Genomic DNA, 202867 nt, shown 5'->3' on the forward strand with positions numbered 1-202867 from the left:
CGCGCGGGGAAGGACGAGGGCGGCGCGAAGGGGGGCGATTCGAGTGGCACCTGTGATTGGGGGGCGGTCGATTCGGGCCCCGGCGTGAACGAGTTCGGATTCGCGGACCGCCCGATGAATGGATCGGTCGTCGCTGCGCGCGGCGGCGGCAGCAGGGCCAGCGGGGCGGCCAGCTGCGGGGCGCGGCGTCGCAGGGCGCGCTCGAGCAGCGCGGCGGCGGGCGCGGGTTCGAGGGTGGTCGGTATGTACAATCCGGGGGCGAGCGGGTCGCGGCCGAGGTAGTCGACGCCGTCGAGCCACGGCAAATCCGACGATTCGCCGGTGAGGACGACGAGGTCGCGGCCGGCGACGCCGCGCAATCGCAGCAGGACGTCGTCGGCGAGGGTGAGCAGGCGATCGGCCAGACGCGCGGCGACGGGGCCGCTGGCGGCCACGGCGGCGGGTGCCAGCGGGATCGGGCGCGGCGACCAGGTGATGCGAATCGCGGCGGTCACACCGGATCCGGGGCGGGCATCGGCGCGTCGCCGTCGAGGGCGGCGAAGCGGGCGACGATCGCCGCGCGCACGCGTGCTGCGGCGGCGGGCAGGTCGTTCGGGTGGAAGCTGGCGTCGATCTCGCGGGCGATCGCCTCGAGCTTGAGCCGCCAGGCCTCGCGCGCGAGCGGCTCGCTGCCGGGGTCCTGCGCGAGCACGCGGTCGGCGTCGTCGGCGAGCCGGGCGGCGCGGGCCAGCGGACCGAGCGACGATTCGGCCGCGGCGGCGCCGAGCACCCCGCTCTCGGAGCGCTGCAGCAGGTCGCGCAGGGCGTCGCGCGTCTGCGCCTGCTCGGCGGCGGTCGGCACCGCGGCGACGATCGGCCACAGGTCGCCCTCGCCCGCGCGCGTGCGCCCGGCGAGCGCGGCGGCGGCGGCGACGAGGCGCTGGATCTTGACGAGGCGGCGGTCCGACAGCGCGATGCCGGCGGCGCGCAGGCGGCGGATCGCGTGGACGAGGGCCGGGCGCACGCCGTCGAGGTCGACGCCGCGGGCGGCGGCGGCGAGGACGTCGAGCTGCGCGAGCGAGGTGAGCGGGGCGTCGAGGTCGTGACTGGCGGCGGCGCCCTGCTCGAGCAGCTCCTCGAGGCGCGCGTCGGGGATCGCGTCGACGAACACGCGCACGAGGAAGCGGTCGGCGAAGGCGGCGAGGCCCTCCTCCTGCGGCAAGGCATTGGCCGCGCCGACGCACACGCGCAGCGGGCAGCGCATGACGGTGTGACCGCGGCGGAACACCCGCTCGGCGAGGATCCCGAGCAGGGCGTTGAGGATCGCGGTCGAGCCGAGGAAGACCTCGTCGAGGAAGGCGATCTCGGCCTCGGGCAGCATGCCGGCGGTCTCGGTCTCGACGCGGCCGTCGCGGAGCTTGCGGAGATCGACGGGCCCGAAGATCTCGCCCGGCTCGGTGAAGCGACCCAGCAAGTATTCGAAGTAGTTGCCGCCGACGGCCCGGGCGATCCGCCGCACCGCGGCGCTCTTGGCCGTGCCGGGCGGACCGATCACGAGCACGTGCTCGCCGGCGACCGCGGCCAGGACGACGAGCTCGAGCAAGGCGTCGCGCTCGACGAGGCCGCGACCGGCGGCGGCGAGCGCTGTGCGAAGGGAGGCTGCTGCTTGCGGGAGAGACGAGAGGGTCACTGGCGGGTGCCAGGGTACGCGATTCGCGAGAATTCGCGGTCGTGGAGGTGAGGCGCGGAAAAGCGCGACGTGGCAGTGACGGCGCCCTCGCGCGCGCGCAGGACACGGTGCCGCGGGAGATCGAGCTGGCGATCTTCTGGCGCCGCGGGCGTGGGCCCTGCCGCGGCGAGTGCCAGCCCGGGGCGCGGGTGCACCGACTCGGAGGAGGGGCGTCGTTCGTGGCGGCACCGCGAACGCTCGGATGAGCGCGCCGGCCATGACGCGACGACGGCGCAGCCAGGGCAGGTCATGCGGATCATGGGATGACCCTGAAGACATGTCGTTTCGGGTATTGCCTGATGAACATGTTTGAACAGTCATGTCGCATGGGACATGCCCGAGGAGACCGATCACGGCCAGGCCTGGGTGGCGCGCGGGTCCGGGGGCGACGACGGGGCGGCGCTGGCGCGCTGGACGGCCTCGTGGGCGGTGAAGCTGAAGCGGTCGGGGCCGAGCTCGCGGGTGAGGCCGCTGCGGGCGAGGATGTCGCGCACGGGGCCCTTGAGGTCGGCGATGTAGAGCTCGACGCCGCACTGGCGCAGCTCGCCGAGGAAGTCGCGCAGGTTGGCGAGGGCGGACACGTCGATGTCGTGCACGCCGCCGGCGTCGATGACGACGGCGCGCGCGCCCTGGGCGGAGATCTGGCGCCGGATCTCGTCGATCAGGTAGGTCGCGTTGGCGAAGTACAGCGGGGCGTCGAGGCGGACGATGACGACGCCGGGGACGGTCTCGGCGTCGGGGAAGCGGAGGACGTTGCGGTAGACCTGGGTGCCCGGGAGGCGGCCGAGCACGGCGGTGTGCGGCCGGGTGGTGCGCAGCACGAACAGCAGCAGCGAGGCGCCGACGCCGAAGGCGAGGCCGAGGCCGACGCCGAGGGCGAGGGTGGTGCCGAAGGTGATCGCCAGCGGGACGAGCTCGCGCGGGCGGGTGCGCCGGAGCTGGCGGACGAACGCGACGTCGACGAGGCGGGCGACGGCGACGACGATGATCGCCGACAGCACGGCGCGCGGGAGGGTGGCGAGCAGCGGGGCGAACAGCGCGAGGGTGAGGGCGACGAGCGCGGCCGTGACGACGCCGGCGAGCGGGCTGCGGGCGCCGGCCTGGGCGTTGACGGCGGTGCGCGAGAGGCCGCCGGCGATCGGGTAGCCGCGCACGAGGCCGGCGGCGATGTTGGAGAAGCCGAGCGCGAGCAGCTCCTGGTCGGGCTCGACGACCTCGCCGCGACGGGCGACGGCGAGGCCGCTCGAGAAGGCCTCCATGAACGAGATGAGGGCGATCAGCCCGGCGGCGGGGGCGAGGCCGAGGAGCAGCTCGCGGTCGAGCGCGGGCCAGGTGGGCAGCGGGAGGCCGGAGGGCACGGGCCCGAGCAGGGCGAGGCCGCGAGCGTCGAGGTCGAGGAGGTGACCGGCGAGGGTGGCGAGGACGACGAGGAGCAGCGCCTTGCCGCGGAACTTGCCGAGCGCGACGAGCACGACGACGGCGCCGAGGCCGAGCGCGAGGGTCGGCAGGTGCACGCCCCGCAGCTGCCCGGTGAGCGCGACGAGCAGCGGGGCCAGGCCGGCGCTGGTCGGCAGCTTGAGCCCGAGCAGGGGGCCGAGCTGGCTGGCGATGATGAGGATCGCGGCGGCCGCCGTGAAGCCGCGCAGGACCGGGAGCGAGAGGACGTTGACGACGAAGCCGAGGCGCAAGGCGCCGGTGACGGCCTGAAACGTGCCGGCGAGGATCGCCAGCGCGGCGGCGGCTGCGGCGTAGGTGGCGAGGTCGCCGTTCGCCAGCGGGGCGAGCGCGGCGGCGGTGAGCAGCGAGTCGAGCGCGACCGGTCCGACGGCGAGGCGCCGCGAGGTGCCGAGCACGGCGTAGATCAGCGGCGGGGCGAGCGAGGCGTAGAGGCCGGCGATCGGCGGCAGGCCGGCGAGCATGGCGTAGGCCATGGCCTGCGGGACGAGCAGCACGGCCGTGGTCGCGCCGGCGAGCAGGTCGGCGCTGAAGTCGGCCCGGCAGTAGCCGGTCGTCCAGCGCAGGAGCGCGCGGCGCTTGGGCTCGAGCAGCGGCATGCGGTCGCGTCGCTAGTGTGGCACGTCGTCGCGCCGGCTTCAGCGGGGAAGCGGACGACGGCGCGGGTTCAGTTTAGTGGAGGCGCCGCCAGCCTGGGCGCACGCGTGCCCGCTGCGGCGGCGAACTCGGGAGAGGTCGGGCGGGCGACGAACATGTCCCGATGGACATGTTTCGTACGAGCCGGGACGAGATGTCGCTCGGGACAGGTGGCGAGCCGGCGATCATGACCTGGCGCGAGGGCCAGGTGGGATGAGCGCGTCGATCTCGGGGCCGGCGATGATTAGTCAGACAGGCTGCGGCGGTGGCCTGGCGGGAGAGACAGGTCGGCGGTCACTGGGCGGCGGCCTGGAGGGCGGCCGCGATCGCGGGCTCCTGGGCGTCCATGGTGGTGAGGAGGGAGTTGCAGGGGACGTAGTCGTCGACGGTGATCTGCGACTCGGGCCACTCGCGGAAGCCGACGGTGTCGGCGCGGAGCTGGACCTTGCCGACCCAGGGGACGATCTTGGTCGGCGACACGCCGGGGCGGGAGATCAGGGCGATGACCAGGCAGCCCTGGTTCTGGCGCGACAGCAGGAGGCCGACCGAGACGCCGGCGCAGCCCGCTTTCGGGCACACGCGCTCGGGCTCGGGGCGGAAGTCGATCGGACGTCCGGGCAGGTGCTTCTCGACGATGCGCTTCATCTGCTGCTGGAGGGCGCTGGCGAGGCCGCGGTTGTCGTCGACGATCTCGCGGGGGATGATGCGCGGCCACAGCACGGTGACGCCGCCCGCGGTGCCGGCGGATTTGGAGACATTGCGCTCCTCGAGCGTCTCGGGGGCCGGCTGAGGGGCCGGGGTCGGGGTCGGTGTCGGTGCGGAGGTCGCGGGCAGACCCGGCTGGGGCGCGGGCGTCGGGGCGGGGGGCTGGCTGGGCGGCGCATCGGTCGTCACGGGCGTGCATGCGAGCAGGGCGGCGAGCAGGGGGGCGAGGCGCGTGCGCATGCGGGCGAGTGTATCAAACGCGGCGCGCGCTCGCGCCCGCGGGTGTGAGAGTTCCTCGGCCGCGGGCGGTCCGCGAGCGACCGGTTCCAGCTAGAGTGACCGGCGATGCGATGGAACGCCGGGTTTCTGCTCGCGCTCGCGGGCTGCACGTTCGACGCCTCGGGGCTCGGCGAGACGCCGAAGACTCCCGACCCGGGCGTGACGGAGACGACGACGGCGAGCACGGAGACGGCGTCGCCGCCGACGACCGGGCCGACGTCGACGACGACGACGAGCGAGGAGACGGTCGGCGTGTCGGGCTCGGAGTCGATGACCGAGGGCGGGCCCGGCGACCCGACGTCGATGCCGCCGCTCACGACCACCACCGAGCCCGAGACGACGACCGAACCGTCGACCGACACCGGGCCGGACATCACGACCGGCTGCCCGCTGGTGATGGCCTACAAGGACTTCGACAACGACTACTACGGCGACCCGTCCATGCCGGCGATGGTCTGCGAGGGCACCCAGGGGTGGGTCCCGGACAACACCGATTGCAATGACATGTCGGCCAACGCGCACCCCGGCATCACCGAGATGTGCGACGGGATCGACAACGACTGCGACGGGGTGCTCGACGAGTACGACGCCGAGACCAACGCGACCGAGTGCGGCGCCTGTCGCTTCCGCGTCCGCGAGGGCAGCCTGTACTACTTCTGCAGCAACGCGCTCGACTGGGAGCCGGCGGAGGCGTTCTGCGTGATGCACGGGATGCACCTCGTCAAGGACGACGGCGGGGCCGAGCACGACTGGCTGCTGCAGGAGATGGGCAACACCGGCGGGTGGTGGATCGGCGCCAACGACCGCGCCGACGAGAACAAGTTCAAGTGGGTGTCCGACAACAGCGACATCTCCGTCGACGACGATCTGTGGGGCAACAACGAGCCGAACGATCAGGTGTGGGTGTTCACCGACGTCGCCGACTGCGTGATCCTGCTCGACAGCAACGGCGAGCTCGGGTACCCCGGCAGCGGCGGCCGCTGGAACGACCACCTCTGCGGCGACGGGTTCAAGTTCATCTGCGAGGGCCCGCTGCCGTGATTCGCGCGGCGGGACCCGCGGCGGCCGCGGGGTCCCGCGCCGGGGGCGTCGGGCGCGTCGGATGATCTGGCCGAAGGGACATTCACGACGCGTGGCGGGGTGATGAGGCTGGCCGTCGGGACAGGTGATGCGCGGTGTGGCTGTGTCTCTCGGGATGGATCGCGGGAGCGGGTGGGCCGCCGGCGCGGTGAGCGGGGCTCTTGCTGGATCTGCGGACGTGCGGCCGCGCGGGTCGGAGCGCGGTCGACGCTGCGAGAGAGAATCCCGGCTGCGGTCGCGAGCGGGCGCACGCGACGGTCGCGGGGCGAGCTCCCGAGCGGCTGTCTTGAAGGCCAGGTGATGCGCGAGGCCGCTCCTATTCGATGTCTCTCGCGCCAGGTGATGCGCGCGCTCGCTCCATCGTCTGTCCTTGTGGACACGTGACGCTCGACCCCGCGCGGGGCGTTCGTGCGCGGCGCGGAACGGCGCGCGCCCGCGGCGATGGCGAGGGCCCGGCGGCTCGGGCATAGAGAGGGCGTGAAGGTTGCGAGCGCGGGGACGGGGCCGAGCCGGTGGGCGCGGCAGGCGGCATCACTTCTGGCGCAGGTCCGCGACGACGCGCTGCGCGACGACCTGCGCCAGCGCTTCGACGAGCGGGCCGCCATCTGCGAGATCGACGGCGAGCTGTCGCGCACGGAGGCCGAGCGGATCGCGTTCGAGTCGCTGGTGCAGGCGATCGAGCGCCAGCGCGGCCGCGGGTGACGCGGGCGGTCGGCCGGCGCGGATGACAATGAGGTGACATGTCGAATCGGACATGTCGAAGGGCGCGAGCGTCGAAGCGCGGTCGCGCAGGGGCGGCGTGGCGGTCGGCCAGCGCGAGCGCCTCGGCCGTGGCGGAGAACAGCTCGACTCGGTGGAGCCCGAGGTCGGTCGCCGGGCCGGTGAGGTGCGGTGGTGCGGACCCAGAGCCCGAAGCAGAGGAGCGACAGGAGGATGAAGTCGGCCGGCTGCGGGTATTCTGGATCGCGCCGCTCGACGGATGACCGCATTATCGTATGACCACAGCATGGAGTTCATCCATCGGCTAAAGGGCGCAGTGGGCATCGGGGCTCCGACCCTCACCATCGCGGGCGTCGCCGGTCCGGTCCGCGCCGGCGAGGTCATCCGCGGCACCGTCGCCGTCCGCGGCGGGAGCTACGAGGTCCCCGTCCTCAGCGTGGCGCTGCACTTCGACGAGCAACGCCTCAGGCACACCCGGCCGAGCGCGGCCATGCGGCCGGATCGCGTGCGGCGCCGGCACCTCGCCTCCGCCGAGCTCGCCCTCGATGGGCCGGTGCTCCAGCCCGGCCAGCAGATCGTGCGAGAATTCGCGTTGCCGCTGCCGCCCGCGCTGGCGCCGAGCGCCGGGTCGCTGGCCTACGCGCTGGTGGCCGAGATGGCGATCGCCGGCCTCGACCCTCGCGCCGAGGTCCCGCTGGTGGTCGTCGCGTGAAGCCGTGCGCCTGGGCCGCGAAGCGCGGCGCAGCTGGCGGAGTCGCTCGACGACGCGACGAGAAGCTCGACCTGGCGGAGTCGTGCGCGGCGGCGCTGCGCGAGCTTTCGGGCGTCGAGCTTGAGGGGGTGGATCTCGCGGGCAGGTCTGTCGATTGGGACAGACCTACCCGGCGAGGGGTCGCGTGATTCTACCGAGGTCCCCGGTGGGCATTCGTCGCTGATGCATTCTCTCGCGGCGACAGGCGAGCGGACATGTGATCGAGGACATGTCCTCGGTCACATGTTTGAAAAGACATGGATGTCTGGCCATGTCCCCTGCAGCAGGTGGATGACGAGGCCGACGTGCGACAGCGGGCGGCTGAGGTCGTCGGGGTCGGGGTTGGTCTCGTAGTCGAGCAGGACCACCGGGCCGAGGGCGCCGAGGCGGCGCAGCTCGGCCAGCTCGGCGCCGAGGCGGTGGTCGAGGACCCAGCGGTAGGTCGGGAGGTAGATCCGCCGGCGGGCCTCGGCGTAGGACAGCAGGCGCTCGCCGGCGAGGCCCTCGCGGTGGCCGAGGCAGGGACCGAGGCGCCGGACGGTCCGCTTGAGGCCCTTCATGCTGGTGACGTCGAGCTTGCTCGGGTCGACGTCCTCCCTGGAAAAAACTTTGAGCGCCTGCCACACGCCCTCGACCGAGGCGGCGGTGCGCCCGGGGGTGAAGGGGATCGGGACACCGCGGTGCGGATAGAAGGGGCTGAACCTGACCCATGGGTCAGGTCCGCGCGAGGTCAGGTCGAGGACGGTGGCGCCGGGGAAGCGCTTGCCGACGTGGGCCAGCGCGTGACGGTTGTAGAGGTGAAAACTCATGGCGCGTGCACGGCCGCGAGGGCGTCGAGGTCGAAGCCGCCGCTCGGACCCGAACACCACAGGCCGGACGGATCGTACTCCTCGCCGACGTCGATGAGGCGGACCCAGCGGGCGCGCGCGAGGCCGACCTCGGCGAGGTCGAAGGCGTCGCCGCCGGCCACGGCGGGGTCGGTGGGGTCGAGCCCGTTGGCGGTGTTGGCGTGCACGAGCGCGACGCCGGCGCAGCCGCGCGGGGGATCGTCGCCCGCGAGGTCGCAGGCGAAAGCGCGCCAGTCGACGCCGTCGTCGCTGACGAGCACGCGCGCGGGCTCGATGAAGGTGCCGTCGCCGACGACGAAGGGGTTCTCGAACACCAGCAGGTCGGGGCCGGGGCCGTCGACGACGCCGGCGCCGGCCAATTTCAGGGTGATCTGGCCGCCGCAGCCGAGCGACAGTACGTCGAGGCCGGCGTTGCCGTCGACGCCGGCCTCCGGCGGGCCGAGCACGATGTCGGGGAACGACTCGCGGCCGTGGCCGGCCCCCATGGGCAAGAACTCGTCGACGCAGTCGGCGAAGGGATCGCTGGCTGTCTCGTCGGACATGTCCTCGGGGCAATTTTCGAGGACGGGGTGGCGATCGAGGCCGTCCTCGGGCTCGTCGACAGGGGCGCAGGCGAGGACGAGGGCCAGAGGGGCGAGGAGCCGGGCGTGCATGGTCAGGCGTCGGGGCTGGTGGCGGCGGCGATCGAGGCGCGCAGGGTGCGGTCCATGACGCGGCCCTGGTGGACCCAGCGGATCTGGCCGTGCTTGTCGACCAGCACGAGGTGGGGATAGACCGACAGGCGGAAGGCGCGGGCGAGGGCGCCGTGGTCGAGGAGGACGCGGAACGGGAGGCCCTTGTCGTCGCGGTAGCGGGCGGCGATGGCCCGCTGGTCGCCCTCGCGGTCGCAATTGACGCCGACGACCTCGAAGCCGCGCTCGCCGAGCTCGCGGTGGACGGCGGCGTAGGTCGCCATCTCGTCGCTGCACACGCCGCACCAGCTGGTGAAGAAGACCAGCAAGTGGGCCTTGCCGCGCAGGTCGGCGGCGGTGAAGTCGAGGCCGTCGAGGTCGTTGACGTGGAACTCGGGCACCTCCTCGCCGGCGCTGACCGGGGCGAGGGTGCCCCAGTGCTCGGCGAGGTCGGCGGCGTCGCGGCCGGCGCTGACGAGCGGCAGCAGCACGACCAGCGCGCCGACGACGAGGGCGGCGGGGCGGCGCGGCGGCGGGGCGGATGGAGCTGGCTCGCGGGACAGGCGGACGGCGGGGCGGATCCAGATCGCAAGGGCGGCGGCCAGGGCGGCGCCGGCGATCTCGATGCTGTACTTCGGGACAGGTAACGGGTGGCCGGCGCCGGCGAGCAGGCGCGCGAGCACGACGAGGAGCAGCATCGGCAACAGGCACAGGGCGGCCCGGTGAGCCCGGTGGGGCCCGAGGATCGCCTCGACGCCGAGAGTCGCGACCAGCCAGGGGATCAGGACGGTGAAGCCGGCCAGCAAGGTCGGCAGGGCGGCGAGGCCGGCCATGGCGACGAAGTCGGCCGCAGCGTCGCCGAGCGGCAGGAGGTGCGCGCCGGCGGCGAACAGCAGGAGGAAGAGGAGGCCGTCGCGCGGGCCGGCGTCGGGGGCCAGCGCGGCCGCGGTGGCCCGGGGATGGACGAGCGCGCCGCCCCAGCGGGCGAGGGCGGTGAGCAGGGTGTTCATGGATCGACGAGCCTCCGGCGCGCGGCGGCGGCGATGTGGAGGAGCGCGCTGCCGCGGCGGGCGGTGAGCAGGGGGTTCATGGCTGGCCGAGCCTCCGGCGCGCGGCGGCGACGAGCGGACGCGGGAGACGGCGGGCGTCGGCGACGCGGCGCAGGTCGGCGCGACGCAGGCGCCACAGCAGGCTCATCGCCAGCGGCAGCGGGGTGCGCGGGTCGAGGACCTCGGCGACGCGGGCGCTGTACGGGGCGCCCGGTCGCGTGGGCGCGGGCACGGCGGGCGACGGCTCGAGCAGGGCCGGCGCGGGCGCGTCCGCGGGCGTGTCGTCGGGGTCGGGCGGCAGCGGCGGCGCGGGTGCGAGGTCCTCGCCGGCGCACGAGCGCATGGCCGCGAGCTGGCGCTCGGCGTGGACGTCGGACCTGTCGTGGGGGACATGTCCCGAGAGCAATGCTTGCAGCAGGCCGCGCAGCCCGGGCACCCGCTCGCGCGCGCCGAGCTCGACGGCGGCGTGGAGGGCGGCGGCCGGGCAGCGCGGGTTGCGGGCCAACGCGGAGAGGATCGCCGGCGCGGCCAAGAGCCGCGGGTGGGCGATGGCGATCGCCTCGCAGGCGCGCGGCGGGCCGCAGCGGGCGACCAGCGCGAGGGTGTCGGCGTGGACCTGCGGGTGCCGCACGAGCACCGCGAGCTCGTCGGCGTGGGCGAGCCGCCGCCGGGCCATGAAGTCGAGCGCCGGCGCGGGCAGCAGCGGGTCGGCGAGGGCGGCGAAGATCGCCGGGCCGGGCAGCTCGGCGGCGGTGCGACCGGCGAGCTCGGCGTGCGGGGCCTGACCGAGCGCCCACAACTGATAGAGCGCGAGCCAGGTGTCGCTGCCGGGCGCAGGGACCAGGGCCCGCGCCGCCAATTCGCGCTGCGCCGCACCGGCGCCGGCTCCGACGAGCTTGTGCAGGCGGGCGCCGAGGCGCGCGTCGCTGAGGGGCGGGTGCAACATGACGGAAAGGTCAGGTGGGCGGGCGCGGGAAGAACAGCCGGCCGACCGGGAGCTCGACCGCCTCGAACGGCGGGACCCGGGCCACGGCGGTGTCGTCCCAGGTGCCGGCGACGAGCCACTGGCTGTCCTTGAGGACATATGCTTCGAGGATCCGCTCGGCCGGGTCGACCAGCCAGTAGTACGGGACGCCGTGCGCGGCGTACAGCCGGGCCTTGAAGACGCGGTCGTGGCGGGCGTTCGAGGGCGACAGGACCTCGCAGATCCAGTCGGGCACGACGTCGATCGGGCGTATGCCGGACGGCGAGGGCAGGCGGGTGCGCCGCCAGCCGGCGAGGTCGGGGCGGGTGACGTCGTGACGCGTGAAGCGGACGTCGACCTCGGGCAAGATCCACCAGCCGCCGGGACCGTCGGTGTCGTCGCCGAACGGACCGCCGATGAAGCGACCCATGCCGAGTTGCGCATGGCCATGGTCGGGCAAGCCGCCCGGCTGAGTGACGAGCTCGCCGGCGTGGAGCTCGGCGCGCACGTCTTCGGGGAGATCGAGCAGATCCTCGTAGGTCTTGAGCTTGCGCGCGGCCTCCACGACGCGAACGGTACCACATGCCGGCGAGGCGGGCGCGCGGCGAGGATGTTTGCGTCAGTCGGCGGGCGGACGGTGGCGGGCGTGGACGAGGCGCAGGCCCTCGAGCACGAGGGCGTCGTCGACGACGTCGATGACGTCGGTCTCACGGGCGACGTCGGGGGCGAAGCCGCCGGTGGCGACGACGGCGACGGGGTGATCGAGCTCGCCGCGGATCCGCCGGATCATGCCCTCGACCAGACCGACGTAGCCGTACAAGAGCCCGGACTGCACGGCCATGATCGTGCTCGTGCCGATGACGCGGGCCGGGCGGGCGATGTCGACGCGCGGGAGCTTGGCGGCGCGGGCGAACAGGGCGTCGGCGCTGATGCCGATCCCGGGGGCGATGACGCCGCCGAGGTACTCCGGCGCCGGCGTGACGACGTCGAAAGTCGTGGCGGTGCCGAAGTCGACGACGAGGACGCCGCGCGCCGGCTCGGAAGCGCCCCCGGTGCCGCTGGCGCCGTAGCGGCGATGGGCGGCCACCGCGGCGACGATCCGGTCGGCGCCCACCTCGTGCGGCGGGTCGTAGAGGATCGGCATGCCGACGTCGAGGCCAGGCTCGACGACCAGCGCGCCGAGCCCGGCGTAGTGCGACAGGGCCCGCAACAGCGGCCCCACGACCGGCGGCACGACGCTGGCGACCACGGCGTCGCGGAGGTCGACGAAGCGGATGCCGACGAGCGCAAGGACGCGCTCGATGGCGACCGCGAGCTCGTCGCGGGTCCAGTTGCGCTGGGTGACCAGGCGCAGCTCGCATCGCAGCTCGCCGCCCGCGAACACCCCGATGGATGTGTTGGAATTGCCCACGTCGATGGCGAGCAGCATGACGGGGCCACTCTAACCCCGACGACGCGACCTCTGCTACCGTGGCGCCCGTGGGGGACGAGCCCAAGGCAGCGCAGGAGCCGCAGTCGCAGCCGCGCGAGCTGCCGCCGCTGGTGTCGCCGACGGCGGTCACGCGCGAGGAGAAGCTCGACGACACGATGCACGCCAGCCGGTCGATGATCCTCCGCCGGCTGCCGCTCGACGGCCAGCCGCGCGAGGCGGAGATCCGGCGCAAGCAGCAGGCCCGCGGGCAGTACCGCCTGGCCCTCAAGACCTGGTCCGTGCCGCTGCTGATGATCGGCGCGGTGGTGGTGGTGTTCTACCTGCTGTCGTTCTGGCTCAACGTGATGTCGTACACCGGCACCGACGAGCTGAGCCTGGTCGACCGCCTGGTCCACCAGGACCTCGAGAAGGCGCAGAACACCGTCGGCGGCCTCGGCGAGGTGATGGCGGCGGTCCTCGGGCTCGCGCTCACCGTCTCGAGCATCATCGTGCAGCTGGCGGCGACCCGGTTCACGCCGCACATCACGGTGCTGTTCTTCCGCGCGCGCACCAACGTGCTGGTGCTCGGGTTCTTCGTCGTGTCGACGGTGTTCGTGGTGTGGGTGAACTTCTCGCTCGACGGGGCCGACTACGCCGGCCCGCGCTGGGACGTGATGTTCTCCATGCTGCTGATGACGACCAGCCTGCTGCTGCTGTTCCCGTACTTCGCGTACGTGTTCGACTTCCTCGACCCGAACAAGATCATCGGCCGCATCAAGGCCAACGGGCTCGACGCCTGCACGACCAAGCTCGGCCGCCAGTCGATCACGATCGAGCAGCGCCAGCGCACCGCGGTCGAGGCGGTCGAGCACCTGACCAACATCGGCCTCAACGCGCTGCAGCAGAAGGACAAGAACATCGTCTCGACGACGATCGACGCCATGCGCGAGTTCTGCGTCGAGTACGGCGAGATGAAGAACGGCATGGTGCTCGAGTGGTTCAAGATCCCGGACCGCCAGAGCCCCGACTTCGTGTCGCTGTCCAGCGAGGCGATCACCGACCTGCGCCACCGCCGGACCTGGCTCGAGTGGAAGGTGCTGCGCCAGTACCAGATGCTGTTCACCGAGGGGCAGAGCCAGATCAAGGACATCTGCTACCTGATCGCCATCAACACCCGCCGCCTCGGCGAGGCCGCGTCCGTCTACGGCGACCTGCGCGCGCTCGACCTGACGATCAAGTTCTTCAACACGTACCTGCGCGCGACCCTCAACGCGTCGGACATCCGCACCGCGTACAACATCCTCCACCAGTACCGCCAGCTCGGCGAGACGGTGCTCGAGATCGGCAAGCGGGCCAAGCCGTCGGCGATCGACAAGGACAAGACGCTGGCCGACCGCGCCGTCGAGATCGCGCACCGCATGCGCTACTACTCGGGCGTCGCGTTCCAGCGCAACATGGCGTTCGTCGCCGAGGTCATCGCCCACGACATCGGCACGCTGTGCGAGCGGGCGTTCCAGCTGAGCAGCGAGTGCCACGACGACCTGCTCAAGATCTTCCTCGCGGTCGACGACGCGACCGAGTCGGCCGACAAGGCCAAGACGCTGCGCGGGGTGCGGAAGGCCCAGATCAAGCTGGCGACGCACTACCTGGTCTACGGCGCCGGCACGCTGGCCCGCCGGATCGCCGAAGACATGCGCGCCGAAGACCCCCGCCGCCTGCGCTCGATGTGGATCGAGCTGGCCAACCTCGACACGCCCGAGTTCTGGGAGGTCAACGACCGCGGCTCCAACTTCGACTACCTGACGCCCGACCAAAAGGCGACGCTGCCGAAGTTCTTCGCGTGGTTCGACGGCCTGACCGCCGACGGGGCGGTGCTCTACGACTCGCTGGTGCTGCGCAAGTGAGCGAGCGGCTCCTCATGCGTGTCTGAACGGACATGTCGTGAGGGCCAGGCGGTGGGCTCAGCCCTCCTCCTCGGCGACGAAGCCGTCGTCGAAGCAATAGAGGCGATACGTCTCGTTGCACTTCCGCCCCAGATAGCTGGTCCAGTGCCGCTCGTCGCGCCAGGTCTGCCAGGCGGGGCCGTCCTCCACGGCGACGGCGTTCTTGCCGAGTCGGGCGGACAGTTCGGGGTTGCTGGTGGTCCAGTGCGAGCAGTGATTGTCGGGGCTGAAGCTGTCGCCGAAGGCCGAGGTGTTGGTCCACACCCACTCCTCGACGAGTAGCTCACCCAGTTCGGTGAGTGTGATGCCCGTGCGAGGGCCGAGCGTGATCAGCTCGTCGTAGTCCGCCGCGATCACGCGACCGTCGAGGCGCAGGTACGGGACACCGGCGAGTTGCTTCTGCTCGAAGCGGTCTCCGGGGCCGTCGAACCCGTCGGCCAACCAGGCGCGGTAGGTATGCGGGTGCGCGAGCCCGACGCCTGCGGCTCGCGCCTGACACTTGAGGTCGGCGCCGGACAGCCCGCCCAGGTCGCCGCTGTACGCCTGACTGGTGACGAAGACCGGACGGCCGTGAAACCGGCACGTCGGCGAGCACGGGGCCATGCCGTCCGGGGAGGCGCCGGTGCCGTTGAGGTCACCGAGGTCGCAGGTCTCGAACTCGATGTCGAGGATTCCGTCGCCGCAGCGGGCGGCGAACTGACAGTCGTCCGGGCGGCAGCCGCCGTAGGCGTCGGCGTTGCCGAGGCCGAAGTCGCACGCCTCGACGCCGGCCCAGACCAGGCCGTCGCCGCACAGCGCGTGCTTGCACTCGAGCGTGCACGCGCCCGTGTTCGCGTTGTCGGCCCCGTGATCGCACTCCTCTCCCGGATCGGGGTGACCGTCGCCGCACACGGGCTCGGCCGCGGTGGTGGTGGACGGACCGGTCGAGGTGGCCTCGGTCGTGTCACCGGTGGTCGGTGCGGCGGTGGTCGGCGTCGGCTCGTTGGGGCCGAAGCTGGTGGTCGCCGGCTCGTGCTGGCCGGGCTGGCCGGGCGATACGGTGGTCGAGGGCGCGGCGGCGTCGTCAGGACAGGCGGTCCCGAGCGTCAAGAGCAAGGTGGCAGAAAGGACATGGACGCCAGGACATGCTCGAAAGAGCATCGTGGTTCAGGCCCCCTCGATGCAGTAGAGCCTCCAGCTCGCGCCGCAGGCGGTGGGGTTGAAGTCCATGTCGGACGGCATGGTCCAGGCCTCGTCGGTCGCGGTGATGACCCCGTAATGCAGCGAGAGCTGGTCGCCGACGAAGGTCCAGTCGTCGCAGTGAAGCGAGCCGGGCACGGCGGTGCCGTCCGGGCGGGTGCCGGTGATCACCCCGCCCTCCTGGGGCGCGCCGAACTCGTCGACGCTGATCGACGCCTCGAGCGTGCCGGAGAAGAATTGATCGACGCCGCGAGCCACGACGACGCCGTCGGTGCGGACGTAGCGGGCGAGGACGCCCGGGGTGAGGCGGTCGCGGATGTCGGTGGTCGAGTCGCTGACCCACGCCTTGAAGCTCTTCCACGTGTCGTCCGCGCGGCCGCTCTGCAGGGCGTACTGCCGGCACAGGCTGTCGGCGCCTTCGGCTCCGCCGAAGTCGGGCTTGTGCGTGGCCGCGGTGACGAACACCCAGCGATCGCGCAAGCAGGTCGGCGGGCAGGCGTCGGCGTCGTCGGTGTTGCCGTCGTCGCACTCCTCGCCGGGGTCGACGTCGCCGTCGCCGCACACCGCCGGTGCGCCGGTGCTGGTGGTGCCCGTCGAGTCGGTGCTGTCCGTCTGACCGTTCGTGCCCGCGTCGGAGCCGGAGTCGACGGCGGTCGAGCCGCTGCTGCTCGAGCCGTCGCCGCTCGAGCTCTCGCCGCTCGAGCTCTCGCCGCTCACGGTCGCCTCGCCGGAGCTGGTGGACGGCGACACGCACGCGGCCTCCTCGTCGCACGGGGAGTACGGTTTGCAGGCGAGGAGCAGCGCGAGCAGGAGCGGTGGGAGGCGGCGCCGGCCCGCCAAGACGAGCCCCAAAGCGACACTCGACGCCGAAGGCGCTGCCGGCCCGGGAATGTCGGCTCTTGTGAGCCTCAGCACGCCCTGGACGATGCACGGGCGGCCAGGGGCTGTCAACCAGGGCAAGCGTGGGGCGATCTCGCCAGAGATCGACGACGACGAGATGTCCTTTCAGACATCTCAAGAGCCGGCTCGACTTCGGCGGCGGCGAGAGCTGTGCTCGCGCCGCGATGGCGGGGAGCCGCACCGCGTGGCTCGCGGCGATGCGATGAGAGCGGAACTGCCGGCGAGCCGAGCGTCCGCGCGATGGGGGCTTCTCGCCGCGAGCGCGGGCGTGGCACGCTCGCGCGCGATGACGCCAGCCCCACGGTCCATCGCGCTGTTGTTCGGGTCGTTCGCGGTCGCGTGCGGCGAGACGACGAGTCCGCCGATCGTGGCCAGGGCGGCGCCGGAGGAGACCAGGGCCGCGGTGGACACGAAGGCCGCGGTCACGCCGGAGGCGCAGGGCGACCCGAAGAAGGACGCACCGGATGGGGGCTCGGTCGCGCCGTCGAGCGAGCCGCCGGTCGCTCCGGGGCCGCCGGCAGCCCCGGGGCCGGGGCCGGCGTTCTTCGCGGTCGACAAGAAGGGGGTCGTGCGCCTCGACCAGGGCGAGTTCGTGCCGCTGAAGAACGGGCCCAGGGAGTTGATCAAGAACCTTCACGTCGCCGCCGACGGCGCGCTGTGGGTGCTCGGGTTCGAGACGATCTACAAGCTGCCGCGGCTCGACGCCGACGGCTTCAAGGAGGTCGCGCGCGGCGGGTTCCAGGACACCGGCAGCATCGACGACTTCTTCGTGATCGCCGACAATGATGTGTGGGTCGCGGGTTTCGGCGGGGTGTCGCACTGGGACGGCAAGTTCTGGACGCGTGAGGAGAAGGCGGCGATCGGGGCCGGCGACGACACGATCGACGGCATCGCGGTCGACCGCGAGGGCAAGGTGTGGGTGGCCTCGTCGAACCATGTCCACGTCAAGGACAACGGCGCGTGGAGCACCCTCGACCTCGGCAAGGTCAAGGACACGCTGTTCATGGAGGGGGTCGAGCGCGCGGCCGACGGGACGGTCTACGCATTGGCCTCGGCGGCGTTGATCAAGCTCGGGCCCGGCGCCGCCGACGCCGCGCCGGTGCGGCTCGGCGGCGGGAGCATCCCGAGCTACAGCGACCTGTCCCTCGGGCTAGATGGCACGATCGCGGTGCGCAACCTGTTCGATGTGGTGATCACGGCGCCCACCGCCACCAAGGTGTGGCGCAAGAAGGACTACATGTCCGAGGGCGTGCGGTCGCTGGCGGTCGACGCGAGCGGGCGCGTGTGGGTCGGGGGCGAGATCGGGGTGACGATCCTCGGGCCCGGCGACGCCAGGGTCGAGTGGCCGTCGGGGTCGGTGCCGGAATTGTCGGGCGAGGTGGTCGGCGTGGCCGTCGCCGGGGCGGGCCCGGCGGCGCTGCCGGCGACCGGACCGGTCAAGAAGGGCGCGCTCAAGGGCACGCTGCTGCGCCGCGGGCAGCCGGCGGCCGGTATCGAGGTCGAGCTGTGCCCGAGCCCGGGCATGCTGTTCTCGAAGTCGCCGTGCGCCGACAGCTCGGTCAAGTTCGCCGGCAAGACCGACGACAAGGGCCAGTGGCAGTTCGACGCCGTGCCGCTCGGCGCCTACGGCTTCGCCCTCAAGTCGGAGGGCAAGTGGAAGATCACGATGGGCTCCGATCTCGGGGTCGAGATGCGAGAGGGCCAGGTGTTCGACGTCGGCTCCATCTCCCTCGACAAGTAGTCGGAGGCGGCGAGGCGCCCGCCGATCGGCTCGCGCGGGTGCGCGGGCGCCTCCGGCGGGGCGCTCGCCGAATGCGGGGCGACAGCGATTCCGCGGAGTTAGCCGCGGCGAGCGGCCCGCCGAATGTATAGACATGTCCCGTCGCCGGCTCCGTGGCCGATGTAGGCGATTGACGGCACCACCGAACATCGGCGATTGATTTGTGGAGACCCGCACGCGCGGGCAGACCGCCGTTCGGCGCGCGCCGCGGTCGGTGATAACGGCGTTCCTGCCGGTTGGGGCGGGGCTATGCGGGCTTTTGCGACGCGCGCGCTTCGCCCCCGGCATGCGCCTCTCCACACCGTCTCATGGCGGCCCCGACGGGTCGCCGAATATTCGGACCATGCGTCCCGGCGAGACGGCCGGCGACCGGAGGAGATGAGGAATGCTTCGGAATAGGATGTTACTAATCCCCGCGCTAGCCTTCGCGCTGCCCCTCGCGCTGCCGCGACCCTCGCAGGCGCGGCCCCTCACGGCCGAGACGCCGCAGGCCGCGTGGTGCTGGGGCGACTCCTGCGGGGGCGACAACCAGGGGGGCGAGGAGGATATCATCGTCGAGATCGACCTCGAGCTGTGCGTGTGGATCGATATCGGGATCGACGCGCGGAGCTGCGAGATGCGGTCCGGTCCCGGGTGCATCGAGTCGTGCTCGTTCGCGGCGGTCGCCCCGGGCTGCCTGGCGGAGCTCGGTGACCGCGCCCGTCCGCGTGACATCGCCGTCTGCCAGGCCGAGCGCGTCGAGGTGTGCCGCAGCCAGTGCGACTTCGGCGGCGCCGCGTTCTGCGACGCCGGCGACCGCGGCGGCGGCCCGCCGGGCAAGGGGCACTGCAAGAAGGGGAAGAAGGAGCACGTCGGGCACGTCGACAAGTGCAAGGACAAGGACGACCACCATCACCACGACGACCATCACCACCACGACGACAACAACAACGACGGCGACGGTGGCCCGGTCAACGTGTTCGTGGACATCGACGTGTGCATCGACCTCGACATCAAGATCGAGGAGGACAATCGGTAGCGATTATCGTCGATCGTCCCGATGCCGCCGCGGGTTGCGACGGCCGGCTTAGGCATACGACGCCGGGCCGCCGCGGGGCAGGCTCCGAGGCCGGTGCGACCTGACGTTCTGGGGAGTGCGGACAGGCCGGGGGTCTCGGAGAATCTCGGGCGCGCGACGGGGCGGGGGTACCTCCCGCCGTCGGGACGAATCATGCGGCCGCAGGCAGTGCGGACGGAGCCGCGCCGGGGGCGTCGTATCGACGCCCCCGGCGGGCGCCGTTGGTCGGTCGAATGAATGGTGGTAGTCGAGACACTGCGATGATTGGTGATGCTCTACACATAACATCGTTGCGCGGGCGGATGATCGGCGTACGTTTGTTGCGGCGCCGGAGGAGTGCACCGCCGCCGCCCTTCGAAAGGATATCGAACATGTTGAATACGATCTTGATGGCCGCGCCGATCCTCGCGTTCGCCCTCCCGTTCGCCGTGACGCCGCCGAGCTCGGCGCGCCCGCTGGCGACCCCCGTCCCCGAGGCCGAGTTCTGCTGGGGCGACTGCGACGACGAGCTGATCGATCTGCTGATCTGCGTGGAGGTCCAGCTGGTGGTGAACCGCGACTACGAGTGCGAGGTCAACCAAGGCCCGCAGTGCTTGACCAACTGCACGCCGGAGGCGGTGACGCCGCTGTGCCTGAACCAGCTCGGCGACCGCGCCCGCTCGGCCGGGGCGCTGACGGCCTGCCAGGAGGAGCGCGTGGGGACCTGCCGCAGCCAGTGCGAGGCCGGCGGCGCGGCGTTCTGCACCGAGGGGGCGCGCTGGGACGACGGCGGCGGCCAGGGCGGCACGCCGGTGTTCATCGACATCGACGTGTGCGTGTGGCTCGACGCCTGAGGCGACCAGGCCCGGCCGGCCGCGCTCGTCACCGGTTGTGAGCCGGGCGAGCGCCGGCCGGGCTCGAGCCGCTGCTGGCGGCGCGCCACGAGCAGTTCGGCGACGTCGACCGGGCCAGGCGCGACCGCGAGGCGGCGCCGGCGGTCCTGGCGTCGTGCGCCGACGCGGACCCGGGGCCACGCCGGCAGGGACCACGCGGCGCAGGCGGGCCCTGGAGAGCTCGCCCGGGCTGCTGCGCGAGCGGCTGGGCCGGCACCGCGCCGTCGCCGGGCTCGTCGCACGACCCGGCGTGGCGCTCGCGGCTCGATTCTCGCCGTTAGCGGGCGGAAGTGTGCGAGATGCGCGAAAACGTGCGGTCCTGCAACGGCTTCCCTCTGGTGTCGCGCGCGCGAACTGCATAACTTCGGCCGAGGCACATGCAGGGCCGGCTTCAACCGCACGAGGCGACGCTGTCGGAGACGGCCGAGACCGACTACGAGCGCGAGATCACGGCGCCGCAGCGGTTCGCGCCGGCGCTGGTGCTGTTGTGGTCGCACGACGAGCCGTCGCGGGTCGGCGAGGTGGTCGTGCTGCCCCCGACGGCGCGCGGGATGAGCTTCACGCTGGGGCGGGCGGTCGAGGCCTACGAGGACGGCTCGCTGCCGCTGACGCTGCGGCGGCTGCGGCCGTTCTCGAGCGAGGATCGCGGGCCGTTCGAGTCGGCCCGGGTGTCGCGCTGGCAGATCCGGATCACCGTCGAGGCCGGCGACGAGCTGACGATCGACGGCATCGGCAAGGGCGAGCTGCGGGTCAACGACCACCCGACGCGCAGCGCCGCGGTCGGGCCCGGCGACACGATCGAGGCGGTCGGGCGGTTCCTGCTGCAGGTGACGCGGCGGCCGCTCGACTGGCCGCGCGCGGGCGGCTGGCCCGACGTGTTCCCGTTCGGCGGCGCGGACCGCTTCGGCCTGGTCGGCGAGTCGCCGGCGGCGTGGCTGCTGCGCCAGCAGATCATGTTCCTGGCCCAGCGCGACGGCCACGTGCTGGTCGAGGGCCCGAGCGGGGCGGGCAAGGAGCTGGTGGTGCGGGCGATCCACGCCGCGTCGAACCGGGGCGCGCGCCCGCTGATCGCCCGCAACGCGGTGACGATCCCCGAGCGGCTCAGCGACGCCGAGCTGTTCGGCAACCTCAAGGACTACCCGAGCCCGGGCACGCCCGACCGCAGCGGGCTGTTCGGCGACGCCCACCGCTCGTCGCTGTTCCTCGACGAGGTCGGCGAGCTGTCGGAGACGCTGCAGGCCAGCCTGCTGCGGGTGATGGACAGCGGGGAGTACCAGCGCCTCGGCGACTCGAGCATGCGCGCGACCGACGTGCGCGTGCTGGCGGCCACCAACCGCGAGCCCGGCGAGCTCAAGCACGACTTTTTGGCCCGCTTCGCCCACCGCGTGCGGGTGTCGGGCTTCGGCGAGCGCCCGGAGGACGTGGTGCTGGTGGCGCGCCACCTGCTGCGCGGGTTCGCGGCGCGCGACCCGGCGATCGCCGAGCGGTTCTTCGCCGCCGGCGAGCCGGCGCTGAGCGCCCGCCTGGTCGCCGTGCTGGCGCACCACCGCTTCACCACCCACACCCGCGAGCTCACCGAGGTCCTGTGGCGGACGATCGCCACCAGCTCGAGCTCGCTGCTCGACCTGCCGAGCGACTTCGTGGTCCGCGCGGCCCCGGCCGCCCCGGCCGCCGACTCGACCGACCCGCGCGAGCTGTCGCGCGAGCAGATCGTCGCCGCCCTGGCCCGCGTCGGCGGGGTGCGCGACCGGGCCTGGCGCGAGCTCGGGCTGCGCAGCCGCGACCAGCTCAAGCGGCTGCTGAAGAAGCACGACATCACCTGAGCGATCGGGCATGTCCTCGCGGGCATGTCCCGAACGACCGGGCGGGCGCCGGCCGGCGGGGCCGCGCGAGCAATTCGTGCCGGCGGCGGGGCCGGCCGGCGCAGCGCCTGCGGTGGTCGTCGGCGGGGGGGGACGTAGGCTTGAGCGCCAGGAGGACGTATGGCCAGCATCACTCGCGGTGGCGGACTCATGGGATGGGCAGCGGCGGCGCTGGTAGTCGCGGCGGGGTGCGCTCCGCCGGACGAGCGCGAGCCGGGCGAGCGGCCGATCGGCGAGGAGCCGCAGCAAGCGGTCGCGGGACGGCCGATCGAGACCGACGACGGGCTGTACCTGCTGACGTTCACCCGGCCGGAGAACGACAACTTCCCGTGGCCGACGAATCCGGGGCCGACGCGCATGAACGTGACGGTCGCGGCCGGGCCCGAGTTCCCGTCGGCCGAGGACAAGGACCTCGGCCTCGACAAGGGCACCCCGGCGTACCCGCTGGAGCTGAGCTTCGACGCGGTGACGCCGCCGGAGAGCTCGATCGGGAAGTCGTTCTTCCCCGAGGCCTGGGCGACCCGCTCGGACGGGACGGCGTGGACGGTCAGGGTCGACTTCACGGCGCCGGGCGAGTGGGTCATGCCGGTCACCGTGGCCGACGTCGACGGCCACATCGACCGCGTGCGCGTCGCCTTCACGGTGCAGGGCAAGCCGGGCGAGGGCAAGCCGGTGATGTTCCGCTGAGCTGCCGTTTCAGACAGGCGCGGGCGGGCCGTCCGTGACGGCGGCTCGCCCGCGCGAGCGACCTCAGAAGTTGGCGTTGTCGGCGGTGATCATGGCGTTGATCTTGTCGCGGGCGGTGTCGCCGGCGGTCTTGCCGAGCGACACGGTCTCCTCGTAGTTGTCGTTCTTGCCGGTCTGCCACTCGTCGCTGGGGATGAAGTAGCCGAGCGCGTCGCCGGTGTTGCCGAGGATCATCTTGTGCGGGGTCTTCATGACCTCCTTGATCGCCAGGCCGTTGCGGGTGAGCGACTCGCCGGGGAACGCCGCGCCCTGGACCTGGGTGCCGAGGCGGAAGTAGGTGCTCTGGGTCGCCACGACCTGCGACAGGCCCTGCGACATGAAGTCGAATTGCAAGATCCCGAGCCCGGCCGCCAGGTTGAACAGCAGGTTGTCGACGCCCTGCTCCCACTCGGTGTGCGACCACGCCAGCACGCCGTCGTCGATCGGCTCGGCCGTCTCGACCGCGGCGACGGCGATGTCGGCGAGCAGCTCGCCGTAGGCCTGGGCGCGGGCGAAGTCGTCGGCGTACATGCCCTCGGGGACCTTGGGCGTGGCGTCGCCGAGGGTGCCGTTGAACAGGCTAGCGGGGGCGCCGAGGCCGGCCTCGATCTTCTGCACCGCGTAGCCGACGTAGTCGCAGGAGATCTCCTTGTTGTCCTCGCCGAGGATGACGGGGTGGGCCGCGAAGTTGACGAGGGTGCCGATCCGCTCGCCGTCGAGGTCCTTGGCGTCGAGGACGATCATGTCGTCGTCGGTGAAGCCCCAGCTGCGGCGGTTGTTGTTGGGCGCCTTGACGGTGGCGACCGCGAGGGTCGCGGGCACGCGCGCGTCCCAGGCGGCGGCCATGCTCTGGGCGATCTCCTCGTTGATGTAATCGCGGTAGTCGCCGGGCACGCCGCCCCACAGGCCCATGAGGTCGGGGGCCGAGTGGCTGTGGGTGGTGCCGACCAGGACCTGGCTCTCCTCGAGGCCGGTCAGCTCGGCGACCTTCTGGCGGACCGCGCGGGTGTTCTGATTGCCCATGCCCGGGAGGTCGACGATCGCCATGATGATCCCGCCGCCGTCGCCCTCGATGGCGAAGCTGCGGGCGAAGATCGGATCGTGCACGCCCTGGGCCGGGCCGCGGGTGAACGGGGCCCCGTAGGCGCCCATGTACACGTTCTTGTCGAGGTGCATGTCGGTCGGCGAGACGTCGGACGTGTGCACGCCGACGAGGAAGCCGTCGACCGGGCCGCCGGTGGTCGTGTCGGTGTCGCCGCTGGTCGTGGTGGTGGTGTCGACCGGGTCGCCGGTGGTGGTCGTCGTGCCGGGCGAGGTCGAGGTCGCGACCGTCGGGTCGTCGGTGGTGGTCGGGCTCGACGTCGAGGTCGGCGAGGTCGGCGAGGTCGAGGTCGGCGCGTCGGTGCTGGCGACCGAGGGGTTCGGGTTGTCGGTGGTGCCGGGGCCGGTCGACGTCGAATCGCTGGTGCCGCCGGTGCTGCCGCCCGGGTCGCTGCCGCCGCAGGCGAGGGAGAAGAGGAGCGGGACGGTCAGCAGGGGCAGGCGGCGGGTGGTCATAGGAATGGACGGTGACCATAGCGGAAGCCCGCGGGCGCTCGCCAGGGGGCCGGGCGTCGCCGGGCTCACGCGCCGCCGGTCGCAGGGCGACGGCCGGCGCGTGCGAAGACGCGGGGCCTGACCTTCGCTCCCGACATGCAGGCGGCGCGGCGAGGCCTCGCGTGCCGGCGCTCACACGCGAGCGCACGTCCGAGCGCCCGCATGCTCGGGCAGACAGGCGCGAGGTGGCGCGCGGACCGGATTCATGGGACAGGTCGCACGCGATCGTGCGCCGCGGAGCGACCTGTCTCGGGGGACAGCTCGTGCCGCGCCCGTCAGGCCGCGGGGACGCACACGTCGAGGCAGGTCTCGAGCGCAGCGCCCGACGCCGCCTGCACGACGCAATCCACCCGGGCCGCCACGTCGGGCTCGAGCAGGCACTGCTCGAACACCTGCGGCGATTGCAGCTCGCGGCGGACGAGCGCCTGGGTGTAGATGTCGTCGACGTCGACGCCTTGCTGCTCGAACACGCCGCCGTCGGCGCGCACGTAGAGGAAGGTCCACTCCTTCAACTGCTCGGGCTGGCCGGTGTGGCGGATGACGCGGAGCTGTCCTTGCGTGCGGTCGCGCAGGGCCGTCAGCGCGCACTCCAGCGCGGCGGGGTCGGCGAGCACCGGCACGTCGCCGCTGTAGTCGACCAGGACGTCGTCGCACGCCACGACCGCCTCGCACAGCACGACTGTCGGATCGCCGCAGCCCTGCGCGTCGGCGAAGCAGCAGCACTGGTCCGGCGGCCCGTCGAGCGGGCACTGCTCGCCGCCGGACGAGGTCGGGTCGGTGGTGCCCGTCGTGGTCTCCTCGCCGGCCGAGGTCGGTTCGGTGGTCTGGCTCGTGGTCTCGTTCGTGGTCTCGTTCGTGGTCTCGTTCGTGGTCTTCGCGTCGCCGGGAGAACACGCGCAGAGCAGGAGCAACAGGGCGCAGCAGGGATGAGTCCGTAAGCTTTTCATCCTGCGAGGATAGCACGCGGTCCGCCTCGCACAGGTTCAGCGATCGGCGCGGCGCCAGAACTCGACCTTGCCGACGCGCAGGCCGTGATCGCGGACGTAGCGCTCGCCGAGGAACCGGCGCAGCGCCGGGAATTGCTGCTTGGGGGCGGTCCCGCCGATGGCGATGTACGCGGGCGGGGCGGCGGCGAGGTCGTGCAGGAGCTGCTGCGCCCACGGGCCCTCGGCGAGCACCTGCGACGGGCCGGCGGGGGTGCGCCAGGTGTCGTCGTGCGTGGTGGTCAAGAGGCCGAGGGTCTTGTAGACGCGGCTGGCCGACAGCCGGCCGCTGTACGCGTGGACGCCCCACAGGTGCCAGCCCCACACCCAGATCGTGTCGCCGGGTTCGGTGCGCTCGCCGAGCCAGCGGCCGATCGTGCGCGCGCCCTCGTCGTGCGGGCGGGCGCGGTCGTCTCGCGTCAACCGCAGCGCCCAGGCGGCGCGGACGGTCAGCGCGAGGACCAGCGGGGCGAGGACCAGGCGCGGCCAGCCGCGGCGCCACAGGCCGCCCGCGCTCGCGCCCCACGGGGCCGCGGCGAGCAGGCACAGCGGCGGCAGGACGCCGAGCCAGTAGCCCTTGTAGAAGCGCAGGCCGGTGGCGGCGGCGGCCATGGCGGCGGCGGTCCACACGAGCAGGAAGCGGATGGCCCCGGGGACATGTCGGCTGTCCTCAGCGACATGTCCCCGGGGACGGGCGGCGAGGGCGAACGCGGCCAGGGCCAGCGGCAGGGCCAGGAAGTGCGCGGCGGCGGCGACGAACTCCCAGGCCGCGCGCGCGGGCGAGGTGCCCGCCGCGTTGTGGGCGATGTACTGGAAGCCCCACGGGTTCCACACGTAGCCGGTCAGCAGGGCGCCGAGGTGGCCGCGGACGAGGTAGTGGAGGGCGACCGGGACGTGGGCGAGCAGGAAGCCGGCGACCACCGCCGCGCCGGCGCGGACGTCCCGGCGACCCGGCGGGCACACGGCCCAGAACAGCACGGGCACGAGGATCACCCCCGAGGGCTGCTTGCACAGCGCGGCCAGGCCGCACAGCGCGCCGGCGACCAGCCATGTCCCGAGGGACCTGTTCCGAAGCGCATGGTCCTCGCGCCAGGTCGCGGCCCGCACGGCGGCCAGCGCGGCGGCCACCGCCGGCAACTGGGCCCAGGTGACGTAGTTGGCGTCCATGCTGTCGAGGTGGGCGTCGTGCAGGGCGTACAGCGCGGCGGCGACGACGGCCGCGCGCGCGCCCCACAGGCGCCAGGCGACCCACGCGAGGAAAACCAGCGAGCCGAGGGCGACCAGGTTGGCGGCGATCTGGAACGCGGCGATGTCGCGGCCCTCGGGCCCGGCCAACACGGCGGCGAGGTAGAAGGTGCCGGGCGCCTTGAGCTCGACGGCGTCGACGTAGGGCAGGCCGCCGGCGCGCAGCAGCATGGCCTCGTAGAGGATCCCGCCGACGTCGTGCGAGGCGAATCCGCCCTCGACGAACCCGGGCCGGCGGATCAGGCCCGACAGACCGACGATCGCCAGGACCGCCAGCGCGGCCGCGAGGTGGCGACGGGCGAGCACGAGGCGCGATGATGCCCGACTCGCAGAGCTTCTCGGAAGCCGTTCGGACGTGTGGCGCGATTCCGCGCCGCGGCGGTTGTGCGGCCCGCCGTTTTTGCTGCAATACCGGGGCATGCGACGACATGACCTCGGCTTGAAGGGCGCGCTCGGCCTGCTGACCCTGGCGGGCTGTCCGCCGGACGACGTGGTGATCGTCAGCGCGAGCGACACGGACACGAGCACCAGCACGAGCGGCGGGGAGCCGACCTCGGAGGACGGGCCGCCGACGAGCTCGACGGGAGAGCCGGACGCGACGGCCACCGGCGGGCCGGAGTTCGACGGGGTGATCGCGCCGACGCTGCGGATCTACCGGCCGCTCGACGGGGCGGAGATCGAGGCCTCGCGCGACCCGCTGCTCGACCACGAGAGCCTGACGATCGTCGCCTCGGGCGTGACCTACCCGGCGGTCTACGCCGAGGCCGAGGGCCGGCTCGAGTTCGCGGATGTCCCGAAGGCCATGTACTCGCTGCGCGCGCAGCAGCCGGCCGCGCCCGACCTGCCCGACCTGCCGGGGCGGCTGTCGGTGATCCAGAGCGTGGCCCGCGAGCTCGAGAGCTTCGCCGGGATCTGCAGCGGCCGGCCCGACGTCGCGTTCACCGGCGACCTCGACACCGCGCTGGCGATCTCGGCGGGCGAGATGCTGCCGCTCGGACCCGAGGACCAGTTCGAGTTCTACTCGTACAACGCCGACGCGCTGTTCCTGGTGTTCCCCGACCTCGACGAGATGGACGCGACGGGCTCGCCGCAGCTCGACGAGACCGAGATCGTCGACTGGACGATCCCGTGGCGGCCCGACAGCGGGCGCGGCGCGTGGCCGCTGGTCGACACCGCCGAGGGCGACGACTTCTGGCTCGGCCACCTGGTGGCGACGCCGCTGGTGCCGGCGCCGACGGGCGCCGAGCTGCAGGACCCGTGGTCGTTCGCGCAGCGCTACGTGCTGGGCGAGACGGCCAAGCTGTCGCTGCCGACGATGACCGCGGGCGCGACGACGGCGGTGAGCGGGACGTTCAAGGCGGTCGCCGGCGAGACGGTGAGCGTCGACCTGCGGGCGGGCGAATTCATGGCCGAGCTGCAGATCTACGACGCGGCGCTGAAGTCGGCCGGCTGCTTCGTCGCCGCGGTGCTCGAGCCCGGCGCCGAGCACCCGATCACCGGCATCACGCCCAACCTCGGCGGCATCAACGTGTACGGCATCGACGCGCCGGTCGACCCCGAGTGCGTGGGTATGGACTGCGAGACGATGTTCGTCACCCCGGGCGACCGCGTGCTCGAGCTCGAGCTCGGCAACCCCTACTCCGAGGACGGCACCGAGACGCTGATCGTGCAGTGCTCGCGCTACGTGTTCGTCGACGACCCCGACGGCGGGGCGTACGACTACCTGGCGAGCGACCTGATCGTGCAGGGCCGCCTCGCCGACCTGACGCAGGCGCCGATCGTGCCGAAGATCGGGCTGGTCCGCGACCTCGCGGTCAACGGCACGCCGGTCGCGCCCGACGAGAAGCTCGACGGCGTCGGCGAGAACCCGACGATCAGCTTCACGGCCCCGAAGTTCGGCGCGCCGGATTTTTATACGATCACGATCCGCACGCTCGACGACGTGATGGGCGCCGACGGCCCGGTGGTCCGCCGCGCGATCGGCAGCATCCGCACCGAATTCACGACCGTGACGATCCCCGACGGCTTCCTCGAGCCCGGCGGTCATTACTACGTCCAGGTGACCGCCGAGCGCAGCCACGGGCTGACGGAGGCCCACGCCAAATCGCACGACGTCTGGCTGTCGCGGGCGATGACGGGCGTGCTGACGCCGTAGGCGTCTCGGGCGAGGCGAGCGCAGTCGCTATCAGTGCTTGCCGGTCACACGGCGGAGCTCACCTCGTGCATCTCGCACCGAAGGGGGTTCGTGCTCCAGCACTTGCGGCCATGCGCGTGCGAGTTCACGGGCGGCCGCACCGAGGTCTGCGGCGAGGCGACGCCAGTCAGGGTCGCGCTTGAAGTCCTGCTCCTCGCTCACCGGGCGGCGCGACGGGCAACAGAAGTGCACGTACCAGTTCTCGGCCTCGAGTCTCGGCACCACGTAGGCGACGCGTTCGCCGTTCTGGCGGCCGGCGAATCCCTGCTCGCTGAGGATTCGATCCAGGCGGTGCTTGCGGCCGTCGACGCCGAAGTCGTCGGCGTCGATCACGACCAGTAAACCACGGGACGTCTGAAAGTTTTTGCTGCGGAGAAATGGGATCTCTTCGAGCAACGCCCGCTCGACGCCGACGCAATCGACGCAGCGGCGGTAGCGGACCTTCGGGGGCGTGAGTCCATAGACTCTCCGGAGGAGCTGGCGCAGGAGGGATTCGTGTTCGTTGTCTTCGAAGAGGACGGCGAGTTCACTCATGGATCCCTCGCGCGAGCGTCTCCCCGAGCGTGATGCCGACGGGTTTGGGCACCGATTCGGCGCGGACATGACCTCCGTCGGGGCGGACGAGCCGGACTGCGTCTTCGTGGCCGATGAAGTCGATGATCTCGCGCGAGTGCGAGATGATGAGGCCCTGCGAGCGGTGCTCGTCGAGCGCGTCGCAGAAGGTGACCAGCCAGGGCTGGATCTCCGGCAGGGCGACGAAGTTGTCGGGTTCGTCGAAGCAGAGGACGCTGGCGTCGCCGTGGGCGGCGTGCAGGACGACGTAGAGGATGATCAGCGCGCGCTGACCGTCCGACAGGTGATCGAAGTCGATCGTGTACGGGTCCCCGCCGGGGAACACGAACTCCGCTTGTAATAACTTCGCGCGCCCGAACGTCGGCTTCTTGAGGTGGCGGAATCCTGGGAGGATCGTGCGCAGCTGCGCCAGCGCGGCCTCGACGGCCGCCGGTTCCTCGTCGGAGATGAAGCGGTACCAGGAGGCGAAGTTCGCGGCGTCGTGGTCCAGGAACGGCGAGTCCCGGCGTGTCGACGGATCGATGCCCTTGGGGTCGATGCGCAGGATCAAGATCCCCTGCAAGAAGTCCTTGAACCAGGTCGCCAGGCGGTTGACCTTCTTCGGTTCGAGGGCGGCGAGGAACGAACGCCGCGGGTTGAAGGAGAACGAGGAGCCGGGTTTGCCTTCGTCCGTGAAGAGCTGGACCTCGGCGTCCTGGTATCGGTAGAGCGTGCGACCCTCGAAGACGAGGGATTCGCCGGCGATCCGGACGTCCTCGTCGTCCGGATCGTGCTCGACCTGGAGCTCGTAGGTAAATGTGCCGCCCTGGCCCTCGACCTCGAGGATGAATCGCTGCTGGCTCGAGCCGGCGAACAGCGCGAGCGTGTCCGGCGGGAAGGCCTCGCGGACCTCGTCCTCCGCCACGAGCAGACTCTGCAGCGCACCGAGGGCGTCGAAGAGCGAGGACTTCCCGGAGCCGTTGTCACCGAGAAGCAGCGTACGCCGGCCCAATCGCAGCTCGAAGTTCACGAAGCAGCGGTAATTGTCGATGTAGAGGCGCTTGAGCATCGGCCCGTAGTGCGTGGTAACACGGGGCTCCAGGCCGCGCCAGCAGCACGGCCGGGCCCGTCCGCGGTCACCCGGACCCTCACGCCCCAGGGGCTCTGGCGCGTGCGCGCGGGCGGGCGGGCGCGTACACTCGCGGGCCCGTGAGCCCGCGCGATCCGCTCTCGCTGTTTCATCCGCCGACGCGGCGGTGGTTCGCGGACGCGTTCGGGGCGCCGACAGCGGCGCAGGCGGCGGCGTGGCCGGAGATCGCGGCGGGGCGATCGACGCTGTTGCTGGCGCCCACGGGCTCGGGCAAGACGCTGGCGGCGTTCCTGGCGGCGATCGACCGCCTGATGTTCGCGCCGGAACCGGCGGCGGAGCGGCGCTGCCGGGTGATCTACGTGTCGCCGCTCAAGGCGCTGGCGGCCGACGTCGAGCGCAACCTGCAACGGCCGCTCGCGGGCATCGCCGCTGTGGCGGAGCAGGCGGGCGCGGCGTTCCGCCGGCCGACGATCGGGGTGCGCTCGGGCGACACGACCCAGGCCGAGCGCGCGCAGCTGCGGCGGGCGCCGCCCGACATCTACATCACCACGCCGGAGTCGCTGTACCTGCTGCTGACGTCGAGCGCGCGCGACGGCCTGCTCGGGGTCGAGTCGGTGATCGTCGACGAGATCCACGCGGTCGCGGCGACCAAGCGCGGGGCCCACCTGTTCCTCACGCTCGAGCGGCTCTGCGCCCTGCGCCGCCGCCATGACCCGTCGGCGGCGCCGCTGCAGCGGATCGGGCTGTCGGCGACGCAGCGGCCGCTCGAGGAGGTCGCGCGCCTGCTCGGCGGCGGGGCGGTCGACGCCGCCGGCGAGTGGCAGCCGCGGCCGGTGACGATCGCGGCGCCGCCGGGGCGCAAGGCGTGGGAGCTGACGATCGAGGTGCCGGCCGACGAGAGTCCCGAGGGACAGGCTCGAGAGAGCATGTCCGAGAGGACAGCCGCGAAGTCGCGGCGGAAGACCGGCAAGGCGCGGGCCTCGGCCGGGCTGGCGCCGGCCGGCGGCAAGTCGGTGTGGCCGTCGATCGTGCCGCGCCTGGTCGAGCGGATCCGGGCCCACCGCTCGACGATGATCTTCTGCAACAACCGCCGCCTGGCCGAGCGGCTGGCGACGGCCATCAACGACCACGCGCAGGCCGAGATCGCGCTGGCGCACCACGGGGCGGTGGCGCGCGACCGCCGGCAGATCATCGAGGCGCGGCTCAAGGCGGGCGAGCTGCCGGCGATCGTGGCGACGTCGTCGCTCGAGCTGGGGATCGACGTGGGGGCGGTGGAGCTGGTGATCCAGATCGAGTCGCCGCCGTCGGTGTCGGCGGGGATCCAGCGGATCGGCCGCGCGGGCCACCAGGTCGGGGCGGTGTCCCGCGGGGTGCTGGTGCCGAAGTTCCGCGGCGACCTGCTGGCCTGCGCCGCGGCGGCGCCGCGGATCGCCGCCGGCGAGGTCGAGCCGATCGCCTACCCGCGCAGCCCGCTCGACGTGCTGGCGCAGCAGGTGGTCGCCAGCGTGGCGATGGACGCGACCACGGTCGAGGCGTTGCACGCCGAGGTCCGCGGCGCGGCGCCGTTCGCTGACCTGTCCCGAGAGACATTGGAGGGAGTGCTCGACATGCTGTCCGGACGCTACCCGTCCGACGAGTTCGCCGAGCTCAAGCCGCGCATCACCTGGGACCGCGACTCGGGCCGGCTGACTGCGCGCGCCGGCTCGCGCACGCTGGCGGTCGTCAGCGGCGGGACGATCCCCGACCGCGGGCTCTACGGCGTGTTCTTGAAGGGCGAGCCCGGGGCGGCGATGCGCCGCGTCGGCGAGCTCGACGAGGAGATGGTGTTCGAGTCGCGGGTCGGCGAGGTGTTCCTGCTCGGGGCGTCGTCGTGGCGCATCGAGGACATCACGCCCGACCGCGTGATCGTCAGCCCGGCGCCGGGCGAGCCGGGCAAGATGCCGTTCTGGCGCGGCGACACGGCCGGCAGACCGGCGGAGTTCGGGCGCGCGATCGGCCGCCTGGCCCGCGAGCTGGCCGAGGCGACGCCGGCGGCGGCCCGGCGCAAGCTGACGCGCGAGCACTTCCTCGACGAGCGCGCGACCGACGACCTGCTGAACTACGTGCACGCGCAACGAGCGGCGACCGGCGAGGTGCCGAGCGACCAGGCGATCGTGGTCGAGCGCTGGCGCGACGAGGTCGGCGACTGGCGGGTGTGCGTGCTGTCGCCGTTCGGCGCCCGCGTGCACGCGCCGTGGGCCACGGCCGCGCTGGCGCGCCTCCGCGAGGCCCGGGGCGAGCAGGTCGAGGGGCTGTGGGCCGACGACGGGATGGTGTTCCGCTTCCCCGACGCCGAGGCGGCGCCGGACATGGCGGCGCTGCTGCTGGCGCCGGAGGTGATCGAGGACCTGGTGGTGCAGCAGCTCGGACAGACGGCTGTCTTTGCGGCCAGGTTCCGCGAGAACGCCGCGCGCGCGCTGCTGCTGCCGCGGCGGTTCCCCGGGCGGCGGGCGCCGCTGTGGGCCCAGCGCAAGCGCGCCGCCGACCTGCTCGGCGTGGCCGGCCGCTTCGGCTCGTTCCCGATCGTGCTCGAGACGTTCCGCGAGTGCCTGCGCGAGGTGTTCGACCTCCCGGCCCTGCGCGAGCTGCTGCGGCAGATCCACAGCCGCGAGCTGCGGGTCGTCAGCGTCGACAGCGAGCGCCCGTCGCCGTTCGCCGGGTCGCTGCTGTTCGGCTACGTCGGCAACTTCATGTACGAGGGCGACGCGCCGCTGGCCGAGCGGCGGGCCCAGGCGCTGGCGATCGACACCGGCCAGCTGCGCGCGCTGCTCGGGGAGACGTCGCTGCGCGAGCTGCTCGACGCCGAGGCGATCGGCGAGGTCGAGCGCGGGCTGCAGCGGCTGACCCGGCCGGCGACGTCGGTCGACGGGCTGCACGACCTGCTGATCGCCATCGGCGACCTGTCGCGCGAGGAGTGCGCCGCGCGCTGCGCCCCGCCCGACGCGGCCGGCGAGTGGCTCGGCGAGCTGGTGGCGGCCCGGCGGGTGTTCGCGGTCAAGAATATGTCCGGAGGGACAGGTCGCTTCGCGGCGGTCGAGGACGCGGGCCGCCTGGCCGGGGCGCTCGGCGTGGCGCTGCCGGACACGATCCCGGCGGCGCTGCGGGCCGAGGTGGCCGACCCGCTCGGCGACCTGGTGCGCCGCCACGCGCGCACGCACGGGCCGTTCACCACCGCGGCGGTGGCCGCTCGCCTGGGCATCGGGACAGGTCCCATCGAACATGTCCTGCAGCGCATGGCGGCGGAGGGCCGCGCGGTCGCCGGCGAGTTCACGCCCGGCGGCACCGGGGCCGAGTGGTGCGACCCCGAGGTGCTGCGGCAGATCAAGCGGCGCAGCCTGGCGCGGCTGCGGCAGGCGGTCGAGCCGGCGGCGCAGCCGGTGTACGCCCGCTTCCTGGCCCGCTGGCAGCACCTGCAGCCGCGCCTGCGCGGGCGCGAGGCGCTGCTGACGGTGGTCGGGCAGCTGCAAGGGGCGCCGCTGCTGGCGTCGGCGCTCGAGACGGAGATCTTGCCGGCCCGCCTGGTCGACTACCGCGCCGGCGACCTCGACGCGCTGTGCGCCGCCGGCGAGGTGGCGTGGCTCGGGGTCGCGGCGGTCGGCGCCGGCGACGGGCGGATCGCGCTCTATCTGGCTGACCAGATGGACATGCTCCGAAGGCCAGGCGAGGAGGTGCCCGGCGAGCTGCCGGCGAAGATCCGCGCGGCGCTGCGCGAGCGCGGGGCGCTGTTCTTCAGCGACCTGGCGCCGCTGGTCGGCGGCTTCGAGCCCGACCTGCTGCAGGCGCTGTGGGACATGGTCTGGGCCGGCGAGGTCAGCAACGACACGCTGACGGCCCTGCGCAAGCTGGTCCACGGCTCGGCCAGCGACCGCCGGCGCGCGCCGCCGCCGCACAGCCCGTTCCGCGCCCGCCGCCTCGGGCCGCCGGGCTCGGAGGGCCGCTGGTCGCTGGTCTGGCCGCCGCGACATGTTCGAAAGGATATGCCCGAAGGGGCAGGGAGCGTCGGAGCCCACGAGACCCGGCGGCGCCACGCGCTCGCGCAGGCGCTGCTCGAGCGCCACGGGATCGTCACGCGCGAGGCGGTCCAGGCCGAGGAGATCGCGGGCGGGTTCTCGGCGGTCTACGAGGTGCTCAAGGCGATGGAGGAGGCCGGGAAGGTCCGCCGCGGCTACTTCGTCGACGGGCTGGGGGCGGCGCAATTCGCAGTACCTGGCGCAGAGGACAGGTTACGAGCGCTGCGCGACCCGCCCGCCGAGCCCGAGGCGATCGTGCTGGCGAGCACCGACCCGGCCAACCCGTACGGGGCGGCGCTGCCGTGGCCGGAGCACGCGGGGACGCGGGTCGGACGCGCGGCGGGGACGTTCGTGGTGCTGGTCGACGGGGCGCTGGCTGCCCACGTCGGCAAGGAGGCGCGCAGCGTGGTGATGTTCGCCCCGGCCGACGAGCCCGAGCGCACGCGCGTGGCCGAGGCGGTCGCCAGGGCGCTGACGGGGCTCCTGTCGCCGATCCGCCGCACCTTGCTCGTCGGACAGGTCGACGGGGCGCCGGCGCAGGAGTCGTCGTGGCTGCCGCTGTTCGAGCGCGCCGGCTTCGCGGGCACGAGCCAGGGGCTGTTCGCCCGCTGGTCGGGCGGCGAGGGCTAGGAGCCTGCCTGAGAAAACGCGCGCCAGAAGGCGCGGGGCCGTGGAGATCTGGGTGACGGCGGGCACGGAGCGGCGGAGCGGGTCCCTCGCGACGGCGGGGCCCTCCCAGGCAACGTGCTCGGCGCCCGTGGGCTTCGATGGTGAGCTGTCGTTGAGGACAGGTTCGTTCGTGCTTCGCGGACGATGGCGCCTGCGCGCGGTTGCCTGCGGCCCCTCCCGCCTGCGTCCCACTCCGCCGCTCCGTGCCCGCCTGCGGAGAGCGTCGCCGGCCCCGCTTGTCGTCGTGCGGGAGGCTCACCGAGCGGCGGCGAGTGCGGCGCGACCGACTGCGGTCAGCAGTTTGCGCAAGTTGTGAGCGGTGCAGACGAGCCGCCATTCGAGCTGCACCTTCTTCATACCGCGCATGAGGAAGCGGCCGAAGCCGAGCGCGGCCTTGATTTGGCCGAAGACGGGCTCGACGACCTGCTTGCGCAGGTGATAGCGACTCCGATATCCGGCGCGGGCGAGTCGCATGCGCATGTCATGGGCACGTGTGCCGGGGAGCTGGCCGATGCGACCCTTCGCGCTCCCCTCCCTGTGCTTGATCCGTCCGGTGGCGATGTAGCCACGGACGTGTCGGCGACCGAGCTCGCGGAGATTCGCCTCCGAGCAATAGCCCGCGTCGGCCGACAGTTCACGCGCCTGCCTGCCCGTGTTCGCCTTGATCTGTGCGAGCATCGGTGCGAGCGCACGGACGTCGTTCTGCTCGGCGATCACCATCTCGGCGACGATCACCTGGGAGGCACTGTCGACGGCGGCCTGGGCGTTGTAGCCCTGCACGAAGCCGTCCTTGGTCATCATCAACTTGCTCTCGGGATCGGTGAAATTGCGCTGGGCCTTGTCCGAAGGTGTCCCATCAGCCATGTGGTGAGGTCGCGGCACAGTCGGTTCCGGCCGTTCCTCGTCGCGCGCCCTGGCCTCCTGGGCTGCGCGTCGGTCCCCGTCACGAGCAGCGGCCTCGGCGGCAGCCTCGGTCTCGAGCGCCGCCATCGCCGCACGGATCTTTGCCAGGCGCTCCTGCTTGCTCTGCACCCATGCCGGCATCTCGTCGCCGCGACCATCCGCGTGCCGATCGTCCTCGCTACGATCGAGGTCGTCGGCCTCAGCGAACCACCGCGCGACCTCGGCCGCGAGCTGCGGCTCGACCTCTTTCATCCGCGTGTAGCTCATCGCCTTGTGCTTCGAGGCGTTCGCCTTGATCTTCGTCCCGTCGAGCGCGACGTGTCCGAGCTTCACCAGTCCGGCTTTCTGGCACAGCCGGAGAACCTGGCCGAAGAGACCGCCGAGCGCCGGGAGATGCCGCCGGCGGAAGTCATTAACCGTGCGATGATCCGGCCGCTGACACGCAGTCACGGCCATGAAGTCAACTCGCAGGCGGGAGGGGCCGCAGGCAACCGCGCGCAGGCGCCATCGTCCGCGAAGCACGAACGAACCTGTCCTCAACGACAGCTCATCATCGAAGCCCAAGGGCGCCGAGCACGTTGCCTGGGAGGGCCCCGCCGTCGCGAGGGACCCGCTCCGCCGCTCCGTGCCCGCCGTCACCCAGATCTCCACGGCCCCGCGCCTTCGGCCACGCGATTTCCTGGACAGGCTCCTAGCAGGGCGCTCGAGACATGCGCGCGCGAGGGCGCGGGGCTGCGGAGATCGTCGAGGGGCGGACGAGGGGCGGCGCAGCGGGTCCCTGCGACGCGGTCCTTCCACACCAGGTGTTCGACGGCGATGATGTGGTGGCTCGCGTCCGACGATTGGCACGCCGTCTGCGCGCCAGGTGCGGAGCCCCCCGCTGCTTCCCGCTGCGCCGCCCCTCGTCCGCCCTGCGGAGACCGTCGCCAGCCCCGCTCGTCGAAGGACGGCGATGCTCACCTCGCGACAGCGAGCGCGACGCGTTGCGCGCTCACGGCGAGGCGGGCGACGGCGGCTCGGGCAGGAACAGGCGCCCGACCGGTAACTCGACGGCCTCGAACGGGGCGATGCGGGCTCTGGCGGTCTCGTCGTAGACGCCGATGCTCTTCCACTGGCCGCCGTCGAGCGCGTAGGCCTCGAGCAGACGGGCGTCGGGGTCGACGAGCCAGTAGTGCGGGACGCCGTGGCGGGCGTACAGCTGGAACTTGTGTAAACGGTCGCGCTTGGTCGAGGAGGGCGAGAGGACCTCGCAGATCCAGTCGGGGATGACGTCGATCGGGAGTTGGTAGTGACCTTCCAGGCGAGCGCGGCGCCAGCCGACGACGTCGGGCTGCGCGATGTCGTCGACGGTGAAGCGGACGTCGATGCCGCCGACGATGTCCCAGCCGCCCGGGCCGTCGTCGTCGAAGTCGAAGGGCCCACCGAGGAATCGATACAGGCCGCTCCGCACGTTGGCGTGATGCAAGGTCTGGCCCGGCTGTATGACGAGCTCGCCACCCAGGACCTCGGCCTTGACGCCCTCCGGCAGGGCGACGAGGTCGGCGTAGGTGGCGAGCTTCGCGGCGGCCGTCATGAAGTGAGGATACCACGCGTCCTGCGGGCGTGTGCTCGTGACGCCCGGGGATACACTCGCGCGGCGGCATGAGGGAGCAGGACAGGGTGATCGTGATCGGCTCGGGGCTCGGCGGGCTGGCGGCGGCGATCCGGCTGCGCGCGCGCGGGCACGAGGTCCTGGTGCTCGAGGCGATGGAGCAGCCGGGCGGGCGCGCGGCGGTGTTCGAGCAGGACGGGTTCTCGTTCGACGCGGGGCCGACGGTGGTCACCGCGAGCCACCTGTTCGACGAGCTGTGGGCGCTGGTCGGGCGCGAGCGGCGGGACTACGTGCAATTCGTGCCGGTCGATCCGTTCTACCGGGTGCTGTTCCCCGACGGCGCGCGCTTCGACTACGTCGGCGACGAGGCGCGGCTCGTGGCGCAGATCGAGCAATTCGAGCCGCGCGACGTCGACGGCTACCGCCGTCTGGCGGCCGAGGCCCGGCGGATCTTCGACATCGGCTACACCGAGCTGGTCGACCGGCCCTTCGATCGCTTCAGCGACATGTTGAAGATCGTGCCGGACCTGGTGCGGCTCGGCTGCTGGCGCTCGATGTACGAGTGGGTCAGCCGATCGATCCGCGACGAGCGGCTGCGCCAGGTGTTCACGTTCCAGCCGCTGCTGATCGGCGGCAACCCGTTCCGCGCGCCGGCGATCTACGCGCTCATCCACTGGCTCGAGCGCAAGTGGGGCGTCGAGTTCGCGGTCGGCGGGACGACGGCGATCGTCAAGGCGATGGTGCGCCTGCTCGGCGAGCTCGGGGTCGAGGTCCGCGTCGGTACGCCGGTGGCGGAGATCGAGGTCGAGGGCGGGCGCGCGGTGGCGGTGCGCACGGAGGCTGGCGAGCGGATCGCCTGCGGCGCGGTGGTCAGCAACGCCGACCCGGCGACGGTGTACACCAGGCTGGTGGCGGCGCGGCACCGCCGCTGGAACCATGACCTCCTCGTCAAGCGCAAGAAGCTGTCGATGGGGCTGTTCGTCGGTTACTTCGGGGCCGACCGCACGTGGCCCGAGCTGGCGCACCACACGATCATCCTCGGGCCGCGCTACCGCGAGCTGCTCGAGGACATCTTCGAGCGCAAGGTGCTGGCCGAGGACTTCTCGCTGTACCTGCACGCGCCGACGCGGACCGACCCGAACCTGGCACCGCCCGGCTGCGAGGCGTTCTACGTGCTGTCGCCGGTGCCGAACACCCAGGCCGAGGGGCTCGACTGGGACGCGCGCGGCGAGGCTTATTTCGACAAGATCCTCGACTTCCTCGACGCGGAGCACGTGCCGGGTCTGCGCCGGCACCTCGTCACCCGCAGGCACGTGACGCCGCGCTACTTCGAGACGACGCTGCGCTCGTTCGGCGGGGCTGCGTTCGGCCCGGAGCCGCGGCTGACGCAGTCGGCGTATTTTCGTTACCACAACGTCTCCGAGGACGTGGCGGGGCTCTACTTCGTCGGCGCCGGCACCCACCCGGGCGCGGGCATGCCGGGGGTGCTGTGCTCGGCCAAGGTGCTCGAGCGGGTGATGCCGGGGCCAGGTCGCAAGGGACATGTCTTTAAAAATAAGTCCGGAGGGACAGGTTGAGTTACGACCGGGCGCGGGTGGTGGCGGAGAGCCGGGCGACGCTGGCCCGCCACGCGCGCACGTTCGACCTCGCGGGCTGGTTCTTGCCGCCGGAGCGGCTCGACGAGGCGGCGGTGGTGTACGCGTTTTGTCGGCTCGTCGACGACGTGATCGATCTGGCGGCGGCGCCCGGCGACGGGCTCGCCGAGGTGCAGGCGATCGAGGACGAACTGGCGGGGACGGCCGCGGCGCGGCCGCTGATCGCCTGCTACCGCGATTTGCTGGCGGGCTGGGGCGTGCCGCTGCAGGTGGCGCACGAGCTGATCGCGGGCGTGCGCGCCGACGCGGGGCCGGTCGCGCTGCCCGACGACGCGGCGCTGCTGCGGTACTGCTACCGCGTGGCCGGCACGGTGGGGCTCATGATGTGCGGGGTGATCGGCGCCCGCGACCCGCTGGCGCTGCCGTTCGCGCTCGACCTCGGGATCGCCATGCAGATGACCAACATCGCCCGCGACGTCGCCGAGGACGCGGCGCACGGGCGGGTGTACCTGCCGGGGACGCGGCTCGCGGCGGCCGGGACCAGCGCGGACGAGCTGCTCGCCGGCTCGGCCGAGCGCGGGGCGGTGGCGGAGGTCGTGCTCGGGCTGCTCGCCACGGCCGAGCGCTACTACGCCAGCGCGGAGGCGGGGATGCGGTTCATCCCGTGGCGCTCGCGGCTGGCGATCGTGGTGGCGAGTCGGGTCTACCGGGCGATCGGGCTGCGCTTGCGGCGACGCGGGGGCGACGCGCTGGCCGGGCGCACGGTGGTGCCGGCGCTCGAGAAGGCGGCGTGGACGGCCGTCGCGGTGCTCGGGTTCGTGCGCGGGGCCGTGTGGCCGCGCCGCGAGGCGCACGCGTCGGGGCTGCACCGCTTCATCGCCGACCTGCCGGGCGCCGACGCCGGGGCGCCCGGCCCGAGAGCCCGCGGGGCGCGCGTGCTCGAGCTGGTGCGCGACGGGCTGTGACGGATGGGCGGCGATGTCATGACATGGCCGATGCGGCATGTCCTGAAGCACATGAATGAAGGGACACAGAGAGACGATGGCGGGTGACGGGGCGATCGCGGGGGTCGTGTTCGACCTCGACGGCACGCTGTACGACAAGCGGCCGGTCGAGCGCTGGGTGCTGGCGCGGATGTTGCCGTCGCTGCCGCGGCTCGTGCGCTACACGAAGGTGCGCACGAGCCTGGCGGGGGTCGACTTCGACGACGCGGGGGCGCTGGCGCGGGAGACGCTGCAGCGGCTGGCCGGCGACGCGCGCGGGCAGGAGACGTGGCGGCGGTGGATCGCCGAGCGCTACGAGCCGCAGGTGCTGCGGGCGGTCGGGCGGGCCGGGCGGGCCTACCCGGGGGCGGCCGAGACGCTGCTGCGGCTGCGCGGGGCCGGCCTGCGGCTCGGGCTGGTCAGCGACTACCGCGGCGCGCACGACCGCCTGCGCGCGCTGGGCATCGACCCGGGGCTGTTCCACTTCTCGCTGGTGACCGAGGAGCACGGGGCGATGAAGCCGGCGGCGCGGATGGCCGCGCGCACGCTGACGGGCATGGGGCTGCCGGGCGAGCGCATGGTCATGGTCGGCGACCGGGCGTTCGCCGACCAGCGGTTCGCCGAGACCTGCGGCATGCGCTTCTTCGGCGTGCTGGCCGGCGGCGACCCGCCCGACCCGGCGTGGACGCCGTGGCCCGGGGTGCGCGCCCGGCTTTCCGCGCTGCTGCGCTGAGGGTATGTTCCCGCCATGCGCAACGCCGTGATCGCCGCGATCGCCGGGGCCCTGCTCGGGTGCGGGCAGACGCCAGCCCCGCCTGCAGGACATGCTCAAAAGGCCATGCCCGATAAGACAGGTTCCCATGAACATGACGCAGAGGCCAGCAAGGAGCGGGCCTACCACGCGCAGGAGCACGAGGAGGCGGCGGAGGCCTACGCCGACCACCGCGGGCGCGGGCACCACAAGCACCACCGCTTCACCAACGCGGCCGAGTGGACGGCGATGTTCGACAGCCCCGAGCGGGCGGCCTGGCAGAAGCCCGACGAGGTGGTCGCGGCGCTGGGGCTGACGCCGGCGATGACGGTCGCCGACCTCGGCGCGGGCACCGGTTACTTCACGGTCCGGCTGGCGAAGGCGGTGCCGCAGGGCAAGGTCGTCGCCAACGACCTCGAGCCCGACATGGTGAAGTGGATCGGCGAGCGCGCGGCCAAGGAGGGGCTCGGCAACGTCGTCACCGTCGCGGGGGCGCCCGCCGATCCGAAGCTGCCGGAGGGCCTCGACGTCGCGCTGATGGTCGACACCTACCACCACATCGACGAGCCGTCGCAGTTCTTCGGCAAGGTCCGCGACGCGCTGAAGCCGGGCGGGCTGCTGGTGATCGTCGACTTTAAAAAGGACGCGCCGGAGGACGCTCCGGGGCCGCCGGCGGCGATGCGCGTGGACGACGCGATCGTGGCGGCGCACCTGCAGAAGCTCGGCCTCACCCACGAGCGGACCGACCGCGAGCTGCTGCCGTATCAATACCTGGTGTTCATGCGCAAGCCGGGCTAGGCTCCATCGCATGGTTCGCGCCTTGGTGTTGTCCTCGCTGGCGCTGGTGTCGGCCTGCGGGCCCGAGTTCGAGCCGCGCGACGGTCACTGGGCGTTCGCGGAGGCCAGGCGGCTCGAGGACTCGTGCGGGCTCATCACCGGCATGCTGGCGAGCGACTTCTCGCTGGTCGCCAACGGCGACGGCACGATCACGCTCGACGCGGACAACACCAACGGCACCTTCGAGTGCGACCTCTCGGGCCGGGAATTCGAGTGCCCGGAGCACCAGGTGCGGGCGATGAGGGGCGAGGCGACGCTCGACATCTGGCTGCGCTTCTCGGGGACCTTCTCGTCGGAGACGGAGGCCAGCGGACGACGCGACGCCGAGGTGACGTGCGACGGGGAGGAGTGCGACGGGCTGGCCGCGCTGGCGCGGACGAAGTTCCCGTGCGCGGCGGCGATGGAGTTCACGGCGTCGCTGGTGCAGTGACGACCGCGGCGGGCTCGGCGGTCGCGCCGGCGGCCTCGTCGACGCGGCCGAGCACGTGGACCGCGGCGACGACAGCGGCTGGCCGAAAGACCAGGGCGGCGAACGGCACGGCGATGATGGCGGCGACGCCGAGGCCGAAGCCGAGCGCGAGCTCCGGGTGGCGCGCGACCAGCTGCAGCTCGCGCCGCCACGGCCGGCTCAGGCGGCGCAGCAGGCCGGAGAAGCGGCGCAGCAGCGGCAACTGGTAGATCTGGACGAACCACGGGTCGGGGTACGGGTCGGGCTGCTTCGCCGGCGCGGCCGGGTCGACGGTGTGGCCGTTGTCGAGCGCCTCGATGACGATCCAGTGCAGGGCCCAGAAGCCGCCGAGCGCCCACGCGACCCACGCGAACGCGTCGGCGCCGGCGGGCCACAGCGACTGCGCCAGCTCGAACGCGAGCCACACGGGGACGAGGCCGATGCCGAGCAGGACGGCCTGGCGGATGGCGTCGCCGATCGCGCTGCGCAGGCCCGGCATGTCGGCTGTCCGCGGGGACAGGCCGAGCGGGACGCGGGCGGCGGCGGCGAGGCGGCGGTAGGTCTTGCCGAACAGGATCACCGGCGCCGGCGCGAGGGTGACGAGGGTGTCGAGGAAGACCTCGAGGCGCGCCGAGGCGTCGTCCTCGGCGCCCATCGCCACGAGTACGCAGAAGCCGGCGAACAGCAGCACGGGCCAGGCGGCGGCCCGCAGCAGCGCCGGGTCGCCCGCGATCACCCGCAGGCCGAGCAGCGGCTGGGCGAGGCCCCACGCGAGCTGGGCGAGCCCCCGCGGCGGCAACGGGCCCGGGGACAGCCAGGGGAGCGGAGCGGGGGCCGGCGGGGCGGACGACGGGGCGGTCACGGGCGCGGGAGCGTAGCACGCAGGCGGGTGTGCGAGCGCGCGGTCGGCTGCGCGGCGGTGCGGATGTCCGCGGGGACAGGAGCGGCCCTACGCGGCGCTCAGGGGCCATGGACGGCGACAGCAGGGGCGTTCGGGCGTCCCGTCGCGCGGGAACAGCGGGGCTGGCTTTCGCAGGGGCGAGCTGTTTGAAGAGACAGGAGGATCGGCACGCGATGAGCCACGGACCGGTCAGGCGCGGCGGGCCGCGAGTCCGAGGCGAGGAACGAGAGGTGACCGAAGGGACATGTTACTCGCGGCCGGAAGGTGACCGAAGGGACATGTGAATCGCGGCTGCGACGGCGATCGGCGGGCGACAGGACCGAATGGACATGTGATGCGTCGCGGCTGCGCTCGACATGGTCGATCGGCCCTGTCTTCTCGATCACGCGATCACGCGGTCTCGTGCGCCAGCGCTCGCGTCGGGTGACAGCTCGGCGTCGCGGTCGCGAACTGTCGCACCGCGCGTGACCCCGAGGTCGCGAGCTCGCGAACTGTCGCCCCGGCGCTTGAACCGGCCGCGGCGCTGGGGACACTGGGGGCGCGTTCGAGGTCGCGTCCCCGTGTCACACGCATCAACGTCGCTGCTGTCGCGCCTCTTGCCCTCGCTGCCCGGACCGTCCGCTCGGGTGTACGACCGCGTCGCCTGGGCGTGGTGCGCGGGGGCGCTGATCACGGTGCTGTGCACGTTCCGCCACTACGGCGTCACCTGGGACGAGGCCTGGCACCTCGAGTACGGCCGCCGGATCTCGAAGTGGTACACCTCGGGCTTCAGCGACACCGACGCGCTGACGTACCGCATCAACTACCTCTACGGCGGCGGCTACGACCTTTTGGGGGCGATCTTCCGTGCGATCGCGCTGCCGATGGAGCGCTTCACGGCGATCCACCTGCTCGGCGGGCTGGTCGGCGTGCTCGGCCTGGTCGGCACGTGGAAGCTCGGGCGCGCGCTCGCGGGGCCGCGCGCGGGGCTCCTGGCGCTGGTGATGCTGACGCTCCACCCGGTGTGGTGGGGCCACATGTTCAACAACCCGAAGGACAGCCCGTTCGCGGTCGCGTACGCGTGGAGCCTCTACTTCATGGTCGCGGCGATCGCAGAGCTGCCGCGGCCGTCGCGGGCGACGCTGGCGAAGCTCGCGGCGGCGATCGGCCTGGCGCTGAGCGTGCGGATCGCGGGGCTGATCCTGCTGTGCTTCCTCGCGCTGGTGTTGGCGCTGTTCGCCGCGCACGCCGGGTGGTTGCGGCGCAGCTGGGCGGCGCTGGCGGCTCACGTGCGGCGGGCGCTGACGATCGGGGCCGGCGTGACCGCGGGGGCGTGGGCGGTGATGTTGATCGGCTGGCCGTGGGCGCAGCTGGACCCGCTGACGCGCCCGTTCGTGGCCCTGCGGCGGATGAGCAGCTTCGACGCGCACCAGCGCAAGATGCCGTTCGCCGACGAGTACCTGTGGAACTACGAGATCGGCTGGGAGTACCTGCCGCACTACTTCGGGTTCCAGACGCCGGAGCTGGTGCTGATCATGCTGGCGATCGGGACGGCGTGGGGCGTGGCGGCGTTGCTGCGCCGCGGCGGGCGGGCCGAGCTCGTGCGCCCGGCGCTGGCGCTGCTGCTGGTCGGCATGGCGATCTTCGTGCCGCCGATCTACGCCGTCTACAAGGGCTCGCCGCTGTACGACGGCTATCGCCACTTCCTGTTCGTGGTCCCGCCGATGGTGGCCCTGGCGGCGGTGACGATCGAGGCGCTGGTCGGGCGGCTGCGCCGGCGGTGGGCCCGCGGGATCGCGTGGGCGGTGACGATGGCGTTGCTCGTCGATTTGCTGGTGCAGATGGTGCATCTGCACCCGCAGGAGGTGGTGTACTTCAACCGCTTCATCGGCGGCGTCGCCGGGGCGATCGGCCGCTACGACACCGACTACTACGGCAACACCAACCCCGAGGCGATGAAGGCCCTGCAGGCGCACCTGTGGCGGACCGAGCGCGCGACGTACCTCGACTCGGTCTACTACTACACGGGCTGCCTGTCGGGCAAAGCGATGCGGCTGCACGTGCCGGGCAACTTCCGCACGTTCAAGCAGCGCCAGGGCGAGCAGTACTCCGACTTCAGCGTCGGCTACCTGCGCGACCGCTGCGACCGCCGCTTCCCCGACGGCCGGCCGATCTTCGAGGTCGTGCGCGACGGCGGGGTGCTCAACGTGGTGAAGGACCTGCGCGCCCTGCCGGTGCCTTACCGCACCGAGAAGGGCGCGCGCAAGAAGCTGCCGGCGCCGCGGCCCGCGAAGGAGCCGGGGGTGCCCGCGGCCGACAAGGAGGCGAGCGGATGATGAGCGAGACGCAAGGTGCGCTGTCCGTGGCGGAGGCGGCCCATCGGGCCGCCCGCGCGGTGACCGTCGACCCCTCGTGCGAGCCGCGCAGCGCGGCGCACCACCTCGTCGGAGCGTGGGAGGCGCTGGCGCGCGCAGTCTGTCCTGGTGGACATGTTCCCGAGGACATCAGCGACGTCGGCGGGTGGCTACCGGCGCGGCTGCAGGCGACGCTCGGGCCGCGGGCGGTGACGGAGCTCGGGCGGGCGTTGCCGGCGCTGGTGGCCGAGCGGGCGCGGCCGGGCTGGGAGTCGCGGGCGTTCGCGCTGAGCCGCGGCGAGGTCGAGGCGCACACGTGGCGGCTCGGCGAGCTGATCGCGCGCGCGCGCGGCGAGGGGTCGCCGCGGCCGAATTGGACGGGCAAGGCGGCGCTCGCGGCGGCGGCGGCTGTCGTGCTGCTGATCGCGGTGCGGCCGTGGTACACGCTGACGCTGCAGCCGTGGCGCGGCACTTACTACGCCCGCTCCGACCACAGCGGGAAGTGGCAGATGCGCTACGACCGTGAGATCGACTTCGACTGGGGCCGCGACGCGCCGATGCCCGACTGGCCCGCCGATAACTTCTCGGTCCGCTGGGACAGCTGCCTGCACCTCGACGCGCCGACCCGTGCGGTGTTCCAGTCGATCTCCGACGACGGCTCGCGCGTGTACGTCGACGGCGACCTGATCGTGCGCAACCGGACGAAGGGCAAGACGCAGTCGCGCGGCGGCGAGGCCCGGCTCGCGGCCGGGGTGCACCACGTGCGGGTCGACTACAGCGAGCACAGCGGCGACGCCCACGTGCAGGTGCTGGCGAGCTTCGACGACGAGCCGCCGCGGCCGATCCCGGCGTCGATGCTGCACGCACCGCGCGGGCCGGCCGGCGAGGACGACCCGTGCGAGTGACGACTTGGAGACATGCCCAAATGGACATGTCTCTCAGAACCGCAGCCCGATCCCGTCGCCCGACAGCGTCAGGCGGTTGAGCCGGTGGAGCCGGCGGGCGCCGACGAGCGCGAGCGTCAGCCCGGCGGCGATCAGCGGCAGGCCGACGCCGTAGCCGAGGATGCTGTTGCGGGTCGTCCGCCGCAGCGCCGCGTCGTAGGCGCTCGGCGAGTCGAATTGCCGGGTGCCGTCGACGATGTTCTGGCGCGCCATCAGGCTGAACAGGCCGACCAGCACGAACACCACCCCGCCGAGGTTCAGGGGGATGCTGGCGATGACCATCCGGTTGTACTTCTTCTTCTCGCGGAGGTTGCGGTGCTCGGCGTCGACCACCCCCGCCTCCTCGAGGCCGCGCAGCTCCGCGGCCACGGCGTCGACGTCCTGGCTCGCGTGCGTGTGCGCGGCCCGGCCGGCCTGCACCCGCTGCGTCGCGCCGTCCAGGTTGCCGCGCAGGCGCGCCAGCTCGCCGCTGTCGAGGGCGGCGACGCCCGGGCCCGGCGTGGCGAACCGCCCCGACGCGGCAGGCACCCACGGGTCCGCGAGCCCGTCGGCGCGCACCAGCGCGGCCACGTGCTCCTCGAGGGTCGCGGCCGGGCGGCAGCGGAACGGGCCCTGCGGCCCGCGCAGCTCGATCGCCGTGAAGGGCGGGGCGCTCGCGCACCAGGCGTCGACCTCGCGCTGGCAATCTTGCGGCTGCCACTCCGCGTGGCGGCGCAGCTCGGCGCGCAGCGTCGTCCCCTTCACCGCGGCGGTCAGCCGCCCCTTCGCGTGCGGGTAGGACTCGTCGAATCCCTGCACCACCGCGCGCGCGAACGCCTGGCGCGCGGCGGGCAGCGCCTTCGCGTGCTCCTGCGTCCTCGCTGCCGCGGCAGCCGTGCGGCAGCGGTCGAGCGCCTCGATCGCGGCGTCGCGGTGCGGCTCGGCCACGAACTGCGCCAGGTAGCGGTGCAGCTGGACCAGGCGAACGAACCCCACGCGACAGGTGCGACCGGTCTCCTGCGCCTCTGCGAGCGCGGATGTGTACTGGGCGTGCTCGTCCGCGGCGTACCGCTCGAGCGCGCGGATCTGCTGCTCGAGGTCGGCGCGCGCCGCCTCGGCCTGCTCGAGCTCCGCCGCGGCCGCGGCCTTGCGCTCCTCCGCCGCGATGTAGTCGCTCCCCAGCGCGGATTGCCGCTGCACCTCCTGCGACGGCGCCATCGGCACCTCGGCAGGTCGGCAGCCGCCGATCGCCAGCGCCACCGATACGCAGATCGACCTCGTCATCCGACGTCCGCCGTACGACAGCCGGCCCTGCGCGTCAAGCGAGGCCGCCAGGTGACGCGCGGCGCGGCGCGTCGGCGGCCCGAGGCCCCTCGCGGGCCGGCCCGCGTGTACGCTCGTCGCCGTGCTCACCACGCCGACCTCCGACGCGCCGCGATCTGCCATCGCCGCCGGGACCGCGCTGGTCCTGCTGGCGCTCGTCATCGGTCTCGACGTCGCGTGCGCCGGCGTCGCTGCCCGCGACCCGTACACGGCGTTGATGCGCGGGCATCCGGAGGAGGCGGGAGGGTGCACGCTCGCGCTGTCCGACGTCCAGTCGCCGCTGCTCGAGATCCAGGGCCGCGTCAACCTGCCGCGCGGCGTCCTGCTGATCGACGAGACCCTCGACTTCTACAAGGACAGCGAGGTCGCCAGGCTGGTGGGCTCGCCGTGCCGCACCTACGCGATCTACGGCTGGTTCAACGTCATCGACCCGGTCGGCCCCGACGACCACCGCGACGGCATCGTCTACAGCGCGCTCGGCCTGCCTCCCGACCACGTGCGCTGGTCCGAGGTGACGATGACGCCGACGCGCTTCTCCGGCGCCTACGAATACCGCGACTGGTACCCGCGCCCCGTCCCGCCGCGCAAGGGCTGGGCGACCCTGCGGGTGCTCCGCGGGGTCGCGTACTACTTCGTGCTCGAGACCAACCAGGACTACTGGGACTCGCTCGGCGAAATTTTTAAAAGGTCGGCCGAGACGGCGGTCTTCACGGCGGCGAGGGGGCAGGGCCCGAGCGCGCTCGACGACGAGGCGGCCCTCGCCGCCGACGCGGCCGAGAGCGCCGGCTGAGCGCAAGGCGCTCGGTTCACGGCGCGCTGGAGCGGCGGCGGATCGCATCTTTCCTGATGGACATGTTCCGAGGGACATGTGTGTGACGCGCGGGAGCGAGCCGGCTGGGGGCGGCCGGGGCCAGGGCGCGGCGGGGCGTGGGAGGGCGACCCCGGGTATTCGCGCCCGGAGCGGGGCGGGCACTCGGGGAATCACCCGATCGTGGGACCGTGGCGCGCGCGGTAGCGTGGCGCTCCGATGAAATTACGCAGCCGCCTGCCGCTCGTCGCCGTCCTGCTCACTGCTTGCGGGGAGAGCTCCCCGGTCACCACCGAGGGCGACCCCACCGCCGGGACGTCGACGTCCACCGGCACGTCCACGACGAGTCCTCCGGGACAGGTGACGACGACCGGCCCGGGGACGACGACCGGCGACTCGCCGACCTCGAGCACCTCGACCGGGCCGGTGAGCCCGACGACGACCGAGGGGACGACGACGACGAGCGAGCCGGCGACGACGACGGGCGGGGCGACGACCGAGGGCACGACGGCGGCGAGCGACGCGACGACCGACGGCACCTCGACGACCTCCGGCGAGCCCGAGTGCGTCGACCTGTTCGACTGCGAGCAGGTCCTGGGTCCCTGCGTCTTGATCCTCTGCAAGGACTTCGTGTGCGTCGGCGAGAACCGGCCGGCCGGCGACCCCGACTGCGCGCCCGACCAGGTGTGCGACGGCGAGGGCCACTGCGTCGACTGCTACCAGGACATCGACTGCGATTTCTACGAGTACTGCGACAACGGCGAGTGCTTCGCGTCGAAGTGCTTCGACGGCGTCCACAACGGCGACGAGACGGACATCGACTGCGGCGGGTACAACTGCGCCCTGTGCGAGCCCGGCCAGCACTGCGAGGAAGACTGGAACTGCGCGAGCCAGATCTGCGTCGGCGAGGCGTGCCTGGCGCCGACCTGCGGCGACGGCGTCCAGAACGGCGACGAGACGGACATCGACTGCGGCGGGGCCGACTGCTCCCCGTGCGAGGACGGTCAGCACTGCCTCGAGGGCTCCGACTGCCTCGGCGGCAGCTGCGAGGACTTCAAGTGCGCCTCGCAGTGACGGGCCCGATCACGTGTCGCAGAGGACATGCTCGAAGAGACATGTCCTTGAAGGCGAGTCACAGCGCGGCGGCGAGGGCCTCGTGGAGCTCGGCGTCGGTGAGCTCGATCGGGTTGCCCTTCATGCTGCTGGCGCGGCGCGAGCGCTCGACCAGCCCGGGCAGGTCGGCCGCCTGCACGCCGTAGGCGGAGAGGGGGCGGATCTGCAGCGACGCCACGAGCGCGCGCAGGTGGTCGACGGCCTGGTCGAGGGTGGCCGCGGGGTCGCCGGTGACGAGGCGGGCGACCTCGTCGAGGCGGGCGAGCACGGGGCTGCCGGGGTCGCGCCGGTGCAGGGCGCGGGCGTTGATCCGCAGCACCTCGGGCAGCAGGCGGGCGCACACGGCCCCGTGCGGGGCGCCGGCGAAGGCGCCGCCGATCGGGCCGGCGAACCCGTGGACGGCCCCGAGCGCGGCGTTGGCGAGGGCGAGGCCGCCGAGCAGGCTGGCGAGGGCCATGTCGCTGCGGGCGTCGAGGTCGCGGCCCTCGGCGACGGCGCGCGGCAGGGCCCGGGCGGCGCGGGCGATGCCGTCGCGGCACAGGGCGTCGGTGATCGGGTTGGCCTTGCGCGACACGAACGGCTCGATGAGCTGGGTCAGGGCGTCGAGGCCGCAGTCCGCGGTGACCAGCGGCGGCAGCGAGAGGGTGAGGGCGGGGTCGACGATCGCGGCGCGCGGCAGCATCTTCGGGCTGCGCAGGCTGACCTTGACGCGCTGCTCGCTGGCCGCGAGCACGGCGTTGCGCGTGACCTCGGAGCCGGTGCCGGCGGTGGTCGGGACGGCGATGAACGGCGCCGGGTCGTGGGCGAGCGGGCGGCCGCGGCCGACGACCTCGAGGTAGTCGAGCGGCGGGCCGGGGTTGCGCACGAGGGCGGCGATCGCCTTGCCGGCGTCGAGCGGGCTGCCGCCGCCGACGGCGACCACGACGTCGCAGGCGCTCGCCCGCGCGGCCGCCACCCCGCGCTCGGCGTCGGCGACGGTCGGCTCGCCGGCGACGGTGAACACGGCGAGCTCGAGGCCGGCGGCGCGCATGACCTCGAGGACAGGTTCGGTGCGGGTCGGGTCGCGGCCGGTGACGACGAGGGCGCGGCGGCCGTGCTCGCCGGCGATCGCGCCGACCTGGGCCGCGGCGCCGACGCCGAACACGATCCGCGCGGCGGTGGCGAGCTCGAACGGGATCACCACGCGTCGTCCGCCGGGAACACGTTGGCGAGGCGCACGCTGGTGCGCGGGCTGGCCATCATCGGCGCCACGGTGTCGCGCCACAGCTGGTAGTGCGCGGTCTCCTTGTGGCGCGCCGGCGCGGCCTCGTCGCGGTAGACCTCGACGAGGATGAAGCGGGTCGGGTCGCCCTCCTGCTGCAGGACGTCGAAGCGGGCGACGCCCGGCTCGCGCACGCTCTCGCGCGCGTTGGCGACGGTGGCGGCGCGGAACGCCTCGACCTGGTCGGGCGCGACGTGGACATGGACGTGGACGACGAGCATCACGGCCACGATAGCAAAGGTCGGGCGCGGACGAACCGCGGGCGGTCGGGCGGCGCGCCGCGGGCTTGCGCCCCCGGATGTCCTTGCGGGCAGGTCGGGTCACGGCGCGGCGCGGCGGAACGCCTGCACGCGCTGGCGCGTGTCCTCGCGGACAGGCTGGCGCCGCAGCGAGCGCCAGGCGCGGTCGCGGACGGCGGGCCGCTCGTCCTCGGCGGTCATGCGGGCGACCAGGGCGGCCTCGGCGGCGGCGGTGTGCAGGCGGGCCTGGCCGAGGGCGAAGCAGGCGGCCGCGCGCAGGCGCCAGTCCTCGTGGCCGAGGGCGGCGAGCACCGGCGCGAGGTCGGGCTCGGCGCGGGCCCACTGCGCGGTGACCCACAGGGCCCGCGCGCGCAGCTCGCCGCCCGGACCGAGAGCGTGCGGGCGCACGGCCGCGAGCACGCGCCGGACCAGGGCAGGGTCGTCCTGCGGGCGGCCGAGGGCGTACAGGGCGCGGGCGTGGACGGCCGGCGGCTCGTCGCCCGCGAGGAGCTCGGCGATCCCGCCGACGATCTCGGGGTCGACGCTGTCGCGGCGGTCGAGCAGGTCGAGGGCGGCGAGGCGGCGCGCGAGCGGTTCGTGCGGGCGGGCCATCCGGAGGGCGACGGCCTCGACGCGAGGGTCGTCGACCAGGCCGAGCGCGACGGCGAGGCGGCCGCGCAGGGCGTCGTCCTCGGTGGCGGCGAACTCGGCGAGGACCTGCGTGCGCGCCTCGTCGTCGCGCTCGATCACGCGGAGCAGCGCGGCGAGGGCGACCTCGCCGCGCTTGTGGGAGTCCGAAGGATCGAGCGCGGCGAGGTCGGCGATCGCGACCTCGACCTCGGTCGCGGCGGCGACCCGGAGGGTGAACAGGGATACGGCCGCCAGCGCGCACCAAAGCGCGGCGGAGCAGAGATAGCGTGTCATCTTTTAAAAATACTCCTGGGCGCTCAGCCCTGATTGTCGCAGTCGAAGCCGAATGGCCGGACGATCCGGAGGTGCAAATGATTGTCGTGACCGGGCCTGGGCTCGACGATCCCGCCGATCAGCTGGGGGTCGTTGAAGAAGATGCGCTCGGCCGGCAGATTCGGCAGCAGGTAATCGTCGACGAGCGTGGCGGTCCACTTGCGGCTGTAGTCCGGGTCCGTCCACAGAAGCGGCTTTTCGGCGGGGGTCTTGCCGATCGGGCGCAGGTCGACGTCGATGCCGCAGCGGTGGTTCTTGTGCGGCGGGAAGTAGCCGCCCTCGGCGAGCGAGATGTCGCCGACGCCGAGGCGGGGCAGGTTCTCGGCGAGGCGCGCCTGGTCCCACGCGTCGGCGGCGTCGGCGAGCCCGAACACCATGTCCTGCACGCCCCACAGCTCCTCGGGCGGGGCGAGCGTGTAATAGCCGCCGCCGCCCGAGGGTAGCTGGACGAACCAGTTGGTGCCGTCGTCTTCTTCGTGCTCGTGCAGCGCGTCCAGGTCGAGGAAGCGCGGGGAGGCCTGGACGTCGACGGCCGTGGCGCACAGCCCGAGGCCCAGGAGCACGCCCGCGCGGCTGATCGGGCGCCGCCGCGTGTGCCCATTCACGGATGTATTGTGCATATCCTACGTGTGGCGCGCCGGGGTGGACCGGCAAGCGTCACCCCGGCGTCCCTGTGATCCGCGGCGTCGCCGAGGTCTGGGCGCCGCAGGCCGGAGCGCCGCCGGTCCTCATGTACCTGACCCGAGAGACAGGTGCTCGCGCGTCAGCGGGCCTGGGGTCGGCGGACGATCTCGACCGCGGTGAGGAGCTCGGGGTCGCGCGGCTTGTCGTTGGCGTCGCGCGGGACGAGGGCGATGTCGTCGGCGAGGCGCATCGCGGCGTCGTTGCAGTGACCGAACACGGTGTGCTTGCCGTCGAGGTGCGGGGTCGGGTTGAGGGTGATGAAGAACTGGGCGCTGCCGGTGTTGGGGCCGCGGTTGGCCATGCTGAGCACGCCGGGCGCGTCGTGCACCAGCTCCGGGTCGATCTCGTCCTCGATCAGGTAGCCGGGGTTGCCGAGGCCGGTGCCGGTGGGGTCGCCGGCCTGGACCATGAAGCCGGGGATCACGCGGTGGAAGGTGGTGTCGTCGTAGTAGGGCCGCTTGACCCACGCGTCCGAGGCCTTGTCGTACCAGGGCCGCAGACCGCGGGCGAGGCCGACGAAGTTGGCGATCGTCTTGGGCGTGTGGTCGACGTGCAGCTCGCACTCCAGCACGCCGCGCGGGGTCTTGAAGAGGACCCACAGCGCGTCGGCCGGGTTGCCCGGGAGGCCGGCGAGCGCCTCCTCGAGGGTGAACTCGCCGGCTTCCGGGTCACCCTGGGCGATGTTGTAGGCCTTGAGCTGGGCCGGCGAGAGGCCCTCGGGGGCCGGGTCGCCCTTCTTGAAGGCGATCTCGGCGCCGGCCTCGCCGACCTCGCCGCCGCCCTCCTCGCCGGGGCCCGTGGGGCGGGCCGCCTTGCGGGCGGCCTTCGCGGCCTCCATCGCGGCGATCTCCTCCGGCAGGGGCGGCGGCGGGACGAACACGCAGCCGGCCAGAAAGGCGGCCGGAAGGGCGGCCAGCAGGCTCCACGGGCGCGGCGAGGGGGTGGTCGACATGGTTGTGAGGGTCTACACGCCCCGGCCCGGCCGCGCACGGCCAAACGACGGACCACACGGCCGCGGCGATGCGGCTCGGCTGGCGCGCGGGCGTACAGTGGCAGCCGGGGGTCGCCTTGACAAGGGCCGCGCGTCGGGTCCATAAGCTCCCTCCCCTCAGGAAACGAAGAGCAAGACACGTGGCGAATCACAAGTCGGCAGAGAAGCGCAACCGTCAACGCCTCAAGCGGCGCGAGCGTAACGTGTTCCACCTGTCCACCATGCGCACGTACATGAAGCGGCTGCGCAAGGCCCTCGAGGGCGGAGACCTCGAGGGTGCCAAGGAGAACCTGCCGCTGGCGCTGCAGGCGATCGGCAAGGCGGCGAGCAAGGGCGTGATCCACCGCAACACCGCGTCGCGCTACGCGTCGCGCGTGCGGCTCGCCTTCAACAAGAAAAACGCGCCCGCGGCCTGAAAGCCCCGAGGGGTAGCGAGTCGAGCGCGCCAGGACCTCGGGTCCGGCGCGCTCCTCGTGTTGGGTCGACGTCGCGGCGATTGATCGCTTGCCGCAGCGCCGGGCATCGGCGACCCTTGCCGCCATGCATGACGCCCCGCCCGTCGTCCGCACGGTCATCTCCACCCCCGACGCCCCGGCCGCGATCGGCCCGTACAGCCAGGGGATCGTCGTCAGCGGCGGCCGCACGCTCTACACCGCCGGCCAGATCCCGCTCGACCCGCAGACGATGCAGATCGTCGAGGGCGACGTGCGCGTCCAGGCCGAGCGGGTGATGCACAACCTCGCCGCGATCCTCCGCGCCGCCGGGATGGACTTCACCAACGTCGTGCGCTGCGGGATCTTCCTCAAGGACATGAAGGACTTCGCGGCCGTCAACGAGGTCTACGGCCGTCACTTCGGCGAGCTCCGGCCGGCCCGCTCGACCGTCGCGGTGGCGACGCTGCCGAAGGACGTGCTGGTCGAGATCGACGCGATCGCTGTCGGCTGATGCGGCGACGAACCCAGGCGCTCCTCGTCGGCCTGGTCGTCGGACTCACGGCCGCCGGCGCGCTGCTCCTGCGCGGCTGCGCTCCGGGGCCCGAGGGCGGCGCCGGCGAGACCGGCGCGGCGGTCGACGGCGCGAGCGAGGCCGCCGAGACCCACGCGCCGCTCGAGCCCGCGGCCCCGCCGGCGCGCGTGCGCGGGGCGGTGATGGTCGAGGTCGGCGGCGCGGTCGAGGCCCCGCCGCCGGCGAGCGAGGGGCCTGGTGAAAAGGACATGGTCGAAGGGACCGGTCCTGACGGCTATGACCCGAGCGCCCTGGACAAAGAGCCAGGTGCCGACGGGCCGCCGGTGCCGCTGGCGCCGCCGCGCGAGTGCAAGGCGCGGGCCTGGCGCGACGGGTTCTTGCTGGCCGAGGCCGTCTGCGACGCGGCCGGGGCGTTCCAGCTCGACCTGGCGCTGCCGGCCGGGCCGGCGGCGACGGTGACGGTCGAGGTGCTGGTGCCGGGCCACCTGCGCGGGGTGCTGGCGGCGCCGGCGCAGGCGGGCACCGAGGCGGTGCTGCCGACGCTGGCGCTCGGGCCGGCGTCCTGGCTCAAGGGGCAGGTGATCGATCGCCGCGGGCAGCCGGTCGCCGGGGTGAAGATCGAGGCGACGCCGCTGCCGGGCCTCGGCGAGCCGGAGCCGTGGCGGGTCGACAGCGACGCCGCCGGGGCCTTCGTGCTCGACACGGTGCCGGGCGGGCCGCTGCGGCTGCGGGCGACCGGCCAGGGCCTGGCGCTGTCGGTGGTCGAGGCGTTCGCGCCCGAGGCCGGGGTGGTGATCGTGGTCGACTCGCTGCAGGACCTGAGCGGCACGGTGCTCGGCGACCCGGCGCTGGTGGCCCGCGCCGAGGTGCGGCTCGAGGGCTCGTCGCTGTGGCCGCCGCTGGTCCAGAAGGCCGGCCCGGGCGGCGAGTTCCTGTTCGGCGACCTGGTCGACGGCGTCTACGGGCTGGTCGCGCAGGTGCGCGCGCAGCAGCCGGGCGAGCAGGAGTACGCCTCGATCCCGCTCGAGAACCTGAGCCCCGGCGGCCACGTCAGCCTGGCGCTGATCGCCGCCCAGCGCGTGCCGGTGCAGGTCGTCAGCCCCGACGGCTCGCCGGTGCCGCGGGCCCGCGTGACCCTCGGCTACGCCAGCGTGGGCCTCTTGCAGCAGATCGCCGAGGCCGACGACGCCGGCCTGGCCGACCTCGGGCCGGTGGTGCCCGGGCCCTACGTCGTGCGCGCCGACGCCGACGGCTACCTGCCGTCCGAGTCGCTCGCGGTCGACGTCGGCGCGACGGCGCTGGCGCGGCAGACCTTGACCCTGGTGCGGCCGGGCCGGATCGCCGGCACCGTGATCGACGACGCCGGGCGACCTGTCCCCGAGGCCAGCATCATGGTCGACGCCGACGCGCTCTACAGCCCGGGCGAGGCGATGATCCGCGCGCGCACGTTCAGCGCGCTGCAGCGCGGCGGCAGCCTCGGGGTCACGCGCGGCGCGGTCCCGCCGATCCCGCTGGTCGGCGAGGGCGAGGCCGTCGGCACCTGGGCCGAGACCGACGAGCGCGGCGACTTCTCGCTCGACACGCTGATGCCCGGGCGCTACCGCCTGCGCGCGGTCCACGGCGACCACGCCGGCTCGGCGACGGCGGTCGTCGACCTGAGCCCGGGCGAGCGCGAGGACGGGATCGTGCTGCGGCTCGGTCACGGGGTGCCGCTCGGCGGGCGCGTGCTCGACGGCAACCGCCAGCCGATCGCGGGCGCGCGCATCGAGCTGGCCGACGGCTCGGAGGTGACGAGCGACGGCTTCGGCATGTGGAGCGCGGGGCACCGCCGCGGCAAGCAGCGGGTCGTCATCCGCGCGGCGGGCATGATCCCGGCGGTGGTCGAGGTCGACCTCGAGGGCCAGGCGACGTCGATCGAGCAGGTGCTGCTGCCGGCCGAGGGCGCGCTCGAGGGCCGGGTGCGCGACGGCAACGACCAGGCGATCGCCGGCGTGCGGGTGACGCTGCTGCCGGCCGGCGAGCTGGCGCCGACCGAGGTGACGTGGACCGACGCGCGCGGGCTGTTCGAGTTCTCGCGCCTGGTCCCGGGGACAGCCACGCTCGAGCTCGACCACCCGGAGTACGCGCCGGTGAGCAAGCGGGTGAAGGTCGAGAAGGGCGGGCGGCCGGCCGGGCCGGTCGAGCTCGCGCTCGCGCGCGGCTGGTCGCTCGAGGTCGTGGTCCGCGCACTCGGCAGCGGCGACCCGATCGCCGGCGCGCGCGTCGAGGTCGACGGTCAGGTGTGGGCCGCCGACGAGGCCGGCGAGGTGCGGGCGGCCCGGCTCGCCCGCGAGCGCGTGCGCGTCAAGGTCGAGGCGCCGGGGTGGGTCGGCGTGTCGACCTCGTTCGCGCGGCCGCAGGGCCCCTCGGGCACGCTGGTGCTCGACCTCGACGAGGCGGCCGGTCTCGACGGCGAGGTCATCGACGAGCGCGGCGAGCCGGTCGCCGGGGCGCGCCTCGTCGTGCGCACGCGCGACGGCAGCACGGTGCTCGCCGAGACGACGACCGACACCGAGGGCCGCTGGTCGGTCGAGGGATTGCCCGAGGGCGACGTGTCCGTCGAGGCGATCCCACCGCCGGGGCTCGCCGACCTGCTGGCACCCGTGACTTTACGGACCGACGTGCGCCGCGGCCACGTGACCCGCGAGGTTGACCTGCGCTTCGATCGGCTATGATTCGCGCGCCATGACCATCCGTTCGCCGCGTTACGCGCTGCTGGTGCTCGGTCTCGCTGCCGCCTGCGGAGGCGACCAGAAGAAGCCGGCGAGTCCCGATGCCACGAGCCCCGAGGCCAAGCCGGTCGCGCAAACTGAGACAGCCAAGCCGGCCGAGCCCGCCCACGACGCCGCCCCTGCCGGTGACAAGGTGAAGGTCGTCGACGGCCCCGGCGACGACCGCTTCGCCCTCCGCATCACGCCGCCGGCCGACGCCGCCGTCGGGCGCGAGGGTGTGGTCACCGTCGCCGCCGTCCCGCAAGGGCCCTGGCACATCAACCTCGACTTCCCGACCAAGCTCGCGCTGTCGGCGCCCGAGGGCGTCACCCTGCCGCAGCCCGAGCTGGCCAAGGCCGACGCCGCCAAGCTCGACGAGAAGAGCGCGGAATTCGCCGTGAAGTTCACGCCGACTTCGCCCGGAGACAAGACGTTCACGGGCGAGTTCAAGTTCGCCGTGTGCCAGGACGAGGCCTGCTCGCCGGTCACGCAGAAGGTCGACTTCAAGGTCGCCGTGAAGTAGCGCGGGCCCTGCGGACGTTGTTCGCGGCGGTCGGCTCCGCGCCCCGGGCGCCCGGCCTTTTTGCCGAGCGCGGCGAGCTCGATTACCATGGGGCTTCTCGTCGCCGAGAGTGGCGCGAACGGAGGCAGCGATGGACGAGCCAGTGAGCGCCAAGACGAGGATCGAGGCGCTGGCGGCCGCGGTCGCCCAGGAATTCGAGAGCACCCGGCGGGTGCTCAGCTTCGAGGAGTGGTTCGAGCTGCTGTGCACCCAGCCGCACGTCCACGCCCGCAACGCGGCGCAGTACCTGCGCGACTGCTTCGACTTCTACGGCCGCCGCGATGTCCGGATCCCCAGCGGCAAGGTCGCGCGGTTCAAGCTGTTCGACTGCGAGTTCGACGGCGGCTCGGGCCGCCTCGTCGGCCAGGAGCCGGCGCAGAACGCCTTCTACGAGGCGCTCGACAGCTTCGTCCGGATCGGCCGGGTCAACAAGCTGCTGCTCTTGCACGGGCCCAACGGCTCGGCCAAGACGACCTTCCTCGACGCGGTGATGCGCGCGCTCGAGAAGTACTCCGAGACCGACGGCGGGGCGCTGTACCGCTTCTCGTGGGTGTTCCCCAACAAGAGCTCGAAGAGCGGCGGGATCGGGTTCGGCAGCGGGCCGTGGAGCGCGGCGATCGGCGAGGCGACGTTCGCCAAGCTCGGCGCCGAGTCGATCGACGCCAAGCTGAGCGACGAGAACAAGGACCCGCCGCTCTACCTGATCCCGGTGCCCGAGCGGGCGGCGCTGCTGCAGGCGCAGCTGGCGGCGGCGCAGGCACGTGACCCGAAGGACAGCCGGCTGCAGCACTTCGTGATCGGCGACGCGGCCCTGCGCGGCGACCTGTCGCAGCGCAACCGGCGGATCTTCGACGCGCTGCTCAACATCTACCAGGGCGACCTGCGCAAGGTGTACCAGCACGTGCAGGTCGAGCGGCTGTTCCTCAGCCGGCAGTACCGCAGCGGCCTCGTCACCGTCGAGCCCAAGCAGACCGCCGACGCGCGCAGCTTCCCGGTCACCGGCGACCGCGCGTACGCCAGCCTGCCGCCGGCCGTCGGCGGCCAGGTGCTGTTCGCCTGCCAGGGCGACCTGGTCGACGCCAACCGCGGCCTCATCAACTTCAGCGACCTGCTGAAGCGGCCCTACGAGCACTACAAGTACCTGCTGACGGCCACCGAGTCGGGGCAGGTGGCGCTCGAGCACGTGGTGCTGGCGCTCGACGTGGTGTTCGGCGGCTCGGCCAACGACCTCAACCTGCTCGAGTTCCGCGCGCTGCGCTCGGGCGAGTACCAGAGCCTGCGCGGGCGCCTCGAGCTGATCCCGGTGCCGTACCTGCTCGACTACCGGGTCGAGCGCAAGGTCTACCAGGAGCAGGTCGGCGACGTGCTGCGCGGCATCCACATCGCCCCGCACGTGCCGCGGATCCTCGCGCTGTGGGGCGTGATGACCCGCCTGCGCCCGCCCAACCCGGCCGACTACCCGCCGAAGCTGCAGGCGGTGCTGTCGCGCCTCGGGCCGCTCGACAAGGCCGACCTCTACGCCTACGGCCGCGTGCCCGCCGGCCTCACCAGCGACGAGGCCCGCGAGCTGCTGCTGGCGGTCCCGCAGATGCACCTGGAGCGGTTCCCCCAGGCGGTCGTGCGCGCCGAGGGGGCCGAGCACCTGCTCGGCGACTACGAGGGCAGCTTCGGCGCCTCGGTCCGCGACCTCAAGCGCGTGCTGCTGGCGGCAGCCAGCGAGCCGGGCACCACCTGCGTCACCGTGCCGCGCCTGTTCAAGGAGCTGCGCAAGTTCATGGGCGACGCGCTCAACCACCGCTGGATGCTGCTGCCCAAGGCCGCCAGCGGGTTCCACCTGCTCGACGGCGAGGGCAGCATCACCGCCGCCGCCTGGAACTACTGGCTCAGCGCGTCCGACTGGGAGGTCCGCGAGGCGATGGGCCTGGTCGACGAGGCCCGCTACCTCGAGGTCTTCAAAAAATACGTGGTCCACGTCAAGCACGCGGTCAAGCGCGAGAAGATGTTCGACCCGGTCACCGGCAACCTGCGCGACCCCGACGAGAAGTTCATGCAGGGCCTCGAGAAGACGATGGACCCGAAGGCCGGCCCGCACTTCCGCACCGACCTGCTGTCCCGCATCGGCGCCTGGGCCCTCAGCCACCCCGACGAGGAGCCGGCCTACGCCGAGATCTTCGCCGACTACTTCTATCGCCTGCGCGACGACTACTACCGCCAGCAGAAAGGCGTGGTCGCCCGCGGGATCCAGCGCATGCTCGAGCTCCTCGCCGACGACCGCCGCGCCGACAACCCGCTCGCTCCACAAGAAGAGCAGGTGGCCCGCCGCGCCCTCGAGATCCTGCTCGGCGACCACGACGGCGGGATCAAGCGCGAGCGCCACACCCGCGAGACGCTGCGCGACACGCTCGTGCAGCTGTCGAAGGCCCGCTACTGACGCGCGTCGCGCCGTGACCGCGCGGTCGCGTTCTGCGGCCGTCCGTCGCGCGCGTGACGGCCGTGACCGACGGCACGCCGCGCCTCGCCGCGGCCCGGCGAGCGGCGCGCGAGGCGTCGGCGCGGTGACCTCGCAACGACTGGGAGGCCGCCGCGCAACGGCTGCGCTCGCGCGCAGGACGCCCGCGCCGCGAGGCGCGAATCGCATGAGGCGGCGCGGGCAGCGAACGGTCATTCGCTCGAGCCTGGATCGTGGGCTTTCCGACGGCGGACCCGGCATTGCGCGGAGTGATGCATATCGCGCGGATCCGCGCGAAATGTCGCAGTGCGACCGAGTACGACCATTGATTCTACGGCCTGGCGCTGACGTAGGTGCAGCGCGCCCTCCCGGCCGTTCTAAGGCGATCCACGAGGGGCGCGCGCCGGCGGAATTTCGCCGGGGAACGTTGATTGTTGACTCCAGAAGCCCGGCGTGGCAGCGTCACCGTCGGCCGGATGAACGTCCAGCGCTTCTTCAACGAGGACCTGCCCGCGGCCCTCCGTCGCAACCCCGCGGGTGCGGCCGAGATCGGCGGGACCTACCAGTTCCGGATCTCCGGCCCCGGCGGCGGTGAATGGTGGGTCGAGGTGACCCGCGCCAAGACGGGCGTGTGGGCCGGCTACTGGCCGGGCGCCCAGTGCGAGCTGGCGATCGACAGCGCGGACTTCAAGAGCCTGGTCACCGGCGATTCGAGCACCGCCGACGCGCTGACCACCGCCGGCCGCCTGGTCGTGATGGGCAGCCGCACTCTGGTCGCTCGCGTCGGCCTGCTGTCGCAGCTGTGAGCCCGTCGCCGGCCCGCGGGCGCGAGCGTCGATCGGCCCCGGCCGCTGCCATCAATGGCCTTCAGGTCATGTCGATTGGGCCAGGTTTAAAAGCTCCTGTCCCGTGAGGCGAAAGATGGTCCACTCCGACACGGCCCGGGCGCCGAGGCGCTCGTAGAAGCCGATCGCGGGGGTGTTCCAGTCGAGCACGGCCCACTCCATGCGGGCGCAGCCGCGCTCGACGGCCAGCTGGGCCAGGCGGACCAGCAGCTGCTTGCCGATCCCGCGGCCGCGCCGGGACGGCTCGACGAACAGGTCCTCGAGGTAGAGGCCGGGTCGGCCGCGCCAGGTCGAGTAGTTGTGGAAGTAGAGGGCGAAGCCGACGACGGCCCCGTCGTCGTCCTCGGCCAGCAGGCACTCGAAGGGCGGGCGCTCGGCCGCGAGCTGGGCGCGCAGCTCGTCGACGGTGACGACCACGGCGTCGGGCTCGCGCTCGTAGGTGGCGAGGTCGACGATCAGGCGGAAGATGTCGGCGGCGTCGGCGGGGCCGGCGGCGCGCAGGCGGGCGAGCATGCGCGCGAGGATACGCCGGCCGAGCCGCCGAACGCGAGCCCCGGCGCGCGCCTCAGAACTGCAGCGCCAGGCCTCCTGTGCTCACGCCGAACGCGGTGCGGCGCTGCTTGCCCGGCTTCTTGTCGTCGTGCTTGACGAGGCGGCGGGTGAACATCACCGCGGGGACGATCGCGGCGATCGTGAGCACGCCGAGGATCGGGGCCATGATGCCGGCGGTGCGGCGCTCCTGGCTGCAGTCGATCATCGCGCCGCGGTCGGCGGCCTGGTTGCAGCGATTGAGCATGCCGAGCGGGATGGCCATGCCGATCGTGCCGAGGCCGGCGAGGGCCCACGACGCGCCGGTGCCGGCCTGCAGGAAGCGCTGTTCGCTCTGCCAGTCCCGCTTGTAGTCGGGCGGGACGAGGTCCGGCTCGCGGCCGGGCGGGATGAGCGGGGTCGACTGGTTCGCGGGCTCCACATTGCGCGCCGCCAGCGGGCGCGCGACGGGGCCCTGCGCAGCCGCGACCTGCGCGGGCTCCTTCGCCGCCGCGAGGGTCGAGGTGCAGCAGAGCAGCAAGGTCAGACATGAACGTGCGAGCATGGCGGATCTCCTTGAACCTGAGCGCAGCGCCGGTCGGTCGGATCGGTATGCGCCCAAATGGTCGGTTGGCTTATGACCCGGAGCCACGACTGGCACCAATACAGCGACCTCGAGCTTGGCCCGCCCGTATGCCCCGAATCAGCGCACCGGCAGGCGATCACGGGCGAAACCAGGCCGACTGAATGCTCGCCCGCGCCGCGTCCGGACGCCCGCGGTCCGCCGCTCGCGCCGGGCCGACGACCCCGGCGCGGCGTCGGTGCGGACCTGTCCCGAAGGACCGATGCACGCGCGGACGGGCGAGCGAGCGCTCGCGCGGCCCGTCACAGCAGCGGCCTCGGCTCGGCGGATCCCGCGACCCGACGCGACGCCGAGCGGGCGTCCGCGTGAGCCCGGACGACCGTCGGGCGCGCGACCTCGAGGCGGCGGCGGTGCGGTCGAGGAGGGGCTGGCGTCGCTCACGGTCATCGGGTTGTCGCACGGTGCCGGCTCGCGCGGCTCGCGAATTCCGCGGCGCGCGTGGAGCCAACCGGCTCGCAGGGACGGACGAAGGCCCGGAGGAGCGAGCGACGGTGAGGTCGTGCGGCGCGTGCGGAGGCGGGCGAGCGGTGCGGGCGGCGCGAGCCGCCGTCGCGTCCGCAATGTACGTACATGGCCCCGAGGACATGTTACGGGCGGTTCTGCGCCCGCTGCAGCGGACCTTGAGCCGGGGGCCGGCGTCGGCCACAGTTGTCGGCAGTGTACTGGGCGATCACCGTGGGCGCAGGGGTCACGGCCGTGGCGGCGGCCCGCTGGTGGTCGCGGGAGCGCGAGCGAGACGCCCACCGGCGCGAGCTCCTGGCGCTCAGCGAAGAGGGCGACGCGGCCAGCACGGCGCACCTGAGCCGGGGGCTCGGCGAGCTGGTGCGCCAGGCGCGGGCGGTCCGGCACGCGCTGGCGACCCCGCTGACCTACTGGGACACGCCGCTGGCCCCGGAGACGCCGTGGGGCCGCCGGGCCCGCTGCGACGCCTACGACCGCGCGATCGGCGAGGCCCGCCGCACGCTGTGGGAGTGGCTGCTGCTGTTCCGCCGGCTCGACGAGCGCGACCGCCTGGTCCTGCTCGGGCTCGGGCTGTCGCCGGCGCCGTTCTACGCGGCCCTGTTCCGGCCCGGCGTGTTCGACCGCAGCGACGACCTGTGGGAAGAGGTGCTGTATCCCGATGCGCCCGACCTGGCGCGCGTGTTCGTCGAGCTGCGGCGGACGATGATCGCGCTGCGGGCGTTCGAGGCGACGCTGCTGAGCCGCGTGAACGATCCGTACCGGCGCTGAAGGACATGTTCAGGACAGCATGTCCTCCAGAGCATGTGCCATAGGACATGCTCGTGAGGCAAGACGGGCAACCCGGGCCGACGTCCGCTCAGACCGGGCCGGGCGGGCGCACGGCCTCGAGGTCGAGGCTGAACAGGTGGTCGTCGACGGCGAACACCCAGCGCTGGCCGCGGCTCGTGAGCTCGCCGAGGACGCCGCCGGCGATCACGACCGGGCGCTCGCGGCGGCCGATCCAGCCGTCGCGCTGGCTGTGGACCTCGAGCGTGTGCTCGAGCGTGGTCGCGCCGCCCGTGGACAGCCGCGGGGTCGCGCGCAGGGCGAGGCGCAGCTGGAGGTCGCCGCCCTCGAGCTTGACGTTCTGGTCGACGGCGGCCTCGGTGCCGACGACGGCGGTGACGAGCGGCGACGACAGCACGTCGCCGCGGTCGTCGAGGGCGTGGTCGTCGGCGGTCACCGGCAGGGCGGGGTCGTCGTAGCGGCGCAGGACCAGGCGCAGCTGCATGACCTGCGGGTGGTGCAGGTCCGGCGAGAACTCTTGCACCGGGACCGGCCCGGCGGAGCCGCCATGGGCCGAGGGGTCGGCGCGGACCAGCGGGGGCGGCGCGAAGTCGACGGTGCGGGTGAGCACGAGCAGCGCCCCGCCCGCCAGCGCGATGTAGGCGTGCCGGGCGAGGAAGTCCCGAACGACGGTCAAGCGGGGGCCTCGGGGGCTCATCCGCGGACTTTTTCACGGGCGTCCCGGGCGGGCAAGTTTCACGCCCGAAGCCGCCACGCGCCCCCGTTTGACCCTGCGGGGCCACCTGGAGTACGGATCTGGCCGCCATGTCCACTGAGATCAAGCCGCCCGCCGACGAGGGACCCTCGAACTTCATCCGCGAGCGGATCCAGCAGGACGTCGCGCAGGGCCGGCGCGACGGCCGCGTGTTCACCCGCTTCCCGCCCGAGCCCAACGGCTACCTCCACATCGGCCACGCCAAGTCGATCTGCCTCAACTTCGGCATGGCCGCCGAGTTCGGCGGCCGCTGCCACCTGCGCTTCGACGACACCAACCCGGTCACCGAAGACGTCGAGTTCGTCGAGGCGATCCAGGAGGACATCCGCTGGCTCGGGTTCGACTGGGGCGACCACAAGTACTTCGCCTCGGACTACTTCCAGCAGCTGTACGACTACGCGGAGGCGCTGATCCGCGCCGGCAAGGCGTTCGTCGATAGCCTGACGCCGGAGGAGATCAAGGCGTACCGCGGCAACTTCTACAAGAAGGGCACCGCGAGCCCGTACCGCGAGCGCAGCGTCGAGGAGAACCTCGACCTGTTCCGCCGCATGCGCGCCGGCGAGTTCGAGGAGGGCGAGCACGTGCTGCGCGCCAAGATCGACGTCGAGCACGGCAACATCAACATGCGCGACCCGCCGATCTACCGCATCAAGAAGGCGCACCACCACCGCACGGGCGACGCGTGGTGCGTCTACCCGATGTACGACTACGCCCACTGCATCTCCGACGCGCTCGAGCGGATCACCCACTCGCTGTGCACGCTCGAGTTCGAGGACCACCGCCCGCTGTACGACTGGATCCTCGCCCAGCTCGACGTCCCCGGCGACCCCGAGCAGATCGAGTTCGCCAAGCTCAACCTCAGCTTCACGGTCATCGGCAAGCGCAAGCTCAAGCAGCTGGTCGAGCTCGGCCTGGTGTCGGGCTGGGACGACCCGCGCATGCCGACGCTGGCCGGGATGCGCCGCCGCGGCTACACGCCCGAGTCGATCCGCGCGCTGTGCGAGCGCGTCGGCGTGTCGAAGCGCAACGGCATGGTCGACGTGTCGCTGCTCGAGCACGCGGTCCGCGAGCACCTCAACGCCACCAGCCCGCGGGTGATGGGGGTGCTGCAGCCGCTCAAGCTGACGCTCACCAACTGGCCCGCGGGCCAGGTCGAGTGGCTCGACGCGCCGTACTTCGCCGACGACCCGGCGCGCGGGACCCGGCCGGTGCCGCTCGGCCGCGAGCTGCTGATCGAGCGCGAGGACTTCAAGGAGCAGGCGGTCAAGGGCTGGTTCCGCCTGAGCCCGGGGGCCGAGGTGCGGCTGCGCCACGTCGGCATCGTCCGCTGCGACGAGGTGGTGAAGGACGAGGCCGGCGAGGTCATCGAGCTGCGCTGCTCGCTCGACATGGCGTCGCGTCCGGGCCAGCCCGGGGCCGCACGCAAGGTCAAGGGCACGATCCACTGGGTCTCGGCCGCGCACGCGCTGCCGGTCGAGGCGCGCCTGTACGACCGCCTGTTCAACGTCGAGGAGCCCAACGAGGCGCCCGAGGGCAAGACGTTCCTCGACAACCTCAACCCCAACTCGCTCACCGTCGTCGCCGACGCGCGCGTCGAGCCCAGCCTCGCCGGCGCGCCCACCGGCACCCGCGTGCAGTTCGAGCGCCTGGCCTACTTCTGCGTCGACCGCGACAGCACCGAGGACCGCCTGGTCGTCAACCGCACGATCGGCATGCGCGACTCGTGGGCCAAGCTCGAGGCCAAGGGAGGATAGTTCGATGAGCCACGACGACACCCGCGTCAACCTCGGCAAGGCCGCGCCGGAGCTGTACCGCGCGGTCATGGCCCTCGACGGCCAGGTGGTCCAGCGCGCCAAGGCGGCCGGCATCGCCGAGGGCTTCTCCCACCTGCTCCGCCTGCGCGCGTCGCAGATCAACGGCTGCGCGTTCTGCCTGCGCATGCACACCCGCGACGCCCTGGCCGCCGGCGAGTCGAGCGACCGCGTCAGCGTGCTGCCGGCCTGGCGCGAGACGCAGTACTTCAGCGACAAGGAGCGCGCGGCGCTCCAGCTGGTCGAGGCGGTCACCCTGGTCGCGCACGACCAGATCCCCGAGACCGTCTACGCCGAGGCCGCCGAGCTGCTGTCGACCGACGAGATCGCGGCGGTCGAGTGGCTGGCGATCCAGATCAACGTCTGGAACCGCGTCGCCATCGCCAGCCGCTACCCGGTCGGGCCGGAGAAGTGAGCTGTCGCCGAGGACATGTCCTCGGCGACATTTGATTGAAAAGGAAGGCGGCGCGCGCCGGGCCCGGGGTCGAGGGCCACGGCTCGCGCCGCCGCTGTCGCCCGGCGCGCCGTCGACTGTCCCTTGGGACGGCTCAGGACCGGCGCGCGGCCCGTCAGCGCCGCATCACGAAGGTGACGACGGCGAGGATCAGGCCGATGAAGGCGAGGATCTTGGCGATGTAGGCGCTGTCGGCCGCGAGGCCGCCGAAGCCGAAGATGGCGGCGACGAGGGCGACGATGAAGAACACGATGGACCAGTAAAGCACGGTGGACCTCCATTCCCGGGAGCCTCGCGGCCCCCGTGGCAACCGTGATCGACGCGGGGGCAGAGTCAAGCCGCGAGCGAAACGGGTCCGCGCGTCCTCCGCCGCGACGCGCTCGAGCGGCCACAGAAGCACGCGAGATCGAGGGCCCGCGGATCGCCGCCGCAGGCCGCCGATGCCGGCGATCTCCAAGGTTTCAGGCGAGCCGGTCGGGACGTGCGACGAACGCCGCGCTGGCCGCCGCGGCGACGGCTCGCCATGGCTCTCGCATGCGACGACCCGACCTCCGCGTTGCCACCCTCATCGCTCTCCTCGCCACCGGCGAACTCGCGTGCATCACCGCCGAGGGGGTCGTGCGCAAGGCGGTGCCGGCGACGCTCGACGAGAGCGTGGGCTTCCTCGAGGACCCGCAGTCGCAGGCGCGGATCCAGCGGCTCCTCGCCGACCCGCAGATCCAGGCGGCCAGTCGCGAGCTGACCGCGTCGCTGGTCGAAGGGGCGCTCGACGGGCTGACGGACGCGGAGCGCCAGGCCGCGCTGCGCGAGGCGACGAGCCGCTACCTCGGCGCGGTCGCCAAGGCGGCGGGCACCAGCCTGCGCGAGGACATCAGCCCGGCGCTGGCGGCGACGGTGCGCCAGACCCTCGACACCGCGCTGGCCCCGAAGACGCGGCAACAGGCCAGCGCGCTGGTCGACCAGCTCACGCGCACGACGGTCACCGCGCTCACGCAGTCGGCGGGGCAGGGCCTCAAGCAGGACCTCGGCCCGGCGCTGCGCTCGGTGCTCGAGGAGGACCTCGGCCCCGGGCTGGCGCACCTGGTCCGCGCCGACCTGGCGCCGGCCCTGCGCGAGGCGGTGCGCGACGAGCTGGTGCCGGTGGTCGGCATCGTCTCGCGCGAGGCGAGTCGTCAGCTGGTCCTCGGCGCCGCCGACGCGCTGGAAGAGCTGCAGGTGAAGCGCGACCTGGGCCAGCTCGAGGAGAGCCTGTGGAGCCGCCTCGACCACACGCTGCACAAGGGCGTCCAGATCAGCCAGGTGATCGCGTGGGTGCTGGGCCTGGCGCTGGCGATCGTGATCGGCCTGGTGGTCCGCGCGACGGTGCTGCGCCGCCGCATCGAGGCCGACCGGGCCCGCAGCGAGCGACTTCTGCTCAGCCTGGTCGACGAGCTCCACCGCGGCTGTGACAAGCCCGACGTCGAGGAGCTGCTGTCGCAGATCCGCACCCGCGTGCCGGACCTGGACGATCGCGGGTACATGGCCGAGCTGGCCCGACGGGCCGACCGGCCGCGGCTGCGCGGCGATCGCCCGCGCCGACGATTGTGAGGTGCACGCGGCGGGGAACGCAGGTCGCACCGAGTTCCACGATTTGCCGCAACTCGGTGGCGTGACCTGTGCTCCCGGGTATTCGCAGCGGGCGAGCGGCGCGGGATTCGTCACAGCGGCGCGTCCGACTGCGCAATCCGCACAGGCCGTCAGGGCCGCGGAGAGCGTCGTTCCGGGGCGAACGCGCGGGAACGCGCGCGGTGATCCTCGGTTCATTTCGCCGGTCGAGAGCTGTTTACCGATTGCTCGCTCGGGGAAATGGATCATTGCAAGGACATGCAGTCGCGCGGGTCACTCGCGCCGCGGCCGGAGACAGGAGCCCGATGGAACCGATGGAACGACAACCACGACCGCGACGCGACCGCACCCCGTCGGCGCCGATCGTGCTGAGCCGGTTGGCGCAGACCGACAGCGAGCTCGAGGTGCCGATCGACGTCGAGGTCGTGAAGGCGCCGCCGATGGACGCGCCGGTCGACTTCCGCGAGCGGCTGGCGCTGGCGCTCGGGACCACCGACGCCCGCCTGCTCGACGCCGCCGAGCGCGGCTACCGGGGCACCTTCGCCAGCGTGCACGACTACGTGCGCGAGCGCCTGGCGCTGGCGACCGGGCCGAACTTCGACGACGCGCTGGCCAGCCGCGACCCCGACGAGCTGCTGCGCCGCTACTCCGGCGACGAGCGCCTGGTGTGGTCGATCGCGCTGTCCGACGAGCAGGTGATGGTGTTCGAGCTGCCCCGCGAGTCGTCGCGCGCCGCCGCCATCGCCGCCCGCCTCGACCCCGACGACCCCGACCTGCTGACGTGACGCTGCCGTGATATGTCCCGCGGGACATGTCTCGCACGATCACATCAGGATGTCGCCGCGCGGCTGCAGCGGCGGGGGGACGTCCGGGTGGCCCAGCATCTCGCGCAGGTCGATCTCGATGGCGCGGGCGATCGCGGTGATCGGCACGTCGTTGGGCCCGCCCTCGAACGGGTTCTCCGAGCTCTCGCCGATCTTGTCCATGGTGTGGAACACCCAGGCGACCACGACGCTGGCCGGGATCGTGCACCACACGAACCCGTCGCCGAGCTTCTGGAACTCCTGCAACAGGCCGAGCGGGACCAGGACGATGAACAGCCACACGAACAGCAGGTTCAAGGTGGCGAACTGCCGCGGGTAGGGGAAGTTCTTGAGCCGCTCGCACTTGCCCTGGTGCTCGTAGAGCTCGACGAGCACGCGCGTCAGGTCGACGTGGCGGTAGTCGGACAGCAGGCCGCGCTCGCGCAGGCCCCGGATCGCGTGCGACTGCTGGGCGAGCAGCTGCGCCGCCGGGTTGGTGGACCCGAGGATCGCGGCGCAGTCGGCGGCGGTCAGCAGCTTGCCGAGCTCGATGCCGAGGTAGTCGCTGTCGCGCTCGGGGATCTGGTAGTGGCGCCGGTACTCCACGTTGTGGCGCAGGCCCATGTTCTCCCACGCCCGCGGCTCCCGCAGCTGGAAACGCAGCGCGGTCAGCCAGGCGATGTGCCGCGCGATCAGGCCGTCACGCGCGGCCTGGAGGTCGGGCGCGGGCCCGGAGTGTCCTGGCTCTTCGAGCAGGTAATCACAGGCCATGACGCCGAACGAGCGGCTGGTGTTGACGATGCCGCCCCAGATCTGCCGCGCCTCCCACAGGCGCGCGTAGGAGGCGTTGTTCTTGAAGCCGGTGATGAAGGCGACGGCGGTGCCGATGAGGGCGATCGGCAGCCAGGGGACGGTCAGCCAGGTGCAGCCGTACAGGGCGTAGAGGACGGTCGGGGCGGCGGCGATGACGGCGAAGGCCGCGGTCTCGCGCCGGGTCCACCGGATGACGTGCTTGAGGGGATAGTGGCGGCCCGCGTGCATCGACGGCGTGGAGGCGGCGACGGTATCACGGGGCCGGACAGGCGAGCCCGGCGACGCGCACGAGGACGTCGCCGCCGGCGACGTAGGTGACGCCGGTGACGCCGTCGGCCGCCATGGCCAGGCCGAGCGCCGGCGGACTGCCGACCATGACGCTGTGGACGGCAGCGGGGGCGGCGTGCGGGGTGAGGTCGGCGCGGAACCACCGCAGGCGCAGGTCGGAGGCGACGCCGCTGCAGTCCTCCGCCTGCTCGCCAGCGTCGCCGCACTCGGCCCAGGCGACGGCGAGGTTGCCCCACGCGTCGCTGCCGATGTCGACGAAGGGCGCGTGCATCCGCGGGGCCTCCGACACGGCGACGATCTGCTGCGGCAGATCGCCGGCGTCGAAGGTCTGGAGATCGACGAGGCCGTCCTCGCCGACGCCGCCGATCACGACCCCGAGATCGGGCGTGACGGCGAGGCCGCTCCACGGGCTCCTGTTGTCGGCGAGGGCGAGCCCGCCGGTGCGCAGGGCGGTGGTGACGAGCGGGCCCGGCGTGGCGTCGGCGGCGAAGCGGCGGTAGAGGATGGCGCCACCGGGGTCGCCCCAGGCGACGACGAAGGCGCCGTCGGGCAGGAGGGCGACCGTGGGCGCGCTCGGGATGCCGGCCTCGTGCTCGCTGATCGTGAACTCGGGCGGCGAGTCGGGGTCGAAGTTGTCGAGCCGGCGCACGTGCACGTGATACATCGCGGGGAAGACGGCGCCGACGAAGGCGAGGGTGAGCCGGCCCTGATCGTCGAGGGCGATCGCGGGCGACTGCTGCAGCGGGCCCTCGTGGACGACGCCGTTGATGCCGGGGAGGCCGACGTCGGCGACGACGCCGCGGACGACGACGTCGTTGTTGTTGCCGTTGACCTCCCACGCGAGCGCGAGGTCGCCGACCGGGGCGACGGCGAGCACGGGGTCGCGGATCACCTGGGCCGGCGGGTCGGCGAGGTCGAGCGGCGTGTCGACGAGGCTGCCGTCGGCGGCGACGGTCTGGACGTCGATGCGGTCGAACAGCCCGTTGACCCGCCAGGCGACCTTGAAGGTGCCGTCGGCGGTGACGCCGATCGCCCGCGGGTTGTCGTCGCTCTGCTGCGCGCTGGCGTCGGTGGCGAGGACGATCGGGGGGCCGAGCGGGCCGACGTACAGCGCCCCGTCGCCGCACGCGGGCTTGATGCAGCCGGGGCGGCAGGCGGTCGGTTCGCTCGGGTGATTGGCGGGGCCGTCGTCGCAGGCCTCGACGCCGACGTGGACGACGCCGTCGCCGCAGCTGGCCGCGCGGCAGTCGGTCAGGCAGGCGTCGCTGTCGTCGTCGTTGCCGTCGTCGCACGCCTCGCCCGGGTCGAGCTCGCCGTCGCCGCAGACCGGCTCGGGCCCGGCCGTGGTCGTCGCGCCGCCGGTGGTGGTGGTCGTCGTCGGACCGCCCGTGGTGGTGTCGAGGAACGGGCCGTCGCCGGTCGTGGAGGACGTGGTGGTGATGCCGGCGCCGGTCGTGTGCAGGCCGCCGTCGCTGAAGCAGGCCGTACAGGCGAAGACGAGGCACGCTGCGGTCCTGGCGGCGATCGTCGACATCGGCGCGATGGTACCCCGGCTCGCGCTCGCCCGCGCGTGTGTCCCCGCTCGCGCGGGCGAGGCGCGCAGCCGCGCCGGACCCCGGGTCCCGGCGCGGCGGTCGGGGGAGCTCCGTTCGAGTGGACATGTCGATTCAGACATGTCGCCGAGGACAGTGTCGGCGATCGGGGCCCGGAGCAGGTCTACACGCGCAGGGTCGCGGCGGACGCGGAGCGGGCGAGCGCCGGGTTGTGTGCTCGAAAACATGCTCGATGGGGCATGCTCTTTAAACAATGTCATAAAGAACATTGCACGTGGGACATGTTCCCGAGGACATGGTCGTCCTCGATGCGGCGGGCGGCGGCGACGCCGGTTGCGGTGTCGAACCGCGGGCGGTCGCCGCCGTCGCGGAAGCAGGCCGGCCGCCACGGCGACTGCCGGGAGCCACGCGGCCGGGCGGCGGCGGGTCGAGCGCTCATTCCGGCACTTTACGCCCGGCGGCGGGTCCGCTGGCGCGGGCGCCGCGTGTGCTGGCGCGCGTGCGCGCACGCGGGTCGGGCCGACTCTCACGTCGGCTCGACCCGGAATGGGGTGTCCGAAGAGTCAGGGTCTCAGGGACATGTCGGAAGCGACATGTGACAGGAGCGCCGCCGCAGCCGGGGCTGCGTCGCGGCGCTCCGCGGGGGCGCGGCTCAGGAGGCCGCGGCGGCGCCGATCTTGGTGACGGCGGCCTTGACCTCGTCGTAGTTGGGCTCGACGCCGGGGTTCGGGGCGACCCACGCGTAGCGGACCACGCCCTCGGGGTCGATCACGAACACCGAGCGCTTGGCGGCGGTGTAGCCGGGCAGGCCGGCGAAGTCGTCGTGGGCCACGCCGTAGGCGCGCACGGCCTCGCGGGCGTAGTCGGACAGCAGCGGGAAGTTGAGGCCGTTCTTGTCGGCGAACGCCTTGTTGGCGAACGGAGCGTCGACCGAGACGCCGAACACGGCGGCGTTGAGGTCGTTGAGGGCGCTCAGCGAGTCGCGGAAGGAGCACAGCTCCTTCTCGCAGACGGCGGTGAAGGCGGCGGGGAAGAAGGCGAGGACGACGGTCTTGCCGCGCTGGGCGTCGAGGCTGACGCGCTGGCGGGCGTTGTCGAAGAGGTCGAAGTTGGGGGCGGGGCTGCCGAGTGCGACGGTCATGGGACGCTCCTTGGAGTGAAGGCCTAGTACCCGCGGGCGCGGCCGCCCGCAAGGGGCCTTTAGAACCCGGACGTCGCCGCGCGGGCACGGACGATGTTGCAGTGATATGCTGGCGCCGATGCTCGCTCCCGGGACCGCGACGCTGCTGCTCTCCGTCCTGTGCGGACTGCCGCTCGGCGCGGGGGCGCCGCGGCCGGTGCCGATCGTCGGCGGCGAGGAGGTCAAGGCCAGCGAGTGGACCTCGGTGGTGGCGATCCTCAGCCAGGAGTCGAAGTCGACCGCGAGCCTGTGCACCGGCACGCTGGTGGCCCCGCGGGTGGTGTTGACGGCCGCCCACTGCCTGTCGCACGAGCCCGACCTCGCGGTCATGCGCGTCGTGTTCGGCGACTCGATCTACACCAAGGACCAGACGCGCGTGGCCACGGTCGAGCGCTACGGCGTGTACCCGACCGCCTGCGTCGAGAACTGCAAGGCCGACGCGTACGACTTCGGCTACGTGATCCTGGCGCAGGATGCCCACGGCATCGACGTGGTGCCGCCGCTGACGACCCAGGACGAGTGGGACGAGACGATGCACGTCGGCGCCGAGATCCACGTCGTCGGCTTCGGGACCGTCCGCGACGGCGAGAGCGACGCGCTGCAGACCACCGACGACGTCGGCCACAAGCGCATCATGACGACGCCGATCGACTCGTTCAGCAAGAGCCGGCGCGAGTTCCGGGCCGGCGGCGAGGGCCAGGACGCGTGCGGCGGCGACTCCGGCGGGCCGGCGTTCGTCCGCCTCGCCAGCGGCGAGTACCGCCTGGCGGGCGTGACCTCGCGCGGGGTTCGCCCGTGCGGCACCGGCGACAGCGTCTACGGCGTGCCGTACCCGATCCTCACCTGGCTGCGCGAAGAGACAGGTGCCGACCTGCTGCCCGGCGACTGCCCCGACGGCGACTGCGTGGTCATGGCCGAGCCCGACTCGGGTTGCGCGATCTCGCACGAGCGCGCGTCGCTGGCGTGGGCGCTGCCGCTGCTGGTGTTCGCCCGCCGGCGCCGGCAGACTCGGTCCTCGCCCCGATGAAGCCCGAGCCGTCCCGCGCCGTGGAGAATGCCGCCGAGCGGCGGCGATTCGAGGAGCAAGTCGCCTGGAAAGAGGTCGACCAACTGCACGCGGCGACGCTGCAGTTCGCCAGCAAGTGCCTCGAGCTGAAGAAGCTGTGCGTGGCGCTGTGCGCGGTGCTGCTGGTCTGGCTGGCCGACAAGGACCTGCGCTTCGTCGAGTGCGCGGTGCTGGCCCTGGGGCTTTTGGTGTTCTTCTGGCTGGCCGACGCGCAGAACTTCTACTACCAGCGCAAGACCCGGCGCGGGATCGCGGCGGCGCTCGGCCGGGCCCGCCTGGCCCGCGGCCTCGGCAGCTCGGTGTCGCCGCTCGGGCTCGAGAAGGACGCCGTCAACTCCGTGCTGTCGAGCCTGCTCAACACCTCGCAGCTGTTCTATTTCTACCTCGGCGTGGCCGTGCTCGTCGCCCTGGCGCTCACGCACCATGCCTGACGCGCTCCGCCGGTTCGACCGCCGGCGTACGTTCATCAGCTACGCGGTCCGCGACCTGCCGCTGTCGCGCGCCCACCTCGAGCGGCTGCGCGCCAGCGACGAGTTCGTGTTCCTCGACTATCCGCAGCGGTGGTCGACGTCGGCGCAGCGCACGATCGCCGACTGGCTGCGCTCGGCCGACCGGGTGATCTACGTGGCGACGCCGCACAGCCGGCTGTCGCCGTGGGTGCGGCTCGAGCTGGCGACGGCGCGCCGGCTCGGGGTGCCGATCGAGCAGGTGGTGCTGCCGGGGACGGTCGCCGCGGTCGCGGCGTGCGAGCGGCCCTTCCGCTCACGAATCACCGCACCGTGACGCCGGGCCGAATGCCGGCAGCGAGGCGGCATTCGGCCCGGTGTGACGATGGACGGTCGCGTCACGCGCCGGATGGGGCGGCGCGAGCGGCGGCGCGACGCGTCAGTGCTTCTTCTCCTCGCAGTCGAAGTCGGTGATCCTGCCGTCCGAGGTCCCGCCGTCGAAGGTGCATTGAATCACGACCTTCTCCCGGCCCTGCTCGATCACCAGCGTCGCCCTCTCGAAGCTGATGTCGGCCTCCTGCTTCCAGTTGGCGTTGGGACACTTGTGCTTGGGACCGATGGCGTCGGTCTTGACCGTGAAATCCGCGGATCGCTTCTCGATGTCCTCGGCGGGGATGGTCTCCTCGCCTTCGACCTTCACCCGCGATTGCTTCTGGTGGGGCTTGGGCTTGTTCCCGCCCGGGTTCTCGCAGCTGACCTCGAGCTCGCCCTCCGCCCGGAGCGTGATCTCGACGTCCCTGTTCCCGTCGAGGCACTTGAGCTCGCCGGTGGCCCGCAAACGCGTCCCGAGGTCGCGAAACTCGAGGTCTTCGACCTTGATGTCCTTGCATTTGTGCCCGCCCTGACCTCCGAGACCTCCGAAGTCGCACTTGCCCCAGCCGCACCAGCCCCCCGACGCGTGTGCCGTGGCGACCGGCGCGATGAAGGAGCAGGCGACGAACAGTGACGATGTCAACATATGAGAAAGGCGCATGGTTAGAGTAATCTCCCGGGCCTCAACATGAGGTGGAATCGCGGCGGGCAATCGTGCGGTCCCCCAAGTCTCCCCGCGAAGCCCGGCGATTGCGGCGACCAGCGGCTGTTCGCGGGGATACGGGCGAAATACAGGGCGACGTGCGCGGCGGCCGACGAAGACGTAATGCGTATACATGTGCCTCGGTATGCGAGGTGGCATTCGATGTCCCATTCTGGCGGGCGGGCCGCTCGCCGACTTTTGGAGCCGCCCGCGACGATTCAGCCCGGCGCGGCGCTCGCAGCGATGGCGCTGAACCCGGCCGCGCCGGCGACACCTGCCCGCTGTCACAGCGCCGCTCGCGGGGTGGGACGTGCACTCCGCTGGCGCAGGAGTCGAGGTCGCAGGTCGTCGGCGGCACGGCGATATGGCGTCGCCTCTCGACGGTGGCTCGTCCTCGCGACGGGCGCGCGTCGAGCGGCGGTTCATCGGTCCGACGCGCTGTCGCGGTCGAACTGCCCGTGGGACCGCTCGAGCCGCGAACGCTCGCGCGGCGGAGTTCGGGGCGGGCCGTCAGGCCTTGCTCAGGTGGGTCTGGAGGTCGCCGAGGTAGCGGCGGATGGAGCCCTCGAAGCCGAAGATCGTGCCGGCGAGGAAGCGCAGCGCGGGGTTGGGCACGTCGCCGACCTCGGTGAGGGTGACGAGGGTGCCGCCCTCGGCGGGGGCGAACTGGAACACCCAGCGGCCGGAGAAGGCGCGGCCGGGGTCGGCGAGCTCGGTGACGAGGCGCTCGTTCGGGAGGTCCTCGGTGATCTCGAAGGTGTTCACGCCGTCGTCGCCGATCTCGCGGTAGACCCGGTGCTCGTTCTTCTCGGGCAGGAGCTCGACGCGATCGAGGTCGGAGCGCCACGACGGCGCCGACTCGACGTCGCGCACGACCGCGTAGACGACCGCGGGCGCGGCCGGCACGACCACCGACTCCATGGCGATGTGCTGGCGCGGCATGAACAGGCCGCCGGTCGTGACGAGGACACAGACGCCGAGGAGCCAGAGGACGACGCGGAGGACGCGGCGGGGCATCGCCATCGGCAATAGCCGCGCGGCGGGCGGCCGTCAAGACGTGGCGCTTGAGACAGGTCCGCCGCAGCTCGGCCGCCTCAGTTGGGCTTGGGCGCGTCGGGCGGCAGCTTGGGCGGCGGGGGGCGGATCGCGCTGGTGATGTCGCAGAGGTCGATCTCGACGGCGCCGAGGCCGTCGAGCGCGATCTTGAAGCTCATGCCGGCGTCGCCATCGAACAGGAGGCGGGCGCCGAGCCGCGCGGTGGCGACGAGCGGGGTCGGCTCGCCGGCGGTGGTGAGCAGGCTGCGCCCGCTGGTGGCGGTCACGCGGACGGTGCGCGCCGGGCTCGGGGCGCCGGGCTCGACCAGCAGGTCGATGCCGCGATCGATCCAGGCGATCCATGTCTCTCGGGACAGGTTGAGGCGGCCGCCGCTGACGCGCTGGCCGGCGCACTCGAACACCGGGACCGTCCCGCTGGTGGTGTAGCGCACGGCCAGGAGGCCCTCGGGGAGGGTCACCGGGACGAGCGACGCGATCAGCGGGCGGGTGCTGCGGACGAAGGTCAGTCGGGTCGACATCGGCGCCCTATGGGTGGCGCGACGAGGTCGATCGGATCATGCCGATCCGCCGCGGTCGCGACTTATTTTCTGCGGGCCGTGGAGGACGCTCGGATCCGTGCCAGCAGCTGGCGCAACTCCGGCGCGATCGCGTCGTCGTGGCCGACCAGCGCGAGCGCGCGGCGACAGTGAGCCTCGGCCTCGCGTCGATCGCCGCGCACGAGTTCGAGCTCGGCGGCGGTGGCCCACGCGTAGGCCGCGGTGGTGGCCGAGACGGCGCCGAGGTCGGCCTGCGCCTGCTGGAGCGCGGCGCGAGCGCCGGACAGGTCGCCCAGGCCCTGGCGCGCGGCGGCGAGGCCCACGCGCATGGCGACGGCGTTGTCGCGCACGTCGGGCAGGAGCTCGCCGGCGGCCACGAGCGCGAGGCCGGCCTCGTAGCTGCGCAGCGCGGCGGTGAAATCATCTGTCGCAAGGGACAGGTCGCCGCGGAGCTTGGCGAGGGCGATCCGGTCGGCGCGGGCGGCGAGCGGGTCGGTGACGGCGGCGAAGGCGAGCGCGGCCCGCTCGGCCCGGGCGCGGGCGGTCTCGAGGTCGCCGCGGGCGTAGTGGACGACGGCGAGGTCGAGCTCGAGGGTGGCTCGTTCGCGCGCGTCGGGGCCGCGCTCGGCGACGTCGAGGGCGGCGCGCAGGTTGGCCTCGGCCTCGGCGTACTGGCCGGCGGCGAGCTGATAGCGGGCCAGGCTCTGGCGGGTGTCGGCGACGCTCGCCGCGTCGGGGCCCTCGCGACGCAGCTGCAGGCTCAGGGCCTGGCGCGCGAGGTCGATCGCGGGTAGCTGCTGGCCGCGCCGGTGGGCCTGCTCGGCGTGGTGGCGCAGGACGCGGGCCGCCAGCGCCTCGTCGACGTCGCCGCCGTGCTGCAGGGCGCGGCCGAGGCGCGCGTGGGCGGCGTCGAGGTCGCCGCGGCGCAGCTCGGCCCACGCGGCCGACAGCTGGAGGTCGACCATGCGAGCCCCGCTCGCCTGACCGATCCGGTGGAGCGTGCTCTCGGCGTGCGGCAGCAGCAGCAGCGCGTGCCCGGGGTCGGGGTCGCGCGCGGCGTCGACGTAGACCAGCCAGCGCCAGGCGTCGGCGACCAGGTAGTCGTCGCCGACGGCGCCGGCGTCGCGGGCCGCGGCCTCGAAGCGCCGGCGCGCCCCGGCCTCGTCGCCGGCGTCGAGCGCGGCGATGCCGAGCGACAGGTCGGCCCGGGCCTGACGCCAGCGGTCGCCGAGCAGCCCGGCGCGCGCGCGAGCCGGGTGCAGGCGCGCGCCGGCGGCCGCGGGATCGCCGGCCAGCGCCAGCGCGGCGCCGGTTTGAAGCTGCTCTTCGAGCCATGTCATTTCGGACAGGTCGATATGGTCAGGCGCGTCGACGGCCCAGGCCAGCCGGCGCGGGTCGACGCAGTCGGCCGCGGGCGGGAGGGCGCGGTCCCACAGGGCGAGGCGACCGTCCCAGCGCCGGCCGGGCTCGAGGTCCGCGCCGGGGCTCGCCCATTTCGCGGTGGCCGCCGGCGCGGCGACGACCAGGCCGGCCAGCTCGCGCAGCGCCCGCTCGCGCTCGTCGAGGCAGCGGTCGGCGGCGGCGCGCGCGGCCTCGTCCCAGCGCTCGCCGGCGCGGCAGGCCTCGGTGCGCGCGCTGGCCCACTCGAGGACCTGTTTGGAGAACCATGTCTCGACGGACATGCCCGAAGCGCCAGCTTCGCGCAGGGCCGCGCGCTGCTCGGCCGGCCACAGCGTCTCGGCGAGGTCGGACGGGTCGGCGCAGGCGGAGCCGGCCTCGCTGCTCTGGACCGCGGCGCCGGCCCCGGCGCCGAGCACGGCGGCGAGGGCGACGGCGGCGAGGGGCCGGCGGCGGCGCGGCAGCAGGCCGGCGGCGAGCTCGGCCAGCAGCGCGTCCATGGTGGGGTAGCGGTCGCGGCGGTCGAGCGCGAGGCCGCGGCGCAGCGCGGTCAGCAGCCACGGCGGCGTCGGGGTGGTCGAGGCGACGGAGCGGCGCCAGTCGGGCAGCTCGCCGTGGAGGGCCTCCCACAGCGCGACGCAGAACGAGTACTGGTCGCTGCGCGCGTCGACGGTCGCGCCGGTGTCGTACAGCTCGGGCGCCATGTAGCGCGGGGTGCCGGCGCGGCTGGTGAGCACGAACTCGGGGCCGGACGGCTCGTCGCCGTCGACGGTGGCCGCGATGTCGCGGCTCGAGTCGCGCATGCGCGCGAGGCCGAAGTCGATCAGGCGCACGCGGCCGTCGCCGTCGACGAGGATGTTGCTCGGCTTGAAGTCGCGGTGGATCAGGCCCTGGTGGTGCGCGGCCGCCAGGCCCTGGCCGGCCTGCAGGTACATCTGCACGATCTCGCGCCAGCCGCGGGGCGCCGCGCCCTGCCACTTGCGGAGGGTGACGCCCTCCACCAGCTCCATGGCGATGAAGAGGTTGTGGTCCTCCTCGCCGATCTCGTACACGCGGACGACGTTGGGGTGGTCGACCTGGGCCAGGCTCTGGGCCTCGCGCATGATGCGGGCGCGGACGACCTCGTCGAGGCTGCGGGTCGGGATCTTGATGGCGACCCGGCGGGCCAGCTTGTGGCTCCACGCGGCGAACACGACGCCCATGCCGCCCTCGCCGAGGTGGCGCAGCAGGGTGAAGTCGCCGATCTGGTCGCCGGTCGCGGGTCCGCGCGCGCGTCGCTCGCCGACCACGCCGTCGCCCGCGCTCTCGGTGCTGAGCGCCGACTCGCCGGCGCTGACGCTGGTCGGGTCGGGGCGCGAGGGCTGCGACAGCAGGTCGGCGCAGATCGTGCTCGCGTCGCCGTCGATCCCGGGCTGGACGGGCATGGCCACCATGAGCGACCGCGAGGGGTCCGGCGGATCACCACCTCGCGACGGGATTATGCGCACGGGGCGCGATCGCTCGCCGGCGGGGTCTCGAAGAGGTCCGCGCGGTGGCGGCGGTGGCGCGGCGGGGGTCGGGGTGCTGTCCGAAAGGACAGGCTCGAGGCGCGCAGGGATGAGCTGTCCGAAGGGACAGGTGCGCGCTCTGGCTGTCGCGGTCGAGTCACGGCGCGAGCTCGCAGACGCAGGCGCAGGTCGGCTCGTGGGCGTCGGCCGCGCCCGAGGCGCACGCGGTCCAACCGACGGCGTCGCTGCCGGCGCTCAGGTGTGCTCGCGGGTGGCGCTGAAGCGGAGCTCGGGGAAGCGCTCCTCGACCTTGGCCAGGTTCCACTTGTTGGGCGCGAGGTAGGCGAGGTCGCCGTGGCTGTCGTGGGCGAGGTTGCCCTGGTTCTTGTGCTGGAAGCTCTCGAGCAGCTTCTGCACCTCGATCTTGCTCTTGGTCGAGGGCCTGGGCGTGACCCACCGGGCGGTGGTGTAGTCGATGCCCTCGTAGTCGGCGTCGACGTCGTACTCGCTCTTGAGGCGGTGCTTCATCACCTCGAGCTGGAGCTGGCCGACGGCGCCGACGACGAACATGCTGCCGACGATCGGCTTGAACACCTGGATCGCGCCCTCCTCGGCCAGCTGGTGCAGGCCCTTGGCCAGGGCCTTGGCCTTGAGCGGGCTCTTGAGCAGGACGCGGCGGAACAGCTCGGGGGCGAAGCTGGGGATCCCCGTGAAGCGCAGCACCTCGCCGGCGGTGAAGGTGTCGCCGATCTTGATGGTGCCGTGGTTGGGCAGGCCGATGATGTCGCCGGCGTAGGCGGCCTCGACGATCTCGCGGTCGCGGGCCATGAACATGGTCGCGTTGCCGAGGCCGACCTCGCGGCCGAGGCGGCAGTGGAAGGCCCGCATGCCGCGCTCGAACACGCCGGAGCAGACGCGCAGGAAGGCCATGCGGTCGCGGTGGTTCGGGTCCATGTTCGCCTGGATCTTGAAGACGAAGCCGGAGAACGGGGCCTCGGTCGGCTCGACCAGCCGCGTGGGGACCGGCTCGCCGGGGGCGGGGGCGGTCGCGGCGGCGGGGCCGGTGATCGCCTCGCGCGCGAGCGGGCCGGGGGCCAGGCGGATGTAGGCCTCGAGCAGCTCGCGGACGCCGAAGTTGTTCATCGCCGAGCCGAACAGCAGCGGGGTCTGCTTGCCGGCGAGGAAGGCGGCGTGGTCGAGCGGCGCGCTGGCCTCGACGAGCAGCTCGGCGGCCTGGCGCAGCTCGTCGACCTGGTCGCCGAGCAGCTCGTCGAGCCGCGGGTCGTGCAGACCCTCGACCAGGATGCCCTGCTGGATCTTGTCGTGGCCCTGGGCCTGGAACAGGTGCAGGCGGTGGTGGATCAGGTCGTAGACGCCCTTGAAGCGCTTGCCCATGCCGATCGGCCAGGTCAGCGGGACGCAGCTCATGCCGAGCTTCTTCTCGACGTCGCTCATCAGCTCGAGCGGGTCGAGGCACTCGCGGTCGAGCTTGTTGATGAAGGTGACGACCGGCGTGTCGCGCAGGCGGCAGATCTCGATCAGCTTCTCGGTCCGCTCCTCGACGCCCTTGGCGCCGTCGATCACCATCAGCGCGGCGTCGACGGCCGTGAGCACGCGGTAGGTGTCCTCGCCGAAGTCGGCGTGGCCGGGCGTGTCGAGCAGGTTGACCTGGACCGGCGGCGCGTCGGCCGGCAGCTCCGGGTGCGGGTACTCGAAGCTCATCACCGAGGTGGTGACGGAGATCCCGCGCTCGCGCTCCATCTCCATCCAGTCGGAGGTGGTGGCCCGCCCGGCCTTCTTGGCCCGCACCGCGCCGGCCAGCTGGATCGCGCCCGAGTAGAGCAGCAGCTTCTCGGTCAGCGTGGTCTTTCCGGCGTCAGGGTGGCTGATGATGGCAAAGGTCCGACGACGGGCGACTTCGGCGGCGAGCTCGGTCACGGCCCGCGGGGAGGTAGCAGAGGTGGCGAGTCACCGCCAGCCCCGCAACGAGCGAGGTCGCGCACGGCGCGCGGACGCTCGGCGCCCGAGGTCGAGGCGAACTCGCGGCGCACGGGCTGCTGCGGGCCCGCGAGGCCGCGGCCGGGCCCGAGAGCGCGGTCGCGGCGGAACGGGCGCGGCCCGGCGAGCACGTCTTCGCCGCGTCGACGACGCGAGGCGGGAGAGGAGCGTGCGCTCGTCGTGCGGGTCTGGAGCGACAGCCAGGGACGCGCAGGGACCGGCGGGCTGCCTCGCCACGGACGGTGCGGCGGAGGCCGGCGGCTCGGAGCGTGTTCTCATGAGCATGTCACATAGAACATGCCCGTGAAAGCATGTCCTTCGGGACATGAACGATCAGCGCGGCGGGATGGGGGCGGCCCACAGGCCGGGCTGCGGGCCGCGCTCGTCGAGGTAGAACACGCCGAAGTCGAGGTCGAGCTCGAAGTAACCGACGTCGGCGGCGATGGTGGTGTACAGCTCGGTGTCGGGGTCGAACACGACGAGGTCGAAGGTGTAGATCGAGGATGGGATGCCGGTGAAGTAGCGGCCGTCGGCGAGCCGGACGGTGGAGAAGCCGACTCGGGGCACTCGGACGGTGGTCTCGCCGGTCGCGAGGTCGACGCGCCAGAGGGTGGCGTCGGAGGACTGGCCGTCGAACAGGAGGTAGTCGATGCTGTCGTCGCGGACCGCGAACACGTTCGGCTGAGAGCCCCCGGGCGCGGCGCGGTACCACTCGCGCAGGAGGTCGGTGCGCGGGTCCCAGCGGGCGAGCACGAGCTCGTCGTCGTCGACGAGGGCGAGGTTGAAGTCGTCGCGGACCAGGCCGCGCAGGCGCGCGCCGGCGGGCGGGACGACGGCGGCGCCGGTGTCGGTGCGGACGACGGCGGCGACGCGGAGCTCGGGGCCGTAGAGGGCGGCGTGGGTGCCGTCGGGGGTGGTGAGCCAGTGGCCGATGGAGGCCGTCGCGGGGTCGCCCAGGCGGTTCCACGAGGCCGCGGTGAAGTCGTTGACGGCGATCTGGAGGTCGTCGCCGGTGTCGCGGTCGCGGAGGAAGACCGGCTCGACGAGGTCGTCGCCGAGCTGCTGCCAGATCAGGCGCCGGCTCGCCGGCACCGTCACGAAGTGACGCACGCCGGTGAGCACGAGCTCGGACTCGCCGGTGCGCACGTCGACGTCGCGGAGCGTGCCGTCGTCGTGGAGGATCAGCAGGCGGTCGTCGTCGGCGGCGAAGCGCACGACCTGCTCGCCGAGGAGCACGGCGGCGGCGGCGGGATCGCCGTGGTGCGCGTACATGGAATACGCCGGTGCGCCGATCCCGGCCGCGTTGACGAGGGTGCTCCGGGGCTGGTGCTCGGTGAGGTAGTAGATGGCGCCCTGGCCCCGGCTGGTCGTCAGCTTCCCGGCGGGCAGACCGAGGACCGGGTGGGGCTCGTCGAGGCCGGGGACGTCGAGGCGGTCGAGGACGAACTGCCGGCCGGCCTGGTCGTCGGCGTAGAGGACGAAGTGGTCTGCGGTGCGGATGACACCGCGCAGGCCCACGCCGGGGAGGTCCGGTGCGTGATGCTCGGGCTCGCCGCCGCAGCGGTCGAGCAGCGAGTACTCCAGTTTGTGGTCGTCGTAGGGGCCCTTGGCGTAGAGGAGCTGCTCGCCGACGCGCTGGAAATACAGCCGATCGCCGGACTCGCGCGTCCAGCCGGAGGGCGGCCCGGCCAGTCGGACGGGCTGGTCGAGCGGACAGGTCGCGACCGGCTCGGCGTCCTCCGCGAGGCAGGCGGCGAAGGCGAGGGCGAGCAGGGCGGCGGGGACGCGCATGCTTTTAAAAATATGCCCCAAGAGACATGTCTTCGCGGGCTCAGCGCGGCGGGAACGGGGAGAACCACAGGCCGTCGGGGCCGATGTGGAGGATGCCGTGCTCGGGGTCGAAGTCGAGGTCGTCGACGTCGCCGGCGATGGTGGTGTAGAGGCCGGTGTCGGGGTCGAAGACGAGGATGTCGTAGGGATAGCCGCCGGGGGAGATGAGGGTGAAGTAGCGGCCGTCGGGGAGCAGGGCGGTCTGGCCGCCGATCCGGGGCACTTTCATGGTCGTCTCGCCGGTGACGAGGTCGACGTGCCAGAGTGTGGCGCTGCCGCCGCCGTCGGGGACGGCGTAGGTCACGGAGTCGTCGGTGATGCCGAAGAGGGCCGGGAGGAACGTGGACGGCGGGCCGCGGAACCACTCGCGCAGCTCGTCGGTGCGCGGGTTCCAGCGGGCGAGCACGAGCTCGTCGTCGTCGGCGAACTGAAGGTCGAACTCGTCGGCGATGACGTTGCGCAGGTGCGCGCCCGCGGGTGGTGTGACGGCGACGCCGCTGTCGAGGCGGACGACGGCGGCGATCGTGCGCTCGGGGCCGTAGAGGGCGGCGTGGGAGCTGTCGGGGAGGAACGCCCAGGTGCCGGTCAGGCGCGTCAGGAAGTCATCGAGGCGGTCCCACGAGGCGGCCGTGAAGTCGTTGACGGCGACCTGGATGTCCTCGCCGCTGTCGCGGTCGTGGAGGAAGATCGGCTCGACCTGGTCGTCCCCGAGCTGCTGCCAGAGCAGCCGCCGTCTGTCGGGCACGACGTCGACGCGGCGCACGTCGGTCAGCACGAGCTCGGACTCGCTGGTGCGCGGGTCGACGTCGCGGAGGTCGCCGTTGTCGTCGTGGACCAGCAGGCGGTCGTCGACGGCGATGTGTTGCACGATCTGGTCGCCGAGGCGCACGGCCGGGACTGCTGGATCGCCATGGTGCACGTAGACAGTCGAGAGAACGCCGCCGATCCCGGCCGCCCCCTCGCCCAGGGTGCCGGACAGGTGCCGTGCGCCGAAGTACAGGGACCGTTCGCCGCCGGCGAGCCAGAGATGGAGCTCCTCGTCGGGGAGGCCGAGGACCGGGCGCGGTTCATCGAAGCCCGGGACGTCGAGCCGGTCGAGCACGAAGTGGCGACCGCTCTCGTCGGACCCGTAGGCCACGACGTGGTCGGCGGTGGCCTGGGCCAAGACGAACATGCCCGCTGGGGCTGGGAACCGCTCCGGGGGGCCGCCGCAGCGGTCGACGGTCCAGTAGCTCCGGTCGCCCACCGGGAAGTTGAAGAGGACGTGGTCGCCGACGCGCTGGAGGTTCGCGCGACGGTACGTCCCGGGGTCGCGCTGCCAGCTCTCCGACGGGCTGGCGATCTGCACCGGCTGGTCGAGCGGACAGGTCCAGCCGGGCAGCTCGGCGTCATTGCAGGCGGCCAGGGCGAGGGCGGCCGCGAGGGGTCGAACGAACATGTCCTTCAAGCTGTGTCCATGTGGGCATGTTTATTAGAACATGTTGAAATGGAAAGGTGGTCGGGATCAGCGCGAGACGAGGGGGGCGGCCCACAGGCCGGGCTGGGGGCCGCGGCTGTCGAGGTAGAGGACGCCCTGGTCGGGGAAGTGGAGGAAGTGGTCGACGCGCTCGGCGATGGTGGTGTAGACGCGGGACTCGGCGTCGAACACCAGCAGGTTCCAGGTCCACTTGACCTCGCCGCCGGTCTGTACCGGCTCGGCGCGGACGGCGGTGAAGTAGCGGCGGGCGTCGAGCTGCTGGTACTCGCGGCCGATCCGCGGGACCCGCTCGGTGAGCTCGCCGGTGCCGAGGTCGACGCGCCGGAGGCTGCCGATGTCGCCGTCGGTCGGGTCGGCGAGGAAGTACTCGAGCGCGTCGCCGTCGCGCCGACGCGGCTCGACGGCGGCGTCGACCGGGCCGCGGTACCACACGCGCAGGTCGCCGTCGGTCGGGCGCCACAGCGCGAGGACGAGGTTGTCGGGGTCGGGCATGACGAGCACGAGATCGCGGCCGAGGGCGCCGCGCTGCTGGCGATGCTCGGGGATCTGCAGCGGCTCGCCGGTGTCGCTGCGCACGGCGGCGACGAAGGTGCCGTCGGGGCCGACGAGCGCGGCGGCGGCGCTGTCGCCGGTCCACACCCAGCGGCCGACCTCGAGGCCCTGCCCGGGCATGCGGTTCCACGAGCGGGCGGCGAAGTCGTTGACGCCGATCTCGCGATCGACGCCGTACTCGGCGGCGGCGATCCGCGCGCTGGCCTCGAGGTCGCGCAGGTAGACGGGCTCGACGTCGTCGTCGCCGATGGCCTGCCAGATCAGCCGGCGGTGGTCGTCGGCGAGGCTGAAGTAGCGGACGCCCTCGAGGACGGGCTCGACCTCGCGGGTGAACGGGTCGACCTCGCGCAGGACGCCGTCGTCGGTGAGGACGAGGAGGCTCCCGCCGCGGTGCGCGAGGCTGACGACGTCGTCGCCGAGGTGCAGCGCGGGCGCGTCGGGGTCGCCGTCGTGGGTGTGCACGACGGCGGCGCCGGCGGTGATGCCGGCGGCGTGCAGGGCCGAACCGGTGGGTCGATGGACGCGGGCGAACAGGGCGTAGCCGGCCTCGTCGGCGAAGCCGCCGGGGACGTCGTAGTCGGGGAGGTCGGCGATCGGTCGCGGGACGTCGAAGCCGGCGACGTCGAGGCGGTCGAGCAGGACGTGGCGGCCCTCGGGGTCGACGGCGTAGACGAGGGTGCCGCGGTCGGTCTCGAGCGCGAACGGGAGGATGGTGCCGGGGGTGAAGGTGGTGAAGCGCCTGGGCGCGCCGCCGCAGCGGTGCACGAGCCAGTAGCCGGGGTCGACGTCGGCGGGGCCGTCGAAGCTGTAGAGGATCCGGTCGCCGAGGGCGCGGAACGGGTAGACGCGGGCGCGGCCGGGCTGCCAGCGCTCGGGCGGGGCGGCGAGGCGGACCGGGGCCTGCAGCGGGCAGGCGGCGGCGAACGGCTCCTGGACCACGGGCTCGTCGCCGCAGGCTGCGAGCAGCAGCGGCAGGGCGGCGAGATGAGCTGGTCGAAGAGACATGGCCGTAAAGACTTGTTACTGCAGCGCGAGCGGATAGGCCCACACGCCGGGCTCGTCGCCGTGGGGGGCGAGGTAGACGAGGCCCTCGTCGGACAGCGAGGCGAGCGCGGTGACGCCCTCGGCGATGGTGGTGTAGAGGCCGTCGCTCGGGTCGACGAGCTTGAGGTCGTAGGCGTAGGCGCCGGCGTGGCGCGAGCCGTCGAACGGGGCGCCGGGCAGCTGGCGGCCGTAGAAAGCGAGGAAGTAGCGGTCGTCGGCGAGGCGGGCGGCGCTGCTGCTGGCGCGGGCGACGAGCTGCCGGCGCGCGCCGGTGGCCAGGTCGACGCGCCAGAGCACGCCGGTGTAGGAGGTGCCGGGGTCGGTGGCGAAGTACTCGACGCTGTCGCCGTCGACGCGGCGCAGGCGGAGGTCGCCGGCCGGGCCGCGGTACCACTCGCGCAGCGCGCCGGTGAGCGGGTCCCACAGCGCCTCGACGTGCTCGGGCTCGTCGGCGAGGACGAGGTTGAACTCGCCGCCGAACGAGCCCCGCGGCTCGCGGTGCGCGGGGACGGCGAGCGCGGCCCCGGTGTCGAGGCGCGCGGCGGCGACGAGCGGACCGCCCGGCCCGGGCAGCGCGGCGACGCTGCCGTCGGCGGTGACGAGCACGCGGCCGAGCTCGGGCTGCTCGGGATCGCGGAACCACGACGACTGGGCGAAGTCGTTGACCGCGACCGCCACGTCCGCGCCGGTGGCGAGGTCGCGGAGGAAGATCGTCTCGGCGACGTCGTCGCCGAGCTCCTGCCACAGGACCTTGCCCGGGTCGGCGCGGATCGGCGTGAAGTGACGGACGCCGGCGAGCAGCGGCTCGCTCGCGCCGGTGAGCGGGTCGACGCGGCGCAGCTCGCCGCTGTCGTCGTGGAGGAGCAGGGCGTCGCCGAGCAGCGCGTAGTCGACGACGGCGTCGCCGAGCAGCAGCGCGGGGACGTCGACGTCGCCGGCGTGGGTGTAGATCGCGCGGGTCTCGCCGCCGAGGCCGGCGGCGAGGTAGACCCGCGCGCTGCCCTCCTGGCGGAAGGCGAAGGTGGCGAACGGGGACGACAGCTCGCCGGTGAAATTGAGGGCTGTCCCTTGAGGCAGGCCGGGGACGGGCCGCGGCTCGTCGTCGCCGGCGACGTCGAGGCGGTCGACGACGTGGCGGGCGCCGAGGGCGTCGTTGGCGTAGAGGACCCGGCCCGCGGGCGTGGCGATGCTGAACGGGTTGTGCAGGCCGGGCGCGAGCGAGGGGAACTCGGCCAGCTCGCCGTCGCAGCGGTCGAGGCGCCAGTAGACGCGCCCGGGGTCGTCGAGGGCGTCGAAGGTGAAGAGGAGCTGATCGCCGAAGCGGTGCAGGCCGTACCAGGTGTCGGGGTCGGCGACGAAGCCGGGCGGGGCGGCGACGAGGCGCGTGGGCTGGTCGATCGGACAGGCGCCGGCGAGCGCCTCGGGCACGTCGCGGACCGGCTCGTGGCAGGCGGCGACGAGCGCGGTCAGGGCGGCGAGGCGAGTGGAACGATGGGACATGGTCGATCGGTCAGATGAGTCGACCGCGGGACCTACACGTCGGGCGCGGGGGGACAGTGCGAGGGTGCGCCGCCGTCGGGCATGATCGCGGTGGCGAGGTCAGGCCAGTCGGGGTCGCAGGCGGCGGCGTAAATCGGGGCCGGGAGGCCCGCGAGGCGGCGAGGCGGCGAAGTCCGGCGATCGCACCGGCGCCCGCGAGTGCGGGCGGTTGGCCCTCGGCGGCAGACGCCGCGAGCGAGCCAGAGAGATGCGCCGACGAAGCCACGATCTGAGGGTGGCCCGTGGCCGCGCGCCGGGCAAGTGTCCGCGGCCGATCGAGAGCGCGCGGGAGGTCGGCAAGACCCTGGAATTGCGCGGCGTGCTGCCTGCTCGCGCCTCGCAGCCCGCGGCAGCGCGAGCGAGGACCACGCAGTCCCGGTCGCGGCGGCGTTTTGTTTATTAAACGGCGACGGCCCGCCCCCGGGGGCAGGCCGCCTGTGCGCGCGAGGTCGGGATCGGCTCAGCGATCGCGGTCGGTGGCGCCCATGCCCATCTCGCTGATGTCGACCTTCATGCCGCCCGAGGGCTTGCTGAGCCACGACCCGACGGACTTGTAGTGGACGCCGAAGGCCGCGCAGGCGGCGAGGAAGATGAAGACGAAGTAGAAGATCGAGGCGCTGTTGCCGATGACGTGGATGTAGCGGAGCTGAAGGTTGATCGGCAGGTTGCTGGCGTCGCTGGCGAGGCCGAAGGCGAGGACGAGCACGCCGAAGGCGATCATCATCAGGCTGTAGATGTTGGTGTGCGTCCAGCGGCCGACCTGGCCGCGGTCGTCCTGGCGGAAGCGCTCGAGGGCGAAGCGGATGATCGGGTGGGTGATGAGGTAGAGCGCGGCGAACATGCCGTCGAACACCTTGAACGGCAGGAGCGCGTAGAAGATCGTGAACTGGATCAGGTGGGCCGTCAGCGCGTAGAGCTGGGTCGGGTGGATCTTCACGCCCTGCAGCTCGGGGCGGAAGCGGACGACCTTGGAGTGCGGGCTGGTGTAGGCGACGCCGAACCGGCTGTCGGTCGGGCGGCCCCAGCAGCAGCCGTACACGTAGCAGCCGAGGCGGCAGATCGCCTCGCCGAGCGGCATGCAGAAGCCGGCCGCGTCGAGCAGCGCGAGCAGGCTGATGCCGGTCGACCACGAGTAGCCGGCGAACGCCATCATGCCGCCGAAGATGCCGCCGTGCAGCATGTAGCCCGGCTTGAGCAGGGTCTGCAGCGGCTTGCGGAACAGCTCGCGCCACTCGAGCAGGATGCTCGTGAGCCGCGAGACCATGAGGATCGAGGGGATGGCGAAGAACAGGTAGAAGCCGGCGGTGCGGGCCGTGTCGGCGCCGACCATGCCCATGTACCAGGTCGCCGTGGACACGCCGACGAGGAACGCGAGGCCGGCGATCATGCCGTAGGTGACGAAGATCCAGTCACCGGCGCGGAACAGGATCGTCTTGTTGTGGAAGTCGCGGAGGAAGGCGAGGAGGCCCGTACGCGGGGTCTCGAGCTCGACGCTTGCGTGGCGGGTCGTTCCAGACATGGTCGGCGGCAAGGTACCCGCAGGCGCCCCTCGGCTCAAGTCCACGACCGAAGCGTGCCCTCGTCGGGGGATCCCCTGAGGCCCAGGATCCACGGTCGGCTTTTATTCCCGCGACATCGGCCCCGCTCCCGTGAATTCGTGACCGCAGCGTGACGCGGGCGCGGACCATTCGAGTGACCTGCCGCACCGCCGCGGTTGTTATACGCCTGTCCAAAAAGCCCGGTCGGCGCGGCCACGCACCGGGGCAAAATGGCGCGCGAAGCAGCTGTCTTTTGGGGCAGGTGAATGGCCGCGGCGAGGGCCGCGATTAATTTCTGTCCTTCGGGGCAGGTTCGGCAGGGGCCGGGGCGGAGCGCTCGAGCACGTGGGCGAGCTCGCCGAGGCGCCGCTCGAGGCGGGCGCTGAGCGGCAGGCGGAGGTCGGAGCGCGTGGCCTGGAGCTCGCCCCAGATCTTGCTGGCGTCGGCGAAGAAAGTGGACGACGCGTCGCGGTCGCCGGAGGCGAAGGTGGCGGCGGCGGCGGCGGCGAGCGCCTCGGCGTGGGCGAGGGTCGAGGGGCCGACGTAGGCGATCGCGTCGTCGTAGAGCTTGCCGGCGGCGATGACGGCCTCGAGCGGCTCGCCGGCGGCGATCAGGATGTCGACGGCGAGGACGCCGTCCTCGAAGACGGCGAGGCTGTCCTTGTGGACAGCCATGGCGCGGCGCACCGAGGTGAGCGCGCGGTCGGGCTGGCCGAGGGCGAGCTGCTCGCGGGCGAGGCCGCGGAAGGCGTCGCCGGCGAGGCCGGGCTCGCGCGCGAGGTCGATGGCGGCGAGCGCCTCGAGGCTCTGGCCGCGGGCCTCGGCGTAGCGCTGCTGGGCGCACAGGAGCGCGCCGTGGAGGATGAGCCAGCGGGCCCGCTCGGCCCCGCTGGCGCGCGGGCCGAGGCGGTCGAGGTCGCGGGCGAGGACCTGCAGCTGCTGCAGCGCGGCCGGCTGGTCGTCCTGGCGCAGGGCGAGCTCGATGGCGAAGGCGCGGAGGGCGTCGCGCCCGGGGTCGGGGCCGGCGTCGCCGGCGTCGGCGAGCCGCGGGCCGAGCTCGGCGCGGACGACGTCGACGAGGCCCATGGCGGCCTTCTGGCGCAGGAGCGGGAGGTCGCCGGCCGGCGTGGGCTCGGGGCTGCTCGGGTCGAGCACGACCGCCGGGGCCGCGGGCGCGGGAGGCTTGCAGCCGGCGAGGCCGGCGGCGAGCAGGAGTGAGGCGGTGAGGCGAGCGTGCACGTGGCGCTTCAATCGTAGTAGTAGCGATTGTATTTGAGACTGTAGCCGACGGTGGCGAGGCGCAAGCTGCCCTGGTCGAGGGTGAACGGGTAGGTGCGCGTGACGGTGGGCGTGCGCAGCGTCAGCTGGCCGGTCACCGGGCCCTGGCCGGCGAGGCGCGAGACCTCGATCGCCAGGGTCTTGCGGACGCTGCGGTAGACCAGGGTCTCGGCGCCGGCCGACTCGGCGACGGCGATGCCCTGGGGGCGCAGCGCGCTGAGGCGCCGGCCGCTCGGGTCGACGACGGCGATGTCGACGTCGCCGGGGCCGGTGAACACGAGGCTGGCCTGGAGCTCGGCGCCGCCCGGCAGGTCCGGCGCCTGCGGGCGCAGGGTCCCGAGGTCGAGGTCGCGGACCGCCCGGGCGATCTCCGGGGTGCGCGCGCGGGCGGCGTTGAGTGTCTCTCGGGCCATGTCGTTTTGGCCCTGTCCCGAGAGGCAGCGCGCGAGGTCGACGCGATAGCCGGCGCGGGCCGGGTCGATGCTGACGAGGGCGCGGCGGTGGGCGCAGCTGCGGGCGAGGTCGCCCTTGCCGGCGAAGCCGTCGGCGAGCTGCTTGTGGAGCTCGCGGTCGAACGGCTTGACCTCGGCGGCGGAGGCGTAGGCGCGCGGGGCCGCGGGGTCGGAGCGGGCGGCGAGCAGGTCGGCGACGGCCATGAGCGCGGGGGCGTGGTCGGGGTCGGCCTCGGCCCAGGCGCGGGCGTAGGTGAAGGAGTCGGGGGCGCCGGCGCGGATGGCCGCCTGGACCAACTTGCGGTGGGCGGCGCGGCTGGTCGGGTCGGCGTCGACGCTGCGGCGCAGGCCGTCGATCGTCGCCAGGTTGCCGGCGCTCGGGGCGGTGGCGGGGCTGACCTTCCAGACAGGTGTGGGGTGGCGCGGGCGCGGACCGCCGTAGCCGCGGCCGACGCCGCTGCTGCTGCTGCCGCCGCCGCCGGCGATCATGGCGTCGTCGCCGCCCCAGGAGCTGTCGGCCTTGGTCTTGGCGGCCTCGGCGGCCTTCTTCGGCGCGGCCGGCGGGGTCGACGTCGGGGCGGGGCGCGAGGCGGCCTTCTCGGCGGGGGGCGTCTCGTCGAGGTCGATGCCCGCCTCGGCCTCCTCGGTCGGCTCGGGCGCGCTGGCCTCGGTGCGCTCGCGGCGGCTGTCGTCGCGGGCCTCGTCGGCCGGCGGGTCGTACACGGCCTTGTCGGCGGTCTCGCCCCTGGTCTTCCTCGGGCTGGAGGCGGCGTCGGCCAGCGGCTCGGCGGACGGCGGGGCCGGCGGCGGCCTGGACTCGGCGGCGCGCGCGGGGTCATCGTTGCTGTCCTTCGGGACAGGTTGAGACGCGCTCGCCGGCGCCGGCGCGGTGGTGACCGGGACGCCGCCGGTCGGGGCCACGGTGCCCTTGGCGTCGGCCTTCGGCGCGTCGAGCTGGCCGTTCCAGCCGGTTGTCCGGCCCGACTGGCGCACGACGTTGAACTCGCGGTACATCGCGTCGTTCTCGAGCACGAGCAGCGCGGTGTAGCGCGACAGCACGGTGTACTGGCGCGAGAGGTCGATGATCTCGGCGCGCGCGGCGTGGCCGCGGCTGGCGGTGAGGGCCTCGATCTCCTCGCGGACCCAGGTGCGCGGGAGGTGGGCCCGGCGCGAGGCGTTCGGGCCCGGGACGGCCTCGAGGTCGACCTGGATGCTGTCCGAAACGACCTGTCCGTTGGGACCGGTGGCCTGGATCGTCAGCGGGCCGTGGACCGGCTGGCTGAGCTTGCCGACGAGGGTGATGGTCTCGCCGGGGCGGATGCCGGCGATCTGCTCGGGGTGGCTGTAGACCATGCCCTCCGGCAGGCTGATGTCGACGTTGCGGGCCACCGGCAGGGCCGCGCGCACGCCGAGCTCGCGCGCGAGGCCGCGGAGGTCGTCCTTGGCGTCGGCGCGGAGCAGGTCGCCGCCTGTCTTTTTGGCCAGGGCTGAAAGGACGGTCAGATCGGAGCGGGCGCCGAGGGCCACGGCCTGAACGCGGGTGCCGAGCAGCGGGCGCTCGAGGTCGCGGAGCAGCTCGTCGGGGGCCAGCGCGCCGGCGCTGGGGCTGCCGTCGCCGAGGTAGACGATGACGCGCTCGGCCTGGGCGGCGCGCGGGTCGGCCGCGTCGCTGCCGAGCGCGGACGCGGCGGCGCGCATCATGCCGCCGATGTCGCTGGCGCCGGCGAGGACCTGGGCGTCGAGGAAGCGCTCGGCCTCGGCGAGGTGCGAACCGCCGGCGGGGCCGAGGCCGCCGGGGGCGACGTCGCAGGCGGCGTCGCAGGCGAGCACGGTCATGCGGTCGCCGTCGCGCAGGGTGGCGGCGGTCGACTGCACGAGGCTGCGCGCGACGGTCCACAGGTCGGCGGTGGTGCTGTGGCTGCGGTCGAGGACGAAGGCGACGTGGCGCGGGCGGTCGCCGGCGGTGAGCTTCAGATCTGGCTTGAAGGCCAGCATGAAGTAGGCCTGGCCGTCGCGGTCGAGGTGGGTCTCGGTGTGGACCCGCTGCTCGCCGGCCGGCAGCGGGATGTCGACGCCGAGGTCGTGGACCGGGCGGAACCGCTGCTGGCGGGTGGCCAGCTCGACGCGGCCGTCGAGGTCGCGCCGCTGCAGCGCGGCCATCGGCGTGACGAGCTCGCCGGTGGCCGGGAGCTCCGACTTGTCGACGTCGATGGCGAACTCGAAGTTCTCGATCTCGGTGCCGCTGGCGCCGCTGCTGGCGCCGGTCATCGGGTAGCGGTAGCGCAGGTTGTCGCCGACGACCGGCAGCACCTGCGTGTAGCTGAGACGGATCTTGCGCTCGCCGCGGCCGGGGATCGGGAAGATCTTGAGCTTGAAGATGTTGCCGCGCTCCCACTCGAGCAGGGCCGGGTCGCGCGGGATGGTGGCGTCGACGATCTGGCGGAAGATCTCCCGGGCGCGCTGCTTCTCGAGCATCTCCGCGCTCATCCACGTGTTGCCGACGAGCAGCTGCAGCCCCGAGATCGAGGCGTCGGCCGGGAGCGGGAAGCGATAGGTGCCCTCGAGCACCTCGCCGGCCTCGTTGTAGAAGGTCTGCTCGATCTCCGTGCGCGCGATCCGGCCGGAGATCGAGACGTGGACCTTTTGATCGACGAGCGCGAGCTTGTAGAGCTCGGCCTGGCTGCCGGCGCGGCGCGCGGTCAGGCTGCCGACGCCGGGGGGCACGCCGTCGGCCAGGCGCGCGGCGGCCTCGAAGGCGCGCGACCACTCGGTGTCCTCGAGCGGGCGCATGCTGACCTCGGGCTGGGCCGGCTGCTGCGGGGCGAGCGGGGTGTCGACGTGGGCGCCGGGGCCGAGCGGGACGTCCTGGCCGCCGGTGCGCAGGCGGGCTGACCCATAGACCACGTCGTAGCTGCGGCGCTCGCCGCGGGCGAGGACGCGGGCCTCGCCGGTGGAGACGTCGAGGGTGTCGGCGCCGGCGCGCAGGGCCAGCGGCGGCTGACCCGCGGCGACGATGGCGACGAGCTCGCCGCGCTCGACGTCGAGAGCGCGGGCGTCGGGGCCGTCGGGGAGGGTGAGGCGCGTGTCCTCGTTGATCCGCAGGATGGTGCCGCCGCTCAGCCGGACCTCGACGATGGTGCCGCGCGGAACGACGAGGATCTGGCCGGCGCGCAGCTTGGCGCCGGGGCCGAGGAATGTCCCTTCGGGCAGGTCCTCGGTGCGCGCGCCGACCGGTCCGGAGAAGTTGGTGAGCTCGGCGACGGGCTCGCCCTTGACGGCGTCTGCCGGGGCGACGGGGGTACCTCCGGGGCCTACAGGGCCCTCGGTGGCGGCTGGCGCCGGCGGGTTGCAGGCGGTGACGAGCGCGAGGGACAGGGTCGAGGAGAGGAGGCGTCGCGCGTGCGGCATGGGTGGCTCCGGCGGGGCGGGGAACGTCCGCGGCGTGGGTGTGGTCTCGCCCGGCGCTAGGCCCGGAAAACGCGGGGCAGCGGGCCATCCTTACACACTCGGGGGCCTTCGCGGGGGGCGCACGGCGGGGCGAGGCCGCGCGCGCGCGCCTACATCTGCGTCGCGGCGATGATCCGTGCCGGATCTCGCCAAGTTATAGCCAGCCGCGGCGATGTTGCTTACTGTTAGCGACCCATGGCTTCGGCGAAGGAAGTCTTCCTCGCGCACGCGGACAGTCCGACCTACGACCCCACCGTGGCGGAGCTGCGCCGCAGCTTGACCGCGGCCAAGCAGGAGGCGCTCGAGAAGGCGCGCACGGTCGCGCAGGACGAGCTCAAGCAGGTGATGCCGATCCTGTACGAGCGGATCGTGGTGACGACGATCCAGATCGCGGCCCACGTCGGCCTCGGCGTCGGGCTCGCGCTCGAGGCGATCGACGAGGCCCGCAGCCACACCTCGCTGTCGCTGTTCTCGCGCGAGATCCGCGAGATGATGACCGAGACCGGCGTGTCGCTGAAGCGCCGCCACTCCAACCGGATCGCCAAGCTGGTCGCCGAGATCGAGGCGCAGCGGCTGGCGTGGCGCCACAACCACGAGTTCCTGTCGTGGCTGGCGTTCCGCCGCGACGACCCGCGCTACCCGCCGCACGACCGCCGCGAGCGGCTCGAGGCGTTCAAGCTGCAGCACCGGCTGCTCACCAGCCGCGACGCGGTGATCACCAAGCTCGGCGCGCCGCTGACGACCGCGCTCGAGGGCCACGACCGCTTCATGCTGGCCAACCGCTGGCGCCTGTCGCCCAACGCCGAGCACTCGGTCGAGCGCTACTCGTGGCCGCTCCTGTCCCTTCAGCCAGGTCCGGTGGCGATGCTGGAGTTCGCCCGCCTCGAGTACGACGCGTTCGTCGACGCCAAGGGCAACAAGGAGCAGGCGCAGGCGCTGCTCAAGAAGATCGCGGCGGCGGTGCACGACCAGCTCGCGGCGGCGCTCGAGCACCTGCCCGAGGACGCGCGCTCGGGGCTGATCGCGTAGCGCTGCGAGCCGGCGAGGGCTGCTCGCCGCGGTGAATCACTCGCGCACGTCGGGGCAGCCGGGCGGCAGCGAGACGCACTTCTTCTCGGGATCGTCGGGCGGACAGGCCCCGTCGATCGCGGCCCGGAGCTCGTCCGAGACGTCGTAGCCGCCGGCGCGGCGGGCCTCGTCGCCGAGGCAGAGGTCGATCATGTCGAAGCGCCGCGGCAGCTCGTCGGGCGGGTAGGCGGCGATGTCCTTGTTCTGACAGAAGCCGGCGCGACACTCGAACTCGTCGGGCACGAGCAGGAAGTTGAGCTGCGGGCAGTCGGCGTCGGTCTCGCAGACGACGAGGCGGCTCCACCCGGGCACGAAGGACCACGAGCAGGCGCCGTCGAGCGAGATCATGCGGCTCCACGAGTAGCCGAACCCGGGGCGCTCGCCGGCGGCGCAGGCGGGCAGCGGCGGCGATCCGGAGATCCGCCGCAGCTCGCAGCCGCTGTACTGCGTGCAATCCCAGGCGAACACGGCCCCGCTCTGATCGGTGAGCCGCTCGGGGTTGAGCTCCTCGACCGGATCTTCGCCGATGATGCAGGCGACGCTGACGAGCGAGAGGGCCGCGAGACGGCGCATGGCGGCATCCTAGCACGCTCCCGAACGCAGGCGCGGCGGGCGGCCGGAGGGCCGGGAAGCGTCGTTCGTGCGCCTGTCGGCGCTCAGCCCCGCGGGTCGCGGCAGCCGGCGGGCAGGCTGACGCACGGGTCGTTGGACTCGCCCGGGCAGGCCTCGTCGATGGCGGCGGCGAGCTCGGGCGACGGCTCGTAGGGCTCGTAGCGCGGGATGTCGCCGAGGCAGATCAGCTCCATCTGCCAGCGGTTCGGCAGCTGGTCGAAGTGCTGCTCGCCGTCGACGTTCTTGCAGAAGCCGGCGTTGCACACGTAGCTGTCGTCCTGGATCGTCGGGCAGTCGGCGTCGGCCTCGCAGACGACGAAGCGACCCCATCCGGGGAATGAGACCCAGCCCTCGTCGTCGGCGCACACGGCCGACAGCTCGATCATGTGGCCCCACGAGTAGCTGAAGGTCGGCGTCAGCACCGGCCCGCAATCATCGACCGGCGCCGGCGGCGATTCGTCGAGCCGCGTCACGCGACAACGGAGGTCGTCGTCGCACTCCCAGCCGAACACGGCGCCGCTCTGGTCGGTGATGGTGCTGGGGTTGAGGGGCTGGTCCTCGCCCGCGCATGCCGGGGCGAGGACGACGAGCGAGAGGACGACGGTTCGCATATGCATACGCCCGGCACTACCGGGTGACCTGGGCGCGCATTCCCGTCAATGCACGCGGTCGAGCCGCTCGATGAAGGCGTTGATGTCGATCGGCGGGGGGAGCTTGGCGGCCTCGAACTCGTCGCGGGCGAGGACGGCGTGCGAGCGCGCGTGGTCGTACTCCGCCAGGCGGGCGTCCATGGTGGCGGCGAAGAAGTAGCGCAGGCCGCGGCGCATGAGGTCCTTCTCGAGCTCGACGTCGACGAGGAGGGCGTCGCGGCAGACGGTGATGAGGTCGTTCTCCTGCGGCAGGGTGACGTAGGCCTCGAGGTTGTCGAGCGCGGCCTCGAGCTTGTCGGCCACCAGCGGGCCCTCGAGCAGGATCGTCGGGAAGGCCGACTGGAGCAGGCGAATCGCGGCGCTCTGGCCCTCGGCGGCGAGGGTCATGCGCACCATGCCGAACAGCGACGGCAGGTGGGCGCCGTCGAGCTTGCGCGCGGCCTCGTAGAAGCCGCGCGCGGCCTTGAGGTCGCCCTTGTTGCGCGCGACCTCGCCGCGGATGAACAGCGCCTGGGCCTGCTGCGGGACGTCGCCGAGCTTCTTGTAGACGACCTCGGCCTCGGCGGCGTGCTTGTCGGCGGCCGCGAACTCGCGCTGCTCGAGGGCGATGACGGCGAGCATCGTGGCGATCGTCGGCTCGTCGTAGCCGCCCTCGCGCGCGACCAGGAGGAACGGCTTGGCGGCGGCGCCGGAGTACTCGCCCATCTGCACGCCGGCCCACAGGAACGCGAGGTCGGGGGTGAGGTGGTTCTCGGCGGCGAGGGCGGCGAGGTCGCCCTTGAGGATGCCCTGGGCCATGTCGGCGACCTCCTTCGAGGCCGGGCAGCGCGACACGTAGGCGGTCGCCCGCGCGCGGGCGATCCGCGCCTGGGTCTGGAGGATCGGCTCCTTGGCGGTGAGCGCGGCGTCGAGGTTGGTCAGCATGGCCTCGACGGCGATGTCGCCGGGGCCGAGCTTGGTGTCCTCGCTGTAGTCGCTCTTGCGCGTCGGCGGGGTCTTCGCGTCGAGGTCGACGAGCCGCCAGGCGACGCCGCGGATGCACGTGGTGAAATAGATCGCGGCGAGGTCGGCGCGGGCGACGGTGATCCAGTGGCGCCCGTCGCTGTCGGCCAGCGCGGCCAGGACCTCGTCGGCCGAGCGCGCCTTGCCCGACTGCAGCAGCTTGCTGGCCTGCTCGAGCGCGGCGACGGTGGTCGGGCCGGCGTGCGAGCGGGCGGCCTCGACCAGCGGGGTCAGCGTGAGCCACTCCTGCCACGAACCCATGGCCACCTGCGCGGCGCCGGGCTCGGGCGCGACGGACGAGCGGCCCTTGCAAGCTGTCCCGAGAGACAGGCCAAAGGCGAGCGCGACGGCGAGGGCGAGGCGGCGGGGCGGCACGGCTGCGAAGGGTAGCGCGCGGGCGCTCGCGACCCCGGGGCGGGAGGCGTGACGATCTTCACGGGCCTCTCGCCTGTAAGCCTCGCTCACGAGGGGGCGTTCGGGGCGCGAGGCCGGCACACCGGCCCCAACGTGCCCCCGGCGGCGTTCCGGGGCCTGCGGAGACCACACGACCATGCGACGAGCCAGCACTAAGACCTTCGGCCTGATGGCGACCCTTCTCCTCGGCGCGGCGGTGTTCGCCTGCGGACCGGGCGTCGCCGAGGCGCACCGGCCGTGGACCGACGCCGGGCAGATGGTGGCGCCGCCGTGGGGTCAGGACGTGTCGCTGACGATCGAGAGCGGGTACGGCGGGGCGCTGCCGACCTACCAGCACGGCGGCTCGGTGTTCGTCGCCGGGCAGATGGGCGAGCGCTACAACATCCGCGTCCGCAACAACTCGGGCGAGCGCGTCGAGGCGGTGGTGACGGTCGACGGGCGCGACGTGGTGAGCGGGCAGCTCGGCAACTACAAGACCCAGCGCGGCTACGTGCTCGAGCCCTACGGGTCGGTGCTGATCGAGGGCTTCCGCCAGTCGCTCGACCACGTGGCGGCGTTCCGCTTCACCGACGTCGGCAACAGCTACTCGGGGCGCTGGGGCACGCCGCAGCACACTGGCGTGATCGGCGTGGCGGTGTTCAAGGAGCACCAGCCGCGCAAGCTGCGGCGCCAGCCGCCGCCGCCGATCGCCACCCGCCCGTACTACGAGCCGTACTACGGCGATTACGACGCTCGCGGCGCCGGGGGCGGCCCGCCGCCGCCGGCCGACGCGCCGAGCGCGAGCAAGAGCGCCCCGGCCGCGCGCGCCGGCGGCTACGCCCAGGACGAGGCGGCCGCCGAGTACAACCGCAGCCCGCGGCTCGGCACGCAGTACGGCGAGACGACCCACAGCTCGGTGCGCGAGGTGACGTTCGAGCGCCGCCACAAGCGCCGGCCCGACATCATGATGACGGTCTACTACGACAGCGCCGAGAACCTGCGCGCGCGCGGGGTGATCGTCGACCCGTACTTCGCGCCGCCGCCGCCGCACGACCCGCGGCCGTTCCCGGCCACCGGAGAGCGCCACAACCAGTACGCGCCGCCTCCGCCGGCCCGCCGCTACTGACGCAAAGGGAATGTCGATAGGGACATGGGTGAGGGGACAGGTTCGAAAGGGCCTGTCCCCTTTGACATGTCATCGGGGCCAGGCGATCAGGGGAAGCCGATGTAGTGGCGGCTGACGAAGCCGAGGCCGGCGCTGCTGGCGTTGGCCAGCAGCGCCCACAAGAACGCGCGCTGCAGGCCGCAGCTGCGCAGCAGCAGGGCCTCGACGCCGACGGCGAAGCTCTCGGCGGCGAAGAAATAGATGGTGTAGCGGTGGTCGACGAGGGCGGGCCAGCGATAGCCGAGGTCCTCGTAGGCGCGCGAGTAGAACACCGCGAAGAACACGAACCACACGTAGGGGTGCGTGAGCGCCGAGGCGAGGAAAGCAAGCCCCACCCGCTGAGGCCAGCGGAGCACCACCGTGCGGTCGGGCCCGCTGAGCGCGCGCAGATAGATCGGCACCTCCACCAGCTGGGTGAAGGCGAAGGACCAGAACCAGCGGCCGATCGTCACGCGCGCGCAATGTACCAGGCGCTCGCGCCGATGAGCGGGGGGGGAACAAGGTTGTCGCTGACGGTCGCTGCTGTTATCGTCCGCGCGCCGGCCGTCTCGGCCGTCAGGAGCAGTCTGCCCATGAAGCGCCTCTCGATGTCCCTCTCGTCCGTGTTCGTCGCCGTCGCCACCGGCTGCGGCATCGGTCCGGAAATCGACGACTTCAATCAGTCCGCCGTCGCCGCCGCGGTGGCCGACTGCCCCTGCGGGCACATCGGCTACTCCTCCGAGGAGGAGTGCCGCGCCGAGGCGCCGCCGACCGCCGCGGAGCAGGCCTGCGTCGAGGCGCTGTTCAAGAACATCGAAGGCGACTACGAGCCGCACCTCGTGTGCCGCACCGGCGCCAACAACCGCTTCGCCAACTGCCTCACCAGCAAGACCTGCAGCGACCTCGCCCGCCTGGCGTGCCTGACCGACTACGCCGACGAGGTCGAGGACTGCCCGGCTTTCCCGGCCGACGTCCAGCAAGAGCTCACGGAGTGCCAGACCTGAGCGCCATGCGCCGCGCCGCGCTCGCAGCCGCGATCGATCACACCCTGCTGCGCGCGACCGCGACGGCGGCGCAGATCGAGGTGCTGTGCCGTGAGGCCCACGAGCACGGGTTCTTCAGCGTGTGCGTGCAGCCGTGCCGGGTCGCGCTGGCCCGGCGCACGCTGACGGCGCTGGCCGCGAGCACGCGCGTGTGCACGGTGATCGGCTTCCCGCTCGGCGCCAACACGCCGGCGATCAAGGCCGCCGAGGCGGCGCAGGCGCTGGCCGACGGGGCCGACGAGCTCGACATGGTGATCGCGCTCGGGCCCCTGCGCGACGGCGACGAGGCGGCTGTCCTCGCGGACATCCGCGGCGTGGTCGCTGCCGGGGCGGGGACGCACCTGACGAAGGTGATCCTCGAGACGGCGCTCCTGACCCCGGAGGAGATCGACGCGGCCTGCCGCCTCAGCGTGGCCGCAGGGGCGCAGTACGTGAAGACCTCGACCGGCTTCGGCCCGGGGGGAGCGACGGTCGCGGCGGTCCAGCGGATGCGCGCGGCGGTCGGGCCGGGCTTCGGGGTCAAGGCCAGCGGCGGGATCGCCGACGCGGCGACCGCCCGGGCCATGCTGGCCGCCGGCGCCTCGCGGCTCGGCGCCAGCGCCTCGGTGGCGATCGTCGCCGGCTGGGACGAAGATGTCCCCATCGACAGGGTCGATCGGGCAGATCAGGAAGGCACATGACGCAAGGCTACGAGTCCGCCACGGTCGTCCGCGACGCCGAGGGCCGCCAGTATCACATCGCCCTCAAGCCGGGCGAGGTGGCCCGCCACATCATCCTCGTCGGCGACCCCGAGCGCGCGCGCCGGGTCGCCGGCACCTTCGAGTCGATCGAGCTCGAGCGGACCAACCGCGAGTACGTCACGATCACCGGCCGCCACCAGGGCCTGCGCGTCAGCGTGATGGGCACCGGCATGGGCGCGGCCAGCACCGAGATCGCCATCGTCGAGCTGACGCAGTGCGTCGAGCGGCCGGTGATGATCCGCTGCGGCAGCACCGGGGCGCTCCAGCCGGGCATGGCGCTCGGCGACCTGGTCATCTCGCAGGCGTCGCTGCGGCTCGAGAACACCACCCGCTTCTACGTCGACGACGGCTACCCCGCGGTCGCCGACCCGCAGGCGGTGATGGCCCTCGCGGCCGCCGCCGACGCGAGCGGCCAGCGCTACCACGTCGGCGTCACGGCCACGTCCCCGAGCTTCTACGCCGGCCAGGGCCGCGCGGTGGCCGGCTTCGCGCCGCGCGAGCCCGACATCGTCGAGCGCCTGGCGCGGCAGGGCGTCAAGAACCTCGAGATGGAGACGTCGTGCCTGCTGACGCTGGCGACCCTGCGCGGGTTCGTGGCCGGGGCGGTGTGCGCGGTCTATGCCACCCGCGGCGACGACGTGTTCATCTCGCCTGCGCAAAAGGACATGGCCGAAAAGGCATGTGTGACGACCGGCCTCGGGGCGCTGCACCTGCTCGACGCGATGGAGCGGGCCCGCGGTTCGCGGCCGATCTGGCACCCGGGCCTCGAGCTGGCGGAGCCGACGCGCTGAGGCCGCGCCGCGGCGCAGGCGGTGCGGGCGCGGCACGGCCGAGGCCCGCGCACACGATCGCGGGCCGGCGATCGACGCGTTCGTTTCTCGGCTCGCCGACCCGAGGTGAGGCGATCGACGTCCTGGCGGGGTCGACGCCGCGCGCGATCGTAGGCTTGGCCGGATGTCGCCTGGCCACCCCAGGAGCGTCTTCACGGCCGAGCTGTTGCTGCTGATCGGCCTCACGATCGTGGCGCTGCAGGCCCGCGCGCTGCTGCGGGGGCGCGCGTCGCTGCTGCAGGCCGTCCACGACGACGTGCTGGCGGCCACGCGCGCGGCCGCGGCGGAGCTCGACCGGCAGCACCGAGAGTGCATGGGGGTGGTGCGGGCCGTGGCGGCCGACCTCGACGCGGGGCGGCTGTCGCTGGCGGGCGTCGAGCGCCGGCTCGCCCAGGAGGTCGCGGAGCAGCCGCAGGTGTTCGGGCTCGTGGTCGCCTTCGCGGCGTCGGACGGGGCGGTGCTGATGCCGGCCAACATCCGCCGCGAGCGCGGGCGCGTGACGGTGCGCCTCGATCGCGGGGCCGACGACGTGCGCCGCACCGACTGGTTCCAGGCCGTGGCCGCGCACCCCGAGCCCGGCTGGCTCGGGCCGTTCCGCGGCCCCTTCTCCGGGCACTTCATCGCGCTCTACTGCGAGCCGTGGTCGCCGCCCGCCCGGCGAAGCGCGCGCGGGCACGTGTGCGCCAGCCTGTCGCTGCACGACGTCGAGGCGCAGCGGCAGTCGTTGCCGTCGGGCCGCTTCGGCTACTCGTGGGTGCTGTCGCACGAGGGGCGGTCGCTGGCGCATCCGAAGGTCGACTGGGTGCGCGCCGCGAAGACGCCCGAGCAGCTGGCGGAGGAGACCGGCGACGGGCGGCTCGCCGAGCTGAGCGCGAGGATCGCGGCCGGCGCGGCGGGCACGCTGCTCGCCGACGATCCGCTGACGGGGCGGCGCGCCGAGATGATCCAGGAGCCGATCGCGGCGTCGGGGGGATCGCTGGTCGCGGTGATCCTGCGCGACGATGTCCTCGCGGCCGAGCCGTCGCTGCGGCGGCTGCAGATCGAGATCGCGGCCGCGGTGCTGGCGACGTTCACCGCCGTGAGCGCGGTCCTGCTGGGAGGACGGCGATGAAGCCGTGGCGGCTGTCGTTCGCGGCCACCGTGCCGTTCGCGGCCGGCGTGCTGTTCGTGTGGCGGCTCGAGCTCGCGGGCATCGACCCGTCGCGCGCGACCCCGGTGATCGACGTCGACGCGGTCGATCGCTTCGTCGCCGAGAGCGCGCGCCGCAGCGGCCGGGTCGGCATGCCGGCGCCGGTGCGGATCGAGACCGGCATCGAGCTGCACGCGATCGTGTTCCCCGGCCCGCACGAGACGATCCTGACCGGGCACCTGTGGCAGCTCTACCCGCCGTCGTCGCCGCGGCGGCTGTCGCGGGGGGTCGTGTTCCCCGACGCCGTCCCGCTCGACGACGACGTCATGCGCCGCGCCTGGCGGGTCGACACGCCGCGCGGGGAGGTCGTCGGCTGGTACTTCCGGACCACGCTGAACCGCCGGGTCGACTACGCCAAGTTTCCCATCGACGAGCGCCGGGTGGTCCTGCGCATGTGGCACGCCGACCCGACCGAGGACGTCGTGCTGGTGCCGCACTTCGCGGCCTATCACGCGATGTTCCCGGCGCTCCGACCTGGCCTGAGGGACAGGCTTCAGGTGCCGGGCTGGACGGTCGAGTCGAGCGAGTTCTCGCTGGCGACGACGGAGCGGCGGACCGGCTTCGGCCTGCCCGGGTTCGCGGCCGAGGGCGAGGTCCCGGAGCTCGGCTTCGAGGTCCGGCTGACGCGTAACTTCACCGACGCGTTCGTCTCGAACCTGCTGCCGCTGATGATCGTCGCCATGCTGCTGTTCGGCGTGCTGATGACGGCCAGCCTCGACAAGGACAAGGCCGAGCGCCACGGCTTCACCAGCTCGGCGGCCTACGCGACCAGCGCGGCGCTGCTGTTCGTCGCGCTGGTCGGGCACCTGCAGATCCGCCAGGAGGTGGCGACGCCGCAGATCCTCTACATCGAGTACTTCTACTTCGTCGCCTACTTCATGATCCTCGCCGTCTCGGTGGTGGTGTTCATCACCGCGACGCCGGGGCCGCACTCGCGGTTCATCGCCTACGGCGACGTGCTGCTGCCGAAGGTGCTGTACTGGCCGCTCAGCTTCGCGCTGTTCTTCGCGGTCACGGTCCGCGTGTTCTACTGAGAGATGGTCACGGCTTGAAGCCGGCGACCTTCATCGCCGCGTCGAAGTCGTCGTCGCAGATCGAGAAGAACTGGCCGTCGAACGGCTGGGCGAACTCCAGCAGGCGCGCCGGCGGGTAGGCCGCGAGGTCGCTGGAAACCAGCGGATCGGGGGCGGTGCAGCCGGGGCCGATGCCGAACAGGTCCTGCTCCTCGGCGTTGGGGTGGTCGGCGTAGACGAGCGGGACCTCGCCGGTCTCGAAGTCCTGCGGCACGCCGGCCAGGCCGATGACGCGCACGGTCGCGCCGCCGGTCTTGCTGGCCTGGATGCCCTGCAGGAACTGCACGTACTTCGACAGCGGCTGCAGCACGGCCTCGCTCGGGTCGCCGGTGATCGCGCCGGTGACGTCGTGATTGGTCGCGTGGCACTCGGTGTAGGTCCCCGGGCCGCCGGTGCAGGTGACGCCGGCGTTGAAGCACACGGCGCTGGTCGCGTCGGGACGGTCCGGGTCCTCCCAGAAGGTCTTGTTGGTGGTGAAGATCTCCGAGAACTCGGGGACGTAGCTGCAGTCCATCTCGTCGGTGATGAAGACGATCCGCAGGTCGGCCTCGGGGCGGAGGAAGCCGTAGTTGGTGGGGCTCCCGGGCAATGCGGTCTGAGCCAGCGCGAGGTACATGCTCTCGAGCGGCGACTCGAAGCCGCAGCCGGACACGCCCTGCGGCAGCGTGCAGGCCAGCGCGTCGGCGAGGCCGGCGGCGACGTTGAGCTGCCCGTTCGTGCGCTCGAGCCAGTTGCGCGGCTTGGGGTCGGGGTCGTCGGCGGTGGCGGTCGGCGCGACGATGAAGTCCGCGGGATCGATCGTGCAATGATCGGTGCACGCCTCCGAGTAGTCCTGCATGTTGAAGGTGAAGTCGCCGAGGGCGACGGCCGCGTGGCAGCTGCGCATGACGAACTTGCCGCCCTCGGGGGTGGTCTGCGCGGCCGGGCAGCGCGGGTTGGCGGCGTCGGTGGTGGTGACGGCGATCCGCAGGTCGAGGCCGTCCAGACCCTCGAGGAAGGAAGGGATGCTGGCGACCAGGCGGCTCTGGTGATTGGCCATGCTGCCGGAGTTGTCGATGACGAACAGGACGTCGACGGCGGTCACCGGCGGCTCCGGCTCGCCGGTCGTCGAGTCGGTGGGATCTGCGGTGGTGGTCAGACCGGGCGGGTCGCCGGTCGAGTCGCCGGTCGGATCGCCGGAGGTGCCGGGGGGGTCGTTCCCGGTGTCGTCGCCGGTGAGGCTGATGCCCTTGAGCTCGCAGGCGGCGACCAGCGGGACGAGCAAAGAGAGGGTGAGGGGTAGGCGTGTCATCGATCGGGCTATGGCCGCGGCTCGCCGATCTCGTGCGACGAATTGCAGGCCGCCCTCGCTCGCTCGCGCAGGGGGGAATGTGGGTAGTCGACGAGGAAGGCGTCGACCTCGCGGCGCGCGTCGCTCGGGCGCGCGAGCAGGCACAGGGCCTCGATCCGCCGCAGGCGCGCCTCGGGCACCAGGGACCCGCGCGGGTGCGCGACGAGGTAAGCGTCGGCGTGGCGCAGCGCGGCGACGCCGTCGCCGTCGCGCACGGCCTGGCCGGCGGCGCGCACCGTGGCGAGCTCGCGCGCGAGGTCGGCCTCGTCCCCTGGTCTTTCGGGCATGACTGAAGGTGCAGATCGCGGCGGCGCCGGCTGGGCGGCCGGCGCCGCCGGTGGGATGTCCGCAGGGACAGGTGGCGCCGGGATCAGCGAGGGGCGCGGCGCGGGGGCCTGCACCGGCTGCTCGCGCGCGTCGGGCTCGTGGAGGTAGGGCGCGGCGGCGGCGGCGTCGCGCCCGCGGGTCGAGAAGCGCTCGGGCCAGACGAAGCGGGCGGTGATCAGCGCGACGGCGGCGGCGGCGAGCAGGCCGTAGGCCCACACGCGCGAGGGGGACGCGGAGCGCGGGGGCGGCTCGGCGAACGCGAGCGCGGGCGCGGGCTCGCCGGCGTCGATGCGGCGGACCAGCCGTTGCCAGTTGTCGGCCGCGGCGCGCGGGGGCGGGCCGTGCTGCGCGCGATAGGCGAGCAGAAGATCGCGCGGGTCGTCATCGGGGCTGGCCATGGGTCCTCCGCAGTTCGGGGGCGAAGCGTCGCACGGCGCGGTCGAACAGGGCCCGCGCGGCTCGCAGTCGCGAGTAGACGGTGTTGGTGTTGACGCCCGTGGCCGCGGCGATCTCGGGCGCGGTGAGGAACTCGATCTCCGCCAGCATGAAGACCTCGCGCTTGTCCTCATCGAGGGTGGCGAGGAAGCGCTCGACGAACGCGGCCGCCTCGGCCTGCGCGAGCGCCTGGTCGGGCTCGACGGCGGGCGGCGGGTCGGGGACGGCGCGCAGCCGTCTCTCGGCGCGGGCGGTGCCGCGGCGCAGGTCGGCGGCGACGCGGCGGGCGATCCCGTACAGCCAGCTGCGCATCGAGCCGGCGCGGTCGAAGTCGTCCCAGCGGCGGTAGACGACGAGGAAGACGTCCTGGACCTTGTCGTCGACGGCCTCGGCCGGGACGCCGAAGTAGCGCAGCATCCGCCACACGAAGTCGTGGTGTTCGCGGAAGACGACGGCGAACTCGGGGGCGACCCCCGAAGGACCGGACCGCGCGGCGAGCGGAGGCATCTCGAGCGGGGATTGGCCGCCGCGCTCCGGGTCCGTCATGGAATTCGCAGCTGCACGCCGAGCACGGCGCGGAAGGCGGCGGGGTGGGCGCGAAACACCGGTCCGACGCCGTCGAGGACGAACAGCGGGCGCACCAGCGCGACCACGGCGTCGACGCCGAGAGTGACCGCGACCCGCCGGGCCACCGGGACGGCCAGCTCGGGCCCGACGACCGCGGCCAGCCACGGCTGTGCGCGCGTGCGCGCGGCGCCGGTGCCGAAGGCGGCGCCGAGCAGGGCCCCGGCCTCGAGGCCGCCGCACGCGGCCAGCTCGAGGCGCGGGCGCAGGCCGGCGACGCCGCAGGCGCGGATCGAAGCTGTCCACAAGGACATGCGCGCGCCGGGCGGCCGCTGCGGGTCGGGACGAGCGTCGCGCGGGACGTAGCCGGCGAACCCGAGCTCGACGCGGAAGGCCCGGCGCATGACGCCGAGAGCGAGCGCGAGGCCGCCGGTCGGGCCGGGCAGGCTGCCCTGGTCGAACACGCCGGCGAGGCGCAGCGAGGCGCGCGGGCGATCGGGGGGCGCAGGCGCGGGCGCGGGCGGATCGAGCGGGTCGGCCGGCAGCGCGGGCGCGACGGGCGGGTCGAGCGGGTCGGCCGGCAGCGCGGGCGCGACGGCGGGAGCCCGGGCGACGGCGGGCGCGGGCGAGAGTGTACTTTGAGTCATGTCCTGAAGAGCAGGATCTTCAGGCCATGTCCCATCGGACTCGGGCGGGAGCGCGGGCGGGACCCCGGCGCGGGCCAGGGTCGGGTCGGCGGCGGTGGCGAGGATCTCGGCGGTGGCGTCGGCGAGCACCTGGCAGCCGCGCGCGCGCAGGGTCCGGCGGTCGAGGCCGGCGTCGCTGTGCAGCTCGAGGTCGAGGCGGAGGCCGCGGGGCTCGCGGGTGACGACGGCGCGGGCGCGGACCCGCTCCTCCGCCGGACCGGCGCCGGCGGGGCGACTGACGAGCCGCGCGGCCGCGGCCGCGACGGCGTCCCGCGGCGGGCAGTCGGCCGGGGCGACCCACTCGAGGTCGACGTCCGCGGGGGCGAGCGCGGCCGCGAGACCGAGGACGAGGACGGGGACGAACACCGCGGGGGAGAGTATCGGGTCTCGCGGGGGTCTGCACGCCGGGCTCGCGGCGGGCAGTCGTCCGGATGACGCGCGCGAGAGATCTGTCCGAAGAGACAGGCCGGCCGTCGACAGCGGGGCGGCGGTTTCCTACTGTGTGGGGGTGTCGGTTCCTGATTCGCTGCGTATTTCGGGTGTATGTGTCGCGCTGTCGTTGCTGCCGCCGGGCTGCGGCGACGACGGGGCCGGCGCGACGGCGACCACGCCGTCGACGGCGACGACGACGACGCCCACCTCGCAGACGAGCGAGACCGCCGGCACCTCGACCGACGTCGTGCCGACCGAGGGCGGTAGCACGATGGGCGGCACGCAGAGCACGACCGCGGCCACCGATACCGAGACCAGCGCGACGAGCCACGTGACCGACACGGACACCGGCCCGTCGACCGAGACGGCGACGACGATGATGGTCGGCACCGACGCGACCACCGACACGACCGGCCCGTCGTGCGGCGCCCCGCTCGGGTGCTCGGACGACCTGCAGTCGGTCACGTGCCTGGGGGCGCCGGTCGAGGCGTGCGCGCCGGGCAACTACTGCGTCGACGGGGCGTGTACGCCGCTGACGCCGTGCGAGGCTGCGGAGCTGCTGAAGGGCAGCGAGGGCTGCAACTTCTGGTCGGTCAAGACCGAGCTGATCCCCGATGTCGTCGGCGCCTGCTTCGCCGCGTTCGTCGCCAACACCGGGGACGAGCCGGTCCACATCAACGTGGAGTTCAACGGGCAGATGCTGCCCGTCGCCAACTTCGCGCGGATCCCCCAGGGCCAGGGCAAGGACATCGTCTACGGCCCCTACGACGTCGACGCCGGTCTGCCGGCCGGCGAGGTGGCGATCCTGTTCCTGTCCCGGGGGCCAGGATTCTTCCCGGACTGCCCGGCGCCGGTCGGCGTGGGGATCGAGACCCAGGTGGTCGGGACGGGCCGCGGCCGCGGCTTCAACATCACCACGGACCGGCCGGTCGCCGCCTACCAGATGCTGCCGTACGGCGGCGGCTCGGTGGCGGCGACGTCGGCGACGCTGCTGCTGCCGACCAGCGTCTGGGACACCAACTACATCGCCGTCAACGCCTACCGCAAGAGCCTGGACGTGCCCGAAGCCAACCCGCTGACGGTGATCGTCGCCGACGAGGACGGCACCGAGGTCACGCTCGACCCGAAGGTCGCGGTGGTCGGCGGCAACGCGGTCCAGGGCGGGCCGGCCGGGGTGCCGATCGTGTACACGCTGAAGCGCGGGGAGACGATCCAGATCCAGCAGCCGCAAGAGCTGACCGGCTCGCCGCTGGCGGCCAACAAGCGCGTCGGCCTGTTCGGCGGGGCGAGCTGCCTGAACGTGCCGGTCGACAAATACCCGTGCGACGGGGCGCACCAGCAGATCCCACCGGTCAAGGCGCTCGGCAACGAGTACGTGGCGGTCCGCTACCGCAACCGCACGAACCAGGAGGAGTCGCCGCCGTGGCGCGTGGTCGGCATGGTCGACGGCACGCAGCTGACGTGGACGCCGCTCAAGCCGGCCGGCGCGCCCGACACGCTGGCGCTCGGCGAGGTCGCCGAGTTCAACTCGAACGGCGGCTTCACGGTGCACAGCCAGGACATCGACCACCCGTTCTACCTGGCGGCGTACATGACCAGCGGCGACCCGTTCGGCGGCATCGGCGACCCGGAGTGGGTCAACGTCGTGCCGGCGGCCCAGTACCTCGAGAGGTACGTGTTCTTCACCGACCCGACCTACTCCGAGACCAACCTCGTGGTCGTGCGCACGCAGAAGAACGGCGCGTTCGCCGACGTCAACCTGAGCTGCGCCGGCCCGCTCGGCGGCTGGCAGTCGCTCACCGACGACTATCAGTTCACGCGCGTCGACCTCGTCACCGGCGACTTCCAGAACGTCGGCAACTGCTCCAACGGCCGCCACGAGATCTCGAGCCCCAACCCGTTCGGCGTGACGGTGTGGGGCTGGGGCTCGCCGGACACCGTCGGCTTCTCGACCGAGTTCGTGTCCTACGCGTACCCGGCCGGCGCGGCGCTCAAGGCGATCAACGACGTGGAGATCATCCCGCAGTGACTCGTGCCGTCATGACCCGCGCTCGAGGATCTCGCGCGCGCGGGTGATGGCCTCGGGCGTGCCGGCGAGCGCGAGCACGTCGCCGCTGGCGAGCGGGGCGTGCGGCGCGGGCGAGGTGTCCGACGTCGATTGGCGGCGGACCGCCATCACCGTCGCGCCGCAGCGCTGGCGCAGCTGCAGGTCGGCGAGCGTGCGACCGACGGCGAAGTCGTCGGCGTCGAGGCGCAGCGGCGCGAGGTCGGGGAAGCCGGGCAGGAGCTCGTGCATGGCCGGCAGCGGCGGGTGGGCGCCGCTGCCCTCGTGGCTCTGCTTGGCCAGCATGGCGACGATGAGCTCGGTGCCGGCGCGCACGTGGCCCTGGAGGTTGGCGAGGCTGCGCCAGCCGTCGTAGAGGAGCACGGCGGCGACGACGGCGAGGACCACGAGGATCGAGCTCAGCGGCACGAAGGGCTGGACGATGGCGACCAGCGGGCCGCTGACGGCGAGGGCGAGGGCGACCTCGAGGGCGACGGTGAGGGCGCTCCGCGGCGCGGCCCCGAGGTCGGGGCCGTCGTCGGCGTGCACGGGCACGACGATGCGCGCCAGCGTGCGCGCGGTGGCCCGCAGGTGGCGCAGCACGCCGAGGAAGAACAGCGCGACGATCACGAGGGTGAGCGCGATCCACAGGATCTCGACCAGCGAGGGCGGGAGCAGGAAGCGGCCGGCGAAGAACTCGACGACGTTCCAGTGGATCACGTACGCGCCCGCGGCGGTGGCGACCAGCAGCGCGGCGTCGACGACCAGCAGGATCACCGACTTGCGCACGCGGCTCCACACCGTGACCGCGCGCGGCGCGGTGCGCAGCCGCTCGATCCACGACTCGTAGAAGTCGACGAAGGTCTGCAGCCGGCCGGGCAGGTGCCGCTGCAGCGCGTCGGCCAGCGCCTCCGAGCGGCGCACCAGCAGCGGGGTGCTGATCTGCGTCAGCAGCGACACGCCGACGATCACCGGGAACATGTCGGGCTCGAGGATCCCGGCGGCGATGGCGAAGGCGACGATGATGAACGAGAACTCGCCGTTCTGCGCGCAGCCGAGGCCGGCGCGCACTGCGTTGACCAGGCCGTTGCCGGTGAGGAAGGCGCCGGTGGTGACGCCGACGACCTTGCCGACGATGACGACCCCGGTGAGCGCGAGCACCAGCGGCCAGCGGGTGACGATCTCGAGCGGGTCGGACTGCATGCCGACCGAGACGAAGAACACCGAGCCGAAGATGTTGCGCAGCGGCTGCACGTGCGGCTCGATCTTCGTGCCCTCGCCCGACTCCGAGACCAGCATCCCGGCCATGAAGGCCCCGAGCGCGATCGAGTAGCCGGCCGCGGCCGCGAGCGAGGTCATGACGAAGCAGACGGCCATGCTGGCGATGAGCACCGTCTCCGGGCGCTCGTGCGCGGCGGCGCGGCGGATGAAGCGCGGGACGACGGCGAGGCCGAGGGCGAGCAGCGCGAGCAAGAAGCCGATCAGCTGGCCGACCGACAGGGCGAAGTCGCCGGCCGACAACCCGCTGCCGCTGGCGACCGCGGTGAGCAGCGCGAACACGAGGATCGTCAGCATGTCGTCGAAGACGAGGATGGCGAACGCGAGGTCGACGAAGCCGGCGCGCTGGTTGTGCTCCTCGAAGGCCTTGGCGGCGATCATGGTCGAGGAGCTGGCGATGCACGCGGCGACGAACAGGCTCTGGAATCGGTCCCAGCCGAACAGGCGCGCGCCGCCGAAGCCGAGCGTCATCATCAGCGCGACCTCGAACAGCGCGGTGAGCCCGGCGGCGGGGCCGATGCGGGCGATCTTCCGCAGGTTGAACTCGAGGCCGATGGTGAACATCAGCATGATGACCCCGAACTCCGAGAGGTCATGGGTGAGCTGGTTGCTGTCGCCGCCGACGTCGATGCCGGGGACGTAGGGGCCGATCAGCACGCCCGCGAGCACGTAGCCGAGGACCGGCGGCTGGTTGAGCCGCTGCGAGATCATGCTCGTGACCGTCGCCGTCACCAGGATGACGCTCAGATCCTGTATGTAATGGACGACGTCGCCTGGCATGCCGAAACGCCGAGGTATAGCGCCGCGGGGCGGCGCGGCCCGGCGAGCGCGCCGCATCGCCGCGGAGCAGGCGATGACGGCGAACGATCGCCGCCGCGGGCGAGACGGACGGACGGGCGCGCAGGCGGCGGATGCCGCTCGCGCGGGCATCCTCCGCGTAGCGAGCCGTGGATCGAGGTGTCGTCGACGGCCGTCGAGTCCGCCGGCGCACGGGCGCGTGCGCGCGCCCTTTCGCCGGTGAGAGCCGTCGTCTAAGCTCGCGGACCATGACCTGGTCTGTCCGCGTCCCGCTCCTCGCCGCGGTCCCGCTGCTCGCGTGCACGTCGTCGCCGCCGGGCGGGGCGAGCGAGAGCACGACCGGCGAGGGCGACCCCACGACCGCGCCGGGGCCGACCACGCTCGAGCCGACGACGACCACGATCGACCCGACGGTCGACCCCTCGCTCACCGACACGAGCACGAGCGAGCCGCCGGTGCCGGTGTGCGGCGACGGGATCGTCTCGGGCGACGAGGAGTGCGACGACGGCAACCAGGTCGACGACGACTGCTGCACGCTCGCCTGTACCAAGGGACAGCCGGAGCCGGGGCAGGCTTGCTGGACGGCGATCGTCGAGGGGACCAAAAACGGCGAGGACCTCGCCGGCGGGATCGCGGTCGACGCAGCCGGCGAGATCTACATCGACGCCAGCGTGGTCGACATGACGGCCGGGCCCGACGCGCTGATCCGCAAATTCGACCCGGGCGGCGTCAGTCAGTGGACGCAGCAGTACGACGGCGGGGTGAACGCGGCCGACTCGGCCGTTCGTCTGGCGGCCGAGCCGACCGGCTTCCTGGTCGCGGTCGGCCGGCAGACGGTCGCGCAGGGCCAGCCGGGGCTGTTCTGGCTCAGCAAGTGCACGCCGACCGGGCAGCTGGTGTGGCAGTTCACCGACGACGCGCCGATCGCCGGCGCGGCGGTGGCGATGGCCGGCGACGACCCGGTGGTCGTCGGCACGATCAAGCAGAACGACGACACCGACGGGCTGGTCCGCAAGTACGACGAGAACGGCGGCGAGATCTGGTCGCGCGTGCACGCCGGCGGCAGCGGCGGGCTCGACAGCCTGAGCGGGGTGGCGGTCGACGGCGCCGGCAACGTGTATGCGGTCGGGCGCGAGTCGACGGCCGGCCAGGGCTTCGACATCCTCGTCCTGCAGTACGGGCCCGACGGGCAGCCCGGCTGGACGGACCGGGGGGACGGCGGGATGGGCGGCAACGACTGGGCGCTCGACGTCGCGGTCGACCCCGACGGCGCGGTGTACGTGGCCGGGCGCGTCGAGACCGGCGGGGGCTTCGCGGACGCGTGGCTGCGCAAGTACGACGGGGCCGGGCAGGCGCTGTGGACGGGCACGTTCGCCGGCGAATTCGGCGAGAGCGACGACGCCGTGGCGATCGCGGCCGCGGCCGGCGGCGGGTTCGTCGCCGCCGGCGGCACCGCGGTGGGCGAGGACGACGTCGACCTGTGGATCCGCCGCTACGACGCCGACGGCAGCGAGATCTGGACCGACGTCGTCGCCGGCATGAACGGCGGGGTCGACACCGCCACCGACGTCGCGTTCACGCCCGACGGCGGGGTGGTGGTGATCGGCACCATGACGGTGGCGCCCGACCTCAACAGCGACGTGTGGGTGCGCAAGTACGGCCCGTGAACTTCGGACATGCCCTATGGGACATGCTGAAAAGAACATGTCCCGGAGGGCATGTCCTCAGGGCAGCTCCTTGTCCTCGTCGATGAACTCGAGCTGGAGCTCGTCGGCGTCGAGGTCCTTGTTCTCGAGCTCGACCGCCTCGTCGGCGGGCTCGGGCGCGGGGAAGCGCGGCTCGGGGACGATGAGCGGGCGGTCGGGGGCGGTGATGCGCTCGTCGGCCGAGGTGTCGCGCGGGCCGGTGTAGTCGTGGCTGCGCAGGTCCCGGCGATCGATGGCGCGCATCGCCTGGTCCTGGCTCGAGCCGCGGTCGCGCAGGTGCTCGGTGATCCACGCGTCGCGGCGGGACGGGTGGTCGTCCTTGTGCGTGCTGCGGGGCTTGCTCTCGACCTCGTCGTCGGCGAACGTCTCGACCGGTCCGGGCGGCGGCGGGGCCACGTGCGGACCGATCCGCAGCAAGTTGGTGACGTCGCGGACGCCGGCGATCTGGTAGGCGATGTCCTCGATGAGCCGCTTGGTCGCGCGGCGGCGGACGCGACCCCGCAGCAGGACCTCGCCGCGCTCGACCAGCACCTCGACGTCGGAGGCATCGATCTCGTCGTGCGCAGCGAGGATGACGTGGAGGTCGTCGCGGATCGACTCGTCGCTGCGGCGATAGCCGCGCGGGCCGCGGCCGCTGTGCTCCGGTGGGGCGAGCTCGGGCTCGAGTTCCATGCCGGTATAGTCGAGCTCGGCGTATTCGGACTCGTCGAGGCGCGTGCCGTCGAGCGTGGCGTAGGCGCCGTAGCCCTGATAGCTGGCGTCGGCCTGGGGGACCCGCGATTCGGCGAATCCCCAGGGGAATCGCGGCCCCTGGCCGAAATCACCGGTGTGTCGGAATCCGTCCTCGATGGGCATTCTGCGCCGGGTCATGCTCAGCCTCCGCGCTCCAATTCTTGTGCATGGTCACGGCGCGGGCAAGCGGCGGCGCCCGGCGCGACGTCATTCGACGGGGAGCAAGACGATGTCGACGCGACGCTCGTAGGGCCAATCGCTCGGGGCCTCGGGCGCGGCGCCGGGTTCACCGGCAGGCACGACGACGACGCTCTCGGGGTCGACGCCGAGCTGCGAGAGGAAGTCGCTGACCGACGCGGCGCGCGACATGCCGATCTTGTCGTCGTACTCGGTGCTGCCGCGCGGGTCGGTGTGACCGCGCAGCTCGACCTTGCGGTCGCGCAGCGGGCCGGTGGTGAGGCACTCGGCGACGCGCCGCAGCAGGATGTTGTCCTCGGGCTCGAGCGCCGACGAGTCGAACTCGAAGTAGGACTCCGGCTCGAGCGGGATCCCGCAAGCAGTAGCGAGCGGGACGTCGATGAACACGCCGGTGATCTCGATCGGCATCTCGGCGTCCGTCCGCGCCTCGACGTCGCGCGCCGGCGGCAGCGCCTCGCGCTCCTCGGCCTCGGCGATCAGCGCCGCGTCGACGCGCTCGGCGACGTCGTCGGCGTGCTCGACCGGCCGGTCGGCTCGAGTCCTGGCACAGCCCGCCGCGGACGCGAGGAGCACACAGAGGGACAGGTGGACGGCTCTCATGGCCGCCAGGATTGGCCGGCGCGCGAGGCCGTCAAGCGCGGCCGCGCCGGCCCCGGCGGCGCAGGCGAGCAGACCGGCCGACCGCTCGCCGGCGCCGCAGCTGCGCATGCGGCGGCGGATCGGCCATGGCTTTCGGGGCATGTGTTAAAAAACATGTCCGAAGGTCAATATGCCACCCCGATCGCCTCGGCCTGGCGGCGCAGGGTGTCGGTGACCTTGCCGTCGAAGCCGTCCCCGGCGCCGGCGGCCCGCTCGGCCTCGCGCAGGAAGGCGTCGCGCTGGGCCGAGAGGGCCCGGATCTCCTCGTTGACCTCGCCGCGCCTGCGGCGGATGTCGCTGACGTGCGCGGCCTGCTGCTCGGGCGTCATCGCCTGCATGACGTCCGGCAGCTGATCGCGCGGGATGTCGGCGAGCGCCTGGCCGCCGTCGAGCGCGCCGAGCAGGTCCTCGCTGTTGAGGCGGCCGACCTTGGCGCTGTAGCTGGCGGCTTCGGCGGCGGCGCTGGCGGACATCGCCATGCGGTTGCCGAGCTTGGCCGCGGCGTTGTGCTTGTCGGCGCTGCTGCCCCAGTTCAGCATGGTGCGCGAGAGGTCGTGGTTGAGCTGCTGCAGGCGGCCGTCGTACGGGGTGGCGACGGCGACGACGCCGCCGTCCTGGGCGATGCGGGTGTACTCGCCGTTGGTGGCGGCGGCGATCCGCCGCCACGCGACCTCGGCGTCGGGCCCGGCGCCGCACTGCACGGTGTTGATGATGATCCCGCGCTCGGCGGCCCGCCTGGCCAGCGCGTCGGTGGTCGGCGAGTCCTGGTAGTCGTCGTGCGGCGGGGCGTCGCCGACGAGGAAGACGAGCCGCAGGACCTTGTCGCCGGCGGTCCATTGCATGCGCTCGAGGGCGTCCTCGAGGCCGCGGCCGACGTGCTCGGCATGGTCGCCGCCGCCGTTCACCTCGTAGCCGAGCAGCTCGGCGTAGACGGCGTCCATGTCGCTCGAGAAGTCGAAGCGCCTGGTCACGTATTCGTCGCCGAGGTCGCGATAGGCGACGAGCCCGATCCGCAGGTCCGGCCGCGGCTCGCCCGAGGCGAGGCGGTTGGCGATGGCCCAGATCTTCTGCTTCGCGCCCTCGATGAGCCCCGACATGCTGCCGGTGGTGTCGAGCACGAACACCACGTCGATCCGGGGGCGCGTGGCCGCGGTCGTCTGGACCGGCGTGGTCGCCTGGACCGACATGGTCGTTTCGACCACCGGCGCAGGGACCTCGGGGGCGGGGCTCTCGATCATGGGACGAATCGCCAGAGCGAGGCAGCAGACGGCGATGGCGCTGGCGGCGAGGACTTCCATGGGGCGGTGACGCATGCCAGCAACCTACGCGCGAGGCGGCGAGCTGGCCGCCGACTGCGTGGGCTTTTACACAACCTTGACCGGCGACGAAGGGCGGCGACGAGCGAGGCCCGCCGAGCGGTTCGCGGACGGGCGGCGTATCATCCGCGGAGGTCGTGATGATCTGGTCCCGGCTCGGCAGGCGACAGAAGAGCGCGATGGCCTCGGCGATCGACCGGGAGCAGGAGCAGAGCGTCCGCCGCGTCAACGCGATCCGCTTCGCCGGCGCCAGCGGGTTGCTCGGGCTCTACGCGGTGCTCGACCTGCTGCTGCAGCAGGCCGAGTGGGGCGCCGGCGGGGTGCGGATCGTGGCCAGCTACTGGCTGATCGCCGGGGCGCTGTTCCTCGGCGGGCGCCGCCTCGGCGGGCGCGGGTCGGTGCTCGGCGTGGCGATCGCGCTGGTCGACGTGCCGTTCATCTTCGTCCTGCTCTACAGCACGATGGGCACCGGCTCGGCGGCGGGCACGGCCGGCTTCGCGGTCGGGGTGTTCGCGCTGTTCATCATCCTGTCGGCCATCACGCTGCAGCGGCCGCTGGTGGTCGCGTGCGCGGTGGTCGGCAGCGCGCTCGAGATCGTGCTGCAGGTGACGGCGGGGGTCACGGTCGGGGCGATGGTGGCGACGGTGCTGCTGCTGTCGCTGGTGGCGGCGACGTGCGCGTACCTGATGGGCCGGTTCCGCTTCCTCATCGAGACGACGGCGCGCGACCAGCTCCGCCTCGACCGCATGGGCCGCTACTTCTCGCCGGCGGTGGCCGAGCTGCTGAGCCAGGCGCGCGAGCAGCAGGCGCTCGGCGAGTCGCGCGAGCTGACGGTGCTGTTCAGCGACATCCGCGGGTTCACCACCCTGGCCGAGTCGATGCCGTCCGAGGCGGTGGTCCGCCTGCTCAATGATTATCTGACCTGCATGGTCGACGTGATCTTCGCCGCCGGTGGGACGCTCGACAAGTTCATGGGCGACGGGATCATGGCCTACTTCGGGGCGCCCATCGAACAGCCCGACCACGCCGACCGGGCGATGTGGTGCGCGCTGCACATGCAGGAGGCGCTGCACCGCTTCAACCTCGCGCGCGAGGAGGCGGGGGTGCCGGCGCTGAAGATCGGAGTGGGGCTGCACAGCGGGCAGGTGATCGTCGGCGACATCGGCTCGCCGCGCCGCCGCGAGTACACGGCGATCGGCGACGTGGTCAACGTGGCGTCGCGCCTCGAGGCGCTGACCAAGCAGCTGGCGAGCCCGATCCTGGTGTCGGAGACGACGAAGGCGCGGATCCGCGGACCGGTGAAATTCGTGCAGGCGCCGGAGGTGCCGATCCGCGGCCGCAGCGGGCCGCTCACCGTGTTCGTGCCGGCCCTCGATCCGGCCGCCGGCGAGCTGGCGGGGATCTGGCTGCGCGACCACGAGAGCATCCTGGCGCTGGCCCAGGCGGCCGATTCGACGGCGGTCGGCGAGACGATCGAGAGCGTGGGGGCCGACGACTCGAACCCGTGGCTGGCGAAGAAGCGAGCCCCGGCGAGCGCAGCGTCGCGGTAATTCGGCGGCGCACCGGGTAGATCCGGCGATAGGTGACGGGCCGGCTTCGCTGGTATGGTGGCGACAATGTTCGCCGTCCAGCTCCGCAGGGTCCTCGTGTGCGCGACCGTCCTCGCCGTCGGATGCGGCGAGGAAGCACCCCCACCGCCACCAGCGGCGGTGCCGGACGAGTTCGACGATCCGTTCGCCGACGACGCGAAGGGGGAGGCCAAGGTCGAGGCGAAGGACGAGGCGAAGACCGAGACCCAGGTCGCGCTGGCCGAGCCGGCGGGCGCTCCCGCGGCGCCGGGCGTGGCGGGGACCGAGACGCCGGCAGACACGCCGGCGGCGGCCGTGGCGGGGACGGAGACGCCGGCGGCCGCGCCCGCGGCGGTCGCGGAGGGCAAGACGGACGCGAAGGCGGCCGAGCCGGACAAGGCGGCGGCGAAGAAGGTCAAGCCGACGAGCGAGACGCAACCTGTCCCGAAGGACAAGTCACCGACGCCGGCGGCGCCGGAGCCACCTGTCCCTGCGGACAGTCCGCCACCGGCGCCGGCCCCGGCGCCGACGCCCGCGCCGGTGACGACGCCGACGCCTGCGCCGGCCCCGGCGGCGCCGGCCCAGCCGGAGCAGAACCGCTTCGCGGGGACGTTCCGCTACGCCGGCGGCGAGGCGCAGCGGCAGGGCTTGACCGACGCGATCGAGGCGACCGTGCAGCAGTTGAACGCGCTGATCCGCGGGATCGGGCGCAAGCGGCTGACCGCGGCCAACCCGATCCGCGAGCAGATCACGTTCGCGGTCGAGGGCACCAAGATCACGGCGACGTTCGCGGCCGGGCGCACGATCTCGGGGACGCTCGGCGGGCCGGCGGTGCCGTGGACGGCCGACGACGGCTCGCCGCTCACGGTCGCGTTCTCGATCGTCAAGGGCCGGCTGCTGATGGAGTTCAAGGCCGACGACGGCGGCCGGCGCAGCGTGTTCACGCTCGACGAGTCGGGCGACAAGCTGACGATGAGCGTGACGATCACGTCGTCGCGGCTGGACAACCCGCTCAAGTACGCGCTGACGTACCGGCGCAAGTGAGCGCGCATGCGGGTCCGGCGATCGCCGAGTCGATCGCGGACCCCACGCGCCACGGCCGCGGCCCCGACTCGTCGCACGGCGAGCGGCGTGGCGACGCGGCGTCGAGGTCGGTAACGTGGTCGACATGCGCACGAAGGGGCTGGCGGTCGCGCTCGGGGTGTGGGTCGCTGCGGCGGGCTGGGAGGCCAGCGCCGGGCAACTGGTGGTGATGGACGAGACGTGGGTGCACGCGCCCGACCTGGCCGATTCGCACTACCGGGTGACGCCGGCGATGGAGGTGCCGGAGGACTGGACGAGCCCGATCGACTGGACGCAGGGCTCGGTGTGGGTCCACCTCGAGGTGCTGTCGAAGCCGACGGCGCAGGAGACCAGATTTCAGGTGTGCTTCGAGGCCAACCCGACGTACGCGTGCACGCTGCAGTCGCCGACCTACACCGAGGTCGGGGTGTACGAGTGGGAGTCGACGTTCGCGCAGTTCTGGTCGCCGCCGGGCGAGTTCGTCGACTGGAAGCAGGGGGTCAACAAGTTCGCGTGCATCCTCAAGGACACGATGAACGGCAAGCCCTCGGCCGACAACGTCGGCGCCGAGACGGCTGCGCTGTACATGCCGACCGAGGTCCGCATGGTCATCACATTGGTCGAGCCGGGCAGCGTCTACGAGCCGCCGGGGCCGCCGGTCGGCGAGACGACCGGCGATTCGAGCACGGGCGAGGACAGCACGGGCACCACGGACGCGGCGACGGACACCGGCGAGACGACGGAGGACGCGAGCGGCGGGGCGCCTGCGACCACGGGGGCGACGACGGGCGAGCCCACCGGCGGCGAGGCCACGACGTCGAGCAGCGGCGGCGACGCGCCGACGAGCGGGGGCGCGAGCGACGGGAGCGGCAGCGGGGGCGGGACCACGAGCACGAGCAGCAGCGACGGCGCGAGCAGCAGCGACGGCGCGCAGGACTCGGGCGAGGCCGGCTGCGGGTGCCGCGGGGGCGGCGAGCTGCCCGGGGGCCTCGCGCTGGTGCTGGTCGGGCTGGCGCGGCGGCGACGCCGGCGGTGATGCGAGGTGTCCCGGGAGACATGTCCCGGGCGGAGCATCAGATGTCCGAAGAGACAGACGGCCGTCCTGGTCAGGTGTCCTGAGGGACAGGCGGCGGGTCAGCCGAGCGCGACGCGGAGGGCCGCGGGGCCGCGGACGGTGAGGTTGTCGAGCCAGACGGGCGTCTCGAGCAGCTCCCAGCGCGGGAATTTTTTGAGAAGGGCCTCGAGGGTGAGGCGGGCTTCGAGGCGGCCGAGGGCGGCGCCGATGCAGTAGTGCGGGCCGGTCGAGAAGCCGAGGTGGCGGTTGTCGGCGCGGGCGATGTCGAAGCGGTCGGGGTCGGGGAATTGGGCCTCGTCGCGGTTGGCGGCGGCGAACGAGAGGAACAGGCGGTCGCCGGCCTTGAGCTGCTGGCCGTGCCACTCGAAGTCGACGCGGGCGATCCGGCCCATGCGCGACACCGGGCACTCGAAGCGCAGCACCTCTTCGATCGCGCTGGCCACCAGGCCAGGTTCGGCGCGCAGCCGCTCGAGCTGGTCGGGGTGGCGCAGCAGGGTGGAGACGGTGTTGGCGATCAGGTTGGTGGTGGTCTCGTGGCCGCCGAACAGGATCGCGGTGCAGGTCGACAGTAGCTCCTGCTCGCTGAGCACCGAGCCCTGCTCCTCGGCGGCGACGAGGGCCGAGAGCAGGTCGTTGCGCGGCGCGGCGCGGCGCTCGGCGAGCGCGCGGCGGAAGTAATCCTCGAGCTCGAGGATCGCCGCGCGGGCGTCGGCGAGCAGCGCCTGCGTCATGGCGGCGGCGCCGAAGAAGGCCGCGATCGCGTCGGAGCAGGCCTTGAGCCGGTGGCGATCGCCGGGCGGCAGGCCGAGCATGTCGCCGATCACCAGCACCGGCAGCGGGCCCGCGAGCGCGTGCACCAGCTCGACCTCGCCGGGCTCGATCGCCGCCAGCAGCTCGTCGAGGATCTGCTGGATCCGCGGGCGCCACGCCTCGATCAGCCGCGGCGTGAAGGCCTGGCCCAACAGGCTGCGCAGGCGCGTGTGGTCGGGCGGGTCGCGCAGCAAGATCCAGTGCGCCAGGTTGCCCGTCACCGGCGCCACCCACTCGCGCGCCTCGGGCGGCAGGCGCCTGGCCATCGCCTCGGCGCGGCTGGCCGAGAGGCGAGGGTCGCGGAAGCCGGCCGAGACGTCGGCGTAGCGGGTGACGATGTACGAGCCCGCGCCCTCGTTGCCGGCGAAGTACAGCGGCGCCTCGCGGCGCAGGCGGGCGAGCACCGGGTAGGGGTCGGTGCGGTTTTCCGGGGCGTACAGGCCGAGAGGATCGTGCATGCGCACTCGAGGGTAGCGGAGTTCGCGGCGCGCGGGGGGCGAGGCGAGGGCGCGCGGGGGCGCTCGAAGGGGGCGGCTGCGGGAAGGCGCTTCGGTCGTCGCGTCGGGGGGGTCGGACGGCATGGCGCGAGAGACAGGTCGCCGGAAGGCTGGGTGAGCGGCGCGAGCACATGGCCGAGAGGACATGTCGTACAGGGGCCTGCGAGTGCGGCGAAGCGGCGCCTGCCGTCGCGGAGGCGCAGCGAGAGCGACGGCGGGGGCAGAGTCCGTCATGCATGCATGCGATTCAGGGGCCGCGCGGGCCGTCAGGGATCGTGCGGCCGGTGGTCGAACAGCTTTGAACGTGCTCCGGGGGCGCGCGCGGCGAGGTGAATTGATAGAGTCTCGGCGAGAGGATCCACCCATGCGAATCGTCCCCCTCGTCGCTGTCCTTCTTTCGCTCGCCGGTTGTGACAAACCGAGCACCACGAGCTCGCCGCCGCCGTCGGGCGCGGTGAGCGAGTTTCACGTGTCGATCTTCAACGCCTGCGGGAACGACGTCACGGTCGAGGTCGGTACCGCAGCGGGCAGCGGGCGGCAGGTCTACCTGTTCAAGGCTGCGCGCGAGACGATCACCGGCGGCGCCGAACAGATCTTCCTGATCGGCAAGGGCGGCGAGCTGCTGGCGACGTATCAGCCGATCCAGGGCAAGCAGAAGGCGCAGGTGACGAGCGACTGCACGGCGATCGAGCGCCTCGACTGAGCTTGTGCGCGCGGGGGGGCGCGGATATGCTCGCGCTCATGCTCCGCTCGCTCGTCGTCGCCGTCGCGCTCGCCGTGTCCGCCTGCTCCGCCGCGCCGGCCGGGGCGCTCGAGGTGCAGACGGCGACCCGCTCCGAGTCGCTGACGGCGGCCCGCCTGGCCGAGCTGCCGCAGGTGCAGGTCACGGTGAAGGACAGGCAGTACGCCGGGCCGCGCCTGCGCGAGGCGCTGCTGGTCGCAGGGGTGCCGGCGGGGTTCGACGTCGAGGTGGTCGGCGCCGACGGCTACAAGCAGACGGTCGACGCGGCGACGGTCGGGCGCGACGACGTGATCGTCGCGCTCGGGCTGCCGGTCGGCGAGGGGCCGCTGAAGCTGGTGGTGCCCGGGTCGCCGGGGCTGTCGGTGCGCCAGGTGATCGCGCTGCGGGCGACGCCGGCGACCGGGTCCTGACCGTCGAGACAGGGTCGGAGAGACAGGGGCGAAGGGACATGGCTGAAGAGACACGTGTATTGCCGGCCGAGTGGGCGCCGCAGGCCGGGGTGCTGCTGACGTGGCCGCACGCGGGCAGCGACTGGGGGCCGACGCTCGCGCGGGTCGAGCCGGTGTTCGTCGAGATCGCGCGGCAGGTCGCGCTGCGCGAGGTGGTGGTGATCGCGTGCCACGACGCGGCGCTGGCCGGGCACGTGCGGGCGCTGCTGCGCCGGGCGGGGGTCGCCGACGCGCGGGCGCTGCTGCACGCGGTCCCGTGCGACGACACCTGGGCCCGCGACCACGGGCCGCTGACGGTGATGGTCGACGGGGCGCCGCGGGTGCTCGACTTCGTGTTCGACGGCTGGGGCGGCAAGTTCGCGGCGGCGCAGGACGACGTGATCCCGCAGCGGCTGCACGCGCTCGGTGCGTTCGGCGCGGTGCCGCTCGAGATCGTGCCGCTGGTGCTCGAGGGCGGCAGCGTCGAGTCCGACGGCGCCGGCACGCTGCTGACGACCGAGCGCTGCCTGCTGGCCGACAACCGCAGCGGGCTCGACGCGCCGGCGCTCGAGGCGGCGCTGCGCCGCCACCTCGGCGCGCTGCGGGTGCTGTGGCTGCGCCGCGGCTGGCTCGAGGGCGACGACACCGACGGCCACATCGACACCCTGGCCCGCTTCTGCGACGCGCGCACGATCGCCTACCAGAGCTGCGACGACAACGCCGACAGCCACTGGGAGGAGCTGCAGGCGATGGCGGCCGAGCTGGCCGCGTTGCGTACGCTGGAAGGCGAGCCCTACGAGCTGGTGCCGCTGCCGTGGCCGCGCCCGCGCTTCGGGCCCGGGGCGCGGCGCCTCCCGGCCACGTACGCGAACTTCCTGGTGATCGACGGGGCGGTGCTGGTCCCGACCTACGACGACCCGGCCGACGCGGAGGCGCTGGCGCGGCTGGCGAGGGCGTTCCCCGGGCGCGAGGTGATCGGCGTCGACTGCCTGCCGCTGATCGAGCAGGGCGGCAGCCTGCACTGCCTCACGATGCAGCTGCCGCGCCCGCTGTGCCTCGGCCCCGGCGCTGCGAGTTGATGTCCTGAGGGACAGGTAGTTTTTCGCGCGCCCGGCTTCGCGTCGGCAGGTCGAGTGCGCGCGCTGCTGCGAGAAGGTCGTCGGCGCCGCTCGACGGCCGCCGTCGCGTCGTTGCGGTTGCACCGATCGGGGGGGGTGCTAAGGAGGGCGGCCGTCGCTCGCTCGATCGACGGCGCAGAGGAGGACGTGATGGCGACGGACGAATCCAACGAGAACGACGCGGCGGCCCGCGGACCGAAAAATTGCCCAACGCTCACCACCAATCAGGGGGTGCCCGTCGGCGACGACAACCACTCGCTGAAGGCGGGGCCGCGCGGACCGACGCTGCTCGAAGACTTCATCTTTCGCGAGAAGATCACCCACTTCGACCATGAGCGGATCCCCGAGCGAGTGGTCCACGCCCGCGGCGAGGGGGCCCACGGCTACTTCGAGGTGACGAAGTCGCTGAAGAAGTACACGCGCGCCAAGTTCCTGCAAAAGGTGGGCGAGAAGACGAAGGTGTTCGTGCGCTTCTCGACGGTCGCCGGCTCGCGCGGGTCGATGGACACGGCGCGAGACGTGCGCGGCTTCGCGGTCAAGTTCTACACCGACGAGGGCATCTTCGATCTCGTCGGCAACAACATCCCGGTGTTCTTCATCCAGGACGCGCTGAAGTTCCCCGACGTGATCCACGCGGTCAAGCCGGAGCCGCACAACGAGATCCCGCAAGCGGCGTCGGCCCACGACACGTTCTGGGACTTCGTGTCGCTGACGCCCGAGTCGACCCACATGCTGATGTGGATCATGTCCGACCGCGCGATCCCCCGCAGCCTGCGGATGATCGAGGGCTTCGGCGTCAACACGTACCGCTTCATCGACGCCGAGGGCAAGGCGACGTTCGTCAAGTTCCACTGGAAGCCGAAGCTCGGCGTGCACTCGGTGGTGTGGGACGAGTCGCAGAAGCTCGGCGGCAAGAACCCCGACTACCACCGCCTCGACCTGTGGCAGGCGATCGAGCGCAAGCAGTACCCCGAGTGGGAATTCGCCATCCAGGTGATCGAGGAGAAGGACGAGCACAAGTTCCCGTTCGACGTGCTCGACGCGACCAAGATCTGGCCCGAGGAGCTGGTGCCGCTGGAGCGGGTCGGCAAGCTGGTGCTCAACCGCAACCCCGACAACTTCTTCGCCGAGACCGAGCAGGTCGCGTTCTGCCCGTCGCACATGGTCCCGGGCATCGACTTCTCCGACGACCCGCTGCTGCAGGGCCGGCTGTTCTCGTACCTCGACACCCAGCTGAGCCGCCTCGGCAGCCCCAACTTCCACGAGCTGCCGATCAACCGCCCGCAGTCGCCGATCGACAACAACCAGCGCGACGGGCACATGCGCCACACGATCGACAAGGGCCGCACGTCGTACTCGCCGAACTCGCTGGGCAAGGGCTGCCCGTTCCACGCCGGGGCCAAGGGCTTCAACACCTACGCCGAGAAGATCGACGCCAAGAAGGTGCGCGAGCGCAGCAAGAGCTTCTCCGACCACTTCGGCCAGGCGGAGATGTTCTGGCGCAACATGTCGGGGCCGGAGAAGCAGCACATCATCGACGCGTACAGCTTCGAGCTCGGCATGGTCGAGTCGGAGATGGTGCGCAAGCGGATGGTCGACATCCTCGCCCAGGTCGCGATGCCCCTGGCCGAGCGCGTGGCGGCCAACCTCGGGCTGACGATCGACAACGCGAGCGCGGCGATGAAGCGGCTCAAGGCCGAGTGGGACAAGTACGGCGTGACGTTCCCGCCGGGCGAGCGCCACGACTACGACGGCGTCAAGGCGCCCGAGCTCAGCATGGCCAACACGGTCAAGGACACCATCGAGACCCGCATGGTCGCGGTGCTGGCCGCCGACGGGGTCGACGGCGCGCAGCTCGAGGCGATGAAGGCGGCGCTCGAGGCCGGCGGCGCGGTGGTCGAGATCGTCGCGCCGTCGCTGGCCCCGCTGAAGAGCAGCGACGGCAAGTCGTTCAAGCCCGCCAAGACGCTGCGCACCGCGGCCTCGGTGTTCTACGACGCGGTCTACGTGCCCGGCGGGGCCGACAGCGTGAAGGCGCTGAAGAAGGAGGGCACGGCGGTCCACTTCGTCAACGAGGCGTTCGCCCACTACAAGTCGATCGCGGGCGTCGACCAGGGGCTCGACTTCCTGCTGGCGACCGACATCCTGCCGAAGGGCTCGAGCGACGCCGACCTGTTCAAACAGTCAGGCGTGGTGGGGTCGCGCGACGGCGGCGACGTGAAGCAGGTGGCGCAGAAGTTCAAGGCGGCGATCGCCGCCCACCGCCACTGGGACCGCAAGAACGTCGATCGCGTGCCCGCCTGAGCGCGCGCGAGCGCGGGCGCGCCGAGGCTCGCGCCCGCGACCGCTCTCGATCGCGCGAGCGCGTGGCGGCGAGCCGCGCATGCGCCCGCGCGCGGCCCGTGAAACCGCGTGGAACGACGATTGATGGCGAGCCGCCGCCGACCCGCGGCTTGCCGAGGCTCGCCGGCCGAGACGCGGGCATAATCCGCCGGCGTATGAATGTCCCCGTCCTGAGCTCGCGGATCGATTCGGTCACGGTGTATCGCCAGGGCGCGCTGGTGTGTCGCTCGGCGATCTTGCTGGCGGCGCAGCCGGTGCCGGCGCAGGTCAAGCTGCTCGGGCTGCCGCTCAGCCTCGACGACGGCTCGGTCCGCGTGCGCGTCGAGGGCGAGGGCGGCGAGCTGCCGGTGGCCACCGACCTGCGGATCGCGCTCGACCTCGCGGAGCCCGATCCGGCGCTGCCGCCCCCGGACGACGCCGAGCTCAAACAGGCCCGCCGCGCGGTCCGTTCGCTGGCCGACCGCCGCGCGCACCTCGAGGCCCAGCGCTCGCGGATCGAGCGGCTGCAGGTGTTCGAGCGCCCGGCCAACAAGCGCGGGCAACCACCGCTGCCGTCGCCGACGAACGCGCGGCTGTCGCTGGTCGAGTTCCAGCAGAAGCAGCTGGAGAGCCTCGACGCGCAGCTGGCCCAGGTCCGCAGCGAACAGCGTCAGGCCGAGGAGCGCCGCGACCACCTCGAGGCGCGCCGCAAGGCGGCCTCGCGCGCGGGGCAGGCCAAGCCGCACGAGCTGCGCAAGGCGGCGCTCATCAGCCTGCGCGCCGCCGAGGTGCCGACGGTGCCGGTGCGCGTGATCCTCGAGTACATGGTCCCCGGCGCGCGCTGGGCCCCGTCGTACGCGATCAACCTGACGCCCGACCTGGCCAAGGCGACGGTGGCAGTGCGCGCGGTGGTGGCCCAAGAGACAGGTGAGGACTGGACCGGCGTGCGCCTCACGCTGGCGACCGCGGACGCGCAGCGGTGGGTCGAGCTGCCGGAGATGCAGGCGCTGCGGATCGGTCGCCGCCAACCCGCGCCGCCGCGCCGCGGCTGGCGGGCCCCGCCGGCCGGCGCCGGCGAGCTCTACGCCGACTACGACCGCTTCCTCGCCGGCGGCGCGGCGCCGAACAAGCCGGCGCCCGAACCGGCCCCGAGCGACGAGTGGGAGGGCGAGTCGTTCGCGGGGATGATCGATCCCGAGGTCGCCGAGGACATGCCGACGCGCTCGGGCTCGGTCTCGCCGAAACAGGCGGCCGCCCTGCAGCAGCAGTTCGATCGCGCCCGCAACCTGCCCGGGGCCGCGCGTCCGCCCGCGCCGCAGGCCCCGGCGCGAGCGAGCGCGCCGCCGATGCGGGCCTCGCCGCCGCCCTCGGCGCCCCCGCCGATGACGTTCTCGGCCTCGGCCGAGCTGGCGAAGCGCAAGGGCGGCGGCTTCGGCGGGGCGCTGGCCGACGCCGGCGGGGCGCTGGCAGGCGCGGTGAGCAGCCTGTTCGCGGCGCCGGAGGGCGGCGGTGGACCCGGCCTCGCGCGCGCCGAGCCGGAGCTCGAGCACGAGGTGGCGCCCGAGCAGCTCGCGTACGGCGACCTGCGCATGCCGGGCCCCGAGAGCGGCCGGCGCGGCACATTGACGCTGTCGCACCGGCGCGAGCGCTACCTCGAGATGTTGTGGGTGCGCGAGGTGACGCGCGAGATCGACGTGGTCGCCCTGATCGACGGCGCGGTGGCGCGGGCGCAGCAGGCCGGCGGGCGCGGGTTGCCGCCGCGGCACCGCTTCGCCGAGTCGTGGTTCGGCTTCGACTACGTGTACGCCGCCGAGACGCCGATCGACATCCCGTCCGACGGCGACTATCACTCGGTGCCGCTGCTCAAGCAGGCGGCGCCGAGCGTGCTCGGCTACGTGGTCGTGCCGCGCGAGAGCACCGACGTGTTCCGCTTCATCAGGCTGAAGAACCCGCTCGACGCGCCGCTGCTACCTGGCCCTGCGGACATCTACGTCGGCGACGATTATTTGCTGTCGGCCGACCTGAAGGTCGCGCCGCCGCGCGGCGAGGTGAAGATCGGCCTCGGCGTCGAGCAGGCGATCAAGGTCGCGCGCAACACCCACTACAAGGAAGAGGCGGCCGGCCTGATGGGCGGCTCGCTGTCGCTGCGCCACGAGATCGAGGTCGAGATCGCCAACCGCTCGCCGCGGCCGGTCGAGATCGAGGTGCAGGAGCGGCTCCCGAGCCTGCGCGAGAGGGAGGACGAGATCCACGTCGACGTCGGCGCGGTCGAGCCGGCCTGGGCCCCGTTCGAGCCCGAGCACTACGAGCTCAAGGGCGGCTACCGCTGGCGCGTGCAGCTGCCCGCCGGCGAGAAGAAGAAGCTCAGCGCGACCTACGTGGTCCGGATCTCCGCGAAGAAGGAACTGGTCGGCGGCAACCGCCGGGAGTGAGTCATGTCCGAGCCCACAGTCATGGACAAGCACGAGCCCACCACCAAGGCCCCGGTCGAGCTCAAGGCCCCGGTCGTCGAGGTCACCGTCCTCGAGGATCGCGCGCACGTGGTCCGCCGCGGCACGATCGAGCTCGGCGCCGGCATCTCGCGCCTGCGGATCGCCGCGGTCGCGCCGGTGCTGAGCGACAAGACGCTGTGCGCGGCGATCGCCCCGCGCGGGCAGAAGCACGGCGACCCCGCGCGCGTGCGCGTCAGCGACGCCCGCGTCCGCCGCTCGAAGCTGGTGCTCGGCGAGGACAAGCCGGAGCGGGCGCGCGAGCTCCAGCGCGAGCGGGAGCGCCTGGCCCAGAGGCTAGCCGAGCTGCAGGCCGCGCGCGACCTGGCCCAGCGCCACGAAGCGACGCTCGCGGGGGTCGGCGAGGTGGCGATCCAGGACATCGGCGTCGACGTCTGCTACGGCCAGGACGACCCGGCGGGGTGGGCCGACGCGCTCGAGCGGATCGCCGCGCGCGAGCACGCGGCCCGCCAGCAGCGCCTCGAGCTCGACTTCGAGGTCGTCGAGGTCGAGGCGGAGCTCAAGCGGCTGAACCAGCGCATCGGCGCGACCGCGCAGGTCAGCGACGCGGTGGCCGCCGACGTGGTCGTGGAGGTGTGGGCCGCGGCCGCCGGCGTCTACGCGGTGCAGGTCGACTACGTGGTGCCGGGCGCGTGCTGGCGGCCGTACCACCGCGCGCAGCTGGTCGAGGTGATGAAGGGCGAGCCGCCGATGCTGCACTTCAGCAGCGAGGGCTGCGTGTGGCAGAACACCGGCGAGGACTGGAGCGACGTGCAGCTGATCTTCTCGACCGAGCGGCCGTCGCTCGGCACCGAGCCGCCGCAGCTCGCGAGCGACGTGCTGTTCGTCCAGCGCAAGAGCGAGGTCCTCGTCGTCGAGGCGCGCGAGCAGGAGGTGCAGACCACCGGGCTCGGCGGGGCGCCGAAGCAGCACTCGCAGGACCTGCCGGGCATCGACGACGGCGGCGAGGTGCAGGCGTTGCGCGCGCCGGCGAAGGCGAGCGTGCCGAGCGACGGCCGGCCGCACCGCGTGCCGCTGATCGCCTTCACCGCCGGCGAGACGGTGCTCGAGCACGTGCTCATGGCCGAGCTCGCCGAGGCGGTGATCCTCAAGACGACGCAGAAGAGCCGCTCGCAGCTGCCGATCCTCGCCGGGCCGGTCGACCTGATCCGCAACGGCGGCTTCGTCGGTCGCACGAGCACGCTGTTCATCGCCCCGCACGAGAAGTTCAGCATCGGCTGGGGACCCGACGGCGCCGTGCGAGTGCAGCGGACGGTGACGCAGGCGCGCGAGGAGCGGGCGATGCTCTCGGGCTGGACGTCGCAGATCCACAAGATCGAGGTCAAGCTCAGCAACCTCGGCGCGCAGCCTCGCACGGTGGAGGTCAGCGAACGGGTGCCGGTGTCGGAGATCGAGAAGGTGAAGATCGAGATCGACGCGGCGACGACCACCGATCGGGCGCGACCCGACAGCAACGGGCTGGTGCGCTGGAAGGTCGAGCTGCCTGGTTACGGGCGCGCAAGCCTCTGCCTCGGCTTCATCGTCCGCAAGCACGGCGACGTCGTCGGCATCTGAGTAGTGGTCGAAGCGCGGGTGTGGGTCCGGGGGGTGCGTAGCGCTCCGCGCGCCTGCAGCGACCTGTTCTTGCAGACAGGTCGTCGCGGTGCAGCCGCCGATGTGTCACGCCGACGTCGTCGCATCACAGGACCGCCGCCCGGTTTCCCCATTGCGCAGGGGTGTAAGCCGGAGGCTCGAGACCGCGCGTGGACTCACTTTTACTGGACGTGGGCGCGAGACCCTTCTTATGCTGGCTACGACGCTCCAGGGCCCTGTCGCGGGCGACCCGTCGCGTGCGGCTCGTACCTCGACTTTGTTCCCCCCGATTGAAGGTCCAAACATCATGCTGTTCGTCCGTCTGCCGCAGTCTCAACCTCTCTCTCGCAGCCTCAAGGTCGTGACGGCCCTCTCGGCGGCGCTGTTGCCCTCGGTCGCCGGCGCCTCCCCGTGGCAGGTCGACAACAACGTACAGCTCCCGGACTCCGGCTACGTGTCGCAGAAGGTCGAGCTGGTCGACGTCAACAACGACGGCTTCGTCGACATCGTGTTCGCCAACAGCTCGGGCACCGACACCGGCAGCATCGCCAACGCGCAGCGCAACCAGCTGCTCATCAACATGGGGGGCACCGGCTTCACCGAGCAGGGCGGCGTCTTCGAGGATCCGGACAACGCCTACGTCATCAAGGCCGGCGACCTCGACAGCGACGGCGACGCGGACCTGGTGGTCGGCGTCAACTACCAGGGCCAGAGCTACGTCCTCATCAACGAGGGCGGCGGCGACTTCACCCGCCAGGACATCTCGTTCAGCACCAACAAGAGCATCGGCGACCTCGAGCTCGGCGACGTCGACGGCGACGGCAACCTCGACATCGTCGCCACCGACTGGGGCAACAGCCAGCCGTTCGGCGACCCGGTCGACCAGGGCCAGCCGCTGCAGCTGTGGCTCGGCAACGGCGACGGCACGTTCGAGAACGGCAACCCCCAGCTGCCGATGGGCATGGAGACCTGGGCCGCGTACTCGTTCGACATCGAGCTCGTCGACGTCGACAACGACTACGCGCTCGACGTGCTGGTGTCCAGCCGCGGCGTCGGCTTCGGCTTCGGCCTCAAGAACGACGGCAGCGGCATCTTCAGCAAGCTGACGATCCCCGCGCTCGAGGCCAACATCGCCAAGCAGGTCAACGTCTCGTTCACCCCGAGCGACTTCAACGGCGACGGCTACATCGACCTCATCACCCTGCAGGACGGCGTCGGTCAGGGCGGCAACTGCATCGAGGTCATGGGCGTGCAGTACTGTGCCAAGCGCAACGCGCTGCTGCTCAACAACGGCATGGGCAACTACCCCAGCGATCCGGGCACGTTCTGGCCGATCGCCAACAACCCGGCCAAGCTCGACTTCGACGCCGCGACCCTCGACTTCAACAACGACGGCCGGCCCGACTTCGTGGCCACCGGCCTGCGCCTGGCCCAGAACGACAAGAACTCGCGCCTGTTCCTCAACAAGAACGGCATGGGCGTCGAGCCGGCGTCGGTCCCGCTCGACGCGGCGTTCCCGATCGTGCCCGAGCTGGCGCAGTCGTTCGGCCTGATGTTCGCCGACTTCAACCACGACCGGCGCGAGGACGTGGCGATCGCCCAGCGCGACGCCGGCCTGCCGAACTTCGTGCTGTTCGGCCGCGACGACCCGACCGACGGCGTGGCCTTCGACACCAGGGAGCCGCGGATCTACGACGACGGGTTCGCCAACAAGCTCGGCACCCTGCTGTACTTCGGCCAGGAGGCCAAGATCAACGCCCGCGTCGACGACTACAAGACGCCGTCGCACTGGCACGATCACAAGTTCGACGAGAACCTGGCCGACTACAACCTGACCGGCGAGGGCGCGGCCCTGACGGCGCACAACCGCCGCCTGCCGTACATGGAGTTCGCGCTCAGCCTCGACAACCCCGACGACCTGCTGGCGCTGGCCGACGGCGACCCGAAGAAGTTCATCTCGCCGTCGATCTGGTTCGGCGAGGCGCTGTGGCGCGTCAAGTTCAACGTGCCCTACAACGGCAGCAAAGAGGACACGCTGACCTGGCAGTACTGTGCGATCGACGCCGCCGACAACAAGGTCTGCGTCGGTCCGTTCACGGTCAAGCTCGAGATCGACCCGGCCAACTGCGGCGACGGCACGGTCCAGGAGTGGGAGACCTGCGACGACGACTCCGAGACCTGCATCAAGTGCGAGCAGACCTGCGGCAACGGGATGTGCGAGGACCACGAGGACGCGAACAACTGCCCGGAGGACTGCGGCGAGGGGCCGTGCGACCACGACGGGGCGTGCGAGCCGCCCGAGGACGCGAACAACTGCCCCGACGACTGCGACTACGACGGCGTGTGCGGCGACGGCACCTGCCAGAACCCGCCGGAGAACGAGCAGAACTGCCCCGACGACTGCGGCCCGTGCGACAACGACGGCGCCTGCGAGCCGCCGGAGAACGCGCAGAACTGCCCCAACGACTGCGACTACGACGGCTACTGCGGCGACGATCACTGCACGAACCCGCCGGAGAACGAGGATAACTGCCCCGACGACTGCTTGCCCGAGCCGACGGATGGCGGCGAATGTGGCAACGGCGTCTGTGATGACAACGAGACGCCGACGTCCTGCCCCGAGGACTGCGCCGTGTGCGGCGACGACATCTGCTCGGACGGCGAGGAGCAGACCTGCCCGGAGGACTGCGACGGCGCGTCGGCGAGCGACGGCCAGTGCCCCGACACCGCCGGCGGCGTCGACGGTCAGTGCCAGCTCGACGACGACGGTTGCGGCTGCGTCGCCGAGCCGGACAGCACGCGCGGCCTGTGGGCGTCGCTGCTGCTGTTCGGCGTGTTCGGCGTGCGTCGCTTCCGCAAGCGCGCTTGATGCCAGCGTGACCGGGGCCGGGGGCCCGGCGGACTACCGCCGGCCCCGTCGGGCCCCGTTCGATTTTACGATCGGTCTGGTCCCACTACCCCACTCGCTTGAAGGTGAAACGCCATGTTCGTCGCTCGCATTAGGTCCCACTCCTGTTCTCGTTCGGGTCGCGCGCTCCAGGCGGTGACGGCCGTCTCGGCGGCGCTCCTGCCGGCGCTGGCCGGCGCGTCCCCGTGGGCGCTGGACCCGGGGGTCACGCTGGCCGACACCGGCTTGACGACGCAGAAGGTCGAGCTGGTCGACATCAACAACGACGGCTTCGTCGACATCGTGTTCGCCAACAGCTCCGGGGACGCGACCGGCGCTGACCAGAACGCCCAGCCCAACCAGCTGTTCGTCAACACCGGCGGCACCGGCTTCATGGAACAGAACGGCGTCTTCGACGAGCCCGACAACGGCTACTCGATCAAGGCCGGCGACATCGACGGCGACGGCGACGCCGACCTCGTGGTCGGCGTCAACTTCACCGACCAGAGCTACGTCCTCTTCAACGAGGGCGGCGGCGCGTTCTCCCGCCAGGACATCGGCCCCAGCGCCAACAAGAGCATCGGCGACCTCGAGCTCGGCGACGTCGACGGCGACGGCGACCTCGACATCGTCGCCACCGACTGGGGCAACAGCCAGCCGTACGGCGACCCGGTCGACCAGGGCGCGTCGGTCCGCCTGTGGCTCAACACCGGCGACGGCACCTTCGAGGACGGCGGCGCCAACCTGCCGATGGGCCTGGAGACCCAGGCCGTCTGGTCGTTCGACCTCGAGCTCGTCGACATCGACAACGACTACGCGCTCGACGTCATGGTCGCGACCCGCGGCGTCGGCTGGGCGATCGTGCTCAAGGGCGACGGCGCCGGCAACTTCACCCACCTGCCGATCGGCGCGCTCGAGGGCAACATCGCCAAGCAGGTCAACGCCGCGTTCACGCCGATGGACTTCACCGGCGACGGCTTCGTCGACGTCGTGACCCTGCAGGACGGCGTCGGCCAGGGCGGCAACTGCATCGAGATCATGGGCGTCGACTTCTGCGCCAAGCGCAACTCGGTGATCATCAACGACGGCGCCGGCGACTTCGCCGACAACCCGATGGACTACTGGGCCATCGGGTTCAACCCGCCCAAGCTCGACTTCGACGCCGCGACCCTCGACTTCGACAACGACGGCAAGCCCGACTTCGTGACCACCGGCCTGCGCCTCGGCCCGAACGACAAGAACGCGCGCCTGTTCCTCAACGACGGCACCAAGTTCACCCCGGCGTCGGTGCCGATGGACGCCGCCTTCCCGGTCGTGCCCGAGCTGGCGCAGTCGTTCGGCCTGATGTTCGCCGACTTCAACCACGACAAGCGCGAGGACGTGGCGATCGCCTCGCGCGACGCGGCCCAGCCGAACTTCGTGCTGTTCGGCCGCGACGACCCGACCGACGGCGTGCCCGAGGACGCGACGCCGCCGCGGATCTACGACGACAACATCAAGGACAAGCTCGGCACGCTGCTGTTCTTCGGCAAGACGGCCGGCCTCGCGGCCCGCGTCAACGACTACAAGACGCCGTCGCACTGGCACGACTACAAGTTCGACGCGAACCTCACCGACTACAACCTGATCGGCGACGGCGCGGCCCTGACGGCGCACAACCGCCGCCTGCCGTACATGGAGTTCGCGCTCAGCCTCGACGACCCCAACGACCTGCTGGCGCTGGCCGACGACGACCCGAAGAAGTTCATCGCCCCGTCGATCTGGTTCGGCGAGGCGCTGTGGCGGGTAGGCTTCACCGTGCCCTACAACGGCAAGAAAGAGGACACGCTGACCTGGCAGTACTGTGCGATCGACGCCGCCGACAACAAGGTCTGCGTCGGCCCGTTCACGGTGGCGCTGGAGGTCGACCCCGCCGACTGCGGCGACGGCGTGGTCCAGGAGTGGGAGACCTGCGACGAGGACTCGCCGACCTGCATCGCGTGCGAGAACACCTGCGGCAACGGCACGTGCGACGCGCCGGGCGAGACGCCCGAGAACTGCCCGCAGGACTGCATGTGCGACGGGGAGTGCGGCACCGCCGACGACCCGATGTGCCCCGACGACTGCCCGTCGACGGACAGCGACACCGCCGGCATGTGCGGCGACGGCATCTGCTCGCCGGACGAGGAGTGCGCCGAGGACTGCGACACCGACACCAACGGGTGCGACGGCATCTGCGAGCCGACCGGCGGCGAGACCTGCCCGCAGGACTGCGTGTGCGGCGACGGCGTGTGCAGCCCCGGCGAGGAGGATAGCTGCCCCGACGACTGCGGCGACTCCGCCACGACCGGCATCAGCGAGTGCCCCGACGGCTCGCCCGCCGACGCCAACGGCCAGTGCCAGCTCGACGACGACGGCTGCGGCTGCGTCGCCGACGCGGACGACACCCGCGGCCTGTGGGCCTCGCTGCTGCTGTTCGGCGTGTTCGGCGTCCGCCGCTCGCGCAAGCGCGCGTGAGCCGGCCCGGCTGACCCCGAGGGCTCCGGCGCGGCCGCGCCGGGGCCCTTCTCGCGGGCGCGAGGCGCTCTGTCCACACATGAGTGAAGGGACATGCCGCGAGCGACATGTCCCTTCGAGCAGGACCGCGAAGACAGGCGCGATTACTTGTTCGTCAGCGGCAGCGAGCGGTACTTGTGGGCGATCTTGATCGCCTTGGCCTCGGTGACGACGCGCCTGTCGCCGTCGCGGCGGGCGATCTGGGTGACATCGTCAAAACCCTCGGGGAGCTCGGCGACGATGTTGATCACGTCGCTGTCGGGCTGCGGGCGGACCTCGGCGGCGTGGACGGCGAGCCGCTCGCCGCCGGCGTAGAACTCGACGCTCTGCACGGCGCTGAGGTTGTCGCGGTCGATCGCGCCGGGGGTGGTGATCCACGACTCGGTGCCGTCGGGGTAGATCATGCCGAGGAGGATCGCGCCCTCGTCGTCGGGCGCGGGCGCGCCGGCCATCTCCCACGAGCTGAGCTGCTTGATGACCGGGTAGACCTTGTTCCACCCGAAGGTCGAGGCCCACACCGGGTGGCAGTAGGTCATGTAGTCCTTGTGGATCGTCGGGTGGTAGAGCTTGAAGTTGACGACGCCGAAGCCCCACTCGCCGATGTCGCCGCCCTGGTGCGGGTAGCTGTTGTCGGTCCCGGCCTCGCCGCTGCAGGCGATGTGATAGCGGCCCTGCGAGTGGCCGACCTCGTGGACGAAGGTCTCGGCGGCGTAGTCGGTGTTGTTCGGCAGCGACAGGCCCGAGGAGATCCGCTTCCACGCGTCGGTCTTGAGCGAGGTGCTGGGGATGTCGATCGCCTGCCCGCCGGCGCCGCCGAGGCCGCCCGAGCACACGTCGACGTAGCCGAAGTAGTACGTCTCCGGCGGGGCGCCGTCCTGCTGGCGGAGGTCGACCATGAACTGGTTCAGCTGGCCGAACTGCGTCAGCTCGCCCTCCCACACGATCGGCTCGCGGATGGTGATCTCGAGCTTCTCGATCGGGTTCATCATGAACATGAAGGTCTCGAACTTCTTCATGGTCCCCTCCGACAGGTCCGGCGTCGTGTTGCAGCCGCCGTAGTTGTAGTGGTAGGGGACGATGGTGACCTTCATGCTCTGGTAGCTGTCCTCGATGCCGATGAAGGCGTTGCCCGAGAGCGGCAGGTTGGGCGGGTTGGCCCCGGGCGGGGGCGGCGGGTCGAGCAGGGCGTAGCCCGCCTCGGTCTCCCACAGCTCGATGCGGTACTTGAGGTTCGCGATGACCTCGTCGGGCATGAGGCCCCAGTAGAAGCTCTTGTCGAGGTTGCCGACGAACGAGTCGCCCTCGACGACGGCGGTGTGCTTGAACACCTTCTCGCCGTCGGGGTAGCCGCTGACGATCAGCCGCGCCTCGATCTTGCGCGGGACCCAGTCGTCCGGCAGCTTCCGCCAGAACGCGCGCACCAGCGTCAGCCGGTTCTGCAGCAGGTACGAGGTGCGCTCGGTCCCGCCGACGCCGGCGCCGTCGCGCCCGATCGCCACGCCGATGCCCTGGTTGGCCTCGACCCACTCGAGCTCGAGCCCGCCGAGCGCCGGCATCGGCTCGAACGGCGTCGCCGAATCCGTGGTCGTCGGCGCGGTCTCGGTCTCGTCGTCGGTGGTGCCTCCGGGGTCGGTGGCGGTGACGGCGGTGCCGGGGCCGTCGGTGCCGGCACCGGTGTCGTCACCGCACGCGGGGACGAGCACGAGCGCGAGAGCTGCGGAGATCGAGAGCTGGGGGCGCGTCATATGGACACGCTATCCGGCGCCCGCAGGCCCGACAAGCGCGTCGAGCCGTCGCGCTGCTGGAGCGTGGCGCGCCCGCGACGCGCAGGCGCTCAGCGACGCCGCAGTCGCGGCACATCGAGGAGGAGGGCGGTGAGTCCGAGCACAACGCACAGGCCCACGGCGGGGACGGCGACGCGGAGCAGCGCCGCGGGGTCGCACGCCGGGCCGGCGACGACGCACACCAGGAACGCCAGCACCGCCCCGATCTCCCCGCCGCCGAAGCAGCGAGCCGCGAAACGCCGACCGCAGCGCAGCCAGAACGTCAGGCCCGCGAGGGTGAGGAGGCCGAGGACCAGCGCGCCGGCGCTGGAGCCCGCGCGCCCCAGCGAGCCCAGCCCGGGCAGCACCTGCGCGGCCCCGAACTGGTCGCGTACGGGCGCCTGCATGCCCGCCTGCAGCAGTTCGGCCGGGTGCGGCGTGTACAGCGAGTAGCCCGGGTTGCCCGCCGGCCGCGGATCGCGGTGAAGCGGTATTAACACCGACTCGCTCGGGCGCGGCTCGGGCACCCGGGTGGCCGCGCGGACCTCGGCGGCGAAGCGATGGCTCGGCGGCACGAGCCGCGGCACGCCGTGGTCCGGGTGGGTCTTGGCCAGATCGCCGAACGCGATCGCGGGGTCGGTGCTGGCGAAGCGCAGGCGGCCGAACGCGAGGCGGCTCTGCACCGGCACGAGCACGTCGCGCTGCGGATCGTCGCGGTGCGGCAGCACGGCCGTGGTGACGCCGGCGAGCAGGTCCCACGGCGGCACCTCGAGCTCGCCGAGGCGATTCACGAACCCGAGTTCCAGCCCGCGCGCGGGCGCGTCGAGGCGGAGGTGCACGCGCTGATCGATCGCCAGCGACGACCCGGGCGCGGCGGCGAAGGCGAGCGGCGGTGCCTCGGTCGCGCCGCCGGGATCGAAGTAGGGACCGGCGTAGCCCAGCGTGATGAACTCGCGGAGGGCCGGGTTGGCCGGCGCGTCGGCGGGGCGCGGCTCCTCGTACAGCAGGTGCTGGGTCTGGTTGGTGGCGAGGTCGACGGCGGCGCGGACGCTGGCGGCGAAGTGATAGTCGCGCAGCGGCACGAACGGCCCGTCGAGGTCGCGCGCGCGCATGAGCTGGTAGAGGTTGATGTTCGGGTCGCGCGGGCGCAGCTTCCAGAACTCGCCGACGCGGGTGCTGACGCGCTCGCGGGTGCAGGCGATGTGGACGTCGAAGCCGGGGTTCTTGGCGCGCGCGGGGTCCTTGTCGCGCAGGATGACGGCGTCGACGTCCTCGGCGACCGCGTAGGTCGGCACGACGACGAGGTTGTCGCCGGGGATGACCTCGCCGGCCCGGTGCCCGCGGGGGTCGGCGCGCAGGACCACGTCGTAGCGCTTGCCGGCCTCGAGGCCGAGGCCGGGCGCGAGCACGATGGTCTGGCCGTAGTCGCTCGGCTGCAGGCCGACGCCGAGGTGGCGCTCGAGCGCGACCGCCCCGGCGGGGGCGTCGGGCAACGCGCTGGGCTCGCCGGAGAACACCGGCGCGCGCGGGTCGGCGCCCGCGAGCACGAGCAGCCCCGCGAGCGTGGCGACCAGCGCCGCCAGCGGGGCCGCCGTGACGACGCGCTCGGCCGGCTCGTCGGCCTCACCGGCGGCGCCACCGAGCCCCGGGCCTGCGGCGAAGCTGCTCCAAAAAACAGCCTGGGTCGCGGCCGCGAGCGCGCCGGCCAGCGCGGCCTCGCCAGACCATGCCCCTTCGACCATGGCCGAAAGGCCAGCCGCGAGCGCGCCCGGGGCGGCCAGCACGGCCGCCAGCGCGAGCACCACCCAGGCCAGCAGGGCGACGGCCACCAGCGCCCCGGCGAGCCGCTCGCCGCTCGGACGCCGGGCGACGAGGCCGAGCCCGAGCACCAGCGCGGCCAGCAGCGGGCCGGCGGCCCACGCGGCGACACCGAGGCCGTCGCGCAGCACCTCGGCGCCCTGCTGGGCGTGCAGCAGCGCGCCGACGGCCAGGGCCGCCGCCACACCTGCGCAAGCGGACAGGAATTTGAGGACCTGTCCGAAACGACCGGAACCTCGGGTCAACGGGGAAGCATCGCGGCCGAGCTGCGCCTCGGCCCAGTGGAGGCCGCCGCCCAGCAGGCCGGCGGGCCACCACCAGGCGATCGCGCCCGGTCCGCCGAGGGCCTGGGCGAACACCGCCCCGGCGACGCCGCCGAGGCCGACCCCGGCGAGCAGCCGGCGGCGGGCGCGGCTCGGGCGCAGCGCCTCGGCCAGGCCGCGCAGCTGGGGGGCGCCTCCGAGGGCGGCGACGACCAGACCGGCGGCCACGAAGACGGCGACGAGGAGCGTGAGCAGGCCGAGGGTGGGGTCGAACATGCGTCAGTGGCGGCCAGATCGGGTCTCGGCCGTGGAAGATCGGGAACGGAGGCGCACAGGAATCGAACCTGCCCGGGGCGCTCCTCGCACCCCACTCCGGTGTTGAAGACCGGGGGCCGCACCAGCGAGCCGAGCGCCTCCGCGGGCGAGGATAGCGGAAGCGCGCCGCCGATGGAACCGCGCCGGCCTCACATCTCGGGTTCGGCCCCGATGCCGCAGACCTCGCGGCAACCGGTCACGTCGAACGACGCCACGCTGCGCGACTGGAAGATGAACTGCGAGGTCGTGCCGTTGCTGTCGAACACGCCGAACGGCAGCGGCGTGTAGCGGTACGTGTCGTTGTACGTGTCCGGGCTGTACTCTTCGAGCGCGATCTGGACCCCGGCCTCGGGCGGCACCACGCCGTTCATGACGTCCTCCTCGGACGGCTCCGGCGGGGTCGGTTGACCCTTGGGCACGAACTCCGTCCAGGTCATCGCCGTCTCGTCGAACTCGTAGTTGAAGCAGCGGCAGTAGTAGCCGCCCTGCTCCTTCGGCAGGTCACACTGGCTGGTCTTGAGCCCCTGCTCGCCCATCGAGTCGTTGCAGGCGGCGGTGGCCACGATCTTCGCGTCCTTGTCGTAGAAGATCATGTACTTGTCCTGGCGCAGCGAGGAGCCGAAGCCGCCGATGGGGTCGCCGTCCTCGAGCGCGAACAGCGAGAGCACCCAGGTGCCCTCCTCGTCGAACAGCGGGATCGGTTCGTCTTTGCACCCGGCGGCCAGGATCGGGAGTGCGCACGCGGTCGCCACGAGCGCGCGGATGAGAGCAATCTTGTGCATCGGGCCAGTGTCCTCGGTGGCGCACGCTACCACAAGCGTCATCGCCGCGCGCGCTCCGCTGAGCGCGTGGCGGTCCGCACGGCGGACATGGCCCGCCGCGTGGAGCCGTCGTTGACAGCGAGGACGCAGGTGTTTAGCTTCCCCGCGCGGTGCCCGCAAAACGCGATTACTATGAGGTTCTCGGGGTCGAAAAAACGGCCCCCGCGCCTGACATCAAGCGCGCCTATCGCAAGGCGGCGATGCAGTGGCATCCCGACCGCAACCCCGGCAACCCCGAGGCCGAGGAGAAGTTCAAGGAGGCGGCCGAGGCGTTCGAGGTCCTGAGCGACGAGGACAAGCGTCGCCTCTACGACCAATACGGCCACGAGGGCCCCTCCCGCGCCGGCTTCTCCGGCTTCCAGGGCACCGACGAGATCTTCAGCCGCTTCAGCGACCTGTTCGGCGACCTGTTCGGCAACCTCGGCTTCGGCGGCCGCCGCGACGGGCCGCAGCGCGGCGCGGACCTCAAGACCCGGGTCGTCATCCCGTTCGCCGAGGCGGTCGCCGGCGTCGAGCGCGAGCTCACTGTCCAGCGCCGCGAGCCCTGCGACGACTGCCACGGCAGCGGCGCGGCCCCCGGCACCAAGCCGCAGACCTGCAGTCAGTGCGGCGGCCACGGGCAGGTGATCCACCGCCAGGGCTTCTTCACCATCCAGACCACCTGCCCCCGCTGCCAGGGTCAGGGCTCGATGATCACCACGCCGTGCAAGACCTGCTCGGGCACCGGCGCTGTCCAGCGCGAGTCGACCCTCAAGGTCAACATCCCCGCCGGCGTCGACGACGGCCAGACCTTGCGGATCCCCGGCCGCGGCATGGCCGGCGCCAAGGGCGGCCCGCCCGGCAACCTCTACGTCGAGGTCGGCGTCCAGCCTGACGAGCGGTTCCAGCGCGACGAGTACGACGTCCACTCCAAGGTCACCATCTCGATGGTGCAGGCCGCGCTCGGCTGCACCGTCAAGGCGGCGACCCTCAGCGGCGACATCGACCTCGAGATCGAGCCCGGCACCCAGCCGCACCACGTGATCTCGCGCAAGGGCAAGGGCGTGCCCGTGATCGGCGGCCGCGGCTACGGCGACCATCACATCCACGTCGAGGTCACCGTGCCGACCAAGCTGTCGGGCGACCAGGAGGACCTCCTGCGCGAGCTCGCCGAGCTCGGCGGCGAGAGCGTCGCCGAGCCGAAGAAGGGCTTTTTCAGCAGCCTGCGCCGGCGCAAGCGCAACAACTGCTAGCCGACTTTTTGCTAGCTGACCGTCCGGACCTGTCGGCTCGGGCAGGTCCGAACGGACAGGGCATCCGGGGCAGGTCCTAAGGGGCCTGTCCGAGCAGGCAGACGGAGGCGCGCTCGCGGACCACGCCCTCGCGCAGGACGCGGGCGTACAGGCGGCTCCAGCCCGGGTGCAGCTTGGCGGAGATCCGCTTGAACTCGCCGCCGCGGAACGAGCCGGCGATCGTGTTGCACGGCGCGGCGGGGCCGGTGATCTCGAGGACGACGTCGTCGCCGACGGCCAGGCGGTCGCCCGCCGCGAGGCGGCCCCAGTCGAGCCCCGCGATCGTGAGGTTCTCGCCGGTGGTGCCCGGGGCGATCGGGTGGCCCTCGGCCGCGAGCGCCGAGATCCGCTCGAGCGCGAACAGGCAGACGGCGCGGTCGGGGCCGCCGTGGTGCTTGAGGTCGCGCTGCCGGTCGCCCGCGACGCCCTGGGTGGTGACGAGCGCGAGGCCGACGGCGTGCTTCGGCACCCCGCCCTCGGGGTTCACGTGGACGCCGACGACGACGCCGGCGGCGAGGGGGACGGCTGCGGCGCCCGCGGGCATGACGACAGTGTGGCCCCTACTTGGCGTCGCCGCAGCGCTGCAGCGCCTCCATCGACTCGGCCGCCAGGGCGCAGCGGACCTCGGCGGAGGTGCCCTCGCTCAGGCAGCGCGCCTGCAGGTCCTTCGCCATGTCTTTGGCCAGCTGCGTGGTCTTGCCGACCTCCGCCGCGTTCACCCCGCCGGTCATCAGCGCCTCGAAGTGGGCCGCGAACCGGGTGCACTCGGCCTCGGTCGCCTTGCCGTTGGAACATGCCCCAAAGAGCAGAACGAGGGACGCGCAGACGGCGGGGAGAGTGGCGTGTCGCATGGGGTCCTCGATGGAGCCGACGAGGCGAAGGTAGTCGAAGTCGACGCGCGGTTGCGCGCAGCGCGCTGTCCGCCCCCGCAGGCGGCCCTAGCCGGCGTTCATGAACGGGTAGCGGAAGTCGCGGAGCGGCGTGAAGGTCTCCTTGATGGTCCGCGGGGAGATCCACCTGACCAGGTTGAGCAGGCTGCCGGCCTTGTCGTTGGTGCCGCTCGCCCGGCTGCCGCCGAACGGCTGCTGACCCACCACGGCGCCGGTCGGCTTGTCGTTGATGTAGAAGTTGCCGGCCGCGTGGCGCAGGGTCTTCGTCGCCTCGACGATGGCCCCCCGGCTCTCGGCGAAGATGGCGCCGGTCAGCGCGTACTCGCTGCCGCGCTCGCACAGCGCCAGCGTCTCCTCGAAGCGCGCCTGCGGGTAGACGTGCACCGTGAGCACCGGGCCGAACAGCTCCTCCTTCATCGTCCGGTACTCGGGCTCGACCCCGGCGATTACCGTCGGGCGGATGAAGAAGCCGTGCTTGTCGTCGCACTCGCCGCCGATGACCTCGGCGACGCGCCCGCCCTGGCGGCTCTTCGCCTCCTCGATCGCCTCGCGCAGCTTGGCGTAGCTGCGGGCGTCGATCACCGCGCCCATGAAGTTGCTGAAGTCGCCGACGTCGCCGACCTTGATGCTGGCGATGCCGTCGCCGAGGATCTCGCGGACCTGCGGCCACAAGTTGTCGGGGATGTACGCCCGCGACGCGGCCGAGCACTTCTGGCCCTGGTACTCGAACGCGCCGCGCAGCAGGTTGTGCGCCAGCGAGGCGACGTCGGCGCTCGGGTGGGCGAACACGAAGTCCTTGCCACCTGTCTCTCCGACCAGGCGCGGATAGCTGGCGTAGTTGTCGATGTTGTTGCCGACCTGGCGCCACATCTGCTTGAACACCGGGGTCGAGCCGGTGAAGTGGACACCCGCCAGGTCGCGGTGGGCCAGCACCTGCTCGCCGACGGTGGCGGGCGGACCGGGCACGAAGTTGATCACCCCCGGCGGCAAGCCGGCGGCCTGCAGCAGCTCCATGATCACCGAGCCCGAGAGCACGGCGGTCGAGGCCGGCTTCCACACCACCGTGTTGCCGCACAGCGCCGGCGCCGTCGGCAGGTTGCCGGCGATCGAGGTGAAGTTGAACGGCGTCACGGCGAACACGAAGCCGTCGAGCGGGCGGTACTCGACGCGGTTCCACGTGCCGGGCGCCGACTCCGGCTGCTGCTCGTAGAGCTGCGTCAAGTAGTGGACGTTGAAGTTGAAGAAGTCGATGAGCTCGCAGGCGGCGTCGATCTCGGCCTGGTGGGCCGTCTTCGACTGGTTCAGCATCGTCGCCGCGTTGAGGCGGTCGCGGAACGGCCCGCGCAGCAGCGCCGCGGCTCGCAAGAAGATCGCCGCCCGCTGGTCCCACGGCAGCGCCGCCCACTCGCCGCGGGCCGCCTGTGCCGCCGCGATGGCGTCCTGGACCTCGCGCGCGCCGGCCTGGTGGAACCCGCCGAGCTCCTGCTTGCGCTGGTGCGGGCACACGATCGGGGCGACGTTGCCGGTGCGGACCGCCTTGCCGCCGATCCACAGCGGCAGGTCGAACTTCTTGGCGGCGAGGTCGGCGTAGGTGGCCTTGAGAGAAGAGCGTTCCGGCGTGTCCGGCGCGTACGTGCGCACGGGTTCGTTGACGGGGTCGGGGACGCGGAACAGGCCAAAGGACATCAGGGCGGTCTCCAGGCTGGCGCAAGCATGCACGGAAACCCGGCCGTCGGCGACGGTCGTGGTGGCTCCAGGCATGCGGCCCAGGCGGGCGCGAAGGCTATCAGGCTCCGGGGTCGCCGGCAGCGGTCGGCAGGCGCGGGGTCGCGCACGCGGGCGCGCGGCCCCGGCGGCGGACGAGGGCTCCGACGAGGAGGAGCCAGGCCAGGCCGGCGGGGCCGGAGTCGCCGCCGAGATCGCAGCCGCCGCGGGTGGCGGGGGCCGGGGCGTCCAGGGCCGGCGGCGGGGCCGAGGGCTCGATCCGGGGCGGCTCACGGCTCTCCTGCGTCTCGGGCGACGCCGGAGCGGGGGGGGGAGTGCCGGCCCCGAGGGCTGCGAGATCTTCGTCCGCGGTGCCGACCTGGCGGGTGCGCGAGCACATGGTGTCGCCGAGATCGCCCTCGGGGGTGCGGTGGGCGTAGAGCAGGTAGCGCTTGCCGAGCACGAAGCTGCGGCCGCACGCGGCGCTGCTGTTGCGCGTGACGATCGACGTCGACGCCTGGATGTCGCCCTTGAACACGCGCAGGACCGTGAGTCCGTAGCGGACCATGCCGTTCGTGTCGGAGCTCTGGACCGCGTCGACGCGGGCTTCGAACACGGCCTCGGCCTGATCGCGGGCGACGAGGGGCGCGGGCGGCGGCAGGCAGGTGCAGGCGCTTGCCTCGTGAGGAACCGCCCACACTGCGACCGCGATGAGGCTCACGGCGACGAGGATTGGGCGTTGCCGGTGCAAGTCCCGCAAGCTAACCACGCACGGACGCGCCGGGCAAGCGGCGCACCGGCCTCGGGGCCCCATCGCTTGACGATCGTGTCGATCGGAGCGCGGCCCTGAACGAGGTTATTTGCGAGGAAGCCAGCGATGCTGACGGTATCTGAGATCACGAAGTCGTACGGCGGGAAGGTGTTGTTCGACGACGTCACGACGTCGTTCGAGCCCGGTCACCGCTACGGTCTGACGGGGGCGAACGGCGCCGGCAAGTCGACCTTCATGAAGATCCTCGCCGGCGAGCTCGACCCGGACAAGGGCGGGGTGTGGAAGCCGCCGCGGACGCGCCTCAGCGTCCTTCACCAGGACCACTTCAAGTACGAGGACTGCCGGATCCGCGACGTCGTCATCATGGGCAACCGCCGCCTGTGGGACGCCATGGAGGAGAAGGAGAAGCTGCTCGCCGGCGGCGACATGAGCGACGAGGTCGGCATGCGCCTCGGCGAGCTCGAGATGGTCATCAGCGAGGAGGACGGCTACGGCGCCGAGACCGAGGCCGAGCGGTTGCTCGAGGGCCTGGGCATCCCGGCGGCCGAGCACGAGCAGCCGCTGTCGACCCTCACCGGCGGGATGCGCCTGCGCGTGTTGCTGGCCCAGGCGTTGTTCGGCAACCCGGACATCCTGCTGCTCGACGAGCCGACCAACCACCTCGACCTCGAGTCGATCCACTGGCTCACCAACTTCCTGCTCGAGTACAAGGGCGTGCTGGTCGTCATCTCGCACGACCGCCACTTCCTCAACGAGGTGTGCACCCACACCGCCGACGTCGACTACGAAAACATCATCACGTACACCGGCGGCTACGACGACATGCTGCGGCAGAAGATCCAGTACCGGATCTCGGCCGAGAAGAGCAACCAGAGCAAGCAGAAGCGGATCTCCGAGCTCAAGGAGTTCATCCAGCGGTTCGGCGCCAACGCCAAGAAGGCCAGCCAGGCCCAGTCGCGCCGGCGCGCGATCGCCAAGATCGAGCTGGTCGACCTCAAGCGCAGCAACATCCAGCGGCCGTTCATCCGCTTCGAGCAGAAGACCCCGAGCGGCAAGCTGGCGCTCTCGGTCGACCGCCTGTGGAAGTCGTTCGACGGCAAACCTGTCCTCAAGGACGTCACCTTCAACGCCACCCGCGGCGAGAAGATCGCCGTCGTCGGCCCCAACGGCATCGGCAAGACCACGCTGCTCAAGTGCATCGCCGGCGCCTACGAGCCCGACCGCGGCAAGCTCACCCTCGGCCACGAGGTCGTGCTCGGCTACCTGCCGCAGGACCACGAGGACGGGCTCGGCAACATCGAGAACCGGACCGCGTTCCAGTGGCTGTACCAGTGGGACCCGAAGTCGACGGTCGAGGAGATCCGCGGCCTGCTCGGGCGCATGCTGTTCCCCTCGGAGGACGCCGACAAGCCGGTCAAGGCGCTCAGCGGCGGCGAGACCGTGCGCCTCCTGCTGGCCAAGATGACCCTGATCAAGCCGAGCCTGCTGCTGCTCGACGAGCCGACCAACCACCTCGACCTCGAGTCGATCCGCGCCCTCACCGAGGCGATGCAGAAGTACGAGGGCACCCTCATCTTCGTGTCCCACGACCACGCCATGGTCTCCGAGGTCGCCACCCAGGTGCTCGAGCTCAAGGGCGACAAGGGCTACGACCTGTTCCCCGGCAACTACGAGGAGTTCCTCGAGAAGACCGGCAAGACCCAGAGCCGCTGAGCTGTCCGATAGGACATGCCGAAAAGGCCCTGCTCCGAAGGAAATGTCCTTCAGGGCAGGGCCTTCGGCGCGTGTCCGAGGGGCGGCGCCTCAGAACATCTTCTTGGCGGCGTTGATCTTCTCGACGTACTTCTTGCTGCCCTCGGGCACGCCGCGCTTGCCGGCCTTGCGCCACTTGAGCACGTGGCCGGGGCCGCCGTGGTAGGCGGCGAGGCCGAGCTCCGTGTTGCCGTCGAACTTGCGGATCATGCGCGCGAGGTAGAGGCTGCCGGCGCGCACGTTGAAGCCGGGGTCGAGCGGGCGCGAACGCTCGCCGAGGCTGTTCGCCAGCTCGCGGGCGGTCGCGGGCATCAGCTGCATGAGGCCCTGCGTGCCGCCCGGGCCGCGGGCCTTGGCGTTGAACTTGCTCTCGACCCAGATGACGGCGTTGATGAGCTTCGGGTCGAGCTTGTTGCTGCGCGCCGCGGCCGTCACGTGCGGCTGCACCGCCGCGATCTGGTCGCGCTGGGCGCTCGGCCACCGCTCGCACGCGTCGCCCGCCGCGCCGGCGTGGGCCGAGACGTCTGCGGGAGATCGCGCAGGCTCGACGCGTGAGCTCGCACAGGCCGGAGCCGTCAGCGCTGTCCCGAGCAACATCCACATCACGGTCCATCGCGCGTGTCGCAGGCGCCGAAGGGCTCGAGGGGCAGTCGAAGGCTGTAGGGTAGTCATGGGTGCGAAATATCCTACATTGTCCGCCGGGGACCCAGAGTTTAGCGAAAAAAGCGGGCCGAGGTGCACAAGCCCACGCGTGCGCTACTGGAATGTTCGTATGATGGGTTCTCGTAGCTCGCAGACGAGCGGGCAGGAGCGGAGACATGGCTTTGAGGGCAGACGCAATTCTCCTCCTCTGCGGCGTGACGCTCGGGTTGCCGGCGGCCGCCGCGGCCGCCGACGGCGAGCGGTACGACCCCAACGCGCGGATGGCGACCGGCGCGTACCACTACGACATGGCGGAGGTGTTGCGAGCGCGTGACCAGTTCGTGGCCGAGCCGGTGCAGCAGCCGGACCTGTCGCTGCTCGACTCGCTGCCCCTGAGCGCGCGGCAGTCGGCGCCGCTGGCACCAGGGGTCCTGCCCGAGGGGTGGGTGCAGCTCGGCGAGGTCGTGCAGCGGCGCGAGATCGCCGAGGGCCGCAAGCAGATCGACCCCGAGCCGCTGCCGGCCTGGGAGGACATCGAGGGCAACCAGTACCCGCGCAAGGGCACCGTGTTCCTCAACTTCAACGGCGGCGAGCTCAAGGGCGGCGACGACAACTCGGCCGAGAACAAGTCGACGCTGGCCAGGCACAACCACAAGTACCCGGTGTTCAACGGCTCCGAGGCGACCGCGTTGACGCTGATCCAGGCGGTCGAGCAGGACCTTGAGACGCTCGGCGTGCGCGTGCTCTACCGCCAGCGCCCGAGCAAGACGGTGCCGTACACGATGGCGATGATCGGCGGCTCGTGGACCGACACCAACATCGGCGACCCGGCCGGCGGCGTCGCCCCGGGCACCGACTGCGAGGACCGCGACCAGCGCAACGTGGTTTACGCGTTCGACAGCAGCTCGGCGACGATCAGCCAGGAGATCGCCCACGCGTGGGGCCTCGACCACACGCTCGGCAGCGATCGCATCATGAGCTACCAGGCCGGCAACAACAAGCACTTCGGCGACAACTGCCAGGCGCTGTGCGAGGAGCAGTGCCAGGGCCCGGGCTCCATCGGCTGCCGGCTGGTCCACGAGAAGTACTGCGGCGTCGACAGCGAGCAGCAGAACGACCTCGCGGAGCTCAACAAGATCTTCGGCACGCCCGAGCCCGACACCGAGCCGCCGACGGTCAACATCGCCTCGCCCGAGGGCGACATGATCGAGCTCGAGCCCGGCAGCACCGTCAACGTCAAGGCCGACATCCACGACAACTACGGCGGCGTCGGCTGGAAGCTCATCGTCACCAAGGACGGCGAGGTCATTCACGACAAGGTCGACTACGACAAGCGCGGCTCCTGGGTGTTCTCCAACCTGCCCGCGGGCACCTACACGGTCGTGCTCGAGGCCGAGGACCACGCCGACCACGTGGTCCAGGACAAGCTGACGATCCTCGTCAGGTCGGCCGACGCAGAGCCGACCGAGAGCGGGAGCGCCGACGACAGCGGGAGCGCCGACGACAGCGGGAGCGCCGACGACACCGGCGCCGCGGACGACGGCGGCACCACCCTCAACGAGGACCCGACGGGCAAGGACGGGTGCGACTGCCGCAGCTCGAATCAGGGGGCGGGCGGAGCGCTCGCCCTGCCGCTGCTCGGCCTGTGGTGGGCCCACCGGGCCCGCCGCCGGCGCGTCGCCTGAGGGAGCCTCGGCGGTCCGTGCGCGAATGCGCGCGTGACCTCCGCCGCGCCCCGGCGGCTTGACCGGCCCACGCGGCCGCGCATATAAGCCTGTTCCCTCGCGCCCGGCCGAGGGCCTCGAAAGATCGATCCGGGCGGTCGCAGCCAGCCATCTGGCTGCCGCGTGGGCGGGCGGATCGCCCCAGAGAATGCGAGCGCTTCGTGTCTGAGATCCAGCAAGCCATCATTCGTACCGGCGGGAGGCAGTTCCGCGTCAGCCCGGGTTCGGTGCTCCGCGTCGAGAAGCTCCCGGCGGAAGCCGGCGCCACCGTCAACTTCGACGTGCTGCTCGTCGGGCAGGGCGACACCGTCAAGATCGGCAAGCCGCTGGTCGCCGGCGCCAAGGTCGAGGCCAAGGTCGTGAGCCACGGGCGCGGGCCCAAGCTCATCGTCTACAAGTTCCGCAAGCGCACCAACTACCGCAAGAAGCAGGGCCACCGGCAGGCCTACACCGAGGTCAAGATCACCTCGATCACGGGCTGAAAAGCGCCGCTGGAGAACGACGATGGCACACAAAAAAGGTCAAGGTTCGATCAAGAACGGCCGCGACTCGAACGCGCAGAACCGCGGCGTGAAGCGGTTCGGCGGCGAGGTCGTGCGCGCCGGCAACATCCTGGTCCGTCAGGCCGGCAGCAGCTTCCACGCGGGGCCGAACGTCGGCACCGGCAAGGACTACACCCTGTTCGCGCTGGTCGACGGCAAGGTCCGCTTCTACAAGCGGGGCCACGAGCGCAAGGCGTTCATCGCCATCGACCCCGTGGCGAGCGACGCCGCCGCTGCGGCGGAGTGAGCGATGCGCTTCATCGACCAGGTCCGGATCGTCGTCCGCGCAGGGCGAGGCGGCGACGGGCTGGTCGGCTGGCGCCGTGAGAAGTTCGTGCCCGACGGCGGTCCCGCGGGCGGCGACGGCGGCAAGGGCGGCGATGTCGTCTTTGTCGCCGACGATCATTTGACGACGCTGCTGGACCTGAAGTTCCGCCAGCACTTCGCGGCCGAGAGCGGGCGTCCCGGCGGGCCGAACAAGATGACCGGCCGCTCGGGCAACGATCTCCGGATCCGCGTGCCGGTCGGGACGACGGTGTTCTTCGAGGCGCTGGCCGGCGAGCCCGGCGAGCGCCCGCCGTGGCTGGCCGACGACCTCGACGAGGAGCTCGACCAGATCGGCGCGATCGCCTGGACCGACGACGGGGCCGACATCCCGATGCCGGTGCGGGCGCAGAAGTCGGGGCCGATCCGGCGCGCGCAGGACCGCCAGGAGTCGGCGCCCGAGCCGGGCGCGCAGCTCGGCGACCTGACGTTCCACGGCCAGGAGCTGGTGGTGGCCCACGGCGGCCTCGGCGGCCGCGGCAACGTGCACTTCCGCAGCTCGACCAACCGCGCGCCCGACTACGCCGAGCCCGGCACGACCGGCGAGGCCTACTGGCTGCGCCTCGAGCTCAGGCTGCTGGCCGACGTCGGCATCGTCGGCTTCCCCAACGTCGGCAAGTCGACCTTCATCCGCGCGATCAGCCGCGCCCGCCCGAAGGTCGCCGACTACCCGTTCACCACGCTCGTGCCGCAGCTCGGGGTGGTCGCGCTGGCCGGCGAGCGCTCGCTCGTCGTCGCCGACGTGCCGGGCCTGATCCACGGCGCCAGCGAGGGCCGCGGCCTCGGCCTCGACTTCCTGCGCCACCTCGAGCGCACCCGCGTGCTGCTGCACCTGCTCTCGCCCGACCCGACGCCCGGCCGCGACCCGATGGCCGACCTCAAGGCGCTCGAGAAGGAGCTCACGCAGTACGGCTCGATGTTCGACGGCCGCCCCCGCGTCGTCGCGCTCAACAAGATCGACACCCCGGAGGGCCAGGAGGCGCTCGGGCCGCTGCGCAAGGCGCTGCGAGCCCAGGGCATCCCGCTGTTCCCGATCTCGGCCCGCACCGGCGAGGGCGTGCCCGAGCTGCTCGAGGCGCTGTGGCGCCGCGTCGACATGGTCCGCCGCGGCGCCGCCTCCGGACCTCTGCCGGCCCCGCAGGGCTGAATTCGGCGCGGGCGCGAAGGGGCATGTCCGCATGGACATGCCCCTTTCGTCATGCTCCTGCGGACATGCCCATAACGACATGTCCTTCGGCGCCGCCGAAGCTCCTCGCGCGGCCCAAGGCGGGGCCCTCGACGATCTCCGCCGGGCGGGCGAGGGGCGGCGTGGTGGGACGCAGCGGGGGGCTCCACGCCTGACGCGCAGACGGCGAGTCCATCGTCGGACGCGCGCCGGCCGTCATCGCCGTCGAGCATCTGGCGTGGAAGGACCCGCGTCGCGAGGGACCTGCCGCGCCGCCCCTCGGCCGCCCTCTCGAGACCTTCGGGCCCCGCCTCGTCGCTCAACGAGACTCAGCGCCTACCCGCGCGTGGCCTTGTCCCGCGTGTCGTAGACCTGGACGTTGTTGGGCTTGAGCCGGCCCGTGGCGTAGAGCAGGCGGGCGTTGGCGGTGCGGAGGTCGATGCGCGAGTTGACGATGCGGAGGATCGCCGTCAGCTGGTCGGCCTCGGCGTCGATGATGTCGTTGGTGGTGGCGGAGCCGGCCGCGAACAGCTCGGAGGCGACGCGGTAGGCCTCGACCGCGGACTCGAGCGTGCGGGCGCTGAGCTCGATGTCGGCGATCGCCTTGTTGCGGGCGAGGTAGGCCTGCGTGACCTCCAGGGCGATCCCGCGGCGCAGTTGCTCGACCTGGGCCACGAGTTCGCGCTTGTTGGCCTTGTACTCGCGGATCTCCGCGCGTGTGCGCAGGGCCGAGTTGAGCGAGTAGGTCAGCTGGGCGCCGACCGACCACGACCCGCGCCACTCGGGGGCCAGCGGGAAGAAGCGCTGGTTCGGGTTGGCGTAGGTGGCCTCGGCGAAGGCGTCGAGGCGGGGGAAGTAGCCGGCGCGGGTCGCCTTGATGCCGTAGTCGACCGCGCCGATGCTCTTCTCCATCGACTTGAGCTCGAGCCGCTTGCTGTGGGCCTCGCGGATCAGGCTGTCGAGGTTGCCGAGGTCGGGCATGTCGGGCGGCAGTTCGATCACGTCTTCGCCCGGGACGAGGCCGAGGTCCGGGTCGTTGAGCATGATCACCAGGCCCTGCTCGGCGGTGGTGCGGAACGCCTGCGCGTCGTTGATCGCTTGCTCGATCTGGGCGATCTGGGCGGCCAGGCGCATCACCTCGGCCTTGGTCGCGCTGCCGGCGTTGAACAGGTTCTCGACGTCGACCGCGCGGGCCTTGACGCGGCGGAGCGAGTCCTCGACGGCGACCACCGAGGCGATCGTGCGCAGCCAGTTGTAGTAGGCGAGGCGGGCGTCGGTCTCGACCTTGATGCGTTCGGCGTCGCGGGCGAGGGCGACGGCGTCGCGGCGGGTCTCGGAGCCGCGCTTGGCCGGCAGCAGCGAGAGGATGTAGTCGGAGATCGGGACCGAGAGCTGGGCCTGCAGCGAGTACGAGTTGAGCGGGATCTGGAGCTTGAACGGCGGCGCGACCACGAGGGTGAGCGGCTGGCCGGTGTTCGGGTCGACCGTGCACATCTGCGGCGAGCCCTGGGCGCACGGGCCGATGCCGATCGGGATCGGGTCGCCGTCCGCCTCGGGGCCGGTCGCGGCGCCGACGCTGTAGCCGCCGCCGAAGTTGATCGCGGCCTTGGACAGGCGGGTGTAGCCGGCCTTGCCGCTGATCTGCGGCAGGAAGGCGATCATCGTCTGATCGAGCTTGGCCGCGGCGGCCTGGATCTGGGCCTCCTTGGCGGCGACGGCCGGCGACTCGGCGACCGCCTGGACGGCGACCTTGTCGGCCGTGAGGCCGCCGGGCTGGGGGGCGAGCGCCTCGGCGAGGGGGCCCTGGCGCAGGTAGGCCTGGGCGTCGAACACGCCGGAGTCGGTGGTGGCGGCGGCGGGCGAGGGCGGCGGCGGGGGGCCCTGCGGGGCCGGAGCGGCCAGCGCCAGGGCGACGGACCAAACAAGGGACATGGCTGAAGAGTCCTGTGCGAAAGAACCTGTTCGAAGAGGAAGGTGCCTGGCCGCTCACTCCGGCGGCTTGGTCACGCGGCGGAGGCGGGGGAACACGACCTCGCGCTCGATCTCGAAGTCGTCGGAGGGCGGGGGCTCGGGCTGGGCCACGAGCACGGGCATGACCATGTCGGGGGGCGCAGCGGCCGGGGCGGCCGGGGCGGGGTCGTCGAGGGACTCGGCCGGCTTGTCGACGTCGACGCCGAAGAACTTGAAGCTGATCCAGCGCATCGAGCGGCTGGTGACCATGCGGTCGAACAGCAGGTAGACGACGGGGACGACGACGAGGGTGAGGACGGTCGAGGTGATCATGCCGCCGATGACGATGACGGCCATGGGCGCGCGGGTCTCACCGCCCTCGCCGAGGGCCAGCGCGACGGGGATCATGCCGAAGATGGTGGCGGCGGCGGTCATGACGATGGGGCGCAGGCGGATGGTGCCGGCGCCGACCAGGGCCTCGGTGAGCACGGCGCCCTTCTCGCGCTCGCCGTTGGCGAAGTCGACGAGCAAGATGGCGGTCTTGGTGACGAGGCCCATCAGCATGATGAGGCCGATGAACGAGAAGATGTTGAGCGACATCCCGGCGAGGTAGATGCCGCCGAACGCGCCGACGACCGACAGCGGCAGCGAGACCATGATCGTGATCGGCTGGATCAGGCTGTCGAACTGGGCCGCGAGGATCATGTAGACGAGGATGATCGCCAGGGCGAGGGCGAAGATCATCGACTCGAACGACTCCTGCATGACCTCGGCGTCGCCCATGAAGCTGGTCTGCAGCTTGGTCGGCACGACCCGCTTGGCGGCGTCGATGACGAGCTGCTGTGCCTCGCCGAGGGTGGTGTCGTTGAGCGCCGCGAGCACCAGCACCTGGCGCAGGCGGTTCTGCCGCTCGATCTCGCTGGGGCCCTCGCCGCGCTCGACGCGGACCACGGCCGAGAGGTCGACGAGGCGACCGGAGGCCGAGCGGACCTTGATGTTGCTGAGCGCCTCGAAGCTCGAGCGCAGCGCCTCGGGCATGTAGAGGATGACGTCGTAGATCTCCGAGCCCTCCTTGAGGTCGGAGATCGGGTCGCCGGCCATCAGCGAGCGCACGGTGCGGGCGATCGAGGCGATCGGGACGCTGAGGTCGGCGGCCTTGTTGCGGTCGACGGCGATCGCGACCTCGGGCTTGCCGCCGCGGTAGGAGGTGTCGAGGTCGACGAACTTGCCGGTCTCGGCGAGCTGGCCCTTGAGCGCCTCGGCGGCGGCGACGACCTCTTCCAGGTCGGTGCCGCGGATCGAGAACTGGATCGGCTGGCTGCGGAAGCCGCCGTCGTTGCCGAACGGGTCGAGCTGGTCGACCGTGAACATCGCGCCCTCGATGCCGGCGAGGCGCTCGCGCGTCCACTTCATCGCGTCCTGCTGCGAGAAGCCGCGCTCCTTGGGCCGCTGCAGGGTGACGGTGATGCGCGCGCGGTTGACCTGGCCGACGGAGCCGCCGCCGATGGTGGTGAACGTGTCCTTGATCTGCGGCAGGTTGGCGCGCAGGTCGGCGGCGACGGCCTCGGAGGTCTCGATGGTCGCCTCGAGCGCGGTGCCGGTGGGCAGCTCGACGTTGACGGCGAACTGCGACTGGTCTTCGGGCGGGAGGAACTCGGCGGGCACGCGGGTGACGAGGGCGCACGAGCCGAACAGCGACAGCAGGGCGATGAGGACGGTGGTCCACGGCCAGCGGAGGGCCCAGCGCAGCACGCCGGCGTAGCCGCGCTCGACCGCGCCGAACATCTTGTTGAAGAGGCGCGCGAACAGGCCGGGCGCGTGGCTGTGCTGCTGTCGCATGATGCGCGACGACAGCATCGGCGTCAGCGTGAAGGAGACCAGCATCGACAGCAGCACCGCCGCCGAGACGGTGAGGCCGAACTGGAAGAAGAAGCGGCCGATGATGCCCTTCATGTAGGCGACCGGCACGAACACCGCGACGATCGACAGGGTGGTGGCGATGACGGGGAGGCCGATCTCGCTGGTGGCGTCGAGGGCGGCGCGCATGCGCGGCTTGCCCATCTCGAGGTGGCGGTAGATGTTCTCGATCACCACGATCGCGTCGTCGACGAGGATGCCGATCGACAGCGACAGCGCCAGCATGGAGATGTTGTTGAACGAGAACCCCATGTACTGCATGAACGCGAACGTCGCCACGATGCTGGTCGGGATCGCCAGCGCGGCGATGAAGGTCGCGCGGATGTCGTGCAGGAACACGAGGATGATGATGATGGTCAGGATGGCGCCGAGGATGAGGTCGAACTTGACGTCGCCGATGGCGTGCTCGACGAACACCGAGTTGTCGGTCGGCACGGCGGCGGTGATGCCCCGCCGCTCGAGCTCGGGCCGCATCTCCTCGAGGACCTCGCGGACCTGGTCGGCGAGGGCGACGACGTTGGCGCCGCTCTGCTTCTTGACGACCAGCGCGAGCGCCTGGTTGCCGTTGAGGAACGAGGCCGAGCGGGCGTCCTCGACGTCGTCGATGACCTCGGCGACGTCGCGGATCCGGACCACCGCGCCGGGCGGGCCGGGGATCAGGATGTCGGCGATCTCGGCGGCGCTCTTGACCTCGCCGCGGGTCTTCAGCGTCAGCTCGCTGGTGCCGGTCTTGATGAAGCCGGCCGGCAGCTCGAGGCTCTGCGCGCGCACGGCGTTGGCGACGTCGTCGGCGGTGAGGCCGAAGCCGGTCATGCGCGCGGGGTCGACGAGGACCTTGATCTCGCGCTCGCGGCCGCCGACGAGGTCGACGTTGCCGACGCCGGAGATCTGCTGGATCCGCTGCTTGACCTCGTCCTTGGCGATCCGCGTCATCTCGGCCGGCGGGAGGTCGCCGGCGAGCGCGATCGAGAGGATCGGCGCGGCGCCGACGTCGAACTTCTGCACCACCGGGGGGTCGATGCCCTGCGGCAGGTCGCGCTCGATCGCCGAGATCTTGTCGCGCACGTCCTGCAGCGCCTGGTTGCCGTCGACCTCGAGCTCGAACTCCATCACCACCTGGGTGACGGCCTCGAGGTTGCGCGAGGTCATGCGCTTGACGCCGCTGATCGACTGCAGGGCCTCCTCGATCGGGTCGGCGACCTTGGTCTCCATCGTCTCCGGGTCGGCGCCGGGGTAGACGACGGTGGCGGTGACGACCGGGAACTCGACGTTGGGGAACAGCTCGACGCCGATGCGCGGCAAGCTGAAGAAGCCGAACACCATGAGCGCGGCGATCAGCATCGTCGCGAAGATGGAGCGGCGGATCGATACTTCGGCGAGCAGCATGGCGAGACCTCAGTGAGTGCCGGCGGACGGCGGCGGTGGGTCGCTCTTGGCCGTCTTGCCCCGGGTCGCCTTGGCCACCTCCGCCTTGGCGTCGGGCGCGGCCTTGGCCTCGGCCGCCGGCTCCTCGCCCTCGGCGCCGGGCAGGACCGACGCCAGCGGCGGGCGCAGCTCGAGCTCGACGTACATGCCGGGGCGCAGCGTGCCGTCCTTGTTGTCGACGTCGGTGACGATCTCGATGGTGCGGGTGGCGGCGTCGACGGTCGGCTGGACGCGCACGACCTTGGCCTCGCGGGAGACGCCGAGCGCGCTGAAGTGGGCGGTGACCTGGTCGCCGACGTGGACGAGGCGCAGGGCGGCCTCGGGGATCCGCGCCCTGACCTCGAGGACAGATTGGTCCTGGATCACGACGACGATGGTCGGCGGCATCATCGTCACGGTCTCGCCGACGTCCTTGAACTTGTGGGCGACGAGGCCGTCGATCGGCGAGATGACGGCCGAGTCGGCGGTGCCGCGGCGGGCCATCGACAGCGCGACCTCGGCCTGGCTGACGCCGTTCTCGGCGCTGTTGTAAGCCGACTCGGCCCGCTCGAGCACGGCCGCGGCGATGGTGCCCTTGGCGGCCAGCTGCTGCTGCCGCTCGAGCTCGCGCTTGGCGTTGTCGCGGGCGATTTGCGCGCCCTGCAGGCCGGTCTCGGCCTGGCTGACGCCGAGCCGGGTCGAGCGCGCGTCGAGGCGGAACAGCACCTGGCCCTTCTTGACCAGCTGGCCCTCCTCGACGTCGACGGTGGCGAGCGTGCCGCTCATGCGCGGGCCGAGCTCGGCCTCCTGCTTGGGCAGCGCGGTGCCGACGTAGCGCTCGATCGACAGGTCGCGCGCGCCGGCCTTGACGCCGGGCTGCGGCGCGGGCCCCTTCGACGGCGTCGGGATCGTCGGCGGCGCGCTGGCCTGCGACGACGGCAGCGTGGGCTTCTCGGCTTCTTTGGCGTCGCAGGCGGCGACGAGGAGGCCGGCGAGGACGAGGGGGATGAGCTGTGGGCGTGCGGTCATGGGGCTCTCGCGCCGTTCAGGAAGAAGTCGATCAAGGGGTCGGCCTGGTCGCGGAGGCCGGGCTCACAGCCGGTCCGCACCCAGGTGAAGATCGTCGCGTCGGTCAGGCCGCTGAGGAACACCGCCAGCTGCTCGACCGAGACGTCGCTGCGGATCAGCCCGCGCGCCGCGGCGTCGCGCAAGGTGGCGTGGCTGAGCGCGAGGTAGCGGGCGGTGTTCTCGACCATCAGCGCCTGCTCGACGCGCTTCTGCGCCCAGTCGAAGCCGCCGCCGATCGAGACGTAGAGCAGGAAGAGGGCGCCGTGCTCCTCGAGGAACGCGAACGCCTCGCGCGTGGAGGCCCGCATGCGCTCGATCGGATCCTCGAGCTGCTGGTGGACCAGAATCCGCTGGTACACCAGCTCGTGCGTCCGCTGCAGGATCGAGCGGAACACCTCTTCCTTGTTCTTGAAGTAGTTGTAGACGGTGCCCGCGGCCACGCCCGCCTCGGCGGCGATGTCGGCCATCTTCGCGTCCTGAAACCCCAGCCGCCCGAACACCCGCGTGGCCGCATCGAGGATCGCCTCGCGATACGCCGCGCGCGTCTCGGTCCGAACCACCTCGCGGACTCGCGCACCACGCGAATTGCGCGGCGCGTCGGCTCGCCCATCGACCCTGCGCGTCACCGGGGGTTCATTGGCGTGAACCGAGATTCATGTCAAGGTGAGATCAGTATCGATCGCGAAACGGGGCGAGTTTCGCCGAGTTGTAAGTTGGCACGAAAAACCCGCGCCCTCTCGCTGCACGGGCGAGCTCTGGCGCGGGTTCACGGCTTTGAATCGAAGTTCAGGTCCGGTTTGGCAGGGGGGGCTTCTGCGACCGCAGATCCCCCAACGCGTCGCGCAACGACTTGGGCACGTCGATGCCGGTGGCGGCCTTGATCTGCTCGGAGGCGTCGACCAGGCGGGCGCCCAGCGGCTGTCCTTCAGGACCTGTCCCCTTGGGCAGGATCGTGAGGCGGTCGATCTTCAGCTCGCCGATCGTGCCGGCCAGGCTGTGGAACAGCGGGACCAGCTTCTGCATCAACAAGACGTCGCGGGCCGCGGCGCCGCCCTCGTTGTAGGTGGCGGCGATCTGGGCCAGGACCTGCGCGGTGGCCCGGCCCTGCTCGACGATGCGGGCGGCCTGGCCCTTGGCGTCCTCCTCGGCCTTGCGCCGGGCGGCGTCGGCAGGGGCGAGGATGTCGGCCTGCAGCTGGCGGCGGACCTGCTCGATGCGCGCGTCCTGCATGCCGACCTCGGCGCGGGCCTGGGCGATCATCGCCTCGACCTCGGCCTGCTGCTGGGCGATGAGGGCGGCGCGGAGGGTCTGGGCGTCGGCGATCCGGCGCTCGTTCTCCTTGAGGGCGATCTGGGTGTGCGCCTCGAGGGTGGTGAGCTCGGAGTTGCGGGTGTTGGTCCAGCGCTGCTCGGTGGCCTGGGCCTGGCTGACGGCCTCGGCGATCAGGGCGTCGCGGCGGATCGCGGCGGCCCGCTGGCGGCCCATGGCGTCGAGGTAGCCGACCTCGTCGCTGACGTTCTGGATCTTCAGGGTGTCGAGCACGAGGCCGAGCTTGTTGAGGTCGTGCTCGGCCTCGGCGGCCAGGCGCTGGGCGAAGGTCTCCTTGTCGGTGTTGACCTGCTCGGGCGTCATGGTCGCCAGCACGCCGCGCAGGTTGCCCTCGAGGGTCTCGCGCGCGGTCTTCATGATCGAGTCGCGCGAGCGGCCGAGGAAGCGCTCGACGGTGTTGTTGAGCAGCGGCTCCTCGCCCGGGACCTTGATGTTGGCGACGCCCTGGATGTTGAGCGGGATGCCGCCGCGCGAGTAGGCGTTCTTGACCTGGACCTCGATGATCATGTTCGTCAGGTCCATGCGGTCGACCGTCTCGAACAGCGGGATCCGGATGGCCCGACCACCGCGGATGATCTTGTAGCCGAACAGCTTGCCGTCGGGCGTCTCGCGCCTGCGGCCGGAGAAGATCAGGACCTCGTTCGGCTGGCAGACGTAGAGGACGTTCTTGACGATGAGCAGCAGGGCGACGAACGCGACGCCGGCGACGCCGAGCAGGGCGATCAGGGCTTCCATGTTCACTGGGCACCTGCCTTTCCGGACAGGATCGCGGGCACGTCGACGCCGGTGGTCTCGCGCAGGGCGCTGAGCACCGAGGCGACCGCGCGCGGGTAAGAGGCGGCGTAGCTCGACAGCGCGCTGCCGTCGCCCGGGTCGAGCGCGGCGACCTCACGCACCTTGAGGTTCTGGATCGGCTCGAGCACGGCGGACAACAACTCCTCGAGGTGCTGGATGACGTAGATCTCGCGCGCCTGCGGGCCCATGGTCAGCCACGCCTCGCTGGTCAGGCGCAGGACCTCGGCCACCGCGGCGCCGTTCTCGATCGTCGGCGCGGCGTCGCCCTTGGCCAGGAGGAGCCGCGCGGCGCGGTCGACCTCGGCCGGGATGATGACCTCGGCCATCAGTCGCTTCTGCTCGAGCTCGCTGCGCACGGTCTGCAGCTCCTGCTCGGCGTTGGCGCGCGCGGTCTTGGCGGCGGCCTCGGCCTCGCGCTCGACGGCGGCGGCGCGACCCTCGAGCTCGGCGCGGATCTTGGTCAGCTCGTTGCGCTTGACCAGGATCGCCGTCTCGGCCGCGGCCTTGGCCACCTCGGCGCGCTGGTTGGCCTGGGCCTGGGCCTCGGAGATCTCCTGCTGCGCCTGGCTCTCGGCCTTCTCGGCGTCGCGCAGGACGGCGGCGATCAGCGGCCGGCCCAGCGAGTCGAGGTAACCTGTCTCATCGGCCACGTGCTGGATCTTCAGGGTGTCGAGCTGCAGGCCGAGCTTGTCGAGGTCGTCCTGGGCGCTCTTGGCCAGGTTGTTGGCGAACTCGAGCCGGTCGTGGTTGACCGCCTCGGGGGTCATCTGCGCCAGCACCTCGCGCAGCGCGCCCTCGAGGGTCTGGCGCGCGACCTGCTGGACCTCGTTGGAGGAGCGGCCGAGGAACCGCTCGATCGCGTTGCGGATCAGACGCGGGTCGGGGCTGATCTTGACGTTGGCGATCGCGTGGATCTTGAGCGGGATGTTGCCGGCGGAGTAGGCGTTCTGCACGTAGACGTCGATCGACATCGCCGACATGTCGAGGCGGTCGACCAGCTCGAGCACGGGGATCCGCCAGGCGCGACCCTTGCCGCAGCCGTGGTACTCGGGCGCCTGACCGACGACGCCGCGGCCGAGGATCACCAGCGGGCCGAGGTCGACGCCGTCCTTCACGCGCTTGCGGCCGGTGAAGATCAGGGCCTCGTTGGGGTGGCAGATGTGGAGGAAGTTCTTGACCAGCAGCAGCAGCAGCAGCACGCCGAGGCCGATGCCGACCGCGCCGACGATCGCGAGCGCGGCGACGTTCTGGGTCAGGGCCTCGAAAGTAGATTCAAGCGCTGGCGCGAAGGCCAGGTACGTGAGGGGCGGGTTCACTCGGTCCTCCGGTGGCAGGTTGACCGCGGTCAGATGCCCGGGGCGCGGGCGACGACGGCGGTGGTGTCGTTCATGGCGATGACGAGCGCCTCTTCACCGGAGGCGAAGCCGCGCTCCTCCTCGGTGGTGGCCAGGACGTCGACGGTCGTGCCCTTGAGCGTGAGCCGGACCTTGCCGAGGTCGCCGGCGGCGAAGCCGACCAGGACGCGGCCGCTGCGGCCGATGTAGTCGGCCGCGCTGGCCGCCGTGCTGGTCTCGCTGTGCGAGAGGTTGCGGAACACCGCGACGGTGCCCTGGCCGGTGAGGAGGCCCATGGCGAGCGCGGCGACGAGGGCGAACGCGGGGCTGTCGACCAGGTCGAGGCCGTCGAGCACGAGCCCGGTGAGGCCGAAGAAGGCGAGGAAGAACATCCAGAAGCGCAGCGAGAAGAAGGCGGTGAACAGCCCGGCGACGCCCCCGTGACCCTCGCCGACGCCGTGGTCGAAGTGCTGCGCCTGGGAGCTCGCGTCGCCGTCGTGGCCGGCGTCGCCGCCCGTGTCCTTATCGCCGATGAAGATCGAGCCGAGAAGGAGGACGCCGCCGAGCCCGAACGCGAACAGGTAGAGGTAGATCAGCATCGCCAGTGGGGTCGAACAGTATGCCACGCGCGGCCGGCCCATGCGCGGCACCAGGGCCCGATCGCGCGCAGGAGCACGAACGATTGCGAAGAACGACGTACATCGAACGGCCGAGTGCGGCTACGCTGTTCGTGCGTCACCGCGAGGCGCTGGAGCCACATGGCCGCCGAAACCTACTCCCTTCTCCCGCGATCATTTTTCGCCCGCGACGCGCTCGAGGTGGCGCGCGATCTGCTGGGCAAGCTGCTGCGACGCGACGGCGTGATCGTGCGGATCACCGAGGTCGAGGCGTATCGCCACCCGAACGACAGCGCGAACCACTGCCGCTTCGGATTGACCGAGCGCAACGCGGCGATGTGGGGCCCGCCGGGGCGCGCCTACGTGTACCTCTGCTACGGGGTGCACAACATGCTCAACCTCTCGACCAACGAGGAAGGCGAGGGCGCGGCGGTGCTGATCCGCTCGGCGGAGCCGGTGCTGGGGCTGGCGGAGATCCAGCGCCGCCGCGGCGGCCTGTCGGGGCCGGGGCTGCTCACCGGGCCCGGCAAGGTCGGGCAGGCGCTGCAGCTCGACACGTCGTGGTCGCATCACCCGGTCACCGAGCCCGGCGGGCTCGAGGCGCTCGACGCACCGCCGGTGGGCGAGATCCTCGCCGGGCCGCGCGTCGGCATCGACTTCGCGGCGCCGGCCGACCGTGACGCCCCCTGGCGCCTGGCCGTGGCCGGCACGAAGTGGGTCAGCGCGCCGAAGGGCCTCCGACCGGTGTAGCATCCCCGCCATGCCGTCCGTGTTCACCCGGATCATCAACGGCGAGCTGCCCGGTCGCTTCGTGTACCAGGACGACCGCTGCGCCGCATTTTTGTCGATCGCGCCGCTGCGCCCCGGTCACACGCTGGTGGTGCCGAAGCAGGAGGTCGACCACTGGCTCGACCTCGACGCCGACCTCGTGGCCCACCTCACCCAGGTGGCGCAGACGATCGGCCGTGGGCAGATGCTGGCGTTCGCGCCGACCCGCGTCGGGCTGATGATCGCCGGCCTCGAGGTGCCGCACGTGCACATCCACGTGGTGCCGATCGACGGGCCGCACGACCTCGACTTCGCCAACGCCGACCACCGCGCCGGCGCGGCCGCGCTCGACGAGGCGGCCGACAAGCTGCGCCAGGCGCTGGGCAAGCTGGCCCCCGGGGGCGCCGGCGAATGGTGTCTGTGAGGACATGTCACAAGAGACAGGGACGACGATGCTGAACCTGCTGCAGAGGCCGCGCCGCAACCGCAAGCACCCGGCGATCCGGGCGTTCGTCCGCGAGACGACGCTGGCGCCGGAGCACCTGATCTACCCGCTGTTCGTCCACGCCGGCGAGGACGACGTGCCGATCGCGTCGATGCCCGGGTGCGCCCGGCTGTCGCGGCGGGGCCTCCTGGCCGAGGTCGAGAAGGCGCGCGCGGTCGGGGTCGACATCATCGCGCTGTTCCCGGCGGTCGCCGAGGCGCTCAAGGCGCCCGACGGGCGCGAGGCGTGGAACCCGAACGGGCTGGTGCCGGACACCATCAAGGCGCTGAAGGACCGCTGGCCCGACCTCGTGATCGTCACCGACGTCGCGCTCGACCCGTACAACAGCGACGGGCACGACGGCATCGTCGCGCCCGACGGGCGGATCTTGAACGACGAGACGGTCGAGGCGCTGTGCAACCAGGCGCTGTGCCAGGCGCGCGCGGGGGCCGACGTCGTCGCGCCCTCGGACATGATGGACGGACGCGTGCAGGCGCTGCGCGAGGCGCTCGACGGCGAGGGCTTCATCGACGTGTCGATCCTGGCCTACACGGCGAAGTACGCCTCGGGCTTCTACGGGCCGTTCCGCGACGCGCTCGACTCGGCCCCGAAGAGCGGCGACAAGAAGACGTACCAGATGGACCCCGCCAACGCCCGCGAGGCGCTGCGCGAGGCCGAGCTCGACGAGGTCGAGGGCGCCGACATCCTGATGGTCAAGCCGGCCGGGCCCTACCTCGACATCCTCGCGGCGCTGCGAAGGTCCACCAGCCTGCCGCTCGCGGCGTATCAGGTCAGCGGCGAGTACGCGATGCTCAAGGCGGCGTGCGAGCGCGGCTGGCTCGACGAGAAGCGAGTGGTGCTCGAGAGCCTGCTCGGGATCCGCCGCGCCGGCGCCGACGTGATCTTGACCTACTTCGCGCGCCAGGCGGCCGAGTGGCTGGTGGCGTCGTCGCGGCGGTAACAGAGGTACAGCGATGGCGCGGCTCGAGTTCTGGTTCGACTTCTCGTGCCCGTTCGCCTACGTGGCGTCGACGCAGGTCGAGCAACTGGCCCAAAGGACAGGTGCAGAGCTCGACCTGCGGCCGATGCTGCTCGGCGGGGTGTTCAAGGCCCGCGGCACGCCGCAGAACCTGGCGGCGACGCTGAACCCGGCCAAGGCCCGGCACAACCTCGACGACATGCGCCGCCAGGCCCAGCGCGCCGGCGTGCCGCTGCGCATGCCGGCCAGCCACCCGATGCGCACGGTCGAGGCGCTGCGCTGCGTGCTGGCGGCGGGGCTGTCGCTGCCGCTGATCCACCGGATCTACCGCGCGTACTGGGACGAGAACGCGGACATCTCCGACCGCGCGGTGCTGACGCGGGCGATCGCGGAGGCGGGGCTCGAGCCGGCAGCGATCCTCGCGCGCGCCGGGTCGCAGGCGATCAAGGACGAGCTTCGCCGCCGCACCGACGAGGCGGTCGCGCGCGGGATCTTCGGCGTGCCGACCTACTTCGTCGGCGACCAGCTGTTCTGGGGACAGGACCGAGCGGACATGGTCGAAGCGGCGCTCGGCGGTCGACCGGCGGCGCCGCGCCTGGCGCCGACGGCCCCGGTCGAGCTCTTCTTCGACTACAGCAGCCCGTTCGCGTACCTGGCGATCCTGCGCGCGGAGGCCGAGCTGGGCCCGCAGGTGCGCTGGCGGCCGATCCTGCTCGGGGGGCTGTTCCGCAGCATCGGCACGCCCGACGTGCCGCTGTTCGTGCAGAGCCCGGAGAAGCGGCGCCACACGATGCTCGACCTCGACCGCCAGGCGGCTCGCGCGGGGGTGCCGTTCAAATTCCCGGCGCGGTTCCCGGTCCGCACGGTGCTGCCGCTGCGGGTCACGCTGGCCGCCGGCTCGCCTCCGGCGCTGGTGCGCGCGCTGGCGACGGCGCTGTGGGCCGAGGACCGCGACATCAGCGACCCGGCGGTGGTGGCGGCGATCGCCGACGCGGTCGGGCTCGACGGGGCGGGGCTGGTCGCGGCGACGGAGACGCCGGAGATCAAGCAGGCGCTGGTGACGAGCACGGCCGCGGCGGAGGCCGCCGGGGTGTTCGGGGTGCCGACCTTCGTCGTCACCACGGAGCGCGGGCCGCAGCTCTACTGGGGCGCCGACCGCCTGGCGCTGGCGGCCGCGGCGGCCGGCGGCGACCTCTCGGCGATGTGACTCGAGGACATGTCTGTTCGGACCTGCCCGCGAGAGCAGGCCCGATCGGGCATGTTCATCAGGACATGCCCGCGCGGCCGCGGCTCACAGGTGGGCGTAGCGGTCGGTGGCGCGGCGCAGGCTGAGGGCGATGCCGGGCTCGAAGGCGGAGTGGCCGGCGTCGGGGACGATCACCAGCTCGGAGCGGGGCAGCCGCTTGTGCAGGTGCCAGGCGTTCTCGAGCGGGCAGATGACGTCGTAGCGGCCGTGGACGATCGTGGTGGGGATGTGCTGGATCTTCGGCGCGTCGTCGAGCAGCTGGGTCTCGTGGGCGAGGAAGCCCTTGTTGACGAAGTAGTGGCACTCGATGCGCGAGAAGGCGAGGGTGAAGTCGGTGTTGTCGCAGTGCATCTCGACGTCGGGGTCGGGGTGCAGGGTGGCGACGCGGCTCTCCCACAGGCTCCACGCGCGCGCGGCCTCGACGCGGACGCGCGGGTCGGCGGCGGTGAGGCGGCGGTAGTAGGCGGCGATGAGGTCGCCGCGCTCGGCCTCGGGGATCGGGGCGACGAAGGCCTCCCAGGCGTCGGGGAACAGGGTGCGGGTGCCGCGGCCGTAGAACCAGTCGGACTCGCGGCGGGTGAACATGAAGATCCCGCGCAGCACGAGCTCGGTGACGCGGTGCGGGTGCGCCTGGGCGTAGGCGACGCCGAGGGTGCTGCCCCACGAGCCGCCGAACACCTGCCAGCGCTCGATGCCGAGGTGCTCGCGCAGGCGCTCGATGTCGGCGACGAGGTCCCAGGTGGTGTTGTCGTCGAGCGAGGCGAACGGCTCGCTCTGGCCGCAGCCGCGCTGGTCGAACAGGATGATACGGTAGCGCGCCGGGTCGAAGAAGCGCCGGTGCTTGGGGTCGGTGCCGCCGCCGGGCCCGCCGTGGAGGAACACCACCGGCTTGCCGGCGCGGTTGCCCGACTGCTCGAAGTAGAGGTCGTGGCCCCCGGGGACCTGCAGCCGGCCGAAGTGGAACGGGTCGATCGGCGGATAGAGGCCGGCGAGTGGGTCCTGACGGTGGGGCGCGGAGTGAGCTGGTCGAACGGTCATGACGAAAAGCCCAGGTTCGATAGGACAGGTTTGAAAGGACAGGGCCGGTCAGACGCGGGCGGCGAACCGGTCGGTGGCCGAGACGAGCTCGTGGAGGATGCCGGGCTCGAAGGCGGAGTGGCCGGCGTCGTCGACGATCCGCAGGTCGGCCTCGGGCCAGGCGCGGTGGAGGTCCCAGGCGCTCTGGGCCGGGCAGACGACGTCGTAGCGGCCCTGGACGATGACGGCGGGGATGTTGCGGATCCGGGTGACGTTCTCGACCAGCTGGTTGTCGCGCTCGAGGAAGCCGCGGTGGACGAAGTAGTGGGCCTCGATGCGGGCGAACGCGAGGCTGAACTCGTCCTCGCCGGCGCGCTCGATCTGCTCCGAGTTGACGTGCAGGTAGCTGGTGCTGGCCTCCCACACGCTCCACGCCCGCGCGGCGTCGCGGCGCACGACCGGGTCGTCGCTGGTCAGTCGGCGGTGGTAGGCCTTCATCAGGTCGCCGCGCTCGGCGACCGGGATCGGGGCGAGGAACCGATCCCACGCGTCGGGGAACAGCGCGCTGGCGCCGTCCTGGTAGAACCACCGCAGCTCGCTGCGGCGCAGGAGGAAGATCCCCCGCAGCACGAGCTCGGTGACGCGCCGAGGGTGCGTCTGCGCGTAGGCCAGCGCGAGCGTGCTGCCCCACGAGCCGCCGAACACCTGCCAGCGCTGGATGTCGAGGTGGTCGCGCACGCGCTCGATGTCGCCGACGAGGTCCCAGGTGGTGTTCTCCTGCAGCTCGGCGTGCGGGGTGCTCCTGCCGCAGCCGCGCTGGTCGAACAGCACGATGCGGTAGCGGTCGGGGTCGAAGAAGCGCCGCTGCTCGGGCACGGTGCCGCCGCCCGGTCCGCCGTGGAGGAACACGGCCGGCTTGCCGTCGGGGTTGCCCGACTCCTCGAAGTACACGCGGTGCAGGCCGCTGACCTGCAAGAAGCCGGCGTTGTAGGGCTCGATCTCCGGGTAGAGCGTGCGCCTCGGTGGGGGGGCCATCGGCGCGAGCTTGGCAAAGCGCGATCAAGGCGTCCATAGGCGCCGCGTGCGGCCGCCTCGCGCGGTCGGTGGCGGGCCCGGCGGGCAAAACCGCGCAGCGGCCGGAGACGCGCCTCCGGGCGGGCTCAGCCGGCAGTAAGGGCCGGCGAGGGCCCGGCGTTACCATCGGCCTCGCAGGAGATCCCTCGCACGTGTCCAGGCTCGCATCGTCCGCCCTCGTCGCTTTCCTCCTCGCCGGCTGCGCCCATGGCCGCAGCCCCTACGCCGCCACCGAGAGCTCGCTCGAGCTCGACCGTGTGGTGCTCTACCGCAACGGGATCGGCTACTTCGAGCGCCGCGGCGAGGTCAAGGGCGACGCGCTGGTGATCAAGGTCCGCAAGGACCAGGTCAACGATCTCCTCAAGAGCCTGACGGTGGTCGAGCGCAAGAGCGGCCAGGCGGTCAGCGTGTCGATGCCGCTCGACCCCGAGTCGTGGGCCAATGCTGCTCTTTCGACCCTGGCCCCGGGGCAAGGTAGTTTGGCGCAGGTGCTCGACGCGCTGCGCGGGACCTACGTGACGCTGAAGACGACGCAGGGCAAGCTGCGCGGGCGCATCGTGCTGGTCGAGGCGATCGTCGACGAGCCCGACCCGACGCCGCCGCCGTCGTCGGAGCGGGTGCCGCCGCCGCAGGGCGGCGCGCGCGACTTCAAGGTGTCGCTGATGGACGGCAAGCAGCTGCAGGTGGTGCGGCTGTCGAAGGTGCGCGGGGTGACGCTGCAGGACGGCGACCTCGCGCTGCAGTTCCACCGCACGCTCGACGCGACCGCCGGCGAGGGGATGTTCCAGCAAGTGGCGGTGGAGATCCGGCTGGCCGGCGCCAACGCCCACGACCTGGTGGTCAGCTACGTGGTGGCGGCGCCGATGTGGAAGCCGACGTACCGGGTGGTCCTGCCCGAGCCGGGCGAGAAGGGGCCGGCGCTGCTGCAGGCGTGGGCGGTGGTCGACAACACCAGCGGCGAGGATTGGGGCAAGGTGTCGATGAGCCTGACGTCGGGCGCGCCGATCGCGTTCCGCTACGACCTGCACACGCCGCGCACGGTGTCGCGCTCCGACCTCACGGAGGCCGGGGTGCAGAAGCGGGCCGCGGTGGCGATGGGCGAGACGTCGTACCAGTCCGGCGGCGACCGCGACGGCGACGCGATCCCCGACGCGCTCGACAAGTGCCCCGACCACCCGGAGGTGTTCAACGGCTACACCGACGAGGACGGCTGCCCCGACGCCGCCAACGCCGCGTCGATCGCGGGCCAGCCGGCGCCGCCACCCCCGATGGCGCCCAGCCCCGCTCCGGCCCCCGACCCCAGGGCGGCCAAGAAGAAGGACAAGGCGGGCGGCGGCGGGAGCAGCCGCAACACCCGCGCGACGACCATCGAGGCCGAATACGAGCGCGGCTGGGACCACGCCGGCGACGAGATGGCGAAGGCCGAGGAGCAGGCGGCGGGCCCGGCGATGGACCTCGAGTCGCTGCGCCGCAGCACGCAGGCGAGCGCGCGGGCCAAGAGCGTCAGCGGGTTGACGCGCTTCGATCTCAACGAGCGCGTGACGGTGCCCGACGGCAGCTCGACGATGGTGGCGATCGTTAACCAGGACGTGGCGGCCGAGCAGACGTTCCTGTTCCGCCCGGGCGGCGCGGGCCAGGGCTACGAGCAGAACCCGTACCGCGTGGTCCGCTTCAAGAACACGACGCCGTTCGTGCTCGAGCCGGGGCCGATCGCGATCTACGCCGGCGGGAGCTTCGTCGGCGAGGGCCTGTCGGAGGCGGTCGGGACGCAGACGAGCACGACGATCCCGTTCGCGGTCGAGCCGTCGCTGATGGTGTCGTCGCAGGCGCAGTACACCGGCGACGACCTGCGCATCGTCAAGATCGTGCGCGGGGTGATCGAGGTCGAGAACTTCCAGCGCGTGGCGACCACGTGGACGGTGAAGGGCCAACCTGACCCGAAGGGCTACTCGGTGCTGATCCGCCACCCGAAGCGGGGCGGGGCCTACGCGCTCAAGTCGAAGATCGAGGGGCTCGAGGAGCTGCCCGACGCGTACCTCGTGCCGCTCAAGGTCACCGGCAACGCGACCGAGGGCAAGGTCGAGGTCGTCGAGCAGACGCCGTCGCAGACCCAAATCTCGATCTGGGACGGGCGCGTGCCCCTGCTGCTCGACGCGCTGCTGCGCGTGCCGAACCTCGACGCGGGCGCGCGCAAGAAGCTCGAGCCGCTGGTCCGCCTGCGCCAGGAGATCGGCCGCATCGACACCGAGATCGAGGGCCTCGCGCGCCAGCAGTCCGAGCTCGACCAGCGCGCGAACGAGACCCGGCAGAACCTCGAGGCGATCAAGAAGGACTCGGCGGCCGGCGATCTGCGCAGCAAGTTGAACAAGCGCCTCGACGAGTTCACGCGCGAGGCCGACAAGATCGGCCGCACCATCGTCGAGCTGCAGTCGAAGCGGCTCGAGAAGAAGATCGAGCTCGAGGACTCGCTGCAGAGCATCGATTTATCGGCGCCAACACCGTGAAGTGAATTGCCGGGTACGCGAGGTGACGAACCTGCACCGCGCGCAAAAGCCGACGGCTCTGTCCCACACCGCCCCTCACCGAGGCAGCCAAACGGCCTTGCCGCGCGCCCGCGGGCCGTGCGACGCTGGTCGTGATGTCCCGGAACCCCGAGGACCTTCGGTGAGCGATCACGACGCAGGCGCGTCCGGCGCGATTCCGAACGTGGATCCGAGGCCAGGTCCCAAAGGCCAGGTTCCGACGTCGTCGCAGCACGCCCGCTCGATGCGACCGGTCCCGAAGATCGTCGAGACCGCGGTGTTCGAGTGGGAGCCGCCGGCCACGTTCGACGAGTACCGGCTGGTCCGCCTGCTCGGCAAGGGCAGCATGGGCCGGGTGTACCTGGCCCACGACACGGTGCTCGACCGCCCGGTCGCGGTGAAGTTCGTCGGCCACGTCGCGCCCGACGCCGACGACCGCGAGCGCTTCCAGGTCGAGGGCCGCGCGGTGGCGCGGATCCAGCACCCCAACGTGGTGACGATCTACCGCGTCGGTCAGCTCGAGGGCCACCCGTACCTCATCACCGAGTACATCCGCGGCAAGAACCTCGGCGAGATCCAGGTGCCGCTGCCGTCGCGCAAGGTGCTCGAGCTGGCGATCGGCCTGTGCCGCGGGCTGGCGGCGGCGCACCGCCACGGCGTGCTCCACCGCGACATCAAGCTGGCCAACGCGATCCTCGCCGAGACCGGCGAGATCAAGCTGCTCGACTTCAGCCTGGCCAAGCTGATGGACCCGGCGTCGCTCGACCCGGTGCGCCCGGAGCCGCCCAGGGAGGAAGCGATCGAGGCGGCGTCGTCGGTGGTGATGCGCAGCAGCGACGGCGGGCGCATCGATCGCCAGGCCGAGACGATCAAGCTGCGCGACGCCAGCGCGAGCGCGGCGCTGCCCCGCGTCCACGACGACTCGGCCGGACGCTCGAACGCGGGGATGTCGGCCGCGGCGCTGTCGGCCGCCGACATCCCGGTGGCCGCCGAGTCGCTGACCCAGGCCGGCACGCTGCTCGGCACGCCGCACTACATGGCCCCCGAGCTGTGGCGGGCGGAGCCGGCGTCGCGCCGGTCGGACGTGTACGCGCTCGGCGTGCTGATGTACATCCTCGCGTCGGGCCGCCCGCCGACCGAGGCGAGCACGCCGCTCGAGCTGGCCGAGCGGCTGCAAGAGTACGAGCCGCGCCCGCTGCTCGAGCGAGCGCCGCGCTGCGACCCGCGCCTCGCCGGCCTGATCGACCGCTGCCTGCGCCGCGACCCGTTCGCCCGCTTCGGCTCGGCCGACGACCTGCTGGCGGCGCTCGAGTCGCTGCAGCCGAGCGGCCGCGAGCTGGTGATCCCCGAGGGCAACCCGTACCGCGGCCTGCAGGCGTTCGAGTCGAAGCACCGCGCGGTGTTCTTCGGCCGCGGCGTCGAGATCCGCGCGGTCCTCGAGCGCCTCCGCGCCGACGCGCTGGTGGTCGTCGCCGGCGACTCGGGCGTCGGCAAGTCGTCGCTCGTCAAGGCCGGCGTGGTGCCGATGGTCGAGGAGGGCAACCTCGACCACGCGCGCCAGTGGGCCTCGGCGGCGATGACCCCGGGCCGCTACCCGCTGCAGACGCTGATCTCGACGCTGGCTGTCCTCTTCGACATGTCCGAAGAGACATTGGCGGCGCTGATCGCCGAGAGCTCAACCGAGCTGGTCCGGGCGCTGCGCAAGCAGATCGGCGAGGCGCGCGGGCGGCTGCTGGTGATCGACCAGTTCGAGGAGCTGGTGACGCTGAGCGCGCCGCAGGAGGTCGGGATCGTCGGCCCGCTGCTGGCGCGCCTGGCCTCGGGGCTGCCGGGGCTGCGGGTGATGGCGACGGTGCGCGGCGACTTCCTGACGCGCGTGGTCCAGGTGCCGGGGATCGGCGACGAGCTGTCGCGGGCGATCTACATCTTGCGGCCGCTGTCGCCGGAGGGCGCGCGCGAGGCGATCGTCGGACCGGCCAAGGTCAAGGGCGTGCGCATCGAGCCGGCGACGCTGGTCGACGAGCTGGTCGAGGCCGGCTCGCGCGGCAGCCTGCCGCTCCTGCAGTTCGCGCTGGCCGAGCTGTGGGAGATCCGCGACCAGGCGACCAACATCATCTCGCCCGCCGACCTGCGCAAGGTCGGCGGCGTCAGCGGGGCGCTGGCGCGGCACGGCGACGCGGTGCTGGCCGAATTGATCCCGACGCAGCGCGCGGCGGCGCGGCGGATCTTGATGCGCCTCGTGACCGTCGACGACACCCGCGCGGTGCGGACCGAGGACGAGCTGACGTCCGACTCGCCCGCGGCCGCCGAGGCCCTCAAGGCGCTGGTGCGCGCGCGCCTGGTGGTGGCCCGCGAGGTCAACGACGTCGCGGTCTTCGAGATCGCCCACGAGGCGCTGCTCGGCGGCTGGTCGACGCTCAGCACCTGGCTCGAGGAGGAGCGCGACGGCCGGGCGACGCGCCACCGGCTCGAGCTCGCGGTCGCCGAGTGGGAGCGGCTCGGTCGCAGCCGCGACGCGCTGTGGAGCGGGGCGCCGCTGCAGGAAGTGATGGGGCTCGACCCGGCGTCGCTGCGGCCGAAGGAGCGCGACTTCATCGCCGCGTGCAAGGCGGCCGCGGCGCGGGTGCGGGCGTTGAAGCGCGGGGCGGTCGTGCTGCTGCCGGCGGTGGCGATCTCGATGTACGCCGGGATGTGGTTCAAGGGCCAGGCGGACCTGCGGGCCAAGGTCGACGCGCACCTGACCGCGGCCGAGCAGGAGCGGGCGGTCGCCGGCAAGGCGCGCGCCGACGCCGAGGCGCTGCGGGCCGAGGCGCTGACCGCCTACGACGCCGGCAAGCAGGCCGATGCCGACGTGCTGTGGACCCGCTACGTGGCGGCGCTGCCCGAGGCGGAGCAGCGGCTGGCCCGCTCGGCGCAGAAGCTCGAGACGGCGCTGAGCCTCGACGGCCGCCGCGACGACGTGCGCGAGCGGCTCGGCGAGACGCTGCTGCAGCGCGCGCTGCTGGCCGAACAGGCGGGTCACGGGGAGTTCGTGATCAACGACCTGCTCGAGCGCCTCAAGCTCTACGACGAGGGCGGCGCGCTGATGCAGCGGTGGGACGCGCCGGCCGAGTTCGCGGTGACGAGCGAGCCGTCGGGGGCGCGGGTGCTGCTCGAGCGCTACGACTCGGCGCGCGCGCGCATCGACAAGACGGAGGAGCTGGGGAGCACGCCGCTGGCGGCGCGGCCGATCGAGCGCGGGTCGTATCGTCTGCGCTTCGAGCTCGACGGCTACACGCCGGTGACCCTGCCGATCGCGCTCGCCCGCGAGGAGGTCGCCGACTTCTCGGTCGTGCTGCCGCCGGCCGAGACGATCCCCGCCGGCTTCGTCTACGTGCCCGCCGGTCGCTTCCTCTACGGCACCGGCGACCTCGAGGAGCTGCGCGTGTCGATGAACGCGGAGCCGCTGCACAGCGTGGAGACCGGGGCGTTCGTGATCGGCCGCCACGAGGTGACGTACGCCGACTACATCGAGTTCCTGTCGGCGCTGCCGGCCGGCGAGCGGACGGCGATCCTGGCGATCAACGCGGCGCGGGTGCTGTCGGACAGCGCGCGCCTCACGGAGCTGGCGCAGGGCGGCTGGCAGCTCGAGCTGCATCAGACGGTCCGTGTATACACAGCGCGGACCGGCGAGCCCCTGGTCTACGAGGGCAGGACGCAGCGGGCCCGCGTCGAATGGGAGCGTCTGCCAGTGACCGGTATCGGGGTCGAGGAAGCGACAGCGTATTTCGCCTGGCTGAATGCATCGGGGCGGGTCCCAGGCGCGCGCTTCTGCAGTGAACACGAATGGGAGCGTGCAGCCCGCGGCGCAGACGACCGCCGGTTCTCGACCGGCAACCGCCTCGACGCCAGCGAGGCCAATATCGACAGGACCTACGGTCTTTTGGCCTCGGCCTTCGGCCCCGATCCGGTCGGCTCGTATCCCCAGTCGGTGAGCCCCTACGGGCTCTACGACACGATCGGGAACGCCTACGAATTGACGGTGTCGCCGTACGACCGCAAGCAGTTGAATGCGCGCGGGGGGGCCTTCTACTATAACGAGTTCGCCGGACGAGTCGCCAATCGCTTCGAGATCGCTGCGAGTTTCCGCCATAGCACCGTCGGGTTGCGCGTGTGTGCGACATGGCCGCTCACGCGCTCATAAAAATGAGCGCGGGCGGACAGATGTCCTTTCACGTGTCCGCCATCCGTGCTACAGTGCGTAGAATCGATGGGGGGTGGGTCTATGGCCGTGCGTCGTGTGGCGCTTGTCGTGTCGGCGCTGAGCTTCAGCGCAGGGTGCTACGTGGGGGCGGATGCACCCGCCGATGTTGTTTCCACCCGTGACGAGGAGTTCAACTCCGTTCACCTGAACAGCCCGGTGCTTCAGGGGCCGGTGCTGAACGGGCCGGTGCTGCAGGGCATCATCCTCGGTCCGGTGCTGAACGGGCCGGTGCTCAACGGCAACGTGCTCGAGGGGCCGTTGATGCAGGGGCCGGTGCTGAACGGCGTGAACCTGAACGGGCCGGTGCTCAACGGCCCGGTGCTGAACGGGCCGGTGCTCAACGGCTCGGAGTTCAGCGCCCAGGTGATCAAGAACGGCAAGAAGAAGTGGGCCAAGGGCACCGACTTCGTCGGGTCCCAGTGGGACTTGACCGTCGGGCAGGTGATCGACGGCCAGGAGGTCTTCGAGGACTACGTCCTGCGCATCGACAAGATCACCAAGTCGCCCGACCAGGACGACGTGTGGCTGTACGACGTCGTGCACCGGGCCAAGAACTCCAACCAGTGGAAGCCGCTGTGTCAGGACGGTCAGGGCCAGATGGTGTCGGCGATCCCGGTCGCCAACTACTGGAACCTCGAGACCGGCGACCGCGTCGACGACCCCAACGTGTTCGTGTGGGCCTGCACCAACGCCGTGATCGCCAAATGCGTGCTGTGGGGCTACCGCCCGTGGGCGACGGCCAAGCGCTGCAAGGACTACGAGAAGGGCAAGAACTGCAAGAAGATCTCGCTGCAGGACCACCACCAGGCCTGCACGCGCATGGCTCGCGCCGACTACTGCGGCAACGGCGAGCCGTGGACGGTGAACGGCACCGCGATCGACCTGTGGGACCACCTCACGCCGGCGGTCGAGGAGCGCGCGACGAACTGGTTCATCGAGGCCGAGTGGGACCCCGACGGGGCCACCTGCCTCCGCGACATCCGCCACCAGGAGTACAAGGAGCAGGGGCTCTACCCCAAGTGCTTCCAGGACGCGTGGGGCAACCCGAAGAAGGCGCCGAACGACTGCGGCTCGCTCAAGGACCACCGCGCGCTGCTCGTCAGCTCGTTCGACAAGTACAACGTCGGCCTGCCCGGCGAGAACCCGGGCGACGACGACGATGACGACGACGACGACGACGGCGGCGGCTGGGGTGGTCACGGCGGCCACGGCGGCCACGGCGGTCACGGCGGCCATGGCGGTCACGGTGGCCACGGTCACGGCGGTCACCACGGCCACGGGCACTGAAGCGGGCGCATCGCGCTTTACATCGCCCGGCGCGTGTGTTGCCGTCGGGCGATGACGGACGTCCCCGAGCTTCCTGCGTGGCTCGCCGCGTTGCTGCCGCTGCGGCGGAGCGTGAGCGCGCTGGCGGACGGCAGCCGGATCCACCGCATCGACCACGGCGATCCCGAGGCGCCCGTGGTGCTGATGCTGCACGGCAACCCGACCTGGAGCTTCCTGTGGCGCGAGGTGATCGCGCGTCTGCCGGAGCTCCGCTGCGTCGCGCCCGATCTGCTCGGGTTCGGGTTGTCGAGCCGGATCTCCCTGCACGAGCACGGCATCGATCGCCACGCCGACGCGCTCGCGGAGCTGGTGACGCGGCTCGAGCTGCGGCGCTTCGTGCTGGTGGGGCAGGACTGGGGCGGGCCGCTGGCGACGGCTCTCGGGGCGCGGTTGCCCGAGCGCGTGGTGGGAGTGGTGCTGGGGAACACGTCGGTGGTCGCGCCGACGCACCCGCGCGGGACGTGGTTCCACCGGTTCGCGCGCGTGCCGGTCGTCAGCGATGTGGTGTTCCGCGGCCTCGGATTCCCGCAGTTCGCCCTGTCGGCGGTGCAGGGCGATCGCGCGTCGATCCGGGGGCCGGTGTCTCGCGCCTACCGCTGGCCGCTGCGGCACCTGTCCGATCGCGCAGGTCCGCTGGCGCTCGCGCGCATGGTCCCCGGCAGCCTCGAGCACCCGAGCATGCCTGCCCTGCGGCGCGGCGAGGCGTGGCTGCACGCGTTCGTGGCCGGCGGAGGTCCGCTGGCGCTCGTGTGGGGCGAGCGCGACCCGATCCTCGGCCGGGGGCTCGCGCGTCACGTGCGGGCATTCCCGACGGCGACGGTGACGCGCACGCAGGCGGGGCACTTTTTACAGGAGGAGGTGCCCGCGGAGCTGGCGGCGGCGGTCCGCGACGTGGCTGGCCGATCGGGCATGCTCTGAAGCGAATGTCCCCATGGACATGTCATCGCATACCTGTGCTTTAGGACAGGTCGAGCGGCGCGTCGCCGACGTGTCGCGCGGCGGTCAGGCGTCGATGTGGCGGTGGGCGGTGATGACGCGGGTGAAGCGGCGGTCGAGGCCGTCGGCGTCGGGGACGTAGCAGGGGGCGAACTGGTCGAACAGCGCCTCGACCTCGGCGCGGACCGGCAGCTCGGGGTCCTGGGCGCCGCCGTCGACGTAGGCGGCGAAGAAGTCGTCGGCGTCGCGGGCCAGCGGGGTGCCGATCGCGGCCATGATCCGCAGGACCGCGCCGCGCTGCTCGGGGGGCAGCTGGGCGGGGTCGCCGAAGCGCAGGCCGGCGACGGCGTGCAGCGCCTGGGCGACGCCGGCGCTGATGTCGGCCTCCGGCAGGGCGTAGAACGAGGCCATGAGCTCGGCCTCGTCGCACCACACGAACAGGATGTGCGGCGGGAGGGCGAGCAGCTCCTGCTCGTCGCGGGCGACGAAGCTGCTCATGTCGAACTCGAGCGCGCGGGCGACCGGGGCGATCGCGGCGCCGATCGCCGCGTGCAGCGCCGCGTGGCCGTCGACGTCGCGGCGCGAGACGGCCCGCGTCGGGAAGGTCTGCTGCGAGAGCGCCTCGAGCTGGGCGAGCGTCAGCGGCACGCGGGGAGGATAGCGCGGCAGCACACGCGCGGGGCGGGCGAGTGCGCCCGCCGGGCCGCCGTTGCACGGGCGCAGGCGCGCCGCGATGGCTCGTTGTGCCCAGCGGGCGCGGCGCCGCGGTGAATCTGTCTTCATCGTCATGCGCGCGGGGCACGGATGGCCCAAGGGACACGTCATCAAGATGTCTCTTGGGGCATCTTTTAGAGATGTCCGGAGGGACATGTGGTGCGAGGCTCAGAGGAGCTCGTCGGCGAGGGCGTCGGGGGCGGCGCGGCCGAGGTCGACGAGGGCGGCCAGGGCCGCGCTGCTGCCCTGATAGAAGGCCTCCTCGAACAGCGGCAGGCCGGCGACGTCGGCGGCGCAGGGGCGGACGCGGTCGATCGGGGCGCGGGCGCGTGCGAGCGCCGGGCCGAACAGGAGGCCGGGGACGGGGCGGATCATCGCGTGACCCCAGCGGGTGATCGAGACGCTGGTGATCTCGCCGGCGATGCCGGGGTGCATGGCCGAAAGGGCAGCCACCACGTGGTCCGACCAGCGTGAAAGATCGGCGGAGAGGAGGCGCCGGCGCTGGACCGCGAGCTCGGCGGGGCCGTCGCCGCACAATGGTTCGTAGTAGGTGAGGACGGCGCCGGGGCGGCGCGCGTCGGCGGGCTCGCCGTGGGTGGCGACGACGTAGCCGAGGCTCGGGCCGGCGAGCGGGACGTTGTCCCACGCCAGGCGTGCTCCGAGCCCCCGCGGAGCGGTGCGCACCTCGACGCTGGCGACCAGCCACGGCGCGTAGGTCAGGGCGCCCGGCGCGAGCGGATCGGCGGCGAGCAGGCGCGTGAGGACGAAGCGCGGGGCGGCCCACAAGATCGCCCGGGCGTGCACGCGCAGGCGCCGGCCGTCGCCGGGGCGATGGACGAGGAGCTCGCCGGCCGCGGGATCGACGGCGACGACGGCGGCGCCGCGGTGCAGGCGATCGCCGAGGCCGGCGCGATCGAGCATGCCGCGGACGAGGCGCGCGTTGCCCTCGGGCCAGGTGAGGAGGAAGCCGCCGCGGGTCTCCTCGAGGCCGCGGGCGAGGAAGTGATGCAGACCGGCGAAGGCCGAGGTCTGGGCGAGGGTGCAGCCGTAGTCGTCGCGGCAGGCGTAGTCGACGGCCCAGCGCAGGCGGGCGCTGGTGAAGCCGAGATCGTCGAGGTAGTCGGCGAACGAGACGGCGTCGAGGTGGCGCAGCTCGGCGCTGCTGCGGCTCACGGGGATGGCGAAGAGGGGTCGGCCGTCGCTGCCGCGGCGGCCGTCGAGGTGGCGCAGGTGGTCGTGCCAGCGGGTCCACTGCGCGGCCTCGTCGGCGGTCTCGCCGGCCGCGGGGTAGAGGCCCTCGTACCAGCGACCGCGGCCGAAGTGGCGCTCGAGCGGCGCGGCGGCGATCGCCGAGGGGGCGTACTCGGGGCGGCCGTGGCGGTCGCGGCCGAGGATGATGCCGAGGTCGGCGAGCAGGCGCTCGAGCGCGGGGCAGCCGGGCGGCGGGGTCGGGAGGTAGTGGGCGCCGAGCGGGTGGCGCGAGCGGGGCAGCTCGCCGCCGCGGGCGGTGCCGCCGACGTCGTCCTCGAGCTCGAACAGGTGGACGTCGGCGAGGCCGGCCCGGCGCAGGCGCCAGGCGGCGGCGCTGCCGGCCACGCCCGCGCCGACGATCGCGACGTCGGTGTGGATGGTCTCGTGGACAGGTCCTTCGCGCCATGTCCCTTCACGCAGGTGATGGCCGCGCTCGGGCTCGGGGCCGACGAACTCGACGGCGGGCGGGGCGGGCTGGCCGGGGCCGCAGGTCGCGGCGGCGGCGACCGTGCCGGCGGCGCCGCCGAGGAAGCCGCGGCGGTTCACGCGGGGCCTTCCGCGCGGGCGAGCCCGCCGCTCACCCGCGGCCTCCGCGGCCGGGCAGGGCGCGCAGGTCCTCCTCGTAGTAGTGGACGAGGAGCTGGTCGTTGAGGCGGTTGTAGTCGACGTCGGGCGGCTGCTGGTCGCGCGGGAACACGAACAGGGTCGGCAGGAGGGCGTCGTCGAGGAAGCGCAGCGGGACGTCGGCGAGGCGGGTCGGCTCGGGGCGCGGGGCGGGCGAGACGAGGACGAAGCCCCAGTCGCCGAACGACGGCACGTGGGCGTGGTAGGGGCGCGGGTGCAGCTCGGCGGCGGCGAGCGTCTTGACCACGCACCAGAACGAGCGCGGGGCCAGGTACGGCGAGGTCGCCTGGATCACGCCGACGCCGGAGGGGGCGAGGGCGCGGCGCAGCAGGCGGTAGAACGAGGCGGTGTACAGCTTGCCGAGCGAGAAGTTGTTGGGGTCGGGCAGGTCGACGACGGCGACGTCGTAGGACTCGCTGGTCGATCGGACATGCTCTTCGAGCCAGCGCATGGCGTCGGCGTTGTGCACGTGGACGCGCGGGTCGGTCAGGCTGGCGCGGTTGATCCGGACCAGCAGCGGGTCGCGGCCGAACAGGCGCGTCATGCCGGGGTCGAGGTCGACGAGGTCGATGCGCTCGAGGCCGGGGTACTTCAACAGTTCGCGCACGGCGAGGCCGTCGCCGCCGCCGAGGACGAGGGCGCGGCGCGGCGCGGCGCCGGCGAGGGCGGGGTGGACCAGGGCCTCGTGGTAGCGGTGCTCGTCGCTGCTGGCGAACTGCAGGTTGCCGTCGATGTAGAGGCGGATGTCTTCGCCGCTGCGGGTGATCGTGAGGCGCTGGTAGGCGGTCTTCTCGGAGAAGATGACGGGGGCGTCGTAGAGCTCGCGCTCGGCCAGGCGCTCGAGCCGACCGCCGAACAGGAGGCCGGCGGCGAGCGCGGCGCAGACCAGCAGCGCCTGCGTCAGGGCGGCGCGCGGGCGCGCCAGGTGCTCGCGGAACACGCGGGCGCAGGCGAGCGCGACGACGGCGTTGAACAGGCCGCACAGCAGGCTGGCGCGCACCAGGCCGAGGTGGGGCAGCAGCGCCAGCGGGAACAGCAGGCTGGCCAGCAGCGCGCCGACGTAGTCGAACGCGAGCACGCGCGCGACCGTGTCCTTCAGCTCCTGGCCCTCGCCGACGATCCGCATGAGCAGCGGGATCTCGAGGCCGACCATGGTGCCGACGATCACGAGGATCGAGAACAGCAGCGGGCGCACGCTGGCGAGGTAGGCGTAGCCGTAGAACAGGGCCACGGCCGACAGGCCGCCGACCACGGCGATCACCAGCTGCACGGCGATGAAGCGGGCGTGCAGGTCCTTGACCACGAACTTGCTCAGCCACGAGCCGAGGCCCATCGCGCTGAGGTACACGCCGATGACGAGGCTCCACTGGGTGACGCTGTCGCCCAGCAGGTAGCTGGCCATGGTCGCGGCGATCAGCTCGTAGACGAGGCCGCAGGTGGCGACCACCAGCACCGAGGCGAGCAGCAGGCGGGTCCCTGGCGCGGCGGACATGTCACTTGCCGCCGTGGTAGCCGCCGCCGAGCCACACGAACGCGGCGCGCCCGCGCACGGTGCCGTCGGGGTCGCGCTCGACCTTGCCGCGCTCGGGCTCGCCGACCAACAAGAAGCCGGTGCGGGCGCCGAGCAGCAGCAGCAGCAGGACGGCGGCGGAGCAGATCCAGTAGGTCGTTCGGAACATGGTCAAAGGCTCATGGTCGAATAATCATGTGGCGTGGTCGCTGTTCTGCCAGCGTTTGCGCTCGCGGCGACGGCCGAGCATCCAGGCGAGCAGCGGGAAGCCGAGGATGACGGGCACGGGCAGCGCGGCGTAGCGGGTCAGCCACACGTCCTCGCGCAGGCGCAGGCTGTAGGTGTCGGGGCTGCGCGGGCCGAAGCCGGACAGGCCGAGGCCGAGGGGGTCGTCGAGCGAGCTGGTGTCGCGCTCGGGGGTGACCTGCAGCAGGTAGCGGCCGCCGGCCACGCGCCCGAGGATCCGGTCGACCTGGCGGTCGCCCTCGAACCACGACTCGCCGTCCTCGAAGCCGTGGTAGCTGCTGGCCTCGAGGCCGAGGCCGATCGCGTCCTCGCCGTCGACCGGGATCAGCACGACCTCGGCGAAGGCCCACGAGTTGTCGAGCGGGTAGGCGGTGAACGAGACCTCGACCGTGGTGTAGGCGCCGGGCTCGCCGATCGTGACCTCCTGCGCGAGCGCGCTGTCGAAGCGGAGGTCGGTGGCGAGGAACACCTCGCGCTCGCTGCAGCGGCCGGCGACGTACTGCACGGCGAAGTACCAGGCGATCATCAGGCCGAGGCACGACAGCCACAACGGGCGCGACTGCTCGGCCCAGGGGTTGGGCGCGAGCATGCCGACGCCCTTCTGCCTCGGCGGCTTGTCGGGGCGCTCGAAGGCGCGCCAGACTTCGTCGGCGTCGAGGTGGCGCATGGCGGTGCGGGTCAGCTCGACGCCGTCGCGCCCGTCGACCTCCTCGATCGAGATGCCGCGCGGCGGGGCGACGAAGTCGTCGATGTGGGCGACGTCGCCGACCTGGACCTGCCACGGGAACTCGCCCTCGGCGTAGGTGACGTGGGCGTCGGCGCCGGAGAAGTGGCGGTAGCGGCGGCCGCGGTGCTCGATCGCGTGTCGCTCGCCGTCGACGACCCGCGGCGCGCCGGGAATGACCTGCCCCAAAGACCAGTGGCCGTCCTGGATCGAGTGGGTCAGGTAGCGGTAGCCGCGGTACGGGTTGTAGAGGAGGAACTCCTGCCAGTCCCAGCGCGGGTGGAGGATCCTCCGCCAGGCGATGCCGACGATCTCCCAGGTGGCGCCGTCGAGGCGGCCGCGGGCGTGCAGCGGCAGGACCGAGGGCTGGTGGGCGCGCGCGGCCCGGAAGATCAGGGCCAGCGCGCCGCTGTCCTCGGGCCGCAGGAGGCTGCCGCAGGCCGGGCAGACGACCCGCTGGATCGCCCCGAAGCCGCGCAGGGCGATCGGGCCGCCGCACGCGGGGCACTGCACCGCCTCGGTCCGCGCCTCGTCGCGGAACAGCCGCTGCGGCGCCGCCTCAGTCACGCCAGCCCTCGAATCTGCGCAGGCGGTCGAGGCCGAGCTCGGCCAGCTCGACGGCGCGGCCGACGAAGACGTCGGGCCGCGTGTGGTAGGGGTCGACGCCGTAGTCGAGGGTGACGAACCCGTCGTCGGGCCCGGCGAGGTCGACGGCGAAGAAGGTCAGCCCCGGCTCGGCGGCGAACGGCAGGCAGCCCTCGGCGCCCTGGTAGCGCGCGGCCCGCTTGTCGACGACCATGTACGAAGCGCCATGTACTTCGTGCCATGTCCCGATGGCCATGTTGTAATAGGTGGGGATGGCGGCGAGCGCGGGGCCGGGGCGGGTGACGGCGAAGTTGCCCTGGAAGTCGGCCAGCCAGCCGGGGCCGTCGGCGAATTGCAAGAACCACTCGCTCCAGGCGCCGCGGGCGTAGCGGAGCTGCAGGCGGCCGACGATCTCGAAGCCGCGGCCGGCGAAGCTGCCCCTGGCGCCGAGCAGCACCGGGCTGCCGTCGTCGACGATCGCCGAGACCTTGCCGAGCAGGCGCACGTCGAGGCCCGTGCGGACGACGGTGCTGCCGCAGTGCTCGCACACCAGCGAGACGGCGGTGCCGCGGAACGGCGCCGGAGCCCCGCACTGCGGGCACGACACCTGGCGCTCGCGCTCCATACGCGCGGCCATGGTGCCACTTCCACCGGCGCGGCACAAAGGGACCCGCGGGCGCTCGCGGCCGCGCGGGCGCGAGCTCGCGGCGCGACCTGCCGGCGACCGGCGAGTGATGCCGCCTGTGCTTGGAGCAGGCGGGGCGGGCGCGGCCGCAGGCGATGCCGTCGCAACGGCGAGGACGCGCGGAGGTCCGACCGGGCGGATTCGGGAGCAGGTCGGGTGCCCGTGACAGCGGTTCGGCCGCAGGCTCGGAGGTGGCGGCTCTGCGTAAACCTGTCCTTCGAGACATGTTGATTTGCCTGGTGATAGGGACATGTCCGAAAGTCGAGACGGCGATCTGGCGCGACATGGCTTGCGGACCGTCGGTCAGGTGAAGCGGGCCAGTCAGGTCCGCATGCGCGGGTGCCTTCGCCCGCGGGCGAAAATGCGCTAGGGTCGCGTGTCATGGCTTTCCGTGGCTTTCTCTCGCTCGCCGCCGCCGCGGCGCTGGTCCTGACCGCTTGCCCGCCGACGCCCGGCGAGACGGCGACCGACCCGCAGACCGACACGATGAGCGCACCGACGACGGGGACGACCGCGTCGCCGATGATGGCGACGACGACCACGGGCTCGAGCAGCGAGCCGACCACCGGGGGGCCGCAGGCCAAGCGCTGCGAGTCGCGCTGCGACAGCGACCGCGAGTGCCGGATCGGCGGCGAGGACCTCGGGTTCCGCTGCATCGACGGGCTGTGTCTGTTCCCGGCCTGCACCAGCGACGCGCAGTGCCTGGCGGACCTCAGCGGCTGGCAGACGCCGTGCGCGACGCAGGCCGAGTGCAAGGCCGAGGAGGCGTGCGTGGCGGTCGCGGACGGGGGCCGCTGCGCGCTGCGGCCGGGGACGTTCGCCTGCGCCGACTTCGGGCTGGTCGAGCTGACGCTGCCGCTCGCCGACAGCGAGCGCGAGGTGACGGTGTGCGGGCAGGCCAGCGCGACGTGCGAGGCGGGGGTGTGTCAGAGCCCGTGCACCGGCGACGAGGCGTGCCCGCCCCAGCTGGGGCACCCGTTCTGCGACGCGCCGGCGGGCCAGTGCGTGTGCCAGGTCGACCAGGACTGCCTCGATTCGGGGCTGCCGGGGTACGTGCAGTGCGTCGACGGGCGCTGCGGCTGCGCGGCCGACAGCGACTGCGCGGGCGGCAAGAACGTCGACACCTGCTACGAGGGGATCTGCGGCTGCTCGTCCGACGCGACCTGCACGGCGATGGTGTTCGACGGGGCGCCGCTGTCCTGCCAGTGAGCGGGCGCGCTGCGGGACTCGCGCGGGCGATGATTTCGCGGTACCCTCCGCGGCGTGTCGACGCACGACCCTGCCATCGCCATCGTCGGCCCCGGCAACGTCGGGTCCGCCATCGCCCGCCGGCTGCTCGCCGCCGGCTTCTCGAAGGGGACCCTCGGCGTGCGCGCCGGCTCGAAGATCCACCTCGCGCTGGTCGGCGGCCAGGGGCGCGACGTCGCGTTCAAGCTGCTGCGTCGAGGATGACCGATCGCGCATGTCGAGCGAGACAGGTTCTTCGGTACATGCCCCGGAGGTCAGGGCGGCCTTCGCCCGCCTGCGCAATTTCCTCGCCGGCCGCCTGGTCGGGGCGACCCGCGACGCGGCGCTGCTCGACGAGCTGCTGCGCTGCGTGTTCTGCCGGGCGCTGACGGTCCGCAGCGGCGAGGTCGCGCCGCTCGAGGCGGGCCCGCTGCTGGCGTTCTACCGGGCCCAGCTGGCGCGCCTGAAGGCGCTGATCCCCGACGTGTTCGCCGCCGAGGCGCAGATCGGGCTCGACGCGGCGACGCTCGCCGAGGTCGACCGCGAGCTGCGCGGGCTCGACCTCGACGACCCGCGCTGCGACCCGATCGGCGACGCCTACGAGGTGTTCACCGCCTCGGCGACGCGCGGAGTCGAGGGCCAGTTCTTCACCCCGCAGACGGCGGTGCGCATGCTGGTCGACCTGGTCGACCCGCGTCCCGGCGAGACGGTGATCGACCCGGCCTGCGGCGCGGGCGGGTTCCTCAGCCACACGGCGCGCCGGCTGGTGGCCCGCGGGGTCGCGCCGGCCGCGGTGGCCCGCGCGGTGGTCGGGATCGACAAGGACCGCTACCTCGCCGGGCTGGCGCGTGCGCACGTCGGCCTGGTGACGATGGCGCCGGCGCGGATCCTGTGCGGCGACGCGCTGGCCTGGCAGGCCGAGGACGGCGGGCCGCTGCCCGGCGAGGTGCTCGGCGGGTTCGACGTCGTGCTCGCCAACCCGCCGTTCGGGGCCAAGATCGTCGCGGCCTCGGCCGAGGTGCAGCAGACGTTCGCGCTCGGCCACGTGTGGCGCCGCGGCGCCGACGACCGCTGGGAGCGCACGCCCCGGCTGCAGCGCGGGGTCTCGCCGCAGGTGCTGTTCGTCGAGCGCCTGCTGTCGCTGGCCCGCCCGGGCGGCCGCATCGGTTTGGTCGTGCCCGAGAGCCTGGTCTCCGGCAAGTCGTATCGACATGTCGTTCAGTACATGTGCGAACAGGCAGATCTGCGCGCGGTCATCGGCATGCCCGAGGAGTTGTTCAAGACGTCGGGCAAGGGCGGGACGCACACCAAGGTGTGCCTGATCCTGCTGACCCGCCGCGAGCCGGCCCGCGCGGACACGCGGCCGACGATCTTCATGGCCGAGGCGGCGTGGTGCGGCAAGGACAGCCGCGGCCGCGCGATCGCCCGCGACGAGCTGCCGGAGATCGGGGCCCGCTACCGCCAGCACACGTCCGGCGAGCTGCAGGCGGCCAGCCGCCTCGGCCACGCGGTCGCGCCCGAGGAGGTGCGCGGCAACGTGCTGGCGCCGCGCTACTACGACCCGGCGGTCGCGGCCACGCTGTCGAGCCTGCGGCGCACGCACGAGCTGGTGTCGGTGCAGCAGCTGGTCGACGACGGGATCCTCGGCATCACCAGCGGCCACGAGGTCGGCAAGCTGGCCTACGGCGGCGGCGACGTGCCGTTCGTGCGCACCTCCGACCTGTCCAACTGGGAGCTCAAGCTCGACCCCAAGCACTGCGTCGGCGAGGCGGTGTACGAGTCGCTGCGCGCCAAGCAGGACGTGCGCGCCGGCGACATCCTCATGGTCCGCGACGGCACCTACCTGATCGGCACCTGCGCCTTCATCACCGAGCACGACACGCGCATCGTGTTCCAGAGCCACATCCTGAAGCTGCGGGTGCGCCGGCCCGAGCTGCTGTCGCCGTACCTGCTGCTGGCGGTGCTCGGCTCGGAGCCGGTGCGGCGGCAGATCGAGGCCAAGCGGTTCACGCAGGACATCATCGACTCGCTCGGCGACCGCGTCGGCGAGCTGATTTTGCCGCTGCCGCGCGACCCCGCGGCGCGGGCCCGCATCGCGGCGATGGTCGAGGCGTCGATCCGCGAGCGCGTGGCCAGCCGCGAGCGCGCGCGCGCGGCCTGCCTCGAGGTCGCTCGCGTCGATTAGCGCGACGAGCGCGTCGCTCAGCCGAACAGGACGCCGCGCATCGAGATCGAGCCGAGGTCGAAGCCGGGGTTGAAGAACCGCGGGCTCTCGGCCTCGCCGGCGGCGCCGACGGTGTAGAGCAGGGGCAGGTAGTGGTCGATGCTCGGGTGGTTCTGGCGCCCGAGCGCGGTCTCGGGGGCGCGCGCGAGGAAGTCGTGGTCCCGCCGCTCGACCGCGTGCGCGATGTCGGCGTCGAACTTCAGGGCCCACTCCTGCAGCGACGTATCGCCGCTCTGGGCGTGCTGCATCGCCGCCCGCAGGTTGTGCGTGATGTTGCCGCTGGCGAGGATCAGCACCCCTTCCTCGCGCAGCGGCGCGAGCGCGCGGCCGATCTCGAGGTGCCCGGCCGGCGGGCGCTGGTGGTCGATGCTGAGCTGCAGCACCGGCACGTCGGCGGCCGGACGCATGTGGTGGAGGACGGTCCAGGTGCCGTGGTCGAGGCCCCAGTCGGCGCGGGGGGCGGCGTCGACGGCGGTCAGGAGCTCGCACACCCGGCGCGCGACCTCGTCGCTGCCGCGCGCGGGGTACTGGATCTCGAACAACCGGCGTGGGAAGCCGCCGAAGTCGTGAATCGTGGGTGGGTCGCCGCCGGCGGTCACGAACGTGCCGCGGGTGTACCAGTGGGCCGAGACGGCGAGGATCGCTCGCGGAGTCGGCAACGCGGCCCCGAGATCGTTGAACGTCCGCGTCCAGGCATTGTCGAGGATGACGTTCATCGGCGACCCGTGGCCGACGAACAGGACGGGCATGGTGGGCATGGCGACTCCTGGGGACCGGTTATGTTACCCCGCGCGCACCCGGACAAGCCCGACGCGGGCAACGCACTGTTGCACCGGTGAGACGATCCACGAGCCCTCGACGCAGCGCGAAGCTCGGGCTAGCGTCGGTCCAGATGCGCGCGCCAGACGGCTGCCCCCGCGTCGTTCACACCGACGCGGTCGTCATACCGTTCATCCGCGACGCCGAGGCGGCGTCGTTGTGCGGCCATGAGCCGGCCGCGAGCCTCGTGGTCTTCTATCCCGACGCGCAGCGGTTGTGTGAATTCACCGGCGGCGCGGTGCGGGTGTCGCTCGTGCCCGACGTCGGCCCCGTCGATCCCGAGGGCCTCCACGGCACCGGCCTCGGCGAAGAGGTGGAGATCCTCGCCGGCGCGCCCGACAGCCCGCTGTGGCTGCGGATCTGCGAGCCGCTCGGGCGCTCGACGAAGATGCTGCCGCTGTCGGGGCAGCGGCGCATGCCGTGGGCGCTCGGGCGCACCGCGACCGGCTACGCGTTGGCCGACGGGTCGGTGCTCGCGCTCGAGACCGAGGCGTGGCGCAGCGCGTCGCAGCTGGTGATCGCCCACCCGAGCGGCCGCGTCGAGCGGCGCGCCCTGGCCGAGACCGGCACGATCCGCGGCGGCTGGTTGTTCGGCGCGATCGCCGAGGCCACGGTGCTGCGGATGTTCGCGCGCCGCGTCGACGCGACCGGCGTCGGCCCGCGCGTCGACCTCGGCCTGGTGCCGGCGACCTCGCCCGGCGTGTACCCGTGTCAATTCCACCTGCGCAGCGCCGGCGACGCGGCGTTCCTGGCGATCGAGATCTCCCACGGGCCCGAGCCGCCGCAGGTGGCGACGAGCTTCCTCCGCGACGGTCGCTGGTCGCCGCTGGCGCTGCACACGATCGACAGCCTCGACCTGCGGGTCGCGTACACGCGCGGGGTGGGGCGGGTCCTGTGGAAGGACGACAACATGTTCTCGGGGACAGGTTCGCGCGACATCGCGGCGTTGACCGCCTGGCCCGAGGGCACCGTGCGCGTCGAGCGGCACCCGCCGCTGCCGGCCAGCGAGTACCTCGACTTCGAGGTGCTGCCGCTCGGCGACGGCGTGCTCGCGCTGTCGCTCGACGGCGAGGTCGGCCTGACCGCGCGCCTGTCGCCGCTCGCCGAGCTGGGGCGGGCGCCGGACCGGGTGCTCGTCGAGCTGCCCGACGGGTTGTGGTCGTTCACGGCGCACGCGCGCGGCGAGCACGCGATCGTGGTGCTCCACGAGTCCGAGCGCCGCTGCGAGTACGCGGTGCGCATCGACGCCGACGGGGAGACGAGCGCGGTGACGCCGGTGTGGCTGGGTTCGCGGGGCGCGACGAGCGACCGGTGAGCGCCGCGACGAAGACCGATGAGTCCGGGCCGCTCGCGCGGTCTACACGGCGGAGGTTGTCATGACTGGTTCGTCCGCCGCTGCTCTCGTCCCCGCCGAGTTCCCCGTGCGCCTGCTGGCGCGGGGGCTCGACGTCCTCGTCCTCGCCGCCGTCGACGTCGGCCTCGGCCGCCTGATGGGCTACGGCTTCGACTGGCTGCTGGTCGGTTCGGCGGTCGTCTACTTCTACTTCAGCCTGCTCGACGCGCTGGCCGGGGCGACGCTCGGCAAGCTCGTCCTGGGCCTGCGGGTCCTCGGCCCCGACGGCGGCCGACCCACGCTGCGGCAGTCGCTGCGCCGCGAGGCCTTCACGTTGGTCGGATCGATCCCCTTCATCGGGCCGATCCTCGCGCTCGCCGCCTGGGTCGTGATCGCCAGGACGATCCGCGAGAGCCCGTCGCGACGGGGCAAGCACGACGAGCTCGCCGGCGGCACGCGGGTGGTGCAGCTCCAGGCGGGCTGATCGCCGAAAGCGAGAACGGCCTCGAAGATGACTCTTCGAGGCCGTTCTCGTGGCTCGGACAGCAGGACTTGAACCTGCGACCCGCGGATTAACAGTCCGCTGCTCTACCGACTGAGCTATGTCCGAATGAACGCGGACCTTGTGGGCCCGAGGCGAGCGTGTGTACTCGATCCCCCGGGACGGCGTCAAGCAGCAACCTCGGCCGGGGTGTGAGCTCTTCCACGAAGCTCGGGACGTCGTGGCGGCTCGTCGGTGGTTCGCGGTCTTGCGCCTCGGGGCGGCGGGGCCGCCGGGGAGAGGGCGCCCCAGGTTCTTTCACAAACCCGTCGAAGGGGGCTTGACACTCCATGGGGCTGGTATATTCTCCGCCTCCCCTCGCCACTGGCGCGGGGCCACAACCTGAACCAACCGGCGGAGTACCGTCCCCTGGACGATGTTCTGCACGATATGCGGGAGTAGCTCAGTTGGTAGAGCACGACCTTGCCAAGGTCGGGGTCGCGAGTTCGAGTCTCGTCTCCCGCTCAGCGATGAAAGCCCCGTCACTTCCGGTGACGGGGCTTTCGACTTTGGTCCCGGCCGCGTCCGCGGGGGGCATCGGGGTGATGCGGGCCATGAGCCTCGGGTCGCGACCTGCTCGCCGGCCGCGTGCGTGCAGGGGCTCCGGCGGCGAAGCGGCGTCCGGGCTCGCGCGCGCCGGCGGGGAATAGATGGCGGCTTGCGCAGTTTGCAAAACCCGCCTAACGTTTCGCCGCGCTCCGTGTCTCCCGTGTTCTCCAGCTTCTTGCGCTGTCTCCTGGTGCTCAGCCTGTGGCTGAGCGCAGGCGTGGCAGCCTCGAGCGCGGAGGCCGCCGTTGGGGGCACGCCCGATCTGCGCAGCGACATCCACCTCCGGCTGGTCGAGCTGCTCGGCGCTGCAGAGTTCTGCGGCGGCGAGGACGACCCGGAGGCCGAGGTCCTGTGCGGAGGCGATCTCCTCGCCGACCTGGTCGTCGACCCGTCGGTCCTCAAGTTGTCGCGCGGCTCCTGCTCGCGCCTGCTCGAGGTCCTGTTCAAGCGGGCGGTGTGTGACCCCACCGACGAGACCTGCGGCAAGCTCCAGCGCGGCGGACTGCCGGCGCGCCCGCCACCCGACCTGCTCGGGCCCGGGTCCAGCGCCGCCGTTGCCGCGCTCCTGCGCGACGAGTGGTCGCCGCGGCGCACGACCCTGGGGTCGGCGCGCCCGCGCGACGACCCGCCGCTCCTGTCCCGAACGACCTGTCCCGAAGCACCCCCGCCTCGCATCGCGCCCGCGTAGTCCGCTCGGGCCGACCGGAGGTCTTGGGTCGCGCCCGAGAGGCCGCAGGTGCCTCGTGCACCTGCACGCGGGAGCCGGCGCTGCGCGCCTCGGCGGCGCCCTCCGGGTGTTCGAGACGGTCCTCTCATGCGTGTTCCCCATCTCTGGCTCGGCCAGGTCGCGTTCGGCCTGGCGCTGAGCAACGCAGCCTGCGAGTGCTCGCCGGCCGCGACCGAAGAAGCACAACCGGCCATCGCGCCGATCGCCGCGTCGTCGCTGCGCCACCGCGTCGACCTCGGCCCCGACGAGCACGCGCTCGGGGGCGCCGAGCCGCTGGTCACGATCGTGGTCTTCTCCGACTACGCGTGTCCGCCGTGCGCGCGGGTGTGGAAGGTCCTCGAGCACCTGGTCGAGGACTACGGCGACGACCTCCGGGTGGTGTTCCGCAGCCAGACCTTGCCCGGCTTCGGTGACGGCGAGCGCGCCGCCGAGGCCGCGCTCGCGGCGGGGGCGCAGGGCCAGTTCTGGCCGATGCACCGCCGGCTCTACGACACGACGCAGTTCGACCGCGCGGCGCTCAAGGCGAGCGCCGAGGCGCTCGGGCTCGACGTGCCGCGCTTCCTCGACGACTTCGATGCGGGTGTGTTCTCGGGCACGCGGATCCGCCACCGCCGCGAGGCGGTGTCGCTCGGGATCTACTTCAGCCCGGTGGCGCTGGTGAACGGCCGGGCGGTGGTCGGCTTCCGCGACGAGGCGGCCTGGCACGCGCTCATCGACGAGGAGATCCTCGCCGCGCAGGCCCGCCTGCGCCAGGGCACCGCGCGCGCCGATCTCTACGCCGCGATCATGGCCGACGCCGTGGTCGCCCCGATCGAGGTCGACGAGGCGACCGCGAAGCAGCGGCGCGTCCTCGCCGAGCGGTTCAAGGCGGCGGAGGGACCGCCGCCGCAGCGCGCCGAGGCGGGCAAGCGCTACGCGGTCGACGCCGGCGACGCGCCGACCGTGGGCCCGGCCGACGCGCCGGTCCTGCTGGTCGCGTTCATGGACTTCGAGTGCCCGTTCTGTCGCAAGGCCGCGACCGAGGGCATCGCCGAGCTGCGGCGGCGCTACCCGGACGACCTCCGGATCGCCTACCGCCAGCTTCCGCTGCCGATCCACGCCTCGGCCGACAGCGCCGCGCGGGCGGTGGTCGCCGCCGATCGCCAGGACCAGTTCTGGGCCTACGCCGAGCGCCTGTTCGCGGCGCCGCGGCTGGGCCGGCGCACCTACGCCGAGATCGCCCGCGAGCTCGGCCTCGACGAGGCCCGCTTCCTCGCCGACCTCGACAGCGCCGAGGTCGCCCAGGTCGTCCGCGACGACCTCGTGTACGCCCGCAGGCTCGGGCTCGACGCCACCCCGGCGTTCTTCGTCAACGGCCGTTACATCGACGGCTTCCGCGGCACCGAGGCGCTCGCCGCCGAGGTCGCGGCCGAGCTCGCGCACGCGCAGGAGCGGATCACCGCCGGCGCGCCGCGCGGCGCCGTCGTGCGCGCGATCCTCGACGCGGAGGCGATCCCTCCGACCGAGTTCCCCAGCGCCGATCTGCAGCAATGACGCGCATCACAGCAAATTCCAAGATGTCCTTCGCGACATGAATTTCGTGACATGTTCCTTCAACCACCCAACCATCTAAAGACACAGAGCCCCATGAAACGCATCAGCCTCCCCGTGTTCCTGGTCTCGGCCCTCGCCCTGGCCGCCACTCCTCTCACTGGTTGCACCGGCAACCGCGGCGGCAAGCAGGACGAAGCCGCGACGAGCGCCGGTCCGGCCGCCGGCGGCGGCGGGCTGGTCACGATGGACCAGGTCGACGACTCGCTCAACGCCAAGATCCAGGGCGAGCGGTTCCGGGTCACCTACACCGACAAGGACCAGATGAAGGGCGCCGCCGACCCGCTGGTCACGATCGTCGAGTTCAGCGACTTCCAGTGCCCGTTCTGCTCGAAGTTCACCGACATGCTGAACGAGCTGATCAAGGACCCGGCGTACGCCAACGACGTGCGCGTGGTGTTCAAGCAGTACCCGCTGCCGATGCACAAGGACGCGGCGATGGGCTCGGAGGCGGCGCTGGCGGCCGGTGAGCAGGGCAAGTTCTGGGAGATGCACGACATCCTCTTCAAGAACCAGAAGGCGATGACGCGCGCCGACGTCGAGAAGTACGCCGAGGAGCTGAAGCTCGACATGGCCAAGTTCAAGGCCACGCTCGACGCCAAGACCTACCAGGCGCAGGTCAACGAGGACATGGCGCTCGGCAAGAAGTTCGGCGTGCGCGGCACCCCGAGCTTCTTCATCAACGGCAAGTGGCAGCGCGGCGCCCCGCGCACGATCGACGGCCTGAAGAAGCTGGTCGACGAGGAGAAGGCCGCGGCCGAGCAGCTGATCAAGGACGGCAGCAAGCGCAGCGAGGTGTACGCGCGCATCATGAAGGCCGCCAAGGACGAGCGGAAGGAGCCGCCGCCGGAGAACAAGCCGAAGGTCGGCGAGCCCGACCCGGCGGTCAACTACGCGGTGCCGGTCGACGGCCGCCCGGCGTTCGGCCCGGCCGACGCGCTGGTCACGGTGATCGAGTTCAGCGACTTCCAGTGCCCGTTCTGCAACCGCGTCACGCCGACGCTCAAGCAGATCAAGGAGAAGTACCCCAACGACGTGCGCGTGGTGTTCCGCCAGCTGCCGCTCGGCTTCCACGACCGCGCCCGCCCGGCCGCCAAGGCCGCGCTGGCCGCCGCGCAGCAGGGCAAGTTCTGGGAGATGCACGACCTCCTGTTCGCCAACCAGAAGGCGCTCAGCGACGCCGACTTCGAGGGCTACGCGCGCCAGATCGCCGGCCTCGACTTCGACCAGTGGAAGAAGGACCTGGCCGACCCGAAGCTCGAGCAGATGATCAAGGAGGACGAGCAGACGGCGCAGAAGTTCGGCTCGAACGGCACGCCGGCGTTCTACGTCAACGGCCGCCACCTCTCGGGCGCGCAGCCGTTCGAGGCGTTCCAGAAGCTGATCGACGAGGAGAAGGTCAAGGCCGAGAAGTTCCTGGCCGAGAAGAAGCCGGCCAAGGACAAGCTGTACGACGAGATGATCAAGGGCTTCGAGACCGAGCTGAAGGTCCCGCCGCCGCCGCCGCCGGCCGACTTCAAGCGCCGCGAGGTCAGCACCAAGGGCCTGGCGGGCAAGGGCAACCTCAAGAACCCGAAGATCACGGTCGTCGAGTGCTCGGACTTCGACTGCCCGTTCTGCAAGCGCGGCGCCGACACGGTGGCGCAGATCGTCAAGGAGTACGGCGACAAGGTCGCGATCTACTTCCGCAACTACCCGCTGCCGATGCACAAGATGGCCGAGCCGGCCCACCGCGCCGGCATCGCCGCGCAGAACCAGGGCAAGTTCTGGGAGATGCACGACCTCCTGTTCGCCGACAAGACCAAGCGCGCCGACGAGGACTTCAAGGCCTACGCGCAGCAGCTCGGGCTCGACCTGGTCAAGTTCGAGCGCGACTACAACGACCCCGCGACCGCGCAGCGCGTCAAGGACGACATGGCGGAGTGCAGCAAGATGGAGGTGCGCGGCGCGCCGGGCTTCCTCATCAACGGTCGCCTGCTGAGCGGCGCCCAGCCCTTCGACCGCTTCAAGATGGTGTTCGAGGAGGAGCTGAACGGCGGCTTCGAGGCGACGCAGAAGAAGGAGAAGGAGGCCGCGGCCAAGGGCGGCGCGCCGGCCAAGGCGCCGGCCCCGGCCCCGGCGGGCAAGTGAGTCTGGTCGCCGGGCCAGGCCTCGCCTGGCCGTGAAGGACGGCCCGGCCCCGCGCGCGCGACGGGGCCGGGCTCACCCGAACGAGTTTGCATCGCGCGCTACTATTGGGTACCCACGAGGTCGACGATGTCCGACGCCACCACGCCAGCTCCCAACCCCTCCAAGCGGTCTCCCGCCTCGATCCTGGTCGCGGTCCTCGGGTTCGCGGCGACCATCGGGGTCGGCTTCTACGCCGGGCAGTGGGTCCGCGACCGCTTCTTCGTCCCGTCGGCCAAGCTCGAGGTGGGCGACCGCTACCGCGCCGAGCTCCGCGGCGACGAGCCGCAGCTCGGGCCGAACGACGCGCTCGTCACCGTCGTCGAGTACTCCGACTTCCAGTGCCCGTACTGCGCCAAGGTCACCGACCCGCTGAAGGACGCGATGGGCACCTACGAGGGCGACGTGCGCCTCATCTTCAAGCACTACCCGCTGCCCGGGCACACCGCGGCGCCGGGCGCGGCCCAGGCAGCGTGGGCTGCGCACCAGCAGGGCAAGTTCTGGGAGATGCACGACCTCCTGTTTGCCAACCAGAAGCAGCTCGACGACAAGAGCCTCGAGGGCCACGCGCAGAAGCTCGGGCTCGACGTCGCCAAGTTCAACGCCGACCGCACGAGCGACGCCGCCAAGGCGGCCGTCGACAGCGACTACACCAGCGGCGGCAAGGCCGGCGCGACCGGCACGCCGTACTTCCTGGTCAACGGCCGCCCCTACTCGGGCTCGCTGCCGGCCAAGCAGTGGCGCGAGATCTTCGAGTACGAGCGCGAGCAGGCCCGCCAGCTCGAGAGCCAGGGCACGCCGCGCGCCGAGGTCTACGGCGCGCTGATGAAGGACGCCAAGGACCAGCGCGGCCCCGGAGCCGGGCCCGGCAAGGCGCCGAGCCAGCGCGACGACGGCCCCGACCCGAGCAAGACCTATCGCGTCCCGCTCGACGCCCGCCCGCAGTGGGGCCCCGACGACGCGCTCGTCACCATCGTCGAGTTCAGCGACTTCCAGTGCCCGTTCTGCAAGCGCGTCAACGGGGCGATCGAGGACGTCAAGAAGAACTACCCGAGCGACGTGCGCATCGTGTTCCGCCAGCGCCCGTTGGCGATGCACCCGCAGGCGCGCATCGGCGCGCGGGCGATGCTGGCGGCTCACCGCCAGGGCAAGGCCTGGGAGATGCACGACCGCCTGTTCCAGAGCCCTTCGGACATGTCTGAAGAGGCGGTGAAGAATCACGCGCAGGAGCTCGGCCTCGACGTGGCGATGTTCGAGCTCGACCTCGCCGCCGCCGAGACCGAGCAGATGGTCAAGGACGACGAGGCGGTGGCCAACCGGCTGCGCAGCGGCGGCACCCCGTCGTTCTTCATCAACGGCCGCTTCCTGTCCGGCGCCCAGCCCTACGAGTCGTTCAAGGCCCTGATCGAGGAGGAGAAGGCCAAGGCGCAGAAGCTGGTCGACGAGGGCACCCCGCGCGCGCAGGTCTACGAGAAGATCATGGCCGGCGCCGAGGAGAAGCCGGGCAAGTGAGCGCCGCGCGGCCCCCGGCGAGCCGGCAAGTACCTGTCCTCGAGGACAGGGAGGAGCGCCGCGGCCTCATCGGCCCGCTGGCCTACGTGGTGTTCATCCTCATCGGCTCGCTGTGGATGTTCTGGTTCGCCGCCTCGCTCGGCCCCGCCGCCAAGGCCCAGGCCGAGGCGGCCTGCCGCGCGCTGCAGCCCGAGCCGCGCTCCGGCCCCGCGCCCGAGTTCTCGCTGCAGGACCTCGCCGGCCAGACGGTCAGCCTGCAGGACCTGCGCGGCAAGTTCGTCGTCATCAACTTCTGGGCCACCTGGTGCGAGCCGTGCATCCGCGAGTGGCCGCAGCTCGACCGCCTGGCCGAGCGCCTGCAAGACCGCGACGACGTGGTCGTCCTGGCCATCAGCGTCGACCAGGACCAGAGCCTCGTGGCCCCGTTCCTCGCCCGCATGGGCCTCGAGCAGAGCAGCGTGCGCGTGCTGTGGGACCCGACCGGCAAGCTGCACAACCAATACGGCAGCGAGAAGCTGCCCGACACCTACTTCGTCGACGCCGCCGGCCAGCTCGTCCACGCGTACATCAACGTGCGCGACTGGGGCCGCCCGGCCGCCCACCACTGCGTCGAGTCGATGCTGGCGCGGCAGTAGTGCCGGACAGGAGGCGTCGTGCTGATCCAGTTCGTCGTCGAGAACTTCCGCTCGTTCCGCGACTAGACGGTCTTCAGCATGCGCGCCGCCAGCAACGTCGCACGCGGCGTCGACGCGCCCCAGCATCGGCCAGGGCGTCGACAAGCCTGTAGGCGTGCGTCCCCGGCTCGCTCGGCCAACGCTCGCCAGGCTTGCCGTCGAGTGCATGTGCGTTACGGCGGCTCGAGTGAGCGCTCACGGCAGCGCCGCGAGCTGGTCGATCGACTTCTTCAGCGTCGAGCGCAGGCACTCGAGGCAGTCGTTGCTCTTGAAGATCCCGCAGCCCTTGCGCGGGGTCTTGTTGAGCCGCTGCAGCGCCGGCAGGCCGCGCTTGTCGTTGGCCTCGGCGATCCGCTTGACCGCCGCGCGCTTGGCCTCGCAGCTCTCGGCCTTCTCGAGCAGGGCCAGGCCGTGCAGCCACAGCGGCACGTCGACCTCGGGCTCGTAGGCTAGCACCGCCTCGGCGGCCTTGAATTGGCCGCCGCGCCCCTCCGCCAGCAACGTGGTCGCCGGGCCGCGCAGGCCCTCGGGCAGCTCGCCGGGGTCGTTCTTGCTGGCCGAAGGGACAGGGCCCGAAGGACCTGCCCCTTTGGACTCGCCGCTCACGCCCGGGTCGGCGGCCGTCTTGCCGGCCGCGGGCACGAACTCGGCCGGTCGCTCGCCGTCCTCCGCGGGCGGCGGCTCCTCGCCGCCGGGCTGGCGGACCGCCCACAGCACGACGATCAGCGCGGCCGCGCCGACGAACACGGCGATGAAGCCGGTCAGGCCGCGGTTGGGCGCCGCGGGTCGGGGCGCCGGCGGGATCGTGTTGGGCGGCGGCACCGTCGCCACCGGCACCGCGCCGACGCTGCGGCTGAGGGCCCGCAGCGCGTCGCGGACCTCGCGGGCGGTCTGCGGGCGCTGCTTGGCCTCGCGCGCGAGCAATTGCTGGATGAGGCGTTCGAACTCGATCGGCAGGTCGACGACCTCGCCGGCGAGGGACGGCGGCGCCTGGGTCAGCTGGCGCGTCAGCAGGTCGGACATCTCGCCGCCGTCCCACAGCGCGCGACCGGACAGGCACTCCCACAGGATCACCCCGAGCGCGTAGAGGTCGGTGCGGTGGTCGGTCGGCTCGCCCATCGCCTGCTCGGGGGCCATGTAGCCGGGCGTGCCCATCACCGTGCCGAGGCGGGTGAGCGGCTCGGCCCCGGTGCTGGCGCCGGCGACGCGGGCGATGCCGAAGTCGAGCACCTTGACCACCTCGCCGTCCTCGCGCGGCTCGAGCAGGATGTTGTCGGGCTTGAGGTCGCGGTGGACGATCCCTATCGCGTGCGCGGCGGTCAGCGCGTCGGCGATCTGGGCCCCGATGTCGCACGCCTGCTGCCAGCGCAGGCGGCCGCGGGCGATGATGTCGGTCAGCGACGAGCCGCGCACCAGCTGGGTCACCAGGTACGCGCCGCCGCCGGGCAGCGGCCCGAAGTCGATCGCGCTGGCCACGTTGGGGTGCTCGATCTGCGCCGTCGCCATCGCCTCGCGGCGGAACCGCTCGGCGATCTCCTCGTTGCCGGTGTACTCGGCGTGGATCATCTTCACCGCGACGAGCTTGCGCAGGTTGAGGTGCTCCGCGGTGAACACCGCGCCCATGCCGCCCTCCCCGAGCAGGTCGCGCAGGTGATAGCGGCCGTCGAGGGTGTGGCCGACCCACGCGGTCGGCGGGGCGTCGGGGTTGGGGAGCGGCGAGGCGGCTACGTTCACGGCGACCGCGGGATTATAGGCGGTTTATCGGGTCAGGGGCGCGCCGGCTGTCGCGGGGTCTCGATATACTGCCCGCGCCCCTGGAACCGGGCCTCGCGGGGTTGTCCCACCCGCGCAGTCCTCGCTCTCGGGGCCGCCATCGTGGAGGTTCATATGTCCGAAAGACCAGCTCGGAGCGCAGCCCTCGTCCTCGCCGCCCTCGTGATCGCGTGCGGCAAGCCCGTCGACCCGTCCGGCAACGAGGACGCCACCTTCACCAAGGCCTCGATGGCCGTCCAGGCGCCGACCGGTGACAACCGCCCGCTGTCGGCCGATCTCGCCGTCGAGCCGGTGTCGATGCTCGTGACCTTCAACCGCCTCAAGTCGGCCGACAAGCTGCAGGAGGCGCTGAACAAGAAGCCGGGGCAGTTCAGCCACATCGACCTCGACAAGGACGCCAGCCCCGACCCGCTCACGGTCGCCGACCGCCCGTCCAAGGACGGCCACGCGTTCGAGATCCGCGTGCGCCCCTCGACCGGCGAATTCGTGGTCGCGACCATGCTGTTCGACCAGGAGTGGAGCTACCTCGGGCATTACGACGGCGTCATGGGCGGCGCCGCGTCGACGACCGCCCGCCCGCTGCCGGCCGCTCCGCTGCCCGGCGCGCCCGCGACCGCGCCCGCGCCCGTGGTCGTCGCGACGCCGCCCGCCGCGGTGCCCTCGGCCGCGCCGGCCCAGGTCGCCGCCGACACACCGGCGCCCGCGCCGACCGCAGCTCCTGCCGCGCCCGCAGTCGCCGCGACGCTGCCGCCGACGCCCGCGGTGGCCGGCGCCGTGCAGGCCGTCCCGCCCGGCAGCGCCCAGCCCGCTGCCGCTGCGCCGAAGAGCCCGTAATCAGAACGCCCACGTCGGGCTGACCTCGCCGCGGGGGCGCCGGCAGGCATGGTCGCGCTCCTGCCTTCCGGAGCATGTCCTCTCAGACATGCTCCGAACAGCATGTCCAAAAGCTCAGCACCGCCGCCGCCGCGTCAGCAGCCCTGGTGAACGAGGTCTCGCTCACGACGACCTCCGCCCCGGCTGGACCACGATCGGCGGGCCGCGACGGCGCGGCACCTTGCCGAAGATCGCCGCCGCCGACTTGACGCGCACCGACTCGCCGACCTCGCGGACGACGCTGCGCAGCACCGGCGGGGCGAGGGCGGCCCCCAGCGCGAAGCCGCCGAGGTGGGAGAACCACGCGAACTGCCGCGCGTCGGAGAACATGGCCATCGCCGCCTGGAAGCCGACCCATGCGCCGAGGTAGATCCACGCCGGGATCTTGAGCTGGACGTACACGAACGGCAGCGTCTGCAGCAGCCGCGCGCGCGGGAAGATCACGAGGTAGGCGCCGCACACCCCGGCGATCGCCCCCGACGCGCCGATCACCGGCGTGCCGGTCGCGCTGGTCAGCAGCAGCTGCAGCAGGCCGCCGAACAGACCTGCCCCGAAGTACAGGATCAGGAAGCGCTTGCGGCCGAACACGTGCTCGACGTTCCTGCCGAACACGTAGAGGAAGTAGAGGTTGAACAGGAGGTGGAACCAGTCGGTGTGGAAGAACGCGTGGGTGAGGACGGTGTAGAGGCGCAGCGGCTCGGCCACCACCTTGCCGGCCACCAGCGCGTACTCGCGGGCGTAGATCAGGCCGAGCACCGAGGCGACGTAGCAGCCGACCAGCAGCGCGGCGAGGCCGAGCACGACGAAGGGGATCCCGCGGCGCGGGTTGTCGACCTCGATCGGCAGCTGGGTCAGGACCTGCGCCGCCCAGATCAGGCCGCGCTTGGCCAGCTGCACCGAGCGGTCCTCCTGGCCGGCGCGGGTGCTCGAGCGGGCCAGGGCGTGGCGCTCGTCGCCGTCGAGCCACAGGCCGCGGCAGCGCGGGCAGCGGTCGACCGGGGTCTTCAGCATGCCCGGCAGCAGGTGCTCGTTCATGAAGCCGTGGCCGCGCGGACACATGCGCCCGGCCGAGCGCCCGACCATGGTCTTGAGGAACGCCGGGTCGACGTCGGCGTCGCCGAGCTGGTCGAGCTCGCCGTGGTCGAGCCACACCCCGAAACACACCGGACATGTATCGAGGGTCAGGTCCCCCGGGACAGGTGACTCGCGCGCCGGCAGCTGGCGCCAGCGCCCGGTCCTGGCGTGCCGGCGCAGGTGCACGGCCACCAGCGCGTGCAGGCTGCAGGCCGGGCACTGCGCCGACAGCGGCGCGGCGGCCGGAGCGGGCGCCGTCCCGGGCGGGTCCCCGTGGCCTGTCTCCTGGGGCATGTGCGGCGCGAGCAGGTCGGGCGGGCGCAGCGTCGGCGGGCGCGTCGCGGGCGGCAGGTGAGGGGCGAGCAGGTCGGGTGGCTGTCCCTTGGGACCTGTCTCTTTCGGCAGGTGAGGGGCGAGCAGGTCGGGCGGCCGGCGAGTGGGCTGGCCCTTGGGACCTGTCTCTTGCGTCATGTTCGCGGTCGAGGCGTCGCTCGCCGCGGCCCTGGCGGTCCGCCCGGATCGGGGCCCGGACGGGCCATGGAGCGACTCAGCGGGCACGGGCGCGGAGCGGCAGCATAGACGCTCACTGGCGGCGCAGCCAGGCCAGGACCTGGTGCTCCAGGCCGGGCCGATCGCCCATGCCGAGGTCGAGGCCCGCGCGGAAGCCGACGTGGCCGCCCGCGACCCACCGGGCCACGACGTGGCTCGGGAGGTCGCGCAGGTGCGGCGCCACCGTGGCCGCGGGGACCATCGGGTCGCCGGTCGCGGCGACGATCAGGGTCGGGAGCGCCAGCGCGCGCAGCCGCGGGCCGGCGCTCTCGCGGGCGTAGTAGTCGTCGACGCTGCAGAAGCCGTGGCGCGGCACGACCGCGAGGCGGTCCCAGGCGCGGATGGTGGTGAGCGCGGTGATCGCCGACATCGGCGTGGGGACGGGCCGGCGGGCGGCCACGGCGGCGTAGATCTCGCGCAGCCCCGAGAGCACGTGGGCCCGGTACACGGCGCCGCGCGGCCGGTCGATCGCGGCGCAACCGGCGGCGAGGTCGAGCGGGGCGCACACGCTGGCGACCGCTCGCACCCGCGGGTCGCTCGGCGCCATCGCCCAGCGCAAGGTCATGTGTCCGCCGAGCGAGAAGCCGATGACGTAGACGCGGACGTAGTCGGCGAGCGCCGGGCTCCGCAGGGCCGCGACGAGGTCGTCGACCAGGCCCGCGTGATAGAAGTCCTCGCCGCTGCGGTCGGCGCCGCGGAGCGACAGGCGCAGGCTGTCGAGCCCCGCCGCTGCCGCGGCCCGGGCCGCCTTGATCACGTAGCTGCTGTCGATCGCGCCGCCGAGGCCGTGGATCAGCACCACCAGCTCGCGCGCGGCGGGCAGGCGGGCGAGCGCGCCGGTCAGCCGCACCTCGCCGACCCGCGGGTCCTGCAGGGTCGTCGACCAGTCGGCCGCCGCGGGCGCCTGATGCGGCAGCAAGCGATGGCGCAGGTTGGGCCCGATCGTCCAGAGGTGTCCGAGCATCGCGCTCGCCGCATAGCACGGGTACATAGGAGGATCCACACGGCCCCTGCGCCGCGCGTCACCGCGGGTGCGACCGCCGGTCGCCGCGCCGTTGACCGCCCCGGCCCCGGCGGCTAGCGTCGCGCCCGTGACAAGCCCTGACGGATCTGCACCGTCTCCGCGGCCGGAGACGCAGTGGCGCGGGCCCAGCCTGCGCGCCGTGATGATCGGCATCTTCGTGCTCGGCGGGCTGATGGCCCTGCAGATGCACCGCGCCTACGTCCAGGGCGAGCAGGTGGTCCAGGCGATGTTCCCGGTGATGGCGGAGAGGGGCAAGTCGCTCGACGCCGAGGGCTGCATCGACGCCGTGATCGCCTGGCACAAGCAGTGCGAGGCGACCGCGGTGATGTGCAACCACGGCGTCAAGCAGGCGATGTTCCACTGCCTCCAGGCCCAGGACCGCAAGGAGGGCTGCACCAAGCTGCCCGCCAGCGAGAGCATGGACGGCAAGTGGGTGTTCCTCACCTGCAAGGAGCGCGGCACGCAGTGCAAGCGGACCAAGGACTGCGCCTGCGCCGACGCCTACCGCGCCTTCGACAGCTTCTGTCGCACCGATCAAAAGGCGGTCCAGCTGTGAGCGGCGACCTCGGCCCCGACGCGGGCACCTGTCTTTCAGAGCATGTCCCTGCGGCCAGCGAGCCGCGGCGCAAGCGGCACACCCCGGCGCGCGAC

General features: G+C 72.4%; 166 protein-coding genes and 3 tRNA genes. 81 read left to right on the forward strand and 88 right to left on the reverse strand.

Going from position 1 to position 202867, the window contains the following annotated elements; translation table 11 throughout:
- The 4 genes from K7C98_RS35040 to K7C98_RS35055 all read right to left on the reverse strand — a co-directional run.
- Positions 1 to 494, reverse strand: a 494-nt coding sequence (locus tag K7C98_RS35040) for a hypothetical protein (RefSeq protein ID WP_224196215.1), incomplete at its 3' end; no start/stop codon positions are given.
- On the reverse strand, positions 491 to 1669 hold the full coding sequence (locus tag K7C98_RS35045) for an AAA family ATPase (RefSeq protein WP_224196216.1): 1179 nt from the start codon (positions 1667 to 1669) through the stop codon (positions 491 to 493). The genes K7C98_RS35045 and K7C98_RS35040, both read right to left, overlap by 4 nt.
- A gap of 389 nt (positions 1670 to 2058) precedes the next feature.
- Complete coding sequence (locus K7C98_RS35050) at positions 2059 to 3762, reverse strand: SulP family inorganic anion transporter (protein ID WP_224196217.1); 1704 nt, start codon at positions 3760 to 3762, stop codon at positions 2059 to 2061.
- Positions 3763 to 4093: 331 nt separating this feature from the next.
- Positions 4094 to 4744 carry a hypothetical protein gene (locus K7C98_RS35055; protein ID WP_224196218.1) on the reverse strand — a complete coding sequence of 217 codons (651 nt, stop codon included), beginning with the start codon at positions 4742 to 4744 and terminating at the stop codon, positions 4094 to 4096.
- Positions 4745 to 4849: 105 nt separating this feature from the next.
- Here K7C98_RS35055 and K7C98_RS35060 point away from each other — a divergent pair, with 105 nt between their 5' ends.
- The 3 genes from K7C98_RS35060 to K7C98_RS35070 all read left to right on the forward strand — a co-directional run bounded on the left by K7C98_RS35060 (position 4850) and on the right by K7C98_RS35070 (position 7295).
- Positions 4850 to 5824 (forward strand): MopE-related protein, encoded by a 975-nt coding sequence (locus tag K7C98_RS35060; RefSeq protein WP_224196219.1) that lies wholly within the window; start codon positions 4850 to 4852, stop codon positions 5822 to 5824.
- 516 nt (positions 5825 to 6340) lie between these two features.
- Positions 6341 to 6565: a hypothetical protein gene (locus K7C98_RS35065; RefSeq protein ID WP_224196220.1), complete on the forward strand. Its 225-nt coding sequence runs from the start codon at positions 6341 to 6343 to the stop codon at positions 6563 to 6565.
- Between the two features lie 304 nt (positions 6566 to 6869).
- Positions 6870 to 7295, forward strand: coding sequence for a sporulation protein (locus K7C98_RS35070; protein ID WP_224196221.1), 426 nt, complete (start codon positions 6870 to 6872; stop codon positions 7293 to 7295).
- A 278-nt stretch (positions 7296 to 7573) separates the two neighbouring features.
- Here the strand turns inward: K7C98_RS35070 and K7C98_RS35075 are convergent, their stop codons facing one another.
- From K7C98_RS35075 to K7C98_RS35100, 6 genes are all read right to left on the reverse strand, one after another.
- Positions 7574 to 8143: a DUF6939 family protein gene (locus K7C98_RS35075; protein WP_224196222.1), complete on the reverse strand. Its 570-nt coding sequence runs from the start codon at positions 8141 to 8143 to the stop codon at positions 7574 to 7576.
- Positions 8140 to 8835, reverse strand: a complete 696-nt coding sequence (locus K7C98_RS35080; protein WP_224196223.1) for a cell surface protein — start codon at positions 8833 to 8835, stop codon at positions 8140 to 8142. Before K7C98_RS35080 ends, K7C98_RS35075 begins: the two co-directional genes overlap by 4 nt.
- A 2-nt stretch (positions 8836 to 8837) precedes the next feature.
- A complete protein-coding gene (locus tag K7C98_RS35085) occupies positions 8838 to 9863 on the reverse strand; it encodes a TlpA family protein disulfide reductase (RefSeq protein ID WP_224196224.1) in 1026 nt (341 codons plus the stop codon).
- A 76-nt stretch (positions 9864 to 9939) separates the two neighbouring features.
- Entirely contained in the window at positions 9940 to 10848 is a 909-nt protein-coding gene (locus K7C98_RS35090) for a hypothetical protein (protein ID WP_224196225.1), read from the reverse strand.
- A gap of 10 nt (positions 10849 to 10858) precedes the next feature.
- On the reverse strand, positions 10859 to 11431 hold the full coding sequence (locus K7C98_RS35095) for a Uma2 family endonuclease (RefSeq protein ID WP_224196226.1): 573 nt from the start codon (positions 11429 to 11431) through the stop codon (positions 10859 to 10861).
- Positions 11432 to 11485: 54 nt separating this feature from the next.
- On the reverse strand, positions 11486 to 12295 hold the full coding sequence (locus tag K7C98_RS35100) for a type III pantothenate kinase (protein WP_224196227.1): 810 nt from the start codon (positions 12293 to 12295) through the stop codon (positions 11486 to 11488).
- A gap of 50 nt (positions 12296 to 12345) precedes the next feature.
- Here K7C98_RS35100 and K7C98_RS35105 point away from each other — a divergent pair, with 50 nt between their 5' ends.
- Positions 12346 to 14181, forward strand: coding sequence for a DUF2254 family protein (locus K7C98_RS35105; RefSeq protein ID WP_224196228.1), 1836 nt, complete (start codon positions 12346 to 12348; stop codon positions 14179 to 14181).
- Positions 14182 to 14238: 57 nt separating this feature from the next.
- Here the strand turns inward: K7C98_RS35105 and K7C98_RS35110 are convergent, their stop codons facing one another.
- On the reverse strand, positions 14239 to 15315 hold the full coding sequence (locus K7C98_RS35110; protein ID WP_224196229.1) for a hypothetical protein: 1077 nt from the start codon (positions 15313 to 15315) through the stop codon (positions 14239 to 14241).
- 51 nt (positions 15316 to 15366) lie between these two features.
- A complete protein-coding gene (locus K7C98_RS35115) occupies positions 15367 to 16239 on the reverse strand; it encodes a hypothetical protein (protein WP_224196230.1) in 873 nt (290 codons plus the stop codon).
- A 346-nt stretch (positions 16240 to 16585) separates the two neighbouring features.
- Between K7C98_RS35115 and K7C98_RS35120 the strand changes: the two genes are divergently transcribed.
- The 5 genes from K7C98_RS35120 (at position 16586) to K7C98_RS35140 (ending at position 22557) form a co-directional block, all read left to right on the forward strand.
- Positions 16586 to 18040, forward strand: a complete 1455-nt coding sequence (locus tag K7C98_RS35120; protein WP_224196231.1) for a hypothetical protein — start codon at positions 16586 to 16588, stop codon at positions 18038 to 18040.
- A 439-nt stretch (positions 18041 to 18479) separates the two neighbouring features.
- Positions 18480 to 19097, forward strand: coding sequence for a hypothetical protein (locus K7C98_RS35125; protein ID WP_224196232.1), 618 nt, complete (start codon positions 18480 to 18482; stop codon positions 19095 to 19097).
- Positions 19098 to 19507: 410 nt separating this feature from the next.
- Positions 19508 to 19969 (forward strand): hypothetical protein, encoded by a 462-nt coding sequence (locus K7C98_RS35130; RefSeq protein ID WP_224196233.1) that lies wholly within the window; start codon positions 19508 to 19510, stop codon positions 19967 to 19969.
- Positions 19970 to 20385: 416 nt separating this feature from the next.
- Positions 20386 to 21831, forward strand: a complete 1446-nt coding sequence (locus K7C98_RS35135) for a sigma-54-dependent transcriptional regulator (RefSeq protein ID WP_224196234.1) — start codon at positions 20386 to 20388, stop codon at positions 21829 to 21831.
- Between the two features lie 159 nt (positions 21832 to 21990).
- Positions 21991 to 22557, forward strand: coding sequence for a hypothetical protein (locus K7C98_RS35140; protein ID WP_224196235.1), 567 nt, complete (start codon positions 21991 to 21993; stop codon positions 22555 to 22557).
- A gap of 63 nt (positions 22558 to 22620) precedes the next feature.
- On the opposite strand, the gene K7C98_RS35145 is transcribed toward K7C98_RS35140, so the two are convergent.
- The 3 genes from K7C98_RS35145 to K7C98_RS35155 form a co-directional block, all read right to left on the reverse strand.
- Positions 22621 to 24153 (reverse strand): hypothetical protein, encoded by a 1533-nt coding sequence (locus K7C98_RS35145; protein WP_224196236.1) that lies wholly within the window; start codon positions 24151 to 24153, stop codon positions 22621 to 22623.
- Positions 24154 to 24467: 314 nt separating this feature from the next.
- Positions 24468 to 25139, reverse strand: a complete 672-nt coding sequence (locus tag K7C98_RS35150; RefSeq protein ID WP_224196237.1) for a hypothetical protein — start codon at positions 25137 to 25139, stop codon at positions 24468 to 24470.
- Positions 25140 to 25175: 36 nt separating this feature from the next.
- Entirely contained in the window at positions 25176 to 26726 is a 1551-nt protein-coding gene (locus K7C98_RS35155) for a glycosyltransferase family 39 protein (protein WP_224196238.1), read from the reverse strand.
- A 112-nt stretch (positions 26727 to 26838) separates the two neighbouring features.
- On the opposite strand from K7C98_RS35155, the gene K7C98_RS35160 reads away from it, so the two are divergent.
- Complete coding sequence (locus tag K7C98_RS35160) at positions 26839 to 28575, forward strand: hypothetical protein (protein ID WP_224196239.1); 1737 nt, start codon at positions 26839 to 26841, stop codon at positions 28573 to 28575.
- Between the two features lie 30 nt (positions 28576 to 28605).
- On the opposite strand, the gene K7C98_RS35165 is transcribed toward K7C98_RS35160, so the two are convergent.
- Both K7C98_RS35165 and K7C98_RS35170 read right to left on the reverse strand, forming a co-directional pair.
- Positions 28606 to 29148, reverse strand: coding sequence for a hypothetical protein (locus K7C98_RS35165; protein WP_224196240.1), 543 nt, complete (start codon positions 29146 to 29148; stop codon positions 28606 to 28608).
- The gene (locus K7C98_RS35170) at positions 29141 to 30235 is read right to left on the reverse strand and encodes an AAA family ATPase (protein WP_224196241.1); all 1095 of its coding nucleotides are present in this window, start codon (positions 30233 to 30235) and stop codon (positions 29141 to 29143) included. Before K7C98_RS35170 ends, K7C98_RS35165 begins: the two co-directional genes overlap by 8 nt.
- 140 nt (positions 30236 to 30375) lie before the next feature.
- Between K7C98_RS35170 and K7C98_RS35175 the strand changes: the two genes are divergently transcribed.
- A complete protein-coding gene (locus K7C98_RS35175; RefSeq protein WP_224196242.1) occupies positions 30376 to 34935 on the forward strand; it encodes an Lhr family helicase in 4560 nt (1519 codons plus the stop codon).
- Positions 34936 to 35229: 294 nt separating this feature from the next.
- On the opposite strand, the gene K7C98_RS35180 is transcribed toward K7C98_RS35175, so the two are convergent.
- The gene (locus tag K7C98_RS35180) at positions 35230 to 36333 is read right to left on the reverse strand and encodes a transposase (RefSeq protein WP_224196243.1); all 1104 of its coding nucleotides are present in this window, start codon (positions 36331 to 36333) and stop codon (positions 35230 to 35232) included.
- Positions 36334 to 36868: 535 nt separating this feature from the next.
- Positions 36869 to 37450, reverse strand: a complete 582-nt coding sequence (locus tag K7C98_RS35185; RefSeq protein ID WP_224196244.1) for a Uma2 family endonuclease — start codon at positions 37448 to 37450, stop codon at positions 36869 to 36871.
- Positions 37451 to 37518: 68 nt separating this feature from the next.
- Here K7C98_RS35185 and K7C98_RS35190 point away from each other — a divergent pair, with 68 nt between their 5' ends.
- Genes K7C98_RS35190 through K7C98_RS35210 form a run of 5 tightly spaced genes read left to right on the forward strand, consistent with a single transcriptional unit; the run spans position 37519 to position 42064 of the window.
- On the forward strand, positions 37519 to 39045 hold the full coding sequence (locus tag K7C98_RS35190; protein ID WP_224196245.1) for a phytoene desaturase: 1527 nt from the start codon (positions 37519 to 37521) through the stop codon (positions 39043 to 39045).
- Positions 39042 to 40028, forward strand: a complete 987-nt coding sequence (locus K7C98_RS35195) for a phytoene/squalene synthase family protein (RefSeq protein WP_224196246.1) — start codon at positions 39042 to 39044, stop codon at positions 40026 to 40028. Before K7C98_RS35190 ends, K7C98_RS35195 begins: the two co-directional genes overlap by 4 nt.
- 55 nt (positions 40029 to 40083) lie before the next feature.
- Positions 40084 to 40779 carry an HAD family hydrolase gene (locus tag K7C98_RS35200; RefSeq protein ID WP_224196247.1) on the forward strand — a complete coding sequence of 232 codons (696 nt, stop codon included), beginning with the start codon at positions 40084 to 40086 and terminating at the stop codon, positions 40777 to 40779.
- A gap of 15 nt (positions 40780 to 40794) precedes the next feature.
- Positions 40795 to 41595 carry a class I SAM-dependent methyltransferase gene (locus K7C98_RS35205; RefSeq protein ID WP_224196248.1) on the forward strand — a complete coding sequence of 267 codons (801 nt, stop codon included), beginning with the start codon at positions 40795 to 40797 and terminating at the stop codon, positions 41593 to 41595.
- A gap of 10 nt (positions 41596 to 41605) precedes the next feature.
- On the forward strand, positions 41606 to 42064 hold the full coding sequence (locus K7C98_RS35210) for a hypothetical protein (protein WP_224196249.1): 459 nt from the start codon (positions 41606 to 41608) through the stop codon (positions 42062 to 42064).
- Here K7C98_RS35210 and K7C98_RS35215 read toward each other — a convergent pair.
- Positions 42042 to 42944 carry a hypothetical protein gene (locus tag K7C98_RS35215; RefSeq protein WP_224196250.1) on the reverse strand — a complete coding sequence of 301 codons (903 nt, stop codon included), beginning with the start codon at positions 42942 to 42944 and terminating at the stop codon, positions 42042 to 42044. The two genes, K7C98_RS35210 and K7C98_RS35215, sit on opposite strands and share 23 nt — an antisense overlap.
- 599 nt (positions 42945 to 43543) lie before the next feature.
- Between K7C98_RS35215 and K7C98_RS35220 the strand changes: the two genes are divergently transcribed.
- Both K7C98_RS35220 and K7C98_RS35225 read left to right on the forward strand, forming a co-directional pair.
- Complete coding sequence (locus tag K7C98_RS35220; protein ID WP_224196251.1) at positions 43544 to 45298, forward strand: glycosyltransferase family 39 protein; 1755 nt, start codon at positions 43544 to 43546, stop codon at positions 45296 to 45298.
- Positions 45298 to 46221 (forward strand): PA14 domain-containing protein, encoded by a 924-nt coding sequence (locus K7C98_RS35225; protein WP_224196252.1) that lies wholly within the window; start codon positions 45298 to 45300, stop codon positions 46219 to 46221. Before K7C98_RS35220 ends, K7C98_RS35225 begins: the two co-directional genes overlap by 1 nt.
- 33 nt (positions 46222 to 46254) lie before the next feature.
- Here the strand turns inward: K7C98_RS35225 and K7C98_RS35230 are convergent, their stop codons facing one another.
- Positions 46255 to 47523 (reverse strand): hypothetical protein, encoded by a 1269-nt coding sequence (locus K7C98_RS35230; RefSeq protein ID WP_224196253.1) that lies wholly within the window; start codon positions 47521 to 47523, stop codon positions 46255 to 46257.
- A gap of 121 nt (positions 47524 to 47644) precedes the next feature.
- On the opposite strand from K7C98_RS35230, the gene K7C98_RS35235 reads away from it, so the two are divergent.
- Positions 47645 to 48352: a hypothetical protein gene (locus tag K7C98_RS35235; protein WP_224196254.1), complete on the forward strand. Its 708-nt coding sequence runs from the start codon at positions 47645 to 47647 to the stop codon at positions 48350 to 48352.
- A gap of 237 nt (positions 48353 to 48589) precedes the next feature.
- A complete protein-coding gene (locus K7C98_RS35240) occupies positions 48590 to 49444 on the forward strand; it encodes a hypothetical protein (protein ID WP_224196255.1) in 855 nt (284 codons plus the stop codon).
- A 58-nt stretch (positions 49445 to 49502) separates the two neighbouring features.
- Here K7C98_RS35240 and K7C98_RS35245 read toward each other — a convergent pair whose 3' ends face one another.
- From K7C98_RS35245 to K7C98_RS35265, 5 genes are all read right to left on the reverse strand, one after another.
- Entirely contained in the window at positions 49503 to 50666 is a 1164-nt protein-coding gene (locus K7C98_RS35245; RefSeq protein WP_224196256.1) for an iron-containing alcohol dehydrogenase, read from the reverse strand.
- The gene (locus tag K7C98_RS35250; protein ID WP_263430119.1) at positions 50660 to 50965 is read right to left on the reverse strand and encodes an antibiotic biosynthesis monooxygenase; all 306 of its coding nucleotides are present in this window, start codon (positions 50963 to 50965) and stop codon (positions 50660 to 50662) included. The genes K7C98_RS35245 and K7C98_RS35250 overlap by 7 nt, the downstream gene beginning before the upstream one ends.
- Before the next feature lie 99 nt (positions 50966 to 51064).
- Entirely contained in the window at positions 51065 to 51907 is an 843-nt protein-coding gene (locus K7C98_RS35255) for a HEAT repeat domain-containing protein (RefSeq protein WP_224196257.1), read from the reverse strand.
- A gap of 23 nt (positions 51908 to 51930) precedes the next feature.
- Positions 51931 to 52551: a penicillin-insensitive murein endopeptidase gene (locus tag K7C98_RS35260; protein WP_224196258.1), complete on the reverse strand. Its 621-nt coding sequence runs from the start codon at positions 52549 to 52551 to the stop codon at positions 51931 to 51933.
- Positions 52552 to 52709: 158 nt separating this feature from the next.
- Entirely contained in the window at positions 52710 to 53582 is an 873-nt protein-coding gene (locus tag K7C98_RS35265) for a peptidylprolyl isomerase (protein WP_224196259.1), read from the reverse strand.
- A gap of 179 nt (positions 53583 to 53761) precedes the next feature.
- Here K7C98_RS35265 and rpsT point away from each other — a divergent pair, with 179 nt between their 5' ends.
- The 6 genes from rpsT (at position 53762) to K7C98_RS35295 (ending at position 61154) form a co-directional block, all read left to right on the forward strand.
- Positions 53762 to 54037, forward strand: a complete 276-nt coding sequence (gene rpsT / locus K7C98_RS35270; RefSeq protein ID WP_224196260.1) for a 30S ribosomal protein S20 — start codon at positions 53762 to 53764, stop codon at positions 54035 to 54037.
- 124 nt (positions 54038 to 54161) lie between these two features.
- The gene (locus K7C98_RS35275; RefSeq protein WP_224196261.1) at positions 54162 to 54566 is read left to right on the forward strand and encodes a RidA family protein; all 405 of its coding nucleotides are present in this window, start codon (positions 54162 to 54164) and stop codon (positions 54564 to 54566) included.
- Positions 54566 to 57301 carry a carboxypeptidase-like regulatory domain-containing protein gene (locus K7C98_RS35280; RefSeq protein ID WP_224196262.1) on the forward strand — a complete coding sequence of 912 codons (2736 nt, stop codon included), beginning with the start codon at positions 54566 to 54568 and terminating at the stop codon, positions 57299 to 57301. Before K7C98_RS35275 ends, K7C98_RS35280 begins: the two co-directional genes overlap by 1 nt.
- Before the next feature lie 10 nt (positions 57302 to 57311).
- Positions 57312 to 57860: a hypothetical protein gene (locus K7C98_RS35285; RefSeq protein ID WP_224196263.1), complete on the forward strand. Its 549-nt coding sequence runs from the start codon at positions 57312 to 57314 to the stop codon at positions 57858 to 57860.
- 130 nt (positions 57861 to 57990) lie between these two features.
- A complete protein-coding gene (locus tag K7C98_RS35290; RefSeq protein WP_224196264.1) occupies positions 57991 to 60330 on the forward strand; it encodes a serine protein kinase PrkA in 2340 nt (779 codons plus the stop codon).
- A gap of 452 nt (positions 60331 to 60782) precedes the next feature.
- Positions 60783 to 61154, forward strand: coding sequence for an SCP2 sterol-binding domain-containing protein (locus tag K7C98_RS35295; protein ID WP_224196265.1), 372 nt, complete (start codon positions 60783 to 60785; stop codon positions 61152 to 61154).
- 66 nt (positions 61155 to 61220) lie between these two features.
- Here K7C98_RS35295 and K7C98_RS35300 read toward each other — a convergent pair whose 3' ends face one another.
- Both K7C98_RS35300 and K7C98_RS35305 read right to left on the reverse strand, forming a co-directional pair.
- A complete protein-coding gene (locus K7C98_RS35300) occupies positions 61221 to 61706 on the reverse strand; it encodes a GNAT family N-acetyltransferase (protein WP_224196266.1) in 486 nt (161 codons plus the stop codon).
- Between the two features lie 52 nt (positions 61707 to 61758).
- A complete protein-coding gene (locus tag K7C98_RS35305; RefSeq protein ID WP_224196267.1) occupies positions 61759 to 62286 on the reverse strand; it encodes a hypothetical protein in 528 nt (175 codons plus the stop codon).
- Between the two features lie 753 nt (positions 62287 to 63039).
- On the opposite strand from K7C98_RS35305, the gene K7C98_RS35310 reads away from it, so the two are divergent.
- Positions 63040 to 63594, forward strand: a complete 555-nt coding sequence (locus tag K7C98_RS35310) for a hypothetical protein (protein ID WP_224196268.1) — start codon at positions 63040 to 63042, stop codon at positions 63592 to 63594.
- Positions 63595 to 63682: 88 nt separating this feature from the next.
- Here K7C98_RS35310 and K7C98_RS35315 read toward each other — a convergent pair whose 3' ends face one another.
- Positions 63683 to 64288, reverse strand: a complete 606-nt coding sequence (locus tag K7C98_RS35315) for a hypothetical protein (protein ID WP_224196269.1) — start codon at positions 64286 to 64288, stop codon at positions 63683 to 63685.
- A gap of 128 nt (positions 64289 to 64416) precedes the next feature.
- Between K7C98_RS35315 and K7C98_RS35320 the strand changes: the two genes are divergently transcribed.
- Positions 64417 to 66120 (forward strand): glutamine--tRNA ligase/YqeY domain fusion protein, encoded by a 1704-nt coding sequence (locus K7C98_RS35320; protein ID WP_224196270.1) that lies wholly within the window; start codon positions 64417 to 64419, stop codon positions 66118 to 66120.
- A gap of 4 nt (positions 66121 to 66124) precedes the next feature.
- A complete protein-coding gene (locus tag K7C98_RS35325; protein ID WP_224196271.1) occupies positions 66125 to 66592 on the forward strand; it encodes a carboxymuconolactone decarboxylase family protein in 468 nt (155 codons plus the stop codon).
- Between the two features lie 154 nt (positions 66593 to 66746).
- Here the strand turns inward: K7C98_RS35325 and K7C98_RS35330 are convergent, their stop codons facing one another.
- A complete protein-coding gene (locus tag K7C98_RS35330) occupies positions 66747 to 66899 on the reverse strand; it encodes a DUF1328 domain-containing protein (RefSeq protein WP_224196272.1) in 153 nt (50 codons plus the stop codon).
- Between the two features lie 266 nt (positions 66900 to 67165).
- Between K7C98_RS35330 and K7C98_RS35335 the strand changes: the two genes are divergently transcribed.
- Positions 67166 to 68218: a hypothetical protein gene (locus K7C98_RS35335; RefSeq protein ID WP_224196273.1), complete on the forward strand. Its 1053-nt coding sequence runs from the start codon at positions 67166 to 67168 to the stop codon at positions 68216 to 68218.
- 383 nt (positions 68219 to 68601) lie between these two features.
- Positions 68602 to 69021 carry a hypothetical protein gene (locus tag K7C98_RS35340; RefSeq protein ID WP_224196274.1) on the forward strand — a complete coding sequence of 140 codons (420 nt, stop codon included), beginning with the start codon at positions 68602 to 68604 and terminating at the stop codon, positions 69019 to 69021.
- 39 nt (positions 69022 to 69060) lie between these two features.
- Here K7C98_RS35340 and K7C98_RS35345 read toward each other — a convergent pair whose 3' ends face one another.
- The 4 genes from K7C98_RS35345 to K7C98_RS35360 form a co-directional block, all read right to left on the reverse strand.
- The gene (locus K7C98_RS35345; protein ID WP_224196275.1) at positions 69061 to 70080 is read right to left on the reverse strand and encodes a bestrophin family protein; all 1020 of its coding nucleotides are present in this window, start codon (positions 70078 to 70080) and stop codon (positions 69061 to 69063) included.
- Between the two features lie 25 nt (positions 70081 to 70105).
- Complete coding sequence (locus tag K7C98_RS44515) at positions 70106 to 71674, reverse strand: hypothetical protein (RefSeq protein ID WP_276572749.1); 1569 nt, start codon at positions 71672 to 71674, stop codon at positions 70106 to 70108.
- 275 nt (positions 71675 to 71949) lie between these two features.
- A complete protein-coding gene (locus tag K7C98_RS35355; protein ID WP_224196276.1) occupies positions 71950 to 72132 on the reverse strand; it encodes a hypothetical protein in 183 nt (60 codons plus the stop codon).
- A 213-nt stretch (positions 72133 to 72345) separates the two neighbouring features.
- Positions 72346 to 72834 carry a redoxin domain-containing protein gene (locus K7C98_RS35360; protein WP_224196277.1) on the reverse strand — a complete coding sequence of 163 codons (489 nt, stop codon included), beginning with the start codon at positions 72832 to 72834 and terminating at the stop codon, positions 72346 to 72348.
- A 118-nt stretch (positions 72835 to 72952) separates the two neighbouring features.
- Here K7C98_RS35360 and K7C98_RS35365 point away from each other — a divergent pair, with 118 nt between their 5' ends.
- From K7C98_RS35365 to K7C98_RS35375, 3 genes are read left to right on the forward strand one after another with little or no spacing between them, the layout of a single operon-like run.
- Complete coding sequence (locus tag K7C98_RS35365) at positions 72953 to 73900, forward strand: S1 family peptidase (RefSeq protein ID WP_224196278.1); 948 nt, start codon at positions 72953 to 72955, stop codon at positions 73898 to 73900.
- Entirely contained in the window at positions 73897 to 74370 is a 474-nt protein-coding gene (locus K7C98_RS35370; protein WP_224196279.1) for a hypothetical protein, read from the forward strand. Before K7C98_RS35365 ends, K7C98_RS35370 begins: the two co-directional genes overlap by 4 nt.
- Complete coding sequence (locus K7C98_RS35375) at positions 74363 to 74722, forward strand: toll/interleukin-1 receptor domain-containing protein (RefSeq protein WP_224196280.1); 360 nt, start codon at positions 74363 to 74365, stop codon at positions 74720 to 74722. The genes K7C98_RS35370 and K7C98_RS35375 overlap by 8 nt, the downstream gene beginning before the upstream one ends.
- A 102-nt stretch (positions 74723 to 74824) precedes the next feature.
- On the opposite strand, the gene K7C98_RS35380 is transcribed toward K7C98_RS35375, so the two are convergent.
- The 12 genes from K7C98_RS35380 to K7C98_RS35435 form a co-directional block, all read right to left on the reverse strand.
- The gene (locus K7C98_RS35380) at positions 74825 to 75403 is read right to left on the reverse strand and encodes a hypothetical protein (RefSeq protein ID WP_224196281.1); all 579 of its coding nucleotides are present in this window, start codon (positions 75401 to 75403) and stop codon (positions 74825 to 74827) included.
- Positions 75404 to 75970: 567 nt separating this feature from the next.
- Entirely contained in the window at positions 75971 to 76477 is a 507-nt protein-coding gene (locus K7C98_RS35385) for an SRPBCC family protein (protein ID WP_224196282.1), read from the reverse strand.
- Between the two features lie 77 nt (positions 76478 to 76554).
- The gene (locus tag K7C98_RS35390; RefSeq protein ID WP_224196283.1) at positions 76555 to 77034 is read right to left on the reverse strand and encodes a hypothetical protein; all 480 of its coding nucleotides are present in this window, start codon (positions 77032 to 77034) and stop codon (positions 76555 to 76557) included.
- Between the two features lie 62 nt (positions 77035 to 77096).
- Positions 77097 to 79874: a serine/threonine-protein kinase gene (locus K7C98_RS35395; RefSeq protein WP_224196284.1), complete on the reverse strand. Its 2778-nt coding sequence runs from the start codon at positions 79872 to 79874 to the stop codon at positions 77097 to 77099.
- 318 nt (positions 79875 to 80192) lie between these two features.
- Complete coding sequence (locus tag K7C98_RS35400; RefSeq protein WP_224196285.1) at positions 80193 to 81875, reverse strand: peptide chain release factor 3; 1683 nt, start codon at positions 81873 to 81875, stop codon at positions 80193 to 80195.
- 393 nt (positions 81876 to 82268) lie between these two features.
- Positions 82269 to 83726: a hypothetical protein gene (locus K7C98_RS35405; protein WP_224196286.1), complete on the reverse strand. Its 1458-nt coding sequence runs from the start codon at positions 83724 to 83726 to the stop codon at positions 82269 to 82271.
- A gap of 40 nt (positions 83727 to 83766) precedes the next feature.
- Positions 83767 to 85203, reverse strand: a complete 1437-nt coding sequence (locus K7C98_RS35410) for a hypothetical protein (protein ID WP_224196287.1) — start codon at positions 85201 to 85203, stop codon at positions 83767 to 83769.
- Positions 85204 to 85269: 66 nt separating this feature from the next.
- The gene (locus K7C98_RS35415; RefSeq protein ID WP_224196288.1) at positions 85270 to 86799 is read right to left on the reverse strand and encodes a hypothetical protein; all 1530 of its coding nucleotides are present in this window, start codon (positions 86797 to 86799) and stop codon (positions 85270 to 85272) included.
- A gap of 15 nt (positions 86800 to 86814) precedes the next feature.
- Complete coding sequence (locus K7C98_RS35420) at positions 86815 to 88338, reverse strand: hypothetical protein (RefSeq protein ID WP_224196289.1); 1524 nt, start codon at positions 88336 to 88338, stop codon at positions 86815 to 86817.
- A gap of 499 nt (positions 88339 to 88837) precedes the next feature.
- Positions 88838 to 89896: a prolipoprotein diacylglyceryl transferase gene (locus tag K7C98_RS35425; protein WP_224196290.1), complete on the reverse strand. Its 1059-nt coding sequence runs from the start codon at positions 89894 to 89896 to the stop codon at positions 88838 to 88840.
- A gap of 307 nt (positions 89897 to 90203) precedes the next feature.
- On the reverse strand, positions 90204 to 91154 hold the full coding sequence (locus K7C98_RS35430) for a tetratricopeptide repeat protein (RefSeq protein WP_224196291.1): 951 nt from the start codon (positions 91152 to 91154) through the stop codon (positions 90204 to 90206).
- 8 nt (positions 91155 to 91162) lie between these two features.
- Entirely contained in the window at positions 91163 to 95053 is a 3891-nt protein-coding gene (locus K7C98_RS35435) for a VIT domain-containing protein (RefSeq protein ID WP_224196292.1), read from the reverse strand.
- A 234-nt stretch (positions 95054 to 95287) separates the two neighbouring features.
- On the opposite strand from K7C98_RS35435, the gene K7C98_RS35440 reads away from it, so the two are divergent.
- Positions 95288 to 96121, forward strand: a complete 834-nt coding sequence (locus K7C98_RS35440; protein ID WP_224196293.1) for a hypothetical protein — start codon at positions 95288 to 95290, stop codon at positions 96119 to 96121.
- A 36-nt stretch (positions 96122 to 96157) separates the two neighbouring features.
- On the opposite strand, the gene K7C98_RS35445 is transcribed toward K7C98_RS35440, so the two are convergent.
- The 3 genes from K7C98_RS35445 to K7C98_RS35455 form a co-directional block, all read right to left on the reverse strand.
- On the reverse strand, positions 96158 to 96733 hold the full coding sequence (locus tag K7C98_RS35445; RefSeq protein WP_224196294.1) for a hypothetical protein: 576 nt from the start codon (positions 96731 to 96733) through the stop codon (positions 96158 to 96160).
- Positions 96734 to 96816: 83 nt separating this feature from the next.
- On the reverse strand, positions 96817 to 97389 hold the full coding sequence (locus K7C98_RS35450) for a hypothetical protein (RefSeq protein WP_224196295.1): 573 nt from the start codon (positions 97387 to 97389) through the stop codon (positions 96817 to 96819).
- A gap of 39 nt (positions 97390 to 97428) precedes the next feature.
- On the reverse strand, positions 97429 to 98799 hold the full coding sequence (locus tag K7C98_RS35455; RefSeq protein WP_224196296.1) for a hypothetical protein: 1371 nt from the start codon (positions 98797 to 98799) through the stop codon (positions 97429 to 97431).
- A 208-nt stretch (positions 98800 to 99007) separates the two neighbouring features.
- On the opposite strand from K7C98_RS35455, the gene K7C98_RS35460 reads away from it, so the two are divergent.
- Positions 99008 to 99943, forward strand: a complete 936-nt coding sequence (locus K7C98_RS35460) for a hypothetical protein (RefSeq protein ID WP_224196297.1) — start codon at positions 99008 to 99010, stop codon at positions 99941 to 99943.
- Positions 99944 to 100029: 86 nt separating this feature from the next.
- On the opposite strand, the gene K7C98_RS35465 is transcribed toward K7C98_RS35460, so the two are convergent.
- The gene (locus tag K7C98_RS35465; protein WP_224196298.1) at positions 100030 to 100434 is read right to left on the reverse strand and encodes a hypothetical protein; all 405 of its coding nucleotides are present in this window, start codon (positions 100432 to 100434) and stop codon (positions 100030 to 100032) included.
- Positions 100435 to 100554: 120 nt separating this feature from the next.
- Between K7C98_RS35465 and K7C98_RS35470 the strand changes: the two genes are divergently transcribed.
- The 5 genes from K7C98_RS35470 to K7C98_RS35490 all read left to right on the forward strand — a co-directional run bounded on the left by K7C98_RS35470 (position 100555) and on the right by K7C98_RS35490 (position 104797).
- The gene (locus tag K7C98_RS35470) at positions 100555 to 100965 is read left to right on the forward strand and encodes a hypothetical protein (RefSeq protein ID WP_224196299.1); all 411 of its coding nucleotides are present in this window, start codon (positions 100555 to 100557) and stop codon (positions 100963 to 100965) included.
- Between the two features lie 5 nt (positions 100966 to 100970).
- Entirely contained in the window at positions 100971 to 101684 is a 714-nt protein-coding gene (gene deoC, locus K7C98_RS35475) for a deoxyribose-phosphate aldolase (protein ID WP_224196300.1), read from the forward strand.
- On the forward strand, positions 101681 to 102535 hold the full coding sequence (locus K7C98_RS35480; protein WP_224196301.1) for a nucleoside phosphorylase: 855 nt from the start codon (positions 101681 to 101683) through the stop codon (positions 102533 to 102535). The genes deoC and K7C98_RS35480 overlap by 4 nt, the downstream gene beginning before the upstream one ends.
- A 163-nt stretch (positions 102536 to 102698) precedes the next feature.
- Positions 102699 to 103685, forward strand: coding sequence for a PDC sensor domain-containing protein (locus tag K7C98_RS35485; RefSeq protein ID WP_224196302.1), 987 nt, complete (start codon positions 102699 to 102701; stop codon positions 103683 to 103685).
- On the forward strand, positions 103682 to 104797 hold the full coding sequence (locus tag K7C98_RS35490; protein ID WP_224196303.1) for a hypothetical protein: 1116 nt from the start codon (positions 103682 to 103684) through the stop codon (positions 104795 to 104797). Before K7C98_RS35485 ends, K7C98_RS35490 begins: the two co-directional genes overlap by 4 nt.
- Before the next feature lie 7 nt (positions 104798 to 104804).
- On the opposite strand, the gene K7C98_RS35495 is transcribed toward K7C98_RS35490, so the two are convergent.
- From K7C98_RS35495 to K7C98_RS35510, 4 genes are read right to left on the reverse strand one after another with little or no spacing between them, the layout of a single operon-like run.
- Positions 104805 to 106127: a hypothetical protein gene (locus K7C98_RS35495; protein ID WP_224196304.1), complete on the reverse strand. Its 1323-nt coding sequence runs from the start codon at positions 106125 to 106127 to the stop codon at positions 104805 to 104807.
- Positions 106128 to 106135: 8 nt separating this feature from the next.
- A complete protein-coding gene (locus tag K7C98_RS35500) occupies positions 106136 to 106891 on the reverse strand; it encodes a hypothetical protein (RefSeq protein ID WP_224196305.1) in 756 nt (251 codons plus the stop codon).
- Positions 106875 to 107474, reverse strand: coding sequence for an RNA polymerase sigma factor (locus K7C98_RS35505; RefSeq protein ID WP_224196306.1), 600 nt, complete (start codon positions 107472 to 107474; stop codon positions 106875 to 106877). The genes K7C98_RS35500 and K7C98_RS35505 overlap by 17 nt, the downstream gene beginning before the upstream one ends.
- Positions 107471 to 108544: a hypothetical protein gene (locus K7C98_RS35510; protein ID WP_224196307.1), complete on the reverse strand. Its 1074-nt coding sequence runs from the start codon at positions 108542 to 108544 to the stop codon at positions 107471 to 107473. Before K7C98_RS35510 ends, K7C98_RS35505 begins: the two co-directional genes overlap by 4 nt.
- Positions 108545 to 108686: 142 nt before the next feature.
- Between K7C98_RS35510 and K7C98_RS45200 the strand changes: the two genes are divergently transcribed.
- Positions 108687 to 110639: an IgGFc-binding protein gene (locus tag K7C98_RS45200; RefSeq protein WP_224196308.1), complete on the forward strand. Its 1953-nt coding sequence runs from the start codon at positions 108687 to 108689 to the stop codon at positions 110637 to 110639.
- A 9-nt stretch (positions 110640 to 110648) separates the two neighbouring features.
- Here K7C98_RS45200 and K7C98_RS35520 read toward each other — a convergent pair whose 3' ends face one another.
- The gene (locus tag K7C98_RS35520) at positions 110649 to 112712 is read right to left on the reverse strand and encodes a cation:proton antiporter (RefSeq protein WP_224196309.1); all 2064 of its coding nucleotides are present in this window, start codon (positions 112710 to 112712) and stop codon (positions 110649 to 110651) included.
- A gap of 266 nt (positions 112713 to 112978) precedes the next feature.
- Between K7C98_RS35520 and K7C98_RS35525 the strand changes: the two genes are divergently transcribed.
- Positions 112979 to 114397, forward strand: coding sequence for a DUF4215 domain-containing protein (locus tag K7C98_RS35525; protein ID WP_224196310.1), 1419 nt, complete (start codon positions 112979 to 112981; stop codon positions 114395 to 114397).
- A 57-nt stretch (positions 114398 to 114454) separates the two neighbouring features.
- Here K7C98_RS35525 and K7C98_RS35530 read toward each other — a convergent pair whose 3' ends face one another.
- The 3 genes from K7C98_RS35530 to K7C98_RS35540 form a co-directional block, all read right to left on the reverse strand.
- Positions 114455 to 115306 (reverse strand): BON domain-containing protein, encoded by an 852-nt coding sequence (locus K7C98_RS35530; protein ID WP_224196311.1) that lies wholly within the window; start codon positions 115304 to 115306, stop codon positions 114455 to 114457.
- A 69-nt stretch (positions 115307 to 115375) separates the two neighbouring features.
- Complete coding sequence (locus K7C98_RS35535) at positions 115376 to 116107, reverse strand: OmpA family protein (protein ID WP_224196312.1); 732 nt, start codon at positions 116105 to 116107, stop codon at positions 115376 to 115378.
- Positions 116108 to 116130: 23 nt separating this feature from the next.
- A complete protein-coding gene (locus tag K7C98_RS35540) occupies positions 116131 to 117318 on the reverse strand; it encodes a vWA domain-containing protein (RefSeq protein ID WP_224196313.1) in 1188 nt (395 codons plus the stop codon).
- Positions 117319 to 117461: 143 nt separating this feature from the next.
- Here K7C98_RS35540 and K7C98_RS35545 point away from each other — a divergent pair, with 143 nt between their 5' ends.
- The 3 genes from K7C98_RS35545 to K7C98_RS35555 all read left to right on the forward strand — a co-directional run bounded on the left by K7C98_RS35545 (position 117462) and on the right by K7C98_RS35555 (position 120987).
- Positions 117462 to 118871 carry an adenylate/guanylate cyclase domain-containing protein gene (locus K7C98_RS35545; RefSeq protein ID WP_224196314.1) on the forward strand — a complete coding sequence of 470 codons (1410 nt, stop codon included), beginning with the start codon at positions 117462 to 117464 and terminating at the stop codon, positions 118869 to 118871.
- Between the two features lie 66 nt (positions 118872 to 118937).
- A complete protein-coding gene (locus K7C98_RS35550) occupies positions 118938 to 119933 on the forward strand; it encodes a hypothetical protein (protein WP_224196315.1) in 996 nt (331 codons plus the stop codon).
- Positions 119934 to 120057: 124 nt separating this feature from the next.
- The gene (locus K7C98_RS35555) at positions 120058 to 120987 is read left to right on the forward strand and encodes a hypothetical protein (RefSeq protein ID WP_224196316.1); all 930 of its coding nucleotides are present in this window, start codon (positions 120058 to 120060) and stop codon (positions 120985 to 120987) included.
- A gap of 98 nt (positions 120988 to 121085) precedes the next feature.
- On the opposite strand, the gene K7C98_RS35560 is transcribed toward K7C98_RS35555, so the two are convergent.
- Entirely contained in the window at positions 121086 to 122294 is a 1209-nt protein-coding gene (locus tag K7C98_RS35560; protein WP_224196317.1) for a cytochrome P450, read from the reverse strand.
- Between the two features lie 403 nt (positions 122295 to 122697).
- Here K7C98_RS35560 and K7C98_RS35565 point away from each other — a divergent pair, with 403 nt between their 5' ends.
- The 8 genes from K7C98_RS35565 to K7C98_RS35600 all read left to right on the forward strand — a co-directional run bounded on the left by K7C98_RS35565 (position 122698) and on the right by K7C98_RS35600 (position 136408).
- The gene (locus tag K7C98_RS35565; protein ID WP_224196318.1) at positions 122698 to 123036 is read left to right on the forward strand and encodes a hypothetical protein; all 339 of its coding nucleotides are present in this window, start codon (positions 122698 to 122700) and stop codon (positions 123034 to 123036) included.
- Positions 123037 to 123074: 38 nt separating this feature from the next.
- Entirely contained in the window at positions 123075 to 123485 is a 411-nt protein-coding gene (locus K7C98_RS35570; RefSeq protein ID WP_224196319.1) for a hypothetical protein, read from the forward strand.
- 38 nt (positions 123486 to 123523) lie between these two features.
- The gene (locus tag K7C98_RS35575; protein ID WP_224196320.1) at positions 123524 to 124582 is read left to right on the forward strand and encodes an agmatine deiminase family protein; all 1059 of its coding nucleotides are present in this window, start codon (positions 123524 to 123526) and stop codon (positions 124580 to 124582) included.
- A gap of 189 nt (positions 124583 to 124771) precedes the next feature.
- Positions 124772 to 126925, forward strand: a complete 2154-nt coding sequence (locus K7C98_RS35580) for a catalase (protein ID WP_224196321.1) — start codon at positions 124772 to 124774, stop codon at positions 126923 to 126925.
- A 194-nt stretch (positions 126926 to 127119) separates the two neighbouring features.
- Positions 127120 to 129375 carry a DUF4139 domain-containing protein gene (locus K7C98_RS35585; protein WP_224196322.1) on the forward strand — a complete coding sequence of 752 codons (2256 nt, stop codon included), beginning with the start codon at positions 127120 to 127122 and terminating at the stop codon, positions 129373 to 129375.
- A 3-nt stretch (positions 129376 to 129378) separates the two neighbouring features.
- Positions 129379 to 131007 (forward strand): mucoidy inhibitor MuiA family protein, encoded by a 1629-nt coding sequence (locus K7C98_RS35590; protein WP_224196323.1) that lies wholly within the window; start codon positions 129379 to 129381, stop codon positions 131005 to 131007.
- Between the two features lie 325 nt (positions 131008 to 131332).
- Complete coding sequence (locus tag K7C98_RS35595) at positions 131333 to 133894, forward strand: FG-GAP-like repeat-containing protein (RefSeq protein ID WP_224196324.1); 2562 nt, start codon at positions 131333 to 131335, stop codon at positions 133892 to 133894.
- 174 nt (positions 133895 to 134068) lie between these two features.
- Entirely contained in the window at positions 134069 to 136408 is a 2340-nt protein-coding gene (locus K7C98_RS35600; RefSeq protein ID WP_224196325.1) for an FG-GAP-like repeat-containing protein, read from the forward strand.
- Between the two features lie 143 nt (positions 136409 to 136551).
- Here K7C98_RS35600 and K7C98_RS35605 read toward each other — a convergent pair whose 3' ends face one another.
- The 4 genes from K7C98_RS35605 to K7C98_RS35620 all read right to left on the reverse strand — a co-directional run bounded on the left by K7C98_RS35605 (position 136552) and on the right by K7C98_RS35620 (position 141388).
- Positions 136552 to 138192, reverse strand: coding sequence for a M66 family metalloprotease (locus K7C98_RS35605; protein WP_224196326.1), 1641 nt, complete (start codon positions 138190 to 138192; stop codon positions 136552 to 136554).
- Between the two features lie 89 nt (positions 138193 to 138281).
- Positions 138282 to 140567, reverse strand: a complete 2286-nt coding sequence (locus K7C98_RS35610) for a hypothetical protein (RefSeq protein WP_224196327.1) — start codon at positions 140565 to 140567, stop codon at positions 138282 to 138284.
- A gap of 46 nt (positions 140568 to 140613) precedes the next feature.
- Positions 140614 to 140708: transfer RNA gene (locus K7C98_RS35615), tRNA-Sec, on the reverse strand.
- A 47-nt stretch (positions 140709 to 140755) separates the two neighbouring features.
- Complete coding sequence (locus tag K7C98_RS35620; RefSeq protein WP_224196328.1) at positions 140756 to 141388, reverse strand: hypothetical protein; 633 nt, start codon at positions 141386 to 141388, stop codon at positions 140756 to 140758.
- A gap of 149 nt (positions 141389 to 141537) precedes the next feature.
- Here K7C98_RS35620 and dnaJ point away from each other — a divergent pair, with 149 nt between their 5' ends.
- Complete coding sequence (dnaJ, locus tag K7C98_RS35625; RefSeq protein ID WP_224196329.1) at positions 141538 to 142659, forward strand: molecular chaperone DnaJ; 1122 nt, start codon at positions 141538 to 141540, stop codon at positions 142657 to 142659.
- Between the two features lie 76 nt (positions 142660 to 142735).
- Here the strand turns inward: dnaJ and K7C98_RS35630 are convergent, their stop codons facing one another.
- The 4 genes from K7C98_RS35630 to K7C98_RS35645 all read right to left on the reverse strand — a co-directional run bounded on the left by K7C98_RS35630 (position 142736) and on the right by K7C98_RS35645 (position 146013).
- On the reverse strand, positions 142736 to 143242 hold the full coding sequence (locus tag K7C98_RS35630) for an MOSC domain-containing protein (RefSeq protein ID WP_224196330.1): 507 nt from the start codon (positions 143240 to 143242) through the stop codon (positions 142736 to 142738).
- 16 nt (positions 143243 to 143258) lie between these two features.
- Positions 143259 to 143549: a hypothetical protein gene (locus tag K7C98_RS35635; RefSeq protein ID WP_224196331.1), complete on the reverse strand. Its 291-nt coding sequence runs from the start codon at positions 143547 to 143549 to the stop codon at positions 143259 to 143261.
- Between the two features lie 87 nt (positions 143550 to 143636).
- On the reverse strand, positions 143637 to 145274 hold the full coding sequence (pruA, locus tag K7C98_RS35640; RefSeq protein ID WP_224196332.1) for an L-glutamate gamma-semialdehyde dehydrogenase: 1638 nt from the start codon (positions 145272 to 145274) through the stop codon (positions 143637 to 143639).
- A gap of 100 nt (positions 145275 to 145374) precedes the next feature.
- Positions 145375 to 146013, reverse strand: a complete 639-nt coding sequence (locus K7C98_RS35645) for a hypothetical protein (RefSeq protein WP_224196333.1) — start codon at positions 146011 to 146013, stop codon at positions 145375 to 145377.
- A 156-nt stretch (positions 146014 to 146169) separates the two neighbouring features.
- Between K7C98_RS35645 and K7C98_RS35650 the strand changes: the two genes are divergently transcribed.
- On the forward strand, positions 146170 to 147777 hold the full coding sequence (locus K7C98_RS35650; RefSeq protein WP_224196334.1) for an ABC-F family ATP-binding cassette domain-containing protein: 1608 nt from the start codon (positions 146170 to 146172) through the stop codon (positions 147775 to 147777).
- A 90-nt stretch (positions 147778 to 147867) separates the two neighbouring features.
- On the opposite strand, the gene K7C98_RS35655 is transcribed toward K7C98_RS35650, so the two are convergent.
- Positions 147868 to 148413 carry a lytic transglycosylase domain-containing protein gene (locus K7C98_RS35655; protein WP_224196335.1) on the reverse strand — a complete coding sequence of 182 codons (546 nt, stop codon included), beginning with the start codon at positions 148411 to 148413 and terminating at the stop codon, positions 147868 to 147870.
- A 221-nt stretch (positions 148414 to 148634) separates the two neighbouring features.
- Here K7C98_RS35655 and K7C98_RS35660 point away from each other — a divergent pair, with 221 nt between their 5' ends.
- From K7C98_RS35660 to cgtA, 4 genes are all read left to right on the forward strand, one after another.
- Entirely contained in the window at positions 148635 to 150143 is a 1509-nt protein-coding gene (locus K7C98_RS35660) for an MYXO-CTERM sorting domain-containing protein (RefSeq protein WP_224196336.1), read from the forward strand.
- Positions 150144 to 150352: 209 nt separating this feature from the next.
- Positions 150353 to 150664 (forward strand): 50S ribosomal protein L21, encoded by a 312-nt coding sequence (gene rplU / locus K7C98_RS35665; protein WP_224196379.1) that lies wholly within the window; start codon positions 150353 to 150355, stop codon positions 150662 to 150664.
- 22 nt (positions 150665 to 150686) lie between these two features.
- Positions 150687 to 150971: a 50S ribosomal protein L27 gene (gene rpmA / locus K7C98_RS35670; protein WP_224196337.1), complete on the forward strand. Its 285-nt coding sequence runs from the start codon at positions 150687 to 150689 to the stop codon at positions 150969 to 150971.
- 3 nt (positions 150972 to 150974) lie between these two features.
- A complete protein-coding gene (cgtA, locus tag K7C98_RS35675) occupies positions 150975 to 152195 on the forward strand; it encodes an Obg family GTPase CgtA (protein ID WP_224196338.1) in 1221 nt (406 codons plus the stop codon).
- Between the two features lie 354 nt (positions 152196 to 152549).
- Here the strand turns inward: cgtA and K7C98_RS35680 are convergent, their stop codons facing one another.
- The 7 genes from K7C98_RS35680 to K7C98_RS35710 all read right to left on the reverse strand — a co-directional run bounded on the left by K7C98_RS35680 (position 152550) and on the right by K7C98_RS35710 (position 162609).
- Positions 152550 to 154145, reverse strand: coding sequence for a TolC family protein (locus K7C98_RS35680; RefSeq protein ID WP_224196339.1), 1596 nt, complete (start codon positions 154143 to 154145; stop codon positions 152550 to 152552).
- A gap of 54 nt (positions 154146 to 154199) precedes the next feature.
- Positions 154200 to 157466 (reverse strand): efflux RND transporter permease subunit, encoded by a 3267-nt coding sequence (locus K7C98_RS35685; protein ID WP_224196340.1) that lies wholly within the window; start codon positions 157464 to 157466, stop codon positions 154200 to 154202.
- Positions 157467 to 157475: 9 nt separating this feature from the next.
- The gene (locus tag K7C98_RS35690) at positions 157476 to 158513 is read right to left on the reverse strand and encodes an efflux RND transporter periplasmic adaptor subunit (RefSeq protein WP_224196341.1); all 1038 of its coding nucleotides are present in this window, start codon (positions 158511 to 158513) and stop codon (positions 157476 to 157478) included.
- Positions 158510 to 159112, reverse strand: coding sequence for a TetR/AcrR family transcriptional regulator (locus K7C98_RS35695; RefSeq protein WP_224196342.1), 603 nt, complete (start codon positions 159110 to 159112; stop codon positions 158510 to 158512). The genes K7C98_RS35690 and K7C98_RS35695 overlap by 4 nt, the downstream gene beginning before the upstream one ends.
- Before the next feature lie 226 nt (positions 159113 to 159338).
- Positions 159339 to 160616: a flotillin family protein gene (locus tag K7C98_RS35700; protein WP_224196343.1), complete on the reverse strand. Its 1278-nt coding sequence runs from the start codon at positions 160614 to 160616 to the stop codon at positions 159339 to 159341.
- A gap of 2 nt (positions 160617 to 160618) precedes the next feature.
- The gene (locus K7C98_RS35705; protein ID WP_224196344.1) at positions 160619 to 161992 is read right to left on the reverse strand and encodes a flotillin family protein; all 1374 of its coding nucleotides are present in this window, start codon (positions 161990 to 161992) and stop codon (positions 160619 to 160621) included.
- 29 nt (positions 161993 to 162021) lie between these two features.
- Positions 162022 to 162609: a hypothetical protein gene (locus K7C98_RS35710; RefSeq protein ID WP_224196345.1), complete on the reverse strand. Its 588-nt coding sequence runs from the start codon at positions 162607 to 162609 to the stop codon at positions 162022 to 162024.
- A 159-nt stretch (positions 162610 to 162768) separates the two neighbouring features.
- Here K7C98_RS35710 and K7C98_RS35715 point away from each other — a divergent pair, with 159 nt between their 5' ends.
- Genes K7C98_RS35715 through K7C98_RS35730 form a run of 4 tightly spaced genes read left to right on the forward strand, consistent with a single transcriptional unit; the run spans position 162769 to position 166065 of the window.
- Positions 162769 to 163377 carry a DNA-3-methyladenine glycosylase gene (locus K7C98_RS35715; protein ID WP_224196346.1) on the forward strand — a complete coding sequence of 203 codons (609 nt, stop codon included), beginning with the start codon at positions 162769 to 162771 and terminating at the stop codon, positions 163375 to 163377.
- A 10-nt stretch (positions 163378 to 163387) separates the two neighbouring features.
- Positions 163388 to 163819: an HIT family protein gene (locus K7C98_RS35720; protein ID WP_224196347.1), complete on the forward strand. Its 432-nt coding sequence runs from the start codon at positions 163388 to 163390 to the stop codon at positions 163817 to 163819.
- A gap of 4 nt (positions 163820 to 163823) precedes the next feature.
- Positions 163824 to 164840, forward strand: coding sequence for a porphobilinogen synthase (gene hemB, locus K7C98_RS35725; RefSeq protein WP_224196348.1), 1017 nt, complete (start codon positions 163824 to 163826; stop codon positions 164838 to 164840).
- Positions 164841 to 164853: 13 nt separating this feature from the next.
- Entirely contained in the window at positions 164854 to 166065 is a 1212-nt protein-coding gene (locus K7C98_RS35730; RefSeq protein ID WP_224196349.1) for a 2-hydroxychromene-2-carboxylate isomerase, read from the forward strand.
- An 84-nt stretch (positions 166066 to 166149) separates the two neighbouring features.
- Here K7C98_RS35730 and pip (K7C98_RS35735) read toward each other — a convergent pair whose 3' ends face one another.
- Both pip (K7C98_RS35735) and pip (K7C98_RS35740) read right to left on the reverse strand, forming a co-directional pair.
- Positions 166150 to 167142, reverse strand: a complete 993-nt coding sequence (pip, locus tag K7C98_RS35735; RefSeq protein WP_224196350.1) for a prolyl aminopeptidase — start codon at positions 167140 to 167142, stop codon at positions 166150 to 166152.
- 48 nt (positions 167143 to 167190) lie between these two features.
- Entirely contained in the window at positions 167191 to 168156 is a 966-nt protein-coding gene (gene pip / locus K7C98_RS35740; protein ID WP_224196351.1) for a prolyl aminopeptidase, read from the reverse strand.
- Between the two features lie 191 nt (positions 168157 to 168347).
- On the opposite strand from pip (K7C98_RS35740), the gene K7C98_RS35745 reads away from it, so the two are divergent.
- The 4 genes from K7C98_RS35745 to K7C98_RS35760 all read left to right on the forward strand — a co-directional run bounded on the left by K7C98_RS35745 (position 168348) and on the right by K7C98_RS35760 (position 177204).
- On the forward strand, positions 168348 to 170699 hold the full coding sequence (locus tag K7C98_RS35745; protein ID WP_224196352.1) for a DUF4139 domain-containing protein: 2352 nt from the start codon (positions 168348 to 168350) through the stop codon (positions 170697 to 170699).
- 262 nt (positions 170700 to 170961) lie between these two features.
- The gene (locus K7C98_RS35750) at positions 170962 to 174900 is read left to right on the forward strand and encodes a protein kinase domain-containing protein (protein WP_224196353.1); all 3939 of its coding nucleotides are present in this window, start codon (positions 170962 to 170964) and stop codon (positions 174898 to 174900) included.
- A gap of 96 nt (positions 174901 to 174996) precedes the next feature.
- Entirely contained in the window at positions 174997 to 176247 is a 1251-nt protein-coding gene (locus K7C98_RS35755) for an ADYC domain-containing protein (protein WP_224196354.1), read from the forward strand.
- Positions 176248 to 176298: 51 nt separating this feature from the next.
- Positions 176299 to 177204, forward strand: a complete 906-nt coding sequence (locus tag K7C98_RS35760) for an alpha/beta fold hydrolase (RefSeq protein WP_224196355.1) — start codon at positions 176299 to 176301, stop codon at positions 177202 to 177204.
- Between the two features lie 84 nt (positions 177205 to 177288).
- Here the strand turns inward: K7C98_RS35760 and K7C98_RS35765 are convergent, their stop codons facing one another.
- From K7C98_RS35765 to K7C98_RS35790, 6 genes are all read right to left on the reverse strand, one after another.
- The gene (locus K7C98_RS35765; protein ID WP_224196356.1) at positions 177289 to 177870 is read right to left on the reverse strand and encodes a hypothetical protein; all 582 of its coding nucleotides are present in this window, start codon (positions 177868 to 177870) and stop codon (positions 177289 to 177291) included.
- A 234-nt stretch (positions 177871 to 178104) separates the two neighbouring features.
- Complete coding sequence (locus K7C98_RS35770; RefSeq protein ID WP_224196357.1) at positions 178105 to 179733, reverse strand: NAD(P)-binding protein; 1629 nt, start codon at positions 179731 to 179733, stop codon at positions 178105 to 178107.
- Between the two features lie 31 nt (positions 179734 to 179764).
- Positions 179765 to 181303, reverse strand: a complete 1539-nt coding sequence (locus K7C98_RS35775; protein ID WP_224196358.1) for a polyamine aminopropyltransferase — start codon at positions 181301 to 181303, stop codon at positions 179765 to 179767.
- A gap of 1 nt (position 181304) precedes the next feature.
- Positions 181305 to 181490, reverse strand: a complete 186-nt coding sequence (locus K7C98_RS35780) for a hypothetical protein (RefSeq protein ID WP_224196359.1) — start codon at positions 181488 to 181490, stop codon at positions 181305 to 181307.
- A gap of 24 nt (positions 181491 to 181514) precedes the next feature.
- On the reverse strand, positions 181515 to 182858 hold the full coding sequence (locus K7C98_RS35785) for a DUF4178 domain-containing protein (RefSeq protein ID WP_224196360.1): 1344 nt from the start codon (positions 182856 to 182858) through the stop codon (positions 181515 to 181517).
- A complete protein-coding gene (locus tag K7C98_RS35790; protein WP_224196361.1) occupies positions 182851 to 183513 on the reverse strand; it encodes a DUF4178 domain-containing protein in 663 nt (220 codons plus the stop codon). The genes K7C98_RS35785 and K7C98_RS35790 overlap by 8 nt, the downstream gene beginning before the upstream one ends.
- A 429-nt stretch (positions 183514 to 183942) precedes the next feature.
- Here K7C98_RS35790 and K7C98_RS35795 point away from each other — a divergent pair, with 429 nt between their 5' ends.
- Genes K7C98_RS35795 through K7C98_RS35805 form a run of 3 tightly spaced genes read left to right on the forward strand, consistent with a single transcriptional unit; the run spans position 183943 to position 186973 of the window.
- Entirely contained in the window at positions 183943 to 184770 is an 828-nt protein-coding gene (locus tag K7C98_RS35795; protein ID WP_224196362.1) for a hypothetical protein, read from the forward strand.
- A gap of 54 nt (positions 184771 to 184824) precedes the next feature.
- Positions 184825 to 185013 (forward strand): hypothetical protein, encoded by a 189-nt coding sequence (locus K7C98_RS35800; protein ID WP_224196363.1) that lies wholly within the window; start codon positions 184825 to 184827, stop codon positions 185011 to 185013.
- Positions 185014 to 185023: 10 nt separating this feature from the next.
- Entirely contained in the window at positions 185024 to 186973 is a 1950-nt protein-coding gene (locus K7C98_RS35805; RefSeq protein ID WP_224196364.1) for an N-6 DNA methylase, read from the forward strand.
- 17 nt (positions 186974 to 186990) lie between these two features.
- On the opposite strand, the gene ygiD is transcribed toward K7C98_RS35805, so the two are convergent.
- Positions 186991 to 187770 (reverse strand): 4,5-DOPA dioxygenase extradiol, encoded by a 780-nt coding sequence (gene ygiD, locus K7C98_RS35810; RefSeq protein ID WP_224196365.1) that lies wholly within the window; start codon positions 187768 to 187770, stop codon positions 186991 to 186993.
- Positions 187771 to 187904: 134 nt separating this feature from the next.
- Between ygiD and K7C98_RS35815 the strand changes: the two genes are divergently transcribed.
- Positions 187905 to 189146, forward strand: a complete 1242-nt coding sequence (locus tag K7C98_RS35815; RefSeq protein WP_224196366.1) for a hypothetical protein — start codon at positions 187905 to 187907, stop codon at positions 189144 to 189146.
- Positions 189147 to 189207: 61 nt separating this feature from the next.
- Positions 189208 to 189648 (forward strand): RDD family protein, encoded by a 441-nt coding sequence (locus tag K7C98_RS35820; RefSeq protein ID WP_224196367.1) that lies wholly within the window; start codon positions 189208 to 189210, stop codon positions 189646 to 189648.
- Between the two features lie 50 nt (positions 189649 to 189698).
- Here K7C98_RS35820 and K7C98_RS35825 read toward each other — a convergent pair.
- Positions 189699 to 189774: transfer RNA gene (locus tag K7C98_RS35825), tRNA-Asn, on the reverse strand.
- Between the two features lie 323 nt (positions 189775 to 190097).
- Here K7C98_RS35825 and K7C98_RS35830 point away from each other — a divergent pair.
- The 6 genes from K7C98_RS35830 to K7C98_RS35855 all read left to right on the forward strand — a co-directional run bounded on the left by K7C98_RS35830 (position 190098) and on the right by K7C98_RS35855 (position 196884).
- Positions 190098 to 190170, forward strand: a tRNA-Gly gene (locus K7C98_RS35830).
- A 235-nt stretch (positions 190171 to 190405) separates the two neighbouring features.
- Entirely contained in the window at positions 190406 to 190942 is a 537-nt protein-coding gene (locus K7C98_RS35835) for a hypothetical protein (protein ID WP_224196368.1), read from the forward strand.
- Positions 190943 to 191068: 126 nt separating this feature from the next.
- Positions 191069 to 192514 carry a DsbA family protein gene (locus tag K7C98_RS35840; RefSeq protein ID WP_224196369.1) on the forward strand — a complete coding sequence of 482 codons (1446 nt, stop codon included), beginning with the start codon at positions 191069 to 191071 and terminating at the stop codon, positions 192512 to 192514.
- Between the two features lie 93 nt (positions 192515 to 192607).
- Entirely contained in the window at positions 192608 to 194701 is a 2094-nt protein-coding gene (locus K7C98_RS35845) for a DsbA family protein (RefSeq protein ID WP_224196370.1), read from the forward strand.
- Between the two features lie 126 nt (positions 194702 to 194827).
- Complete coding sequence (locus K7C98_RS35850; RefSeq protein WP_224196371.1) at positions 194828 to 196249, forward strand: DsbA family protein; 1422 nt, start codon at positions 194828 to 194830, stop codon at positions 196247 to 196249.
- Positions 196246 to 196884: a peroxiredoxin family protein gene (locus tag K7C98_RS35855; RefSeq protein ID WP_224196372.1), complete on the forward strand. Its 639-nt coding sequence runs from the start codon at positions 196246 to 196248 to the stop codon at positions 196882 to 196884. The genes K7C98_RS35850 and K7C98_RS35855 overlap by 4 nt, the downstream gene beginning before the upstream one ends.
- Positions 196885 to 197118: 234 nt before the next feature.
- Here the strand turns inward: K7C98_RS35855 and K7C98_RS35860 are convergent, their stop codons facing one another.
- Entirely contained in the window at positions 197119 to 198657 is a 1539-nt protein-coding gene (locus tag K7C98_RS35860) for a serine/threonine protein kinase (RefSeq protein ID WP_224196373.1), read from the reverse strand.
- Between the two features lie 153 nt (positions 198658 to 198810).
- Here K7C98_RS35860 and K7C98_RS35865 point away from each other — a divergent pair, with 153 nt between their 5' ends.
- Positions 198811 to 199530 carry a hypothetical protein gene (locus K7C98_RS35865; protein WP_224196374.1) on the forward strand — a complete coding sequence of 240 codons (720 nt, stop codon included), beginning with the start codon at positions 198811 to 198813 and terminating at the stop codon, positions 199528 to 199530.
- 162 nt (positions 199531 to 199692) lie between these two features.
- Here K7C98_RS35865 and K7C98_RS35870 read toward each other — a convergent pair whose 3' ends face one another.
- A complete protein-coding gene (locus tag K7C98_RS35870) occupies positions 199693 to 201114 on the reverse strand; it encodes a rhomboid family intramembrane serine protease (protein WP_224196375.1) in 1422 nt (473 codons plus the stop codon).
- Between the two features lie 112 nt (positions 201115 to 201226).
- Positions 201227 to 202156, reverse strand: coding sequence for a YheT family hydrolase (locus K7C98_RS35875; protein WP_224196376.1), 930 nt, complete (start codon positions 202154 to 202156; stop codon positions 201227 to 201229).
- Positions 202157 to 202283: 127 nt separating this feature from the next.
- On the opposite strand from K7C98_RS35875, the gene K7C98_RS35880 reads away from it, so the two are divergent.
- Entirely contained in the window at positions 202284 to 202772 is a 489-nt protein-coding gene (locus K7C98_RS35880; protein WP_224196377.1) for a hypothetical protein, read from the forward strand.
- The last annotated feature ends 95 nt before the right edge of the window (positions 202773 to 202867 follow it).

The organism is Nannocystis pusilla, from assembly GCF_020073745.1.
Lineage (GTDB): Bacteria > Myxococcota_A > Polyangia > Nannocystales > Nannocystaceae > Nannocystis > Nannocystis radixulma.

Coding starts and splice junctions, on each gene's coding strand:
- K7C98_RS35085 (WP_224196224.1), bottom strand. CDS start 9,863: ATGAACACCCTGCTCACCGCCCTCGCCCGCTGGGGCGGCGCGCTCGTC.
- K7C98_RS35575 (WP_224196320.1), top strand. CDS start 123,524: ATGGCTGAAGAGACACGTGTATTGCCGGCCGAGTGGGCGCCGCAGGCC.
- K7C98_RS35540 (WP_224196313.1), bottom strand. CDS start 117,318: ATGCGTCACCGCCCCATGGAAGTCCTCGCCGCCAGCGCCATCGCCGTC.
- K7C98_RS35585 (WP_224196322.1), top strand. CDS start 127,120: ATGAATGTCCCCGTCCTGAGCTCGCGGATCGATTCGGTCACGGTGTAT.
- K7C98_RS35590 (WP_224196323.1), top strand. CDS start 129,379: ATGTCCGAGCCCACAGTCATGGACAAGCACGAGCCCACCACCAAGGCC.
- K7C98_RS35560 (WP_224196317.1), bottom strand. CDS start 122,294: ATGCACGATCCTCTCGGCCTGTACGCCCCGGAAAACCGCACCGACCCC.
- K7C98_RS35135 (WP_224196234.1), top strand. CDS start 20,386: ATGCAGGGCCGGCTTCAACCGCACGAGGCGACGCTGTCGGAGACGGCC.
- K7C98_RS35850 (WP_224196371.1), top strand. CDS start 194,828: ATGTCCGACGCCACCACGCCAGCTCCCAACCCCTCCAAGCGGTCTCCC.
- K7C98_RS35415 (WP_224196288.1), bottom strand. CDS start 86,799: ATGTCTCTTCGACCAGCTCATCTCGCCGCCCTGCCGCTGCTGCTCGCA.
- K7C98_RS35525 (WP_224196310.1), top strand. CDS start 112,979: ATGACCTGGTCTGTCCGCGTCCCGCTCCTCGCCGCGGTCCCGCTGCTC.
- hemB (WP_224196348.1), top strand. CDS start 163,824: ATGTCACAAGAGACAGGGACGACGATGCTGAACCTGCTGCAGAGGCCG.
- K7C98_RS35580 (WP_224196321.1), top strand. CDS start 124,772: ATGGCGACGGACGAATCCAACGAGAACGACGCGGCGGCCCGCGGACCG.
- K7C98_RS35635 (WP_224196331.1), bottom strand. CDS start 143,549: ATGCGACACGCCACTCTCCCCGCCGTCTGCGCGTCCCTCGTTCTGCTC.
- K7C98_RS35480 (WP_224196301.1), top strand. CDS start 101,681: ATGACGCAAGGCTACGAGTCCGCCACGGTCGTCCGCGACGCCGAGGGC.
- K7C98_RS35565 (WP_224196318.1), top strand. CDS start 122,698: ATGCGAATCGTCCCCCTCGTCGCTGTCCTTCTTTCGCTCGCCGGTTGT.
- K7C98_RS35420 (WP_224196289.1), bottom strand. CDS start 88,338: ATGTCCCATCGTTCCACTCGCCTCGCCGCCCTGACCGCGCTCGTCGCC.
- K7C98_RS35075 (WP_224196222.1), bottom strand. CDS start 8,143: ATGAGTTTTCACCTCTACAACCGTCACGCGCTGGCCCACGTCGGCAAG.
- K7C98_RS35255 (WP_224196257.1), bottom strand. CDS start 51,907: ATGACACGCTATCTCTGCTCCGCCGCGCTTTGGTGCGCGCTGGCGGCC.
- K7C98_RS35680 (WP_224196339.1), bottom strand. CDS start 154,145: ATGTCCCTTGTTTGGTCCGTCGCCCTGGCGCTGGCCGCTCCGGCCCCG.
- K7C98_RS35100 (WP_224196227.1), bottom strand. CDS start 12,295: ATGCTGCTCGCCATCGACGTGGGCAATTCCAACACATCCATCGGGGTG.
- K7C98_RS35570 (WP_224196319.1), top strand. CDS start 123,075: ATGCTCCGCTCGCTCGTCGTCGCCGTCGCGCTCGCCGTGTCCGCCTGC.
- K7C98_RS35150 (WP_224196237.1), bottom strand. CDS start 25,139: ATGAAAAGCTTACGGACTCATCCCTGCTGCGCCCTGTTGCTCCTGCTC.
- K7C98_RS35325 (WP_224196271.1), top strand. CDS start 66,125: ATGAGCCACGACGACACCCGCGTCAACCTCGGCAAGGCCGCGCCGGAG.
- K7C98_RS35690 (WP_224196341.1), bottom strand. CDS start 158,513: ATGACCGCACGCCCACAGCTCATCCCCCTCGTCCTCGCCGGCCTCCTC.
- K7C98_RS35185 (WP_224196244.1), bottom strand. CDS start 37,450: ATGACGGCCGCCGCGAAGCTCGCCACCTACGCCGACCTCGTCGCCCTG.
- pip (WP_224196350.1), bottom strand. CDS start 167,142: ATGACCGTTCGACCAGCTCACTCCGCGCCCCACCGTCAGGACCCACTC.
- K7C98_RS35210 (WP_224196249.1), top strand. CDS start 41,606: ATGGTTCGCGCCTTGGTGTTGTCCTCGCTGGCGCTGGTGTCGGCCTGC.
- K7C98_RS35050 (WP_224196217.1), bottom strand. CDS start 3,762: ATGCCGCTGCTCGAGCCCAAGCGCCGCGCGCTCCTGCGCTGGACGACC.
- K7C98_RS35505 (WP_224196306.1), bottom strand. CDS start 107,474: ATGACGGACCCGGAGCGCGGCGGCCAATCCCCGCTCGAGATGCCTCCG.
- K7C98_RS35140 (WP_224196235.1), top strand. CDS start 21,991: ATGGCCAGCATCACTCGCGGTGGCGGACTCATGGGATGGGCAGCGGCG.
- K7C98_RS35300 (WP_224196266.1), bottom strand. CDS start 61,706: ATGCTCGCCCGCCTGCGCGCCGCCGGCCCCGCCGACGCCGCCGACATC.
- K7C98_RS35550 (WP_224196315.1), top strand. CDS start 118,938: ATGTTCGCCGTCCAGCTCCGCAGGGTCCTCGTGTGCGCGACCGTCCTC.
- K7C98_RS35145 (WP_224196236.1), bottom strand. CDS start 24,153: ATGACCACCCGCCGCCTGCCCCTGCTGACCGTCCCGCTCCTCTTCTCC.
- K7C98_RS35160 (WP_224196239.1), top strand. CDS start 26,839: ATGCGACGACATGACCTCGGCTTGAAGGGCGCGCTCGGCCTGCTGACC.
- K7C98_RS35380 (WP_224196281.1), bottom strand. CDS start 75,403: ATGTTGACATCGTCACTGTTCGTCGCCTGCTCCTTCATCGCGCCGGTC.
- K7C98_RS35485 (WP_224196302.1), top strand. CDS start 102,699: ATGTCGCCTGGCCACCCCAGGAGCGTCTTCACGGCCGAGCTGTTGCTG.
- K7C98_RS35750 (WP_224196353.1), top strand. CDS start 170,962: ATGCGACCGGTCCCGAAGATCGTCGAGACCGCGGTGTTCGAGTGGGAG.
- K7C98_RS35730 (WP_224196349.1), top strand. CDS start 164,854: ATGGCGCGGCTCGAGTTCTGGTTCGACTTCTCGTGCCCGTTCGCCTAC.
- K7C98_RS35840 (WP_224196369.1), top strand. CDS start 191,069: ATGCGTGTTCCCCATCTCTGGCTCGGCCAGGTCGCGTTCGGCCTGGCG.
- K7C98_RS35685 (WP_224196340.1), bottom strand. CDS start 157,466: ATGCTGCTCGCCGAAGTATCGATCCGCCGCTCCATCTTCGCGACGATG.
- K7C98_RS35805 (WP_224196364.1), top strand. CDS start 185,024: ATGTCGAGCGAGACAGGTTCTTCGGTACATGCCCCGGAGGTCAGGGCG.
- K7C98_RS35865 (WP_224196374.1), top strand. CDS start 198,811: ATGTCCGAAAGACCAGCTCGGAGCGCAGCCCTCGTCCTCGCCGCCCTC.
- K7C98_RS35170 (WP_224196241.1), bottom strand. CDS start 30,235: ATGCTCAAGCGCCTCTACATCGACAATTACCGCTGCTTCGTGAACTTC.
- K7C98_RS35700 (WP_224196343.1), bottom strand. CDS start 160,616: ATGGAAGCCCTGATCGCCCTGCTCGGCGTCGCCGGCGTCGCGTTCGTC.
- pruA (WP_224196332.1), bottom strand. CDS start 145,274: ATGTCCTTTGGCCTGTTCCGCGTCCCCGACCCCGTCAACGAACCCGTG.
- K7C98_RS35265 (WP_224196259.1), bottom strand. CDS start 53,582: ATGTCGACCACCCCCTCGCCGCGCCCGTGGAGCCTGCTGGCCGCCCTT.
- cgtA (WP_224196338.1), top strand. CDS start 150,975: ATGCGCTTCATCGACCAGGTCCGGATCGTCGTCCGCGCAGGGCGAGGC.
- K7C98_RS35605 (WP_224196326.1), bottom strand. CDS start 138,192: ATGACGCGCCCCCAGCTCTCGATCTCCGCAGCTCTCGCGCTCGTGCTC.
- pip (WP_224196351.1), bottom strand. CDS start 168,156: ATGGCCCCCCCACCGAGGCGCACGCTCTACCCGGAGATCGAGCCCTAC.
- K7C98_RS35240 (WP_224196255.1), top strand. CDS start 48,590: ATGAAATTACGCAGCCGCCTGCCGCTCGTCGCCGTCCTGCTCACTGCT.
- K7C98_RS35230 (WP_224196253.1), bottom strand. CDS start 47,523: ATGACGAGGTCGATCTGCGTATCGGTGGCGCTGGCGATCGGCGGCTGC.
- K7C98_RS35290 (WP_224196264.1), top strand. CDS start 57,991: ATGGACGAGCCAGTGAGCGCCAAGACGAGGATCGAGGCGCTGGCGGCC.
- K7C98_RS35845 (WP_224196370.1), top strand. CDS start 192,608: ATGAAACGCATCAGCCTCCCCGTGTTCCTGGTCTCGGCCCTCGCCCTG.
- K7C98_RS35820 (WP_224196367.1), top strand. CDS start 189,208: ATGACTGGTTCGTCCGCCGCTGCTCTCGTCCCCGCCGAGTTCCCCGTG.
- K7C98_RS35875 (WP_224196376.1), bottom strand. CDS start 202,156: ATGCTCGGACACCTCTGGACGATCGGGCCCAACCTGCGCCATCGCTTG.
- K7C98_RS35205 (WP_224196248.1), top strand. CDS start 40,795: ATGCGCAACGCCGTGATCGCCGCGATCGCCGGGGCCCTGCTCGGGTGC.
- K7C98_RS35405 (WP_224196286.1), bottom strand. CDS start 83,726: ATGCGCGTCCCCGCCGCCCTGCTCGCCCTCGCCTTCGCCGCCTGCCTC.
- K7C98_RS35360 (WP_224196277.1), bottom strand. CDS start 72,834: ATGACCGTCGCACTCGGCAGCCCCGCCCCCAACTTCGACCTCTTCGAC.
- K7C98_RS35595 (WP_224196324.1), top strand. CDS start 131,333: ATGCTGTTCGTCCGTCTGCCGCAGTCTCAACCTCTCTCTCGCAGCCTC.
- K7C98_RS35285 (WP_224196263.1), top strand. CDS start 57,312: ATGACCATCCGTTCGCCGCGTTACGCGCTGCTGGTGCTCGGTCTCGCT.
- K7C98_RS35780 (WP_224196359.1), bottom strand. CDS start 181,490: ATGTTCCGAACGACCTACTGGATCTGCTCCGCCGCCGTCCTGCTGCTG.
- K7C98_RS35650 (WP_224196334.1), top strand. CDS start 146,170: ATGCTGACGGTATCTGAGATCACGAAGTCGTACGGCGGGAAGGTGTTG.
- K7C98_RS35630 (WP_224196330.1), bottom strand. CDS start 143,242: ATGCCCGCGGGCGCCGCAGCCGTCCCCCTCGCCGCCGGCGTCGTCGTC.
- K7C98_RS35370 (WP_224196279.1), top strand. CDS start 73,897: ATGAAGCCCGAGCCGTCCCGCGCCGTGGAGAATGCCGCCGAGCGGCGG.
- K7C98_RS35385 (WP_224196282.1), bottom strand. CDS start 76,477: ATGCCCCGCCGCGTCCTCCGCGTCGTCCTCTGGCTCCTCGGCGTCTGT.
- K7C98_RS35130 (WP_224196233.1), top strand. CDS start 19,508: ATGTTGAATACGATCTTGATGGCCGCGCCGATCCTCGCGTTCGCCCTC.
- K7C98_RS35365 (WP_224196278.1), top strand. CDS start 72,953: ATGCTCGCTCCCGGGACCGCGACGCTGCTGCTCTCCGTCCTGTGCGGA.
- K7C98_RS35795 (WP_224196362.1), top strand. CDS start 183,943: ATGGCTTTCCGTGGCTTTCTCTCGCTCGCCGCCGCCGCGGCGCTGGTC.
- K7C98_RS35545 (WP_224196314.1), top strand. CDS start 117,462: ATGATCTGGTCCCGGCTCGGCAGGCGACAGAAGAGCGCGATGGCCTCG.
- K7C98_RS35460 (WP_224196297.1), top strand. CDS start 99,008: ATGGCGACCCTTCTCCTCGGCGCGGCGGTGTTCGCCTGCGGACCGGGC.
- K7C98_RS35760 (WP_224196355.1), top strand. CDS start 176,299: ATGACGGACGTCCCCGAGCTTCCTGCGTGGCTCGCCGCGTTGCTGCCG.
- K7C98_RS35715 (WP_224196346.1), top strand. CDS start 162,769: ATGGCCGCCGAAACCTACTCCCTTCTCCCGCGATCATTTTTCGCCCGC.
- K7C98_RS35190 (WP_224196245.1), top strand. CDS start 37,519: ATGAGGGAGCAGGACAGGGTGATCGTGATCGGCTCGGGGCTCGGCGGG.
- K7C98_RS35610 (WP_224196327.1), bottom strand. CDS start 140,567: ATGTTCGACCCCACCCTCGGCCTGCTCACGCTCCTCGTCGCCGTCTTC.
- K7C98_RS35435 (WP_224196292.1), bottom strand. CDS start 95,053: ATGCCGCACGCGCGACGCCTCCTCTCCTCGACCCTGTCCCTCGCGCTC.
- K7C98_RS35180 (WP_224196243.1), bottom strand. CDS start 36,333: ATGGCCGTGACTGCGTGTCAGCGGCCGGATCATCGCACGGTTAATGAC.
- K7C98_RS35390 (WP_224196283.1), bottom strand. CDS start 77,034: ATGTCGACCCGACTGACCTTCGTCCGCAGCACCCGCCCGCTGATCGCG.
- K7C98_RS44515 (WP_276572749.1), bottom strand. CDS start 71,674: ATGTCGACGATCGCCGCCAGGACCGCAGCGTGCCTCGTCTTCGCCTGT.
- K7C98_RS35320 (WP_224196270.1), top strand. CDS start 64,417: ATGTCCACTGAGATCAAGCCGCCCGCCGACGAGGGACCCTCGAACTTC.
- K7C98_RS35060 (WP_224196219.1), top strand. CDS start 4,850: ATGCGATGGAACGCCGGGTTTCTGCTCGCGCTCGCGGGCTGCACGTTC.
- K7C98_RS35495 (WP_224196304.1), bottom strand. CDS start 106,127: ATGACACGCCTACCCCTCACCCTCTCTTTGCTCGTCCCGCTGGTCGCC.
- K7C98_RS35275 (WP_224196261.1), top strand. CDS start 54,162: ATGCATGACGCCCCGCCCGTCGTCCGCACGGTCATCTCCACCCCCGAC.
- K7C98_RS35775 (WP_224196358.1), bottom strand. CDS start 181,303: ATGTCCGCCGCGCCAGGGACCCGCCTGCTGCTCGCCTCGGTGCTGGTG.
- K7C98_RS35120 (WP_224196231.1), top strand. CDS start 16,586: ATGACGCCAGCCCCACGGTCCATCGCGCTGTTGTTCGGGTCGTTCGCG.
- K7C98_RS35490 (WP_224196303.1), top strand. CDS start 103,682: ATGAAGCCGTGGCGGCTGTCGTTCGCGGCCACCGTGCCGTTCGCGGCC.
- deoC (WP_224196300.1), top strand. CDS start 100,971: ATGCGCCGCGCCGCGCTCGCAGCCGCGATCGATCACACCCTGCTGCGC.
- K7C98_RS35470 (WP_224196299.1), top strand. CDS start 100,555: ATGAAGCGCCTCTCGATGTCCCTCTCGTCCGTGTTCGTCGCCGTCGCC.
- K7C98_RS35655 (WP_224196335.1), bottom strand. CDS start 148,413: ATGTTGCTCGGGACAGCGCTGACGGCTCCGGCCTGTGCGAGCTCACGC.
- K7C98_RS35620 (WP_224196328.1), bottom strand. CDS start 141,388: ATGCACAAGATTGCTCTCATCCGCGCGCTCGTGGCGACCGCGTGCGCA.
- K7C98_RS35280 (WP_224196262.1), top strand. CDS start 54,566: ATGCGGCGACGAACCCAGGCGCTCCTCGTCGGCCTGGTCGTCGGACTC.
- K7C98_RS35445 (WP_224196294.1), bottom strand. CDS start 96,733: ATGCGCCGTCTCGCGGCCCTCTCGCTCGTCAGCGTCGCCTGCATCATC.
- K7C98_RS35535 (WP_224196312.1), bottom strand. CDS start 116,107: ATGCCCCGAAAGCCATGGCCGATCCGCCGCCGCATGCGCAGCTGCGGC.
- K7C98_RS35165 (WP_224196240.1), bottom strand. CDS start 29,148: ATGAGTGAACTCGCCGTCCTCTTCGAAGACAACGAACACGAATCCCTC.
- K7C98_RS35055 (WP_224196218.1), bottom strand. CDS start 4,744: ATGCGCACGCGCCTCGCCCCCCTGCTCGCCGCCCTGCTCGCATGCACG.
- K7C98_RS35345 (WP_224196275.1), bottom strand. CDS start 70,080: ATGCACGCGGGCCGCCACTATCCCCTCAAGCACGTCATCCGGTGGACC.
- K7C98_RS35355 (WP_224196276.1), bottom strand. CDS start 72,132: ATGAGCGCTCGACCCGCCGCCGCCCGGCCGCGTGGCTCCCGGCAGTCG.
- K7C98_RS35720 (WP_224196347.1), top strand. CDS start 163,388: ATGCCGTCCGTGTTCACCCGGATCATCAACGGCGAGCTGCCCGGTCGC.
- K7C98_RS35305 (WP_224196267.1), bottom strand. CDS start 62,286: ATGCTCGCACGTTCATGTCTGACCTTGCTGCTCTGCTGCACCTCGACC.
- K7C98_RS35395 (WP_224196284.1), bottom strand. CDS start 79,874: ATGCCCGTCCAGCCCGGGATCGACGGCGACGCGAGCACGATCTGCGCC.
- K7C98_RS35375 (WP_224196280.1), top strand. CDS start 74,363: ATGCCTGACGCGCTCCGCCGGTTCGACCGCCGGCGTACGTTCATCAGC.
- K7C98_RS35080 (WP_224196223.1), bottom strand. CDS start 8,835: ATGCACGCCCGGCTCCTCGCCCCTCTGGCCCTCGTCCTCGCCTGCGCC.
- ygiD (WP_224196365.1), bottom strand. CDS start 187,770: ATGCCCACCATGCCCGTCCTGTTCGTCGGCCACGGGTCGCCGATGAAC.
- K7C98_RS35530 (WP_224196311.1), bottom strand. CDS start 115,306: ATGACCCGGCGCAGAATGCCCATCGAGGACGGATTCCGACACACCGGT.
- K7C98_RS35070 (WP_224196221.1), top strand. CDS start 6,870: ATGGAGTTCATCCATCGGCTAAAGGGCGCAGTGGGCATCGGGGCTCCG.
- K7C98_RS35555 (WP_224196316.1), top strand. CDS start 120,058: ATGCGCACGAAGGGGCTGGCGGTCGCGCTCGGGGTGTGGGTCGCTGCG.
- K7C98_RS35520 (WP_224196309.1), bottom strand. CDS start 112,712: ATGCCAGGCGACGTCGTCCATTACATACAGGATCTGAGCGTCATCCTG.
- K7C98_RS35450 (WP_224196295.1), bottom strand. CDS start 97,389: ATGCATATGCGAACCGTCGTCCTCTCGCTCGTCGTCCTCGCCCCGGCA.
- K7C98_RS35250 (WP_263430119.1), bottom strand. CDS start 50,965: ATGCTCGTCGTCCACGTCCATGTCCACGTCGCGCCCGACCAGGTCGAG.
- K7C98_RS35710 (WP_224196345.1), bottom strand. CDS start 162,609: ATGCTGATCTACCTCTACCTGTTCGCGTTCGGGCTCGGCGGCGTCCTC.
- K7C98_RS35660 (WP_224196336.1), top strand. CDS start 148,635: ATGGCTTTGAGGGCAGACGCAATTCTCCTCCTCTGCGGCGTGACGCTC.
- K7C98_RS35410 (WP_224196287.1), bottom strand. CDS start 85,203: ATGTTCGTTCGACCCCTCGCGGCCGCCCTCGCCCTGGCCGCCTGCAAT.
- K7C98_RS35125 (WP_224196232.1), top strand. CDS start 18,480: ATGTTACTAATCCCCGCGCTAGCCTTCGCGCTGCCCCTCGCGCTGCCG.
- K7C98_RS35200 (WP_224196247.1), top strand. CDS start 40,084: ATGAAGGGACACAGAGAGACGATGGCGGGTGACGGGGCGATCGCGGGG.
- rpmA (WP_224196337.1), top strand. CDS start 150,687: ATGGCACACAAAAAAGGTCAAGGTTCGATCAAGAACGGCCGCGACTCG.
- K7C98_RS35425 (WP_224196290.1), bottom strand. CDS start 89,896: ATGTCTGGAACGACCCGCCACGCAAGCGTCGAGCTCGAGACCCCGCGT.
- K7C98_RS35225 (WP_224196252.1), top strand. CDS start 45,298: ATGAGCGAGACGCAAGGTGCGCTGTCCGTGGCGGAGGCGGCCCATCGG.
- K7C98_RS35440 (WP_224196293.1), top strand. CDS start 95,288: ATGGCTTCGGCGAAGGAAGTCTTCCTCGCGCACGCGGACAGTCCGACC.
- K7C98_RS35090 (WP_224196225.1), bottom strand. CDS start 10,848: ATGTTGCACCCGCCCCTCAGCGACGCGCGCCTCGGCGCCCGCCTGCAC.
- K7C98_RS35790 (WP_224196361.1), bottom strand. CDS start 183,513: ATGGCCGCGCGTATGGAGCGCGAGCGCCAGGTGTCGTGCCCGCAGTGC.
- K7C98_RS35870 (WP_224196375.1), bottom strand. CDS start 201,114: ATGACGCAAGAGACAGGTCCCAAGGGCCAGCCCACTCGCCGGCCGCCC.
- K7C98_RS35335 (WP_224196273.1), top strand. CDS start 67,166: ATGCGACGACCCGACCTCCGCGTTGCCACCCTCATCGCTCTCCTCGCC.
- K7C98_RS35815 (WP_224196366.1), top strand. CDS start 187,905: ATGCGCGCGCCAGACGGCTGCCCCCGCGTCGTTCACACCGACGCGGTC.
- K7C98_RS35500 (WP_224196305.1), bottom strand. CDS start 106,891: ATGGCCAGCCCCGATGACGACCCGCGCGATCTTCTGCTCGCCTATCGC.